This is a genomic window from Methylobacter arcticus, assembly GCF_050917435.1.
GTDB lineage: Bacteria > Pseudomonadota > Gammaproteobacteria > Methylococcales > Methylomonadaceae > Methylobacter_A > Methylobacter_A titanis.
In genome coordinates, this window is the sequence record NZ_CP159583.1 from 2181042 (window position 1) to 2411727 (window position 230686).

The 230686-nt window shown below is 48.2% G+C and carries 200 protein-coding genes, 5 tRNA genes and 1 pseudogene (1 of these 206 running past the window's edge); 110 read left to right on the top strand and 96 right to left on the bottom strand.

All coding sequences use genetic code 11. From position 1 onward, the window contains the following. Positions 1 to 68 precede the first annotated feature (68 nt). On the bottom strand, positions 69 to 1178 hold the full coding sequence (gene hpnH / locus ABXJ76_RS10435) for an adenosyl-hopene transferase HpnH (protein WP_432740400.1): 1110 nt from the start codon (positions 1176 to 1178) through the stop codon (positions 69 to 71). Between the two features lie 483 nt (positions 1179 to 1661). Between hpnH and ABXJ76_RS10440 the strand changes: the two genes are divergently transcribed. The 8 genes from ABXJ76_RS10440 to dxs all read left to right on the top strand — a co-directional run bounded on the left by ABXJ76_RS10440 (position 1662) and on the right by dxs (position 12617). Further along, on the top strand, positions 1662 to 2762 hold the full coding sequence (locus ABXJ76_RS10440) for a phytoene/squalene synthase family protein (protein WP_432740402.1): 1101 nt from the start codon (positions 1662 to 1664) through the stop codon (positions 2760 to 2762). 11 nt (positions 2763 to 2773) lie between these two features. Continuing rightward, positions 2774 to 4831, top strand: a complete 2058-nt coding sequence (gene shc, locus ABXJ76_RS10445; protein WP_432740403.1) for a squalene--hopene cyclase — start codon at positions 2774 to 2776, stop codon at positions 4829 to 4831. Beyond that, complete coding sequence (locus ABXJ76_RS10450) at positions 4828 to 5544, top strand: phosphorylase (RefSeq protein WP_432740404.1); 717 nt, start codon at positions 4828 to 4830, stop codon at positions 5542 to 5544. Before shc ends, ABXJ76_RS10450 begins: the two co-directional genes overlap by 4 nt. 8 nt (positions 5545 to 5552) lie before the next feature. Next, positions 5553 to 7028, top strand: a complete 1476-nt coding sequence (locus ABXJ76_RS10455; protein WP_432740405.1) for an MMPL family transporter — start codon at positions 5553 to 5555, stop codon at positions 7026 to 7028. 17 nt (positions 7029 to 7045) lie between these two features. Further along, the gene (locus ABXJ76_RS10460) at positions 7046 to 8431 is read left to right on the top strand and encodes an aspartate aminotransferase family protein (RefSeq protein ID WP_432740406.1); all 1386 of its coding nucleotides are present in this window, start codon (positions 7046 to 7048) and stop codon (positions 8429 to 8431) included. Positions 8432 to 8446: 15 nt separating this feature from the next. Next, positions 8447 to 8803: a copper resistance CopC family protein gene (locus ABXJ76_RS10465; RefSeq protein WP_432740408.1), complete on the top strand. Its 357-nt coding sequence runs from the start codon at positions 8447 to 8449 to the stop codon at positions 8801 to 8803. Between the two features lie 8 nt (positions 8804 to 8811). Further along, positions 8812 to 10572 (top strand): copper resistance D family protein, encoded by a 1761-nt coding sequence (locus tag ABXJ76_RS10470; protein WP_432740409.1) that lies wholly within the window; start codon positions 8812 to 8814, stop codon positions 10570 to 10572. A gap of 182 nt (positions 10573 to 10754) precedes the next feature. Continuing rightward, complete coding sequence (gene dxs / locus ABXJ76_RS10475) at positions 10755 to 12617, top strand: 1-deoxy-D-xylulose-5-phosphate synthase (RefSeq protein ID WP_432740410.1); 1863 nt, start codon at positions 10755 to 10757, stop codon at positions 12615 to 12617. A 543-nt stretch (positions 12618 to 13160) separates the two neighbouring features. Here dxs and ABXJ76_RS10480 read toward each other — a convergent pair. After that, positions 13161 to 13670, bottom strand: a complete 510-nt coding sequence (locus ABXJ76_RS10480; protein ID WP_432740411.1) for a hypothetical protein — start codon at positions 13668 to 13670, stop codon at positions 13161 to 13163. Positions 13671 to 14023: 353 nt separating this feature from the next. Here ABXJ76_RS10480 and ABXJ76_RS10485 point away from each other — a divergent pair, with 353 nt between their 5' ends. Then, complete coding sequence (locus ABXJ76_RS10485; RefSeq protein WP_432740413.1) at positions 14024 to 14353, top strand: DUF2845 domain-containing protein; 330 nt, start codon at positions 14024 to 14026, stop codon at positions 14351 to 14353. 89 nt (positions 14354 to 14442) lie between these two features. After that, positions 14443 to 15207, top strand: a complete 765-nt coding sequence (gene gloB / locus ABXJ76_RS10490) for a hydroxyacylglutathione hydrolase (RefSeq protein ID WP_432740414.1) — start codon at positions 14443 to 14445, stop codon at positions 15205 to 15207. 136 nt (positions 15208 to 15343) lie between these two features. Here the strand turns inward: gloB and lysS are convergent, their stop codons facing one another. The 9 genes from lysS to ABXJ76_RS10535 all read right to left on the bottom strand — a co-directional run bounded on the left by lysS (position 15344) and on the right by ABXJ76_RS10535 (position 24512). Next, complete coding sequence (lysS, locus tag ABXJ76_RS10495; protein ID WP_432740415.1) at positions 15344 to 16843, bottom strand: lysine--tRNA ligase; 1500 nt, start codon at positions 16841 to 16843, stop codon at positions 15344 to 15346. Positions 16844 to 16927: 84 nt separating this feature from the next. After that, complete coding sequence (locus ABXJ76_RS10500; RefSeq protein ID WP_432740416.1) at positions 16928 to 17395, bottom strand: hypothetical protein; 468 nt, start codon at positions 17393 to 17395, stop codon at positions 16928 to 16930. After that, entirely contained in the window at positions 17374 to 17790 is a 417-nt protein-coding gene (locus ABXJ76_RS10505) for a DNA-binding protein (RefSeq protein WP_432740418.1), read from the bottom strand. The genes ABXJ76_RS10500 and ABXJ76_RS10505 overlap by 22 nt, the downstream gene beginning before the upstream one ends. A 7-nt stretch (positions 17791 to 17797) precedes the next feature. Then, positions 17798 to 18896, bottom strand: a protein-coding gene (gene prfB, locus ABXJ76_RS10510) for a peptide chain release factor 2 (RefSeq protein WP_432740419.1) whose coding sequence is annotated in 2 segments (ribosomal slippage) — positions 17798 to 18820 and positions 18822 to 18896 — 1098 coding nt in all. Because the reading frame shifts where the segments join, the coding sequence is not laid out codon by codon here. A gap of 151 nt (positions 18897 to 19047) precedes the next feature. Then, positions 19048 to 19791, bottom strand: coding sequence for an SAM hydrolase/SAM-dependent halogenase family protein (locus ABXJ76_RS10515; RefSeq protein WP_432740421.1), 744 nt, complete (start codon positions 19789 to 19791; stop codon positions 19048 to 19050). A gap of 6 nt (positions 19792 to 19797) precedes the next feature. Next, positions 19798 to 20703: a tRNA 2-thiocytidine(32) synthetase TtcA gene (gene ttcA / locus ABXJ76_RS10520; RefSeq protein ID WP_432740423.1), complete on the bottom strand. Its 906-nt coding sequence runs from the start codon at positions 20701 to 20703 to the stop codon at positions 19798 to 19800. A gap of 72 nt (positions 20704 to 20775) precedes the next feature. After that, positions 20776 to 21999 (bottom strand): beta-ketoacyl-ACP synthase I, encoded by a 1224-nt coding sequence (gene fabB / locus ABXJ76_RS10525; protein WP_432740424.1) that lies wholly within the window; start codon positions 21997 to 21999, stop codon positions 20776 to 20778. A gap of 11 nt (positions 22000 to 22010) precedes the next feature. Further along, entirely contained in the window at positions 22011 to 22526 is a 516-nt protein-coding gene (gene fabA / locus ABXJ76_RS10530) for a 3-hydroxyacyl-[acyl-carrier-protein] dehydratase FabA (protein ID WP_432740426.1), read from the bottom strand. An 81-nt stretch (positions 22527 to 22607) separates the two neighbouring features. Next, on the bottom strand, positions 22608 to 24512 hold the full coding sequence (locus ABXJ76_RS10535) for a transglycosylase SLT domain-containing protein (protein ID WP_432740427.1): 1905 nt from the start codon (positions 24510 to 24512) through the stop codon (positions 22608 to 22610). A gap of 82 nt (positions 24513 to 24594) precedes the next feature. Here ABXJ76_RS10535 and ABXJ76_RS10540 point away from each other — a divergent pair, with 82 nt between their 5' ends. The 3 genes from ABXJ76_RS10540 (at position 24595) to ABXJ76_RS10550 (ending at position 27875) form a co-directional block, all read left to right on the top strand. Further along, on the top strand, positions 24595 to 26385 hold the full coding sequence (locus ABXJ76_RS10540) for an ABC transporter ATP-binding protein (RefSeq protein WP_432740428.1): 1791 nt from the start codon (positions 24595 to 24597) through the stop codon (positions 26383 to 26385). Between the two features lie 109 nt (positions 26386 to 26494). Beyond that, positions 26495 to 27328, top strand: a complete 834-nt coding sequence (locus ABXJ76_RS10545; protein WP_432740429.1) for a PHP domain-containing protein — start codon at positions 26495 to 26497, stop codon at positions 27326 to 27328. Positions 27329 to 27446: 118 nt separating this feature from the next. Continuing rightward, positions 27447 to 27875 carry a YcgN family cysteine cluster protein gene (locus ABXJ76_RS10550; RefSeq protein WP_432740431.1) on the top strand — a complete coding sequence of 143 codons (429 nt, stop codon included), beginning with the start codon at positions 27447 to 27449 and terminating at the stop codon, positions 27873 to 27875. A 29-nt stretch (positions 27876 to 27904) separates the two neighbouring features. Here ABXJ76_RS10550 and ABXJ76_RS10555 read toward each other — a convergent pair whose 3' ends face one another. From ABXJ76_RS10555 to ABXJ76_RS10595, 9 genes are all read right to left on the bottom strand, one after another. Continuing rightward, a complete protein-coding gene (locus tag ABXJ76_RS10555) occupies positions 27905 to 30550 on the bottom strand; it encodes an MMPL family transporter (protein WP_432740432.1) in 2646 nt (881 codons plus the stop codon). 17 nt (positions 30551 to 30567) lie between these two features. Continuing rightward, positions 30568 to 31632: an FAD:protein FMN transferase gene (locus ABXJ76_RS10560; RefSeq protein ID WP_432740433.1), complete on the bottom strand. Its 1065-nt coding sequence runs from the start codon at positions 31630 to 31632 to the stop codon at positions 30568 to 30570. Further along, positions 31629 to 32921 (bottom strand): tRNA (N(6)-L-threonylcarbamoyladenosine(37)-C(2))-methylthiotransferase MtaB, encoded by a 1293-nt coding sequence (gene mtaB, locus ABXJ76_RS10565; RefSeq protein WP_432740434.1) that lies wholly within the window; start codon positions 32919 to 32921, stop codon positions 31629 to 31631. Before mtaB ends, ABXJ76_RS10560 begins: the two co-directional genes overlap by 4 nt. Beyond that, positions 32922 to 34151 (bottom strand): nucleoside recognition domain-containing protein, encoded by a 1230-nt coding sequence (locus ABXJ76_RS10570; RefSeq protein WP_432740436.1) that lies wholly within the window; start codon positions 34149 to 34151, stop codon positions 32922 to 32924. A gap of 204 nt (positions 34152 to 34355) precedes the next feature. Continuing rightward, positions 34356 to 35087 (bottom strand): type III pantothenate kinase, encoded by a 732-nt coding sequence (locus ABXJ76_RS10575; RefSeq protein WP_432740437.1) that lies wholly within the window; start codon positions 35085 to 35087, stop codon positions 34356 to 34358. Then, positions 35084 to 36082 (bottom strand): bifunctional biotin--[acetyl-CoA-carboxylase] ligase/biotin operon repressor BirA, encoded by a 999-nt coding sequence (gene birA / locus ABXJ76_RS10580; RefSeq protein WP_432740439.1) that lies wholly within the window; start codon positions 36080 to 36082, stop codon positions 35084 to 35086. Before birA ends, ABXJ76_RS10575 begins: the two co-directional genes overlap by 4 nt. Before the next feature lie 25 nt (positions 36083 to 36107). Continuing rightward, positions 36108 to 36683, bottom strand: a complete 576-nt coding sequence (locus ABXJ76_RS10585; protein ID WP_432740440.1) for a PilZ domain-containing protein — start codon at positions 36681 to 36683, stop codon at positions 36108 to 36110. A gap of 435 nt (positions 36684 to 37118) precedes the next feature. Next, positions 37119 to 37194 (bottom strand) — tRNA-Asn (locus ABXJ76_RS10590). Between the two features lie 16 nt (positions 37195 to 37210). Next, a tRNA-Arg gene (locus ABXJ76_RS10595) sits at positions 37211 to 37287 on the bottom strand. A 189-nt stretch (positions 37288 to 37476) separates the two neighbouring features. Between ABXJ76_RS10595 and ABXJ76_RS10600 the strand changes: the two genes are divergently transcribed. Beyond that, on the top strand, positions 37477 to 38421 hold the full coding sequence (locus tag ABXJ76_RS10600) for an IS1595 family transposase (RefSeq protein WP_432740442.1): 945 nt from the start codon (positions 37477 to 37479) through the stop codon (positions 38419 to 38421). A gap of 366 nt (positions 38422 to 38787) precedes the next feature. Beyond that, complete coding sequence (locus ABXJ76_RS10605; protein WP_432740443.1) at positions 38788 to 39318, top strand: SRPBCC family protein; 531 nt, start codon at positions 38788 to 38790, stop codon at positions 39316 to 39318. 64 nt (positions 39319 to 39382) lie between these two features. On the opposite strand, the gene ABXJ76_RS10610 is transcribed toward ABXJ76_RS10605, so the two are convergent. After that, positions 39383 to 40039, bottom strand: a complete 657-nt coding sequence (locus ABXJ76_RS10610; RefSeq protein WP_432746499.1) for a response regulator — start codon at positions 40037 to 40039, stop codon at positions 39383 to 39385. A gap of 334 nt (positions 40040 to 40373) precedes the next feature. Here ABXJ76_RS10610 and ABXJ76_RS10615 point away from each other — a divergent pair, with 334 nt between their 5' ends. The 13 genes from ABXJ76_RS10615 to ABXJ76_RS10675 all read left to right on the top strand — a co-directional run bounded on the left by ABXJ76_RS10615 (position 40374) and on the right by ABXJ76_RS10675 (position 52531). Continuing rightward, the gene (locus tag ABXJ76_RS10615; RefSeq protein ID WP_432740444.1) at positions 40374 to 42188 is read left to right on the top strand and encodes a methanol/ethanol family PQQ-dependent dehydrogenase; all 1815 of its coding nucleotides are present in this window, start codon (positions 40374 to 40376) and stop codon (positions 42186 to 42188) included. 61 nt (positions 42189 to 42249) lie between these two features. After that, positions 42250 to 43098, top strand: a complete 849-nt coding sequence (gene moxJ, locus ABXJ76_RS10620; RefSeq protein WP_432740445.1) for a methanol oxidation system protein MoxJ — start codon at positions 42250 to 42252, stop codon at positions 43096 to 43098. 17 nt (positions 43099 to 43115) lie between these two features. Further along, entirely contained in the window at positions 43116 to 43592 is a 477-nt protein-coding gene (gene moxG, locus ABXJ76_RS10625; RefSeq protein WP_432740446.1) for a cytochrome c(L), periplasmic, read from the top strand. A 13-nt stretch (positions 43593 to 43605) separates the two neighbouring features. Continuing rightward, a complete protein-coding gene (locus ABXJ76_RS10630) occupies positions 43606 to 43890 on the top strand; it encodes a methanol dehydrogenase (protein WP_340122536.1) in 285 nt (94 codons plus the stop codon). A 244-nt stretch (positions 43891 to 44134) separates the two neighbouring features. Continuing rightward, the gene (locus ABXJ76_RS10635) at positions 44135 to 45151 is read left to right on the top strand and encodes an AAA family ATPase (protein ID WP_432740447.1); all 1017 of its coding nucleotides are present in this window, start codon (positions 44135 to 44137) and stop codon (positions 45149 to 45151) included. Positions 45152 to 45279: 128 nt separating this feature from the next. After that, the gene (locus tag ABXJ76_RS10640; protein ID WP_432740448.1) at positions 45280 to 46116 is read left to right on the top strand and encodes a DUF58 domain-containing protein; all 837 of its coding nucleotides are present in this window, start codon (positions 45280 to 45282) and stop codon (positions 46114 to 46116) included. Then, positions 46113 to 46988 (top strand): nonribosomal peptide synthetase MxaA, encoded by an 876-nt coding sequence (locus ABXJ76_RS10645; RefSeq protein ID WP_432740450.1) that lies wholly within the window; start codon positions 46113 to 46115, stop codon positions 46986 to 46988. Before ABXJ76_RS10640 ends, ABXJ76_RS10645 begins: the two co-directional genes overlap by 4 nt. Then, positions 46985 to 48013: a vWA domain-containing protein gene (locus ABXJ76_RS10650; protein ID WP_432740451.1), complete on the top strand. Its 1029-nt coding sequence runs from the start codon at positions 46985 to 46987 to the stop codon at positions 48011 to 48013. Before ABXJ76_RS10645 ends, ABXJ76_RS10650 begins: the two co-directional genes overlap by 4 nt. Before the next feature lie 49 nt (positions 48014 to 48062). Next, positions 48063 to 48623 (top strand): MxaK protein, encoded by a 561-nt coding sequence (locus ABXJ76_RS10655; protein ID WP_432740452.1) that lies wholly within the window; start codon positions 48063 to 48065, stop codon positions 48621 to 48623. A gap of 142 nt (positions 48624 to 48765) precedes the next feature. Beyond that, the gene (locus ABXJ76_RS10660) at positions 48766 to 49749 is read left to right on the top strand and encodes a vWA domain-containing protein (protein ID WP_432740454.1); all 984 of its coding nucleotides are present in this window, start codon (positions 48766 to 48768) and stop codon (positions 49747 to 49749) included. A gap of 160 nt (positions 49750 to 49909) precedes the next feature. Beyond that, a complete protein-coding gene (locus tag ABXJ76_RS10665) occupies positions 49910 to 50407 on the top strand; it encodes a hypothetical protein (RefSeq protein ID WP_432740456.1) in 498 nt (165 codons plus the stop codon). 145 nt (positions 50408 to 50552) lie between these two features. Next, the gene (locus ABXJ76_RS10670) at positions 50553 to 51890 is read left to right on the top strand and encodes an ATP-binding protein (protein WP_432740458.1); all 1338 of its coding nucleotides are present in this window, start codon (positions 50553 to 50555) and stop codon (positions 51888 to 51890) included. After that, positions 51887 to 52531 carry a response regulator gene (locus tag ABXJ76_RS10675; RefSeq protein ID WP_432740460.1) on the top strand — a complete coding sequence of 215 codons (645 nt, stop codon included), beginning with the start codon at positions 51887 to 51889 and terminating at the stop codon, positions 52529 to 52531. The genes ABXJ76_RS10670 and ABXJ76_RS10675 overlap by 4 nt, the downstream gene beginning before the upstream one ends. A gap of 197 nt (positions 52532 to 52728) precedes the next feature. On the opposite strand, the gene ABXJ76_RS10680 is transcribed toward ABXJ76_RS10675, so the two are convergent. The 3 genes from ABXJ76_RS10680 to ABXJ76_RS10690 all read right to left on the bottom strand — a co-directional run bounded on the left by ABXJ76_RS10680 (position 52729) and on the right by ABXJ76_RS10690 (position 57615). Beyond that, on the bottom strand, positions 52729 to 53250 hold the full coding sequence (locus ABXJ76_RS10680; RefSeq protein WP_432740462.1) for a hypothetical protein: 522 nt from the start codon (positions 53248 to 53250) through the stop codon (positions 52729 to 52731). A gap of 88 nt (positions 53251 to 53338) precedes the next feature. Continuing rightward, positions 53339 to 55735 (bottom strand): methyl-accepting chemotaxis protein, encoded by a 2397-nt coding sequence (locus tag ABXJ76_RS10685; protein WP_432740464.1) that lies wholly within the window; start codon positions 55733 to 55735, stop codon positions 53339 to 53341. A gap of 83 nt (positions 55736 to 55818) precedes the next feature. Next, the gene (locus ABXJ76_RS10690; RefSeq protein ID WP_432740466.1) at positions 55819 to 57615 is read right to left on the bottom strand and encodes a GGDEF domain-containing protein; all 1797 of its coding nucleotides are present in this window, start codon (positions 57613 to 57615) and stop codon (positions 55819 to 55821) included. Between the two features lie 272 nt (positions 57616 to 57887). On the opposite strand from ABXJ76_RS10690, the gene ABXJ76_RS10695 reads away from it, so the two are divergent. Next, complete coding sequence (locus ABXJ76_RS10695; RefSeq protein ID WP_432740467.1) at positions 57888 to 58190, top strand: hypothetical protein; 303 nt, start codon at positions 57888 to 57890, stop codon at positions 58188 to 58190. Positions 58191 to 58196: 6 nt separating this feature from the next. After that, entirely contained in the window at positions 58197 to 59114 is a 918-nt protein-coding gene (locus ABXJ76_RS10700) for an aminotransferase class I/II-fold pyridoxal phosphate-dependent enzyme (RefSeq protein WP_432740468.1), read from the top strand. Positions 59115 to 59669: 555 nt separating this feature from the next. On the opposite strand, the gene ABXJ76_RS10705 is transcribed toward ABXJ76_RS10700, so the two are convergent. Then, positions 59670 to 59816 (bottom strand): hypothetical protein, encoded by a 147-nt coding sequence (locus tag ABXJ76_RS10705; RefSeq protein ID WP_432740470.1) that lies wholly within the window; start codon positions 59814 to 59816, stop codon positions 59670 to 59672. A gap of 362 nt (positions 59817 to 60178) precedes the next feature. On the opposite strand from ABXJ76_RS10705, the gene ABXJ76_RS10710 reads away from it, so the two are divergent. Beyond that, positions 60179 to 62749 (top strand): chemotaxis protein CheW, encoded by a 2571-nt coding sequence (locus tag ABXJ76_RS10710; protein WP_432740472.1) that lies wholly within the window; start codon positions 60179 to 60181, stop codon positions 62747 to 62749. Between the two features lie 739 nt (positions 62750 to 63488). Here ABXJ76_RS10710 and tsaB read toward each other — a convergent pair. After that, on the bottom strand, positions 63489 to 64172 hold the full coding sequence (tsaB, locus tag ABXJ76_RS10715; protein ID WP_432740473.1) for a tRNA (adenosine(37)-N6)-threonylcarbamoyltransferase complex dimerization subunit type 1 TsaB: 684 nt from the start codon (positions 64170 to 64172) through the stop codon (positions 63489 to 63491). 215 nt (positions 64173 to 64387) lie between these two features. Continuing rightward, positions 64388 to 66310: an ATP-dependent DNA helicase gene (locus tag ABXJ76_RS10720; protein WP_432740474.1), complete on the bottom strand. Its 1923-nt coding sequence runs from the start codon at positions 66308 to 66310 to the stop codon at positions 64388 to 64390. Positions 66311 to 66763: 453 nt separating this feature from the next. Between ABXJ76_RS10720 and ABXJ76_RS10725 the strand changes: the two genes are divergently transcribed. Continuing rightward, a complete protein-coding gene (locus tag ABXJ76_RS10725) occupies positions 66764 to 68407 on the top strand; it encodes a multicopper oxidase family protein (RefSeq protein ID WP_432740475.1) in 1644 nt (547 codons plus the stop codon). 182 nt (positions 68408 to 68589) lie between these two features. Further along, positions 68590 to 70761: a zeta toxin family protein gene (locus tag ABXJ76_RS10730; RefSeq protein WP_432740476.1), complete on the top strand. Its 2172-nt coding sequence runs from the start codon at positions 68590 to 68592 to the stop codon at positions 70759 to 70761. Here the strand turns inward: ABXJ76_RS10730 and ABXJ76_RS10735 are convergent. Both ABXJ76_RS10735 and ABXJ76_RS10740 read right to left on the bottom strand, forming a co-directional pair. Continuing rightward, complete coding sequence (locus tag ABXJ76_RS10735; RefSeq protein WP_432740477.1) at positions 70758 to 71993, bottom strand: amidohydrolase family protein; 1236 nt, start codon at positions 71991 to 71993, stop codon at positions 70758 to 70760. The two genes, ABXJ76_RS10730 and ABXJ76_RS10735, sit on opposite strands and share 4 nt — an antisense overlap. An 85-nt stretch (positions 71994 to 72078) precedes the next feature. Further along, the gene (locus ABXJ76_RS10740; RefSeq protein WP_432740478.1) at positions 72079 to 74280 is read right to left on the bottom strand and encodes a TonB-dependent receptor family protein; all 2202 of its coding nucleotides are present in this window, start codon (positions 74278 to 74280) and stop codon (positions 72079 to 72081) included. A 339-nt stretch (positions 74281 to 74619) separates the two neighbouring features. Here ABXJ76_RS10740 and ABXJ76_RS10745 point away from each other — a divergent pair, with 339 nt between their 5' ends. Beyond that, positions 74620 to 75582, top strand: coding sequence for a helix-turn-helix transcriptional regulator (locus ABXJ76_RS10745; RefSeq protein WP_432740479.1), 963 nt, complete (start codon positions 74620 to 74622; stop codon positions 75580 to 75582). Positions 75583 to 75763: 181 nt separating this feature from the next. Beyond that, a complete protein-coding gene (locus ABXJ76_RS10750; protein ID WP_432740480.1) occupies positions 75764 to 76084 on the top strand; it encodes an alkaline phosphatase PhoX in 321 nt (106 codons plus the stop codon). A gap of 37 nt (positions 76085 to 76121) precedes the next feature. Here ABXJ76_RS10750 and ABXJ76_RS10755 read toward each other — a convergent pair whose 3' ends face one another. After that, the gene (locus tag ABXJ76_RS10755; protein WP_432740481.1) at positions 76122 to 77468 is read right to left on the bottom strand and encodes a sigma-54 interaction domain-containing protein; all 1347 of its coding nucleotides are present in this window, start codon (positions 77466 to 77468) and stop codon (positions 76122 to 76124) included. Between the two features lie 368 nt (positions 77469 to 77836). On the opposite strand from ABXJ76_RS10755, the gene ABXJ76_RS10760 reads away from it, so the two are divergent. From ABXJ76_RS10760 to ABXJ76_RS10775, 4 genes are all read left to right on the top strand, one after another. Further along, a complete protein-coding gene (locus ABXJ76_RS10760) occupies positions 77837 to 79774 on the top strand; it encodes a bifunctional metallophosphatase/5'-nucleotidase (RefSeq protein ID WP_432740482.1) in 1938 nt (645 codons plus the stop codon). A gap of 33 nt (positions 79775 to 79807) precedes the next feature. Continuing rightward, positions 79808 to 80896 carry an MBL fold metallo-hydrolase gene (locus ABXJ76_RS10765; protein WP_432740483.1) on the top strand — a complete coding sequence of 363 codons (1089 nt, stop codon included), beginning with the start codon at positions 79808 to 79810 and terminating at the stop codon, positions 80894 to 80896. Between the two features lie 126 nt (positions 80897 to 81022). Further along, the gene (locus ABXJ76_RS10770) at positions 81023 to 82276 is read left to right on the top strand and encodes an FAD-dependent oxidoreductase (protein WP_432740484.1); all 1254 of its coding nucleotides are present in this window, start codon (positions 81023 to 81025) and stop codon (positions 82274 to 82276) included. A gap of 217 nt (positions 82277 to 82493) precedes the next feature. After that, a complete protein-coding gene (locus tag ABXJ76_RS10775) occupies positions 82494 to 84218 on the top strand; it encodes a SulP family inorganic anion transporter (protein WP_432740485.1) in 1725 nt (574 codons plus the stop codon). Positions 84219 to 84386: 168 nt separating this feature from the next. Here ABXJ76_RS10775 and ABXJ76_RS10780 read toward each other — a convergent pair whose 3' ends face one another. Continuing rightward, on the bottom strand, positions 84387 to 85448 hold the full coding sequence (locus ABXJ76_RS10780) for a hypothetical protein (RefSeq protein ID WP_432740486.1): 1062 nt from the start codon (positions 85446 to 85448) through the stop codon (positions 84387 to 84389). A gap of 109 nt (positions 85449 to 85557) precedes the next feature. On the opposite strand from ABXJ76_RS10780, the gene ABXJ76_RS10785 reads away from it, so the two are divergent. Further along, positions 85558 to 85965 carry an HIT domain-containing protein gene (locus tag ABXJ76_RS10785; protein ID WP_432740487.1) on the top strand — a complete coding sequence of 136 codons (408 nt, stop codon included), beginning with the start codon at positions 85558 to 85560 and terminating at the stop codon, positions 85963 to 85965. Positions 85966 to 85992: 27 nt separating this feature from the next. Here ABXJ76_RS10785 and ABXJ76_RS10790 read toward each other — a convergent pair whose 3' ends face one another. Beyond that, positions 85993 to 86409, bottom strand: coding sequence for a flagellar basal body-associated FliL family protein (locus ABXJ76_RS10790; protein ID WP_432740488.1), 417 nt, complete (start codon positions 86407 to 86409; stop codon positions 85993 to 85995). 74 nt (positions 86410 to 86483) lie between these two features. Here ABXJ76_RS10790 and nagZ point away from each other — a divergent pair, with 74 nt between their 5' ends. The 3 genes from nagZ to ABXJ76_RS10805 are packed head-to-tail and all read left to right on the top strand — an operon-like array spanning position 86484 to position 88763. Beyond that, entirely contained in the window at positions 86484 to 87497 is a 1014-nt protein-coding gene (gene nagZ / locus ABXJ76_RS10795; protein WP_432740489.1) for a beta-N-acetylhexosaminidase, read from the top strand. After that, complete coding sequence (locus tag ABXJ76_RS10800; protein ID WP_432740490.1) at positions 87490 to 88029, top strand: hypoxanthine-guanine phosphoribosyltransferase; 540 nt, start codon at positions 87490 to 87492, stop codon at positions 88027 to 88029. Before nagZ ends, ABXJ76_RS10800 begins: the two co-directional genes overlap by 8 nt. A 5-nt stretch (positions 88030 to 88034) precedes the next feature. Continuing rightward, a complete protein-coding gene (locus ABXJ76_RS10805) occupies positions 88035 to 88763 on the top strand; it encodes an S-methyl-5'-thioinosine phosphorylase (protein WP_432740491.1) in 729 nt (242 codons plus the stop codon). Between the two features lie 277 nt (positions 88764 to 89040). Here ABXJ76_RS10805 and ABXJ76_RS10810 read toward each other — a convergent pair whose 3' ends face one another. Beyond that, positions 89041 to 89520 (bottom strand): FKBP-type peptidyl-prolyl cis-trans isomerase, encoded by a 480-nt coding sequence (locus tag ABXJ76_RS10810; RefSeq protein WP_432740492.1) that lies wholly within the window; start codon positions 89518 to 89520, stop codon positions 89041 to 89043. Positions 89521 to 89627: 107 nt separating this feature from the next. On the opposite strand from ABXJ76_RS10810, the gene greB reads away from it, so the two are divergent. Beyond that, positions 89628 to 90134: a transcription elongation factor GreB gene (gene greB, locus ABXJ76_RS10815; RefSeq protein ID WP_432740493.1), complete on the top strand. Its 507-nt coding sequence runs from the start codon at positions 89628 to 89630 to the stop codon at positions 90132 to 90134. A gap of 154 nt (positions 90135 to 90288) precedes the next feature. Next, a tRNA-Ser gene (locus tag ABXJ76_RS10820) sits at positions 90289 to 90378 on the top strand. A 114-nt stretch (positions 90379 to 90492) separates the two neighbouring features. Here the strand turns inward: ABXJ76_RS10820 and ABXJ76_RS10825 are convergent. Both ABXJ76_RS10825 and gshA read right to left on the bottom strand, forming a co-directional pair. Beyond that, positions 90493 to 91215, bottom strand: a complete 723-nt coding sequence (locus tag ABXJ76_RS10825; protein WP_432740494.1) for a phosphoadenylyl-sulfate reductase — start codon at positions 91213 to 91215, stop codon at positions 90493 to 90495. Positions 91216 to 91417: 202 nt separating this feature from the next. Next, positions 91418 to 93004, bottom strand: a complete 1587-nt coding sequence (gshA, locus tag ABXJ76_RS10830) for a glutamate--cysteine ligase (RefSeq protein ID WP_432740495.1) — start codon at positions 93002 to 93004, stop codon at positions 91418 to 91420. A 241-nt stretch (positions 93005 to 93245) separates the two neighbouring features. Between gshA and pap the strand changes: the two genes are divergently transcribed. Then, complete coding sequence (gene pap / locus ABXJ76_RS10835) at positions 93246 to 94733, top strand: polyphosphate:AMP phosphotransferase (RefSeq protein WP_432740496.1); 1488 nt, start codon at positions 93246 to 93248, stop codon at positions 94731 to 94733. A 22-nt stretch (positions 94734 to 94755) separates the two neighbouring features. Here pap and ABXJ76_RS10840 read toward each other — a convergent pair whose 3' ends face one another. The 4 genes from ABXJ76_RS10840 to ABXJ76_RS10855 form a co-directional block, all read right to left on the bottom strand. Then, positions 94756 to 95634, bottom strand: coding sequence for a DNA/RNA non-specific endonuclease (locus tag ABXJ76_RS10840; protein WP_432740497.1), 879 nt, complete (start codon positions 95632 to 95634; stop codon positions 94756 to 94758). Positions 95635 to 95688: 54 nt separating this feature from the next. Next, positions 95689 to 96141: a DUF1249 domain-containing protein gene (locus ABXJ76_RS10845; RefSeq protein WP_432740498.1), complete on the bottom strand. Its 453-nt coding sequence runs from the start codon at positions 96139 to 96141 to the stop codon at positions 95689 to 95691. An 8-nt stretch (positions 96142 to 96149) separates the two neighbouring features. Then, a complete protein-coding gene (locus tag ABXJ76_RS10850) occupies positions 96150 to 96554 on the bottom strand; it encodes a 6-pyruvoyl trahydropterin synthase family protein (RefSeq protein ID WP_432740499.1) in 405 nt (134 codons plus the stop codon). A gap of 84 nt (positions 96555 to 96638) precedes the next feature. Beyond that, entirely contained in the window at positions 96639 to 96977 is a 339-nt protein-coding gene (locus ABXJ76_RS10855) for a PilZ domain-containing protein (protein WP_432740500.1), read from the bottom strand. A gap of 164 nt (positions 96978 to 97141) precedes the next feature. Here ABXJ76_RS10855 and ABXJ76_RS10860 point away from each other — a divergent pair, with 164 nt between their 5' ends. Further along, positions 97142 to 98155 (top strand): tryptophan--tRNA ligase, encoded by a 1014-nt coding sequence (locus tag ABXJ76_RS10860; protein WP_432740501.1) that lies wholly within the window; start codon positions 97142 to 97144, stop codon positions 98153 to 98155. 189 nt (positions 98156 to 98344) lie between these two features. Here the strand turns inward: ABXJ76_RS10860 and ABXJ76_RS10865 are convergent, their stop codons facing one another. Beyond that, on the bottom strand, positions 98345 to 98842 hold the full coding sequence (locus ABXJ76_RS10865; RefSeq protein ID WP_432740502.1) for a hypothetical protein: 498 nt from the start codon (positions 98840 to 98842) through the stop codon (positions 98345 to 98347). An 89-nt stretch (positions 98843 to 98931) separates the two neighbouring features. After that, positions 98932 to 100311 carry a hypothetical protein gene (locus ABXJ76_RS10870; protein ID WP_432740503.1) on the bottom strand — a complete coding sequence of 460 codons (1380 nt, stop codon included), beginning with the start codon at positions 100309 to 100311 and terminating at the stop codon, positions 98932 to 98934. 216 nt (positions 100312 to 100527) lie between these two features. On the opposite strand from ABXJ76_RS10870, the gene ABXJ76_RS10875 reads away from it, so the two are divergent. Further along, on the top strand, positions 100528 to 100929 hold the full coding sequence (locus ABXJ76_RS10875) for a hypothetical protein (protein ID WP_432740504.1): 402 nt from the start codon (positions 100528 to 100530) through the stop codon (positions 100927 to 100929). Between the two features lie 2 nt (positions 100930 to 100931). Here ABXJ76_RS10875 and nadB read toward each other — a convergent pair whose 3' ends face one another. Continuing rightward, positions 100932 to 102545 carry an L-aspartate oxidase gene (gene nadB / locus ABXJ76_RS10880; RefSeq protein WP_432740505.1) on the bottom strand — a complete coding sequence of 538 codons (1614 nt, stop codon included), beginning with the start codon at positions 102543 to 102545 and terminating at the stop codon, positions 100932 to 100934. 611 nt (positions 102546 to 103156) lie between these two features. Between nadB and ABXJ76_RS10885 the strand changes: the two genes are divergently transcribed. Further along, positions 103157 to 104563: a DegQ family serine endoprotease gene (locus ABXJ76_RS10885; protein WP_432740506.1), complete on the top strand. Its 1407-nt coding sequence runs from the start codon at positions 103157 to 103159 to the stop codon at positions 104561 to 104563. A gap of 339 nt (positions 104564 to 104902) precedes the next feature. On the opposite strand, the gene ABXJ76_RS10890 is transcribed toward ABXJ76_RS10885, so the two are convergent. Both ABXJ76_RS10890 and ppnN read right to left on the bottom strand, forming a co-directional pair. Continuing rightward, complete coding sequence (locus tag ABXJ76_RS10890; RefSeq protein ID WP_432740507.1) at positions 104903 to 107314, bottom strand: DNA topoisomerase; 2412 nt, start codon at positions 107312 to 107314, stop codon at positions 104903 to 104905. Positions 107315 to 107364: 50 nt separating this feature from the next. Then, positions 107365 to 108735, bottom strand: a complete 1371-nt coding sequence (ppnN, locus tag ABXJ76_RS10895) for a nucleotide 5'-monophosphate nucleosidase PpnN (RefSeq protein WP_432740508.1) — start codon at positions 108733 to 108735, stop codon at positions 107365 to 107367. Between the two features lie 238 nt (positions 108736 to 108973). Between ppnN and ABXJ76_RS10900 the strand changes: the two genes are divergently transcribed. The 3 genes from ABXJ76_RS10900 (at position 108974) to ABXJ76_RS10910 (ending at position 110247) form a co-directional block, all read left to right on the top strand. After that, positions 108974 to 109228, top strand: coding sequence for a hypothetical protein (locus ABXJ76_RS10900; RefSeq protein WP_432740509.1), 255 nt, complete (start codon positions 108974 to 108976; stop codon positions 109226 to 109228). 438 nt (positions 109229 to 109666) lie between these two features. Next, positions 109667 to 109873, top strand: coding sequence for a cold-shock protein (locus ABXJ76_RS10905; protein ID WP_432740510.1), 207 nt, complete (start codon positions 109667 to 109669; stop codon positions 109871 to 109873). Positions 109874 to 109980: 107 nt separating this feature from the next. Then, positions 109981 to 110247 carry an RNA recognition motif domain-containing protein gene (locus tag ABXJ76_RS10910; protein ID WP_340122253.1) on the top strand — a complete coding sequence of 89 codons (267 nt, stop codon included), beginning with the start codon at positions 109981 to 109983 and terminating at the stop codon, positions 110245 to 110247. A 685-nt stretch (positions 110248 to 110932) separates the two neighbouring features. Here the strand turns inward: ABXJ76_RS10910 and ABXJ76_RS10915 are convergent. The 21 genes from ABXJ76_RS10915 to ABXJ76_RS11015 all read right to left on the bottom strand — a co-directional run bounded on the left by ABXJ76_RS10915 (position 110933) and on the right by ABXJ76_RS11015 (position 129205). Then, positions 110933 to 111295, bottom strand: a complete 363-nt coding sequence (locus tag ABXJ76_RS10915; protein ID WP_432740511.1) for a hypothetical protein — start codon at positions 111293 to 111295, stop codon at positions 110933 to 110935. 26 nt (positions 111296 to 111321) lie between these two features. Then, a complete protein-coding gene (locus tag ABXJ76_RS10920; RefSeq protein WP_432740512.1) occupies positions 111322 to 112551 on the bottom strand; it encodes a beta-ketoacyl-ACP synthase in 1230 nt (409 codons plus the stop codon). Beyond that, entirely contained in the window at positions 112545 to 113270 is a 726-nt protein-coding gene (gene fabG, locus ABXJ76_RS10925; RefSeq protein WP_432740513.1) for a 3-oxoacyl-ACP reductase FabG, read from the bottom strand. Before fabG ends, ABXJ76_RS10920 begins: the two co-directional genes overlap by 7 nt. Further along, complete coding sequence (locus ABXJ76_RS10930) at positions 113267 to 113815, bottom strand: 3-hydroxylacyl-ACP dehydratase (protein WP_432740514.1); 549 nt, start codon at positions 113813 to 113815, stop codon at positions 113267 to 113269. The genes fabG and ABXJ76_RS10930 overlap by 4 nt, the downstream gene beginning before the upstream one ends. Continuing rightward, positions 113812 to 114987 carry a beta-ketoacyl-ACP synthase gene (locus ABXJ76_RS10935; protein ID WP_432740515.1) on the bottom strand — a complete coding sequence of 392 codons (1176 nt, stop codon included), beginning with the start codon at positions 114985 to 114987 and terminating at the stop codon, positions 113812 to 113814. Before ABXJ76_RS10935 ends, ABXJ76_RS10930 begins: the two co-directional genes overlap by 4 nt. Beyond that, entirely contained in the window at positions 114968 to 115534 is a 567-nt protein-coding gene (locus ABXJ76_RS10940; protein WP_432740516.1) for a DUF3261 domain-containing protein, read from the bottom strand. The genes ABXJ76_RS10935 and ABXJ76_RS10940 overlap by 20 nt, the downstream gene beginning before the upstream one ends. Next, the gene (locus ABXJ76_RS10945; protein WP_432740517.1) at positions 115525 to 116748 is read right to left on the bottom strand and encodes an NAD(P)/FAD-dependent oxidoreductase; all 1224 of its coding nucleotides are present in this window, start codon (positions 116746 to 116748) and stop codon (positions 115525 to 115527) included. Before ABXJ76_RS10945 ends, ABXJ76_RS10940 begins: the two co-directional genes overlap by 10 nt. After that, positions 116738 to 119071 (bottom strand): MMPL family transporter, encoded by a 2334-nt coding sequence (locus ABXJ76_RS10950; RefSeq protein ID WP_432740518.1) that lies wholly within the window; start codon positions 119069 to 119071, stop codon positions 116738 to 116740. The genes ABXJ76_RS10945 and ABXJ76_RS10950 overlap by 11 nt, the downstream gene beginning before the upstream one ends. Further along, complete coding sequence (locus ABXJ76_RS10955) at positions 119052 to 119684, bottom strand: outer membrane lipoprotein carrier protein LolA (protein WP_432740519.1); 633 nt, start codon at positions 119682 to 119684, stop codon at positions 119052 to 119054. Before ABXJ76_RS10955 ends, ABXJ76_RS10950 begins: the two co-directional genes overlap by 20 nt. Next, positions 119684 to 120097: an acyl-CoA thioesterase gene (locus ABXJ76_RS10960; RefSeq protein ID WP_432740520.1), complete on the bottom strand. Its 414-nt coding sequence runs from the start codon at positions 120095 to 120097 to the stop codon at positions 119684 to 119686. The genes ABXJ76_RS10955 and ABXJ76_RS10960 overlap by 1 nt, the downstream gene beginning before the upstream one ends. A 79-nt stretch (positions 120098 to 120176) precedes the next feature. Further along, entirely contained in the window at positions 120177 to 120716 is a 540-nt protein-coding gene (locus ABXJ76_RS10965) for an REP-associated tyrosine transposase (RefSeq protein WP_432740521.1), read from the bottom strand. A gap of 88 nt (positions 120717 to 120804) precedes the next feature. Continuing rightward, positions 120805 to 121398, bottom strand: coding sequence for a peroxiredoxin (locus ABXJ76_RS10970; RefSeq protein ID WP_432740522.1), 594 nt, complete (start codon positions 121396 to 121398; stop codon positions 120805 to 120807). A gap of 21 nt (positions 121399 to 121419) precedes the next feature. Then, a complete protein-coding gene (locus tag ABXJ76_RS10975; protein WP_432740523.1) occupies positions 121420 to 122952 on the bottom strand; it encodes an HAL/PAL/TAL family ammonia-lyase in 1533 nt (510 codons plus the stop codon). Then, entirely contained in the window at positions 122942 to 123889 is a 948-nt protein-coding gene (locus ABXJ76_RS10980; RefSeq protein ID WP_432740524.1) for a hypothetical protein, read from the bottom strand. The genes ABXJ76_RS10975 and ABXJ76_RS10980 overlap by 11 nt, the downstream gene beginning before the upstream one ends. Continuing rightward, the gene (locus ABXJ76_RS10985; RefSeq protein ID WP_432740525.1) at positions 123886 to 124620 is read right to left on the bottom strand and encodes a glycosyltransferase family 2 protein; all 735 of its coding nucleotides are present in this window, start codon (positions 124618 to 124620) and stop codon (positions 123886 to 123888) included. Before ABXJ76_RS10985 ends, ABXJ76_RS10980 begins: the two co-directional genes overlap by 4 nt. Positions 124621 to 124757: 137 nt before the next feature. Next, positions 124758 to 126446, bottom strand: a complete 1689-nt coding sequence (locus tag ABXJ76_RS10990) for an AMP-binding protein (protein WP_432740526.1) — start codon at positions 126444 to 126446, stop codon at positions 124758 to 124760. Then, positions 126436 to 127080, bottom strand: coding sequence for a hypothetical protein (locus ABXJ76_RS10995; protein ID WP_432740527.1), 645 nt, complete (start codon positions 127078 to 127080; stop codon positions 126436 to 126438). The genes ABXJ76_RS10990 and ABXJ76_RS10995 overlap by 11 nt, the downstream gene beginning before the upstream one ends. Positions 127081 to 127203: 123 nt before the next feature. Then, the gene (locus tag ABXJ76_RS11000; protein WP_432746501.1) at positions 127204 to 127452 is read right to left on the bottom strand and encodes an acyl carrier protein; all 249 of its coding nucleotides are present in this window, start codon (positions 127450 to 127452) and stop codon (positions 127204 to 127206) included. A 7-nt stretch (positions 127453 to 127459) separates the two neighbouring features. After that, positions 127460 to 127708 carry a phosphopantetheine-binding protein gene (locus ABXJ76_RS11005; protein ID WP_432740528.1) on the bottom strand — a complete coding sequence of 83 codons (249 nt, stop codon included), beginning with the start codon at positions 127706 to 127708 and terminating at the stop codon, positions 127460 to 127462. After that, positions 127698 to 128492: a lysophospholipid acyltransferase family protein gene (locus tag ABXJ76_RS11010; protein WP_432740529.1), complete on the bottom strand. Its 795-nt coding sequence runs from the start codon at positions 128490 to 128492 to the stop codon at positions 127698 to 127700. Before ABXJ76_RS11010 ends, ABXJ76_RS11005 begins: the two co-directional genes overlap by 11 nt. Further along, entirely contained in the window at positions 128477 to 129205 is a 729-nt protein-coding gene (locus ABXJ76_RS11015) for a beta-ketoacyl synthase chain length factor (RefSeq protein ID WP_432740530.1), read from the bottom strand. The genes ABXJ76_RS11010 and ABXJ76_RS11015 overlap by 16 nt, the downstream gene beginning before the upstream one ends. A 764-nt stretch (positions 129206 to 129969) precedes the next feature. On the opposite strand from ABXJ76_RS11015, the gene modA reads away from it, so the two are divergent. Genes modA through ABXJ76_RS11035 form a run of 4 tightly spaced genes read left to right on the top strand, consistent with a single transcriptional unit; the run spans position 129970 to position 132858 of the window. Next, positions 129970 to 130779 (top strand): molybdate ABC transporter substrate-binding protein, encoded by an 810-nt coding sequence (gene modA / locus ABXJ76_RS11020; protein WP_432740531.1) that lies wholly within the window; start codon positions 129970 to 129972, stop codon positions 130777 to 130779. 8 nt (positions 130780 to 130787) lie between these two features. Continuing rightward, positions 130788 to 131474, top strand: coding sequence for a molybdate ABC transporter permease subunit (modB, locus tag ABXJ76_RS11025; RefSeq protein WP_432740532.1), 687 nt, complete (start codon positions 130788 to 130790; stop codon positions 131472 to 131474). A gap of 2 nt (positions 131475 to 131476) precedes the next feature. Next, on the top strand, positions 131477 to 132559 hold the full coding sequence (gene modC / locus ABXJ76_RS11030; RefSeq protein WP_432740533.1) for a molybdenum ABC transporter ATP-binding protein: 1083 nt from the start codon (positions 131477 to 131479) through the stop codon (positions 132557 to 132559). 14 nt (positions 132560 to 132573) lie between these two features. After that, entirely contained in the window at positions 132574 to 132858 is a 285-nt protein-coding gene (locus ABXJ76_RS11035; RefSeq protein WP_432740534.1) for a TOBE domain-containing protein, read from the top strand. Positions 132859 to 132907: 49 nt separating this feature from the next. Here ABXJ76_RS11035 and ABXJ76_RS11040 read toward each other — a convergent pair whose 3' ends face one another. The 5 genes from ABXJ76_RS11040 to ABXJ76_RS11060 form a co-directional block, all read right to left on the bottom strand. Then, positions 132908 to 133246, bottom strand: a complete 339-nt coding sequence (locus tag ABXJ76_RS11040; RefSeq protein WP_432740535.1) for a hypothetical protein — start codon at positions 133244 to 133246, stop codon at positions 132908 to 132910. A gap of 364 nt (positions 133247 to 133610) precedes the next feature. Continuing rightward, positions 133611 to 136763, bottom strand: a complete 3153-nt coding sequence (locus ABXJ76_RS11045) for an efflux RND transporter permease subunit (protein ID WP_432740536.1) — start codon at positions 136761 to 136763, stop codon at positions 133611 to 133613. After that, a complete protein-coding gene (locus ABXJ76_RS11050) occupies positions 136756 to 138198 on the bottom strand; it encodes an efflux RND transporter periplasmic adaptor subunit (RefSeq protein WP_432740537.1) in 1443 nt (480 codons plus the stop codon). Before ABXJ76_RS11050 ends, ABXJ76_RS11045 begins: the two co-directional genes overlap by 8 nt. After that, complete coding sequence (locus tag ABXJ76_RS11055; RefSeq protein ID WP_432740538.1) at positions 138191 to 139480, bottom strand: TolC family protein; 1290 nt, start codon at positions 139478 to 139480, stop codon at positions 138191 to 138193. The genes ABXJ76_RS11050 and ABXJ76_RS11055 overlap by 8 nt, the downstream gene beginning before the upstream one ends. A 125-nt stretch (positions 139481 to 139605) precedes the next feature. Next, entirely contained in the window at positions 139606 to 139980 is a 375-nt protein-coding gene (locus ABXJ76_RS11060; protein ID WP_432740539.1) for a hypothetical protein, read from the bottom strand. 318 nt (positions 139981 to 140298) lie between these two features. Here ABXJ76_RS11060 and ABXJ76_RS11065 point away from each other — a divergent pair, with 318 nt between their 5' ends. Both ABXJ76_RS11065 and ABXJ76_RS11070 read left to right on the top strand, forming a co-directional pair. Continuing rightward, positions 140299 to 141243, top strand: coding sequence for an IS1595 family transposase (locus ABXJ76_RS11065; RefSeq protein ID WP_432740541.1), 945 nt, complete (start codon positions 140299 to 140301; stop codon positions 141241 to 141243). Positions 141244 to 141343: 100 nt separating this feature from the next. Then, on the top strand, positions 141344 to 142234 hold the full coding sequence (locus ABXJ76_RS11070; protein ID WP_432740542.1) for a carbohydrate kinase family protein: 891 nt from the start codon (positions 141344 to 141346) through the stop codon (positions 142232 to 142234). 40 nt (positions 142235 to 142274) lie between these two features. Here ABXJ76_RS11070 and selD read toward each other — a convergent pair whose 3' ends face one another. Both selD and mnmH read right to left on the bottom strand, forming a co-directional pair. Further along, on the bottom strand, positions 142275 to 144545 hold the full coding sequence (gene selD, locus ABXJ76_RS11075) for a selenide, water dikinase SelD (protein WP_432740544.1): 2271 nt from the start codon (positions 144543 to 144545) through the stop codon (positions 142275 to 142277). After that, positions 144538 to 145614 carry a tRNA 2-selenouridine(34) synthase MnmH gene (gene mnmH, locus ABXJ76_RS11080; protein WP_432740545.1) on the bottom strand — a complete coding sequence of 359 codons (1077 nt, stop codon included), beginning with the start codon at positions 145612 to 145614 and terminating at the stop codon, positions 144538 to 144540. The genes selD and mnmH overlap by 8 nt, the downstream gene beginning before the upstream one ends. Positions 145615 to 145904: 290 nt before the next feature. Here mnmH and ABXJ76_RS11085 point away from each other — a divergent pair, with 290 nt between their 5' ends. The 29 genes from ABXJ76_RS11085 to ABXJ76_RS11225 all read left to right on the top strand — a co-directional run bounded on the left by ABXJ76_RS11085 (position 145905) and on the right by ABXJ76_RS11225 (position 181640). Further along, positions 145905 to 147503, top strand: coding sequence for an AAA family ATPase (locus tag ABXJ76_RS11085; protein ID WP_432740546.1), 1599 nt, complete (start codon positions 145905 to 145907; stop codon positions 147501 to 147503). A gap of 2 nt (positions 147504 to 147505) precedes the next feature. After that, positions 147506 to 148237, top strand: coding sequence for a general secretion pathway protein GspB (locus ABXJ76_RS11090; protein ID WP_432740547.1), 732 nt, complete (start codon positions 147506 to 147508; stop codon positions 148235 to 148237). 452 nt (positions 148238 to 148689) lie between these two features. Further along, a complete protein-coding gene (gene tssB, locus ABXJ76_RS11095; protein ID WP_432740548.1) occupies positions 148690 to 149229 on the top strand; it encodes a type VI secretion system contractile sheath small subunit in 540 nt (179 codons plus the stop codon). 18 nt (positions 149230 to 149247) lie between these two features. After that, positions 149248 to 150780 (top strand): type VI secretion system contractile sheath large subunit, encoded by a 1533-nt coding sequence (gene tssC / locus ABXJ76_RS11100; RefSeq protein WP_432740550.1) that lies wholly within the window; start codon positions 149248 to 149250, stop codon positions 150778 to 150780. Positions 150781 to 150824: 44 nt separating this feature from the next. Next, positions 150825 to 151418 carry a hypothetical protein gene (locus ABXJ76_RS11105; RefSeq protein ID WP_432740551.1) on the top strand — a complete coding sequence of 198 codons (594 nt, stop codon included), beginning with the start codon at positions 150825 to 150827 and terminating at the stop codon, positions 151416 to 151418. 81 nt (positions 151419 to 151499) lie between these two features. Beyond that, positions 151500 to 152717 (top strand): type VI secretion system baseplate subunit TssK, encoded by a 1218-nt coding sequence (gene tssK / locus ABXJ76_RS11110; protein ID WP_432740552.1) that lies wholly within the window; start codon positions 151500 to 151502, stop codon positions 152715 to 152717. Then, entirely contained in the window at positions 152717 to 153085 is a 369-nt protein-coding gene (locus ABXJ76_RS11115) for a GPW/gp25 family protein (RefSeq protein ID WP_432740553.1), read from the top strand. The genes tssK and ABXJ76_RS11115 overlap by 1 nt, the downstream gene beginning before the upstream one ends. Further along, complete coding sequence (locus ABXJ76_RS11120) at positions 153082 to 154716, top strand: hypothetical protein (RefSeq protein WP_432740554.1); 1635 nt, start codon at positions 153082 to 153084, stop codon at positions 154714 to 154716. Before ABXJ76_RS11115 ends, ABXJ76_RS11120 begins: the two co-directional genes overlap by 4 nt. Positions 154717 to 154718: 2 nt before the next feature. Next, positions 154719 to 155306 (top strand): hypothetical protein, encoded by a 588-nt coding sequence (locus ABXJ76_RS11125; protein ID WP_432740555.1) that lies wholly within the window; start codon positions 154719 to 154721, stop codon positions 155304 to 155306. 5 nt (positions 155307 to 155311) lie between these two features. Next, positions 155312 to 156958 (top strand): type VI secretion system baseplate subunit TssF, encoded by a 1647-nt coding sequence (locus ABXJ76_RS11130; protein WP_432740556.1) that lies wholly within the window; start codon positions 155312 to 155314, stop codon positions 156956 to 156958. Continuing rightward, positions 156955 to 157584 (top strand): DotU family type IV/VI secretion system protein, encoded by a 630-nt coding sequence (locus tag ABXJ76_RS11135; RefSeq protein WP_432740557.1) that lies wholly within the window; start codon positions 156955 to 156957, stop codon positions 157582 to 157584. The genes ABXJ76_RS11130 and ABXJ76_RS11135 overlap by 4 nt, the downstream gene beginning before the upstream one ends. A gap of 14 nt (positions 157585 to 157598) precedes the next feature. Further along, on the top strand, positions 157599 to 157937 hold the full coding sequence (locus ABXJ76_RS11140; protein ID WP_432740558.1) for a hypothetical protein: 339 nt from the start codon (positions 157599 to 157601) through the stop codon (positions 157935 to 157937). Next, entirely contained in the window at positions 157934 to 158779 is an 846-nt protein-coding gene (locus ABXJ76_RS11145) for a hypothetical protein (RefSeq protein WP_432740559.1), read from the top strand. The genes ABXJ76_RS11140 and ABXJ76_RS11145 overlap by 4 nt, the downstream gene beginning before the upstream one ends. A gap of 22 nt (positions 158780 to 158801) precedes the next feature. Next, complete coding sequence (locus tag ABXJ76_RS11150) at positions 158802 to 159743, top strand: type VI secretion system protein IglI family protein (RefSeq protein ID WP_432740560.1); 942 nt, start codon at positions 158802 to 158804, stop codon at positions 159741 to 159743. Between the two features lie 9 nt (positions 159744 to 159752). Then, the gene (locus ABXJ76_RS11155) at positions 159753 to 160139 is read left to right on the top strand and encodes a DUF4280 domain-containing protein (protein ID WP_432740561.1); all 387 of its coding nucleotides are present in this window, start codon (positions 159753 to 159755) and stop codon (positions 160137 to 160139) included. A gap of 24 nt (positions 160140 to 160163) precedes the next feature. Beyond that, positions 160164 to 161858: an AMP-binding protein gene (locus ABXJ76_RS11160; RefSeq protein WP_432740562.1), complete on the top strand. Its 1695-nt coding sequence runs from the start codon at positions 160164 to 160166 to the stop codon at positions 161856 to 161858. A gap of 379 nt (positions 161859 to 162237) precedes the next feature. Then, positions 162238 to 163341 (top strand): hypothetical protein, encoded by a 1104-nt coding sequence (locus ABXJ76_RS11165; protein ID WP_432740563.1) that lies wholly within the window; start codon positions 162238 to 162240, stop codon positions 163339 to 163341. A gap of 475 nt (positions 163342 to 163816) precedes the next feature. Beyond that, positions 163817 to 164068 carry a hypothetical protein gene (locus tag ABXJ76_RS11170; RefSeq protein WP_432740564.1) on the top strand — a complete coding sequence of 84 codons (252 nt, stop codon included), beginning with the start codon at positions 163817 to 163819 and terminating at the stop codon, positions 164066 to 164068. Positions 164069 to 164706: 638 nt separating this feature from the next. Continuing rightward, positions 164707 to 166188: a lipase family protein gene (locus ABXJ76_RS11175; RefSeq protein ID WP_432740565.1), complete on the top strand. Its 1482-nt coding sequence runs from the start codon at positions 164707 to 164709 to the stop codon at positions 166186 to 166188. A 75-nt stretch (positions 166189 to 166263) separates the two neighbouring features. Continuing rightward, entirely contained in the window at positions 166264 to 168876 is a 2613-nt protein-coding gene (locus tag ABXJ76_RS11180; RefSeq protein WP_432740566.1) for an ATP-dependent Clp protease ATP-binding subunit, read from the top strand. Next, positions 168877 to 172449, top strand: coding sequence for a hypothetical protein (locus ABXJ76_RS11185; RefSeq protein WP_432740567.1), 3573 nt, complete (start codon positions 168877 to 168879; stop codon positions 172447 to 172449). A gap of 3 nt (positions 172450 to 172452) precedes the next feature. Next, positions 172453 to 172911, top strand: coding sequence for a hypothetical protein (locus ABXJ76_RS11190; protein ID WP_432740568.1), 459 nt, complete (start codon positions 172453 to 172455; stop codon positions 172909 to 172911). A 71-nt stretch (positions 172912 to 172982) separates the two neighbouring features. After that, entirely contained in the window at positions 172983 to 173879 is an 897-nt protein-coding gene (locus tag ABXJ76_RS11195) for a hypothetical protein (protein ID WP_432740569.1), read from the top strand. A 188-nt stretch (positions 173880 to 174067) separates the two neighbouring features. Next, positions 174068 to 174496 (top strand): hypothetical protein, encoded by a 429-nt coding sequence (locus ABXJ76_RS11200; RefSeq protein ID WP_432740570.1) that lies wholly within the window; start codon positions 174068 to 174070, stop codon positions 174494 to 174496. A 202-nt stretch (positions 174497 to 174698) separates the two neighbouring features. Continuing rightward, positions 174699 to 175949 carry an alginate export family protein gene (locus tag ABXJ76_RS11205; protein WP_432740572.1) on the top strand — a complete coding sequence of 417 codons (1251 nt, stop codon included), beginning with the start codon at positions 174699 to 174701 and terminating at the stop codon, positions 175947 to 175949. A gap of 66 nt (positions 175950 to 176015) precedes the next feature. Then, complete coding sequence (locus ABXJ76_RS11210) at positions 176016 to 176876, top strand: substrate-binding periplasmic protein (protein WP_432740573.1); 861 nt, start codon at positions 176016 to 176018, stop codon at positions 176874 to 176876. Positions 176877 to 176878: 2 nt separating this feature from the next. Further along, positions 176879 to 178198, top strand: coding sequence for a dicarboxylate/amino acid:cation symporter (locus tag ABXJ76_RS11215; protein WP_432740574.1), 1320 nt, complete (start codon positions 176879 to 176881; stop codon positions 178196 to 178198). Between the two features lie 172 nt (positions 178199 to 178370). Continuing rightward, positions 178371 to 180578 (top strand): cache domain-containing protein, encoded by a 2208-nt coding sequence (locus ABXJ76_RS11220; RefSeq protein WP_432740575.1) that lies wholly within the window; start codon positions 178371 to 178373, stop codon positions 180576 to 180578. 99 nt (positions 180579 to 180677) lie between these two features. Then, the gene (locus ABXJ76_RS11225; protein WP_432740576.1) at positions 180678 to 181640 is read left to right on the top strand and encodes an MlaA family lipoprotein; all 963 of its coding nucleotides are present in this window, start codon (positions 180678 to 180680) and stop codon (positions 181638 to 181640) included. Positions 181641 to 181786: 146 nt separating this feature from the next. On the opposite strand, the gene ABXJ76_RS11230 is transcribed toward ABXJ76_RS11225, so the two are convergent. Then, positions 181787 to 182128: a J domain-containing protein gene (locus ABXJ76_RS11230; RefSeq protein ID WP_432740577.1), complete on the bottom strand. Its 342-nt coding sequence runs from the start codon at positions 182126 to 182128 to the stop codon at positions 181787 to 181789. A 381-nt stretch (positions 182129 to 182509) separates the two neighbouring features. On the opposite strand from ABXJ76_RS11230, the gene ABXJ76_RS11235 reads away from it, so the two are divergent. Beyond that, the gene (locus tag ABXJ76_RS11235; protein ID WP_432740578.1) at positions 182510 to 183487 is read left to right on the top strand and encodes a rhodanese-related sulfurtransferase; all 978 of its coding nucleotides are present in this window, start codon (positions 182510 to 182512) and stop codon (positions 183485 to 183487) included. A gap of 267 nt (positions 183488 to 183754) precedes the next feature. On the opposite strand, the gene ABXJ76_RS11240 is transcribed toward ABXJ76_RS11235, so the two are convergent. The 5 genes from ABXJ76_RS11240 to smbP all read right to left on the bottom strand — a co-directional run bounded on the left by ABXJ76_RS11240 (position 183755) and on the right by smbP (position 192378). Next, on the bottom strand, positions 183755 to 184768 hold the full coding sequence (locus ABXJ76_RS11240) for a dihydroorotate dehydrogenase-like protein (RefSeq protein ID WP_432740579.1): 1014 nt from the start codon (positions 184766 to 184768) through the stop codon (positions 183755 to 183757). Continuing rightward, positions 184761 to 188399, bottom strand: a complete 3639-nt coding sequence (nifJ, locus tag ABXJ76_RS11245; RefSeq protein ID WP_432740580.1) for a pyruvate:ferredoxin (flavodoxin) oxidoreductase — start codon at positions 188397 to 188399, stop codon at positions 184761 to 184763. Before nifJ ends, ABXJ76_RS11240 begins: the two co-directional genes overlap by 8 nt. A gap of 446 nt (positions 188400 to 188845) precedes the next feature. Further along, on the bottom strand, positions 188846 to 189289 hold the full coding sequence (locus tag ABXJ76_RS11250) for a BLUF domain-containing protein (protein ID WP_432740581.1): 444 nt from the start codon (positions 189287 to 189289) through the stop codon (positions 188846 to 188848). A 12-nt stretch (positions 189290 to 189301) separates the two neighbouring features. Next, positions 189302 to 190954: a putative bifunctional diguanylate cyclase/phosphodiesterase gene (locus tag ABXJ76_RS11255; protein ID WP_432740582.1), complete on the bottom strand. Its 1653-nt coding sequence runs from the start codon at positions 190952 to 190954 to the stop codon at positions 189302 to 189304. 590 nt (positions 190955 to 191544) lie between these two features. Continuing rightward, the gene (gene smbP, locus ABXJ76_RS11260) at positions 191545 to 192378 is read right to left on the bottom strand and encodes a small metal-binding protein SmbP (RefSeq protein ID WP_432740583.1); all 834 of its coding nucleotides are present in this window, start codon (positions 192376 to 192378) and stop codon (positions 191545 to 191547) included. Between the two features lie 336 nt (positions 192379 to 192714). Between smbP and ABXJ76_RS11265 the strand changes: the two genes are divergently transcribed. After that, the gene (locus tag ABXJ76_RS11265; RefSeq protein ID WP_432740584.1) at positions 192715 to 193656 is read left to right on the top strand and encodes an NAD-dependent epimerase/dehydratase family protein; all 942 of its coding nucleotides are present in this window, start codon (positions 192715 to 192717) and stop codon (positions 193654 to 193656) included. A gap of 19 nt (positions 193657 to 193675) precedes the next feature. Further along, positions 193676 to 194896: an aminotransferase class I/II-fold pyridoxal phosphate-dependent enzyme gene (locus tag ABXJ76_RS11270; protein ID WP_432740585.1), complete on the top strand. Its 1221-nt coding sequence runs from the start codon at positions 193676 to 193678 to the stop codon at positions 194894 to 194896. 283 nt (positions 194897 to 195179) lie between these two features. Here the strand turns inward: ABXJ76_RS11270 and ABXJ76_RS11275 are convergent, their stop codons facing one another. From ABXJ76_RS11275 to ABXJ76_RS11320, 10 genes and pseudogenes are all read right to left on the bottom strand, one after another. After that, positions 195180 to 195428: a hypothetical protein gene (locus ABXJ76_RS11275; RefSeq protein WP_432740586.1), complete on the bottom strand. Its 249-nt coding sequence runs from the start codon at positions 195426 to 195428 to the stop codon at positions 195180 to 195182. 141 nt (positions 195429 to 195569) lie between these two features. Then, positions 195570 to 196811, bottom strand: a pseudogene (locus tag ABXJ76_RS11280) (IS3 family transposase). 331 nt (positions 196812 to 197142) lie between these two features. Further along, positions 197143 to 197216, bottom strand: a tRNA-Cys gene (locus tag ABXJ76_RS11285). Positions 197217 to 197270: 54 nt separating this feature from the next. Then, a tRNA-Gly gene (locus ABXJ76_RS11290) sits at positions 197271 to 197345 on the bottom strand. Between the two features lie 49 nt (positions 197346 to 197394). Beyond that, positions 197395 to 197880 carry a hypothetical protein gene (locus ABXJ76_RS11295; RefSeq protein ID WP_432740587.1) on the bottom strand — a complete coding sequence of 162 codons (486 nt, stop codon included), beginning with the start codon at positions 197878 to 197880 and terminating at the stop codon, positions 197395 to 197397. Between the two features lie 219 nt (positions 197881 to 198099). Continuing rightward, positions 198100 to 199686, bottom strand: a complete 1587-nt coding sequence (locus ABXJ76_RS11300) for a hypothetical protein (protein WP_432740588.1) — start codon at positions 199684 to 199686, stop codon at positions 198100 to 198102. Positions 199687 to 199837: 151 nt separating this feature from the next. Further along, the gene (locus ABXJ76_RS11305) at positions 199838 to 200641 is read right to left on the bottom strand and encodes an ABC transporter permease (protein WP_432746503.1); all 804 of its coding nucleotides are present in this window, start codon (positions 200639 to 200641) and stop codon (positions 199838 to 199840) included. A 59-nt stretch (positions 200642 to 200700) separates the two neighbouring features. Continuing rightward, positions 200701 to 201441 (bottom strand): ABC transporter ATP-binding protein, encoded by a 741-nt coding sequence (locus ABXJ76_RS11310; RefSeq protein WP_432740589.1) that lies wholly within the window; start codon positions 201439 to 201441, stop codon positions 200701 to 200703. Beyond that, positions 201438 to 202475, bottom strand: coding sequence for a PQQ-dependent catabolism-associated beta-propeller protein (locus tag ABXJ76_RS11315; protein WP_432740590.1), 1038 nt, complete (start codon positions 202473 to 202475; stop codon positions 201438 to 201440). Before ABXJ76_RS11315 ends, ABXJ76_RS11310 begins: the two co-directional genes overlap by 4 nt. A gap of 2 nt (positions 202476 to 202477) precedes the next feature. Next, positions 202478 to 203671 (bottom strand): ABC transporter substrate-binding protein, encoded by a 1194-nt coding sequence (locus ABXJ76_RS11320; RefSeq protein WP_432746505.1) that lies wholly within the window; start codon positions 203669 to 203671, stop codon positions 202478 to 202480. A gap of 323 nt (positions 203672 to 203994) precedes the next feature. Here ABXJ76_RS11320 and ABXJ76_RS11325 point away from each other — a divergent pair, with 323 nt between their 5' ends. The 3 genes from ABXJ76_RS11325 to ABXJ76_RS11335 all read left to right on the top strand — a co-directional run bounded on the left by ABXJ76_RS11325 (position 203995) and on the right by ABXJ76_RS11335 (position 207072). Next, positions 203995 to 204342 carry a hypothetical protein gene (locus ABXJ76_RS11325; protein ID WP_432740592.1) on the top strand — a complete coding sequence of 116 codons (348 nt, stop codon included), beginning with the start codon at positions 203995 to 203997 and terminating at the stop codon, positions 204340 to 204342. 18 nt (positions 204343 to 204360) lie between these two features. After that, positions 204361 to 205185 carry an MOSC domain-containing protein gene (locus ABXJ76_RS11330; RefSeq protein ID WP_432740593.1) on the top strand — a complete coding sequence of 275 codons (825 nt, stop codon included), beginning with the start codon at positions 204361 to 204363 and terminating at the stop codon, positions 205183 to 205185. Positions 205186 to 205263: 78 nt separating this feature from the next. Further along, positions 205264 to 207072 (top strand): Na/Pi cotransporter family protein, encoded by a 1809-nt coding sequence (locus ABXJ76_RS11335; protein ID WP_432740594.1) that lies wholly within the window; start codon positions 205264 to 205266, stop codon positions 207070 to 207072. 30 nt (positions 207073 to 207102) lie between these two features. On the opposite strand, the gene ABXJ76_RS11340 is transcribed toward ABXJ76_RS11335, so the two are convergent. Then, on the bottom strand, positions 207103 to 208158 hold the full coding sequence (locus ABXJ76_RS11340; RefSeq protein ID WP_432740595.1) for an IS701 family transposase: 1056 nt from the start codon (positions 208156 to 208158) through the stop codon (positions 207103 to 207105). A 72-nt stretch (positions 208159 to 208230) separates the two neighbouring features. Here ABXJ76_RS11340 and ABXJ76_RS11345 point away from each other — a divergent pair, with 72 nt between their 5' ends. The 4 genes from ABXJ76_RS11345 (at position 208231) to ABXJ76_RS11360 (ending at position 213375) form a co-directional block, all read left to right on the top strand. Next, a complete protein-coding gene (locus ABXJ76_RS11345) occupies positions 208231 to 208488 on the top strand; it encodes a hypothetical protein (protein ID WP_432740596.1) in 258 nt (85 codons plus the stop codon). Between the two features lie 384 nt (positions 208489 to 208872). Beyond that, the gene (locus ABXJ76_RS11350) at positions 208873 to 210015 is read left to right on the top strand and encodes an efflux RND transporter periplasmic adaptor subunit (RefSeq protein ID WP_432740598.1); all 1143 of its coding nucleotides are present in this window, start codon (positions 208873 to 208875) and stop codon (positions 210013 to 210015) included. Then, positions 210012 to 211958, top strand: a complete 1947-nt coding sequence (locus tag ABXJ76_RS11355) for a MacB family efflux pump subunit (protein ID WP_432740600.1) — start codon at positions 210012 to 210014, stop codon at positions 211956 to 211958. The genes ABXJ76_RS11350 and ABXJ76_RS11355 overlap by 4 nt, the downstream gene beginning before the upstream one ends. Positions 211959 to 212022: 64 nt before the next feature. Next, positions 212023 to 213375 carry an efflux transporter outer membrane subunit gene (locus ABXJ76_RS11360; RefSeq protein WP_432740601.1) on the top strand — a complete coding sequence of 451 codons (1353 nt, stop codon included), beginning with the start codon at positions 212023 to 212025 and terminating at the stop codon, positions 213373 to 213375. A 154-nt stretch (positions 213376 to 213529) separates the two neighbouring features. Here ABXJ76_RS11360 and ABXJ76_RS11365 read toward each other — a convergent pair whose 3' ends face one another. Then, complete coding sequence (locus ABXJ76_RS11365) at positions 213530 to 213703, bottom strand: hypothetical protein (RefSeq protein WP_432740602.1); 174 nt, start codon at positions 213701 to 213703, stop codon at positions 213530 to 213532. A gap of 90 nt (positions 213704 to 213793) precedes the next feature. Between ABXJ76_RS11365 and hemP the strand changes: the two genes are divergently transcribed. The 11 genes from hemP (at position 213794) to ABXJ76_RS11420 (ending at position 222269) form a co-directional block, all read left to right on the top strand. Then, positions 213794 to 213979: a hemin uptake protein HemP gene (gene hemP, locus ABXJ76_RS11370; RefSeq protein WP_432740603.1), complete on the top strand. Its 186-nt coding sequence runs from the start codon at positions 213794 to 213796 to the stop codon at positions 213977 to 213979. Positions 213980 to 214110: 131 nt separating this feature from the next. Next, positions 214111 to 214356 (top strand): hypothetical protein, encoded by a 246-nt coding sequence (locus tag ABXJ76_RS11375; protein WP_432740605.1) that lies wholly within the window; start codon positions 214111 to 214113, stop codon positions 214354 to 214356. Further along, complete coding sequence (locus ABXJ76_RS11380; RefSeq protein ID WP_432740606.1) at positions 214322 to 215140, top strand: TonB family protein; 819 nt, start codon at positions 214322 to 214324, stop codon at positions 215138 to 215140. Before ABXJ76_RS11375 ends, ABXJ76_RS11380 begins: the two co-directional genes overlap by 35 nt. Before the next feature lie 7 nt (positions 215141 to 215147). Next, entirely contained in the window at positions 215148 to 215927 is a 780-nt protein-coding gene (locus tag ABXJ76_RS11385; protein WP_432740607.1) for a MotA/TolQ/ExbB proton channel family protein, read from the top strand. Then, a complete protein-coding gene (locus ABXJ76_RS11390) occupies positions 215924 to 216352 on the top strand; it encodes an ExbD/TolR family protein (RefSeq protein WP_432740608.1) in 429 nt (142 codons plus the stop codon). Before ABXJ76_RS11385 ends, ABXJ76_RS11390 begins: the two co-directional genes overlap by 4 nt. Before the next feature lie 127 nt (positions 216353 to 216479). Then, positions 216480 to 216749, top strand: coding sequence for a hypothetical protein (locus tag ABXJ76_RS11395; protein ID WP_432740609.1), 270 nt, complete (start codon positions 216480 to 216482; stop codon positions 216747 to 216749). Positions 216750 to 216881: 132 nt separating this feature from the next. Further along, positions 216882 to 219020 (top strand): TonB-dependent receptor, encoded by a 2139-nt coding sequence (locus tag ABXJ76_RS11400; RefSeq protein WP_432740610.1) that lies wholly within the window; start codon positions 216882 to 216884, stop codon positions 219018 to 219020. A 45-nt stretch (positions 219021 to 219065) separates the two neighbouring features. Beyond that, entirely contained in the window at positions 219066 to 219737 is a 672-nt protein-coding gene (locus ABXJ76_RS11405; protein ID WP_432740611.1) for a Fe2+-dependent dioxygenase, read from the top strand. 21 nt (positions 219738 to 219758) lie between these two features. After that, positions 219759 to 220415 (top strand): PepSY-associated TM helix domain-containing protein, encoded by a 657-nt coding sequence (locus ABXJ76_RS11410; protein WP_432740612.1) that lies wholly within the window; start codon positions 219759 to 219761, stop codon positions 220413 to 220415. A 433-nt stretch (positions 220416 to 220848) separates the two neighbouring features. Next, positions 220849 to 221346 carry an MlaC/ttg2D family ABC transporter substrate-binding protein gene (locus ABXJ76_RS11415; protein WP_432740613.1) on the top strand — a complete coding sequence of 166 codons (498 nt, stop codon included), beginning with the start codon at positions 220849 to 220851 and terminating at the stop codon, positions 221344 to 221346. Next, positions 221346 to 222269, top strand: coding sequence for a zinc metalloprotease HtpX (locus ABXJ76_RS11420; protein WP_432740614.1), 924 nt, complete (start codon positions 221346 to 221348; stop codon positions 222267 to 222269). The genes ABXJ76_RS11415 and ABXJ76_RS11420 overlap by 1 nt, the downstream gene beginning before the upstream one ends. A gap of 235 nt (positions 222270 to 222504) precedes the next feature. On the opposite strand, the gene ABXJ76_RS11425 is transcribed toward ABXJ76_RS11420, so the two are convergent. From ABXJ76_RS11425 to ltrA, 5 genes are all read right to left on the bottom strand, one after another. Further along, complete coding sequence (locus ABXJ76_RS11425) at positions 222505 to 223503, bottom strand: L,D-transpeptidase family protein (RefSeq protein WP_432740615.1); 999 nt, start codon at positions 223501 to 223503, stop codon at positions 222505 to 222507. A 28-nt stretch (positions 223504 to 223531) separates the two neighbouring features. After that, positions 223532 to 224266, bottom strand: a complete 735-nt coding sequence (locus tag ABXJ76_RS11430) for an SDR family NAD(P)-dependent oxidoreductase (protein ID WP_432740616.1) — start codon at positions 224264 to 224266, stop codon at positions 223532 to 223534. Positions 224267 to 224373: 107 nt separating this feature from the next. Next, the gene (locus tag ABXJ76_RS11435; protein ID WP_432740617.1) at positions 224374 to 224748 is read right to left on the bottom strand and encodes a DUF938 domain-containing protein; all 375 of its coding nucleotides are present in this window, start codon (positions 224746 to 224748) and stop codon (positions 224374 to 224376) included. A 56-nt stretch (positions 224749 to 224804) separates the two neighbouring features. Next, positions 224805 to 225860 (bottom strand): IS701 family transposase, encoded by a 1056-nt coding sequence (locus tag ABXJ76_RS11440; RefSeq protein WP_432740618.1) that lies wholly within the window; start codon positions 225858 to 225860, stop codon positions 224805 to 224807. A 174-nt stretch (positions 225861 to 226034) separates the two neighbouring features. Then, the gene (gene ltrA, locus ABXJ76_RS11445) at positions 226035 to 227375 is read right to left on the bottom strand and encodes a group II intron reverse transcriptase/maturase (protein WP_432740619.1); all 1341 of its coding nucleotides are present in this window, start codon (positions 227373 to 227375) and stop codon (positions 226035 to 226037) included. Between the two features lie 549 nt (positions 227376 to 227924). Here ltrA and ABXJ76_RS11450 point away from each other — a divergent pair. Further along, on the top strand, positions 227925 to 228335 hold the full coding sequence (locus ABXJ76_RS11450) for a ribonucleotide-diphosphate reductase subunit beta (RefSeq protein ID WP_432740620.1): 411 nt from the start codon (positions 227925 to 227927) through the stop codon (positions 228333 to 228335). 64 nt (positions 228336 to 228399) lie between these two features. On the opposite strand, the gene ABXJ76_RS11455 is transcribed toward ABXJ76_RS11450, so the two are convergent. Then, a complete protein-coding gene (locus tag ABXJ76_RS11455; RefSeq protein ID WP_432740621.1) occupies positions 228400 to 229281 on the bottom strand; it encodes a LysR family transcriptional regulator in 882 nt (293 codons plus the stop codon). A gap of 105 nt (positions 229282 to 229386) precedes the next feature. Here ABXJ76_RS11455 and metE point away from each other — a divergent pair, with 105 nt between their 5' ends. Further along, positions 229387 to 230686, top strand: the 5' portion of a protein-coding gene (metE, locus tag ABXJ76_RS11460; protein WP_432740622.1) for a 5-methyltetrahydropteroyltriglutamate--homocysteine S-methyltransferase. The gene runs 968 nt beyond the window's last position; only the first 1300 of its 2268 coding nucleotides appear in the window; it begins with the start codon at positions 229387 to 229389; the stop codon falls past the right edge of the window.

The following is a 230686-nucleotide window of genomic DNA, read 5'->3' on the forward strand; positions in this document are numbered from 1 at the left end:
ATTTAAGCCAGGCAAAAGGCGAAGAGCGAACCCCCCCCCTTTCCTTTAGCCTTTGGCCTAAATAAATTTTAATCGACAAGCTCTACTCTCACAGGAATGCCTGCAAGGGTTGATGATCGCTCTACTCTTGCGTACTCGGGAGTGGCCTCAGGCACCATATCTCCATCGGTTTTTGGGCCTCTAATCGAAGTCCACAAGGCCTTTAACGGATGACTCAACATGTCTTCAACCGCAGTCGCTTCAAAACCACAATGCGCCATGCATTGTGCGCATTTAGGATTATTAACCGTGCCGTACTTTTCCCAGGGCGTGTCGTCCAGCAACTCCTTGAAACTTGACGCATAACCTTCGTCAGACAACAAATAACAGGGTTTCTGCCAGCCAAACACATTCCGCGTTGGGTTGCCCCATGGCGTGCACTGATAACCCTGATTACCCGCCAGAAAATCAAGATAAAGCGTCGAGTGATTCAGCTTCCACTTTCGCGTCTTGCCGATTTCAAAAATACCCCGGAATAATTTCTTGGTATCCTTGCTTTTAATAAAAACGTCCTGCTGCGGGGCGCGTTCGTAGCTGAATCCAGGTGCGATAGTGGCACCTTCAATGCCCAACTCCATGGCAAAATCGAGAAATTCGGCAACATTTTCCGGCGTTTCGCCTTGAAACAAGGTACAGTTGACGGTGACTCTGAAACCCTTTGCCAGCGCCAGCTTTATCGCCTCCACTGCGCGATCAAAAACACCATCCTGACACACCGAGGCATCATGCCGTTCTTTCATGCCATCGAGATGGATGGAGAAAGTCAGATAAGGCGACGGCGTATAGTCGCCGATCTTCTTTTTCAACAACAACGCATTAGTGCACAGATAAACATATTTCTTGCGGGCAACGATACCGGCAACAATCTGCGGCATTTCTTTATGGATCAGCGGCTCCCCTCCTGGAATCGACACCATCGGAGCACCGCATTCGTCTACAGCCTGCATGCATTCTTCAAAGGAAAGACGCTGGTCGAGAATATCGTCTTCGTAATCAATTTTACCGCAGCCTTCACAGGCCAAATTGCAACGAAACAAAGGCTCAAGCATCAGCACCAAAGGATATTTCTTAACTCCTTTCAACTTTTGCTTAATCAAATAACTACCTACGGCTAACTGCTGACGTAAAGGAACTCCCACGAGCAAACCCTCCAAAAAAAACTTCGATAAATTTAATGACGCCCACATAAAAATGAACGCCCTGAAAGCACATACACTACAAGACGATAAACTTGTATCAATAAAACAACAACCCAAAAACACCTAATATAATACAAACGCCTACTGCATTTACACAACAAAAATCAGGTAATACACGCAAAGCTATTATATAATACAACCGTTTATCTATTGCTGACTAGAATACTATCTTTTAACTGATGACTCCAGTTTTATAGTGCGCATGCGTAGATCGACCACACAGAGCGCAACCGCATACTGCCCGCACAAATACCCGAAAAATACCAATAACTTACTATTTTAATTAGCAATAAACTTCTTTCCTGAATTACAGGGTGTGCGTATTTGCAACAAAACAACATTGCTTTGCAAAATACCAACAAACAGTCTATTATTGTTATTAATCAACTTAATTTTACCTTGTAGGTCGACAGCAAAAATATCATGAGTGAAACTCAAATATCCTTGGATAATCCAAAATCACTCAGCAAATGTTCTGACGATGAATTTCAGGCATTAATACTTGAAGGCGTCTCCAGAACATTTGCGCTGACTATTCCACAGTTGCCGGAAAAATTATACGGCGCAGTCGCTAACGCCTATTTGTTATGTCGCATTGTCGACACTATAGAAGATGAAGTTTCCCTATCCTCTGAACAAAAAAAATATTTTTGCTCAGAGTTTATTCATGTCGTAAAAACCGGAAACAATTCAGAGCCGTTTGCTGTAGAACTTGCGCCGCTGCTTTCTGAGCAAACCATTCCTGCCGAGCACGCCTTAATTCATGTATTGCCACGCGTTATTCAAATTACTCATAAACTCGACCCCGATCAAATCGAAGCATTGGCTACTTGCGTAGAAACCATGGCCGAAGGCATGCCGATCTTTCAGGCCATGGATCTGCATGGCGGTCTTGAAACACTCGCCGATATGGACAGATATTGCTATTACGTTGCCGGTTGCGTAGGCGAAATGCTGGCCAAGCTTTTTTGCCATTACTCGCCGGAAATTGCTCAACACAAAGACGAACTGCTTAGCCTGTCGGTATCTTTCGGTCAGGGACTGCAAATGACCAACATATTAAAAGATATATGGGATGATGCAGAACGTGGCGTTTGCTGGTTACCGCAGGATATTTTTACCGAAACAGGGTTCGATCTTAAAAACCTGACACCGGAAACCCATTCAGAAAACTTCAGGGAAGGTTTGGAGCACTTAATCAGCATCGCTCACCATCATTTACAGAATGCGCTGAAGTACACACAACTGCTTCCCACGCATGAAACCGGCCTCCGCAACTTCTGTCTTTGGGCGTTAGGCATGGCCGTTCTAACCTTAAAAAAGATCAAGCAAAATCTGGATTTTCACAATTCCAGCCAAGTAAAAATTACTCGCAACAGTGTTAAGGCGACTATTCTTGCGACCCGATTAACCGGACGCAGCAACACCCTGATTAGCTTGCTGTTCAATGTAACAAGTCGCGAACTCAAAACACCCGACTGGACGTATTCAACACCATCCTCAAAAGCCAAGACAAACCTTTAAGGACGCAACCTATGTTTAACGAAACAAATTCAGCGATAAATACCTGCACTATTTCGAGCGCCTCGAATACCGTTAATCACTACACAGCTGATCTTAATCGAGCCATCAACAAAGCGCAGGACAAATTACTAAGCCTGCAGGACAAAGACGGCTATTGGGTGTTCGAACTCGAAGCAGACTGCTCGATCCCGTCAGAATACATCATGATGATGCACTATCTGGGTGAAATTGATAAACCGCTACAGGCCAAAATCGCCAACTATCTAAGATCTCGTCAAGCTGAAAATGGCAGCTACCCGCTGTTTACCGGCGGTGCGGGCGACCTTAGTTGCAGCGTTAAAGCCTATTTCGCCTTGAAAATGGCGGGCGATGCTATCGATGCACCGCACATGAGCCGATTAAGGGATTACATCCTCAACCAAGGCGGTGCGGCAAAAGCCAATGTGTTTACCCGTATTGCACTGGCAACCTTTAAGCAATTACCCTGGCGCGGCGTTCCGTATATTCCTGTCGAAATCATGCTATTTCCCAGCTGGTTTCCCTTCCATTTGGATAAAGTATCCTACTGGTCCAGAACCGTTATGGTACCGCTGTTTATTCTTTGCACCTTAAAAGCGACAGCAAAAAATCCAAACAACATTACTATACGGGAACTATTCACCACCCATCCGGACGAAGAACAACACTACTTTCCTGAAAGAACGGCATTAAATAAGATTTTTCTAGGTTTGGATAAACTGGGCAAAGCAACACGACCGTTAATCCCCAAAAAACTGCACAATCTTGCCATCGAAAAAGCCAAAGACTGGATTATCGAACGCCTAAATGGCGAAGATGGCCTGGGTGGAATTTCTCCCGCCATGATGGCCGCTTACGAAGCTTTACTGCTACTTGAGATGCCTAAAGATCATGAGTTGATGATCACCGCACGTAAAGCCATCGACAAGTTATTGGTCATCAATGAGCATGATGCCTACTGCCAACCGTGCTTATCGCCGGTTTGGGATACAGCCCTTGCCGCACTGGCTTTACAGGAATCTGACAAGATAGGTAACGGTCAAAGCCTGACTCGCGCCTACGATTGGCTTAAAAGCAAGCAACTGTCCGAGGAACCGGGTGATTGGAGAATCTCCAAGCCTGATTTAGCAGGCGGCGGCTGGGCATTTCAATTTGAGAATCCGCATTACCCCGATGTCGATGACACAGCTATTGTTGCCTTCGCCATGGCGGAATCGAACCTGCCGCATCTGGATGAATCGATACATCGGGCAACCCGCTGGATAATCGGCATGCAGTCTAAAAATGGCGGTTACGGCGCATTCGATGTCGATAATACCTACCATTATTTGAACGAAATTCCCTTTGCCGATCATGGCGCGTTATTAGATCCGCCTACTTCCGATGTCAGCGCACGCTGTGCCATGCTGATGGCTAGAGTGGCTCAAAATCACGATGAATATTTGCCTGCGTTAGAGCGCACTATCGACTATATCCGCAGTGAGCAAGAACAAGATGGTTCCTGGTTTGGTCGCTGGGGCACCAACTATATCTACGGCACATGGTCGGCATTACTTGGACTCGAGCAAACCAGCCTAGCTAAAAGCGATCCGCTGTACACTAAAGCCGCAGCTTGGCTAAAAAGCGTACAACGTGGCGATGGCGGCTGGGGCGAAGACAACTACAGCTATCACGATACCAACCATAGCGGAAAATATCACTTTAGCACCGCATTCCAAACGGCTTGGGCAGTCTTAGGACTCATGGCTGCCGGCGATGCGCACAGCCCCGAAGTAAAAGCTGGCATCGATTTTATCTTGCGCAACCAGCAAGCTGACGGCGTATGGAATGATGAATGTTTTACCGCACCTGGCTTTCCTAAAGTTTTTTATCTTAAATACCATGGTTACGACAAGTTCTTCCCACTTTGGGCATTAGCGCGCTACCGTAACGAACTCAAGGACGACCGGTCGGTCATCCCTACAAGCGACATACACGCCGTCCCTGGCGATCGCCACGCCGGTTCCCTGCCGGCTTGTGGCATACACGTCGTCCCTGGCGATAAAAATTGATCACCGGCATTATTGTTGCTTTACCGGAAGAACTCAGTACCCTGACCTCAAAAAAAATTGATAAGGGGAGCAGTGTTTTTATTAGCGACGCTATCGTTCTCGCTTATTCCGGCGCAGGTGCCAACAATGCACAGGCTGCATCCGAGTTATTGATTGCACAAGGTGCGACCTGCTTGATCAGCTGGGGTTGCGCCGCTGCCCTCAGCGAAACATTAAAACCGGGCGATCTGGTCTTGGCAGATAACCTAATAGATGCCGATAACGCTCAATTTTCCATTCACTCTGACTGGCACAGTAACACCAGAAATCTACTGTCAAGCACGCTCAAAGTCCATACCGGCAGCTTAGTTGAAAGCAACACCATCGTAGCTACCACCCAAGACAAAAAACATCTATATGCCCAAACCGGTGCCATTGCGTTGGACATGGAAACTGTCGCCATAGCCAAAGTTGCCCGGCAGAACAGCCTGCCTTTTTTAGCGATTCGAGCCATTGCCGATCCAGTCAGTATGGATTTACCCAAAGCCATCAATCACTCTCTTAATAATGGCGGCGACATCGTTTTGAGTAAATTATTATTATATATCGCACGACACCCTACTGAATTACCAGGACTGATAAGACTTGGCCTGCATTTCAATGCCGCAAAAATCACATTAAAATTGATTGCCAGTCAACTCAGCAATGTGACCGCACAACCAAGCCAAGGCTAATAAGCAGCATGTCATCCTTTTTCAACACCCTTCTTAGCTGGTGCGAACGGCAAATCATGCGCTGTCCGTGGACACTGTTGTTGCTGTCGCTATTGCTGTGCGGTGCATCTTTGCCCTACACCCTTAAAAATCTGGAGATTAACACCAACACCGCTGAGATGTTGTCTCCCGACTTGCCTTTTCAGCAAAATCAGGCCCGCTTAAATCAGGCATTTCCCCAGGATGCCGATACCATTATTTTTGTGGTTGATGCCGCAACGCCGGAAGAAACCTCTCAAGCTGCAGGCAAACTTGCCGAACAGTTAGATAATGCCAAAGATCGCTTCGACTCCGTCTATATACCCACGGATAATGCCTTTTTCCAACAGCAGTCCTTACTTTATCTCGATCAAAATGATCTGGATAAATTGGCCAAAAAACTCACCGATGCACAGCCATTTATAGGCCACTTGGCGCAAAATTATCATCTTGAAGGCCTGTTCGGCATTATCGGCCAAGCGCTTAACCGGCATGACAATAGCTTGCCCATGAACCTGAATCCGATACTCATTGCCATCGACGATACCCTCAAGAATCAGTTAAACGGTCAATCGCACTATTTGTCCTGGCAAAACATATTGGCCGAAAACAAGCCGAATACCGACGACTATAAGGATGCAGGAGCACAGACCAAATTCAACCGGACTATCGTCATCGCCAAGCCTAAAATGCATTTTGATGAAATGCTACCTGCCGATGTCGCGCTGTCGGCAGCGCGAGAAATCAGTCGCGCCATCATGGCTGAAAACCCGTCATTGAGCATACGGATAACTGGCGAGACTGCCCTGGAACACGAAGAACTTGAGAGCGTCAGCAAAGGCGCTGCTTTCGCCGGCTTGTTGTCACTGATTTTAGTCTGCGTAATTCTGATCACGCCTGAAAAAGACCAAAATAATCCTGAAAATCTGAAAGAATTTGCTACCCAAGTGCAGACGATTAACAACACAATTTCCGGCCTGCCGATTATCAATCAGGCTGGTGGCGATGCCGTAGTCAAGGCATTTATTCAAGCCTTTAGCGGTGCTTTTATTGCCATTGTGGTGTTATTATTACTGATGTACAGAAGCGTCAGAAAGACCTTGCTGGTTGTCATGCCATTATTGCTTGCCGCTTTATTAACCGGTGCGACCAACGTATTACTGGATAATCCATTCAATTTCGCTAATATCATCGCCCTGCCGTTACTGCTGGGCATAGGTATCGACAGCAGCATCCTGATCATGCACAGGCACCACTCCATAGGCGAAGATGAAAATTTACTGCAAAGCAGCACTACCCGAGGCATTATTTTCAGCTCCGTAACGACTTTGTGCAGCTTTTCCAGTTTGGCTTTTACTGCGCATCAGGGCATGGCCAGCATGGGTTTACTTTTGGCCATAGGCCTTACTTTCACAGTGATGTGTTCTTTAATAGTCCTGCCTGCTTTCAGCGGCAAAAGCATTTAATTTTTTTGAGGTATCTAATGTCATTCAGCATAGCCGAACTTTTTTCTCAACACAGCACTGATAAATTTGATCTGCACGAACAACATTTAAATAATCAAATGGTCAGAGTGTTAAAGACCATAGGCTACGATCGCCATTATAAAAAGGCTATCGGACAATATCTCTACGACCAGGAAGGCACGGAATACCTGGACTTACTCAGTGGCTTTGGCGTGTTTGCGATCGGTCGTAATCACCCGACAGTCATTAGCGCCTTAATCGAAACATTAACCTTGGAACTGCCCAACCTGGTACAAATGGATGTATCCGTACTTAGCGGGTTACTGGCACAAGAAATTCTGAAAACCACACCGGACAATCTGAACAAGATGTTCTTTTGCAATTCCGGCACCGAATCCGTCGAAGCGGCGATCAAGTTCGCCCGCTATACCACCAAACGTGAAAAAATTGTCTTTTGCGAACACGGCTATCACGGACTGACTCTAGGTTCGTTGTCATTAAACGGCGAAGATATTTTTCGCGAGGGTTTTGGCCCACTGCTGCCCGGTTGCATCGCCGTTCCTTTTAACGATCTTGCCGCGTTGGAAAAAGCCCTAAGCAACAAAGATGTTGCCGCTTTTGTCGTCGAACCCATTCAAGGTAAAGGCGTTAATGTGCCGGACGAACATTATTTGCCGGAAGTCGAGCGCTTATGCAAGAAATACGGTACCTTGTTCGTTGCCGATGAAGTACAGACCGGCTTGGGACGCACCGGAAAATTCTGGGCCATTGATCACTGGGACGTTAAGCCCGATATGATTTGTATGGCAAAAGCCCTGTCAGGCGGTTTTGTTCCAATCGGCGCAGTCGCCATGACCCAGAAAATCATGGACACCGTTTATAATCGTATGGACAGGGCTGTCGTGCATGGTTCCACCTTCTCCAAAAACAATATGGCGATGGCCGCTGGTCTTGCTACGCTGCATGTCATGGAAGAAGAAAAACTGGTGGAAAACAGCATGAAGATCGGTACCGACATTATCGACAGCCTAAATGCGATGGCCAGTAAATATGAATTCCTGAAAGAAGCGCGCGGCAAAGGCATGATGATAGCCATTGAATTCCAATCGCCAAAAAGCCTAAGATTAAAGGCAGCTTGGGCGATGCTGGAAGCGGCCAATAAAGGTTTATTTTGTCAAATGATCACCATACCTTTATTTAAAGAACACCACATATTAACGCAGGTCGCCGGGCATGGCATGAACGTAGTTAAACTGTTGCCACCCTTAACCTTAACGCAAAAAGACCGCGACACGATAGTCAATTCATTCGATAAAGCCATAGCCGATACCCATCAAATTCCCGGCTCCATTTGGGACTTAGGTAAGAATCTGGCCGGTCATGCGTTGAAAGGCAAAAAATAATCAAGCAGAAAAGTAATGAAAAAAACATGCCAATTCATTTTGTTATTATTAACGCTGTGCCAGACACATTGGGTCTTCGCTCATGCGGTGATAACCGATTATTCGCTAAAAATCACGCCTATTCATGCCAACAGCCCGGCAAAAGTCGAACTGTCGTTTAATTCTCAGATAGAATTGGGCTTGTCGCAGATTTTTCTGGTCAGTAAAGGCGATAAACATCAATTATTAACAGCCGTCAACGGCAGTAAACAAGGTCAAATTATTATCCGGATTCCACCACTGGAATCCGGTGACTATGCACTCAGATTTAAAGTCTTTGCTGCTGACGGTCATTTAACCGAAGACCTTATTCATTTTTCCGTTTCCAAATAAAACACGCAATGGCCGGTATAGCTGATTTTCTCGATTCTCTGATTGGCGGGTTTGACCTGATTTGCTATTCGTTAGCAATCGGCAGCCTGTTTTGGGGACTGTTTGTATTACGCCCGTGGCATGACCAAGACGGATATTCGACGCTATTACTGCAAAAAACTATCGCCCTTATTTATAAAGGCGCTTTCTGGCTGTCTGCCGCTCAACTTTTCAAAATAATCCTTAAAGTATGGTTAATGACCGCCGTCCTTGAGCGCTCGCCGTTTCCCGAATTCGCCGAAACCACGCAATTCATAGGCGGCATAGTACGCATGACACTGACTCTATTTTTAGCAACTTACTGCTATCGATACCTCAGCAAAAATCCATTTTCCAAACAACACTGGATAATCGCCACTATCGTAGCTTTGCCGATGATTATTTCGGGCGCATGGCTAGTACACGGCGCCGGGCGTTTTGAAAATCAATACCTGTTAATGACGCTGACAGTCACCCATCAACTGGCCGCAGCAGCCTGGATCGGCGGAGTTTTTCAACTGGTCAACCTTTGGCTGTTACGCAACAGAAATCAGATTGCCGCTGGATTATGGCCTTTATTGCTTAAACGTTTCTCTACCTTCGGCATAACCTCAGTTGCGATGATCCTGATTTCAGGCTTGCCTATTGCATGGCAATACATCGACAGCTGGAACGGCTTGATCGGTACCGGCTACGGCAATTTATTGCTGGTAAAAATAACCTTACTGGCTATCGCCTTGGGTTTTGCCTGGTTAAATAAAAGCGCCGTTTTCGAATTCGGGTTTTCCGGCAATAATCACGCATTAAACAACCGCGTTCCTTATTATATTGAAGCGGAAACCTTTATCCTGATTACCTTGTTATTTACTGCCGCCAGTCTGGCTTCCCAGCCACCTGCTATCGACATTCCCAGTCTGACAGCAAGCTGGCAGGAAGTCTTGGGAACCTTTAGACCGCAAATTCCAATGACAAACTCCCCAACACATACAGCGTTGATAGCCGGTGAAGCCGGACGCGTTGCCATTGTCGGCCAAGTGCCTTCGCTGGCGGCAACCGAATGGTCGAACTATAACCATAACATCGCCGGTATTTTCCTGACCGTAATGAGCTTTTTTGCGATGTTGTCTTATGTTAGAAAACCTGGCTTTGAACACTTCAAATACTGGCCTCTGGGGTTTGTCGGACTAGGTATCTTCCTGTTTTTCCGTAGCGATGCAGAATCCTGGCCCTTGGGACCGATAGGTTTCTGGGACAGCACCTTTAATAACGGCGAAGTATTGCAGCACCGAATTGCGACCTTACTGGTATTTGTACTCGGTATTATGGAACTTAGTGCCCGGATAACCAAAAACCCGAACAGCAAACTCCCTTTTGTTTTTCCGTTGCTGGCAGCTTTTGGCGGTTTAATGCTACTGACCCATTCACATGTCGGCTTCCAAGCCAAAAGTGCTTTCCTTATCCAAGTCGGTCACACCACAATGGGTATTTTCTCTCTCATTCTGGCCTGTGGTCGCTGGCTGGAATTAAAATTGGATAACCCAAGCAAAGATATCGCCAGGGATGGTGTGTATGCCGCAAGCCTATCGGGAATAAGCGCGGCGATCGCTAAGGATGGAGGGAATATCGACGACTACCGGGAGCAGGCGTGGCGGCCATCCCTGGCAGTCTCGAAGATTGCCGGTTTTATTTCTGTTGTCGCCTTGTTTCAGATTGGCATCATCCTGATGTTTTATCGCGAACCTCTTTATTAATATGTTTCAATCCACACTCGACCTCATCCGTCGAGTGACACCCGCCGACGGATAGAGGTCGGTGGATTGTTCCTCCCCCGTGAACGAGGAGGTCACCAAAAAAGACAATAATGCTAGTGCATTGTTGTCAAGCTCAAATAATCCCCCTGAATGGGGATATTTCAGACTAGCAAGGAAATTTGATGAATACAATACATAACTACCCATTGCTCAAAGACATCAACACCCCAGCCGATGTACGCAAACTGTCGAAAAGTCAGCTTAAACCTTTAGCAAAAGAACTACGCGATTTTTTAACCCATACCGTGAGTATTTCCGGCGGTCACTTTTCCGCAGGTTTAGGTACGGTTGAGTTAACGATAGCCTTGCATTACGTGTTCGACACGCCATCCGACCAGCTGGTTTGGGACGTCGGCCATCAAGCTTATCCGCACAAGATTCTGACCGGACGCAAAGAACGAATGACCACCATTCGTACCAAGGACGGCGTATCGGCGTTTCCCAATCGGGCAGAGAGCGAATACGACGCGTTTGGCGTCGGCCATGCCAGCACCTCGATCAGTGCAGCCTTAGGCATGGCGATAGCCTCGGAGTTAAAAGGCGAAGACAAGAAAATGGTCGCGATTATCGGCGACGGCAGCATCACCGGCGGCATGGCTTTTGAGGCGATGAATCATGCGGGCGCTCTGGATGCCAACCTGTTGGTGATTCTGAACGATAACGACATGTCGATCTCGCCGCCGGTCGGCGCGATGAATAATTACCTGACAAAAATTTTGTCCAGCAAATTTTATTCGTCGATGCGCGAAAATAGCAAAAAAGCCTTAAGTAGCATGCCCAGTGTCTGGGAACTGGCACGTCGCACCGAAGAACACATGAAGGGCATGATCGTGCCGGGTACCTTGTTTGAGGAACTGGGCTTTAATTATATTGGCCCGATAGACGGGCATGACATGGACATGCTGGTATCCACGCTGGAAAATCTGAAAGATATTTGCGGACCGCGCTTTTTGCATATCGTCACTCAAAAAGGCAAGGGTTATCCGCCTGCAGAGAAAGATCCGTTAGCCTATCATGGTGTACCGGCTTTTGATCCCAGTAAAGATTGCCTACCCAAATCAGCGCCCTCCCCGCACCCGACTTACACCGAAGTATTCGGCGACTGGCTCTGCGACATGGCGGCCAAAGACGAGCGTTTATTGGGCATTACTCCGGCCATGCGCGAGGGTTCTGGACTGGTCAAATTTTCGCAGTGTTATCCAAAGCGTTATTTCGATGTCGCCATTGCCGAGCAACACGCAGTAACATTGGCCGCAGGACAGGCTTGCCAAGGCGCAAAACCCGTTGTGGCAATTTATTCGACGTTCTTGCAACGAGCTTACGACCAGATGATTCATGATGTCGCCATCCAGAACCTCGATGTATTGTTTGCACTGGATCGCGCCGGTCTTGTCGGCCCAGACGGACCGACCCATGCCGGTAGTTTCGATTATAGCTATATGCGCTGCATTCCCAACATGCTGGTCATGGCACCTGCCGACGAAAACGAATGCCGGCAAATGCTCTACACCGGTTTTATGCATGAAGGCCCAGCGTCCGTGCGTTATCCGCGCGGCAAAGGTCCCGGCGTTGCAGTCGACAAGACCATGACCGCATTGCCGCTGGGTAAGGCCGAAATCCGTCATCAAGGCAGCCGTATTGCCATTCTGGCCTGGGGCAGCATGGTAACCCCGACACTGGAAGTGGGCAAACAGCTAAATGCAACCGTAGTCAACATGCGTTTTGTCAAACCCATTGATGCCGAACTGATACTTGAGTTGGCCAAAAGCCACGATGTACTAATCACTGTCGAAGAAAACGTACTTGCTGGTGGTGCAGGCAGTGCCGTCAATGACTTTCTGCAAACTCAACAAATCCTGATGCCGGTGCTGAATATCGGCCTGCCGGACAGCTTTGTCGAACAAGGTACTAGAGAGGAATTGCTGTCATTATGCGGCCTGGACATACAGGGGATTTTTGCTACGATTGAGAAGTTTTGTGCTTAGAAACGTTATGCGTAACGTTAAGGGCCGGGGTTGAAAACCCCGACTAGCCCAATTCTCTATTTCTCATAGCATGATCTAAGTCACGCTATCGATTAAGCGTAGGGTAATTTCCAGACACGACTGTATGACCGGATATTTGCTCCTAGGCAAACCACCCATTACCCAAAGTAGGCGCTTTACGGCTGCATGGACAGATTTTTTCTCCATGAAAAATCTGCATTCCCCACATCCCTGTGGGTTATGCAGAAGATACGACCCCACGGATGGGGGAGGTAGAATCGCGTCTGGAACAGCGATCGAGAGCAATGCAGAAGCAATTGCCGAGGCAACGCACAACATCAAAAACACAATCAGACATAAAAAAGGCCCTGCCTGGAAGAATCCGGGCAGGGCCTTTTTTATGTCTGATTGTAGTGTGACAACTGATTATCTCACGGTAAATCAGCCCTACAGTTCAACATCGTAGGATTTAGTTACAGAGTAACTTTACGACAGAATACTGCGTTATGCCACAAGACCTAAAGCTTTGCGTTATTTATCAAACTATTTAGGAAATCGTTCTATTCTAGTGAGCGAACCTGACGCTGAAGAACCTACGTCATCTGTAACCAAAACATAGGCGTGATACGCATTTCTGGTTGTTGGATTGTTAGCAATTTGATCCAACATAATATTAAATGTTGAAGTTTGTGCGACAGGACCGTCCCAATTCATCGTACCTTCAGCAGTACAATCCGGATTTACAACATAGGTTCCAGTACCGGTCTTGTCTACAACATGCCCAGCGGCAGATCCAAATCCGATGAAATCAGCATGCCCTTCTCCATCAAATAATACTTGACCGACCACATGAGTACTCCGAGTAACGAGACCCACAGCAGGAAGGGGAAATGAATTCACCCCACTCACTTCATAAGTATATTGCCCTGTCAGGGTACCATTGTCGCACACCTTATCTTTGGCAAAAGCTTTGTCTTTGTCGTTGTCTTTGTCGTCGGCAAAAGCTCCAGTTGAAATCAATAGTGCTGCAAAAATTAACATTGTTTTGTTCATTCAATTAACCTATATATTTTTGTGATAGTTGATTTTATTTACTTAGTTTTAAGTTCCTATTACCTCCAAGCCTATTCGATAATAATTATCCAGTGATAGACTTTGGACTATATTATTCGATTTATTCTTAATGGCCGCTTAACGAATTGAATTATGTGATGGGTGTCGCATTTGTTCTGTTCTTATTGACCGAGTAATACACAGAGATTCAATTTTCCTTTTTTATTGTAGATCGGGCATACTATTTATATACTCTATACTCGATCTACTTATTAATAGAATCAGCGCGCAACATAAAATATCGATGATTTCATCAAAATTCATACTGACGTTTTTGATAAAGGTTTATGCCAATGAAAAATAGCACTACATGGATCCTGGTTTTGAGCTTATGCTCTTTCAACGCTTTATCTGCGATGCGATGTGGACAAAAGCTAATTAATTTAGGCGATTATAAAGGCTATATACTGGCTCAGTGCGGTGAACCGGAATCCGTTGAAACCCGCACGAAAATAGTGGGCAGCACCCTACATCACCCGCGCAGAACCCTTGATATTCATGAATATGAGGAGATCCAGATAGAAGAGTGGGTGTACAATTTCGGTTCTTACCGTTTACAGCATTACCTTCGTTTTGAAAATGGCCTATTAAAAGAAATCAGAAGTTTAGGGAAAGGACATTAAAACGGTTTCTTGCCGCATATTCACCAACGGCTAAACATACTCATGCTGTTTAGCTCTCAAGGCCACCCCTATCGTGAGAACTTAAAAACATGCTGACCATCCTGCAACTCCCCGTCTTAAACGATAATTACATTTATCTGCTACACGATCCGGTATCGGGTGAAACCGCTGTTATAGATCCCGCTGTTGCCCAGCCGGTTTTGGATGTTCTGAAGCAAAAAGGCTGGCAGTTAACCACCATTCTAAATACCCATCATCATGCCGATCATGTTGGCGGCAATCTGGAGCTGAAGCAAAAAACCGGCTGCACGGTTATTGCGCCGCTTTCAGATCAAAATCGAATTCCCGGCATTGATCGCGGCGTTGTTGACGGCGATGTGATAACGCTAGGCAAGCATTCGGCCAGAGTTATCTCGACTCCCGGCCATACCAGCGGCCATGTTGTCTATCATTTTACTGATGACAACACGCTGTTTTGCGGGGATACGTTATTTGTCATGGGCTGCGGTCGGCTGTTTGAAGGCACTGCCGAACAGATGTGGCATTCGTTGCAAAAATTAAAGGCCTTGCCCGCATCGACCCAAATTTATTGCGCCCATGAATACACCCAAGCCAATGGCCGGTTTGCTTTAACGGTAGAACCTGATAACCGGCAGTTACAGCAAAGAATGGAGGTTATCAATCAATTAAGGGCAAATCATTTGCCGACGGTACCGTCGACAATAAAACAGGAATTGGCAACCAATCCGTTTTTCAGGGAGGATAGTTTGGCGTTGCAGGAAACCATTAAGAGGGTGGGTAAAAAGCCGGTGGAGGTTTTTGCGGAAGTCAGACGGTTAAAGGACTGTTTTTAATTACCGATTTTTACGACCACTAAAGGATGGAGGAGCCGAGTGAACTCGTCGCCTCAAATAGACATCTAAACGACTCGTCATCCGGCAGGAATTGCCGGATGACGATAATGCGATTTGTGTAATACCTATAAACCGATTAACCCTTCGGTCTCATATGCGGAAACAACAGCACATCGCGTATTGACGGCGCATCGGCAAACAGCATGACCAGGCGGTCGATACCTATGCCTTCACCTGCCGTGGGCGGCATGCCGTGTTCCAGCGCAATGATATAATCGGCGTCAAAATGCATAGCTTCATCATCACCGGCCTCTTTTTCTTCGACCTGTTTCTGGAAGCGCGCGGCCTGATCTTCGGCATCGTTCAACTCGGTAAAACCGTTGGCGATTTCCCGTCCACCAACAAAGAATTCAAAGCGATCGGTGACATGCGGATTATCATCATTACGCCGCGCCAGCGGCGAAACTTCAACCGGGTACGCAGTAATAAAAGTCGGATTCATCAAGCGGCTTTCCACGGTTTTTTCAAATATCTCAATCTGGATTTTGCCCAGACCATAGCCGTCTTTAAGCAGAATGCCCAAGCTTTTGGCGACTTCTACCGCAGACTCACGATTATCAATATCAGCCGCTTTTACATTAGGATTAAAGTGCAGTATCGAATCAAACACGGTCATGCGATCAAACGGCTTGCCGAAGTCGTATTGCTCGCCTTGATAGGTAATCTCGGTTTGCCCCAACACCTCAATCGCAACACCGCGCAACATGGCTTCGGTCAAATCCATCAAATCGCCATATTCGGCGTAAGCCTGATAAAACTCCAGCATGGTGAACTCGGGATTATGACGCGTCGATAAACCTTCGTTGCGGAAATTGCGGTTGATTTCAAACACCCGCTCAAAACCGCCGACGACCAGACGCTTTAAATACAACTCCGGCGCGATACGTAAGTAAAGCTCCATGTCCAACGCATTATGAAAGGTGGTAAAAGGCCGCGCCGTTGCTCCGCCAGGAATCATTTGCATCATCGGCGTTTCGACTTCAAGGAAATTGCGCTCAATCAAAAATTGGCGGATATAGGCGACCACCTTGGAACGGATTAAAAAGGTATTGCGCGATTGCTCGCTCATGATCAAATCCAGATAGCGCTGGCGGTATTTGATTTCCTGATCGGCAAGACCATGAAATTTTTCCGGCAAAGGCCGCAAGGCTTTGGTCAGTAGACGAATATCATCGATCTTGACGCTGAGTTCGCCGGTCTGGGTTTTAAACAGTATGCCTTCTGCGCCGACAATATCGCCTATATCCCATTTTTTAAACTGCTCGTTGTAAAAGCTTTCCGGCAGTGCATCGCGGGTCACATAAAGCTGTATTTGGCCGGACATATCCTGAATATGCGCAAAACTGGCTTTACCCATCACTCGCCGGGTCATCATGCGACCGGCCAGTTTTACCCGTAAAGGTTCTGCTTCGAGTTCTTCCTTGGTTTTTTCGCCGTATTCGGCCAACAGCTCACCAGCCACCACATTGCGGCGGAAGTCGGTAGGAAAAGCAATGCCGCCGTTTTCGCGCAACTCGTTTAATTTGCTGCGGCGTTGTCTGATTTGCTCTTGTTCGTCTTGTTGAATTTCTGACATGGGTTTAATAAGTTATATAGTTAAAATAATCTTTTTATTTCATCCATGAAATTAAAGTGGCTGACAACAGCCAGCCAGTTTTCCTTAAGGACTTAGCGGAATGGTTTTACCCTTCGTTGTTGGATTGGGAGTGTCTCCTAGTAATTCCCAGTCCATTCGATAAAGGTACATATCTTCAATGTAAACCCCTCCTAGGGTATTCCTGCCAAGTCTATTATTTCCAAGTATAGCGTCACCTAAAACACTGCGTTTTATTGCTTTGACAATACGATTATCGGTATCGCTTACACTAATATCATGCAATGCAATCACGTTTTCATCAGGCTTTGCAGACTCATTAATGTCATTAATGCGTTTGTAATAGTTTCTAGGTCCTTCGCTTTCAATGAGCGGAGAAACTATCGTCAATTTCCAGGTTTTATCTTCGGCATCCAATAACCAAAAAGCGGCGTGTACTTTTGCATCGGTTGCGTCTAATCGGCTTATCAAAGATTCACCGGCTAAAAGCATCTCATCCGAGAACCATTGCGTCATAAATATTTCTTTAGCCATGGCAATACTCCTGATTCATTGTCGGTAATTGCAATAAAAAGATCATGCGCTTCTTGTTTTGTAATGGCGCATTTATAACGAGACTCCTCTGACCATTCAACAACAACTGCCCAATTTAATTTAAATTCTTTATTTTGTTTTTCTTGTTCAGTTAGTTTTTGCTTTAATCCTGCGGTAGTAACTAGATCAGAAAGCTTATGCGTAAAACTATCATTGGCAAGTTTTTTGTCTGGAAAGTCGAATTCTTTAACTTGCTTGGCAATACATGCTTTCAATACACATTCCACCGCGTAGCCTGCTAAATAGTAGGCACCCTGATAACAATCCGCAGTTAAAAGAACACCTGCCTCTTTAATTCTGATAGCGGCTAAATTTTCAAGCTCAGTTTTATTCATGATGATTTTACAAGCCGCTCTTCAAGCTGGCCTCGATAAACTGATCCAGATCGCCATCGAGAACCGCCTGGGTGTTGCCTGTTTCCACACTGGTGCGTAAATCCTTTATCCGCGACTGATCCAGAACATAGGAACGAATCTGGCTGCCCCAGCCTATATCCGACTTGGTATCTTCCAAGGCCTGAGCTGTCTCGCTGCGCTTGCGCATTTCCAGCTCGTACAATTTCGCTTTCAATTGCTTCATCGCGGTATCGCGGTTTTTATGCTGCGAACGGTCGCTTTGGCATTGCACGACGATGCCGGTCGGGTTGTGGGTCATGCGCACGGCCGACTCGGTTTTGTTGATATGCTGACCGCCCGCGCCGCTGGCACGGTAGACATCGACCCGTATATCGGCGGGATTGATGTCGATGTCGATGTCGTCGTCGATTTCCGGCGATACGAACACCGAGGCAAACGAGGTATGACGGCGATTGCCTGAATCGAACGGCGATTTTCTGACCAAGCGATGTACGCCGGTTTCGGTGCGCAACCAGCCGAACGCATATTCGCCTTCAAATCGGATAGTCGCACTTTTGATGCCGGCCACATCGCCCGATGATTCTTCAATCAATTCGGTTTTAAAACCCTTGCGTTCGCCCCAGCGCAAATACATGCGCTCGATAATCGAAGCCCAATCCTGGGCTTCGGTGCCGCCGGAGCCGGACTGTATGTCCAAAAAGGCATTATTGGCATCCATTTGCCCGGAGAACATACGACGAAATTCCAGATCTGCGACTCTTTTTTCAAAGTACTCCAGATCGTCGACCACGGTTTCAACCGTGTCTTCATCGTCTTCTTCGACCGCCATCAGCAGCAGTTCTTCGGCATCGCCAAGGCCCCGTTCCAAATCATTAATGGTGTTAACGATGACTTCCAGTTGGCCGCGCTCTTTACCTAAAGCCTGCGCTTCTTCCGGGTTATCCCATATTTTCGGGTTTTCCAGTTCCCTTAAAACTTCGACTAAACGCTCGTTCTTAATGTCAAAGTCAAAGATACCTCCTAAGGGCATCGCCACGGCTTTTTAAGTCGGCTATTTTGTTCTTGATCGGATTTATTTCTTGCATGAGGTGTATTTAACCAATGTCAGTCGAGACCAAACGCACGGTTGAGCGCAGGCCGATGAAAATTTCAAACAGTGGGTGATTATAAACCATAAGCCGTGGCTGTTCATCCGAGTTATAGGCTTAATATCCTTGGGACAAAGAGTTAGCACAGTCATCCTCCATTAAATAACTGGAAACTGAGTTGCATACCCAGTTTCAAAGCCAGCTGTTGCTCTGAACGACCTTTATTAACCGCTATTTCGATTAAACCGCTGGAATTTTTATACCAGAAAGCCTGTTGTTCTGCGACAGCGCCGAAAGTATCGGCCTGCTTGAGCGCAAACCCGTTAATGTTTAAAATCTTGCCAGCTAATCCTTCGCGATACCGCAATCCAGTCATCGCATTGCCGTAAAAATCAAAATAAATCACTTCCGCCAAGTCGACAGGCCAAATGCTTAAATCATTCCGGTCAAATGGCTGCAATAAATTGTCGGCTGCATCGATAGCCAGCTTTGCAGCAATTGGGGCAAATAGATCCCTGCCGTGAAAACTCATCGAGCACTGTTCCGGCTTCCAGATAATTTCCGACCATTGTGCATCTTGAACCTGAACGGCGACGGTATTCAACAAGCCGTTATCCGGTCCGACAAAGGTTTGTCCGTCAGCGTATAAAACAACGGCTCTGCGGTCGCCGCCAACGCCCGGGTCGACCACGGCCAGAAAAATACTATTTACAGGAAAGCTATGGCGTAATGCCGCTAATAAGTAGGAACTTAAACGAGGATCGGCTGTCGGGGCATTACTCAGCAGATGAATAACGGGGACATTGGGCGCTGTCAGTCGTAACACCGATTCCATTTGCCCGATATAAGGGCCTGACGGCCCAAAATCGGTAAAAAGGACGATGCTGGTCATCGTCTGTTATTGCGCCAGCACATCCAAACCGGCATTCGCCACGCCAGTTCCCGACTGGCTAGCGGCATACACACCATCCCTGGCGATAAAGGTCATCACCTGCTCTTCGGCTTGTTGACTCCGCGCTAACCCGGAAAAATCGAATAACTGCGTATCGGCCAACTGCGAAGGCGCGACATTTTTAAGGCTGGTAAAAATGGTTTCCAGCCGTCCCGGAAACTGTTTATCCCAGGTTTTTAACATGACTTTCATGGCCTGGCGTTGCAAGTTTTCCTGAGAGCCGCACAAGTTGCAGGGAATAATCGGGTAGTTTTTAAATGCGGCCAGACGCTCTATGTCCTTTTCACGGGTATACGCCAGCGGTCTGATGATAATATTTTTCTTATCGTCGCTTAACAACTTCGGCGGCATCGCTTTTAATTTTCCGCCATAAAAAATATTCAGGAAAAAGGTTTCAAGAATATCGTCACGATGATGCCCCAAAGCTATTTTGGTGACATTATTAGCTTCGGCATAACCGTATAAAGTGCCGCGCCGCAAGCGTGAACACAGTCCACAAGTGGTGTTGCCCTCGGGGATAACCCGCTTGACGATGCTGTAGGTGTCTTTTTCGATAATATGATACGGCACACCCAGCGCCGCCAGATATTCCGGCAATACGTGCTCAGGAAAACCGGGCTGCTTTTGATCCAGGTTGACCGCAATCAGCTCGAATTCGACCGGTGCAGTTTTCTGCAAGTGCATCAAAATATCCAGCAGGGTGAACGAATCCTTGCCTCCGGATAAGCACACCATGACTTTGTCGCCATTTTCGATCATGTTGTAGTCGGCAATCGCATCGCCGACCGTATGCCGCAAATGTTTTTGTAATTTGTTAAATTGTATGGTGGATTTTTGCTTTGGATCTGACATGGTCAGAGATATGAAATAGTTGAGAGGAAAAGAGTACGGGGTTCGTGTATCCGAACCCCGAGAAGAATCGCGTTAGCCGTTGTAGCGCTGAAAAATGAGTGTGGCGTTGGTGCCGCCAAAACCGAAGCTGTTCGACATAATGGTGTTTAAGGTAATGTTGTCTTTACGTTCACGCACGATCGGAATGCCTGCTGCACCGGAATCTAACTGAGTGATATTAGCCGATGCGCTGAGGAAGTTTTCTTCCATCATCAACAACGAATAAATCGCCTCGTTAACGCCTGCCGCACCTAATGCATGACCTGTCAATGACTTTGTCGAACTGACTAACGGCACCTCATCCTGACCGAACACATTGCGCAAAGCTTCAAGTTCCTTGGTATCGCCGACCGGCGTACTGGTGCCATGGGCATTGATATAGTCGATCTTGCTGCCATTGATAGTCGCCATCGCCTGCTGCATACACCGCACAGCGCCTTCACCTGAGGGTTGAACCATGTCGTAACCGTCAGAGGTTGCGCCGTAACCGGTCAGTTCGGCGTAGATTTTCGCGCCGCGCGCTTTGGCATGTTCCAGTTCTTCAATCACCAAAACACCGCCGCCGCCGGAGATCACAAAACCATCTCTGGTTTCATCATAAGGCCTTGATGCAGTGGTCGGCGTGTCGTTATATTTGGAAGACAAAGCCCCCATCGCATCGAACAGCATCGACATGCTCCAATGCACTTCTTCGCCGCCACCGGCAAACACCACATCCTGCTTGCCCATCTGGATCAATTCCATCGCATGACCGATACAGTGAGCACTGGTCGCACAGGCCGAACTGATCGTGTAATTGACACCTTTAATTTTATAAGGCGTCGCCAGACAGGCGGTATTGGTGCTGGACATGCTTCTAGGCACCATATAAGGCCCGACTTTTTTAATGCCTTTTTCGCGCAAAATATCAGCCGCTTCAACAATATTTGACGTTGAAGGACCGCCGGAACCCATCACCAGGCCGGTTCTGAAATTTGACACGTCTGATTCACCTAAACCGGAATCGTCAATCGCTTGCTGCATCGCAATATAGTTGAACGCAGCGCCATCGCCCATAAAACGTTTTATTTTACGGTCGATGAATGCGTCTAAGTCAATATTGATAGGTCCGTGAACATGACTGCGGAAACCCATGTCTTTATAAACGTCTGCAAAAACGATTCCTGATCTGCCTTCTTTTAGGGAATCGACGACCTCTTTTCGGTTATTCCCTATACTGGAAACAATGCCTAAACCGGTTACTACGACTCTTTTCATCACTTGTACCTCTAAAAATCTTGCGTGGAAGTAAATAGACCAACTCGTAAATCGTTAGCCTCGTAGATCACCTTACCATCAACTTCCATAGTGGCATCAGCAATCCCCATAACCAACTTCCGCATAATCACTCTTTTTAAATTGATTCGATAAATGACTTTTTTAGCGGTGGGCAAGACTTGTCCGGTAAATTTAACTTCACCCACTCCCAAAGCACGTCCTTTACCAGGTCCGCCCATCCAGCACAGATAAAAACCGACCAACTGCCACATCGCGTCCAGACCCAAACAGCCGGGCATTACCGGATCGCCTTGGAAATGGCAGTCGAAAAACCATAAGTCAGGCGTTATATCCAGTTCGGCAACGATCTCGCCTTTTCCATAGGCGCCACCTTCATCGGTAATCAGGGTAATACGATCCATCATTAACATAGGTGGCAGAGGTAATTGCGCATTTTTCGGCCCGTACAGCTCTCCCCTGCCGGACATCAACAACTCTTCGCGAGTAAAACTATGCTGTTTCCCCATATTCTTTATATACCTTGCGTAGTTATTATTATTCTAAACTGTGCATTATCTAACAGGCATCAAAAAAAATCAGCTCAATTTTTAGCCGGGCAACACATCAAGCATCAATTCCTTCATCTTCAAGCCTTCTTTTTTCATGATTTCCTGATAAATAATGGAATGATAAAGCACAGCAGCAACATACTTCCTGGTTTCTTTAAACGGGATCGTTTCTATCCAAATATCTGCCGGCATCGCGTTAACACTCGGCAACCATCTTGCCACCCGTGCCGGTCCGGCGTTATAAGCCGCAACAGCCAAAGCAAAGTGCCCCTGAAACTGGTTGAGCAGCTTCTTATAATAATAAGCGCCGTACCTGATGTTAACATCAGAATCAAACAGACTTTGATCCGACCGCCATTGTTCCTTGAGTTCACCGGCTATTTGCATACCGGTTTTAGGCATGATTTGCATTAAGCCACGCGCGCCAACGGCTGACTCGGCATCTTTATTAAAAATACTCTCCTGCCGAATCAGGCCAAAAACAATGGATGGATCGAGATGGTTCCGAGACGCATTATTATGAATTTGATCCGAGTAATTAACCGGAAAACGCAATGCCAAATCATCCCAATAATCTGCTTTAACCAGAGTAATAATGGCAATTTGATCCCAGTGCCAAAGCTGCGCTAACTTGGCTGCAACCCTGCACCGCTCTTTACTTAATTTATTGACCGCATACCACCATTGCCGTTTAGCCTCTGCGTCCCTGTTCAGTAAATTCAGTTCATGGATCACCTTAAAATCGGTTTCGTCGGCTAAGCTTTTAAGTGCATTTTCTTCCGAAAAAATTGGCTTATTGGCAAATCGATAAGGCTTATGAACATTATCAGCCGCTAAAAAACCGTAAAAACTTCGGTCTTCAGCGGCCTTATTATATAGCGCCTGAGCCTGCGCAGAGTTGCCGATTTTATCCAGCGCTCTAGCTTGCCAATATTGCCACTTGGGATCTTGTCGTTCCTCAGTTGTCAAAGCCTCCAGCGCCTCGGTAACATGCTGCCAGTTTTGTTCCAGCAAAGCCGCCCTGACCTTCCATTCATTGACTTCCGCATCGACAACAGGCAATTGGCTTAAGCGGTAATAGGCGCCCGGATCTCGACTGTACGCCATGCCCAGCGCGAGACGGCGCTCCAAGTGCATGAAAACCGGGTTATCTATCCAAAAATCGTGTTTTCCAGCATCCCAAAGTCTGATGGCCTGACTCAAGTCAGACTTTGCCAAGCGATCTACGCCATGCGCAAAAATACGTCCGGACTGTTTATTATGCTTATTTAAAAAATGACTATCTTCTAGTAAAGCAGGCTTTTGATGAACCTGTAGCCAAACATCGGCAATATCCTGATCTGTTTTAGTCAACGACCGACGCACATATTCGGCCACCGAGACATTATCCTTGTTCAAGGCCAGTTCAAATCGCTGCCAAATCAATTCCGGCGTAAAGCTGGGCGAGTTCATTAATATCGCCCAGAGTGGATCACATTCTTGAGGCAGCGAATCTCCGGTTACCCACAAGCGCTTAGCTGCATTTAATGCCTGCTGCTGATTACCTTGATGATAAATCGCTAAACCGTATTGGCATTCAAGAGCACTATTTTGAGTGGGTTTATAATGCTGCAAAAACTCGCTCCAACGCTGATTCTTAGCAAGATAATCCAGCCATTTAAACGTCAACAACCCGGTGAAACGCGTTTCCTTATATGACGAAAAAAAATCAAGAATTTTACCGGTGTCGTGCAAATTATTTTTTAACCACAGGTATTGCAGATAAGGGTACAGAGGATAATCGATCAATGAAGCACTCAGCTCTAAAAATGCGCCAGTTTCTCCTTGGGCAATCAGCTTTTCTGCCTGTAAAAAATCATCTCTTTGTTGGCTGAGCGTATTGCCAAACACTGTGCCGGAAAACAAAAACAAACACAACAGCACTTCTCTACGCAGGTACTTCATACTTCACTCACAGTAAATATATTCCTAAAGATGGTTTCAGACAGCTATAATCAAGGACTCGCAAATAGCCCCATTAAATCCCGTGCAATCAAAACAGGCGACAAAATCTTACAACTGGAACACTATCTACCAAATTGCTTTAGAACACAAAAAAGAACTGATTGGTTCCCATTTTATCGCTATTCTGGCGACCATTGCCAGCGTTCCAGTGCCGTTACTGATGCCGCTACTGGTCGATGAAGTCCTATTGCACAAACCCGGCATTATCACTAAAACCGTTAACCTGCTGTTTCCTATAGGCTGGCAAAGCCCCATTCTGTATATCGGTGTTGTTTTGCTGATCAGCGTCGTGCTACGCATTATTGCGATTACTTTCAACATCATTCAATCCCGGCAATTTTCCTGTATTGCCAAGAACATTGTGTTTCGCATCCGTACCGACCTGATCGGGCTTTTGCAAAACATTTCCATGTCCGAATACGAAAGCCTGGGCACCGGCACCGTAGCGACCCATCTGGTCAAAGACCTGGATACCCTCGACACCTTTATCGGCACCACCGTCAGTAAACTGCTGGTCGCCGGACTGACCATTATCGGCACAGCCGTCATACTCTTATGGATGCATTGGCAACTGGGTTTATTTATCCTGCTGCTAAATCCGGTAGTCATTTATTTCACCCGCATTATCGGCTCTCGCGTTAAAGACCTTAAATCAAAAGAAAACTCCGCTTTTGAAATTTTTCAGCAATCCTTGACCGAAACCCTGGAAGCCATCCACCAAATACGCGCCAGCAACCGCGAAAAACATTATTGTCAGCAGCTGATAGAATCGGCCCGATCCGTTAAGGATTTTTCCACCGCTTTTGCCTGGAAAAGCGATGCCGCATCGCGCCTGAGTTTTCTGGTATTCCTGTTCGGCTTCGACATCTTCCGCGCCTCTGCGATGCTGATGGTGTTTTATTCCGACCTCAGCATCGGCCAAATGCTGGCGGTGTTCGGTTATCTCTGGTTCATGATGGCGCCGGTGCAGGAAATCCTCAGCATCCAATACGCCTTTTATGCCGCCAAGGCCGCTTTAATCCGCATCAACCGGCTTAACGCGCTGAAACAGGAACCGCATTACCCTCACCTTGAAAATCCGTTTTTAAACAAAAAAACCGTGTCCCTGCGCGTAGAAAACCTGCACTTTAGTTACAGCGAAGAAAAAATCCTCGACGGCATCCAACTGAAAATCAAAGCCGGTGACAAAGTGGCTTTGGTCGGAGCCAGCGGCGGCGGCAAATCAACCTTAATACAAACCCTGATCGGTCTGTACCCGCCCGACCAGGGCCAGATTTATTATGACGAAGTCGCCATCGACCGGATCGGCCTGGAAGTGGTCAGAGAAAATGTGGTCACCGTCCTGCAGCACCCTGTACTGTTCAACGACACCATCCGCGCCAACCTGACGATGGGCAAACCGGCGACAGACGCCGCCTTATGGAATGCACTGGCTATCGCGCAATTAAAAGACGTCGTAGACGATCTGCCTCAAGGACTGGACACCATCATCGGACGACTGGGCATGCGGCTTTCCGGCGGCCAACGGCAACGCGTGGCTATTGCCAGAATGATCGTCGCCGACCCCAAAGTGGTGATACTGGATGAAGCCACCTCGGCGCTGGACAGCGAAACAGAACACAAACTGCATCAGGCGCTGGCAGAATTTTTAACCGGCCGCACCACCATCATTATTGCCCATCGCCTGAGCGCCGTTAAGCAGGCCGACCATGTTTATGTTTTTGAACAAGGTAAAATCTGCGAACATGGGCAACATGAAACCTTGCTCAGCCAAAACGGCCTTTATGCAAAACTTTATGGCGAGTATCAGTGAGGCAGGTTCAAGGCGAAGAACGAAAAAACCCGCCTTCAACATGACCGCCTTTAGCCTTTAGCCTTTAGCCTTTAGCTTTTAGCCTTTTATCTTTAACCTAAAAAAATCCATGTCTGAAAAATACGACCTACATTGCCACTCGACCGCTTCAGACGGCGCATTATCGCCCACCGCATTAGTGCAACGGGCGCATGAACACGGCGTTACCTCACTGGCTTTAACCGATCATGATACCGTAGCAGGCATCGCGGAGGCCCAGACTGCTGCGATCGAGACAGGCATTCACTTAATACCCGGCATAGAGCTATCAGCCAGTTGGCAGAATAAATGTTTTCACATTGTCGGACTGGGTATTGATCCTGACTATCCGCCGTTGCGCGAGGCCACTCTCAATCTGCAAATCATGCGTACCGAACGCGCTGAAAAAATCGCGGCTAAGTTGGAGAAAAAACGCATACCCGGCGCGCTGGAAGCCGTTAAAAAAGCGGCTGGCGACGGCATGATTACCCGCAGCCATTTCGCCGATTTTCTGCTGTCGCAGTTCCATGTATCTACCCAACAGGAAGCTTTCGACCGCTATCTAGGTGCAGGCAAAGCCGCTTTTGTACCGACGACCTGGTCTGACCTGGAACTGGCGGTAAGCTGGATTACTGGGGCCGGCGGCGTAGCGGTATTGGCACATCCTTTGCGCTACAAACTGACCGCCAGCTGGATGAAACGCCTGTTAGCCGCATTCAAGGAAGTCGGCGGACTCGGTATTGAAGTCGTTACCGGCAGGTATAATGCTGATGAAATAAAAATAGTGGCCGCTTACGCAACACACTTTGAGTTGGCCGGTTCCGTTGGTTCCGATTTTCATAATCCGGCCAACCCCTGGGTAGAATTAGGGCGCATTGCGCCGTTACCTGAACATATCAAACCGGTATGGGAACTGCTTAGTTAACCCGCAAGACATACAATGAACTGCACGCATTATTCGGCCGCACAACAGGCGAAGCCTGCACGCCAGCGCACCATTTGAGCCCGGATACCTCCATAAACCAATAATAGGAACCACCCTAATGAACTTTTGGGAAACCAAGAAATTATCCGAAATGACCACCGAAGAATGGGAGTCGTTATGCGATAACTGCGGCAAATGCTGCCTGCACAAACTCGAAGACGAAGACACCGGCGACATCTACTTTACCAGTGTCGTCTGCAATCTGATTGACTTGGATACGTGCCGCTGCACTCGTTATAGCGAACGCACCCAATTAGTTCCCGAATGCCTGGACTTAAAACAACACGACTTTGCCGAATACAACTGGTTACCGGCAACCTGTGCTTACCGCTTATTAAGCGATGGTGAAGAACTTCCCGATTGGCATCCCCTGCTATCAGGAAGCCCGGAAAGCGTTCAGGACGCCGGTGTTTCAATCAGCAGCTATGCGATGAAGGAATCCGAGATCGATGATTTGGAAGACCACATTATTGAATGGCTGGAGTAATACCAACAAGCGGCATGGACAGCAGTTACCTATCCCCGAACCCTCAACACCAATTTGCTCAGCGCAGGCAGGATAACAAAGGTACTGACCATGATCCAGAATATACCCATGGTAATGATCAATCCCATGCTGGCGATACCCTGATGCGGCGAAAAGGCCAATCCGGCAAAGCTGGATGCGGTAGTCAGTGCTCCATAAAACATGGCTCTGGCGGTGCTGGATTGATAAATGTTCTGCTCCTCGGATAACGAATGGTGCAGCTTTTCGACCATGTGAATGCCGTTATCCACGCCCAGTCCAAGTAACAGCGGCAAAGCGATGATGTTGGCAAAATTAATCGGGGTGTTGGTAATAACTGCGCTTGCCATCGTAAACAACCCGGCCAGTATCAGTGGCGTCATAACCAACGCGGTATCGATAATATTGCGTCGCATGGCAAACAACAGCAGCGCGATAGTGATCAGCGCGATCACAATGGCTTGCTGAAAAGCCGCGATGACCTCTTTCATCGATTCCCAGTACATAACCGGCAAATCGGTTGTTTCAGGCGCGATGGACTGCACTTCGGTAATAAACTCTTCCAGACTGGCCAAATCGTTCAGGTCTTTTTTAGGCAATATCTGAATGCGGTACGAACCATCCTTGCTCAGCCATTTGTCTTTGATGTCGGCAGGCAGATCAACCAAGGTAATTTCTCTGGCATTGAAGCTGTCCGATAGTTCGTTCATGACACTCGGCAGCGTGCCGAGCAACGTGGTCTGAATTTTTTCGATGAACAGGCGTCGGTCAGGTTGTTGCCGCGCATCAAGCTCGATCACAATATCCTGCAGTTCTTGTTTAAAATGGGTTAACGCGGCGCGCTCATCAGCGTCGGTTTTTTCAGGCAAGAGGGTGTCGATAGTTTTTATCAGGCGGTTAATGCCGGGGATCGGATCGGTATCGGGTTTTAACGCAGGAAATCGCTGCGTCTGCGCGCCAAGCATCAGCCCCATTTCGTCAATCAAGGCCAGTTTATCCTCCTGATCGATAGGTTGAAAATCGAACAGACTGATGGTTTTATCAACCGAATGTAATGTCGAAAGTTTTTGTTGCAGAGCTTTAGCACTATGTTCATCCTTGGCCATAACGGTCAAGGTCATCGGCGTAGTTTCCTTGTCTTTCATCAAATTTTTAAACGCGATGACCGATTCGGTATTAGGGTCGCGAAGGTTAATCGGATTAAAGTCGGTCTCCACATTCAATGCCAATACGATGGAGATAACAGCGACAACAAAAGTTGCGACGGAAATCTGCTTGGCATAATGCAGTGGCAAAGTCGCCAGTTTTTCCGACAGTTTTGCCAGGCCATTCTGCTCTTTAGCCTTCTCGAATTTTGCCGGAGCCGGGAGGATTTTCAACAGCGCCGGCAACGCAATCAAGGTAATTAACAAGCAGATAAACAGACTGGTACCTGCCAACAAACCGAGTTCGGATACGCCTTTGTAATCGGTCGGTATAAAAGCATAAAGCCCGATGGATGTGGTGCCTGCACATAATAATAGCGAAGGTGCTGTACTCCTTAAAGTGCTGCGTAGCGCCAGCTCCTGGTGCACATGATGGGTCAGGTTGTCCCTATAGCGCAAACAAAAATGGATCGCATATTCAACACCTAAGCCGATATTGGATACGGCAAAAGCCACTGAAATCAGATTCAATTCTTTTACGGCAAAGGCCGCGAACGCCCCGCAAAAAAGCATGCCTAAAGCCAGCGTCATCAACGTGGCTATCGACAGCAAAATGGAACGGTAGGCAATCAATAAAATAAATAACACCAGCACAATGGAGAAAATACTGGCGGTAAATGTGCCTGTGCTCATGCCTGACAATTCATCATCTTCAAGACCGACTTCGCCGGTAATAAAAACCGACACAGCTGGCAGATTGGGGTCCTGAATTTGGACAACAGCTTGGCGAACAGACTCAATTGCAGTTTCGGCAGGACGGATTTTAGAGTAATCGAACTTGGGCGAGACGACAATAAAGCCGTTGCCGGAATGGGCTTTCTTGTCGCTAATCAACGACTCCCAGGACAGCAGCGCGTTTTCGCCATTGACTGCTTTATGTAACGCCTGAGCAACCTTGTTAATCAGCGAGGTCAGATCGATAGGTACGACTTGAGTCTGGTCTGAAGAGGTCAGTGCATCGTCAAAAATTGAAAGGAAGCCGGTCAGATTAGGTTGCTGAGCAATTCTGCCGATAAAAGGCTGAGCCAGCGACAAGTTAGTGGATAAGGTTTGCAACTCGTCAGTATCGAGATAAAGCAGGCCGTTCTGACGAAAAAAGGCGTTATCATTGGGAATATAAGCCGAGTCAAAATCATTTTTATTGGCGCTGAGCAGGCGCTGCAATCTTTTAGTAGCCGCTTTGGTCAATTCCGGCGTAGCCGATTCAACCACCAACAACAGCGTGTGCATATCCTGTGAAAAGGCTTTTTCATAATTGCGTCGGTTTTGCTGAAAAGGCGCATCGGGCGCTATCAGTTCTTCGGTATCGGTATTAATGCTTAAATGACCGACGGTATATTGCAAAGCAAAAATACTGAGTATAACCACTATCGACAACACCGCAATCGGATGACCTAGCGTCAGGTTTGCCAAATGGGAGAAAATAGCATGACTACGAGTTTTAAATGACATAACTTAGGATTCGGATATTATTGTATGGCGAGATTGCTCAAAGTATTCAACGCATTACTTCTGGATTCGGTCAATTCATCGCCTTGCAGTTGGATGAAAAGGGCGGGGATTTTTGCTGTATTCGCAGCCAGCATGCCCTCTTTCTGCCCCAAACACAGCAACATAGTAGACCAAGCATCAGCCTGTATTGGATCATCCAATAACACCGTAACGGAAACCAGATTATGGTTAACCGGCCTACCATTACGGGCATCAAGGACATGGCTATAACGCTGCCCATGGTCATCGAAATAATGCCGATAAGTACCGGATGTCATCACCGCGACTGGCGCGTCCTTGGGCATGGTAATGACTTTATGCATTACCCGTTCTTCCGGCAGCGGTCTTTCCAGAGCGATACGCCAAGGTTGGAGATCCGGTTTGTAGCCGTTGGTTTTGAGTTCGCCGCCAATCTCAACCAGATAATGAACTATGCCTTTTTGCTCCAGAACCTGGCTAAGCCGCTCCACGCTATAGCCTTGGGAAATGGACGATAAAGCAACTTTGAGGTCGGCCTGTTTTTTACGCAGATGCGTTTCATCGACCACTTCCAGCTTGTCCATGCCGATTTGTTTCAGCGTGGTTACAATGGCTGAATCCTGGGGAACTGTCGGCGCATCGCCCTGAAAGCCCCATAAATCGAACAACGGTTTGATCGTTAAATCATAGCAACCCTGACCGGCCTGATACAGGGTTTTTGCGACCTTAACCAGCGCCACGATGTCAGCGCCGACTTCTTGGCTATCGGTGTTTTCGGTGTTGTTGAAGATTTCTATGGTCGAATCGGGGCGATAATCGGACAGCAGTTTATCGATGTCCGCTAATTCGTTTTCGATACGGTCTTTAATGTCTTTAATGTCTTTAGCGTCCACCGCTGCTTCGGACCAGTAGCTGATATGGTAGGTTGTGCCCTGAGTTGAGCCCTCAAGTTTTTCAACAACAGGTTCCGAGCAGGCCGTCAGCACGCCTAAAAACAGGCAGCAAACGGGAACTAAAATCAGGCGTTGCAGGCGATTGCCTTGTCTATAATTCGATAATATCATTTTAATACCAGCTCCCCACAAACACCGCTCTCACCCACTGCCGTTACCACGCAATTAAGCGTCCTATTTTCAACTGACACGTCGCCATCAATCACACAGCCAACCCGAAGATAATTCGGCGTATAACCGAAAACCCGTTGCTTGCCATCATCCAAAACTTCGCTGTAGCCTTCCCATAATACCGGAAATTCAAGGCCTACATTATCGGCAAAAAACGTCTGCTTCATGTCGTCAGCCAGTTCATGCAACTGCCTGCTGCGCTGTTTTTTGATGTCATTGCTCAGCTGATCCGGCAAGCCGGCGGCTTTGGTTCCTTCCCGACTGGAATAGGTAAAGATATGGATATGGCCGAAACCGGTCTGTTTGATGAAGTCAAAACTGTCCCGCCATTCCTGTTCGGTTTCGCCGGGGAAGCCGACGATAATATCGGTGGTGACATTGAAGTTGGGGATTTGCGCGCGTAACTGATTGACGATAGCCGCAAACTCTTCGGTTTTACAGCGCCTTGCCATACGGCGGAGCACGGTGTCCGAGCCGCTTTGCAAAGGCAGATGCAAATGCGGCATCAGGCGCGGATTGCTAAACAGCTCGAAAAAATCGCCCGGCAATTCCCACGGTTCCAGCGAGCCTAATCTCAGTCTCGGGATGCTGGTTTCCGCCAAAATCGCTTTGATCAAAGCAGATAGATTATTGCCCAAGTCACTGCCATAGCCGCCCAAATGTACGCCGGTTAAAATGACTTCGGTGATGCCTTGCCGGTGCAGGGCATTGATTTCGTCGATGACCGCCTGCACCGGACGACTGTTTTCTTCGCCGCGCGCCACGGTGACAATGCAAAATGTGCAGCGATAGCGGCAACCGTCCTGCACTTTGACGAAAGCACGTTGCCTGCCTCGGGTGAACAGCGATATTTCTCCCGGCTCGGTGGATAAAGCCGGCATGCTGTCCATGTTCAATTCGGTTAGGGTTTTTTCGACCAGTTGATCTTTATCCTTGTTGCTGACCACCAGATCAACGCCCAGCAAAGACACGGCTTCATCTTCATTCAAGGTGGCATAACAGCCGCTGACCACGAGCTTGGCTTGCGGATTATCGCGATGAATGCGCCGTATCAGCTGGCGCGATTTTCTGGCAGCATCCTGGGTTACCGCGCAGGAATTAAGCACGATAACATGGGCCGTTTCAGCTTGCCTGGTGATTTGATGGCCGGATTTTTGAAAAGCCTGAGCCCAGGTTTCCAGCTCCGCTTCATTAAGGCGACAGCCGAGTGTTTTAAGGTGTATTAACATTTATCCAAAGAACCAGTATGCAATAAAAATGGACGCAACAATGCCCGCAAAATCCGCTATTATCCCACACGCGGCCGCATGGCGGATATGTTTGATGCCGACCGAACCAAAGTAAATCGCCAGGACATAAAAGGTGGTTTCGGTGCTGCCTTGCACGATCGACGACAAGCGCCCGGCAAACGAATCTGCACCCATGGTCTTCATGGTGTCGATCATCATCGCCCTGGCCCCGCTGCCGCTGAACGGCTTCATCAATGCGGTGGGCAGCGCATCGACAAAGCGGTCGTCGAGCATGAAGTAATGCACGATAATCCGCGCTAAATCGGCCAGCAAATCCAGCGCGCCGCTGGCTCTGAACACGCCGATCGCAACCAGCATCGCGACCAGGTAAGGGATGATGGTGGTTGCGGTATGAAAGCCTTCCTTGGCGCCTTCAATGAACGCGTCATAAGCGTTAATCTCCTTGTTGATCGCGCCGAGAATAAAGGTAATGACCAGAGAAAACAGGATGAAATTGCTGATCATCGCGGATTGCTCCAGCATCTGCTGCTGCGGCAAGCTGGAAAAATACGCCAGTATGCCGCCGACTGCCAGCGTAAAGCCGCCCAGATAGGCCAAGACAACCTTATCCAGCAGGTTGATTTTTTGCACGAAGGCGACCGCAAGCAATCCTGCCAGCGTGGACATATACGTGGCGATCAAAATCGGGATGAAGACGTCGGTAGGGTTAGCCGCCCCCAGTTGGGCGCGGTAGGTGAATATCGTCACCGGAAACAGCGTAACGCCTGAGGTGTTGATCACCAGAAACAGGATTTGCGCGTTGCTGGCGGTTTCAGGATTGGGGTTGAGCGTTTGCAATTCCTGCATCGCTTTGATGCCCAACGGCGTGGCCGCATTGTCCAGTCCCAGCGCATTGGCGGAAATATTCATCACGATGGCGCCCAAAGCCGGATGGCCTTTGGGCACATCGGGCATTAACCGGCTGAATAACGGCGTCAGACCTTGGGTTAATAAGTGGATAAAGCCGCTTTTTTCGCCGATGCGCATAATGCCCAGCCATAAGGCCAGTACGCCGGTCAGACCTAAGGCTATTTCGAAAGCCGATTTCGACAACGCAAACATGGCTTCCATGATTTGCGCAAAAACCTGTTGATCGCCCAAGAAAACCAGTTTGAACAATGCCGTGCAAAAAGCGGCCAGGAAAAAGCTTATCCAGATAATATTTAGCACGATAAATGTATTGAGTTAAGCCGAAAATAATTATGACTGAGAATGCCGTAGGCGCGAATTTATTCGCGCGATAGCTGTTAAAAAGCGCGAATAAATTCGCGCCCACACTAAATTAAGTCCTTAATTTAATAGCAGTAATGCACCGCATTGTTTAAACTCCCACATAAACAGCACAATATCACCGCCCCAGAAGGAACAAAATCTTCACGTGTGCCCTTCCAGAACACACAACAATCCTCGCAGCACCAAATCCGGGTCAACAATAGCCTCAACATTAAGCTGTCCGGCGATAAACTCGCCATCGCCGCCGGTTAAAATCAATTGGATATTTGGGGATTGTTTTGCCAGCACCAGCTCAATCAAGCCAACAGCCGCCGCTAAGGTGCCGCTGTATATTGCTGCCTCGGTATTGTTAGACAGACCGAACACATAGTTAGATTCACTAAATGGCAGCACCTCCGTTCCTAGCCCCAGCGACTTTTTCATCAGCGTCAAACCGGGGCTAATCAGGCCGCCTCGATGCCTGCCATCGCCATCGATTAAATCCACAGTAATGGCCGTTCCGCAATCGACGATACAGACCGGACGGTGATATTGTTGCCACGCTGCAACTAACGCTAACCAGCGATCAACACCCAGCTTTTCCGGCTGTTCATAAGCATTAATCACACCAAACGCCTGGGCTTGAGATTTAACTAAGATAATATCAACATCAAGCCAAAGCTCACGCGCTATCGACTGTACAAGTTCTAGCAGCTGATTTGCGCTCACGCAGGACACCACAATCCGCCTAGGACGATAACGACCCTGCCAGAGTTTAATAAGCTCATCCCGGTTAATCCGGCTATTGACCAAAGGTAATCCGGTCATGATGTGACCGGCGGTCGTAACCGCCCACTTTAACCGGGTATTGCCCATGTCAATCAGCAAATTCATTGCGCTGCAGAACCGTTAAAACTGACTTCGCCGGAAGCAAAGGTCTGCACATTGCCATCAGGGCGTTCAATCAACAACATGCCGTTATCGTCGATGCCTCGCACGATGCCTTCAAATTGTTGCTGACCGACAAACAAGGTCGCAGATTGGCCTGACAGGCAATCATAATCGCGCCATTCATCGAGATACGCTTGAATACCGGCACTTTCATACTCGGCAATGACCGGCAGCAGATGGTTTAACAGAGTGCCTGCCAACTTATTTCTGTACAACCGTTTTTGCCCGGTGATTTTAGTTAAATCGGTCCAGGCTTGAGTAATGCCTTGAGCTTCCGCTTCCGGTAAAAACAAATTCAGTCCCAGACCGATAACTGCGCTGCATGGGCCGTCAGTTTCACCCGATACTTCAACCAGGATACCGCCCAGTTTTTTACCCTGGCTGTAGATGTCATTTGGCCATTTAAGGCCGATATCAGTTACTTGATGCTGCTTTAACGCCCTGATGACCGCCACGCCGATAGCGAGACTTAAGCCTGAAATGGCGGCAGGCCCCTGCTGAAAACGCCACAGTATCGACAGGTAAATATTGCAGCCGTAAGGCGAAACCCATTGCCGCCCTCGCCTGCCTTTACCGGCTGTTTGATACTCGGCAAAACAAACAGAACCTGACAGCCCGTTATTTTGAGAGCGTTCGACTAAATAACGGTTGGTCGAGTCGATCTGATCATGGATTTCCAGCGATGAAATTAATGCGCCAGCCTGGTCGCTAATGACTGCATTGATTTTTGCCGCTAACAACAACTCCAGCGATCTTTCCAGCCGGTAACCTTTACCGCTGACTGCCGAGTGCTGCAAACCCAATTCAGCCAGACCGTTCAGCTGTTTCCAGACAGCCGAACGGCTGATACCCAAGGCAACAGCCAACCCAGTGCCGGAATGAAACTCGCCGTCAGCCAATAGGGCAAGGATTTGTTTTTGCTTATCTGAAATATTCACAAACCGCTTGAACTTTATTAGTCATCTATTGCTTATCCCTGATCTGTTTCAATTGTTTTTTGACCACATACTTAATCAGCAGCTCTCTATCGTCCTCTTTCATATTGAAAAAATCAACGCCAACAAAATAAGAAAATTGACTATCGTTAGTTTGACCCTTTTTGCAAAAAATAACTTTGGCGTAAGTGACAATGACCGCCATACTGGATACCAGTAGCATCTTAATTTCCAGATAATCGCCTTCTTTAAGCATTTCCTCACAATTAAAAGCTATGCCGGATGCACTGATATTAACGTTACGGGCGTCATTCTTCTTAAATTGATGGCCCTGCATCATGATGGCCTGGGCAAGAAGATCAATTTTAGTCTCAACTAACCTTAAGTAATCCGCCACATCCGGTAGGATTTTTTCCAACCTGAGCAACAGTGTTGCCGAGTCTTGCGACACTATTTCAAGAGCGGTAGACAATGAACAGCTATTCAAAATATTATCAGGCACATGGTGCGGTTCGGTCACCTGTTTCTCATCTATTTTTGTGTAAAACAGATTAACTTCATCATCAATGCGAAAAAAACGTCTTCGTTCTTCAGTTTTCGTCATATTACTCTTATCCATAATCTGCAGCCCTGCATTTTATTATCATGATTTGATTATTCTCCATGCACGCCTAAATTCGGCGCCTTTACCTTCTTTCAACACACCGCTACGCTACTCCTGTATTGCTCTATTACGGCCATTTTTTATTTTGTAAGGTATTGATTTTTGGTTTACCTGCATAACATCAGTTATTAATTCGTGCCTGACTCATCCGTGGTATAGGCAGCTCGGAATGAGATACCATTAAGCGTAGGCAGCGTATTGCTCTGTTGACAGGATATGTTGACTTAGCACTTTTTACCAGTCATGGGCTGAAGAAATTACGGCTCGTGGTGGTCTGAAACTTCGATTGATATAAAAAACCCGGACTAAATAGGCTTTTCCTAATCGTCAGGCATAAAAAAAGCCCTACATTTTCATGTAGGGCTTTAATTTACTTGGCTCCCCCGGACGGGCTCGAACCGCCGACCTAATGATTAACAGTCATCCGCTCTACCGACTGAGCTACAGGGGAATAAACTTTTTCAGTGTGGTGCGCCTGGAGAGATTCGAACTCCCGACCGCTCGGTTCGTAGCCGAGTACTCTATCCAGCTGAGCTACAGGCGCCGTACTGAGACGCTTATTATGCTTTTTACCCGGACTCCTGTCAACTATAAATTTTAGCCATCTTTTAAATTTTAGAAGAATGACACTTTAGGGCTACCTGATTACCCATAAAGAACAGCCAATGTTACAAAAATGTCTATACTGACAGTATCTACATATGCAGTATCTACATATAAATGGGATAACGTCATGAAAAACAAAGTTCAATTTCAAAAAGGCTATAGCCTAGGCGAGTTCATGAAAAATTATGGGAGTGAAGATCAATGCCGAAAAGCCTTGTTTCAGTGGCGCTGGCCTCAAGGCTATGTTTGTCCTGAATGCGGCGGGCAAAGCTACTGCACCCTGAAAACACGAGCGGTTTATCAGTGCAATCGCTGCCACCATCAACATTCCCTCATTAGTGGTACCATTTTTTCTGCGACGAAACTCCCGTTAACGATTTGGTTTCTCGCGATCCACTTGACCACACAGGCAAAAACTGGCGTTTCTGCCCTTTCACTGCGCCGCCAATTGGGTGTTTCATACAATACCGCCTGGAGCATCAAACAGAAGCTGATGCAGGTAATGAAGGAGCGTGATGATAGTAAGCTATTATCCGGCGTCATCCAGCTGGATGACGTGTATTGGGGCGGCGAACACCGGGGAGGCAAGCGTGGACGGGGTTCCCCCAACAAAACACCTTTTGTGGCGGCGGTGTCGGTCAACGAAAAAGGGCATCCTATTGCCATGAGCATGACTGTGGTCAAGGGGTTCCGCTCCAAAGAAATCGCTCGTTGGGCTAAGCGCCACCTTAGCACCGACAGTCACGTGGTCTCGGACGGACTGGCCTGCTTCGCCGCTGTTAAGGATACAGGATGCCAGCACACCTACATCGTAACCGGTGGCGGCCCTGAATGTGTCTCACTGGAGTCTTTCACTTGGGTAAACACCATGATAGGTAATGTCAAAAGGTCGATTGACGGGGCGTATCACGCTATCAATCACAAACACCTTCCACGCTATTTGGCAGAGTTTTGTTATCGCTTCAATCGGCGATTTGTCCTTGAGGATATGCTGCCCCGCCTATGTTACGTTGCAGCCAGAACGCCACCTATGCCTATGCGGCTACTGAAGATGGCTGAGGATTATGGGTAATCAGGTAGGGCTATTAGTTTTTCGTTCAGGGCTCATCGACATCCACCCCCAGTAAAACAAGGGGATTCCTTAGTACAGCCCTCCATGCCCGAAGGGGACGACTCTGAAAGCCGTCTTACTTCACGCCATCTCAGTGTGAACCTGATGGCAGAAGATACGCAGCAACAACGCACCCAACGGAGAAAATGATAGATGAACACACAAAATAAATCAAGGTCATCCTTACATCCCCCACCTAAAGGAAGGGGCTTTACGGACTTTTTTGGTAAAAAATGAAAGATTCCCGACCATTATCAGGAAAATCACTCAATACCTTTTACTCAGATTTATGAATAATGAACCATTTTAATTAATGACATTACTGATATGAACCGCTTACCCTTACTATTATTGAGTTTCCTATTGTTCCCCGTTACTTCTCTTGCTCACGGACCAACCCCACAAAAAGCCAAAGAAAGCATCACGATTAATGCTTCTGTCGATGCCGTCTGGAATGTAATCAAGCAATTTGATGCCATTGCAAGCTGGCATCCCGATGTCAAAGCCAGTTCAGGTGATGGAAAAAACGCTTCTGACGGTATTAGAACCCTTACTCTGAAAAATGACGGGCAACTGGTAGAAAGCCTGGATTATTACAGCGACAAAGATCATGAATACAATTACCGGCTTAAAACCGAAAATGTAACGGCATTTCCGGTCAGTTCTTACACCACCAACCTTCAGGTAACAGTAGGGGACGATGCCAATACCAGCATGGTTACCCTGAAAAGCCGTTTCTACCGTGGCGATACCGGCAACACTCCACCTGAAAGCCTGAATGATGCGGCAGCAGTTAAAGCCATGAATGCGTTTTTTAAGAACGGTTTGACGGGGCTAAAACAAAAGCTGGAAAACTAAAAAATATTATAGGCGAAAGGCAAATAAAGACAGATGTTTTTCGCCCCTTCGCCTTTTTTATCCGTTAATTTTCGCGCGCTTCAATAAGACCTTGCCGACTTGCCAGCAAGGTCAGTTCAGCCAGCGTTTCTGCGCCCATTTTTTCCTTAATGACAGTGCCGTGATTACAGACGGTTTTATAACTCAAACACAGCTTTTCGGCCGCTTTTCGAGCGGTATAGCCATTCGCCAAGAGACAGAATACATCGAACTCCCTGGGGGAAAGCAGTTTGATTTTTTCCGCTTCGTCCTGCTCACCTATCATAGAAACAGCCAGTTGCTGGGCAATTTCAGGATCGACATAAGTACCGCCCCAGGCTATTTTATACACCGCTGTAACCAGCGTTTCAGGCACACTGCTTTTGGTGATATAGCCCTTGGCTCCGGCCGCAAGCGCCCGCGTCACATAGACCAGCTCATTGTGAATGCTGAATACCAGAATTTTACAGTGCGGATCACGATTGATCAGTCTTCTGATGCTCTCAAAACCGCCTATCCCCGGCATCGATAAGTCCACCACGACAACATCCGGATGGTGTTGGTTGTACATTTGACAAGCCGTTTCGCCTCTATCCGCCTCATAAATCTGCCCGATTTTATCGGATAAGGAAAGATAGGCTTTGTAACCTGTCCGCACCACAGCATGATCATCGACCAATAACACACTAATCTTACCCGCCATTGCCATTGCTTTTACTCCAAAAACGCATCAAAACAGACATCATGCCTGTTTATAAACGCTAAATCGATAGGAGCTTTTCCTGTTCTATCCCGTCACACAGCAAAGGAAGTTTTCTTGTCCATTTTCGGGATTTTTCCCGCTGATTTTTGGGTTTATTCCGTAACGCTGCAAGTAATGTCTCCCGTACTATGAGCGCCTGCTTAGTCCTGCATCTCAATGAAGCAGGGCAAACGTTTTGATCAAGTGAGCTGGTTGTCATACAGAAACTTTATTGATATGCACGGACTGGGCTTTTAGCTTTTATAAGTATAACAATCATAACCCTGGAGGAACTATGCGGATTTCCAAATTCACCCGCACCGCTGTCGCGTCAGCTGTTTGTAGCGGTGCCTTATTGACAGCTTCGATGCCGACACAGGCTAATAAAGCCTTGGATAGACTGTCGAAAGAGGACACTAACTGGGTCATGCAGACCAAAGACTACAGTGCCAGTCACTTTAGTGACATGACCCAGATTAACACCCACAACGTTCAGCATCTACAGCCGGTCTGGTCGTTTTCCACCGGGGTTTTGAACGGGCATGAAGGCGGACCGCTGGTTATCGACGGAATTATGTATGTGCATACGCCCTACCCTAACAATATTTTTGCCATTGATCTGGATGAGCCGGGCAAGATTTTATGGGAACACAAGCCCAAACAAAATCCGGCTGCCCGCGCCGTAGCCTGTTGCGACGTGGTCAACAGGGGCTTGGCTTATGCGCCTGCCGGTGACGGTTATCCTGCGACTATTTTCCAGAATCAACTGGACGGCCATGTCGTTGCCTTAAATGCCAAGACCGGCGAGTTGTTGTGGAAAATGGAAAATTCCGATATTGCGATGGGTTCTACGCTAACCATCGCGCCGTTTGTCGCCAAAGACCTGGTGATAGTCGGCAGCTCAGGCGCGGAACTGGGCGTAAGAGGTTATGCCACCGCCTATAACATTAAAGACGGCAAACAAGCCTGGCGGGTTTACGCGACCGGCCCTGATGCCGATATAAAACTCGCGAAAGATTTCAACAGCCACAATCCCCATTACGGACAATTCGGCTTGGGCCTTAAAACCTGGGAAGGCGATGCCTGGAAAATCGGCGGCGGCACCAACTGGGGCTGGTATGCGTTCGATCCCGACCTGGACATGCTCTATTACGGCTCGGGCAACCCCGCGCCGTGGAATGAAACCATGCGTCCCGGCGACAACAAATGGACGATGACCATCTGGGGCCGCGACATCAATACCGGCGAAGCGAAATTCGGTTACCAGAAGACGCCTCATGACGAATGGGATTACGCCGGCGTCAACTACATGGGCCTATCAGAGCAGTTAGTCGACGGCAAAATGACCAAACTGCTGACCCATCCCGACCGCAACGGCCTGGTTTATACCCTGAACCGCGAAAACGGCGACTTGGTCAACGCGTTTAAAATCGACGATACCGTCAACTGGGTCAAAAAAGTCGATCTAAAAACCGGCATGCCGGTTCGCGATCCTGAGTTTTCGACCCACATGGACCATGAAGCCAAGGGCATTTGTCCATCCGCAATGGGTTACCACAACCAGGGCATCGAATCTTACGATCCTAACAAAAAACTGTTCTTCATGGGCACCAACCATATCTGCATGGACTGGGAACCGTTCATGCTGCCTTACCGCGCCGGTCAGTTCTTTGTCGGCGCGACGCTGAACATGTATCCGGGGCCTAAAGGCACCTTGGGCCAAGTTAAAGCGATGAATGGCGTTACCGGCAAATTCGAATGGGAAATCCAGGAAAAATTTGCGGTATGGGGCGGCACTACAGCGACAGCGGGCGACCTGGTTTTCTACGGCACCTTGGACGGTCACATCAAAGCGCTGGATTCCCGGGATGGCAAAGAATTGTGGAAATTCAAACTGCCTTCCGGTGTTATCGGCCATCCGGTTACCTTCGGCCATAAAGGCAAGCAATATGTGGCGATTTACTACGGTGTCGGCGGCTGGCCCGGCGTCGGTTTAGTGTTCGACTTGCAGGATCCTACCGCAGGTTTGGGCGCAGTCGGTGCGTTTAAAGAACTGGCCCACTACACGCAACAAGGCGGTGGCGTGATGGTCTTCGCATTAGGCTATTAAAACCACATGCAGGTGCGGATTTATCCGCACCTATTTAAATCGGCATTAAATGAGAATAAATATGCACACAAACAAGTTGATCATAACGGCTTTGTGTTTGGGAACCAGCTTAGCAATATCCCAGGCCAAGGCTGAACAAAGCAAACCACTAAAGGTCTGCGCTGCGGAAAACGAAATGCCTTACTCCAATAAGGCAGGCGAAGGCTTTGAGAACAAACTGGCCGAATTGGTCGGTAAGGCCTTAGGTAGAAAAATCGAATACGTTACCTGGACCGACCCGCGTTACTACATCCGCGACACGCTGGATAAAGGACTGTGCGATGTAGCAATGGGCGTTGATAAAGGCGATCCCAGAGTGTTAACCACTCAGCCTTATTACCGTTCCGGCTATGTCTTCATCTCGCGCGAAGCCGATAACCTGGAGTTGGAAAACTGGGATAGCGCGGCGTTACGCAAAGCAAAACGCATCGCTGTTGTACCCGGCACCCCGCCGGAGGTGATGATGCGGGCTATCGGGCGTTATAACGACATGTTCAATTATTCTCAGGAACTAGTGGGCTTTAAATCCAAACGCAACCAGTATATCAAATACGAGTCCTCGAAACTGGTCAGCGAAATTTCATCAGGTCATGCCGAGATTGCCGCCCTTTGGGGACCCGCTGCTGCACGTTATGTCAAATCATCGACCACACCGCTGCTGATAACGCTGATTCCCGATGATAACGTACGGGCCGATGGTCAAAAAGTCGGCTCTCATTACAGTACCTCAATGGCTGTTAGAAAAAACGATCCAACCTTACTGGCTCAGTTGAACAAGGTTATTGAAGACAACCGGGATGAAATAACCGAGGTGCTGGAAGATGAAGGTATTCCATTAGTTGATGAACCCGATGCTCCTGAAACATCATAAAGAAACAGGTCTTAACCATGAACAGAAAAAAATTATTGGCCGTAGCCGCTGTCATCCTTACGCTGATTAGCTCGACGGCTGTAGCAGAAATAACCTTTCGCAATACCATTACCGGCGCACCGCTGGATATGAGCGTTGCCAAATCGGGCGGCAACGAGGCCGTTTTCAAGCAATTTAAGGAGACCGGCAAGAATCCTTATAACGGCGATAAAGAAGCCGTACAAAAAGGTCATGACCTTTATTTACCGGCCTGCTCCGGCTGTCACGGTCATGAAGCCGAAGGAAAATTAGGGCCGGGACTGGCCGATGATTACTGGACATATCCGTCTGCTACTAAAGACCAAGGTTTATTTGAAATCTTGTTTGGCGGCGCCAACGGCATGATGGGGCCGCAATACGTCAATCTATCAACCGATGAAATGCTGTTGATTATGTCCTGGATACGCGACATCTATAAAGGCGATCCGAAAAAAGCCAAGTGGTTAAAAAAATAGAGAGGAACAACCCATGAAAAAAATGTTTTTAATGAATGCAGGTTTAATGCTGGCAGTAATGTCCTATACGGTTAGCGCTTACGACGGCCAAAATTGCAGCGAACCGGGAGTTTGTTGGGAACCCAAGCCGGGCTATCCTGAAAAAGTGGCCGGCAGCAAGTACGACCCGAAACACGATGTCAATGAACTCAATAAACAAGCGCAATCGATTGTAGAAATGGAAGAACGCAACAAAATTCGCCAGGAAAATCTGGCCAAGACCGGCAAATTTGTTTTTGACGTAGACGACATCGAGTAATGATTTGTTTTGGGCATAAATGCATTCCAACCTTTCGTCCCCTTATGAGTCTGTTTGCATCTTATGCCCCCCTTTTTTTGGTGATCAGCCAGAATCAGCCAGAAATAGATGTTGTGGGCGCGAATTTATTCGCGTTTTTAATCTCCGCGCGAATAAATTCGCGCCCACAATGAATGGCAGTAATGGTCTCGCAAATATAGCAGGGAAACACTGCAATTCCGGCACACATGTTTTTATATAGCTAATGAACACAGACATCCAACTTACCGACTGGCGCGAGCAAGCGTTGCAGTTTGAACAACAAATCAATCAAACCGTTATCGGCCTACAGCTTGCGGTCAGGCATATTATCCTGGCCGTATTTACCCGAGGCCATGTGTTGCTGGAAGGCAATGTCGGCGTCGGCAAAACCACGCTACTAAGAGCGGTTGCTCAAGGCTTGGGCGGCGATTATCAACGGATTGAAGGCACTATCGACCTGATGCCCGCCGACTTGATTTATTACACCTATTTAAACAGCGAAGGCCGTCCGTGCGTCGATCCTGGACCTTTGCTGAAACACGGCGACACACTCGCCACCTTCTTCTTCAACGAAATCAATCGCGCCCGCCCGCAAGTCCATGCCTTGCTGTTAAGGGCAATGGCGGAACGCAGCATCAACGCCTTTAACCGCGACTATCATTTCCCGCACATCCAGGTTTTTGCCGACCGCAACCGCATCGAGAAGGAAGAAACCTTCGAGCTGCCCGCCGCCGCCAAAGACCGCTTTATGATGGAAATCAACATCGATATGCCCAGAGGAGATACTGAGCTGGATGAGCTGATGTTTAATCCCCGTTTTCATGATACCGACCAACTTGTTGCAGGAGTCGCTAACACCGGCATTTACTACCGGCTTAATGAGTTGGCGCAAACGCTACAGCAATGCATACAAACCAGCCCTAAACTCCATGCTTACGCGCTGAGTTTATGGAAAGCCACGCATCAGCCGCAACAATACGGCGTTCAATTAACCGATGTCGAAATGCCGCAATTGTTAATGGCCGGCGCCAGTCCGCGCGGCATGAGTTACTTGATCCGCGCCGCCAAAACCCGCGCTTGGCTGGAACGTCGGGATCATGTATTGCCGGAAGATTTACAAGCGGTTTTCCCAGTCTGCATGACCCATCGACTGTTTTTAAACCCGATGTATGCCTATAGAAAAGAACAACTGTTACCCGAATTGATCAAGGGGATTTTGAACCAGGTGGCCGCGCCTTAAATGTAGGTCGGGTTAGTGCAACGTAACCCGACAACACCACTCTCGTTCCCACGCGCTGCGTGGGAACGAGGACAAACTTAACGGCATCCACCTTGACGCGTAAAACAAGAAAAATACCGTAAAAACCCATGACCGAAACGCTACATTATCGCTTACCCTGGCAATCAAGTTCCGTTTATCCGGGAGCGCATCCCGGACAAATGATCGGCGCCGGACAGCTGTTCAAGCGCCACGAACCGCTGATTGCCAGCCCCGACCCCAGACGTATAGACTTGCGCGCCAGCGTACTCGACCCGTTTTCGTCGTACCGGGTACGCGTCTATCAGCAGCAAAGCTCCGTCAACGTCTATCTGATTGCCGATATGTCGGTATCGATGGGCTATGCCGATAAACAACAAACCCTGCTCCGGTTTTTGCATACCGCTGCCAATTCGGCATTCGGTTACGGCGATAAATTCGGCTTTATCGGCTGCACCGAGCGTATCGAGCAGCGCTGGTTGCTTCCCGCCTGCCAACACTCGGGCAGGGTGTCGGCACTGGCAAAACAACTGGAACGCCTGACCTTTACCGGCAGCGCAATCGGACTGCAAAACGCCGCAGCCTATCTGTCCGTCCAGCGTTCGCTGGTGTTTTTATTATCCGACTGCCATTTTCCGCTCCCTCATTTGCGCGCCGTGTTAGGTTCATTGCAAGGTCACGATGTCATCCCGTTGGTGTTGTGGAATCAGGACGAATACGCCACTTTGCCCAACTGGGGCCTCATTTCTTTTCAGGACATGGAAAACAATGCGAACCGTACGCTGTTCATGCGTCCGGCATTACGGCAAAAAATAATGGCCGCCTACCGGCAGCGCCAACACGACCTGAAACACATGTTCAGGGCCTTTGGCAGCGAGCCCTTGTTTATTACCGAACGCTACAGCGCCCAAACCATTAATCGTCATTTACAGCAGAGGGCCGCATGAGAATTGTGTTAATCATGGTGTTGTCACTGCTGGGCTGTTCCAGCTCTATTGACGAGCCGGTCAGTTACTTTAAGGTCGAAACGCCCCGCCCGTTCGGTTACGTTAACGGCGATGAAATTCCCCAGCGCATTGTCATCGAAACCCGTTCGGGTATCAGCTTACAAACCGGCAGCTTACCCGCCAAAGGACAAATCAATCGCTGGCTGAACCTGAACCAAATCACGGTTAAACAAAGCGGTCAGCGTTATCAAATCGACTTGCTGTACCAGGTTTTTTACGCGCCGCTGGAGGTTAAATCGTTAACCCTGCCCGGCTTTACCGTTCAGCTCAGCCAAGGTGAAAAAAATGTCGGCAAAAGCGTCCCCGCCTGGTCTTTTACCCTGTCCCCACTGAGAGAATTGGTGGTACGCCAAACCGAACAGGGCGAATACATGCGCCCCGACAGTCCGCCGTCGTTATTGGCGAACACCCAGGCTTTGTACGGCTTGGCTGTCAGTCTGACCGTTGCCGTGCTGATAGCGGCCTATTTGGGTTACCTATACGGTTACTTTCCCAATAGGCTGCGACGCACGGTGTTCAAGCAGGTATTACGAAAACTGGCGGGGTTATCTAAAGCCGACATGGAGCAAGCATTGACCCTTGTCCATCACGCCTTGAACAGCCTCAACGGACAGCCCCTGTTTTCTGACTGGTTGAGTGATTTTTACCGGAGTAACCCGCAGTATCTTCAAATAAGTTCCGAATTGGCTTGGTTTTTCAACTACTCCAATCGTTATTTTTTTTCTGACGGCATGATTGCGGTAGCGCAGGATTTGCAACAACTAAAAGACTTCTGCGAGCGCTGCCGAAAAATCGAACGGGGCAGTCGATGAATTGGGCGGTCGATACCCCTTGGGCTTTGACTGGCCTGTTACTCGCCCTATTGCCGATGTTCAATAACGGTATGCGTTCCAGCCCAGCGCCGTGGACGGCGTTGATACCTCGTGACACGCTGTCGGTTTTTATCGTCTGTTGCTTGCGGCTGTGCGCAATGGCGGCCATCGCCGGATTAGTGCTGGGCATGGCAGGCCTGCATCGCACCGAACAACGCCGGGAGCGTATCGGTCACGGCGCGCATATCGTGTTATTGCTGGATCGCAGCAGCAGTATGGATAACAGTTTTGCCGGACGCGCACCGAACGGTGTAGACGACGGCAAGGATGCCGGAGGTAGAGCAATGCATGGAGCAATTGCCGAGGAATCCAAGGCCACAGCAGCGCGGCGCTTATTGACCGATTTTGTCAAACAACGGCAAACCGACTTGATCGGGGTTGCGGAATACAGCACTTCGCCGTTGTTTGTGATGCCGCTGACCGAAAACAAAAACGCGGTGCAGGCGGCGATTGCAGCGACCGCGACACCGGCGCTGGGTTTTACTCATGTCAGCAAAGGCTTGGGGATGGCCATCTCGTTTTTCGAACAACAACCGGTCACCGGCTCGCGTATCGTGCTGCTGGTTTCGGACGGCGCGGCGGCGATCGATCACGACAGCGAACAGAAATTGCGGCTTTGGTTTAAACAGCAGCAAGTCCGTCTGTACTGGATTTTCCTGCGCACCGCAGGCAGCCCCGGCATTTTCGATCAGCCTGAAGACAGCCGGGACGACAACGCCCAAGCCATGCCCGAACTGTATCTGCACAAGTTTTTTCTGGGGCTGGGCAGTCCCTATCAGGCTTATGAAGCGGAAAGCCCCGATGCGTTAAAACAGGCGATTGCCGACATCAACCAGCTGGAAAACCTGCCGATGCACTATTTCGAACGCATCCCCAAACAGGACTTGTCGGCAGTCTGCTACAGCGTAGCGGCCTTCTTGCTGCTGGTTCTATTCGGCGTTAAATTTTGTGAGGTCGAACGATGATAACAAATATCTGTGGGCGCGAATTTATTCGCGCGTTAATGGTCAAACCATGATTAGAACAATCAGGCATATCACCCTGTGGACCGCATTGGCGGTCAGTTTAGCGGCTTTCGTTTACAGTGCCGGCGCGTTGTACGGCATCCACCGCGACAATGACTTAACTCGGCAATTGATTTCGGGCAAGGATGTGGCCGTTAATAAAGTGATCAGCGGCGAACCGGAACTGAGACTGGCGCGGGCTTTTTATTTCAAGCGAAAACACCGCTACGATGAGGCCTTATCGACCCTCAGCCTGATTATGGATAAAGGCGACCGAAACTTCCAAGCCAAAGCGCGTTATAACCTCGGTAACCTGTATCTGGAGCAAGCGGTGCAGCAGGTAAAAGCCATGAATATCAATGAAGCCCTGCCCTTGGCGGGATTGGCAAAACAGGCCTATCGGCAGGCATTGGCATTGGACAGCGGCGACTGGGATGCCAAATACAACCTTGAAGTCGCCATGCGCTTATTGCCGGAAATGGACAGGGTCGACCTACCTGACGACAGCCCGACAAACCGGAAATCGCAGTTGTGGACGACAGTGCCGGGGTTCCCGCGTGGCTTGCCTTGATTTTGTGTATGACGGAGGATTTTTTTACCACGAAGACGCAAACCCCGTCCCGCCTGCTGAGAACATTGCGAGTTAGACCTTCCAGGTTTTTAAAACCTGGAAGGTCTGCATACCGGCATGCAGCCAATAGAACAAGAAAACGATGAACCAGACATTAAAAGATTATCGAATCGGGTACTTGCTGCTGGCGCTGATCGCCATGCTGGTGCTGTTCATGCACCCCAGTAAGCAACAAAAAAGTCCAACTTATAACTACACCTTTATTATCGATATTACCCGCAGCATGAATGCAACCGACTACCAACAAGATAACCAGGCCGTCAGCCGTCTGCATTTTGTTAAACAAACCTTACGCGAATTGCTGCGAGACCTGCCTTGCGAATCCAAAGTCGGACTGGGCCTGTTCACCGAAAGACGCTCAACTTTATTATTCGAACCGCTGGAAGTTTGTTCGGCTTATACGGAAATCGACACCGCCATCAGCAAAATCGACTGGCGCATGGCCTGGGCGGCGGACAGCAATATTGCCAAAGGCTTGCTGAGCACGCTTGAAATGCTGCAAAAAAGCGACAGTTCGGTAATTTTTATAACCGACGGACAGGAAGCCCCGCCGGTTAATCCCAATTACCAAGCTGATTTTTCATCCGTAAAGGGACAGGCGAAAGGCATGATTATCGGCGTGGGCGGCTTGCAAGCCGTACCTATCCCCAAGTTTGACAGTCAAGGCAAGCAAACCGGATTTTATAACCCAGACGATGTGCCGCACCGTTCTTCGTTCGGACAATCGAATCTGGACCCGTCGCAAATCAAAGGCTACAACGCGCGCAATGCCCCATTCGGCAGCGAAGCCGCCACCGGCAACGAGCATTTAACCGCCTTGCACGAAACCTATTTGGAAAAACTCGGCGCAGAATCCGGCTTAAGTTACGCCCGCTTAACCGACTTAAAAAACCTTAGCCAAGCTTTACAAAACCCGAAACTGGCGACTGAAAAAATTGTACAGGCCGATATTCGCCAGCAACCGGCCTTATTGGCATTGCTGCTGTTAAGCCTGGTCTATCTGCCTAAGGTGTATAAATTTCGCCGATTTTTCGCCAGGGAGCGTTCGCTAGTTCCCAAGCTCTAACTTGGGAATTCGGTAAGGGAAGCTCCAGCTTCCCGAGTACGCGAAACTGCGACTGCATGAATGCAGGAGCGGTTGCCGAGAGCGTCGGCTCAAAGGCTCCCGATCTGGAGATTGGAAGCCGGCAACTACCATTAGTTATCTATCATCTTGAGTACTGTAAATGAACAAACAAAACCTGCTCTCAACCCATAATCTTTTTACGCTACGCTTACTTTTGTCGCTGCTCGGCGCCTACATTGGCTATAGCTATCGGCATACCAGCCACGATTATTGGTTTGCCATGATGTTCTTGTTTACCGCTATCGCTATCGCTCCCGACTATTATCAGTTCAAACAACACGGCGATAATCTCAAGGCGCTCACCAGTCGACTGCTGCATTGGACAGGCGGCTTAGGTGCGGCCATTGTCGTTTATGCTTACCACAGTTCAGGAAGAATCTTCCATGAAGAAGCCGGTTTAATCGTGCTGTTAATACTGGCGTTAACGACTTATCTGGACGGCATACAAACAGGGTGGAGAGGTATTTTTACCGGGTTATTTCTAGGCCTTATCACTGTTTGCGTTGCTTATTTAGATGGCTATATCTGGCAACTGGCAGTATTGGCGATAGCTGCCATTACCATTAGCTACCATTGGAATTCAGACGTGGCGAGTTGACCTAAGAATCTATTTTTTAAGCAGAAACTCGGCGCTACAGAAAAAAAAGAATTTTTCCTATAGCGCATAAGACTATAAAAACGAATAATGATGCATTTTTGCAAGCCATCAGCCCGATGTTGCACCTGTCGAGTTTTTAAACCTAATGAGTCTGCGCTACCAAATCAACCTACGTATTTTAATCTCTTCCCTGTGCATTCTGATACTGGGTAGCTCGATAGCTATCTGGCAGGCACGCGATGCGGTGAATAAAGAAGTCAATTCATCGATCAATCTGGCCGTGCAACTGATCACTTTCGGCTTTTCGCAAGCCCCATTTAATGAAACCGCCTGGTTGCCTCAATTTAATGCACTGAATAAAACCCGGCATTTAAACATTCAACTGAAAGTGCCCTCAGGCGAAACCATCAGCGTTACCCATAAAAACCAGCAAATCAGTCATAAAGAAACGCCGCCGCAATGGTTTATCAAACTGGTCGAAGGCGAGCACCCCAAAGCAGAACACCCAATAACCACCTCGGGCGGCAAACAACTGACGCTGATTGTCCAGGCCAACCCCTTGGATGAAATAACAGAGGTCTGGGAAGAAAGTATCGCTTTTTTCAGCTCGCTTTTTCTGCTGACACTGGTTACCTTTTTGGCTGTCAACCTGGCTTTCAACAAAGCCCTTAAATCCATCGCTATCATTGTTGACGGGCTAAAAGCCATTGAAACCGGGCAGTACGGCCAAAAACTGCCGGATTTTTCAATCCAGGAATATGACAGCATCGCCAAAGCCATCAATCACATGACCGGCGAACTGAATGCCAGCCGACAGGAAAACCGGGCATTAACCCAGCATACCCTGGAAATACAGGAAGACGAGCGCCAACGACTGTCGCAGGAATTACATGACGAACTGGGACAATCGCTGACTGCCATTAAAGTCATGGCAGTCACTGCCGGGCGTTCCCAAGCCGGAGCTGTGGGAACGAGTGCGGGCATCAAGCAGGCAACCGACTCCATTATCAGCATCTGCGATCATCTGATGACCGTGGTGCGCTCCATGATGCATCAACTGCATCCCCTGGTATTAACCGAACTGGGCTTGAAAGCAACAATGGAAGATTTGTTAAATCACTGGGCGATCAGAAATCCCGAGTTAACACTTACCATCGCCTGCCCTGACGAAGTCGATGACCTGGAGCAAAAAATCACCATCCAACTATTTAGAGTCGTGCAGGAATGCCTGACCAATATTGTCCGCCATGCGCAGGCGAGCCAAGCCTCCATCAGCCTGGAAATCGAACATCGGGCCGAAACAGCGACGGCACTACGGCTACAGGTAACCGACGACGGGCAAGGCTGCGCTGTCGACAGGATTAAAACCGGTTTCGGCTTATTGGGCATGCGGGAAAGAATCAACAGCCTGGGCGGCGAACTCGCCATACAGACTCAGCCGCAACAAGGCATGAGTATCATCGCAACCATTCCGCTGTCATGAAAGATAAAATCAAAGTCATTCTGGTCGACGACCATGCGGTGGTACGCGCAGGTTTTCGGATGCTATTATCGACCGAAGCCGATATTGACGTGATCGCCGAAGCCGATCGGGGCGAGGCGGCCTGCCAGTTGTATCTGGAACAACAACCGGATGTGATGGTGCTGGATTTATCCATGCCCGGCATCGGCGGACTGGAAAGCATACGCCGCATCTGCAACCGCGACAACAACGCCAAGATACTGGTATTTAGCGTACACGATGAAATGGTTTATGTAGACAGAGCCATGAAGGCCGGTGCGAAAGGCTATATCACCAAAAACAGCGCTCCCGGAATTCTGGTGACTGCGATACAAAAAATAGCCGCAGGCGAAATTTATATAGAACGGGGCTTGATCAAAAACCTGACTCTGCAAAATAGCGAAACCGATTATCAGGCCATTATAAATAGCTTGTCCGCCAGAGAATTCGATGTGTTTTTGCTGCTGGCGAAAGGCTTAACCGCGCATAAAATCGCCGATGAACTTTGTCTGGGCTATAAAACCGTCGCCAATTACGGCACCCAAATAAGAGGCAAACTGAAGGTATCGACGGTTGCCGAACTGGCGCATATTGCGATGGTGCTGCGGGTGATGAAAAATTGATGCAATGGGACGGCATTTTACCGTGCATTCGTTTTAAAAAAATACCAAAATAACCACAGAGAGTGCGAAGTTTTTAATGCATTCAATTAATGCTGTTATTTTCTCCGTGTTCTCCGTGGTTAATATTTTCTCAGCTTAATTTAGCTAATACTTGCACAGCCTCTACTGAACGGACAAAGGGCTCATTCAAAACTCCCTTAATGCCAACCGCCGTATTGCGTAGTCGGATCACCGCGCCAACCGGTTGTAGTTTTGTTGGCATCGGGAGCATGCACGGAACTGTCCGCCGCACGAATCATATTGGCATGCGTATAACCGCCCATCGCTTTTGCCGCTTTGGCAATCGCCGTCGTTGCCGGGTTAATCTCATATTTCGTAATCGTGTTATGAATAACTGCGGCGACTAATTTATCCGTACCCGACTCCGAAGAAAATGTCAACAGAATGGGTAAAACCGTATTGGCTGGAACTTCCACGCGGTAATGACCCTTGTCCACAGCCACTTGGGTAATTAAGCGACCGTTTTCATCGCTCACTTCCACCGTGCCGGTTTTGATCACACCGGTATCATTGCTGACCACACCCTCTAAAGCAGTCGCTTGGGCATATTTTTTTACCGCAGCTAGACTCGTTTTTGCCGTTTTTTTTTCCTGCTTGCAACCGGTGATTGCAAAAGCGCTCAAGGCCAACAATACCGTAAATAAAATTGTGCGCTTCATAAATCCTCCTACCGATTCATCATATTTGATGCGACCAAGTATACTGAATTATCCCGCTCAAGCTATCCCCGGCAAAAATAAAAAACGCCTAAAATGCCTCCCAATCGTCGAAACCGGCTGTCACTGGCGATATTGAGTGCCTGATTGCGGGTGTTGTCGAATGCAGAATAAGCCGGTAAGAACCGGCTGAACTATCATCGACCTTAAAACCGCTCACTGTGACGACCAGATTTTGCGCCTGCTCTTCCAGAGATTCCGCTGCCGCTGCCGCTTGCTCTACCAGGGCGGCATTCTGTTGGGTTACATCGTCCATTTGGGCGATAGCTTGATTAACCTGTTCGATGCCGGAACTTTGTTCTGCCGAGGCGGCGGAAATTTCGGCCATCATATCGGTAACGCCACGGATGGAGGCGACAATTTCTTCCATGGTCAGTCCTGCCTGGGTAACCAGCTTGCTGCCTCCTGAGACTTTATCTACCGAATCACTAATCAGGTTTTTGATTTCTCCGGCAGCCGTCGCTGCGCGTTGCGCAAGATTGCGCACTTCCACGGCAACAACGGCAAAGCCCCGGCCTTGTTCGCCGGCGCGGGCGGCTTCTACCGCGGCGTTGAGGGCAAGGATATTGGTTTGAAAAGCGATGTCGTCGATCACCGAGATAATGTCACCGATTTTTCTTGAAGATTCGTTGATGTCATTCATCGTCATCACCACCTGGCCGATCACGTCAACACCTTTGCCCGCGATAACCGTGGCATCAACGGCGAGCTGATTGGCTTGTTGCGCGTTTTTGGCATTATGCTGCACGGCGGAGGTCAGCTGTTCCATGCTGGCGGCGGTCTGTTCCAGGCTGGCGGCTTGCTGTTCGGTGCGGTACGACAGGTTGTTGTTGCCTGAAGCGATTTCTTGCGTCCCGGTATCAATACCGGCAGCAGCATCCTTGATTTGGCTGATAATAGTTTTAAGTTTTTCTACGGTGGTATTGGAGTCGTCTTTAAGTTGCCCAAAGATACCGGAATAGTCATTGCTGATGGTTTCGGTCAGGTCGCCACGGGACAGTGCATTAAGAACGCGCACGACTTCATTGAGGCTGGTTTCGCTGGTTTGCATGAGCTGGTTGATATCGGCCCCCAGGTGACGTAAAAAACCTTCCTTGCCTTCCAGATCGAAACGCATACTGAAGTCGCCTCTGGCAGCGGCTTCCACAATGATGGCGACTTCATTCTCCGCCTTTACCTCGTCGGTGCGGTCGTGCCATTCGGCTACCGTGCCCAGTCGCTGGCCTTGCTCGTTGATAACCGGATTGGCGATCACCACCATCGAACGTCCGCCCACCATCATGCTGGCTTCATGGGTGCCGGTTAAGGCGGTCAGCAGGCTTGCCTGAGCTGTTGGGTTTGCATGAAAATCATCGATATGGGTGCCGACCAGATGTTCAATCGAGAGTTTTGACACACCGCTACGCTGCCGACTGACGTCCATTTCGGTCTTGTCGAGTATATCGATCACTTTTTGATTGGCATAAATGATGTTGCGGCCGTTATCGGCAATCATTACGCCGGTGCTGACGTTGTCGAGCGCAATCTTGACGCGCAGGATTTCGTCAGCCGCTTTGCGCTCTGTCGTGATGCGTTCCAGCAATTGTTGCTGCATGTGTTTCATCGCATATAACAAACTGCTGGTGTCTTTCTCGTTAACCTGAATATCCCGGGTTAAATTGCCTGCGGCAATTTCCATGGCAATCCCTTTTGCAAAGTAAGGGTCGATGCCCAAGCGCTTGTCTAGATAACGTGTTAAGTAGATGGCAATGCCTAAACCCAGACTGATACCGGCCAACGATATAATCAGCATGATCATAGACGCACGCTTGGTTGATTCGGTGATGGCATGAGCGTTATTTTTGGCGTCGTTCACCCCCTGATTTTTAATCCGATTCAGTTGCGTCCGTAAGTTTTTCGCCAATTTATTGAAATCTTTCAGAACCAAATTACCTGCCTCAACTCCCTCGGCAGCATAAACAGTAGCCATGCGCTGGCCTTCGCGGTAGTACCAGTCGAAGCCCGCCTCAAGTGAGGCCAATTCTTTCATTTTGACTTCCAGCGAAGCGACGTTATCCAGCGTTGTCGCGTGGTCTTTTTTAGTGGTCGCCAATTCTGTTGTTTTTTTTACCGGATTTTCCCCGGCCAGACGCTCACGAAACTGAGCCACGCCCAGCTTAAAGTCTTCGGCTGCTCTTTCCGCATCCTGATAAGCCTCTGGATCCTGACTGATTGAAGCTTGAATGAGAAGTTGTTGTACTTGTACGGTATAAACCGCCATTCGCTCTGCCAGCAGTGCATTGGGCAAAAAAGTCTCATCCACTTTCGCCACGTCACGCTGAGTTTGAGAAAAATTAAATAAACCTACGGCAACAATGCCTATCATCAAACTGATAATGGCAAGAAAACCGAGCAATATGCGCACTTTGAAACTGATATAACCAAACATTTTAAGATCCTGCTGACGTGTTTTTTTCTCGTTTCCATAATTTCGTATGGGAACGAGAAAAGTTAGGGTATCTGTTTTAAGGATTAATGAACCGCATGCAGTTTTGCGCCGGACTGATTCACAAAATGGTAAAGGTTTTTCTGGTTTTTTGTCGCTATTCGATGATGAATAAAGAAACTGTTGCCTTCAATCTTTTTGGCCTGCTTTTTAGCTTCGGAGGCTAAATCGGCTATATCAACATGGGATTGACACTGGCTGGTTGAATCGGGATCTACCAAGCCTACCGACAGGCTAATCATAGGAAAAAAACATTTCTCCCCTGCCCTGTTTTCAGTATAAATACCGCCTGTTTTTGTATCTTCATCTTTGTAATAATTGGGAACGGTTGTTTTAAAGGCATACAGAATATTTTCACAGCACTTTAACCAGTCATTACCCAGGAAAATGACGATAAAATCATCCCCACCTATGTGACCGACCACACCGCTTTCTGCGGGAATATAATGCGTCAAGATATCGGCAACGGCTTTAATAATATCGTCGCCGGCACTGTAGCTGTACACATCATTAAATGGTTTGAAGTGATCAAGATCAAAGTAGCCGAAACTGAAAGGTGTTTTGGCCGCCAGCAATTGATTGACCTGTTCATTGATAGGAACGCTACCCGGCAACAAGGTAAGAGGGTTAGCGTGTTTGGCATTATGGATTTGCTGGCGGGTAATTTCTTTAAGCAGATTCAAGACCGTCCCTATGCCGATATATTCGTCGTCATTGGTAATAATAAAAGCCTGATCATTGCGCATGGTTGAGGTCAGCTGCTTGCTGACTAATTCAATGGGGGTGTTTTGATCGAAACTTAACGGCATTTTTTCTATGAACGATTTTATCGGTTTTTTTCCATACAATTCGATGCCATAGCGATTGGAAAATAATTTGAATAAAAAATGGTCACGAAAAATGATCCCTGAAGCCTCGTTGTCATCAACCAAAGGCAATATGATTAAATCACCATCACTATGAAACAAATTCATCACCTCACTGATCGGGGTTTCTGCTGAAACCGGCATGATAAATTTAGCGATATGAGCGGCTTTAATAGCGTTAAATTGAATGGGTTGGCTGCTGACAATAAATAATGATTTGTCGACTTTTTCTAAAGGAATGGCCGTTGGCCGGGAAAAATAATAGCCCTGAGCATGAGTAATACCCAGTTGTTCTACAGCCTTGTATTCATCTTCCGTTTCGATGCCTTCAGCAATAACGTTGCAATTGAGTGACCGAGCAATTTTTTGAATGGAACGAACAAAATTAAGTTTGATGGGATCGTTATGGATACCCTGAATAAAATGCATGTCTATTTTGACATATTCAGGCTGTAACTCCGACCAGAGTCTTAATCCCGAATAACCCGCACCCAGATCGTCAATGGCTATTTCAAAGCCCATTTTTCTGTAATGGGTAACCGCCTCAAGCATTAATTGAAAATCGTCGGTAGGTTGGTGTTCTGTTACTTCAATAACGACAGAACGGGGATCAACACCGAATTGATCCAGGAGTTTAAGTGTTTCTCCTTTTTTGAAGTCAGGTTGTAATAGTACAGAAGGGCTTACATTAATAAACAGCTTCTCTTTAATAGCTAACTCCGCGTAACGTTTTATCGTCAATTCCCGGCAGATATATTCGAGTTTTGTGCTTAAATCAAAACGTTCAGCCGTACCAAACAAGTTAAACGGACTGTGTAATGGACTATCGGAAGGCCCACGAATTAAGGCTTCGTAACCCATTATTTTCTTTTGCGATAAAGAAACAATAGGCTGGAAATGAGGCGTTAATTGCTTGCCATTGAGTATTTTAGTGAGTTCATTGCGCAGGTTTGACATGTAATGTTCTGATCAGAATATTAGAATGTAATAATAATATGACAGCTTTATTACATCAATATGACAAGCAGAAAATGCCGACATTGATTTTCCAAATGGGTTGGCCGTTAAGTTCTGAACCCAACAGCTATTCTCGTTTTTAAAAACCCCAGCTTTAGTCATTAAGTTATGGTTAAGTTATAAAAGCTATATTACTCCGACATCATTCAGTTTTTCAGCCCTCATCTCTACTTTTACCTAAGGGTAAAACGACAATCCCATCAGGAATATTTATGAAACCTCAATCAGACTGGACAAACTCTATTGACAGCATAGTCGATATGGGCCTGAGCCATGGATTGGTGCAGCGTACAACTGAAGACGAAGCTTTCAACGGACGCACTATCTGTTTAAACAACAGGCATGTGCTGAATTTTGCTTTGTGCAGTTACCTGGGACTGGAACTGGATCACCGACTCAAGCAAGGAACCATTGACGCCGTGACTCGATACGGCACCCAGTTCGCCATATCGAGAGCCTATCTATCGGCAACGCCTTATACCGAACTGGAACACCTGCTTGACGAATTATTCTAAGGTCAGGTGCTGGCGACCCCGACCACGACATTAGGCCATATCGCCGCCTTGCCGGTACTCATTGAAAAAGGCGATGTGATACTCATCGACCAGATGGCCCACAGCAGCCTCCAAACAGCGGCCAAACTGGTGCAGGCCGAAGGCGTTCCGGTCGAAACGCTGGTTCACGGTAACCTGGAATTGCTTGAGGAACGAATCGACGCCCTGAGCAAACAGTATCGCCATGTCTGGTATCTGACCGATGGCGTTTACAGCATGTTTGGCGATCTGGCTCCGGTCAAGGAATTAGGCAAGTTACTAAATCACTACGAGCAGCTGCATCTGTATTTTGACGATGCCCACGGCATGAGTTGGACCGGCAAACATGGCCGGGGTTATGTGCTCGACTGCCTGCCCATTCAAGAACGGATGGTGGTGGCGACATCCTTGTGCAAGGCTTACGCGGCCGGAGGCGGGGCGCTTATTTTTCCGAATGCACAGATGCATCGACAGGTTAAAAACTGCGGCGGGCCGATGATTTTTTCAGGCCCTATCCAACCCCCCATGCTGGGCGCAGCTATTGCCTCGGCCCGCATCCATCTGTCACCCGAGATTAATCGCCTGCAACGGGAGCTGAAAGATCGCATTGCTTTCTGCAATCATCTGCTTAGAGCCTACGATATACCTGTAGAAAATAGTTCTCAGTCGCCGATTTTTTTCGTCAAATTGGGACGTCCCGAGGTTGCCGGTGAAATGGCCAAATCCCTGCTTGATGATGGCTTTTACACTAACCACGCGGTTTATCCGGCAGTATCCCGGCGGAAATCGGGTGTTCGCTTCACGTTAACAACACATCTCTCTGCCGAAGATATTCACGGCCTGGTCGAGGCAATAGCCCGCAATCTTCCGAAGGCTATGGAATCAAAGCACAAGAAGAAAGCATAAGCAGAACGCCAAGGCGCTAAACTCATCATTGATGGCCTGTTGGGTTAAAACTCCTCCCAATCTCCATCAATAGCAACTGGGTGTGGTTTCTGCTTCATTGCGGCTGGGCTTTTATGGGTGCTCGCTGTGGTTCGTGTTTGTTTATTGGTGCCGCTGATTTCCGTCATCATTGCGATGACATCCTCCCCTAGCTAAAGCAAGGGAGTTCCTCCAGCTAGACGCATAGCTATCTACACAAGTTATTCGCTCACTTTCACGCAAGAGTGTCACCACCATTAAGTTGACGCATGAACAAGGGGTGTGGGAGCGTGGGAACGCATAATTCAGGAAAACTTGTGTAGATACCCATGCCCTAAACGACGGGGCTTTGCGATGCTTTTTGGTAAATACGACCATTAACAGCAACAGCACCCAACAAAAGCTGCCGTTGCTGTTAATGCTAAAGTGACTCCCGGTTACCGATCCGGATTTAATGAATCATTAAACAACTGCCATGAAAAGATGAAATAAGGATGACATCCCCGCATTCAGGGTGATTGACACACTTAGTCCCAATTAAGCCCTGGTAATAAACGGTTTCGGTTTCATTTGCATCAGACGCAATTCCTCGTTCTGCATCTCTAGCTCAATCTGATGCACGCGCAGTTCGTGAAGCATGCGTCGCATGTCATCAGGCGACTCGACCGCTTCCTCTTCCATCATCGCTTCGGCTTTACGACGCAGTTCGGCGAAGTGTTCGAATTGGTTATTGTTAGTTTTTATTGTGCGCCTCCATCTTTATCCCCATCTTTCAATTTCCAGCCATGTTAGCGCATTCTAGCAACCAATCAAGGCATGCCCTCTGTTTACTCGCTGGACAGCGCACAATATGAGTCACTAACTCTACTTTTGCGCCCTATTTTGGTGCGCCAATCAAGATAACGGCTTTATCAACAGGGTCTTAACCCTTATCTGTATACAAAAATAGAGAATATGGCGTAAATATTGCTTAAAAGATCGTACATCTTGCCTTTTATCATGAATGACTTGTTTCATTTTTAACGCACAACCTAAGGATAAATCACATGCTGTCAGAAGCTGAACGTTTTGAAACCTTCTCCCCCTATATTCGTAGCGTTGCCCAATGTAAGGAAATTCTCCGCGATTTGAATGGAACCTGGGGACTGGTTTCCGCCATTGCAGAAATCAGCTGTCCCACCGAAGCCGCCACCATACTGCCGGCGATGGAAGCGACAAAAAAAGGTTTTGCCGATCTTGAAAGCAAACTGACCAGCCAACTGGTGTCCGAAGAAATCAAAAAAACCTGTCTTGAACTCGAATCCAAAGCGCAAGTGTCGATAGATATTCTGGTACGCAACCTGTATGAGCGCACCGCAGACATCGGCTTTCTGGCGACCAACGCCGATATCTGCAATTTTGTGCTGGCCTCCGTCAACAGCGAAAGAACCGATATAAATTCGCTTAACCAACTGCTTGACGAATACGGCTTAAAATATACCGTCTACGACGATATTATCATTCTGGATACCGACAGCCGCATACTAACCAGACTTGACCGCAACACGCCGACCGTCGCTCAAAGCATTTCCGACCCGATTATCCGCCAGACCTTGCACTCAATAGAGGATTATGTCGAAACTTTTGGCAAAACCAATCTGCGCCCGGGCATAGACCGGGCCCTTATTTATTCGAAACGCATCGTCGATCCGGTCGATGATTCGGTGATCGGCGTTTTGTGTTTATCGTTTCGTTTTGATAACGAAATGGAAGGCATATTCCGCAGCCTGCAAAAGAAAGGCGACAAAGCCGTCATGTTACTGCTGAATGCCGGCTCGGTCGTCATTGCCACCAGCGACTACGACCATGTACCGATCGGCCGCGTCATTGAAGCCGTTCCTGAAGGAAATGCCTACGGCATGCTCGATTTTGCCGGACGCGAATATCTGTCGGTAACGCACCAAGGCCGTCCCTACCAGGGTTATGCCGGACAAGAATGGTACGGACACGCGATGATTCCATTGCAGTCGGCATTCGGTTTTTCCGCGTCCGACAAGGAGATCAATGCCGAAATCCTGCGCCATGGCGACTCGCTGTCTACCGAGCTGTCGAGCCTCATTGCCGACGCCGCCGAAAACATCAACCTGTTCCTGCACCGCGTGATCTGGAATGGTCAGGTCATGGCGACTAACGAGCATGGCAACCTGTTATCGCTGAAGGCAATTCTAAAACAACTGCGGTCGATGGGTGCGCGCACGGCGCAGGCGCTTGCCGATTCCAGCAGCAAGCTGCATATCACGATGATTACCTCCGAACTGCGTAATGCCGAATCCATCGCGCGGCTGATGATTGATATTATGGATCGCAACCTGTACGAGCGCAGCAATGATTGCCGGTGGTGGGCGCTGACTTCGGAAATCCGGCGCATTCTCTCCGAAGGCCGCCTAAGCTCCGACGATAAAGCGAAAATCACCGATATTCTGCTCTACATCAACAAGCTTTATACCGTCTACACCCGCCTTTTTATCTATGACATCAAAGGCACTATCGTCGCCGAGTCCAATCTGCATAACGATCCAATGGATACCGTCGGCAAGCAGGTGCACGCCTCGTACGCGCAGGAGACTTTTTCCTTGCGCTCGCCGCAGGAATACCGGGTCTCGCCCTTTGAAGAATCCTGGCTGTATGGAAGCAATCCAACCTACGTTTACAATGCCGCCATCCGTCATATTGATGACATCAACAAAGTAGTCGGCGGTATCGGCATCGTTTTTGACTCTACGCCCGAATTTAAGCACATGCTTGAGGACTGCCTGCCCGACAAACCCGGCGCTTTCGGCCTGTTTGTAGAACGGCCCAGCGGCCGCATCATTGCAACAACCGAAGCTTCCAATTACCAAAATGGCGAAGTTCTCTGGATAGACCCTGAATTTTTTGAGTTGCAAGAAGGCACAGGAAAATCCAAAATCGTGCTCTATAACAAAAAGTACTATGCCGTCGGCTGTTACTCGTCGCGTGGGTATCGCGAGTTTAAAACCACAGGGGACTATCATAATGACGTGGCTGCCTTCGTGTTTATCCCAATCGGCGAGAAAGCCGAGACTACCGGTTCCGAACAACGCGTAGCCATCGCTTATCCGCAAGAGCCGCTAACCGGCGATGTCGTCGATCTGGCAACGTTTTATATAGGCTCGGAAGTCTACGCATTTGTTGCCGCCGATGTGTTGGAAGCCATGGACGTTACCCTGATCAACAGCCTGCCCGGCGTAAAATCCTATATCGTCGGCAGCGTCATGTATTGCGATAACAGCCCCGACGGCATCAACGAAAAAATCCCGATTATCGTGATTGACGGCAGGATTCTGACCAACAAGGCCGTTGATTTCGATCAACCGGAAAAAACCGCCGGAGCAATCATTGTTGTCCGCACCCAAGCAGGCCCGATTGGCCTGTTGGTTGACGGACTCGATGCCATTCCGAGCTTTGAGACATCGCAAGTTCAGCCGGTTAATGAATTATTGCGCGGTGACGGCGGCTACGTAAAATCGTTGGTTAACATCCCTGAAAGCAATACGTCCGGAAAAATGCTGATCGTATTGAATCAAGAGCTGATTCTTGCGTCGGTGCGCAAACGGTAACTGCGCCCGCTTGCAACCGGCTTGATCAAAATACTGAGGGCAACGTAAACTGCTCCTGCTCACGCCCCTTGCCTACATCCATGTAGGCAGCACAGGTTCTTGCTATCGCTTCAATCGACTACATAACCGTAGCGACTATTCAGGAAAAATATCTATTGATATAACAGCAGGGCTATCAAATTTTAAAGGATTGTCCCGGCCGAGTTGGTAGCCAAAAATCCGGCAATCATTGCGGTTATTTTCAGCACCCTGCTACATTAAAAATATCGATTTACGGCTGAATAACCACCAATTATTTTGTTGTTTTTACGCAAAAATACCAAACAATCCAAATTCACATATTCGTTTATTTAGACATAATCTCAGTCGTAAGTACCCAGCGGATAAACTCGCAAAAAAACAACTTGTTGTGGACTAGCTACGGGTTATTTAAAGCGCCTGAAAACCGAAACCGGCTCTCATTTAATTGATAATTAAATTGCTTGTTTTTACTTATTTAATAGGAAGAATATCACACTCAAATCAAACAAATGTTGGGTGACTCATCATGAAAATTTTAAACATTCTGGTTTTACTAGCGTCTTTCTTTGCGATAGCGGGTGCCGCTTTTTTCCGGCTTTTGCTTTTACTGGCAAATGCACTATTTGCTCAGCCAGTTCATCATCGGCATCCCTCATGGCTTGACTAGGAAAAGGGTACGCAGTGCGCACCTTCGATGACTTGCTTTGGCGTATCTCCATTACCGCTCAGATTCTTTTTTTGCGACCTTATCCCGCAAATAAACCGGCATGGCCTGCTCGACGGCGACGGCCATGCCCAACTCGAAACCTCGCGCGCCTAAACGGGCAATCGCACCGGCTCTGGGCAGTCTATCGGCTTTATAGTCATTGACGAACCCTGCCAAGCGAACCATCAATTCCTGATGATAAACGCCCCAGCCTGAACCGATACCTACGCCTGTCAGCTCGGGAAAAGCAACCGCATTAGCCGGCGTCACGGCTTCATCGCCGATCAGTTCGGCATAGCCTAGTGCATCGCGTTGGTAAACGCCCCAGAAAATCTCGCCCATCCGTGCATCCATCGCAACAAAGGCGGCATTCTCTTGACTGTGATCAAAAAGATCCTGGGCTATAGCCGCCAAGGTGGACACCGGGACTACCGGCAAATCGGCACCTAAAGCGATGCCCTGAATCACGCCGGTGGCGATACGTACGCCGGTAAACGAGCCGGGGCCGCGACTGAACGCCAGCGCATCCAACTGTTGCGGCCTTAAGCCAGCCTCGGCCATTAATGAGTCTATCATCGGCAAAATCAGTTGGGTATGTACCTTGGGCGCCAGCTCAAAGCGCTCTTGCACTTCGCCGTCAATAAACAGCGCTGCCGAGCAGGCTTCGGTCGATGTTTCTACTGCCAATAATTTCATTGTTCGATCTCTGTGATAATTAATTTAGCGGAAGCTAACTTTATGAGGATTCAAAGATACTGATACGGAGGGCGCGCCGTGCGCGCCATAGCTCCCAAGAGGCGCGCACGGCACGCCCTACTGGGAAAGCTGCACGGTAACAAGACAGGTACATTTCTAATGAAGAAGCTCTATTTTTATCCGCGTTTATCATCCAAATCTGCCACCATCGTGCTCTATTCTTCTACCGACTCGTCCTGAAAAAATGCCCGTACCTCTTCTATGTCGCGGGTGCGCTTCATGTCGGGTACGCTGTCTAAAAATATCTGCCCGTAGGATTTTTTTAACAACCTGGGATCGCACACCATCAATACGCCCCGGTCGGTTACGTCGCGGATCAAGCGGCCTATGCCCTGCCTTAACGCAATGACGGCGGTGGGCAACTGGTATTCGAAAAAAGAGTTCCGCCCCTGTTTGGTCATCGCATCCAATCGCGCTTTTAACACCGGATCGCCGGGCGACGCGAAAGGCAGTTTGTCGATAATGACGCAGGATAAGGCATCGCCCCTGACATCCACGCCTTCCCAAAAACTCGATGTACCCAGCAACACGGCATTCCCCGCTGCCTTAAACTGCTCCAGCAACAAAGCTTTGGGGCGACTGCCTTGAATCAGCAGCGGAAAATCGATTTTTTTCTCCAGCAATTCAGCCGCCTGTTTCAGCGCGCGATGACTGGTAAACAGGAAAAATGCCCTGCCCTTGCTGGCCTGTAACACTGGCACCGCAAACTCGACGATGGTCGGGATAAACTCGGGGTCATTGGGCTGCGGCAAGCCTTTCGGATGATAAAACAGCGATTGATGGGAGAAATCGAAAGGACTGCCCCAACTTTCGCTGGTCGCGTTGCTAAGCCCCAGATTATTGGCGAAATGATCGAACTTATTGGCCACACTTAAGGTCGCCGAGGTAAAAATCCACGCCGCCTGATGTTGCTGCATAAAGGAGCGGAATTCTGCGGCTATATCCAGCGGCGTCCGGCTCAAGGTAAAGGTGTTTTTATAGGTTTCATACCAGCGTATCCATTTACCGCTGTTATCTTCGAGAATAATCTTGAGCTGTTGCACCAGTTCTTCAGCACGCTTAAAGCACGAGTCCAGGCCTTTGGTTTTAACCGAGGCCAGCTCCAGTTGATCGGCCAAGCGCTGTAACTGGTCTTTAACCGCAGTCAAGTTTGCCGCTATTTTCGGATTGTTTTCGATGTCCTGCCAATCGCCGCGTTTAAACTCGATGCCGAACGCCAGCCGCAAATCTTTAACTTCATGTTCCAGGTCTTCACAGGCGGTACGCAAGGCGGGTATATCGGTTGCATCTTTAAAATATTCCATCAACGCATCTTCCGCCAAGTCATTCAACTGTTTGGCGCTGATACTAATCCCTAAAAAATTGGACGCGGTATCGGCCAGTTGATGCGCCTCGTCGATAATCACCACCTCGGCATTGGGCAATAACTCGCCGAAACCGTTGTCGCGTATCGACCAGTCTGCACACAGCAAATGATGATTCACTACCAGAATCTCGCACTCCTGGGCTTTCTTTCTAGCCTTGACCAGAAAACAGTCGGCATAATCCGGGCAATCCTGCCCCAGGCAATTATCGATTGACGAAGTCGCCTGATACCAGACCGGGTTAGTCTCCGATACCTCGGACATTTCCGAGGTGTCGCCGGTTTTGGTGCGTTTCGACCAGGATTGGATTCTCGCTAGGGCCACGGCATCCTCCTTGCTAAAACCCAGCGTAGAGGTTAACGCGCTTTTCAGCCGATAGGTACACAGATAATTGCTGCGACCTTTTAACAACGCCGCAATAAACGGTGTTTTGATGGCTTTGCGGATAATCGGCAAATCCTTGTTAAACAGCTGATCCTGAAGATTTTTAGTGCCTGTCGAAATAATGACTTTTTTGCCGGATAAAATAGCGGGAACTAAATAGGCAAAAGTCTTGCCGGTTCCGGTTCCGGCTTCGGCAATTAAATATTGGTTTAAGCGGATAGCATGAGCAATCGCCTCGGCCATTTCAAGCTGGGCCGCCCGTGGCTGATAGCCTGGGATTACCGCTGATAAGCCGCCGTCATTGCTAAAAAATTTCTCTAATTCCGTCAATTGAGTCTCTTGCTTGAACACATAATAAATTGTAGATATAAGGAGCGATCGGCCGGTCTCGCCGTTGCGCAAAGGTATATGTTATTTAATAACGCATACCTTGACTGGATTGAAAAAAGCCGAAAAAGCAACAAAGATACCAGATTGAGATTTTAAAGATAGTGGATTGGGTATCTAAATTTACGCTGATCAAGTGATCCGATAATACACCTGAAAAAGAGCATCGAAGATACCTTGGAAGTCGCTGTTAAGTATTTACACCTATTTAACCAGCGGCCTGTTTACGATTTAATGAAAAGATTTCCCCCTCCATGGGACTTCCTTACACCAGCAGCATTGGCTAATCAACGGACTAGAAAGCCGGGCAGCGCCACTTACCATACATTGCGCAATGTATGGTGAAAAGTAGTATATTAAAATATGCTAATATCCCCTGAATCGAGGTAAGCCCAGATGAAAACAACGACTGATTTGCAACGCCGCAAACTATTAAAATATGCCGCTATCGGTATCGCCGGAGCCGCCGCTTACCCGAGTTGGGCAAAGGCAACTAACGGCTTTGTCAGAATCAACTCGCCGTCTGCCGATTTTCTTCCCGACGTTGAAATTGAGTTGACCATGAACACGGCCGATGCACCTATTTTAAGCGGTAATAAAACCCACGTCTGGAAGGTCACCGGCAAGGTCATCAAAGGCGCTGCCGACGTGCTTGATAATAATGAAGGTACTTACCTGGCCCCTACCCTGCGCTTAAAAACAAGCCAAAAGCTCAGGCTGATTCTGAATAACAATTTACCCGCACAATCGATTTTGCATTGGCACGGCCTGCATGTACCGGCCAACATGGATGGCAATCCCATGTATGCGGTCAATCATGGCGAAACCTATATCTATGAATTCGAGATAGTAAACCGGGCAGGCACCTATTGGTATCACGCCCATACGCACAGCGTCACTGCCAGACAGGTTTACTCCGGTCTGGCGGGCCTGTTTATCGTCAGCGATGATCAGGAACAATCACTGAATTTACCGAATGGCGACCAGGATGTGGCACTGGTGATTCAGGATCGCAGTTTTGACGGTCAAAACCAACTGGTTTATTCGGCTCACATGATGCAGCGTATGCAGGGCTTTCTAGGCGAGCAGATCCTGGTTAATGGTCGGCCTGATTTCATGTTGCCGGTGGCAACACGCGCTTATCGACTCCGGTTGTTAAACGGCTCTAATTCCCGTATTTATAAACTCGCCTGGGATGACGGCACCCCACTCACCGTCATAGGCGTTGACGGCGGCTTGCTGGAACGCCCCGAGCAACATGCTTATGTGATGCTGGCTCCGGGACAAAGACTGGAATTATGGATGGACTTTAGCGAACGGGCGATAGGCTCCGAGCTAACCTTGCACAGCCTCCAGTTTGATGTTGCCGCGCATGGCGGCATGGGTATGATGGGTGGTGGCATGATGGGCGGTCGCGGACGAGGTATGATGGGCGGCGGCATGGGTGGTGGAATGAGGGGGGGAGGAATGATGTCAGTCAGTACCTTGCCCTCAGGTTCCGACTACCCGATCTTAAAAATCCGGGTCGCCAAAAAGGAGCAGGGCAACCACACCTTACCCAAGGTTCTAACCCCTATTACCGCGTTACGCATCAAAGATGCTGCCAATGCCGACAATCCTAAAACCATCGCCTTATCCATGCAGCACATGTCTGCCCTGCTGAATGGCCGTTCTTATAAAATGGATGATATTCAACCGGATGAGATGATCCCGGTTAACAGCCTGCAATTAATCGAATTCGATAATGGTTTTGACGGCGGCGGTATGCACGGCATGATGAACATGCCGCATCCGATGCATTTACATGGCGAACAGTTTCAGATCGTCAAACGGGAAGTGAACCCTCGTTCGGGTGATAGTTACGCCTCGGTTGCCTCAGGATTGATACAAAACGGTTGGCAAGATACGGTTCTGGTGATGCCTGGCGAGAAAGTCACGATCTTAAAACCGTTTAACGATTTTAAAGGCCTGTTCATGTACCACTGCCACAATCTGGAACACGAGGATATGGGCATGATGCGGGATTTTCTGATCAAATAAACTCCAAATCGCGCCACGGACGGCGCGCTCCCCTTGGGCATGCACTAGCACCGCCCATAAAGTCTTGGCCTCACACCTTGCCCAAGCAGTGCTTTGGCGACATAATCGGTTTATTAAAAAGCCCTCTATAGGGCTTTTTTAAGGTTTTTAGTATGCCGAAATATTTTGCCACAGGTAACGCCATGAGCGATAAAACAATCCATCACCTTTCCAGCTATGCGCAATTAAAAAAATTACGTACCGTGTTGGCCATCGCCCAAGGGATTAAATTGTTATCCTTGCTGAAAAAAGAAGTCGAAGAAACGGTTTCACATGACCAAGCTAAACGCGTCACTTATATGACGGAATTATTTTCCCGTATTCACCGTGAAATGTTTCACGATTGGAAAGAACAGGCTACCGTTAATCATCGGCCGGGCGTAATGCCCGATGCAAGCCAACGCAAAGCCTTTCGCGAAGCTATCGAATGCTTGGTATTGAATGATGACAATAATGTCGACAGCGCCATTTTCGACAACAATGGTTTTGTCATGCGCACCGAAAATATCGCCGAACGTTTGGCACAGTTTTATCAACAAATGCGCAGTGTTCGTCCGTTTTCCTACGGCAATCGTTTGACCCTGGATTTTTTCATGATCGCATTGGGCAATTTGCCCGCCTTTAAAAGCGTCTACGAGCAAGGTATCGATTTTAGACGCCTGGAGTCAACTGACGCCATCGCGCTCCATCAGACCCAAAGCCAGCACGATGCAGTTACCTTGGCTTTCCAGCATGCGCTTGATCCCACCCGCACCCAAAGCCTAAACAATATAGCCAATGGTTACGGTCAATGGCCTGAAAATAAAAAATTTATTTTTGGTATTCCGTTTTTATCGCAAAATACCGCCGATGGCATTGAATGTCTGGTTTCCGTTAATGGCGGTTTGGTGCCATTCGCCAGCATCCAAAGAGAACTATTCTTTGCCGGCCGGCATTTAGCGGATTATCCGCGCAGTGTGGCGGATAATGTGATCGGTTATTTACCTAACACCGAAGCCTTGCGCGCACCGGACAAACACGATATTGACGGTATCACTATCAAGGCAGACGGTGCTGCCCCCTTATTTTGTCTGGATATTAACTTGTTGACCGGCTTGCGCTCACCCGCGCACACCGAACTGATGGAATTATTGCGCCGCTGTATCGGTAATAACGCCAGTATTTTTGATCTGGTGAGCCAGCACAGCTTAAAAGACAAAATGATAGTTGCCGCCGATGGTGATGAACGCTTAGCGCGGGCGGTGGAGATTGCCTATGAGCGCTTGATCATCATCGTCGAAAAACTGGAGCAGGCGAAACAAGCGATTTTTGCCGGTAAAACGCCCGATCCCCAACCCAAGTTATTCATGTCCATGGGCGGTGCCGGATCAGGAAAAACCGCAGTAGAAGAAATTGCAGCGGCGCAATGCGGCGATAATTTTGTGATCACCTCATTGGATGAATTCCGCAAAATCAGTGACTTATACCAAATATTGACTGCCGCCAGCCATCACAGCGACGATTATGTTTATGTCGAACCGTTTGCCAATCGCCTGCGTAGTTTAGTCGCGGAACACGCCAAAGCACACGGCTTCAACATTCTTTACGATGGCACCGGCATTCCTTACAAACCGCGCTATGCCGCTATCGTCGAGCAATTCAAAGCCGCAGGATTTCAAACGCAAGTTACCGCAGTCGATGCCTTTTTGGTAAAACCCGAAGGACGTGAAGATGAATTGCCGCGTTCTGCCGTGGTCAGCAGCGTCAAACAACGCTTTGAACAAACCGGCCGGGCGCTGCCGTGGGTAGTCACCGTCGATAAACACATACGCGCGCCCGATTCTTTTCTTACCGCGTTACAACACGCAGCCCTAGAAAAAATAGCGTTATTTGCCAATGATGGCGAACGCAACAAGCATTATTTAGTCGCCGAGAGCTTTGATTTAACCGATGAGGATGTTCGCGCGTTGCAACGCAATCAATTATCCAATAGCTTAACTGACTATTTTAAAGTCATTATCAACCAGCATTCCCAGTCCGTTTTAAAGCAACTGGCCGATGATGATGCCGATAACATCGAACAATGGCTAAAGCGCAATCCCGCATTTAAAGAGAGTAATGTCGGTTATCAAATTTATCCCGCTCAAAATCATTATCGGGGATTATTGATTTATAACGTGCGCCGCATGGCGGATTTTATTGAAAAGCGCCAGCTCAACCCTAACGCATCGGGCGAAGAAGGCTTATTGCATAAGTCGGGAAATCTGGCCTTTCACGTTGACCCGCATGCTAAACAAGCCTGGATTACCCGCCTGCAAGACGCCCCTATGCCTTAATGATCGAAATTGTTTAAAACAATTTTTCCGCCCGACATCACCAGATCGGGATATTCCAGTAGTTTTAGCGCTTGAGTAGGGTCGCCTTTCACGGCAATCATATCGGCCGGCGCTCCGGCTTGTAAGGTACCTAACAACGGTATATTTACATAGTGGCCTGATTTTGATGTTGCGCTACGCAAGACCTCAATAACCCGCCAATTTGCGAGATGCATCATAGTGATAAGCTCCTGCGCATCTATGCCCCAGGGAATATCCGGATGCGCAATTTCGGCCCCGTATAAAAATTCCCCACCCAGTGCCGCCAGGACTCGGGCATTGCGAACAACACCCGGACATTTCGACAAGGTATCCAGCGTAGTGACTATTGTTACGTTTTGCGCCACCGCTTTTTTCAGCAGTGCATCGGGGATAATGTCACAGGGCACGTGCGCCCATTCATCAATGCCTGCGTCAATAGCGATCCTTGCGCCTTTTGCCTCGCCGATATGCGCCGTTACTTTTCGACCCTGTTTATGGGCTTCATCGACTATCGCCCGGACAATATCTTCCGACAATAGCGGCCAGGTCTTGCTTATACGGACAGCCTTGCGCTGGGGATTTTCATGCCCGGCATCAGCCGGATGATGATGTCCAAAGGCCCAAGGCGCGCCGGCTTCGCCACCGGGTTCCAACGCGACCTTAATCACAACCGCGCCGCCGTCAATAAGGCTGCGGACGGTTTCCCGCGCCTGTTGTTCGGTGTTCACCGCGATGGCGATATTTTCAGCCCCCATGCCTGGAATCGGATAACCGTCAGGCGCGGTAATAATCGGCCCGGACGTGAGTACCCGCAAACTGCCGTCGCCGCCGTAGGGCTTATGCAACGGCCCGCCCACATCCCGGATGGTGGTGATGCCGTGTTTTAAAACAATATCAGCCGGAATATGTTGATAGCCAAGATGAGCGTGTAATTCAATAAAACCGGGCAGCAGAGTCGCATCGCCCAAATCGATGACTTTAGCAGTACTGGACTTGAAAGCTTCGCGAGTGCCGACTTGAGTGACAAGCCCATCGGTCACTAATACCGATGTATTCGTTCTGATGCTATCGCCGTCGAAAACGCGCGCCGCATGGATAAGAACCGATGTTTGCCCTGTTTCCTGCGCAATGACAGGGAATGGAAAAAAGGCTGGGAAGGCTAAAAACAGCAACAGCTTGATTTTTATAAACAGTTCAATGAGTGTTTTCATAAGAGAGCAGGAGTAAATCCATATTGCAAAAAAACTGAATCAGCACTGTCGCTGATTCGGCTAAATGTTCGTGCAAATGCGCTAATTAATAACTGATTTCTATGCCGCCATAGAAGGACAGCGGTGCGCCGGCGTTTAACATCGCATCGTTTGCCGTAGCCCGATCCATGACATTATGGCTGGCAACGTATTGGGTATCGAGCAAGTTCCGGCCTTCGAGAAACACTTTGTAATGATCATTAGACCAGCCGGTACGCATACCCAGCAGAGCGTAAGAATCAATCTTGTAGGTGTTGGCAAAGTCTCCCCAGCGCTTACCTACTACATCGAAAGTAGGCCCGATAAAAATGCCGCTCACATGGCGATAGAGCGCTTCGCCTTTTAAGAAATAATCGGGGGCTGCCGGCAAAGCATTGTTGCCGTAAGTGCGATCATTATCAAACTTAAAATGGTTGCTAGTGAAGCTCAGCATGGGTTCGATAGAATGCGTACCTTTGCTATCAAGGGCGAATTTTCCGCCGATTAAACCTTCAACGCCGGCGTGAATGGTATTATCAATATTCGTTGACAAACTCGTCCCCGGCCTCGGCGAAACGGACATGATTTCTTTGTTAAGCCATGCGTAATAAAGTGATAAATCCCACAACACACTGTTTGAGTTATCGAAATTTTGATTGCCGCGTGTGCCTATTTCCATAGAAGTGCCTTCCATTGCCTTTAGCGTAGTATTACCTGCACCGGCGGTGATGTTATCTGCCAGATTATAGTTAGTCGGCGGCTCGTATAGACGACTGACATTACTATAAAGACTGGCGTTTTTGCTCACGTTATACATCAAGCCCAAACTAGGATTAATGCCGACATAGTCAGTGCTGGGATGGCTGCCCTGAGGATAAAAATTGAAGTAGGCGTCCTGGGGAATGGCTAACCTGACATTATCGACTTCACGGTGTGCAAACACGCCTTGCAAAGCCGGTGTCAGCGTCCATTTATCGGTAATATGCCAGTGATCCTGAGCAAAAATTTCGATATTATCGGCTTTCTTGGTAATTTGATTGGTCATAGCCCCACGTATGCCGCCGTTATTCGTGTAGTTGCCGCCTTTATCCAAGTTGGTGCCGTAATTCACCCCCAGCAATAGTTCATGGCTGTCCAGGCGCAGATTGTAGCGGGCGGAGGTACCCCAATCCTGCTGATTGCTATCGACCAGCAAACTAAACCTGTCTAGCGGGCCGCCGCCAAAATCCAACATCACCTTGTCGACTATCGGATGATAAAGCTTCTGGTTTTCGAAAGAAAAACCCACTTCGAGAGAGCTGTTATCGTCAATAGTCCAGGTTGTTTTGTTGGCAACGCGTTCAGTCTCGGTATTCAGCTGATAATTGCCGCCAATAGCCTGAGCACTGGCTTGATTGGGGTCAGCGTCGAATTGCGCCCGAGTCAACTGGCCCGGCAATTCCTGATTGTTTTTAATGTAGCTGACAAACGTACGATTCACCACGGAATTAGAGAGTTGCCAGCCGAAGTTGCTGTAAAGACCGAAACGGTCCTGCTTGTTGTGGGCGGGGTAGCCCTCCCATTCTTTTCCTTCGACAGTCAATAAGCCGTCAAAGCTGTCATTGAAAACCTTGCTTACCGTTCCTCGGCCGAGAAACTGGCCGAAGCTGCCGCCGCTGAGAGAGAGTCTCATGGCGGGACTGTTATCGGCAGTGGGTGAGGTAAAATCCACCGCGCCACCCAGCGTACTGGCGCCGTACTTAAGCGCATTGCCTCCGCGTGCAACCGTAGCAAAGCTCGCGGCCAGCGGATCGATCATGCGATTGTGGTTGTTGCCGTCAGCGGCAGTGACGGGTAAGCCATCTTGCAGAAACTTAACGCCATTCTGGTCAAAGCCGGTGGAATCCAGATTCGAGCCGCGACTCGAAAAAAACACTTCATCATTGCCGCTTTGGCTGGCAGCCCAAACACCGGGTACATAGCGAAAAAAATCCGCTACGCTGGAGACGTTACGATCATGCAGTCCATTAATATCGACCAAACTGACACCGCCAGGCGAAAAATCAACTTCGGCGCTTGCAGCGGCAAGTTTCCGATCATCGTTCTCCGTTACCACCATCGGTTTAAGTTCGATATTTGACGGTTCTTTTAACACTTTTTGCTTTGCTTTAACTGTTGGCGGCTCTTTCGCCATCACTGCGACACTGGAATTAAATAGCAACAAAGATATAAGCAGGGGGCGGCCTAACTGTAAAATTCTGGTAGGTCGATTGGAGCGTTTAAGTTTCATAATAATTCCAATGTAGTAAAAACGTACGCCTCAGTGTTGGCTGAGTATTATTAAATCAATAATGGGATTTCGTGCGAACAGGTCGAAGATACTACGCAATAACAGCGACAGATTCCTTGCGCTTTCATATGGCAAAAGGATTATTTCTTATGCCCAAGGTAGGATTGGGTGATATGCCCTGATTTTGTTATTTCAGCGTGTGATATGCCGCACTTTTTCAGCATGCGAGCGTCGTCAACCTTGGAAATAATCATTAACGCAATGAAATCAATGCGATAACAAGCCAAGGCCTGATTTGTGCTTAATAAATCAGACAGATCTAAGAGAAGATGGACAGCCATGGAAACACAGCAAGCCACAGCAAGACGGTGGAGTATCAGCAGCAACGAGTTGCAATTACAGCAGCAAAAAGACTGCCTGCATCAGTTCTTACCGGAAAATTTAGGTTTAGGGCACTCAGCCATATTCCAGCTTGATCAGGATTTGAGCTATATAGAAACGCGCTACACGCCGTCGAAAGACTTGGCTGTTTTGAGCCGAATAGACTATCAGGAGCCGCGCCTGGTAGTGACTCTAAGCCTAAAAGGACAATCCCGTTTTTCCGGAAATAACGGTGATGAACTTATTTTTCGCGAAGGCTACACGTCTATCACCACCCTTCAATCCAGCAGGGGCGAGCGCCAATACCAAGCCCATAAATCGACGATGCAACTGCGTTTCGGACTGAATAAAAATTGGCTGGACAGATATTTTGGCGAACACAAGGCGGCACAGTTATTCAGCAAAAATGGCACGCAATTGTTAAATTATCAGCCCATCTCTCCTCAGGCAATGTGCGCGGCGCATCAGTTACTGAACGGCAAGGTATCGGCTGAAACAAGCCGGATATTCATGCATGGGCAAGCCATGTCGCTACTGGCGTCTGAATTAAGCCCTCTTTCTGAAGGCAAGCGGCGCAATTTGACGAGATTGAATCAAAAAGATGGCGCCGTAGCAAAGTCGGCACGGGATATTCTGTTGCGCGAATTTAGGAACCCCCCGTCAGTTGAAGACCTGTCAAAACGGGTAGGAACCAATCAATTCAAATTAAAGCAGTTATTTCACCATTTTTTTAATAACACCTCTTATGGTTTGTTGTTGGAAATCAGGATGAATAATGCCTATCAGTTGTTGGAAAATACACAGTGCCAAGTCAGTGTTGCCGCAGACTTGGTGGGTTACAGTCACGCAAGCAATTTCAGCACTGCATTTATCAAGTATTTTGGCACTTCACCCAAGACTGTCTCAAAAAAACCGGGTTGAGACCAATAAGTATCTGCGAAACTTTAAGTAATTGTGAGGGCGGCAGAACACCTTGGAAAAGCTGAATTTCCTGCGAAGAAACAACATTGGGACAAGCAACGTTTGCACGCCTTGAAGGGGCTTATTCCATCGAGGCGGACAAATTTGGCGCTATGAACCCAATGGCAAAGAGGAAGGCACTGTGACCTTGATTTTTGAATCACCCAGTTCAGAAATACTGGATATGCCGGATAATATCTGCTTGAAACCCAACTGCGATTTATTGTTTATCTGTGAAGACAGCGATTATTTAGGAGAAGGCGGTACGCCTGAAAATTACATGCGTATCCTATCACCCAACGGCAAAATGGCTAATTTCGCCAAAAATATAGCGAAGGGTTTTGAAACCAGCGAATTTGCCGGTTCAGCTTTTTCAGAGGACGGCAAAACCTTATTCGTCAATATGCAAGCAGTCGGTGCGACCTTTGCTATTTGGGGCGACTGGAATACATTTAGAAGGTAAGCTTTGACAAACAGCGCTACGTTCCCATGAAGACTAATTAAACGCCATAAATCTTACGCTTACGCCAGAACGTTGCCCTGCTCATACCCAGCGTAAGTGCGGCTTGAGTAACCTTGCCATGACTCCGCTCCAACGCCTGACGGATTGACGCCGCTTCTTCTTCCGCCGACAGCGGCAGATTTTGCACAGTTTGAGACTCAACAGTGCGCGACTCTCTAAACTCGGGCGGCAATTCTGACCAGCGCAAGGTCGTGCCTCTGCCTACCGCAAATGCATATTCGACGACATTATGCAGCTCCCGGATATTGCCCGGCCACGCGTAATCCAGCAAAGCCCGCATGGCCTGCGGATCGATTTTTTCGAGTTTCCTGAAATTGGCAGCATTATGCTGCTGGATAAAATGCCAGATCAGCAAGCTTATATCTTCCCGACGCTCCCGTAACGGAGGAATAAAGATGGGCACGACCCTGAGTCGGTACATCAAGTCTTCACGGAAGTGTCCGTTTTTGACTTCCTCGCGTAATGAGCGGTGGGTTGCAGCGACGATGCGCACATCGACATCAATCGAGCGGTCGCCGCCTACCGGGATAAAGTTTCTTTCCTGTATGACCCGAAGCAGCTTTGCCTGTAATTCCAGCGGCAGTTCAGCCACTTCATCCAGAAACAGGGTTCCGCCGTGCGCGCGTTGAAACAGGCCGCGATGATCTTTGACCGCACCGGTAAACGCGCCGCGCACATGACCGAACAATTCGCTATCCAACAGACTGCTGGACAAGGCCGCGCAATTGATCGCCAAAAAGGGCGCGTCATGGCGAGCACTCAGCTCATGTATTGCCTTGGCAACCAGTTCCTTGCCGGAACCGCTCTCGCCTCTGACCAATACGGTTACTTCTGTTTCTGCGGCATTTTGAATAATCTGAAAAACCGCCTGCATGGCCGGTGAGCGACTTAATATCCCCTGGAAACTTTGCTTGGCTTCAACCGGGACTTTAGGCAAAAGAGTGCTTGACGCCTGTTCAGAACAGGAAAAAAGCAAGCCTATGCCTCCTGCAAAAAAGCCAGCTTTATCATGTAAAATCTGAACAACTTTTTTCACTTCAATTTTATAACCATCGACCCGGGTTAATTTTATAAGTTGTTCTTTATTTTCACCGGCCTCTGTAATCGCGTATTCTTGCAAACAAGCCTTATCAATGACATTGGCACATTTGAGTCCCGATAACTTTTCCGCTCCAAGACTCCAATAAATAAGCTGTTGATCTTTATCAACAATATAGATGCCCGCGCAATCGCAAAGATCGAGCATTTTGGATAAAAGAGATGTGCTGTCGAATTGCGCCAACCAATCAGGGTTGTTCTTGAAAAATAGTGCCGTTTGTTTCATTAGTGTATCAAATTAGCGAATTACTGTTTCATTGAAACAATACATGCAACAACGAGTTTAAACAAATCTATTTAATAAAAAAATAAAAACAATGCGTTATAAAATTAATATTTATTGGCATGGTTTTAGCTATAACTATCACGTAGCTGTGTGATAGTTACAAAAACCTGACGTTTACATTATAAATATTTTAGCTAAACGAAAGTGGCAGCGACTTTGGGTTGCCGGATTTTTATGAGAAATACAATTGAGAAATTCAATCATGAACGAAATACTGATACTTCCGGGACTTAATGCCACTGATTTAACGGGCAGCTTCACGTATGAAATAAGGTGCTTGGCATTTTTTAACTGGACAGGAGCAAAAAGTGATTAGAGGCAATTTTATAGGAAAATTAACTGCACTCACCGGACTGGTAATTTCGGGGACAGCTTTTGCAGGAAGCGGAGAACTCACGCTGATTCATTCCGGCGACATCCACGGTCACCTCGTGCCCAGACACAATGTTCGCAGCGACACCACCGGCCGCATGGAAGGAGGCCTTGCGCGTATGGCGACCGTCATCAACCGGATCAGAAAAGCCAATCCCGGAAAGACGCTCTATTTCAATACAGGCGATACCCTGCAAGGCTCTGCCGAAGCCATGTTCACCCGCGGCCAGGCGCTGATTGATGTAATGAATCTGCTGAAGCCTGATTTCGACGAGCCGGGCAACTGGGACTATCTCTATGGGCCGGAACGGTTCCTGGAGACTTTCGTCGGCTCACCCGGCAAGCCGCCGCTGCTTGATACCAAGACCGTCGCCGCCAATCTATATTATGTCTGCGCCGGTGTAGCCGAACCCCTCTGTCCCGGCCAGGTTTCTGCCGAATCGGATCGCCCGGCGCTTGGCGTGGACAACAAGACGACCGGGGTGCCGGGCTATATCGATTTTCCATCGACCGATGCCGCCACCCCCTATCCCAGGCTGGCAGGTCAGCGCCCATTACCGCCTTATCTCGTGAAAACGATCAACGGCGTAAAAGTCGGCGTTCTGGGCATGACCACAGCGCGGGCCATTCGCGCGGTCGGTCCGGTTGTCACCAAGGGTTTCGTCTACACCGATGGTGAAAACGAAATGCCCTACTACATCAACCAACTGCGTAATGTCGAGCAGGTTGACATCATTGTGATGATCTCGGAACTTGAACTGGCCAGAACCATCGATCTTGCTTCCCGATACCCTGGCGTTGACTTCATTCTGAACGCGGACATGCACGAACGCAGCATCAAGCCTATCGTACTTAAAACCGGCACCGTACTGGTAGAAGAAGGCCAGGACGGCACCATGCTGGGCGAGATTCGTCTCAAGGTCAAAAAAGGTCATAAGCTTCCGGGGGATGGCAAACTGACCTGGAAATGGACGCCGCACATTATCACAGACAAGATCAAGGAAAATGCGGCAGTCGCACGCAAGATTGCCGAAGTCCGCGCGCCTTTTGTAAGCGGCACTTTTGTTGAGGGCCAGACGGTAACCATCGGCGGAAACACCAGCACCTTGCTGCGCCCGGTTGATGCCGTGGTGGGCTATACCGACGTGGCCTTGCATCGCTCAAACTTCACCGATAGCAAAACGGATAATCCTGGTATCATCGAGGGCACGTCTCACGATTTGATTGTCGATGCGATGCGCTGGGCTGCCGGTTCGGATTTTGCGACCATTCGCGGTTTTCGTTACGGCACCCATGTTGTACCCGGCCCGATCACCATGTCGGATATTTACCACTATTTGCCTGTAGGTGCGCGCATTGCCAAGGTTTACCCGGTCTTCGGCAATCAGCTCAAAAAACAGGTCGAAAACTCCACCCGCGGTTCGTTCTCTACTGTGCCGGGCCTTTGGACCGGCGGATGGATGTTCGGCTACAGCAACGTGAGCTTCGATTTGGATGTGTATGCGCCTTATGGCTTTAAAGGCTCCAACATCAAGATCGGCGGGGAAGCTATCGACCCCAAAGATGAAGGCAAGTACGTTGCACCGCATGCGCCCTCAGTGCCGTATTCCGTCGCAGGCTACTGGTATGCAGATGATCCTAAGACCATCAACAACTGCGGATCTTGCGCTACGCCAGATAGCTCTATTGACGTTGTGAAAGACGAAAACGGCAAGCCGCTGGACGTCAGCGAAATTGTGGTGCGTTACCTGAAAACGCTGCCTAAAATGACTGCGAATCCGCAGGGGCACCGCATCAATCTGCTCTATCCTTTACCGGCTCCAGCTCTCGATAATCCAGAGATTCAGCCGTTGAAAGGCGTGATACCCAATTAAATCAATCCCTCGCACAACAACCGGAGAGACATCATGCTATTCAAACAATTATTTGACGAAGCCACTTGGACTTACACCTACTTGATTGCCGATCCGGTCAGTAAGGACGCCATCCTGATCGATCCGGTCAATACCCATATCGATGAATATATCGAGCTGCTGGCAACACACGGCCTGCAACTGAAATACTCGCTGGAAACCCATGTTCATGCCGACCATATCACCGCCAGCGGCCTGCTGCGCCAACGCTTGGGGGCACAGACCGGCGTTAGCGGATTATGCGGAGCCGAGTCGGCCGACATTCAAATTCAGGACGGCGATATTTTCAAATTCGCAGGCGACGAACAGATCAAGGTAATTGCCACGCCGGGACATACGCGCGGCAGTATTTCGTTTTTATGGCGCGACCGGCTGTTTACCGGCGATTCATTATTGATCGGCGGTTGCGGCCGCACCGATTTCCAGGGCGGCGATGCCGGTGCGCAGTATGACTGCATTACCCAGCGCTTGTTTACCCTGCCGGATGAAACGCTGGTCTATCCGGGCCATGATTATCAGCAGTACTGGGTCAGCAGCATCATGCAGGAACGCACCACCAATCCCCGCCTGGCTGGCAAGACCCGCGAGCAGTTCATCGAGATTATGAACAACCTGAACCTACCCAAGCCCCGATTGATTGATGAAGCGGTGCCCGCCAACCGTTATTGCGGCCTGGATGAGAACGAACGTCAGGATGCGGTGGCGCTCAGGGATGAAACGCTGCCGATTCGCGCGACGACAAGAACCGAAGATCTGGTGGCGGCTGCCAAGCAACACATTATTGAAATCGATGTCGCCAAATCGAAACAACTGCTTGCGGAAGGCAATATCGTGCTGATCGATACCCGCGAAGAAAGCGAATACGCCGCCGGACATGTTGACGGGGCGCTATTGGTACCGCGCGGTATGCTGGAGTTCAAAATCGGCAATATGCCTGAACTGGCCGACAAGTCGAAAACGGTGCTCATCTACTGTCGCTTGGGCAATCGCTCGGCATTGGCGGCGCAGACCATGCAGCAACTGGGTTACACTAATGTGCTGTCTATGGCTGGCGGGTTTGAGGCGTGGAAAAGTAACGCCTAAAACCCAATCGTCTAAAAAGCTGGCCAATAAAGAAAAAAATGGGTACATGACAAAGAAATCGAGTTGTTTTACACTTTTTTGTCGTACACCAAAATATTCTAATAACTACATGCCTGAGAGGAATTTATGTCAAACCAACACCATACCTTGCTAATCATAGGGGGAGGCGCCGCCGGCGTTTCCGTTGCCAACAATATGCGCCGTCAAAACGCCGATATTGATATCGCGATCGTTGAGCCGTCCGAAGTTCACTATTACCAGCCGGGCTTCACTATTATCGGCGGCGGCGCTTATACCATGAAACAAACCATGCGTAATGAAGCCGACTTGATCCACCCTAGCGTTACCTGGATCAAGGATTACGCAGAAACCTTTGAACCGAACGATAACAGCGTCAGTTTACGTTCAGGCGATACCGTCAGTTACGACTACCTGGTGGTCTGCCCCGGCCTGCAACTGGATTGGGACAAGATTGAAGGCCTGAAAGAAACGCTAAACAAAAACAATGTATGCAGCAATTATTCTGCCGAAACCGTGGAATACACCTGGGAATGCATCCAGGCTATCAAGGAAGGCACGGCGCTGTTCACCCAGCCGCCGATGCCTATCAAATGCGCAGGTGCGCCGCAAAAAATCATGTATCTGGCGGCGGATCGCTTCCGTAAAAGAGGCACACTGGACAAATTTAATATTGAATTTTTAAATGCCGGCCCTGCCTTGTTTGGTGTGCCGTTTTTCGCCAAAGCCTTAAGCAAAGTCGTCGCCGACTACGGCATTAAAACCAGTTTCAGCCACAATCTGGTTGCTATTGACGGCCCGGCAAAAATCGCCACCTTCGAAACCACCGACAGCGACGGCAACAAGCAACGAATTACCAAAGCGTTCGACATGATTCATGTCACGCCGCCGCAAAGTGCGCCGGATTTCATTAAAAAAAGCCCCTTGGCCAATGCCGCCGGCTGGGTTGATGTCAACCCGAACACGCTGCAACACAATCAATACGGCAATATTTTCGGTCTGGGCGACGCCGGTTCAACCCCCAATGCCAAAACCGCCGCAGCGGTACGCAAGCAGGTGCCGGTCGTGGTGGACAATATTCTCAGCTTGAAGAACAAAGCCGATCTAAGAGAAGGCTATGACGGTTACGGTTCCTGTCCATTGACCACCTCGCTGAATACCGTGATGCTGGCCGAATTTGCCTACGACGGCAAGGTGACACCTTCGTTCCCGTTGCTCGACCCCAGAAAAAATCGCCTGATCTGGTGGTGGGGAAAACTCGTTGGCTTTCCGTGGATGTACTGGCATTTGATGATCAAAGGTTATCGCATCGATATTCCGCATCTGGAATGCTATGCCAAAAAATTTACGAAAGAGGATTGAATTATTAGGCGAAAGAAGAAAAAATCTCTTTCTCCCATTCCCACGCGCCGCGTGGGAATGGGTACTAGGCACGCTTGCGCCGCAAATCACCCATACTGAGCTTGTATTAACTATACGGATTACCTGGCGCAGCCCGCCAGAACTGAGCCCCCATGCATGTCCTGAGCTTTGTCGAAAGACGCCACGTATCTTCTCTGGCATTAGGTAAAAAATTAAAATGACATCCTCAAATAACCGCGAATCACGATTAATGCAATTATTCCCGATTGTAGGCTGGTTAAAATCCTACACCCGCGAGGAATTTAACGGCGATCTGTTTGCCGGCATCATTACCGCCATTTTGCTGGTTCCTCAAGGCATTGCCTATGCAATTCTGGCCGGTCTGCCGCCGCAACTGGGACTTTATGCCAGCATCCTGCCGCCGATACTGTACGCCTTGTTCGGCACCAGCCGCACACTGTCGGTCGGACCGGTGTCGATTGCCGCGATCATGATTGCCAGCGCCCTGAACGCGCCGCAAATCAGTGCGCTGGGCGACCCGATACAAAGCGCGCTGATCCTGTCGGCGGAAAGCGGCGTGGTGATGTTGCTGATGGCGCTGTTGCGCATGGGCGGGCTGGTGAATTTTATCAGCCATCCTGTGCTTACCAGCTTTACCAGCGGTGCGGCGCTGTTGATTATCGGCAGCCAGTTGCCGCAGTTATTTGGCATAAAAATGCCCTCATGCGGACTGGATACCGGCTGCTACAATGCGATTTTCCAAACAATCAATATCGCCGCAATACTCATCGGCTTTAGTGCATTAGGTTTGCTGATATTTTTCGGCAAGCCAATGATATTCATACTTAAAAAAGCGAATGTCTCGCTTTCACTGGTCACGGCCATCAGCAAATGCGGGCCCTTATTGACCATCATCCTGGCAACGCTGGCGGTTATTTATTGTCATCAGCAGGTGGCGGTTGTCGGATCGGTTCCATCGGGCTTCCCCGCGTTAAACATAACTTTCGGCTCCATTGAGAAATGGCGATTACTACTGCCCTACTCCGGTTTTATTGCGCTGATTGCATACGTGGAAAGCGTTGCTATTGCTAAGGTTACCGCCAATCTTAGAGGCGAAAAAATCGCTCCCAATCAGGAGTTGATTGCGCTAGGCGCCGCTAATCTGGCAGCGGCCATTTCCGGTGGCATGCCTGTAGCTGGCGGCTTTAGTCGCACCATGGTGAATTTTTCTGCCGGTGCACGCACCCAAATGGCGATGCTGATCGCCGCCGGACTGCTTGCGCTGGCGGTCATCTTTTTCAGCCCATGGTTTGAGAACATCCCCAAAGCGGCATTGGCTGCGATTATCCTGGTCGCCATCATTCCTTTAGTGAAACTCGGCAACATTGCCGTCACCTGGCGCTATGATCGCGGCGACGGCATCGCTGAAATCGCCACCTTGCTGGGCGTTTTAGTCTACGGCATTGAAGAAGGCATCACTTTGGGCATAATTCTGACCCTGATCAGTCATTTGCGCAAAACCAGCAAGCCGCATATTGCCGTGGTCGGACGCCTCCCCGGCAGCGAACATTACCGCAATATCAAACGCCATCGCGTGGAAACCTGGCCTCAGTTGCTGTTGCTGCGTGTCGATGAAAGCATCACCTTTGCCAACATCAATTATATCGAAGAATTCATCAACACCGAGTTAAGACGGCAGCCGGACATTAAGCATATTGTGCTGATTTTTGCCTCCATCAGCGACATAGATACCACGGCGTTGGAGGTATTGGAAAACCTGAATCATACCCTGCAAACATCGGATATGACTCTGCATATCTCGGAAGCAAAAGGCCCGGTACTCGATAAGCTTGAAAAAACCGATTTTATCGAGCAACTAAAACCCGGCAAGGTATTCTTCCATACCGAAGATGCGGTCAGGGAGCTACTGCTATTAGGTTAAGAATTAAGTCTGTTGTGGGCGCGAATTCATTCGTGCATTTTAAAATACTGTAAATTCGCGCCCCATAAGCATCAACTTGAAGACTCAAATTTTTTATCATAGCCTTTTCTTCGTGTTCTTCGTTATGTATATGCGCGAATAAATTCGCGCCCACACTACAAACAATCGCTATTTCGAAAACGCAATAAACCGCCGGTAAGGCGAACCGTGCTTCCAGGTGAAGGATTCGGTGTAATAATGCATTAACGCCAGATAACCCAGCAAACCCACAGTAATCGCTTTGCGAATCTCTACGCCGAAAAACAGCTCGGTGACGCTATTGACCGCACTGTCCCCGTAGGACTGCAACACAAATGCCAGCAAAAATGACGCTATCGGCAATACAATAAAAATAGGCAGATGGCAACGCGCCGCATAGCGATAGATAAAATTCTGCGGTTGCCGGTGGTGCTTGTTGTAATCATGCACCACATAGAAAACATAAGCCGTCGCATCATGCACCAATCTTGGCACCAAAATCGCGAGGAAATAATACTGCTGCATAAACAGATAAAAACTGCTTAAGACCAATAAAACATTCGACCACAAAAACCACCGTCCCATCGCCGTGGTCGCATAGCGTTGACATAACAATGCACTGCCAATCATCGCGACACATAAACCGCCCGCAACCAGCTTTATCCACTCCAGCTGCTGCACATCCAGGCTGTTTTTTAGGAAGATGCCGATATAAACAAAAATGCCCGCCGTCACACTCAGCCACAAGAGCAGATAAAAAGCCCAATCGGGCAGACGATACAGTCCGCGCCCCACGCCAATTTGCTGTTTTAGTACGTGGTGTACCGTCCAGGCAGCCACTATCAAGTAAAGCACTTTATAAGGAATAAACAGACTGCCCACACCGAAAATCATGACAATAGATGCCGTCATGAACATGATTTTCGGCTTGTACACTTTCAGGTATTCGGCATTACTCGCCAGCAAAATGGAACTCGCGACGATATGCGGTGTTCCAAAAAGAACTTGAAACAATAAAAATTGTTCGGGACTGCTCGGTAAATTTTGCTGTAGAACTCCACTCCAAAACCAACCGTCAAACAACTGTAGCAATAAACACAAGGGAATGATGGCATACAGCCCCAACAACAACCGGAACGAAATAACCAGCTGATTATCATCAGAACTATCTTGAACTGAAATGGCCTGGTCTGAAAAGGTTCTAGCAGACATAAAACTATCCTTTTGTTGTTATTATTATGTTCTCAGTCGGACTGTTAAGTTAAACTGATTATTTAGTCGTTTTCAAGCATTGCTTTTATTTTTTAGGATGAATAGTGTTATGAGTTTTCAGCTGCACCCACGCTTAGAGCAAGATTGCATAGTCATTGGCCGTTTTGAATTGTGTCGCTTATTGATGATGAATGACAGCCAATATCCCTGGTTCATACTAGTGCCGGAACGCGCGGGTCTACAGGAAATTTACCAGCTGAACAAAACGGAACGTGAGTTACTGACCGAGGAATCGAGCTATCTTGCCGAAACTCTGGCCAACCTTTATCAAGCCGATAAAATGAATATTGCCGCTATAGGAAATTTGGTTCCACAATTGCATATCCACCACATCGTCCGTTACCAAACCGATAAAGCCTGGCCTGCGCCAGTCTGGGGGAAATTTGCTGCCGAGCCTTACACAGAACAGCAAATTGCGGACACTTTAGCCCGCGTTAAAGACCAGTTAAAAATGTAAGCGAACAAACCGTGAGTCCGAAAAAAATCAATCCACCAAAAATTCAGTAAAATAAGCGTCTTTAAAACCACTACTACCCTCAGCTTCGGCGCCTTTCTTGCCTTCCATCTTGTCCAGCGTCTGACGAATAACAGCCGTCGTTTCTTGCCGCAACGCCTCGCGCTGTTCCATGGTTTGCAATTCGTCAGACAACCTGCCGCTGTACAGCATAATTAATTCGTGTCTTAATGCGGGCATGTGTTTTTTTACTGCCTCAATAGCTCCGGTGCCTTCAACCAATAATTGCACGTTTATCGCCAAAAATTTTTTGGGTTCCGCTAAATTAACGATAAACTTGGGCGTCATTTCCAGATATTCTGGACCTGATGCTGATTCTTTTGTCCCTTCATTCGCAACAGCAACAGACATGAACAGAAAACTTAATACCACAATCCATAAACGCATAACAGACTCCGTGTAGCCAAAAAATAGTGGCCTAGTATAGGCCAAGCCCATCAATTTTAAAACGAATCCACGTAATGACAACCAATCTCCCCATCGGCCCGATAATGCTGGATGTTGCGGGCTTAACCCTGGCAGCAGACGAAAAAGAGAAAATAAACCATCCCAACACCGGGGCGGTCATTCTTTTTTCGCGCAATTATCAAAATCCCGAACAAGTTACCGAGCTGATTAACAGCATTCGTGCCGCGCGTGATGGCGACCTATTGATTGCCGTCGACCAGGAAGGCGGCAGAGTACAACGTTTTCAACAAGGCTTCACTCGCCTGCCGCCTGCGGCTAGCTATGCGCAAGCGCCGGAACTGGCTGAACCGGCAGGTTGGTTAATGGCCGCCGAATTACTGGCCGTCGGCGTTGATTTCAGCTTTGCGCCGGTCTTGGATATTGATTGCGGTATCAGCGACATCATCGGCAACCGTTCGTTTTCAACCGATCCTGAGCTTGCAACCCGTCTTTCAAGCTTATTTAGAAAAGGCATGAATGCAGCAGGCATGGCCGCCACCGGCAAGCATTTCCCCGGACACGGCGCAGTCGCGCTGGATTCGCATTTGACTTTACCGGTAGACGAAAGAGACCTGGACAGCATCAGAGCAAAAGACCTGCTGCCTTTTAAACAACTGATCGAGGAAGGCCTGGAAGGCATTATGCCAGCGCATGTGGTTTATCCGAAAATCGACCCGAATCCGGCCGGTTTCTCGCCGTTCTGGATTGGGCAGATTTTACGCAAGGAACTGAACTTTAACGGCACGGTATTCAGCGACGACTTAAGCATGGAAGGCGCAGCATCGGTCGGCGACTTCCCGGAACGTGCCCGCCTTGCGCAACTGGCCGGATGCGATATGATCCTGGTTTGCAACAATCCTGCTGCCGCCGAACAGGTGCTTGAGTCTCTGCCGATAAGCCAAGACCCCATCAGGGAGCAGCGCCTTAGCCGTATGCAAGGCAAGCCGCAGATGAACCGCGAACAGCTGATGCGCAACGAGAAATGGCTGCAACTATCAACACTAATCAACACTCATCAATATGCTTGAAGAAATAAAACACGTCCAGACAACTGCCGATTTGCTGTACAGCGAACAGCAAGTTGAAGCCGCTATCGATAACATGGCTCAGGAAATCAACATCGCACTTGCGGATCGCAACCCACTATTACTCTGCGTCTTGAACGGCGGCATCCCGACCTTCGGTAAATTGCTGACCCGCTTAACCATGCCGTTGACCATAGACTCAATCAACGCCAGCCGTTATCAAAACCAGACCTCAGGCGGCAGCATCGAATGGCTGCTTAAACCGGAAACACCGCTTAAAGGACGAACTGTACTGATTATTGACGACATCCTTGATGAAGGCATCACCCTTCAAGCGATCTATCAATATTGCCGGGGACAAGGCGCAGCAGCCGTCTATAGCGCAGTGTTGGTGGATAAAATCCTCGACCATGAAAAACCCTTAACCGCCGATTTTGTCGGACTGCACGTGGAAAACCGTTATTTATTCGGCTACGGCATGGACTACAAAGGCTATTTACGCAACGCACCGGGCATTTTTGCCTGCAAGGAGTAATCATCATGACCACACTTGCCATCATCGGCGGCACCGGCCTAACCCAACTTAGCGACTTAAACATCATCAAACAGGAAGAGCTAAATACGCCTTACGGTTCGCCTTCTGCCGAATTCGTTACCGGCGAACTGAACAATACCCGGATTATCTTCCTGGCCCGGCACGGCGACCCGCACAGCATTGCTCCGCACAAAATAAATTACCGGGCTAATATCTGGGGACTAAAACAACTCGGTGTCGGACAGATCATTGCCGTTGCCGCCGTAGGCGGTATTACCAGCGAAATGATACCGGCGCATATCGCCATCCCCGATCAGATTATTGATTACAGCTATGGCCGCCAGCATACTTTTTTTGACGATAAAGCAGTCACCCATATCGACTTTACCTATCCGTACAGTCAGAAACTGCGCTCCCGCTTAATTAGCGCCGCGCGGGATGCCAACATAAAAATCAGCCCGCTAGGCACCTACGGCTGCACCCAAGGTCCGCGCCTGGAAACCGCCGCAGAAATACAACGCATGGAAAAAGATGGCTGCGATCTGGTCGGCATGACCGGTATGCCCGAAGCGGCGTTAGCCAAAGAACTCGACATGGAATATGCCGCGATCAGCGTAGTCGCTAATTGGGCAGCAGGGAAAACGGCAGGTGAAATAACCATGGCGGAAATTGAGCGGCATCTCCATAAAGGCATGGCGAATACCGCTGAAATACTGAAAGCTTTTGTAGGCTAGTTGACATCCACCCCCAGCTAAAGCAAGGGGCTTTACGGACTCTTTGGTAAAGTGCAGGCAAGACCGCCATTACGTTAACACATGGGCAGGATTGTGGGGGCGACTTTAGTCGCCCAATCAGCCAATAAGCTATCGTTTAATCGGCGACTACCAACAGTAGGTGCTTTACGACTGCATGGACAGGACAGGAAATGATCTGGTCATTTCCCTGCATTCCCCATATCACTGTGGGGAATGCAGGAGCAATTGCCGAGGCGAAGTCACAGCCACAGCCAATTTAATGATGGCAACCCGCACCATGTATATGCCCATGCTCGCCTTCTTCTTTAGTCGCAGGCCGAACATCAACAACCTCAACATCAAACGTTAAGGCCATTCCTGCCAGCGAGTGATTGCCGTCAATAGTAATATCATCGTCCTCTATTTTAACGATGGTAACCTCGCCGGAGCCGGAACTGACATCGGCATGAAACATCATACCGACTTCAATTTGATCAATACCTTCAAACATTGCTCGCGGGATGACCTGAATCATCTCATCATTTTGTTCGCCATAAGCATCTTTGGCCGCAATGCGCACCTTAAATTTATCGCCGACAGCTTTGCCGAGCAACGCATCTTCCAAGCCGGGAATGATATTTCCTGTGCCGTGCAGATAAACCAAAGCCTCACCATCTGTTGAACTATCCAATACTTCGCTATCATCGTTAGTCAAAGTATAGTGAATTGAGACAGCCATATTGTCAGCTATTTGCATGATAAAACCTTTTTCGTCATTTAAAAGCCGACTATGATAAAGAATTGCAGCTCTTTTGTCTGAAAAAACATGTCAATCCATCGTAATTTATCCGCAGGAAATCAACCATGTCACGTTGGAAACCGCCGGGGCCTAAGTCATCCCCTTACATCACGCCTGAAGGCTATCAAGCGCTGGAAAGCGAATTAAAAGAGCTGTGGAGCAAGCGCAAAGAAGTGACCCTGGCTTTATCTGCGGCAGCAGCGGAAGGCGATCGCTCGGAAAATGCCGAGTACATCTACCGTAAAAAAGAATTACGCGGTATAGACCGGCGCATCCATTATCTGCAGAAACGATTGCCCGACCTTAATATCGTCTCGCTGCCCCCCGACGATCAGGACAGGATTTTTTTTGGCGCCTGGGTGACCTTGGAAAATGAAGTGGGCGAGGAAGTGACCTGCCGCATAGTCGGATCTGACGAACTTTATCCTAAAAAACAATATATTAGCCTTGATTCGCCATTGGCAAGAGCATTGCTTAAAAAAACCTTTAGTGATGAAGTCGCCATTAAAAACGAGCTTAAAGAAGCTCGGTATACCGTCGTTGATATTCATTACCGCAAGAGCCGAGACTAAAAATCCGATGCAATAAGGCAAACACTGACATGCGCTTGTTATGAAACCGTTCAACATGCATTCCTCTAATCAGACTCAAAAGAGCGTAATATCTGCCTTAAATAAAGAATTACTATTGCAATAAATATAACATTATATATAATACGCCGGGTATGGAGAGGTGGCTGAGCGGCCGAAAGCGGCGGTCTTGAAAACCGTTGAGGGTTTATCCCCTCCCAGGGTTCGAATCCCTGCTTCTCCGCCATATACAAAAAAAGCAACTTACCTTTGGTAAGTTGCTTTTTTTTTGCTTCAACATATGTCAAATTGACTGGCTAACCAGTATTATTGCCACAACGACCCAATCATCTACCCACAATTACTTTTTCAAATTCCCCGCATGTAACCCGCATTCTTTTTTTGTTCCCTCTTCCCACCACCAGCGACCGGTTCTTTCATGTTGACTGGGCAGTACGGCACGGGTACAGGGTTCGCAGCCTATGCTGGTATAGCCTTTTTGATGTAATTCGTTATAAGGAACCTGATAGGCTTCAATATAATCCCAGACTTGCGCCGAACTCCAGTTGAGCAAAGGATTGAATTTAACCAGTTGATGCTCGGTGGCGGAAAAGGCGGTGTCTATCTGTACTTCGGGAACAGCTTGCCGGGTATCCAGACTTTGATCTTTGCGTTGACCGGTAATCCAGGCGTCTACCTGCGCCAATTTGCGTTTTAACGGTTCAACCTTGCGAATGCCGCAACATTCCTGATGTCCATCTTCATAAAAACTGAATAAACCTTTGTTTTTAACGAGTCTGTCCAGTACGTCTCTGTCCGGCGTCAATAATTCAATATCGATGTGATAATGTTTCCTGACTTTTTCGATAAAACGATAGGTTTCAGGATGCAAGCGTCCGGTATCCAGGGAAAAAACTTGTATGTCTTTTCTGATAGCCACCGCCATATCGATCAGTACCACGTCTTCTGCTCCGCTGAAAGAGATGGCGATATTATCGAACAGCTCCAACGCCTTTTTCAGTATGACGCGCGGATTTTTATGATCCAGCTCGGCTTGTAGTTGCTCTATGTTGAAGGTCGTCATGATGTGTTTTCCTTATTGCTACGCCATACGGCTTTAAGCGGCCAAAGCCAGCGTTGCCTACATGAATGTAGGTAAGGCAGATATTTGCTCCTGCAATATCTGCCTTCAACACATCCCTGTGTCTTGGGCGTAAGCAGGAGCGGAAGCTTTGGAGTGTAAAAAAACGGATGCCGGAGTTCACTGGTGCTGTAACCCGACCCGATTACGCTTGCAAAAAATACTGTTTCAAAAATTCATCAAACGGTATTTGATCTTTACTTTCGATTTCTTGCTGTTTGACAAGGGATTCTGCGGCCATTTCATTAAATTGTCGGCTGTTGTTTTTATCCAGTTTATTACGTTTAAAATACTGTGCGTGTTCGGCAGAGGTGTTTAATGCAAATCGGGCAAACGGCTGTTGAAGCTGCGTCATCTGCTCCAGCATGCGTGCCGATGCGGTTAAGTCGGGATTTTCAACCAGCTGCTGCTGTTTTGCCAATGCTGAACTATAGGGTTTATCCGCATCATCCTGATCGAGGACCGTACAGACCGGCTGCATGGATTCCAGGATTTCAGTGGCCCATTCTTGCAACGGTATTTTTTGTTGACCTAACTCAAGTTCCAACCCCGGTTTTCTGCCGTAATGGGCAACGGCTAATTGGTTGGCGTTGTTAACTTGATGCTCCTGATCTAAGGTTTCCGGACTCTCCTGCAATAAACAGGTGAGCAACAGCGCCTCTATAAAACGGGCTTTATCTTCATCGATGCCGATAGGGTTAAACACATCCAAATCCAGGGAGCGCATTTCAACATAACGAACCCCGCGACGCTTAAGCGCTAAGGTCGGTTTTTCTCCGGACTCGATAATTTGTTTAGGCCGGATAGTGCTGTAAAACTCGTTTTCAATTTGCAGGATATTGCCGTTCAGTTGACGGTATTCGCCATCGACCAGCGTACCGATTTTTTCGTACTCGGGATAAGGCGTATTAATGGCCGCGCTCAAGCTGCTGACATAGCCGTCTATTGAGTTGTAATCGATTTTCAGGTTAGCTTGATTGACACTTTTGTAACCGATGTCGCTCATCCGTAACGAGGTCGCATAGGGATGATAAAGCGTGCCGTTATCAAATTGTTCAAATTGCGCCATTAATGCCGGGCGACTACCGAAAAAGCTTTTGCAAATAGCCGGCGATGCGCCGAATAGATACAAGATTAACCAGCCCATACGCTGGAAATTTCGGATTAAGCCAAAGTAGGCATTGGCTGTAAACCGCTCCAGACTCAACCGGCTGTTTTCTTGTTGATGTAAAACCGGCCACAAAGCTTCTGGCACAGAATAATTAAAATGGATGCCGGCAATGGACTGCATGGTTCTGCCGTAACGATGCCATAAACCGTGCCGGTAAACATGCTTCATCCGGCCTATGTTGGACGAGCCGTATTCGGCAATGGGGATGCTTTGATCGCCATTAATGCCACAAGGCATACTTACGCTCAGCAGCATTTCATTGTCCAGATACTCATAAACGAATTGGTGTGTGCGGTGCAAATAATCCAGCGAGTCTTTTATATCGGCAAACGGCGGAGTAATCAACTCGATCAGCGCTTCGGAATAATCGGTGGTGATGTACGGATGCGTCAGCGCGGAACCCAGTGCCTTGGGATGCGGTGTTTGGGCGATGAATCCGTCTTTGGCTATGCGCAGACTTTCTTTCTCTATCCCTTTAAGCCCTCCGCAAAGCAATTGCCGGTGGCCGCTTGCGTTCAGTTGATTCAAGCGTGTTGAAAGCGCGTTATTCAAATTAGTCATAGAATGGTGGCATGCCCTGTAGTCCTTGTATGCGAGGCATTATAGAGGGTTTAACTGATTGAAGAAATATTATCGCGGATATGAACCGGTTTTGATTAGGTCTTCATAGATGCGGCTAACACCGCAACAGCTCGCCGAAAAAATCAATACCAAGACAGCTTGCTTTATTACCAACAAAGCTAAGCGATAGTATCTATAATCTTTGCATTTCATTTTAGGATAAACCACTCAGGAGATCATCATGTTTGAATCGGCAGAGCTTGGACACAAAATAGACAAAGCAACCTACAATTTGGAAGTGCCCAAACTGCGCGAAGCGCTGCTGGAAGCACAGATCGATTTGGCAAAACTGGCTAAATTTCCGGTCATTATTTTGGTCGGCGGCCTGGATGGCGCAGGACGTGGCGAAACCGTCAACTTACTCAACGAATGGATGGACCCGCGTTTCATCGAAACTCACGGCATGGGCGAACCCTCGGATGAGGAGCTTGATCGGCCTATGATGTGGCGATTCTGGCGCGAGCTTCCGCCTAAAGGCAAGATAGGCGTATTTCTGGGTTCCTGGTATACCTGGCCGATCCTCAATCGCGTAACCGGCCAAACCAAGACGGCTGATTTTGACCAAAGTATGGAGCGCGCCAAACGCCTGGAAAACATGCTGACCGACGAAGGCGCATTGATTCTTAAGTTCTGGATGCATTTATCCAAAGACAGGCAAGAAAAACGCTTGAAACTGCTGGAAAAAAATCCTGAAACCCGTTGGCGTGTGACTGATCGCGATTGGAAGCATTTCAAGCTATACGACAAGTTCCGTACTGTGCATGAAAGCGTGATCCGACGCACCACCACCGCTGAAGCTCCGTGGACTATCGTCGAGGGCTACGATCCGCGCTACCGCAGCTTAACCATCGGCAAGGTAATTCTCGACGCGATACGCAGACGTCTGGACGATGTCGACAAGAAAACGGCAGACATTATTGCGCCGTTACCGCTGCCATCCATTGACCAACTTAACATTCTAAAGACGCTCGATCTCAAGCAGAAAATTACCCAGAAAAAATTCAAAGCCGAACTGGAAAAATATCAGGGCAAGCTCGCGTTGCTGACTCGCGAAGCCGAGTTTAAGGACATCACCGTAATAGCGATGTTCGAAGGTAATGATGCCGCAGGCAAAGGCGGCGCCATTCGCCGCATCACCAGCGCGCTGGATGCGCGTTACTACACGATTATTCCGGTTGCCGCACCGACCGAAGAAGAACGGGCTCAACCTTATCTATGGCGTTTTTGGCGGCATATTCCCCGGCGCGGACGAGTAACCATTTTCGATCGCTCCTGGTATGGCCGCGTATTGGTCGAACGTGTTGAGGGTTTCTGTTCAAAAGCCGATTGGATGCGGGCTTACGGCGAAATCAACGATTTTGAAACGCAGTTGGTGCGGCACAATATCGTGGTGGTCAAATTCTGGCTGGCCATTAGCAAGGATGAGCAGCTTGAGCGCTTCAATGCGCGCGAAAAAAGCGACTTCAAGCGTTTCAAGATTACCGAAGACGACTGGCGCAATCGTGAAAAATGGGATGACTATGAACATGCCGTCTGCGAGATGGTTGATCGCACCAGCACCGAAATTGCGCCGTGGACGCTGGTAGAGGCTAACGACAAAAACTTTGCACGGATCAAGATCTTGAAAACCTTGTGTAAGCAAATTGAAGCGGCAATGAAAAACCTATAACCTGCGATTAATAACACTGCAGCTATTTATTAATCGCTTGCAAATTCCACGACTGCGGTTTAACTGCCGCCTCCAAAGCCGCTTCGGTGCGGTCATCCAGTTGGGCAAAAAAATCCAGACCGGTTTGCGCTTCTATGTGATCGATGCTGGTCACGAATTGTTCCAGCGGCTCTTTGCCTTTAACGGTTTGCGGTATTAAAAAACCTAAAGTAAGAGGTGTGTTGCCGGGAGCGGCTTCGGTGATATAAATTTTATAAAACGCATCCGGTATTTCCACTGTCCAATCTGAACTTAAGCGTTCAACCGTCCCGCTAAACACCGGCCCGGTGATCACCCATATTTTGCCATGATTTTTGGCAAAATATTTGATTTCCATTTCTTCCAAGCGCTGCCACAGTTGCTGATTTAGCTTAGGCTTTTGCGGGGTGATGTTGGTCATCAAAAAACTGTCGGCCTGCCCTTCCCTGCCGTAAAGATGACTGATCGCATAATTCGGTGCCATATGTCCATGGTCGTAACCGCTTTTTTGATAACTGTCGTGACTGACCCGATTGATGCCACGCCAATCGGTTTCAAAGCGACTGGGCCGTTTTAAGGACGGCGTGTTTGTCTCCGGAGACAAGGCATATTCCACCCACAGCGGATTACCGCGTAAATCCGAATAGCCCAAGATAAAACCGTGATTGCGCAATACGCGAAACCAGGTATCGATATTTTTGGCATCGAGCGCTTGCGGCGCGCCTTGATAAAGTAATGCAGGACGGGCGATTTTGACTTCATAACCATAACCGCCCAAGCCAAGGCCAAAAATAACCAACAGTAATACCGGATGTTTGCGGCCTAAGCGCAATAAGCGGGGCAATAATGTAAGCAGGCCGAGTAAAGAGTTATTTTTGCGCATTAGCAGCGGAGGGTTATTCAAAAGTGCGGTTCGACAGGACTCACCACGAACAGCTTAAGCTAACACTAATTTTGCAACGTTAGGACTGAATAAATAGTTGTTTTTTAAACAATGATCCAGCCATTTTTGCAAAAAATAATTTAATCGCCATTTGTAATTCATGATTTCACGGCTTAATCCGGGATCTTTAAAAACTTGCGCCACACCGGCGCGGGCATGATCGCTTAATACTTCTGCCAGTTGCGCATCCAGGTAAACCCTGATTTTTACGGCGGGCGCCATAAATTCATCCCGGTTTTTATTGAAGCAATGACCAAGTTCCACCGTCAAGGTATGCGGCGTACGCTCAATGATTTCAAGATGCAGTGTCGTATGATGAGGGGCAAGACCAATGGCGGTTTCTTTAAACACCATTAAGTCTGGAATTAACTTAAATAACTTTTGATAGTTTGATTCGCAGACTTGTTCCAAGCAGATTGATTTGTTGACCGGATTAACAAAACTCATGATCGATATCAGCTTTCCCGATAGCAGGCTGCCGCGCTGGCGGTTTCCCATAATACTACCTGAGCAACGTTAAAACCGGCCTGTTTGAGATGCAAATAAATCATCTTACTCAGGACTTCTGCGGTGGGATGTTCGTCAAGGGCAAGAAAGCGCTCCTTATTTGCAATGAGCATGGGAATGATCGGGTCATCTTTATGCAGCAGAAAATTATGATCAAGCTGTAAATCGATGTAGGCCTCAACACAGTCCTTAATATCGGAAAAATCGCAGACCATGTCTTGGTCGTTAAGCTGTTCCCGCTCTATGGAAATCGAGGCCTTAACGCTATGTCCATGTAAGTTACGGCATTTGCCGGGATGATTCATTAACCGGTGTCCGTAACAAAAATACACCTCTTTGGTAATCGTATACATAATTAAAATACAGACAGTTTTAGTAATAAAAAATAACAGGAGCTTACCTACATGATCGTAAGTAAGGGGCGTGAGCAGGAAGCTTTAGTCTCCTTTTATACTCTTTATGGTAGCGGCAATCTCGTAGCTGCCATCGTCATGCCGAGTGCTTCTGATAACCTCGATAAAAGCGGTCATCGAAGGAGTGAGTGTGTTTTTGGGAATAACGTTTATTTCCATTGCCTTACCCGTATCAAAAAGACGGTCGGCAATAAATGAAACACCAGCGCCACTAATGGATGAACAGCGTCCCTGATGTAACTCATCTGAACCCGCCAGTCTGTAGGTGACTTCACAGTCTATTTCCATGCGAATATAATTCCGCTTTTCATCATACTCTACCATATCAATTTCTCCGGTCAAATTTGCAGTTATGGCACTCACTAGGTGAGCTGCATGGCCTTGACTGCTAAGTTTACTATAAAAGACAATAATAGAGCATGATTTGCAATAGAGCTATAAATTGAGCTATTCCGCTGGATATTAGCCTGAATTTAGGTAATATGGTGTCAACTTTTAATTCTTAAATAAACAGACTTCTGAGTATCATGAATAAAGCAATCGTTTTAACCGGAATCACCACTACGGGGACGCCGCATTTGGGTAATTATGTTGGCGCTATCAGACCAGCCATTGCGGCCAGTAAGGACGCAAATGTCACGCCCTTTTATTTCCTGGCCGACTATCATGCGCTGATCAAATGCCAGGAACCGGAAAGAGTCAGACAGTCCAGCCTTGAAATTGCCGCAACCTGGCTGGCCTTGGGTCTGGACACGTCAAATGCGGTTTTCTATCGACAATCGGATGTGCCTGAAATCATGGAACTTTCCTGGATGTTGACCTGTGTCGCGGCAAAAGGCCTAATGAACAGAGCTCACGCCTATAAGGCAGCGGTTGCCGAAAATGAACAGGGCGGCGAGGGCGATGCCGACAAGGGCATCACCATGGGCTTGTTCAGCTACCCGATATTAATGGCCGCAGACATGCTGATGTTTAATGCCAGTAAAGTCCCGGTAGGCAAAGATCAGATTCAGCATATTGAAATGGCCAGAGACCTTGCCGGACGGTTTAATCATATTTACGGTGAACATTTTGTACTGCCGGAAGCGGTCATTGAAGAGCATGCCTCAACCTTGGCGGGCATGGATGGACGCAAGATGAGCAAGAGTTATAACAACACCATCCCGTTATTCGAGCCTGAAAAAAAGTTAAGAAAACTCATTAACAAGATTAAAACCAATTCACTGGAGCCGGGTGAACCGAAAGACCCCGAGGGCTGCACCTTATTCGGTATTTATCAGGCCTTTGCAAGCAAAGCTGAAGTAGCTGAAATACGCCAACGTTATGCGGACGGCATCGCCTGGGGGGAAATGAAGCAGACATTGTTTGAGCATATTAATGAACATATCACGCCGGCAAGAGAGCGTTACGAAGCATTGATACAGGCGCCTGAACATATAGAAGAGCAATTGCAGGAAGGCGCTCAAAAAGCGCGCGCAGTCAGCGTACCGTTTATGCAGGAGTTGCGTAAAGCGGTCGGAATTTCTCCAATTTCTTTGTGATGCTACTGACGCATAGTATGTAGATTAGCGTAACCCCCATTGTGTTGGGTTACGGCTAACGCCTCGACAATTGCTCTTGCATAACCCACCGGGATGTGGGGAATGCAGGGAAATGACGGGATCATTTCCTGTCCATACAGTTAGTTGTAACCCAACTTACGCGCTGTTTTCGAGTAAGGGGTAGACTGGTTACATCAGCTGCCCCAGTCCAAAGGCACCTAAATAGGCAACGATAAAATAAACCAAAGACAAGATTAGACTGGCGAAAATATTGATGGAGAGAACTCGCCTGATAATATTAGTTACCAAAGCAAATTCCCACAACAAAAGCAACCCCAAAAAATAATAACTTAAAAGATCCTCGCTAACGGTTAACCAAATCAACACCGGTATGAGAGGGAGAGCGACTATATTTGCACAAAATAAAATTGCTGTGGCCACTTGTATATAAGCATATAACGTCCTATTAAAGAACAGCATCACACCTATAAATGTCAGTGCTAATAATGTCTCTATGCTAACTTCAACAAATGATTCCAGCGGGTCGGTAGTCATGTTGGTTTGCATGAAATACGCAACCACGAAATAGAACAACAGATTCTGTTTAAAAAAACCGAGTGATCTCGGCAGCTCCAACGGGTTGTTTTTCAACCAGCATAGCGATAAATATTGTTTTAAAACATCCATAGTTACCTAGTTTTTGTTTTTACAAACTGCTTGTATCCACCGAGTAACAAATACCCCGGTGAACATGAGCATATTTAATTAAAACCCGCCTAATCCGAATCATTGGTTAAGGATTCTCCATCATAGGTACTGAAATTATCGTTCAATAACTGCACCAGTTCTTTGGTTTTATTGGATACCTGAGTCAGACGGAGTTTTGTTTTTTTATTCCAACCGATGGGATCGGAGATCGGCAGCATCATGCGACTGAATGTCAGATTTTTTTCAAAAATACCGGCTAAATTCTCCATTAAATGGAGTTCTTTTTGCCGGTCATTTAGTTGATTGATTGTTGATTTTGCATGGATCTTGCTGAACATAATATGCAGAGGCGTCATGGTGACTATCAGTATAATAACAATGACAGGCCCAATAATAGGATCTAGCAATAAATCCAGAACACCTGCCTGTATTTCAGCGAAAATCGCCAAGGTAGCAATAAACCCGAGCACAACCAGACTGGAAAATACTGCACGCTCTTTCCATTTCACGATGGCTTCTTTGACTTCAGGCATCACCACATCATTAATTTCACGAATATTTTTTTCCAGTGAATTCAACACGCGGTAAGTACGATCATGACCTACATTGGCTATACACTGGTCTATCGCTGAGAAGTCAACAGGGGTTTGAGAACTGACACCGCCTTCCTGTCCAGACAGAACTATAAATTGCCCCGTATTTAATCCCAATCCAGCCAATTTTCTTTGCCATGAAGAGATAATTTCGTTATTCGTAGACGAATTCATCACCGTTGTCGGCTTATCTATCAGATAAACAAATTTATTGGAATCCTGATGGAGAATGATGCTTTCTATTAGCTCATCGACCAGTGGCGATATTGAATCAAAGACATCAGTAAAAATAAAAACCAGATCCGAAGTTTGAATGATATGTTTTGTCAACAACGACGTAACTGGATTAGGCGATGCCGCACTGATGTTGGGTGCGTCGATAAATAACTTACTTTTCAGGCGGTCGCTATTCAGTGTTTTTAATTCCAGATAAGAATTAATCCGATCCCCTTCGCCTTTTTGCTGCTGTTCGACTTTATCGCTAATTCGATAAAATGGAAACCGATGGTCTACATCCAATGCAGTACCGGGCAAGGTTGTCGGGTTGGACTGATTATTATGCAGCAACACGGTAAATTTATGGCTGGCTGTTTGAATGCCGGAAAACAGGCCATCCACCGCCAAATAATGATTAATAAACCGGGATTTAGCCGTTGAATTGCCGCCAATGAAGCCAATTATTGGCCACCATGAATTTTTACTGGCAGTCGTTTCATCCATGTCGATGAGCCCTAGATCATATTCAATTTGATCGAGCTCCTGAAAAACTTTTGAGGCTTTCAGTAATATCGGATTGTCAGCGGCGAAATGTTTTTCGAGGTTAAGCAGATATTTGCTTGCTGTCTTTTTAGTCATCTGTTTGACACCGTATTTGTTGATTTTTTATGGATACAGGGTATGCAAAGTATACACCTAGAATAGGCCAGCAATACAAAAAACAAGGGGGAGGGAAAAGGTATTCTAATGCGGAAAAATCAAACAATATTGTTGCTTTTACACCCGAATAAACTTGTTTTATAGTATATTGTGGCTTAATTATTGGACATTGTAAGCGTGGTTTAAAAAATAAAAATGATGCATGTGAAGAGTTTGGTTATTCATCGAAGCTTGGTATTACTTGTTATCGCTTCATTAATATCAGGCTGTGCTGTTCCGTTTTTGGGTGGGTATGGTGCTGACGGGCAGTCACTTGAAGCGTTTGAACATCACGCAGAAGAAATCTTCCGCTTGCAAAATCGAATGACCAGTGAAGTGATGATATTGCTACTGCTGGAAAGCGAGGATGCCAAAAAACACCAGGCCTTAATGCAGGCTGAGCACCATATGCAACAGACATGCGCCGATCTTAACGAATATGTTTCTCGTGATATAGACGGCTTAAGCAGTGGATTTCTTTTGCGGCGGCGCGTTGAGAAGTCTGCATTAGACTGCGAACAAGCGGCTTTAGAGCTCAAGGCGCTGTTAGCGCCTTAACATCAACGGCGCTCAGTCGGACACGGAGTCAAAACTGTATTTTGTGCAGGTTTGCTGTTATCGGTTTCAGGATAGTCCAGCGTGTAATGCAAACCACGACTTTCCTTGCGCTGCTGTGCGCAACGGATGATTAATTCGGCGACTATGACCAGATTGCGCAATTCCAGTAAATCACTGGTCACACGAAAATTACTGTAATATTCGCCGATTTCTTTTTTAAGCAATTCCACGCGACTCATTGCCCGACTTAAGCGTTTATCCGTCCTAACAATACCGACATAATCCCACATAAAACGGCGCAGTTCGTGCCAGTTATGAGAAACAACGACTTCTTCATCGGAATCACCGACCTTTGATTCATCCCAATCCGGGATTTCGGGTATAGGCAAAATGCCGGGCAATTTCTGCAAAATATCCTCGCTGGCCCGTTCCGCAAACACCAGACACTCCAGTAACGAATTGCTGGCCATGCGATTAGCGCCGTGCAAACCGGTACAAGCAACTTCGCCGATTGCATAAAGGTTGACGATGTCAGTACGGGCATAACTGTCGGTTAACACGCCGCCGCAGGTATAATGCGCGGCCGGAACGACGGGAATAGGCTCTTTGCTAATGTCTATATTAAACTCAAGACACTGCTGATGAATGGTCGGAAAGTGTTCGCGAATGAACGACTCCGATTTGTGACTAATATCCAGATAAACACAGTCTATGCCACGCTTTTTCATTTCATGATCGATGGCTCGGGCCACAATATCCCGAGGCGCCAATTCCTCTCTCGGATCAAAATCCTGCATGAAAGGCGAGCCGTCCGGCAAAATTAACTTGCCGCCCTCGCCTCTTACCGCTTCACTGATCAAAAAAGAATGTGCCTGCGGATGATAAAGGCAAGTAGGATGAAACTGCATAAATTCCATATTGCTAACGCGGCAACCTGCGCGCCAAGCCAATGCGATGCCATCGCCGGTTGCACTTTTCGGGTTGGTGCTGTAAAGATAAGCCTTGCTGGCGCCGCCGGTTGCCAGAACCACGACACGAGCCGCTATCGTCCTGACCTGCTGGTTTTTTGAATCCAACACATAGGCGCCCAAAATCCGTTTTTTAGCTTCCCTGGAACTGGTAATTAGTTCCACCACATTATGGTGCTCGAACAGCTCGATATTGGCGTGTTCCCGAGCGCGTTCAATCAGCGATAAAGACACCGCCTTACCCGTTGCGTCGGCAGTGTGCACGATACGGCGGTGAGAATGCCCGCCTTCCCGGTTTAAATGCAGCTTTGATTCCCCGGATGCGGTCTGCTCCTGAGTAAAAACAACACCCTGTTCCCTCAACCAGTCTATGGAACTTTTACCATGAGTCACAGTCAAGCGTACAATTTCGGGATCACAGAGTCCGGCACCGGCATCCAGCGTATCTTCGATGTGCGACTCAATCGAATCATCGGCGCCGAAAACGGCGGATATGCCGCCTTGTGCATAATAGGTGCTGCCCGCAGTCAAGGCGAATTTTGACAGCACCGCAATACGCATCGAATGCTCAGCCAGTTTAAGCGCCAAGGTTAAACCAGCGCCGCCGCTGCCAATAATAAGGACATCGTAATTTTGGAAATTAGGCATTGAGATTAAAGGTAGCCAACAAGATAAATGAGAGGAAGATTATTGTACTAACACGCTTAGTTATTATTGATGGATAATAAAGCTTTTTAGTGTGATAACACAATTTTATATCAAATACTTGGATTAAGGCGATTTCCTGCGAAGAACACACCCAACTATTTAATAACTGATGTTACGCAGGCCTTCAGAGAAATCAAAAGGTGTAGCAAATCGCAAAATTTGTAACTCATTGATTTTTCATTATGGGCATGTAACATCAGTGAGTAATTAGAAAATAGTACACCGGTGACGCGAAGTAGACTGATAGAATAGAATTTATGTACTGATGTTACGCGCCGACTAGTATCTATTAATAACTTACAGTCGTTTTTTGTTTTTTAAGTTACTAATTTTTGGTTTACCTGCGTAACATCAGTTATTCATTAAGATGACCGATACAATCATTAAGACACCATAAAGTATATGCCGAACTTCGCTTCGGCCTTTTGAAAAACCCATTCAACCCCGTCGTGCAGTGCTATCCGCGTTCCATTCATAAAGTCAGCATCTGCTGAATAGTTACGTTATTTTTTAATATAAGTTATTTCATTAAGTAGTAAATGGAGATTTTTATGCTCAAAAATGTTAAGTGGTATTTTTTTCTGATCGTTTTGTTTACTCAAAGCGTATTAGCACAATTACCGGATTTTACCGAAATGGTAAAAACTAATGGTGTAGCCGTGGTCAACATCAGCACCACCCAAAAAGCGCTGCCTGAGACTGAAAACGCCCCCGAAGAAGAACAGCCGCTGCCGGAAGGCATACCTCCCGAACTGGAAGAGTTTTTTAAACGTTTTTTAAATGAGCAGGGCGACGGCTATGCTCCCAAAGATACAACGTCCTTAGGCTCGGGATTTATTATTTCAGCGGACGGTTACATTTTAACCAATCATCACGTAGTAAAAGATGCCGATGAAATTGTGGTTAAATTTTCCGACCGCAGAGAACTGACCGCCAAACTCATCGGCTCCGATGCGCGTACCGATGTTGCGCTCCTAAAGGTCGAAGCTAAAGACTTGCCTGCTGTGGCCATCGGCGAGCCAAACAAACTACAGGTCGGTGAGTGGGTTCTGGCAATAGGTTCACCATTTGGATTTGAGCAATCAGTCACAGCTGGCATAGTCAGTGCCAAAGGGCGCAGTTTGCCCGGCGGCAACTATGTGCCCTTTATACAGACCGACGTAGCCATCAATCCAGGTAATTCAGGCGGGCCGTTGTTTAATATGGAAGGCAAAGTCGTTGGCATCAACTCCCAAATTTACAGCCGTACCGGCGGTTTTATGGGACTTTCATTCTCCATACCTATGGACGTGGTAATGAATGTTGTCGATCAAATAAAAGTCACCGGTAAAGCAGCGCACGGTTGGCTAGGCGTTCAGATACAAGACGTAACACGAGAACTAGCCGAATCATTCGGCATGAAAAAACCGCAGGGAGCGTTGATTTCCAAAGTCCTGCCCGGCAGTCCTGCAGAACAAGCCGAATTGCAAATTGGCGATATTATTACCGAATTTAACGGTCAGTCGATTGAAAGTTCAGGTGATTTGCCACCGATGGTCGGCATAACGCCGATCAATGACAAAGCCACCTTAAAAATCATCCGTCAAGGTGAGATTAAAACCATTGACTTTAAAGTCGGCCTATTGCCAGATGAAATTAATACATTAGCGGACGCTAAAACAGCGCCAAAACTTCCCCATAACCGACTGGGTGTTAACGTCATTGATTTAACCGATGCACAAAGAGAGGCTTTGCAGATGACTAAAAACGGCGTATTGGTGCAGGATGTCGCTAAAGGTACCGCCCAAAGTGCCGGAATTCAGCGTGGCGATGTTATTTTACGCATTCAAAACAACATTATTCGGGATGCAGCCGATTTTGAAAAAATCGTCAAAAAACTCCCTACCGGTAAATCAGTTGCTGTTTTGATTCAGCGTCAGGGCAACCCAATATTTCTGGCGATTAAAGTGGATAAGTGAACTACTCCTACCTAAAGAAAGGAGCTTCCAGCTTCAACGGGGCGATGCTCGGCATAATGCGGAGTCTAAAGTCCCCTCGACTGGCAGTACCGGATATTCCCTCCGGCAGGCTGAATTATCAGCACGGGAAAAATCGTACACGGATGCAAAGACAAAATCAAGAGCGTCCTTACATCACCCATCTGAAGGAAGGGGTTTTACGGACAAAATGGATAATCAGCGATATTTTCACTGACTAAGATTACTCACGCGCATACCCTAACCGCGCTCGAACAAGCATTCCAGGAACGTGCATCATTTAATTGGCAGAGAGATTGCCAACTTACTTGATGCACATGACTAACGCCCCGCAAAATCCATTTCAACTTTCCCCTCAACCAGTTTCAGATTGGCTTCGAACTCGGTGCCTTTAACAGATTTAAAGCCTTTTAAGATCCCCGTTTCCCCCTTGCTGAGTAATTTTTTCGCCATCGCTGCGGTGATTTTTTTATGAGCCACAATTTTCCAGATCGTCATTTTGCAGCCGCTACGCCATTCGCTACAGCCGTAGGCTTTTGCGGTTTCAATGATCTTGCCGTTACAGAGCGGGCAATCGGCAAGGGCTGCTATTACCGCAGACCGATGCCCGGATTCGGCTTTGACGTACCCTGTTTCGCCCTGTTTATTGAGCGTCAATTGGGCATTAAACACCTCATCGTCGAGCTTGATCGCGTAACCGTGCAAAGTACGGCTGTTTTGCAACAATTGGCAAGCCATGTCCCATGTCACCGGTACGCCATACATCTCTTTCCATAGCACAAACCGGCAACCGGCTTTCCAGTCGCTGCAACCGTAGCCTTTCCTGCCTTCGATGATGGGTTTTTGGCACAACGGACAGTCGCCCAAACGGCTTTGATCGTAAAGCGGCCGGTCCGACTCGTCTTTTATTTTCTGGGTAAATTGAATGATTTCGGCCATGAACTGATCGGGATCGTAATCGTTGTGTTCTATTTTTTTGAGTTTGGCTTCCCATTCGCCGGTCATGGACGCTGACTTTAACCTGTCGTCAGCGATGATGGAGATAAGATGCCGGCCGGAATCGGTGCTTAACAGCGTCTTTTTTTGCCGCTGGATATAGTTACGCTTGATTAACACCTCAATAATCGAGGCTCGGGTTGCCGGGGTGCCTAAGCCTTTTTCTTTTAACGCTTCTTTGAGCTGTTCGTCGTCGCAGGTTTTACCGGCCGACTCCATCATACTCAGCAAGCTCGCTTCGTTATACGGCTTTGGCGGCGTAGTTTTGCCCTGATTGATCGACGGCTGTTGCGGGCCGGTTTCACCCTTGACAAAGTTGGGCAGGATTTTTTGCGCCTTATCGGACTGACTCGACGCATCGTTTTTATACAAGGCCTGCCAGCCTGGCGCTTCAATGATCGTGCCGGTGGTTTTAAATTTTACTGCGGCTGTGGGGGCGACTTCAGTCGCCCTTTGACCAACAGGTTCCTCACTAACTGGGCGACTGAAGTCGCCCCCACAAATATATCCCCCACAAACCTCGCCTAGCACGGTAGTGATTTGCTTGATGCAGGGCGGATAAAACGCCGCAATAAACCGCTGGACTATCGCTTCATAGACTTTGGCTTCATACCCCGACAACGAACCCGGCAATAGGGTCGTAGGTATGATCGCATGGTGATCGGTGACTTTGGCGTCATTAAATATACGGCTGCTCAGCGTCAGTTTATCGAGATTGAGTAATTCGATTTGCGGTCCAAAATTCGAGCTTAATTTGGTCAACAAGGGTTTCATCCCCGGCTTCATGTCGTTGGTTAAACACCGGCTGTCGGTACGCGGATAGGTGACGTGTTTTTTCTCGTATAACTGTTGGGTGCAGCTTAGGGTTTGCTCAGCGGTCAGGCCGTGGCGTATGCTCATATCTTTTTGCAGATCGGTCAAATCATATAATAACGGTGGGCTAAGCGTTTCCTTCTTGCCTTTGACCTCGGTAATCTGAAAATCCCGTCCCTCGATTTGGCTTAGTAGCGTTTCTGCATCGGTTTTGTGATCGAATCGCCCGCCTACATAGTGAAAGTCGGCATCCCGGTATAGGGTATGCAATTCCCAAAAATCTTTAGGTATAAAACTGCTGATATCCGCATCTTTTTGCACGATCAGCGCCAATACCGGCGTCTGCACCCGGCCTATCGTCCATAAACTGCCTTGCTGACCGAACTTCAGCGTATACAGCCGCGTGGCATTTAAGCCGACTATCCAGTCTGATTCACTGCGGCATTTGGCGGCGCGATAAAGTCCATCGTAAGTATGACCTTCTTGCAACTGAGTAAAACCTTTGCGTATCGCCTCGTCGGTTAAGGAGCTGATCCAAAGACGTTTGAACGGTTTTTCAATGCATCCTGTCCAGGACAAGATGTACCTGAAAATCAATTCCCCTTCCCTTCCCGCATCGGTCGCACAGATAATTTCATCGGCCGCTTTGAACAAATGTCTAATGATGTTGAGCTGTTTTTGCGCCGAGGCATCACCTCTGGCTTTTAAGCCGAATTGTTCGGGGATGATGGGCAGGGATTCCAACGACCAGCGTTTCCATGATGGGTCGTATTCATCCGGTTCTTTCAGTTCGACCAGATGACCGAACGCCCAGGTAATTTGATAGCCGCTGCCCTCAAAATAGCCGTCGCGTTTGTTGTTGATTCCCAGGCATTTGGCGATGTCGCGAGCGACTGAGGGTTTTTCGGTCAGGATGACTTTCATGAGTACTTATTACAGGTTAATGGTACGCGACGCCTAGCCTGCTCGACTTATTATTTGACAATCTTGTAGCAAGGCAAATATTTCTTCCCCGGCAACTTCATTCGATGTTGCGCGACAAATGAGGCCAACAACGAATCCATCAGCGCCATGATGTCTTCATCGCCGCGAATTTCGAAATGCCCATATTGTTCGATGGCGCGTATACCCTCATCTTTTACATTACCCGCCACAATGCCGGAGAAAACGCGGCGCAGGTTCGCGGCGAGCTGGTGATTTTCCTGATCCTTGTGCAAGGCCAGATTTCTCATGTTGTCATGCGTAGGTATAAACGGCTGTTGAAACCCATGGTCGATCTTAAGCAGCCAGTTAAAATAGTAGGCATCGCCATTTTCTTTACGAAATTGGCGTACCTGCTGGATGCCTGCATGCATTTCCTGAGCGACCAACACGGGATTATCAATAATAATTTTGTAACGCTGTTGTGCCGATTTACCCAAGGTGCCCGCAATAAACCGGTCTATTTCCTTAAAATACTCTTCTGAACTGTCAGGACCGGAAAATATCAGTGGAAACGGCATGTCTTTATTCTCGGGATGTAACAGAATACCGAGCAGATAAAGTATCTCCTCCGCCGTACCTGCACCGCCGGGAAACACCACAATACCATGCCCGGTACGAACAAAGGCTTCCAAACGTTTTTCAATATCCGGCAGGATCACCAGATCATTGACTATCGGATTAGGCGATTCGGCGGCAATAATACCGGGTTCGGTTATCCCCAAATACTGGCCGTTTTTTATCCGCTGTTTGGCGTGGCCGATGGTCGCTCCCTTCATCGGACCTTTCATCGCACCCGGCCCGCAACCGGTGCAAATATCCAGGCCGCGCAAGCCCATCTCGTGGCCGACGGTCTTGGTGTAATCATATTCCTTGCGGCTGATCGAATGTCCGCCCCAGCACACCACTAGATTTGGCGTAGTCATCGGGCGTAGAATATTGGCGTTGCGCAAGATATGGAATACGGCGCTACTGATGCCGACCGAACTGTTCAGATCAAACCTCGGGTTATTATTGATCTCGTCGCTGACGTAGATAATGTCGCGTAGCACCGCAAATAAATGCTCATTGATGCCTTTGATCATTTTGCCGTCTACAAAAGCATGAGCGGGGGCAGACTTGACGTCCAACTTGATTCCGCGCTGCTCCTGAACGACGCGTATCGCAAAATCGGGATAGCGTTCCAGCAATTCCTTGCCGTCATCCATGGTGCTGCCGCAGTTTAATACCGCTAGCGAGCAATTGCGAAATAACCGGTATAAGCCGCCCTGACTGGTATCTAGTAGCTTAGTGACTTCGGCCATGGACAATACATCCAGACGGCCTTGAGGAGTGATGCGCGCATCAACTACTTGGTGTTTCATGCTGTTCCTTTTAATTATGTACCCGTGATTACCGGCAATCACATTATTTTTGTTCATTCGGCATTCATTAAATGCCGGATATTCTTTAACTCGAATCAACCATCATGGACTATAAGTATGAATACCATCGCTAAAAAAACACTGCTCATCGGTTTTGCGCTGTTGCTTTCAGCTTGTGTCCATTATCCACAGCAGCACCAACAGCATTCGTATTATCCTAGTACCAGAGGTTATAGCAGTGGATATACCATTATGCACAGAAACTACTACGGCGAAAGACCGGATCATTATCAAAGAGGCCATGGCAGAGCCGATTATTCACATCATGATCGTCATGATCGTCATGATCAATACAATGCCATCCCCCGCCGGGGCAGTAATTACCAGAATCGTCAGCAACAACGCGATAGAAGTAATGGCAGCAATAATCGTCACAATAACGCCAACCGTAGAAACCATGATTAACGGCTTACCGATCAATGCCTTTGTCTAATTCGCACGAAACCTCAGCCAGTGTCGGCATCAATAGCCATTGTTAATGTAGGCCGTTGCCTCGCGCCAGAAGAAGAACCCAGGTTAAGCGCCGACATCATCCCGAACTGCAAAAAAGGCGCACACGGCAAGGCCTCCGCCACATCATATTGCCATCAATTCCCTGTATTTTTTAATCACACCCGGCTGAAACAGCTTACTAATCAGCATCCTTAATCCCTGCTGAAAACGCCACATTATAAACTTTCAATGGCTATGCCGAGGATTAGTCTCTATAATGCAACTCCTAGTAGACAGCACTCCATACAAACGTGAGGCTTCTACTGTAAGTTTTTCATGTTATTCAGCACTTTTCAGAAATTCCATTCGCTTTTCTCTTTAAATTTGCCCAGCATGATTTTCAATCAAACATTTTCATTGATTTATATAGGTAATTTATATGGCAACAGGTACTGTTAAGTGGTTTAACGAATCTAAAGGTTTCGGTTTTATTTCTCCTAGCGATGGTAGCGCAGACGTGTTCGTACACTTTTCTGCAATCGCAAGCGACGGCGGTTACCGCACTTTGGCTGAAGGCCAAGCGGTTAAGTATGACGTAGAATCAGGCCCTAAAGGCCCACAAGCATCACAAGTAAGCCCAGCTTAAAACCGCCTTACGTTCCGACACACAACCCCGCATTAATAACACGCGGGGTTGTGGCATAACCGGTCAACCCGGTCAATCAACTCACCCCCTAATTTAGGACATGTCTTTTGAAACGAATTTTTGTAGGAAACTTACCTAGCGAAGCCACTGAAGAAACTGTACAGGCTTTATTTTCCGAATACGGAAAAGTCCGCTCCATTCAACTTATTTCCGATATATTTAGCGGAAAATGCCGAGGATTCGGTTTTATCGGAATGGAAGGTCACGAAGCAAGAGCCGCGATAGCCGCACTCGATGGCAATCTCTATTGCGGAAAACCTTTAAAAGTTAAATTTGAAGATACGACTGCCGGCAAAAATGGCAGACGCCATTGAAGCATTAACGACACCAGTCCGACTATCCACCTGATTACTCAGCTGCCCTAGCAGCAGACGCGGGAATATAGCTGAGCTATCTGGGCGACCAGTCTACCCGGTCGCCCCCCCCCCAATGATCGCAACACCCTCACATCAAAAGCCTTACAATTGCAGGATTTTTAGGCGTCATACTGACGTTTATTAGCCTCTCTCCACTCACGCCTTCTATTGTTAAATAGTCGCCCGCTTTAACTGAACACTCACTTCAACCAGCCAACAAATCCAATCCATTAGTTGAATAATCAAGTCCCGCATATTTCAAAAAAATGCTTGACAACAAATCCATGGAATTTCTTTTTCCACAGGAGAGTGCAATATACGTTTGTTTCAGCAGCATAGCTTCAAAACCTCTCTTGCCCTATAAAAAAGCAGCAATAAAACCACAATTACTTGATCTAAGTCATTGATAATTAAAATTATGATCACACACAGTCATACACTGACTACAATCTGATCGATTTAACAAAAAAGCTTAAAAAGTGAATAGTTAGCGCATTTATTTTCAGCTTACCCACAGAGTTATCCACAGAAAATGTGGATAACCTTGAATTGCAAAACAACATCGATTCTTTACTATTATCCAGCCAACAGCGCGGGACAAAAAACCTGCCCACATTACTGACTGATGGACATTACTGGTTCTTTATTCTTGCTTATCATTCACCAAATCGTAGGTGATGTCTGGATTAAATCCCATAGGCCAATAAATAAGAGCCGCTGGCGGCCAGAAGATTGAAACTACGCGGAATTTAGTTCTAAGCCTACCTTCTTTGACAACTTCGCCATTTTTTTCCAAGCGATAAGGAATGCCTGATTCAGGCGGCACACCCGCAGCAGTCCAGAAAAACGGCTTAGTGGTTACCTTGCCATCGGCCTTGATGTCTACCGGCTGCGGTCTTTTGTAGACATACAGATCAGTTCCAGGTGGAACCTTAAACGTACCCGTTGTGGTACAGCCTGAGACCAAAACCAGTAACGCCAAGGCTAAACATATTTTTTTTATCATTACAGTTCTCCAGGTTGAGTGGGATATTAGCTATCCCAGCGCTTAAAAATCAATGAAGTATTGATACCCCCAAAAGCAAAATTATTACTCATCACATAGTCGCAATCGAGCTTGCGGATATCCTCTTTAATATAGTCCAACTGCGCGCATTCGGGGTCAATATTGTCAAGATTGGCCGTGGCATGAAACCAGCCTTCATTCATCATATTGACCGTTACCCAGGCCTCCAGCGCGCCGCAAGCGCCCAGAGTGTGGCCGGTAAAACTTTTCAGCGCACTGATCGGCGTTTTATCGCCGAATACTGCGGCGGTCGCACGGCTTTCGGCGACATCGCCGTGGCTTGTTGCCGTGCCATGCGCACTGACGTAGCCGATAGCCGATGCTTCCAATTGGGCATCTTGCAAAGCTAGGCGCATCGCAACCTGCATGCTGTCGCTGTTAGGCTGAGTGATATGCACACCGTCCGAATTAGTACCAAAACCCACCAATTCGACATGAATATGAGCGCCGCGTGCCAAGGCATGTTCCAGCTCTTCCAATATCAAGGTGCCTGCGCCCTCACCGATGACCAGACCATCACGATCACGATCAAACGGCCTGGGACTTTTATCCGGTGTCTCATTGCGAAGACTGGTCGCAAACAAGGTATCAAATACTGCGGACTGGATAGCCGAGAGCTCTTCTGCACCGCCTGCCACCATCAGTTTTTGCTGACCGAATTTTATCGCCTCATAACCGTAGCCTATACCCTGACTGCCCGAAGTACAAGCGCTTGAGGTTGTGTAAATCCTGCCGTTTATGCCAAAAAACAGGCCGATATTAACCGGGGCGGTATGGCTCATCATTCGAATATACGAGGTGGCATTCAAGCCGCCGATGGCATGATTAAGCAACATGTTGCCGAACTCGGCAATCGCGTCGGGGCTGCCCGATGAACTGCCGTAGGCAATGCCTGTAAGCCCGCTTTTAAGACAGGGGTCATGCAACAATCCGGCATCGATGAGCGCCAATTCGGTTGCATACGTTGCCATTAAGGCAATACGCCCCATGCCGCGAACCTGCTTGCGTGAATAATGCTCGGGCTTGGTGAAATCGGCGGGCGCACCCAAGCGGGTATTCAAGCCTTGGTACTTGTCCCAGTCCGGCATGAAGCGAATGCCGGTAGACTTGTTTTTAAGGCGCTCGGCAACCTGTGGCCAGTCATTGCCTATCGGCGAAATCCCGGCCATGCCGGTCACTACCACGCGTTTTAACATAAACCACCATTGACGGAAATGACCTGCCGGGTAACATACGCGGCATCGTCGGATAGTAAAAAAGCCACGACCGCAGCAACTTCTTTGGGGCTCCCTATTCTACGAGCCGGAATCATTTTTTTGATGTCCTCCAGAGGCAACTCGCTGACCATATCCGTCTCGATAAGACCCGGAGCGACGCAGTTAACAGTGATGTCGCGCTTTGCCAATTCCAAAGCCAGTGCCTTAGTCGCGCCGATAATACCGGCTTTTGCAGCACTGTAATTGACCTGTCCGCGATTACCCATCAAGCCTGAAACCGACGATAAGGTGACGATACGACCGGGTTTTCTGCGCCTAACCATCGGCATCACCACCGGCTGCAATACATTGTAAAAGCCGTCGAGATTACTGTGAATCACGCTGTCCCACTGTTCGCCGGTCAGCGAAGGAAAGGCGTTATCGGCCGTAATACCGGCATTACACACCACGCCGTAATAAGCGCCGTGGCTTTCAATATCCTGATTGATTTGTTCGCTGCATTGGGCGCGATCGGCAATGTCGAACTGTAAAATTCGGGCTAGCCGGCCCAGCTGCTCGATTTCGACTTTGACTTCCTCGGCTTGCAGACGCTGGCTGCGACAATGGATGACCAAATCAAAGCCCTGCTTAGCCAGATATAAGGCAATGGCTTTACCGATACCTCGACTGGAGCCGGTCACTAAAACAGTTCTATTCATAATGTACTCATTGATTTGTTTAACGGAGGTTGATAGACATTGAGATTGGCCGTAACGTCCACACCCTCCCCTAGAATCCGGCAGTCGAAAACGCCTAAATTATCATCTTGCATGATGTTTTTTACCCGTATCGTTAACATTGAGCCGACCTTAAATGCGGCAACATTACTGCTATAACGCCGAGTTCCCAGCAGAAAACCCAAGCGTATCGGCTCATTGACTTGCTTTGCCATCATTCCTGCATAGGCGGCTATAGTTTGCGCCATGTATTCGATACCGACCCAGGCCGGAATGCTTCGATCATCGCCCAACAAACCGTCATCGCGCACGACAACTTCGGCAGTCAAGCCCTGGTCGTCATAGTCGATAATGCGATCCAGCAACACCATATTGCCGCTATGCGGAATCAGGTCGGCAACTGCTCCTGCGCCGCCTAATGCGCCTACTGTTGGTGCTCTCGGCAACTGCTCCCTGCGTTGCTCTACCTCCCCCATCCGTGGGGTCGTACCTCCTGCATCCATGCAGTCGTCGGCAATAGCGGTCATGCCCGCCCCACAACAATAGACAGGTTATTGCCGCCAAACGCAAACGAGTTGCTTTGACAGGTATCGATTCTACGCCCCAATGTTTCGCCCTGTTTCGCCAGATGTAACGCAGGTAATACCGGATCCCGCTCATCGTCGTTACTATTGGGAATCAGCGTACCTCGTTCATCGTCACTGCTCAGCAACAGCCAACAAAAAGCCAATTCCAATGCGGCGGCGGCACCCAGGGTATGCCCGGTCATGCCCTTGCTGGAACTGGCTGCCACTGTCGATCCGAATAAGGCATTAACCGCTTTGCTTTCCATCGCATCGTTCAACACCGTGGCGGTGCCGTGCAAATTCAGATAATCGATTTGCGCCGGTGTTTTACCCGCATCGTCCAGCGCAAGCTGCATGGCTCTGATCACATCGGTTGCATCTGGGTTCGGCGCGGCAAAATGATAGGCATCGCTGCTTGCGCCTATGCCTTGCAATACCACAGGCCCCGGGTCTTTACTCAACACAAACAAACTGGCCGCTTCGCCGATATTGATGCCGTCACGGTGCAGACCGAACGGCTTGCACAGCCCGGTACTGATCGATTCCAATGCGGCAAAGCCATTCATTGTCAAACCGCATAAACTGTCCGCCCCGCCCACGATCACCGCATCGCATAAATCCAGCCTGATTAAGCGCCGCGCCGAGGCAAACGCCTTGCCGCTGGAAGAACAGGCCGTAGAAATCGTGTAGGCCGGGCCTTGCACGCCCAGAAAATCGGCCAGAAAATCCGCCCCTGCGCCCATTTGCTGTTGCTTGTAATGAAACTGATCCGGCAATACGCCGTGGTCCGCCCAATAAGCCAAAGCCAGCTCGGTATTGCGCACCCCCGAAGTGCTGGTGCCCAGCACAATGCCGATACGATCCGCGCCGAACCGGGCGATCATATCGGTCACCGTCGGTTCGATCTGGCTAAATGCGGCCAGCAGCAGACGATTATTCCGGCAGTTATAAAGGCTGTAACGCTCGTCTATCTGAGGCAGATCGGAACTAACAGCACCGATAATGCAGCGAGTCCCAAACTCATCACTTGTCGCCAAGCCCGACCGATCACCGGCCAGCAAGCGCTTTAAAATCTCAGCTTTGCTATTGCCGAGCGCGCACAACAAACCTAAGTCATTCAGGTATAAGGTCATAACTTATGGTTTTAATCTGTAGACGATAGTGGTAGCGAAAGTTAACCAATTCAACCGCTTTAGGCCAAACAGGATCGGCCGATAAATAATGAATTTCAACTTGTTTTTTACCACCGACGTATAAAAAGCGCTTGTTCTGACCGGCTTCCAAGCGCCATTCGGCCGGAAGATTTTTTTTCAACATCGCAATCGGCCAATACACCAGTTGCAGATCGGTAATGATAAATTCCGGATTGACCGACTCCGGCAATAACGGGCTTCTATCGGACACCAAGGTGTTGCCGTCGTAAGTCAGGCTGAACAGACTCAAGCCGGAATCACTGAGCCCGGCCATCGCGATATGCCGGGCATCCAATTCCAGAACCGCCAACAGGGATTCCTGCCGATCCGCCCACACCGCGTTTATTTGCTGCACTATCCGTCTGGCCGGGCCTAAAGGCTGCGCTATCGGCATCAATTCCGATTTAACGGCAACTTGTTTTGGCTGCATCAACGCACAGCCGGACAGCCAGAGCAAAAACATAGCCGTTAAAATCCTTATCGGCATAACTCGGCCAGCGTATCCAGCCTGGCTCGGGCATTTTTGACATAGGGATTATTTTCATCCCAGGCATAACCGGCCAGTATTGAGCTGATCATCGCTTTAACTTCGGGTTGCTGTCTGGGATGAAAGATCACGTCCTGAAAGCGGCCGTCATACCAGGCATCGACAAACACCCGGAAGGTATCGACGCCGCGCTGCAAGGGCTCGGCGTAATCCTGCTGCCAGTCCACGGTTTCATTATTAAATTGCCTGACCAAAACATTCGCAGCCAAGCTGGCTGATTTCATCGCAATGGTGACGCCGGATGAAAACACCGGGTCCAAAAACTCGCCGGCATTGCCCAGCAGCGCATAGCCTTTGCCGTACAAGCTTTTTACATTGGCGGAATAACCGGTAATGGTGTTGATTTTCTCATCGAACACAGCGTTCTCAAGCAAACTGGTCAAGCTGGGGTCCTGATTAATGATGTCCTTCAAGGCCTGGTCGTTATTGTCCCAGCCTTGAAGAAATTCAGGTTCCGCGACCACGCCCACGCTGCTGCGGCCATTGCTGAACGGGATCAGCCAATACCAGACGTCTTTATGCTCGGGATGCACCGTGATCCGGATTTTGTTTCTGTCAAATTGGCTATCCCCGATCCGGTCTTCAATATGCCCGAATAAGGCTTGCCTGACCGGAAAACCGGAAGGCGATTCCAAATCCAGCAACTTGGGCAAGATGCGCCCAAAACCGCTGGCATCCAGCACAAAATCGGCACGGTAGGTCATCACATCACCTAGTTTGTTGCGCACCGTCAGCTCCGGCCTGTCGGCTGAAAAATCGGCCGCCGTCACTTCCATTTGCCACTGTATGTCAACGCCCATGCGCACCGCTTCATCGGCAAGCAGCTTGTCGAACCGGCCGCGCTGCACCTGAAACGTGGTGCCCATGCCGGGGCTGAATTTGTCTTCAAAGGAAAACTCGGTTCTCAGGTCCCGGTAGGCGAAAGACGCGCCGTTTTTATACTGAAACCCGGCGTTGACTAACGCGTCCATCATCCCGGCCTGTTTGATGAATTCCATGCATTGCGGCAACAGGCTTTCGCCGATGCTGAAGCGCGGAAACAGCTGCCGTTCCAGAATGGTCACCTCAAAGCCCTGGTTTTGCAGCAATGCACCGGCAATGCTCCCGGAAGGCCCGGCGCCGATGATGATAATTTCGCCTTTATTATTTGTCATATTTATTTTTATACTCCTTAAGCCCAATCAATGGCGCACACATCAGCGCCGTTACAATACCGGCAGTTACGGTAAACCCAAAGGCATGCACGATCTCGGTAGAACTTGCCGCTAACAAGCCGAACGCCAGCAAGGTCGTCAATGCCGAAAGTGTAACCCCCAGAGAAGTGCTGGCGCGCCTGTCGCCCGCCATAAAAAAGAACAGTCCGTAATCGACGCCGATGCCCAACACCAGCAACAATGCAAACAGGTTGAACAGGCTGAATAACTGGTCGAACCAGCCCAGCATGGCTAACGAAACCGCCAGCGCAGCAACCGGCACCGACATGATGGTTACGCCATTGCGCCAACCGAACTTGAAACTTAATCCCACCAAGGCCAGACCAAAAGCAATCGCCAACAAACCGCTGGCCCTGATCCGATAACGCGCAAACAATGATGATAAAGACTCGACCTGATCCACCCAGATGACGCCCGGCAAACCCTGTAGTGCCGTTAATGCGCCAGCATCGCTGATCCCGATTAATGCCACCGTGCTTTGACAGCGACCGGAATCACAGCCTAGCCATAACTGCCGCTTAGTTTCATCGGCAGTCGCCAGCCATTCCGGCAAGGCCAGCGTGTTGCGCTCGGCTGCGGCAAACTGCTTGAGTTCAGTTTTCACAGTCGTCTCGTCAAAGCTGAGATCAGTCATGTAGCGTTCAAGCAAGCCTGAGTCGTACAGTTTGTGCTTTAACAGCCGGTAGTTTTGTTGCTGCCGATCCGCATCGGGCCAATAGTCGCTCAAGCCTTCATAAGCAGCCAGCGCTTTTTGCTGTTTTAACGCCTCCAGACGCTTGATCAGTCTTTGTTCATTTTGATGCCAGTCGGCTTGATCCTTCCCCGACACCAGAAAAAACTGGTTGTCGGGACTCATCGGAAATAACTGCCGGATTTTATCGGCTGTGCGGATTAACTCGGCCGGCGGCGATTGCAGCAAGCGCACATCATCCTGAGGCGTCAATATCCACAAGCCGCCTGCGATAAAAACCGTCAACAGTAGACTTAGCCAACGCCGGTTTTTGTTGACCCAGAGCGGCCAATGCTGCTCCCAATAGGTTGTCAGTTTAAGTATGCCCGGCTGATGATCGAAGGTGAACCCGGTTAACAGCAACGGAAACAGCAGCACCACCGTTAACCAGGCGACCAGCAAACCCATCGCGGAAAATAACGCCACTTCCTGCAAGCCCGGAAACGGCGAAAAACCCAAGCCCGCGTAACTTAACAGATTGCTTGCGAGCCCTAAAGACAGTCCCGGCAGAATAAACTTTAGGCCTTTCCGGGGATTCCAATCCTTCTCGCCGAAACTGTCGCACAAAAAATGTTGCGCATAGTCATCGGCAACGCCGATCAAGCTGGCTCCGAAAACCAGGGTAAGAATATGTATCTTGCCGAAAAACAGCACGCAGATAACCAACGCGGCCAACAGGCCGCTGCCGATTGCGAGGCTCGATAACAGCAATGGCCGCACGCTGCGGAAAGTTGCCCACAGCAACACGATAATGCCGAGACTTGAACCTATGCCGACCGTGGAAATTTCCTGTTTGGCCGACTCGGCGCCATGCGCGGTAAACAACGGCATGCCGGAAGCCAGCAACTCGCCGCCAGCCGCTTTGACTTGCCCGGTTGCGCTGTCAACCAGTCTATCCAAGGTTTCCAGCTTATCCAGCTGCAACCTTTCATCCTGCAAATCGGTCAATAACAGCGCCCAAAACCGATGCCGGTCGGACAACACCACGATGCCCTGCTCCAGATTCAACTTGATCGGATGTTGCGCGCTGAAATAACGGCTGAATAGCAACGACGGATCGCGCTCCAGATCGGCCGCCTGCATCTGCCCGATAGGGCTGTTCAGTATCTCCAAGTTTTGCCTGATTAACTCCTCAGGATGAGTCGCCAAGATTGCTTGGGATTGCGCATCCAGCAGCTGATAGCGATACGGGAACAGTTGCTGATATTGCTGGATATATTGCTGTTGGGGAAGCTCCAGCACCACCTTGCTAAACAGCTGGCTTTGTTCCAGTTGCCGCTTAAGTTTTTGCGCATGATTGATAGCTTCCCCGGAAGTCGAAGCACCCGCCAGCCAGACTATTTTCCGATTCAGCAGTTGATTATGTTGCCGGGTGGCTTTGGCGATTTCCGGCTGCTGTTCGCTGGTTGGTAATAACGCTAAAAAACTTGTTTCCAGCCAGTCTTTAGTCAAAGCCTGACTGCCGAGAATACAGATGACCAGCATTCCGACCAGCCAAAGCCCTGCGGTCAACTTAGGGTGATAAACGTTCAAAATCGGCTTCCTGTTCATCGGTCAACTGTTGCGGGTGCGATATGTTATCGAAAGTAATGCGGGTGACATTGCCCCCTGCTTCGCGTATTTCCAGATCACGCAGCTCGGTATCGCCCGACAGCACCATCGTGCTGATGATCTTTTTCAGCATCTCATCCTTGGGGATTAACGCCAGCTGCCAGGACGTTTTTTGATCGGTTCCGGTGATCACAAAACCGTCGCTTAATGCCGCCAAGTCACCGCCCAGCATGGCCTTGAAAACCTTGCCGAAAGCCGCCGGCACCGCTTGTTCCCCCTGCCCGGTCAGCAACTTCGATTCATTGACCAACAGCAAGGAAACAACCGGCGTCAGAGTCTTCCAGATGACACCCTTGTTTGGGTCGTAGGTAAACGTGCCCGTAGATATTAGCGGCTTGCGCAAAACCTTCAGCTGTTTTTGCTGGTGAAATGTGCCGTAAGTAATTTCTGTTTTTGCCAAGCGTGCGGTCGACTGCAGGGATGCAGGAGGTAGAGCAATGCCTGGAGCAATTGCCGAGATCTCAGACAATACCGCATCGCCCGCGACGCCTTGGCCGAATGCCAAACAATACAGCAGCAACGCTTTTATTAACATCAAGCAATCTCCAAGCCGAGTTTTTCAAACAACACCGCAGGCGATGCAAAGCACATTTCCCGCGTTGCCAAGTTTACAGCCACCTGAACGCTATGGCCTTTGGTCAGTCTTAAGCCTGAGCTTTTATCGGTGATCAGGTAGTTTATTTTCAGGCGGTTTTCCCATTCGACGATTTTCGCTGTTACCGTAATGATCTGCCCGAACACCGCCGGTTGCGCATAGCGGACTCTTAAGTCAATCACCGGCCACGCGTAACCCGAGTCGCGCATTTGCGGATAGTTGTAATCGATTTTTTCCAGCAGCGCACAGCGCGCAATTTCAAAATACTTGGCGTAATGCCCATGCCAGACCACTTCCATCATGTCGACATCATGGAAGGGGATTTGCAGGTCGATTGATATTTGGTGAATCATAATTTTTTCGCTCTCATTCCTACAAATCTCGTTCCCACGCGCTGCGTGGGAACGCAGTCCAGGCGCGCTGCGCCGCGAATCACAGCCAACCCTTAAAAACAGGAATCAACCCAACAAGCCCCGCGTAATCCCTGGCGCTGGAATACCGCCAATGAGTAGCGTCATCGACATACCCTCGTTTCACCGGGTTTTGATGGATATACTCCAGTTTCTGTCGAAGCACCGGTTCGTTTTCGATTAACTGCGGGTGCGACCCCTCTTCCCAGCATTGATAATCCCGATCCTGCCGTTTGTAATCCTTGCGAAAAAACGCCAGTTGTTGCAACAACCGCTCGGCGCGGCATTCTTTCAGGTGGTCGATCAGTTTGCGAGCCGTGTAGGATTTGAAGTGCGGCAATTCCAAAGCCAGATTTTCTGCTTGTACAATCATATGTAAGTGATTTTCCAGGATAACGTAACCGTATATTTTCCAGCCGAGCTCTTCTTGCCGGTAACGTAATGCGTCAAGAACAATGCCTGCCGTTTCCGGGCGAGTGAATAGCGGTATCCAGTTCAGCACGGTGCAGGTTAAAAAATGGGGTGCTTGTTCATGGCAAATTCGGTAGCGGCTACGGCCCATAGCATTTAATCCTCGGGGCGCAGCGCGCCCTGAACTGCATTCCCACGCGGCGCGTGGGAACGAGAAGATAACGGGGAAATACTCGCCATTATATTACTCCAGTGCCACCTTTCACTAACCATGCCAAGACTTCATCGATATTCTTATCCGGCGGAAACACTGGATAAAAGTACTTCTGGATATTTCCGTCTTTGGCAATAAGCGTCACGCGTTTGGTAAGACGCATACCCTCCACTTCAAACATGGGCAAGCGCAACCCTTGAGAAAACTGAAAAGATGCGTCACTTAACAAATCGAAGGGAAGATGTAGGCGTTCCACCGCCTCAAGCTGTTCTTCGGTGGATTGCGTACTGATCCCAAACACGTTGGTATTCAATGCTTTCAACTCGCGATAGTAATCACGAAACGAACAAGATTGCGGCGTACAACCTGCAGCTCCCGGTATCTGAATCCAACCATCAGGTATGGCTCGCCCCGGTTGCCCGGTCATCGGATAACAGTAAATTACAAGCCATCCAGGAACTTGCGAAGGATTTACCGTTCCTCCATTTGTTGATGGTAGGTTTACCGTGGGAAGCATTAGCCCCTCCAGATGGTTACATGCTCCATCGTCAACTGGAACAGGAAGGTCGTTCGGAATATTGCGAAGAAAATCCCTGGGTGTCTCATCCTGATTCAGCATTTTACTTCCTCTTTTATCTCGTTATTCATACAAATCCCAATGCTGCTTGCGTACCAGTTCCAGACAAAGCCGCAGTTCTTGCTCCAGCGCCCGATCTGCAGTCAAAAACGGGCTATGCTCGCGCAGTTGCTCAACAGTCTTTTGTAAAGCCGGGCTTAACTTATCCACATTACCCCGCAACTCAACACCCTGGACAACGGCGAACAATACCGCCACGGCGACTTGTTCGGTCAACTCCAAAATGCGGATGCAATCTCGGGCGGCGATGGTGCCCATGCTGACTTTGTCCTGATTGTGGCATTCGGTGGAGCGGGAAAATACGCTGGCGGGCATGGTCAGCTTAAGAGCTTCTGCGGTCCAGGCGGACACGGCTATTTGCAAGGCCTTGAAGCCATGGCTCAACACCGCTTGCTCGCCGGTAGCGCCGGAAAGATTGGCAGGCAAACCCTGATTGAATTTTCGGTCCATCAACTGCGCCATTTGCCGGTCCATTAAATCGGCCAGATTGGCTACGGCGGTTTTAAGAGCATCCATCGCAAAGGCAATATGGCCGCCGTAAAAATGGCCGCCATGCAAAACGTGTTCGCCTTCGGCATCGATAATCGGGTTATCGTTGGCGCTGTTTAATTCATTTTCGATAAACTGCCTAAGCCAGGGCAACGAATCTTCCAGCACGCCGATAATATGCGGCGCGCAACGCAGGGAATAGCGATCCTGCAAGCGGGTATCGTGGCGCGGCGCACTGTGCTGCAATTGTAAATCTCCGCGCAACCTCTCGGCGACGCGGTTTTGGCCGGGGTGCGGCTTAACCGAAAACAGTTTTTCGTCAAAATGGTAGGCATTGCCGTTTAAGGCGACCGAAGCCAGGCTGGTGATGCGCGTGCTCAGTTGGGATAAATACTCGGCTCGCTGGTAGGCAAGGCAGGCGATGCCGGTCATAGCGGCGGTGCCGTTCATAATCGCCAGACCCTCTTTGGGTTTTAAGGTCAGCGCTTCGATATTGAGCCCGGCAAAAACCGTTTGCGTGGCTTGACGCTGTCCCTGATAAAACACCTCCCGCTCACCGGCCAGAACGGCGGCCACATAAGACAATGGCGTTAAATCGCCGCTGGCGCCGACCGAGCCTTCTTGCGGAATCATCGGCAGAATGTCCTGCTTTAATAACTCGGCCAGCTGCTGTAATAATTTGTAGCGCACACCCGAAAAACCTCTTGCCAGACTGGTCAGGCGCACCGCCAGTATGGCCCGTGTTTGCTGAGCGTTAAAATGATCGCCCAGCCCGCAGCCGTGAAAAGTATACAGCTGCCTGGGCAGTTGCTCGACCAGATGCAGCGGAATGGAGACCGTGCAGGACTCGCCGTAACCGGTGGTTACGCCGTAAACAAAGCCTTCCTGCTTTAATAAGCTATCGATAAACCGGGCGCCTTTGTCGATGCGCTCGATAAAGTCCGGCTGCCGACTCAATTCAATCTGAGCGTATTGGTTAGCTATCTTGCAAATATCTTCAATGGTCAACGCCTGACCATCAAAAACCACGGTATTTTTAGTGTTCATCGCTTTCTTTATCAGCCAAGTGCCAAAAATCGAAAAAGTTAAACCATTGTAACGGTTCCATTAAGCAATAATGCTCCAATCGCTGAGCATAACGCTGAATGGTTTGCTGCATGGCTTGCTCACGATTTTTTCTAGGGAACGTTAAGCTATTGCTGAAATACTCAAAAGAGATCACCTGCCTGCCCTGTTGTTTCAAGCAAAACAGGGTGTAAACCGGACATTTAAGCAGTGATGCCAGAATAAACGGGCCTTGCGGAAACCAGGCATCAGCACCCAAAAATTCGGCCCGGCTCACGCGTGAGTTTTGACTGACCGGCGTCCGGTCGGCGGTAATAATAATCAGCTCGCCGTTATCGATTTTATCGCTCAGCAACATTGACGTGGCAGCGCTGATTTCGGTTACCTGAATCAGGTTTAAGCCGCTGCTCGCGTTGGTTTGCCTTAACAGCCGATTGAACTTTTCCGCATGTTTGGTGTGTACCAGCACGTTAATGCGAGGCGCACCATCCAGATCGGCAATCATGCGACAGACGTCAAGATTACCCAAATGCGAACCTAACAGGATGGCGCCCTGCCCCGTCTTGATTTGAGCCAGCAAGACATCACGTCCCCGATAGTCTACGTCTGCCAGCGACAACTCGCCTGACCAGGCCGCTAATTTATCGATAATGGCGTTGGCGAAGCTGATGAAATGTCGATAGCTGTCCCGGAGATTTCCGCTTAAATCGGATGCAGGCGAAAGCTTTGCAACGCGCTGTAGATAGGCCTGACTGGCTGCTCTACCGGACTTGTTCGCCAGCCAGTAATAACTGACCACCGGATATAAAAACCACTGCAACACCCTGCGCCCAAGCAACAGGTAAACGTGCAGCAAGAAACGCATGCCCCAAATCAGGCCCCATTCGCCCATGTCTGCCCAATGCGACGGTTTTTTCATGACCGGTGCCTGCCCAGCAATTGCGGAATGCGTATCAGCATGCCGAAGAACAGTTTGGCATGGGCTATTGAGATCATCAGGTTATCCCGCCACAACTTGAAATGCGATACGCCGTCGTAAGGGTAATTCACGCAAGTGGGTATATTGACAACATCGACGCCCTGCCAGTACAGGCGCACCAGTATATCAATGTCAAAATCCATGCCTTTTGCTACGTCTGTTTCGCCGGTTAATGTAGCCGCTGCCGCCAACGGGTACAAGCGAAAGCCGCACATGCTGTCCGCAATCTCGAACGACAAGGTGTTTATCCATACCCACAAATTGGCAATAGTTCGACCGTAAACCCGGCTCTTGGGCGCAGTTGCATCAAACAGCGGCTGACCTAAAATCAACGCATCGGGATGTTGCGTTCCTGCTTCAAGAAAGACAGGAATATCGTTAACCTCATGCTGACCGTCAGCATCGATCTGGATCGCGTGGCTAAAGCCCAAAGCCACTGCCGCCTTAAAGCCGTCCAGCACGGCGGCGCCTTTGCCGCCATTTTCCGAACGGTTGATCAAGCTGAGCCAATCCGCTTCCCGTTCGATACAATCCACCAGAATTTGAGTACAAAGCGCCGAGCTGCCGTCATTCACCACTATCGTCGGAATGCCGAGGTTTTTTAGTTTGGCCAGCACATGGGGAATGGCGGCTTCATGATTGTAAACGGGAATTATGATGCAGGTTTTCATTGACTACGAAACTCCGAAAGCATTATCCGCCACGAAGAGCACGAAGGACACGAAGAAAATTACTGCGTAAATCAACACATTGAAAACTTCGTGTTCTCCGTGTTCTCCGTGGTTATTTATTCTTATGTTGAATATTTTCACAGTCTCTTACTCTCGTAAACCATGCGCCCTGAGCTATGCATACCGAGCTCTGAGCTAAAATTAAAATACAGTTTTCCCGGCGCTGCTTTCCAGTCGAGGGACAAAGTCAATTCACCGCCCGGCTGGATGATTTGGGTAAATTTAACCACTTCCATACATGAAAACGGCTGATCCATCACGAAAAACAGCTTGCCGAAATGTTCGACCCAAGCCAGTTGCACCACACCCGGCAAAATCGGGTAACCGGCAAAATGACCGGGGAAATAAAGCAAGTCTTCCGGCACTCTAAGGCCCAAATGAACGCCGTCGGAATTTATTTCAAGATTGAGCACTTGGGGGAATTTCCGGCTATCAAAATCCAGCAGGCTTGTTAACAGCTGCTGATCGATTTTGCCTTGAGTCGATAACGGCATGATGTTGACAAACAGCCATTTTCTGGGCAACACTACCGACTCAAACCATGGCTCAAGTATCTGGCGCAATTGCCTGATGAACCGGTTTCTGCCCTGGCTTTTCAACTGCTCCAAACCCTGAGCATTTAAAACCACGACAACCGCGACAGTGTCTCTGGTTTTGGTTATCACCAGCGCATGAGCATCATCTATCCACGGCGCAGTCGTCAAGCGTTGCTCCAACTCGACCAAGGACAAGCGTTTTTCTTCGATTTTAACGATGCGATCCCAGCGTCCATGCAGCATAAATCGGCCATCATCCAGCAGAGTGATGTTATCGTCCAGTTGAAAATCGTTTTCTGTTTGCAGATAAGGCGAATGCAGCAACCATTTCCAACCGATACAACGCAAGCGCATGCCGGGAAATAACGTCCATGCTTTATCCTGCTGACGCCAGGCGATACCCCCTGTTTCGGAACTGCCGTAAACCTCAATCACCGCCTGCCCGCCATCGGTTAATATCTGGTGTGCGGCAGTCTCCGGTAACGCACCGCCGGAACTAAAAATCGCCTTTAACCCGGCAATGCCGCCCCAGGGTGAATGGTGGTCCAAGCGCTTTAAATGCGCAGGACTGGCTACCCAGTAAGCCGGCCCGCGTTGCAGCGCATGAACCAGCGTTTCAGGATTGATATAAGCCTGACTATGAAAGCATCGCCCTGCCGACAACGGCCATAACACCCGAAACAGCAAGCCATAGATATGCTGATGGCTGACCGTTGCCAACGCTGCCGCCTCACCCAGTTGTTCGCCCCAGCGCTGTTCCAGCGTGGCGATTTCAAGCTGGAACTGGTTCAGGCATTTGACTATCGGTTTGGCCTGCCCGGTAGAACCGGAGGTAAAAATAACCAGCTGCTTATCCAACAAATTTAACGGCGATAAAGACCCGCTGAAACACTCCGGTGCTTCCAAGCAGTCATCGAAACTTTCTCCATTTTGCCAATCGCCCAACAACTGACAGTCTGCTGCTAATTGCTCAGCGGTGCCGGGGCGATTATTGCCGGGTATCCAAATTTGTTTACCGGCGTGCAACAACGCAAACAACAGTACCGCAAACGGATAGGCGTCTTCGGTGTACAAGGCGTAATGCCGGAACGGTTGCGCTTGCAGTTTATCGGCCCAGGACTTGACCGCGTTAGCAAACTGCGTTGCTGAATAATACTGCCCGGAATGATAGGCAACAGGCGCATCAACGTCTCTTTTGGTGATTAAATAATGGGATAGCTTATCTGACATGTTTCTGGGTTCTCATCCTGACAATATATTCAGCGGCAAATAAAGTGCCCATCAGCACGTAAGCGATCAGGCCATTGTATAAACTCCAGACCTCCAGGCTGGCCCAAAGAGCGGTTACCGCTGCCAAAATGCCATTAATGATAAAGAAGCCGCACCAGACTTGGGTCACACGACGGGTATAAATAACGCCTTCCGGCGGCAAATCGGGGTGCTGTAGACGCGCCACACGCTCAATCAAGCTGGGCGGGGAATATAAGCTCCAGCCGAAAATCAGCAACATCAACGCATTAACCAGAAGCGGATAAAACAGCAAGGTACCTAATTGATTGCTCCACATCGCAAATAGACAATAACCGATACCGGCAATCAATAACGGGGTACTCCAGTGTTTAAGAGAATAACTGGCCGCCAGCCTGACCAGCAACAACACAATCAATAGGGCGGCTATTTTCCAGGGCTCAAAATAATGGCTGCCGAAAAACACCACCAACGGATATAACAGGGTTGACAACCCCATCGCACCGGTTACAAACCAGCGCATCTTAGCGGTGTATCTCGTTCCCACGCGCCGCGCAGGAATGCAGTGCCGGACGCGCTGCGTCCCGTATTGGTGCGATATGCATTTTTTATCCATTTGTGGGCGCGAATTGATTCGCGCGGTAGGTTAAAAGCGCGAATCAATTCGCGCCCACAATATATCAAATCTTTAACTTAATGGCAGTGACGTCCCGCCTGGGAACGAGAAAACAAATACCTATTAGCTATTAAGCATTTTATAAACCGCTTCGACCACATCGCCAATGGTGCGGACCGTTTTGAAATCTTCGGCTTTAATCGCCTTGCCGGTCATTTCTTTAAGTCTGACGATCATGTCCACCGCATCGATACTGTCGAAATCCAGGTCTTCGTACAGCTTTGCTTCCATAGTGATGGCCTGTTCGTCCATTTCAAACAGCTCGACCATAATTTCCTTGATGGCCGTTAAAATGTCTTCGCGCTCTTTTATCATCATCTCAACCACGCGCGGCTTGAATATATTCAGCCAAGGTAGAAACCGAGGAGAAAATTTTCACCACGTCTTCTTTATCCGCATCAATCTTTACGTCGTATTTTTTGCGGATCGCCAAGCCCAATTCCAGCGCATCGATGGAATCCAGTCCCAAGCCGTCGTTAAACAACGGCGCCTGACTGTCTATATCGTCCACGCTAATGTCTTCCAAATCCAGCGTATCGATAATTAATTGTTTTAATTCATTTTCCATGGTGCTTATAAAACTCTCTCTGTTGGGTAAAATAATCTTGCAAATAGTGGGTAAAGCGACGTACGCCTATTGATTTTGGACTCATAGCGGCAAATTCATCCAACGCAATATCATCGCCGACATGCATGGTCAGATGAAAGCGGCGAGCAGGAATTTGATACCACCGCTCGGCTTTGGTTAAGGTGCTGGGATAACAACTCAGCGTCACCGGGGTCACCGTAGCATTCGCCTGCAAGGCAATGGCCGCCGCGCCCCGTTGAAAATGATACGGCTTGCCGGGCATTGATCGCGTTCCTTCAGGAAAAATAATCATTGATCCGCCTGAACGCAACCAGGCAACGCACTCGACTATCATTTGCTCAGGATCGCCATTGCTGATGTATCCCGCATTGACTATGGGACCGCGCATGAACGGATTATGCCATAGCTTGGCTTTGACTATACAACTGGCTTGTTGGATTCGGCTGATCAAAAATACAATATCGACCAGCGTCGGATGATTGGCGATGATCAACTGTCCGGGTCGATTCAGCCTGTCCAGACCCACGATGTCGTAAGTCATCACCCCCAGCCGGTGCATCAAGCCGATGAAGACATAAAAACTGTAATGCACTGTTTTTTGGCCCCGACCGACCTTTTGCCGTGGATTGCCGGGCAACAGAGACAACACCGGAAACACGAATAGCCACAGTAATAAACCGCCCACGCCAAAACTGAAAAAACTCAATGCTGTTGCCAGAAGACGCCAGCCATAGCCTAATTTTTCCGCTATTTTTTGTGCCATTCCCAGCTATGCCTATGATTGCCCAGCACCAACGCTTTATCGTCGGCAACAAGAAACCTTATAAAAGAGAGTATCTGCAAGGCCTGCTCGCCATCATCTCGATGCGCAGGCGTTCCGCAAAATCGTAACGGCAATCCGCTCCCGGTTAACGAAATTTTTAAAGCCAACGCGCAAATGGCAGGCGCATTGAGCGCAAACGGTAACGACGGATAAAAATCCGATAGCGGTTCATCATAGAAAACCATCAGCACCTCATCTTGGTGTTCCTGCAAAAGTCCCATTGCTTCAATAAATGCCGGTGCAATACCATCCTGACCGGGGGCAATCACGGTAATGTCCTGATGACAGTCATAAGCAATGGAGAATAATCCCGATATGGCGTTATGAACTGACAGACTAAAAGCAGTCGGCGAAACGTCCTCACCTTGCTGCATACTTTTAAGCATTTCTAATGACTTATTCACTTCGCCATGGGCGGAACTGAAAACAATGGGCAATGACTTATCGCTGTCAATACAAGCGTCCGCCGCATAAAAAACCGCTCGACCCAATGGACTTAATCTGCGTTGGAGTATTTTGGGCACCGTAGCCGGTAGGGCCGCTTTTTCCTCTTGGGCAAAGGCCTGATGCTCATGCCACTTTCGCCAATCTTCGTGACAGCTCATTCCGGGTGCCCAAGCGTTCCAGCTTCGCAGTACAAAATCGACTGTCATTATATCAATCCGGTTGATCGTTTACACTTGACGGACAATAAAAAATCCAAAACCCTTGAATTCATATAATAAGTGCAATTCCTCGCAGGCTCGCGTCGGCGCGGCGTTGTCGTTATTGATAGTTTTGGGCATAAATCAACGGGAGTGAATCTTGTTGAGGTTAATATTCTATATGGAAACGGTCTGTCTCTATAATATCGTTATTTACCTTAATACATAATGAATTAAACTAAAGCGGCTTTCAGCCTTAATAAATCCTAGGCGCATCGACAAATCAACGTCGAGGTGAATTCTATAGGCGCGATTATAAGCCATTGCCAATGCAAAAATTAAACTTCCAGTGAATCAAAGTTAACTTTGCGATCGAATTTGAAGATGATCGTAGTTACAACGGCCTGTATAAAAGAACTGATGCTGACATCAACAAATTTGAATTGATTCAGGGGGACGCTGACCTGTATGTCGGCAATACGCTCGGCCATAACCGACCGTTAAGCATCCTTGCCGACCGTCAGGCTTCGGAATTACTGGCCCCGGCCTCTAGTGGGCAGCAACCAACTTCATTGACTCCAACTGTTCAAAGCCAACTTTGAACGCCGACGGTAAGGGTCAAAAACCAACTTTAGATACGGCAAAACCTGTTTCGATTGCATATAAACAGGATAAAGCTGAACCGTTGCATTGATTCAAACTATTTAGCTCTTACCCCTAAGCGCACCCGCACTTCAATGCTGTAACACATCCTTTAACTCTTGGAGAATATTATGTTATCGAGTCGTTTTTTTCGTTCTCTTATCGCCGCATGGCTGATTTTAAGCGCTTTTTCAACTTGCGCCGACACGGTGCTGGTCGCCGTCGCCGCCAATTTCACCAAACCGATGACCGAAATCGCCGCCGCTTTTGAAAAATCCACCGGCCACAGCGCCGACTTGTCGTTCGGCTCCTCGGGTAAATTCGTTTCGCAACTGGAAAACGGCGGGCCGTTTGAAGTGTTTTTGTCCGCCGACGATAAAAATCCGATAAAACTCGAACAATCCGGATTGGCGGTGGCAAACAGCCGGTTCACCTATGCGCTGGGAAAACTGGTGTTATGGTCGTCCACGCCGGGTTTAGTCGACGATCAGGGACAAATTCTGAGTAAAGGCGGTTTCAAGCATTTAGCGCTGGCCGATCCGAAACTGGCGCCCTACGGTGCGGCAGCGGTTGAAGTATTGAAAAACCAGGGTTTGTTCGACAAACTGCAACCTTTGTTCGTACAGGGCGAAAACATCGCACAAACCCACCAGTTCGTCAGTACCGGCAATGCCGAACTGGGTTTTATAGCGCTGTCGCAAGTCATCGATAACGGCAAAGCTTTCGCTCCTGCTCACGCCCCTTACCTGCATCCTGTAGGCAAAATTGCTAGCGGTTCAGGCTGGATAATTCCATCGAGTCTTTACAAGCCGATCCGCCAGGATGCGATACTGCTGAAAACCGGCGCCGAGAATCCGGCAGCACCGGCATTATTGAAATTTCTAAAATCGCCGGAAGCGCTCGCGATTATCCGACAATACGGTTACGACTTGGCTGAGTAATAATAATCATGTTAAACGCCGCCGATATTGCCACTTTGTGGCTGACATTCAAGGTTGCAGGTTATGCCACGTTGCTGATGCTATTGTTCGGAACGCCGCTGGCCTGGTGGCTGGCACGCACAACGTCGCGATGGAAATCCATCTGCAATGCGCTGGTATCCTTACCGCTGGTACTGCCGCCGACGGTATTGGGCTTTTATCTGCTGGTGCTGATGGGTCCGGCCGGAACCATCGGTAAATTTACCAACTGGCTAGGGTTGAGCACCTTGCCGTTTACCTTTCCCGGATTGGTGGTCGCGTCGGTGCTGTATTCGCTGCCGTTTGTCGTGCAACCGTTGCAAGCCTCATTCAGCGGTATCGGCGAGCAGCCGTTGGAGGCTGCGGCAACTTTACGCGCCAGCCCTTGGGATACTTTTTTTAGCGTGGTCGTGCCGCTGGCGAAACCCGGATTCCTGACCGCCTCTATTCTAGGCTTTACCCATACCGTCGGCGAATTCGGCGTGGTGCTGATGGTCGGCGGCAATATTCCCAACAAGACTCGCGTGGTGTCGGTGCAAATCTATAACCATGTCGAAGCGCTGGAATACACCGAAGCCCACTGGCTGGCGGGCTGTTTGCTGTTGTTCTCGTTTAGCGTGCTGCTGGTGCTGTATACCGTGCTGAAAACGCATCCAGTCGCCCACCCGCTTAAATAACCATGACAACAATACTGGCCCGCTTCCAGCTCGACTACGGCGACTTTAAATTGGACGTCGACTTAAACCTGCCCGGCACCGGCATTACGGTGTTATTCGGCCATTCCGGCTCCGGAAAAACCACCCTGCTGCGTTGTATTGCCGGACTGCAACACGCGCCGCAGGGTTTCCTTGAAATCAACGGCACTGTTTGGCAAGACAGCGAACGTAAGCTGTTTTTGCCCACCCATAAACGGCCGCTGGGTTATGTATTTCAGGAAGCCAACCTGTTTCCGCATTTAACGGTGCAGGATAACCTGCACTACGGTTTGAAGCGGATTAAACAAAATTCGGGCACGGTCAAACTGGAACATGCCGTTGAATTATTGGGCATCGGCCACCTAATGGAGCGCATGCCGGAACGCTTGTCCGGCGGCGAACGGCAGCGGGTCGCCATCGCCAGGGCCTTGGCGCTTAATCCTGAAATTCTGCTGATGGACGAGCCGCTGGCGTCGCTGGATTTCAAGCGCAAACAGGAAATCCTGCCGTTTTTAAGCCGTCTGCATCAGCAACTGGATATTCCGGTGCTGTACGTCACCCATTCCCAGCAGGAAGTCGCGCAACTGGCCGACACGCTGGTAATTCTGGACGACGGTCGGGCGCTGGCTTCGGGACCGCTGTCGGAAACGCAAAGCCGTCTCGACGTACCGCTGGCGCAAGAGCGGGAAGCCGCCACGGTTTGGCAGGCAACCATTGCCGAACACGAAACCGAATACCATCTGACCCGCGTCGCCTTTGCCGGAGGCTCGCTCAGTCTACCGGCGGTCGATGCAGAAATCGGCACAGCGTTGCGCGTGCAAATCTACGCCCGCGATGTCAGTATCGCCCTTGAAGCGCCGACCGCCACCAGCATCCTCAATGTGCTGCCTGCGACCATCACCGGCATCGCCGACAGTCGCGACGGCCAGAGCGTGATACGGCTTCAGGTCGGCGATCAGGCGCTGCTGGCGCACATCACCCGCAAATCGGCGCTCATGCTGGATTTGCAGATCGGCATGGCGGTTTACGTGCAGATCAAGGGTATATCAACATTAACACATCGATAACCAGAGGATTCATCATGCAAGCAAGTGGACGAAATCAGTTTACCGGTAACGTCAGCAACGTGCTTATTGGTGCAGTGAATGCCGAAATCCATGTCAGCTTGAAAGACGGGGAAGCCATCGTCGCTTCCATTACCAAAGAGTCTATCGAAACGCTGGGGATCAAGATCGGCATGGAAGTAGTGGCGTTGGTCAAAGCTCCGCAAATCATCATCATCACTGATTTCGGCGGCTACCGGCTTTGGGCGCGCAACCAACTGCAAGGCATCATGCGGCCCATCTGTCTTCTAGCCTGTAGTTAATGGACTTCGTTCCTCAGTCCGCCCCTATCGCACTGATTTGTATAAGGCCTTACATCTGGCGATGCAGATTTGCCATACTCAAATTTTCTTCGACAGCTCTTTTATAGACCCCAATCAGCATTTGGCAGTGCTCTTTTAAATTTCCCGCCTGTCTACCGTAGCGATAGCTTTTTGACTCATATTGACTAAGAAGTTTTTTGTGCTCATCAACTTTAAGCTGCATTTCTTTTGCCGCTTCCTCATAGTGTTGCGCCAGCGCTTCATGATCGGCTTTGGATTCTGCGTTTAGCACGGCTTGAGTCATATCCATCGGATGCGATTTTATCTCGCTACATGCGGACATTAAACCAACAGTTAAAAGCAAGGCAATCAGTATCTTTTTTTTCATGGCTTTATCCTAAGTAATTCAAAAAAATTAAAATATCATCGTTTTTCAGGTTGTTAAGCAAGGATAGAGAATTCAGCTTCTTCAATCAATAAGCGCTGTTACCTATCCGCTATCCGCTATTTAGCTGAATGTCTTACATCGCTAAAATTCCAGTTGATTTTCGGTATTTATGCTCACGAATTGATGAACAAAAAACAGGGGCATCAGCTCAATCCGCACAATCACTTAAATTAAAGCAAGAATAGCGCCATTCATATAAAATCAATACGTTAGGCGTTTTTTATCTTATGCTCAAGTTTATTTGCACAAAAAATGTGCATTAAAAATCCAATAACGCACCTTAATAAAGCAATCTCAATAATATTTATGCATTAATACCTTGCTTGCGTTTCTCCTGAAATTGCAGCACCAGGCTGTAAATGACCGGAAACACCAAAAGGCTTAATATCAGTACGGTCAGCATACCGCCCATCGCTGGCGCTGCGACACGCTGGGTGACGTCGGCGCCGGTGCCGGTGGCCCACATAATCGGGATCAAGCCGACGATATTGGCAAGCGAGGTAATCGCTACCGGCCGCACCCGCAAAGCCGTGGCGGCTTCTGTAACCGCCCTGATTTCTTCGCCGGTCAACGGCGCCTGTTTTTTCTCCCGCAGTTTTTCAATTTCAATATCGATAAAACTTAATACCATGACGCCGGTTTCGGCGGCGGTACCGGCGAGAGCGATAAAGCCGACATAGACCCCAATCGACAGATTAAATCCCAGCCAGTAGATTAACCAGATACCGCCAATCAAGCTAAAGGGGATGGCCAGCATCACAATGGTCGGCTCGGTCAGATTGCGAAAAGCGCTATACAACAGGATAAAAATCAGTAGCAGGGTAATGGGTACCACTATGCGCAATCGTTCAGCCGCGCGTTCCATGTATTCGAACTGGCCTGACCAAGCAACGGTATAACCGGCGGGGAGTTTGACGCGTTCGGCCAGGTTTTTTTGGGCCAGAGCAACGAATCCCCCTATATCGGACGTTTTGATATCGACATAGATCCAGGCATTAGGTTTGGCATCTTCGGTTTTAATCACATCCGCGCCGCGGGTGAATTTAATATCGGCCACCAGGGTCAACGGTATCTGGCTACCCGTGGGCGTGGGGATTAATACGCGCTGCAACGCTTGCAGATTGTCGCGCAAATCTCGAGGATAGCGCAGATTGACCGGATAACGCTCCAGTCCTTCAACAGTCTCGGTGATATTCATGCCGCCAATCGCGCTTTGAATAACGTCCTGCACATCGCCGGTGGTCAGTCCATAGCGCGCTGCGGCTTCGCGGTTAATATCGAAATCCAGAAAATAGCCGCTGACGGCCCGGTCACCATAGGCCGACAAGGTTTCCGGCAAAGTAAGCATCGCCTGTTCGATTTCAAGCGACAGCGACTGCAAGACGTTCAAATCGGGACCGGCAACTTTGATGCCTACCGGTGTTTTGATGCCGGTAGAGAGCATGTCGATACGCGTTTTTATCGGCATGGTCCAAGCGTTGGCTAGTCCTGGAAAACGAATGGCCTTGTCCATTTCAGCCATCAGTTGCCGGGTGGTCTTGTCAGGATCAGGCCATTGCTCTTTCGGTTTTAGCTGAATAGTCGTTTCCACCATCATCAGCGGGGCCGCATCGGTTGCCGTTTCGGCGCGTCCGATTTTGCCAAAAACATGATGGACTTCGGGAAATGTTTTCAGCATCTTGTCGGTCTGCTGTAACAGTTCTTTGGCCTTGGTGATCGATATGCCGGGAAACGTAGACGGCATATAGAGAATATCGCCTTCATCCAGAGGCGGCATGAATTCGCTGCCGATTTTGGACAAAGGGTATAGTGTTGACGCCATCAACAGCGCGGCTATTATTAATGTCAGTGGCCGCCAGCGCATCGCCAGCTTCAAAACCGGCGAGTGAATAAAATGCAAAAAACGGTTGATCGGATTTTTCTTCTCAGGAATGATTTTGCCGCGAACAAAATAACCCACCAACACCGGCACCAAGGTGATAGTCAAGATCGCAGCTGCCGCCATCGCGTAGGTTTTGGTATATGCCAGCGGACTGAATAACCGGCCTTCCTGCGCCTCCATGGTAATGATCGGCAGGAAGGAAACGGTAATGACCAGCAGCGAGAAAAACAGGCCGGAACCCACTTCCCGTGATGATTCGCCGATGACTTGCCAGCGTTCTTTTTCGCTCAGTTCAGCCTGTTTTTTTTCAGCGGCGGCGGCAAGGTGTTTGTGGGCATTTTCAACCATCACCACCGCCCCATCAACCATGTCGCCAATCGCAAGAGCAATGCCGCCCAGCGACATGATATTGGCGTTTATGCCTTGCCATTTCATCACGATGAAGGCCATCAAAATGCCTAAGGGTAAGGTAATAACAATCACCAGCGATGAACGCAAATGCAGCAGAAACAAGGCGACCAAGGCACAGACAATAATCAGTTCCTGAATCAACGCCTCATTGAGTGTGCCCACTGCGCTCTCAATCAAACTGCCGCGGTCATAAACGGTGACGATCTCAACGCCTTCCGGCAAGCCTTTTTTTAATGCGTCCAGTTTTTTGCGCACGTCTTTAATGGTCGCCAGGGCGTTTTCGCCAAAGCGCATAATCACCACGCCGCCGGCCACTTCGCCTTCGCCATTCAGTTCGACGATGCCGCGACGCAGTTCCGGGCCAATCTGGATATGGGCGACATCCTGCAAACGTATCGGCGTGCCATTGGCATCGACACCGACCGGAATAGTCTTGAGATCGGCGATGGATTTGATATAGCCTAAGCCCCTGACCATATATTCGGTTTCGCCCATTTCAAACAGACGTCCGCCGACATCGTTATTGGAACGCTTGATCGCGGCAATAACGGTGGACAATGGGATTTGATAGGCTTGCAAAACATTAGGATCAACTTCCACCTGATATTGCTTGACGTAGCCGCCCACCGAGGCCACTTCGGACACGCCGGAAACGGTCTGTAACGGATAGCGCAAATACCAGTCCTGAATGGAGCGCAACTGCGCCAGATCGTGCTTGCCGGTTTTATCGACCAGCGCGTATTCGTAAATCCAGCCTACGCCGGTGGCATCGGGGCCTAATGTTGGCGTGACGCCTGACGGCAACCGGCCTTTAACATAATTAAGATATTCCAGCACCCGCGACCGCGCCCAGTAAATATCGGTGCCGTCTTCGAAAATAATATAGACAAACGACAGGCCGAAGAAGGAATAGCCGCGCACCACTTTGGCATGCGGCACCGCCAGCATGGCGGTGGTTAACGGGTAGGTAATCTGATCTTCAACAACCTGCGGCGATTGGCCTTCATAATCGGTAAACACAATGACCTGTACATCGGATAAATCCGGTATCGCATCCAATGGCATGTTCTTAAACGACCAAACGCCTGCCAATGCCAGGATAATCGCACCCAACAGCACTATAAAGCGGTCTTTCAACGAGCTGTTGATGATGAAATCAGTCATGTTGATGCGCGCCTTGTTCCATGATCAAGCGATTCGGTTCCGGCTTTTGCGGAGCCGAAGGTTCCATCATTTTGGCCGTGGCTTCATGCAACCTTGATTCGGAGTCGATCAGAAATTGCGCGGAAGTGACGACTTCTTCGCCTGCTTTTACGCCGTCAAGAATAGCGACATCGCCATTAGAGGCTAAGCCGGTGGTGACCTTGCGCGGTTCAAACTTGCCCGCACCGCGCACAATAAGAACCCGGGTTTGCGCGCCTGAACGGATAACCGCTTCGGAGGGAATCACCACCGCATCGACTTGTTTACCGGCGTAGATGGTCACGTCGGCGAACAGTTCAGGCTTTAACAACAATTCGGCATTATCAAATACCAGTCGCACTTTGATGGTTCGGGTTTTCGCTTCGGCATAAGGATAAATGAAAGCCAGATGCCCGTTGAAAATACGCCCCGGCACACCGGCCAATTGCATTTCAACCGGATCGCCCTCTTTAACCCAGGGCAGTTCGTATTCGTAGATTTCTGCATAGACCCAAACTGTGGACAGGTCGGCAATCATGTACAGCTCAGTTTCTGGGGTGACATACTGTCCCTCGCGAGCACCGATTTGCATCACAATGCCTTCTGCCGGGGTATGAATATGCAGGCCTTTTTTGACACTACGATTGAGCATTAGCTCATGCAGTTGATGCTCAGGCACATCCAGCAGTTTTAACCGTTCACGGGAGCTGGTAACCATCTCCTCCGCACCGAGACGTATCTCTTCAATAGGGCTTTTTTCCAGCACCTTAAGACCGTTTAAAGCCAGAACATATTCCTGCTGACTGGCAACCAATTGCGGCGAATAAATGCTCAGTAAATCTTCATTCTTCTTTACCCATTGTCCGGTTTTATCTACACGTAGCGTTTCAATCCAGCCTTCCGTTTTAGGATGTAAACGTACAATATGTTCTTCATCATAAGCCACACGTCCAACAGCTCGAACAATATGGGAAAGCGAGGTCTTTTTTGCAATAGCGGTACGTACCCCCATGTTTTGCACAGTAACGGCATCGATTTTGACAGTACCGGCTGCACCTGCAACGCTGGCGTCGTTATCCTCATAGACCGGCAGATAATCCATATCCATAGCATCTTTTGCAGGAACAGGAGAGGTTACCGATGGATTCATCGGATTACGGTAATACAGGATTTTAGGCTCTTTGGACGTTTTATCCTCAGCATAAACCGGTTCGTAATCCATGCCCATAGTATCCTTTGCAGGAACAGGAGAGGTCACCGATGGATTCATCAGGTTGCGATAAAACAAAGGCTGTCCGCTGTTGTTTGATGAATTGACCGGCTGTTCATGATTTTGGTGCAGATTAGCCAACCAATACCCGCCGCCGGCACCCAAAACCAGCATCAGTACCGCTGTTATTACTATCTGCTTATTCATAAATTTCCTCCTCGCCAACAGCCGCATTTAACTGCGCCAGCGACTGATTGGCTTCGGTAAAGGCTTTCCAATATTGGGTTTCGTATTCGAACAAAGTAATCTGGCTGCGCACCAAATTCAGAAAATCGACCTTGTTGACCTGGTAACCGGCCAACATTGATGCAACGGTTTGTCTGGCCTGAGGCACGATGCCGGTTTCAAACAACACCACCTGATCTTTAGCACGCCGGTAATCGTTGTAGCCTTGAGAAATTTGCGAGCGAACTTTGTTCCACTGATCCTGCAAGGCGTATTTTTCCTGCATTAATTCACTGTTACGCTGGTCAACGGCCTTAGCCTGTTTCTGGGCGGCGAATATCGGTACATTCATGCTCAGGTTCAAACTTAAAAGATCGGCCCGTTTATCGCCGGCAGGCGTGTTGGCTCTAGCTCCATACGAAGCGCCCAGATTAAAATCAGGCAGGTAGTCTTTTTTTGCCAAATCCAAACGCGATTGCGCGGCATTGATGCCTTGCCGGTTACCCTCCAGTATGGCTCTTGATGTTTCAGCCTGTTGGTAAAGCAGGTTTTCCGGTTTAACGCTAGGCAATTGCGCTTCAATCTTTTCCGGTAAACGGATCTCTTCGTTGGCCGGTTTATCCAGCAACGCATTCAGGCTGGCGGCGGCATTGCGGCGCGAGGCCTTCAGCAGCAATTGCTGATCGAGTAACTTGGATAACTCCAGTTGCGCCAGCAATACATCCTGCTGCAAACCTTCGCCGACTTCGTATTTAGTTCTGGCAATCTCAACAAATTGCTGCAACAGCGCATGATTGCTGTCAACAATCTGAATCGCTCTGTCCAGATAAAAAATCAGCCACCAGGTGGTTTTAACTTCGCTTAATAAGCGCCAGCGCACTTCGGTGACACTTTGTATTGCGGCTTCCGCCTCAAAAGCCGCCGCTTGTTCGCGCAAGGCCAATTTGCCGGGAAAAGGAAAGGCTTGCGAGATACCCGCTCCCAGTTGCGTCATATCTTCCTGCCGGGTACTGAAACTATCAACCGGCAGGCTCATCGCATTGAAACTGATTTCAGGATCGGGCAGAGCCCCCATTTGCGACGGAATAGCGGCCATCGCTTGCGCTCTGGCCTGCATTTGCGCCAGATCAGGATTGTCCTGAACGGCCTGCTCGGTTGCTGCTTTTAATGTTAATTCTTGCCCGATGACCGGCTCTTCAGCTGCAAATACGCAGGCGGAAAACAGCAGCAAGCTAAGGCACTTGAAAATAATTTGTAGTGACATATGTCCTCCTACACTCGTTATAAAGTCCGTGAAACGGATATGTTATGTTGAGTCGACGCAAGGTAAACCAGAGGACACTAGGCCTCTGCGGTTATTAAAGGCAAAAAATGCCCACCCTACGACTGTTAGAGGTTATTAATAGGGGGTCTTATTTCGGGGGAGAATGACAGAGAACGGGAAACGGACTTTTCCCAATGCTCATAGCGGTACGAGCTATAGGCTTGAGTAAATGAAAAAACTGCGGCGATTCCTCCATCACCACAAATATGAAAGGTACAACTCCCGCTTGCATGGCAGGCTATTTTAAATTTATCCTGATGAAGGCAGTGATCCGAATGCTGCGGCGCGGCATCTGCCGAATCAGTTACGGCAATAGCTTGTTCGAAAGAGGCTTCAGCAGATAACGAACTCACCATAGTCGAATAATAGCCAAGCGCAGACCAAACTGGCGTAATGGCCATCATGAGTATTAACCCTAATAAAAATCGCTGTTTAATCATTATCTGACTGTGCCGTGTTTTATTTACAGTCTACTGGTATTCATTACAATTATCAATTAGAGTTGCGACATGCCTGTTTTCTCCATCAGGTAGCTGAACTCTGGTTAAAACCTGATTTCCATGCCTTAGGCTTAATCATCTTCCTAAAAGACTCGTTTTCAAATTTTTGATTTGTCCGGTGACATTAATTTTAATAGACTTGGAACAATTAAGCGCTTGGTTGGACAGTTAAATACCTACCTAATTACCCATAAAGAACAGCCAATGTTACAAGAATGTCTATACTGACAGTATCTACCATACGGATGGGATAACGTCATGAAAAACAAAGTTCAATTTCAAAAAGGCTATAGCCTGGGCGAGTTCATGAAAAATTATGGGAGTGAAGGGCAATGCCGAAAAGCCTTGTTTCAGTGGCGCTGGCCTCAAGGCTATGTTTGCCCTGAATGCGGTGGGCAAAGCTACTGCTCCCTGAAAACACGAGTGGTTTATCAGTGCAATCACTGCCACCATCAACATTCCCTCATTAGTGGCACCATTTTTTCTGCGACGAAACTCCCGTTAACAACTTGGTTTCTCGCGATCCACTTGACCACACAAGCAAAAACTGGCGTTTCTGCCCTTTCACTGCGCCGTCAATTAGGTGTTTCATACAATACCGCCTGGAGCATCAAACAGAAGCTGATGCAGGTAATGAAGGAGCGTGATGATAGTAAGCCGTTATCCGGCGTCATCCAACTGGATGACGTGTATTGGGGCGGCGAACATCGGGGAGGCAAGCGTGGACGGGGTTCACCCAACAAAACACCTTTTGTGGCGGCTGTGTCGGTCAACGAAAAAGGACATCCTATTGCCATGAACATGACTGTGGTCAACGGGTTCCGCTCCAAAGAAATCACTCGTTGGGCGAAGCGCCATCTTAGCACCGACAGTCACGTGGTCTCGGACGGACTGGCCTGTTTTGCCGCTGTTACCAAGGCAGGATGCCAGCATACCAGCATCGTAACCGGTGGAGGCCCTGAATGTGTCTCGCTGGAACCCTTCACTTGGGTCAATACGATGATAGGTAATGTCAAAAGGTCGATTGACGGGACTTATCACGCTATCAATCATAAACACCTTCCGCGCTATTTGGCAGAATTTTGTTATCGCTTCAATCGGCGATTTGTCCTTGAGGATATGCTGCCCCGCCTATGTTACGTTGCAGTCAGAACACCACCTATGCCTATGCGGCTACTGAAGATGGCTGAGGATTATGGGTAATCAGGAATACCTATGTATTGACAGGTATATCGTCCGCCCCCCCCATTGACTTCGTCGACCAGGGAAAGCCTGGAAGATTCTATTATGCAGACTGTAATCCATGACTATTAATGTTGATGTGCTGTGTGTAGGGCACGCCTCTTATGATTTGATTTTCTCGGTGAGCCGACATCCTGACGCCGATGAAAAAATAGCGGCCGACAGCCTGCTCAGTTGCGGCGGCGGCCCAGCCGCCAATGCCGCCGTTTGCATTACCAAACTAGGCTTAACTTCCGCCTTTGCCGGTTACTTGGGACGCGATCTTTACGGCGACCAACATCTCCAGGAATTCGATGCTTACGGCGTCAACACCCAGCTGATCACGCGCGGCGACGCCCCTACCCCGCTATCGGCGATATTGGTTAAACCCGATGGCAAGCGCTGTTTGATCAATTACAAGGGTGACACCCAAGCCTTATCAGCCGATGCGCTGAATCTCACCGAAATCCCGGCAAAAGTGGTATTGTTCGACGGGCACGAACCCTTGATCTCATTGCCGCTGGCTGAAAAAGCCAGGCAAGCTAACATCCCCACGGTATTGGATGCAGGCTCGGTGCATGAAGGCACCTTGGCGCTGATGAATCGCGTCGATTATCTGGTTTGTTCGGAAAAATTTGCCAACCAGTACGCCGACAACGAACGCAGCGCCTTAAGCCGACTCGCTGTACTGGCTCCCGTCGTCGTTATCACGCTGGGCGAGCGGGGGCTGATTTGGCAACGCGGCAATCAGCAAGGCGCGCAGCCTGCTTATCCGCTGACTGCGCTTGATACCACGGGCGCCGGCGATGCATTTCATGGCGCTTTTTGCGCGGCGCTGGCAGCCGGGATGGAATGGCAATCGCAGCTTCGATACGCCAGTGCGGCAGGCGCTTTGTGTTGTATGCAAATGGGCGCACGTTTAGGGTTGCCCGGTAGGGAAGAACACGCCCGGTTATTCAATCAAGCTCTATAGTAAAGAACCTCAGTCAGCACCGACATGGCTTAGCATTATGTTAAACAATGACTACTTCCCGCCGAGCAATAACTTCGCCTATAACACAGGCCTTAGTCACGCCGTTTTGATGCAGGTTTTTTAGACAGGCCCCGACCTGATCAGCTGGCATAGAAAACAACAGCCCGCCGCTGGTTTGCGGATCAAACAGCGCCGGAAATTTCTGATTACTGACATCAGTACTCAGTACCGCAGTTAAAGACTGATAATTTTCATCGGCTATAGAGGCGTAATAGCCTTTTGCAAATAATTCACCAACGCCATCAAATAAGGGAATCGCCTGGTAGTCGATTTTAACGCCTAAAGCATTATCATCCTTTCTCCCCATCATTTCGAACGCGTGGCCCAACAAGCCGAAACCGGTAATATCGGTACAACCGGAAACATCAAATCCTTTGATAATCTCCATAGCTGTTTTATTGGATTCCAGCATGCTTGAAAGCGCTTCATCGACCAGTTTTCCATTGGCCTGAGCCAGCATATTGGCGGCGAAGATAGCGCCGGTACCTATGGGCTTGGTCAATATCAACCGGTTTCCCGATTGCGTGAGTTGTTTTCTTAAAACCTGCTCCGGTGCGACTTCGCCCTGGACGGCAATTGAAATCGCCAGCTCCGCTCCTTCGCCGGTATGGCCGCCGACAAGAGATACGGCGCTTTTAGTCAGAATATCCAGCACCCCCGACATTAATTGAAAAATATCTTCCTGATGAATTTTCTTGTTCGCAGCCGCTAGGGTTAAACCGACTTGTGCGGTCTTGGCAATTCCGCCCATCGCATAGACATCGCTTAAAGCATGCTGGGTCGCAATTTGGCCCAATAAATAAGGATCCGAAATAAACGAGCGGAATTGATCAATGCTTTGCAGGCACAGGACATGCTCGGAAAACCGGGTCAAGGCGCAGTCTTCGCCATCGTTAACACCCAGCAAAACAGCGTCATCTTTGAGAATCTCCAGCTTATTCAGGCTGAGTGTTAATGTGGAAGCCGCCAGTTTACTGCCGCAGCCGCCGCAGGTATTGCTTTCCCAATCCGCCGGAACCAAGGTACTTTTAGGCCCCGGCATGGTTTTATTAACATGCTGGGGCTTTACGCTAAAAGTCCGCGCCTGAAATCGCTGCATAAACCGCCTGTCGATCCGATCTTTAACTATCCACAACAATGAAGGCCACATCCATCTAAGTATCGACGGGCTATCTTGATGAACCAGCGCTTTTCGCTCGCCTATGGTTATTAAAGACAGCACGTTTTTTTTGGAATGAAAGCTTTTTAACGCTGACTTTCCGGTAAAAAAAGCGCGGATATTATGCTCAAGCACTCTTCCTTGCCGCACCGCATAAACGCCTGCCTTTTTCAAAGGAGCAGGAGAAAAATGTATGCAATCTCCGGCGGCAAACAGGTCATGTTCATTTTCAACCAGCAGTTTTTCGGTGACTTTTACAAAACCGTCCGGGTTCACCGGCAGCCCTGAGCTTTTAAACCATTGCGGCGCAGCGGCTTGGGTAGCCGTCAGCACCCGAAAAAAATTTTCAGTATGAACCCATCCTTGTTCATCTTTAAGCACCAGGCCGTTTTCCTGCTCTTTAAGCGCCTGGGTATTTTGCAAGACGGTTATACCCAGCTCTTTGAGGGTATTTGACAGCTTACTTTGGGCTAAACGGTCTTTTGCCGAAATCAAAAATTCATGTCGCTGAATGAGGCTAACCCCGGCATTCCATTGGTGTTGATCGATCAACATTTTCAGGATAATCGAGATTTCAACACCTGCCGCACCGGCGCCAACAACAGCAAGTTGCAGCGTATCGCTCCCTTTATAAGCCTTTAAATCGGCAATTAACTTATCCCAATGCGCGATAAACTTGGAAATCGGCTTAAGCGGGACAACCTTTATAGCGGCATCGGGCGATGAATTTTCTAGGCTCTGAGGCTCAATACCCACGTTAATAGACGCGCAGTCGTAACCGACTTCCGCCCTGTTCTCCAGCTGGATTTTTTTCCTTTGCCGGTCTATTCCGACGATTTTAGCCCTGATAAAACGCAAGCCCAGTTCCTCGCAGATTCGTCTTAAATCGAAATGACAATCTTCATAGGAATAATAGCCGGCCAAATAACCGGGTATCATTCCGGAGTAAGGCGAATGCGTTTGATCGGATATTAAAGTGATTCTAAGTCCGCCAATCGGGTTCATGGCCAGCATTTTTAACACCTGAATATTGGCATGCCCGCCGCCGAGCAAAACCAGGTCTGAAACTATCGGCGTTGACTTATTATTCATGATGCAGATGCGTTAAAAAATCCAGACAATCCTGCCACGATCCTTTATATAAGGTCTTCCGTGATTTCAACGACAGCGAATGGCTATACAGTTTATCGTAATAGTGTGTCAGCAAGCGTTCAATCCAATCGAGATAAGCGTCGGTGCAATCTTCATTCAGCGCATCGAATTGAAAGGATTGATTCAGCAGGTTTTTAATGTTGTCGCATTCCAAACCGCCCAGCTTATTTCTGATCCTGTCTACATTATTTGCGAAGCTGTTTTCCAGTTCATGCAACGGCATGCCGCCTGCAACAGGCGTTTGGATATATTCCTTAAAAATTTCCAACGCCCGAATCCGCACCGGCGTTTCGATCATCACCATCGGCGCAGGGACCATTCGGGCATAAAAGCTGTCAGGCAGGTGACACCGGCCAATATTGGGGCTTTCATCCTCAAGCACATAGTTATCGGCAACGTGATAAAGCGATTGCGCCAACTTGTTTTCAAACGTGGCTTGCTGCGGCTGATTTGTCCCAAAATGCGCCCCGAAAGCACTGCCTCTGTGGTTGGCAAGCCCTTCAAGATCGACAAAGTGGCGGAGTTTATGGATTAAGCGGGTTTTCCCCGATCCGGTCATGCCGGAAAGAATCACCAAGGGAACAGGATTTTCTAACGCCTTAAGAGCCTCATGCCGTAAACCCTTATAGCCGGAATCAACCCGAAAAATGTCCAGTCCTTGTTGATAAATCCACTCGTGGGCTAATCGGGATCGCAGCCCCCCGCGCCAGCAAAAGATTAAAGCCGGTTGGCTTTTAATCGCCTCGCACCATTGCCGGATCATGCGTTCTTTGTACTCGCCGCTGACCAGTTTATGCCCAAGCGCCTTGGCGGCTTCTGAGCCCTCGGTTTTATAAGTCAGCCCCACATCATGGCGATGGGCATCCGAAAGTATCGGGATATTTACTGTGTTTTCAAAGTGCGCCTTTTGATATTCTCCCTCCGACCTTACATCAATAGCCGTTATTTTATTATTACTGCCAAGCAGTTTAAAAGCCTCGGCAACGGGCATAGTAGGGAGATTATTCATATATTCGGAATGGGATTATGGCTGGCACTATTATGCCTTAATATAACAGAAATGCCTGGCGGTCTTCTGGCTATACCTACACATCTTAGCTTCTGACACATTATTTAGGCGACTATCCGAGAATCAACACCCCTTCGCTCAGTCTGCGACTCAGTCAATTTGCTTACTTGCAATAAACCATGCCGGATGTTCTAGGAGGGAGGATGTCAACACCTAACATTTAGAGGCTTCTTTTCGGTTGTAGGTTACAATAATTCATCATTTTCTCTTTACCGGAAAATTTCATCACCTTGTATAACGCCTACTTTCATTTTAGCGAATTGCCGTTTTCGATCGCGACCGATCCGCACTTTATTTATATGAGCCCGCGCCATCAGGAGGGTTTGGCTCATCTTCTTTACGGCATTAATTTTAGCGGGGGCTTTGTCGCTTTAACCGGCGAAGTGGGTACCGGTAAAACCACGCTTTGCCACTGCCTATTGCAACAAATACCGAAAAATATCGATATTGCCCTGATATTGAATCCAAAGCTTAATGCGATCGAATTATTGGCTACCCTCTGCGATGAGCTGGACATTAGCTATGACAAAAACCGGCAATCGTTAAAAAACCTGATCGACTGTTTAAACCAACATTTGCTCACCGCCCATGCCAACGGCAGACGTACGGTTTTGCTAATCGATGAAGCGCAGAATTTAAGCCTGGAAGTGCTGGAACAAGTTCGCCTGTTGACCAACCTGGAAACCAGTAAAACAAAATTACTGCAAATTATTCTGGTCGGCCAGCCTGAATTGAAAGAATTACTCAACCGAAAAGATTTACGCCAGTTAAATCAGCGCATTACCGCCCGCTATCACTTGTTGCCGTTATCGCTGGATGAAACACGGGCCTATATCCAGCATCGGCTGATGGTGTGTAACGGTCGTCCGGATATATTTAAAGACAGCGCGATACGCAAAATTTACCAACTTTCTTCCGGTATACCCAGAGTGATTAACGTTCTCTGTGATCGCGCCTTGCTTGGCGCTTACTCAACCAATACTTACGTTGTTACGCCCGCACTGGTTAATCATGCTGCCCATGAAACGCTGGGGGTTGCCGATAAAAAACCGTCTTACCTGACCCCATTATTAAGCCTGCTGTTTTTAGCGTGTATTGCTGCGGGCATTTACCATTGGCCCAAAGCAAATAGTCAGGCTCCGGTTAATTTGGCAATACCCTACCCTGCCTTGCCAATAAAAGCTGAAATTCCTCCCGTTGCTGTTGCTAAAACAACACCGTTTTATGACTGGATCAATAATCCCGACCACTCCCTAAATACCGCATTAATCGATGCACTGAAGCTGTGGGCCAAGCCCATCCCCGAGCATCATCTGCTGGATTGTCATTACGTAGAAACAACGGGACTGCGCTGCGTATCTGGCAAAGCCAACTGGAAAGACCTGCTGGCCATTAATCATCCGGCGATTCTGGAATTCTCATTGACCGGCGAAGACAAGTTCCATGCCTTGCTTACCGGATTTGGACAGCATAAGCCCATGATTCATTTTAAAGACGCAATGAGCTTTCCGCTAGCGGATGCGTTGAAGTATTGGAACGGTTATTATTTAATACTGGAGCCGCCGCCCATCACGGACAAAAAAACGATCTATCCCGGCCAGACCTCGGATAATGTGCTCTGGTTGCGTCATCTGTTGAATAGCATTGACGGAAAAACTGAAGCCGTAGAACAACCGCGTTTTTATGATGACAAGTTAGTTGCCCACGTGATCCATTTTCAGCATCAGCATCAGTTACCGGAAGACGGCATAGTGGGAAGCCAGACCCTGCCTCATCTAAACAACAGAGCGAAGACGCTTGATGTCCCTCACTTAGCAATAACCGATTAATCATGTCTTTTATTCTAAATGCCTTACGTAAATCGGAACAGGAAAGACAAGCGCTTCAGCCTGAAACCGTCAACGATAGAATTCTTCTGCCGCAGCCGCAGCAACACCGCAATAAGACCGCCAAGTTTGTTGTTTTCCTTATTGTCGCCAATGTGTTGGTTGTCGGCGGCTTCGCCTGGTTTATCCGAAATGACTTAAGGTCGACGCCAGACACGGCACCCTCTATTTCCAAGCCGCTGCCTGCACAAGAAACCCCGCTTGCAGCTGAATTCCAAGCGGAAAAAACACCGCCTCCCAAATCCAAACCCGATGCAAACTCTATTGCCGAATTGATTGACGGGCAAAAACCGGAACCGGCTCCGTTACCGATTAAGCCGGTTATCGCAAAAAAACCGGCGGCCGACACCCTTAAGCAACCCGCTACGGCGAGCAAAGCAACACCGCCGCTACAAACCGTTGTTGACATTCAACCGGCTCCGCCTGAACCGATACCGGTAAAAAATGACCTGCTCTTTTTAAACGATCTGCCTTTCGACTTTCGCCAGACGGTACCGAAATTCACCATCAATGTCTTCGTCTATTCACAGCAACCAGAAGATCGCTGGGTCATGATCGATATGGTCAAATATAAACCGGGGCAGCAAATAAAAGACGCGCTGCTGCTAAAAGAAATTCGCCCCGACAGCCTGGTCGTTGTTTACCAAAACCGGACATTCCAGATTAAGCGGCCGTAAACGCAGACACTATCAATAGGGTAGAGGTCAAACGCCACACCATCCATCTGTGCCACTTTGAACCCACTCAAGCAGCCATTCACCGCCTACCCACCTATTAACGCGGTAATGAGTCCTTTGCCGCGTCCAGGAAACTGCACAAAAATCAACATCCTCATTAATAAGCTTCAACATATAGTATTTTTAAATCTTTCAAGGCGCTACATATAGTCGAAAATGAGTTAAACGTTAGTTCTCGGATAATCTCATAGACCAGGCTGTATGCCTCTTGGCACGATTAGGAAACCGTTTCTACTGACTTAATCGCATTAATTTATTATTTTCTGAAAGTCCATAGGTATTATTACTTAATTAGATTGCTTAACCTAAGCTGAACAACTACAATCGGCTGCGTAAAAAAACTCCCTAAATCGGGTAAAAATTACAATTTCTGTTATCTGCGGAGAAAAAAAATGGCAATACAAGACGAAATCCCCAAATCACGATTAACATTACGTTATAAAACCGAAGTTAATGGCCAACCTGAAGACATCACCTTGCCTATGCGGCTGCTTGTTACCGGTGATTTTTCGCAAGGATCTTCCAGTGACCGTATCGTTGATCTCGATGAAAGGCGAATACGCAATTTGGACGGAACCAACACCGACCAGGTAATGAAAGATATGGGCATGAGCCTGAACTTTACCGTCGAAAACAAGATTGATGGCGCTGATGAAGAAGACCTGCAAATATTCCTGCCCATTAACTCGATAAAATCTTTTTCTCCCGACCAAGTCGCTCAGCATGTTCCTAAGCTAAAAGGCTTGCTTGCCTTAAAAGAGTTGATTGGAGAGATGCTCTCTAACGTAGATAACCGCAAGGAGTTGCGTAAATTGATGGATGAGCTAATGAGCAATCCAGAAAGTCTGGAAAAAGTTTTGGCCGACTTGAAAGGCTTTGAAAGCTTCAAGTTGCCAGCGACTAACGAATCTACCGAAACCTCCATCAACTAGAATATTAGGAATACTATTATGTCTGATGACACCGCTCCTGCTGCTACCACTGCCGTTAGTACCGTTACTGCTGAAACCAATGAGACGCTGGATCTAAAGCGTTTCTTGTCGAGCATGAGGCTGAATCCGGACGTTTCCGAACCCGTCCCTATGATTTCCAATAACCTGGAAACCGTTGCTGAAAATATTCGTGACGAGGATCGCTTTATTTCAGGGATGGCTGCAGTGTTGATGAATATCGATTCTGAAGCAGGCAAGTTCGACAAGGGCGCGGTACAAAGCTTAATCGCCCGTATCGATGACTTAGTCAATGCGCAATTGAACGAGATTATTCATAACGAAAAATTTAAAGGCATGGAAGCCGATTGGCGTGCATTAAACGATTTGGTTCGCACCACCAATTTCAAGGCCGACGTGATGATCGATATTATCGATGTCAGCAAGGATGAGTTGTACGATGATTTCGACAGCAACGCGGTCGATATTACCGGTAGCGCTCTGTTTAAGAAAATTTACTTGGCCGAGTATGACCAATACGGTGGTAAACCTTATGGCAGTATCGTGGGTTTATACGAAATTGAACATACGCCTCGCGATGAATTCTGGCTAAAAATCATGGGTAAAATTGCCTCAGCCAGTCACGCACCTTTCATTGGCGCAGTTTCCCCGAAATTCTTTGGCTGCCAAACCATCGAAGAATTGTCCGCTATCAAGGACCTGGAAGGACTGATGAACCATCCTCGATACGGCTCCTGGAATGCGCTCAGGGAATCGGAAGCGGCTGCTTATATTGGCCTGACTTTACCCCGTTACATTCTGCGTCAACCCTATGATCCAGATATCAACCCCTGCGGCAGCGGTAATTTCAGCTTCAAAGAGGAAGTACGCGGCGACAACAATGCCGATTATCTGTGGGGTAGTGCGACGATCCTGTTTGCACAAAACATGATCCGCTCCTTTACGACTTCAGGATGGTGTCAATATCTTCGAGGACCCAAAGGAGGAGGTTTGATTTCCGGACTGCCGGTGCATATGTTCAACATGCGTGGCGAAGAGGAAATGAAACTTCCTGTAGAAATGGTTATCCCCGATTACCGCGAGCTTGAATTTGCCAATGCCGGTTTTATGCCACTGATTTACCGCAAAGGCACCGCCGATGCGTGTTTTTTCAGCTGCCAGGCACTGAAAAAAGCCAAGAAATTCAAAGATCCCAAAGATTCTGAAAACTCCCAATTGGTGACAAATCTTTCCTACACCTTGTCCATTACCCGGATCGCTCACTATGTTAAATGCATCATGCGCGACAATATTGGCAGTAGTGCCGATGCGCCTTATATAAAGGACTCCCTGAATAACTGGATGTTCCAATATGTGACCACCGTAGTCAATCCGGATGATCTTACCTTGCGCTACTATCCGTTCAAGGCAGCGAGTGTAGATGTTCAGGAACGTCCCGGCATGCTCGGCTGGTACGATTGTAAAATTTCGGTACTGCCGCATATCCAATTCGAGGGCATGGATGTTGAATTGCGCCTAGATGCACGCTTGTAACCTTTTACTATTGAACATAAAAATCTAACTAAGGACAAAATATTATGGCATCTTCACAATATAGTTGCAGTGTAAGGCAAGGCCTTAACTTTGAGAAAGACCAGCAGGTGTTGGTTGGACATCTTGTCAGCATGTCGGTCGGCGGCCAAGCATTAGAGGCCGATATGGCTTTGACTATACCGACAGCGACCTTTTCATCAGGTGACGCAGTCACAGAATCAACATCAGTTGTCGGTGTGGTTGCCGATATATCTTGGCAAGGCGGCTATGCAGATCCACTGCATTTTACTGTTCATGTCAGCACTGAAAATCAAAAGTTAATAGCCATTAAAACGCATACCAACCTGTTGGATAATGACGTGGTATTTCAGTTCAATATCTGGGCTTACGATCCAGTTGCCAAAGTGTACTATCTGGCATTTCATTCCAATGAAACTGACATGAACGGTCTGATCTTGAAAGAGGGAGGTAATCTGGCGCTGCAAATTAGTCCAGATGCTTCCACTATAGTGAAATCACCACTAAATTATGAAATGTACATTGGCATTATGCCCCAGGAAACAGCTCAGGTTCTTAATTTGGCGGTTTCCAATACCGACAAATTCGTCAAAACCTGGGGTGTCGCGGTATCAACTTAAATTTCCTTGTTGACTAACACCATAAGCCTCGTGGCTATTCATTAATTTATGTACAATCGCCTATCACGAGTTTTGTGGACGATGGGGCAGGCGTTATTGCCTGCACATCTGCGTGCCCTGGAAGAATCCTTGTTGGCTGACAGTGCTTTGCGCTTCAGTCGGCAGGAGGCGCCGGGTTATGGTCTGTACCGCTTAAGATGGAACGGAAACCTGTTAATCGAAGGCGTATTGTCTTTGGACGAGATGACGCTGGTGTTATTTTCAGGTTTGCTGTTGGAGTTGAAGGCAAATGCACAGGTAGCTCCACTGAATCTTAATATTCCCGGTACCACCCTGGTGCCGGTTTATGTGCATGTGCGCTGCCGTCCTGAGGACAGTAGCGAGCGTGACGCCGGGTCACAGACGATTAAACGCGATAATGTCAATTGTTGGCTTTGGTCTCTGGAACTTTCCACTGAACAAGAAAATCCTGACACCCTGGAAAGTTTTCGTCTGGCCGAGTTTGAAAAACAACCGGATGGTTCATGGCGGCTTTCCTCCCGCTATATTCCACCGTTAGTGTGCCTGGGTTCAGTGCCGTTTCTGAAAGAGGAATTGACTGTACTGGTTCATAAACTTGAGGCCTATCATTATCAGTTGACTCAGGAAATTGCGGCCATTTATCTATCGGGTGCCGATCTGGTCAACGCTAAGCAGTGCCTGAAAAGTGTTGTGCAAATGCAACGCTTTCTTGCCAATCTGTTTGCCCAAATTTCCCCGCACCCCTATACGGTGTACGAACAATTAAAGCACTTTTATGTCGATTTGTGCTTCTATCATAACAACACCCCGCAATTTGCCACGAGCCCTTATCGCCATGAGCAACTTGCCGAGGTATTCCGTGAAACGCTTGGGCCACTGAATGACCAATTACAGTTGAGTCAGATGCGTTCACCCTATTTGCCATTTGCCCTGCTTGCCGGCATCGTGCGAGCCAGCCTACCCGAGTCGATTCGTGAGGCAAAAGAAATCTACCTGTTGGTGCAAAAAGGAGGCGTCACCAAAGCCGTCAGTCTTGATGGTTTTAAGATTGCCGCCGTCAGCCGCATTCCGATAGTGCATAAATTTTATTTGCAAGGCATCCCTTGCAAACGCATGGAGCGTCCGCCATTCCAGAACTCCTTTGGTCCTGAGGTGGATATTTACCAAATCAGTCTAGGTGAAGAATGGGATCATGCTCTGGATGAACTGGCACTGGGTTTTTACGCTGATCCAAAGTTCACCGAAGAAAATTTTTTCCTTTATTGGAGATCGGTCTGATGGCGTTGCTACGTAAATTAGCAGGCGACAAGGATAAGGCTGAAGACTATGAAATCAATAGCATCATCGATAACCTGAATAATGTACTCGGCAGCAAACGCGATTATGGCTTTTTTTTGCAAAATTTTGGCCTGTCCGACTACAAATATCTCGGTACCAGCGATTATATCGGGAAGGCGCTAATCGCCGAAATTGCCGAAAATATCGAACGCTTCGAACCAAGAATTGTGTTGAACAACATTGAACATATCAAGGATGACAAGCAGTTTCACCTGGCTTTTAGCCTGGATTGCAGTGTGCGTAACAAGAATCACACCCTAAAGTTATTTTTGAATCCAGTACTTGATCGTTACCAGGTTCAGCTATGAGTAGTTTTTCCGGAGATTTAACGATTACGCTGGTAGTGACTATTGCCGGTCAGGCCCACACTATTCCTGCCGGTAACGTCAAGTTCCTGGATCTTAGCCTGACCCCTTACGGCTTTAACGGCAAAATAAGTTTTGTGGTGTCTTGCGAAGAGTCGACCGATGCGCTATTTACCCCGATAACAACGCAAAACGATTTAATCGAGGTGTCATTGCAGGTAGAGGCTTATTCCAATGACGCCTCCGCAGTGATCAGTCCGCTTGCCTTGAATGGTTTAGTCACCGCCAGGGGGTTTTCGGAACAAACGCTGAGTAATGTTCTCAAAACCCAGGCGTTTATGTTACATCGGCATTACCATCTGGAATTTGCCGATCCTGCCCAAGTGTTATGGAAACAACATTATCCTTGTGACCTGCTGACCGATACCACCTTGAAGGCGCTGATTACCGCCCACAAGAGTGCAAAAATCGACCTGTTGTACGACTGGACGGTCTTGGATAAAACCTACCCGGTGCTGGCCCTGTCTTTAGGAGCGCCTGGCAACCCGGCAAGTTTTTACGATTACCTGATATGGTTAGTCGATAGCAATAATGGCGTATTCAGCTATGACTTTGCCACCCAGAAATATTCCCTCAGTGCCGAAAAAATCCAGTCTGGCAGCGCTCAGTCGCTAAATCCTCTGGAAGTTTCGGCATTTGGCGTCAGTTTTCCTGAAATCCGTCGCCACCAGCCCAATGTCCTGAATGCTTACTCGGAAAGCCCGCTAAATACGGCCATCACCAACACTCAGGTGGCCAGTCCAATCCGCCGTGATTACATTGCACGCTATCCGATCGCAGCCGACATGCAGGCGCGAGTGACGCTGGAAACAGCGAGGTTAAAGCAGCATTTGCACGAGGTCTGGGTCGAATACCATCACTTTCCCATGCAGGTTACCCCGCCGGGCCAGTTGGTCGATTTTAAGGGTTCCTCTGCCTGGAACGCGTCCTTATTTGTACACGCCAACACTTATCAGGTAAGGGAATGGCATTTGCTCGCCCGTTCGGCGGAGCAGGAATTAACGCTCGACCTTAATAATGCCTACAGTCGCTATGACATGGAACATAGCCTGAAGCTGGATAGCAGTTTGGAACTGAACGCGGCTTTGCCGCCCTATGCGCTGCCCGTTTATCCTTTTTTCGTCGAAGGCAAAATCGTCAGTGAACAAGGCGAGGATGCCGATCTGAGTTATCAGTTCTACACAGACGAAGACACCTCGATTAATTATTACCAGATCAGCATTCCGTTGTGGGCCGATAAAAAGGTACGCGCCGCCTACCAATCGAACATGGATACGGGGCAATTTTACTTCCCCCCTTATAAAAATGCCCGGGTGCTGGTCGGCTTAGGTTTTGATAACGCCATTATTACTGAATTTCTTGATTGGGGCAGCGGCACTGCCCTGCCTATGGATTCCCAGGGGAACCAGTTGGTCATGGGTAAATCAACGACCAGCCAGAACATTATTAAGCATAGCTATGTGGATAGTAAGCCTGAATTGCAAATTCAGCGTACTGACGATAAAGATACCGAGCTATTACAGTTTTCCACGGGTTACATCATCTTGCAAACCCAGCAAGAAGAGGAAAGCTGAACATGGCTTTAGTTTGCAAAATTGAATTAAGCCAAACGGATGGGATTACCCTGACGGTGATTAACAAGGATGGCAATATCACCCAGACGGCAACCTTCGACGGCACCATCATCACTCTGACCTGTAAAGGTCAAGATGATACCAGTACGATAACGCAGAAAACCGACAGCATAACCATCGATTGCAAGGATTTTATCGTTAATGCGGAAAGTATTACCTGCAAATCAACCAAAGATACCCTGCATGAAGCCACAGGTACCTTTAGCATCAACAGCACTAAAAAGTCGGCATTTACGTCATCGGCGGATATGGATATTTCGGCCACGACTAAACTGAACCTGAAATCGGCCGACTTTGTCGCTACCGCAACGAACAGCGCCAAAGTAACCGCCTTGACCACAACCCTAAACGGCGACAACAAAGCCAGCGTTACCGGCTTGGAATTGGCGCTGACCGCGACAGCCAGCGCCAGTCTGAAAGGCGCCACGGTCAAAGCCGCAGCCGATACCACGATGGATGTCGAAGGGCTAACAACCACGGTCAAAGGACAACTGACCAATATCCAGGGTAGCCTGGTAACGCTCGGATAAGGCTTATGAGTTTCGATAACACACAGTACCAGGCGTTTCTTGAGGAGCTGCAGGATTTAGCCGATTTTCGGCTTAATTATGCTCTTGATTATCCTGGTGCCGGACTGGAAGGCGACGATCCGGATGTCAAACGCATCATCGAAGCCCTGGCTTTTTTTGGCGCACGCACCCAGATTGCGGCGTTACGTAGCGTCGATGCTACCAACCGCCGCTTGTATCAGCAGTTTTTTTCCTATTTGCTGACACCTTTAGCGGCGATGGCGATGATTCAGGCAAAGCCGACCGGCCACCTCACTGAGGTTTTAGACTTGCCTACCGGTACCGAATTTGAATTACGGCCGGAAAAAGGCGGTCTGGTTATGTTTCGCAGTACTCGGCCATTGCGAGTACTACCGATGAGTCTGACGGGAGTCAAGCAAGAACTGCTTCCTGGTGCAGGCATCAGGCTTTTAATGTCATTCCAGGCTAACTTTCCGCTGAACGCACAACCTGAAACCCTCAGCCTGCATATTAACTATTTGAACGACCTGGCGCTGTCGCTCAAAGTTTTTAATTTTCTGGGTCAGTCGTTGAAAAGTGTCGACGTCCAGTTCGGTGGGTATGATCCCGATCAACCCGGCACTGCCTGTGACTTCAGTCTCGGTGTTCCACCCGTCGATATCGCCACAGATGAGTGGCAGCACCCGTTGGAAGTGGAGCGTTACTATTTTCATTTTCCTCAGCAAGAACTTTATCTGGATCTTGAGCTTCCTCCTGCACCCAGGAATTGGAAATATTTTACCGTAGTATTGAACTGTGACCAGACATGGCCGCGTCAACTCGGTTTAAACCGGAATTTATTTCACTTGTTTACTGTGCCAGTGGTCAATAATCAACAGACCATGGCTCAACCGATTATTTGCGACGGTACCCAGGAACACTATACGATCCGACATCCCATGCCGGAATTAGGTTTTAGCTTGCAAAAAGTGCTGGGCGTTTATGAAGTGGGTGATCAGGGCATGCTGCCTTTTCGACCAGGCATATTAGCGGGCGGTAATGGCTCCTACGAGATAGAACAAGGTCCGATGCAAGAAGGCGGTGGCAATTTATATTGGGTGGTTCCCCATTTCCCCGCTTCATTTGAGCAACCCCGCACCCTGGTGATCGAAGCCTTATGGCAACAACCCTGGTACGACCAAATCGTGCAAAACACCTATACCTTACAGGCATTTCGTCGACAATTGCCGGGGGCAAAATGGGAGCTTTTGGATACGGTAATCCCTCATGCAGAAAATCGCCAAATGGACAATGTTTCCCGATATATGCATTTACTGACGCTGATGCATAATTCCAGTCTCAGCGGTCAGAATATGAAGGATCTGCTGCTTGCCTTGGGGAGCGTTACCGCAGGCCGATTTCAAGGCGTATTCAACAGCTTGGTTGATTTGCGTCTGGAGGAAGTGCCTTTAGGTGGAGCCGAAGGGCATAAGACCCAACAAACGTATTATCTGCAATTTAAGCCACAATTGGGCGAGAGTCGTGAATTAATCGAAACGTTTGTCCATCATGTCGGGCGAGTACTTGACTTATGGCTTGCCGATGCGCTGGTCGAGACCCGCTGGGAAGTACAGGATGAAATCGACGAAACTATTTCAGGTGAAAGACAATGAACCAAGATTTATGGGAAATGATTGTAACCGTCAACAATTTTCTCAGTCCTTTGCGGGCAGCCGATACCCAGTCCACTGTTACCATGATGGATTTAGTGGAGTTGCGCAGTAAGATGCGGATGCAACTGGACGACTTGCGTGCTGCTATTACTGAACAATATTCGGAGCGCGACGCTTACTACGTTTTATTTCCACTGACTGCCCATTGTGACGAAGTGGTGAAAAAGATGATCCTGGAGAGTAACCAGTTGGAATGGCCGCCACTGCAACAAGAGTTTTATCAAGTGGCCGATGCGGGGGATTTATTCTATGAGTTGCTTGATAATGCCTTAAGCAAACCGGAAACCTTGGCCTTGGTTTATGAGGTGTATTACTTTTGCTTGAATGACGGTTTTTGCGGTCGCTACAGCGTCAACCCTGACATGGTTGCCAATTATCTCCAGAAATTGCGTAAACCGATTGTTTTACAGCCGATAGCAACGATAGCCCCGGCAGTTTCTTCGGCGAGCAAACGTTCCTATTTCCGCATACCGAATTATGTTTATTACGCCGGGGTCGGTGTGCTATTCATCATGAATTATTGGTTCCTCACCTTCCTGGCCAGCACCTGGCACCCGATAAAATGATCACAGGCAGCCCCATGACATCGCGGCTTGACGAACTATTTTCACCGGACAGATTGCGCCAAAATTGGCCCATGAAAATCACGCCGACGCTTGAACCGAAACAGGCCGCGTCTCATCTCAAGATCCGCGCCAACTATGATGAATTGCAGCGCTTAATAGGTAAAAATTTTCCGGATGTATCAAGACTGTCAGCCAGATTCGATGCATTGACTGAGACAATCAATCAGACCTTTCCACCGGACGCGACTACCGACCCCGTTGATGCCCAACAAAAGGAGGCTATTGTCGTTATGTTGGAGCAACTGGAGACTTTGCTATGGGCAATGGACTTGTCCCTAGGGACCGTTAGATGACGCTATTGGAAACGCGTATTGTCCGGAATATTTGGCGATTCGATCCGATCAGCCTGCTGAAACTATTGGCTCACCTGGGTTATGACATCAATGAGATTTTGTTTTGCAGCACCTTTGGCGCCTGTTCTCAATCCCGCCTGCTTGAATCCATCGAATTTCGTCATTCGCCAAGAAAAGTGGTTATTACGCTTAACCTGGGCTTATTGGGTGGGCAAAGCGTACTGCCCAATTATCTGTTTAAGCAAGTGCACAATAACACCATCGATGCGCAGCGATTTGCGGAATTTTTTGGCTATTTCGACGATCGATTATTGCGCCGTTTCTTGCTTGCTATTTACCCTGAATTTGACGAAACCATTTTCCAGAACTGGGGAACCAGAAAAAAATCAGCCGTTCACACGCTGAGATTGGACAGCATTGCCACCCTGCACTGGTTGACACAGTTGGTGTTTCCTGAGCTACAGGTTCGGGTGGAAAAAGTGACGCTCCAACGTAACATCGATCTGGGTTCGCCTATTCTGGGAAAATCCCGTCTTGGTTACCAGACCGTATTTGGAAAAATAAAAAAATTGCCGGTGCCGGGGAAGCAAATTACCTTGATTACCGATGAAGACAGCTTTACTAACGAACAAACTTGGCCGCATGAAATTGAGCGACGACTGCAAAAGCTGGTATTTCCGGTTTTACAGGGCGTGGACCTGCATCTGGAAATATGGCTGATGATCCGCACTCAGGGCAGTTATCTGGGCTTAAAGCAAAACAGTTATCTGGGCTATGAAAACCTGCTCAGTGACAATTTACAGTTCCGACGCATCCGAATCTTTTCCGGACGTTTACTATGATGGGCATTAAGGGAAAAACAACATGAGAATTGAGCTATTACAGGGCGGTTTGCCAGTAACCGAAAATCCCGGCCTTGATTCCACAGACCCCCGCTTTGACGACATTGCAACCTTGGTACAAGCAGGAAAACACGCGGAAGCAGCCAACCTGAGCGAAGCCCTATTGGCTGACGGAATTTACGACATCCGGCTGATTTGTTACTTTCTCTATGGCCATTGGTTGGAGGAAGGACTGTCCAGCCTTTTTGATGTTATCACTTGTTTGAATAATGTCCTGGAAAATTGGGAAGCTATTGGCCCGGTCACCCGGCGGGAAAAAAGCCTTGAAAAAAGCCTGGACTGGCTATTCAAGCAATTACTGAAAAAAATACAATACGAAGAAAGCAAAAATACGCCTCTGTGGCAACAGTGGCAAGCGCACTTCAACACAGATGAAATAAGCAATATACTGGAATTGGGCGAGACCTTTCGTTTAGGCATTAACCACCGACTTGAGGATAATGCCGGGGCCATAATCGGTCTATGGAGCAAGATAGAGGCGTGGCTGGTGGCATTCCAGCAGCTGATGTATCGCCCAGCCGAACCGGTTTACGCTGAACCTGAACAGAGTGAGAGTGATGCCACCGCAGCAGATATGTTGCCGATGATAGCAATCCAACCCCGTGGACTGGAAATCGAGAGCTCCTATCACATGGAATTGTTACTGAAGAAACTGGCTGCGTTCGAACGCTTGCTCCAGGAGGAAAAGTTTCCCCGTGCGGCTTTGATGGCGGTCGATATCAACGAAACCCTAAGCAATTTCGACCCCAAAATTTATTTTCCGAGAATTTTCGAAACTTTCGTTAGGCTGCAAGCGCTGAACTTCGAAGAATTGTCTAGCTACGCAGAAAATCAGGACAGTGCGCAATGGCAGGTCATGCAGGACTGGTTAAAAGTTGATGTCGATAGTTTTATCAATAATTAGGAGGCTGTTATGGGTTTTTTAGTGACGGGTAACGCCGTTCTTTCATGTACTTTCGGTGCTGCGCCATCAACCATGATGGTATTGCCAACCAACTGTGTGATGGTTGATATGCCTGCTGCCAATATCGTAGATGAAATACCGATGCTCAATATTTTGCCGTTCGGCATGTGCAGCAGCATGGCAAATCCGACGGTCATAGCGGCCACGGCGGCGGCATTGGGCGTGCCGACTCCCATGCCCTGCATACCGATGACCGTAGCGCCCTGGGTGGCAGGCGCTCCGACCGTATTGATAGGCAACATGCCCGCCCTTAGCAGCGATAGCAAACTGATGTGTTGTTGGGCGGGTGTTATCAGTATCACCTTTGCCGGTCAGGTCAAGGTGATGCTGTCATGACAAAGTCATTCTGCCGGAAAGCTCATGTGGAATGATGACGGCACCGGGCCTTGGTCTGCGGCTAATTTTGCCCTGATTGAAGCGTCCTTATGGCAGGAAGATCAACAGTCGTCCATTGATTTAACCTGGCTGGAATCAAGCTGGCAAGACCCCGACAGTTTTTGCAAAGCCCTGCACGCTTACTCGGATAGACGACAAGCGAGCCAATCGAAAAGCACTCCCTGGTTGCGTTACGATTTTTATCACGATGTACTGGTGCAACAAAAAGACCAGACAATACCGGCTTTGGTCTGGTTCGATAGCGGAATTTGGCAAACCTGGTCTTATGCCGAACTGGGCAAAGTAGTGAATGGTTTGGCCGCCTCTTGGGAAGAAATCGGCGTACAACCGGGCGATACCCTGGTCATACTGCATCCGCAGGGACCGCACTGGCTGTCTGCGTTACTGGCAGGTTTACGTTTAGGCCTGGTGGTGACGCTGTTGCCGCCGCAAGGCAACGCTTTCGTCAGCCGTCGCCTCGACAATCTGGCGCCGCAATGGCTGGCAATGGATCAGCTGTACCGCCACCAGCTTGCCGCCGTTTGGCAGGACAAAGTGTTGCCCAACACGCTGTCGTCACTGGCGCCAACCAGGCGGCCCTATGAATATCCTGGCACGGCTGTCGTCGTCCAGTGCTTTGACCCGACCAGTCCAACGCCCGAGGTAGTCTGTTCGGTCGATGCCGACAGCCTCTATCTGGGGGCTTTGCGGGATGGCATTTTATCTTTGGGCATCAAGCCTGGACAAGCCTGTGCCGCGCCCGGTTGGCATGGGTTGGAAAGCCAGCCGGCGCTGATATTGGCGGTTTTGTTGAACGGCGCGACCTGGGTGCATATCGACCTGGCCGATGTGGAAAAGCAACCGGAACGACTATTGGAACAACCCATTGACGTGCTGGGCGTCAGCCGATCCTTGCGTGACCTGTTGATGGCTAATCATCCTCCGGGCGGTGAAAAAACCTGGCGCTATTGGTTTCGCCATCCGGCCGAATCGGCTGACTTTACCTTATGGCAGGACTTTATCAGGATATGGCAGCTGGAAGACAGGTATTCGGGCAACGTGTTATGCAACGCTGCCAAGGGCGGGGCTATCGTTTTTTCGCCCAGATATCGAGGACTGCCTCATCATACGGTATTGCCTGCCGCCGCTATGTGTTGGCAACTGGGCATGATCGATTCCCCGGATTTGCCTTCTGTGAGCGGATGGGGACGGATGGCCCTGGGTAAAACGGAAAAGGATGAAACCGTTTGGACGCCCACGCCCTATATTTTGACGCCCTACCGAAAAGTGTGGCATTACTTGAGCCAGTATCCGCTAGGTCGCGCGGGGCGGACTTATCCGAAACAGGAAGTGCTGGATTTGCTGTCAGGAACAGCGCGTTATCCGGCCTTGGTCGAGGCATTTACCCATGGCGGCGAGGCGGATCCGCTCCAGGTACTATTGGCCTTCGGTCCGGGCGTCGATGCGGCGCCATTGCAGAAACGGATTGAAACCGAGCTGGGCAGTGAGTTTCTACCCGATCGCATTGAGTGTTTGCCGCTGTTGCCGCAGCGCAATAGCGATGGCGGAGCGGATCAAGAATGGTGTCAGTTCCATTATGTCACCGGAGAGTTGTATCGACGACAGCGTAGCGACATGTATCGCTGTTTGTCGGAGTTGAAGGGGATGGTTTTGAGATAGAACACCCGTTAGACACAAAATACAAGACTTAAGATGATCTTCGAGGCTGATTTTACCCATTAAAAGTAATCAGGTAAATGCTTGGGCTCGGTTAATGGATAAGTTTTTTCTATAGAATCACCTAGCCTCTATTTTGTTGATGTTTAGAGGGGAGGATCAAGCTGTTGCTCAACTTAGATGGCTTAAACAATTAATCTATTCAAATAAAGGATGATTATGAACATACATATTTAAAAGAATCATTTGGATCGCAGTAAGATGATCGTTGCGAATATTCAGGCTGCTGTAGGTGGGCTTGGTAAACCAGTGGAGTCTGACTCCCCATTGATTTTTCTGCGGTAATTATTTTTTTCATTACAAGACTTCACGGAATTCACATATGGCCTACAAAGACGCACAATTCATCTCATATGTAATTGATACCTTCCCTTCTGATCTCTCCGGAGTAAAAACGTATCTCGGAAATATCAATGCTGAACAAGACATCCGCAAGCGTTGTCAGATCATGCGACACGCAATCGCTCAGGCAACAGCCCACACTGATATTGTCACGAACTCAAATACTCTCAAGATTTTCATGGCACCCGAGTTCTATTTTCGGGGCGACAAAGGAGCTTATCCCATTGAACTCGTATCTTTGATCATGGAAGATATTCGTAAGATGGTCTCGCTAAAGAAATACGAACACTGGATTTTCGTGCTGGGTACTGCCCTTGGATATTTGGATAGCAATGGGACGAAAGAAATTATGAATATGGCACTAGTGCAGAAGGGGGGGAGTCAAGAACTTGATGCACAACACACACTAATCGTATACAAAGAATACATATCACATATTGACTTCATCAAACTTCTTCATAAATGTTCCAATCCTGGATGCACTGGATTCGCTATATGTAACACTTGTCATATGCCATATGATCCGCAATGGCATGATCCTGCTGGACGTCACGTATTGGTAGCCGGTACGGGTTCGCTGGTCAGTCCCGTTCAGGGTTCCCGCGATGTGCTGTCCGGTAATATGAATTCAACTGGGCGAGGGCGCGAGAAAACCCAGTCGGGACTTGGAGGACAGGGGATATTTACCATGGGCGGAATCACGTTTGGTCTGGAAGTGTGTTTAGATCATGCCTATAAACGCCTTCGGGATTCACCACCAGCCAAAGGAGACAACGAAATACAGATACAACTTATCCCTTCGGCCGGAATGGCTATTGAACAAGACGCGGTTGCATGTAAGAAAAAGGGGTTAATTTTTAATGTCGATGGTGGCGGAGGTGGTCGACATGCACATGTAAATCGAAATATAGGCGACTACGGGCATCCTTATTTGGAAAAGCGTTACCCTACTCCAAGCTATGCTCGTAAATCGGTGATACATCTGGTAAATACTGTGTATGATTGGAATCAATATTTCCAAGATCAGGGATGTATAGAGATATTCGATCCATTGGCGATTCCTACTGCCTCCAAAGCTACGTAGTTGTGAGCCGAGTAGAGAAAGAACATAGGATGAGATACGAAGCGCAACCTATAGATTTGACGCATTAATTTAGAGAGGACGTAAAAGGGCAAACCAATGATTGATTATCTCCGTGTTTACATTCTTGATGCTACGTGGTTTTTTACGGTGAATTTTGCCGAACGTCGGGGCAATCTTTGTTGGTTGAAAAGATTGATTCGCTACGAACAGCTTTTCGTTATTTAAAAGAATGAAGATCTTTCGATGTCAACGCTGAGATTATGCCGGATCATCTTCATTCAACTGCATGGATGCAAGAGTTAGAGCAACGCAGGAGCAGTTGCCGAGCATCTGGACATTGTGCCACCGAAGACTATCGCTATTGCGCCTTACCGCGTTATTTTAAAGCATCTCAACAAGTAACTCATTCCAGACGATTGAGCCTCAAAAAGGCGTGCGATGCACCCCTTGCCTTGGAATGTCGGGCATAAAAAGCATGCCTGGCCTACAGAACTTCGGTCCGGGCGTCGATGCGGCGCCATTGCAGGCACTGATTGAAACCGAGCTGGGCAGTGAGTTTCTACCCGATCGCATTGAGTGTTTGCCGCTGTTGCCGCAGCGCAATAGCGATGGCGGAGCGGATCAAGAATGGTGTCAGTTCCATTATGTCACCGGAGAGTTGTATCGACGACAGCGTAGCGACATATATCGCTGTTTGTCCGAGTTGAAGCGGAAGATTTTGGCATAGGCTACGAGTTGGAGGCAAAACACAATACTTGCCTCTTAGCATCTATCGGTTTTATAAAAATGCTGGATTTAATAGCAAAATATGCTCATAACCTGTTGATTTTATAATCGACTTAAAAATGATTTTTATAGATGTATAGACGTGTACTATTTTTGATAAACAGATAAGTGGAGGACAGACCTGCCCCCTATTTTATTGAACTATTGCTCAACTTGCATGACTAAACAATGACTCTATTGTAAAGAGTTTGATTATGAATACGCTTATCGAAAAAACGTTTTGACAGTAGTGAAACGCTCATCGTGAGCATTCAGGCTGCATATTGGTTTGGTAAATCAATAGTCTGAGACCATTGACCTTATTTAATAAATAAAAAATCGGAAGTTGATATGTTTATACCAGAAACAATTTTGCAGTGTGATCTAGCTATCCTTTCCTACCACTTGTATCACCAATCGGTCATCTGGCCGCTTGATCCCTGGTACGACGTGATGACACGGAGCATGTCGGATCGGCGTACCCTATTTATGAATCAAGTCCACGAACAGTGCAATTCGTTCGATAAGGAGGCAGGATTTCGAGGTCCGTCGAGCGCGTCATTCAGCGGACGCAGCTCCAATAAGTCTCTGGATCCTGTTATGACCCAGTACAGCCAACTGAACCCGCGCTTACCTGCATTTACCGGCACGGCAGACGGCTATGTCAGCATCCAGACTCCCGCCTATATCACGGACAAGATTAAGACGGTCGAGGTCGCGCAATACAAGGTGGCACCGAATGTCAATGGCGACCCTGGGTCTTCTCAAGTCGAGATCAGGGATATCTGTGATTACCCAGATGGTACGGATCATCTGATCGGATTCGAGGGTGGTCACGGTCTCATCGCATCAACGACAGAGCCTGCTTGGAGCCTCATGGGCTACGTTCTAATGAGGAAGGACCCCAAAAACCCCGACATGCATGATATCCATATCGCCTTTCGGGGCAGCCGCAGCGGCGGAAGTATCGCAAGGACAGTCGTTCAGGCATTAGGGAGTCATGGAAACCCCGACTGGGTCACGGACATGGCAAACTATAAAGTGGAAAATAACTGGGTGAGCAAGGTGGGTACAGTTGGAAAAGGTTTTTCATATGCCCTACAAACTTGTTTCGGCACCGTTCACCATGCGCTCAAGCGGCTCGACCGCATCTACGGTACACCCCGGAAAATTACCGTCACTGGGCATAGTTTGGGTGCAGCGCTGGCCAGCCAAATGGCTATTGCAATGACAAATGGGAGTTTCAGTGCCTACCTCGTCAGGGATCTGCCCGCTTGGCCTTGGAACAGCCTGCGATATGTGGGTTGGGCGCAACCGACCTGCGGGAGCAAGGACTTCTCAACGAATTGGGCGCTGTGGGTCAACGGTTGTTTCTACTGGGTGAAGGGCGATTCAGTTGTGACCATAGGCGAAGGCTCTAGTAAGGGTGTCGCGATGGCATCGCAGCATGGAGGGCAGAGCGTAATGTTCGAAAAGCCAGGTGGTGCCTCGGACAATTCCCATGAGATATTTATCGCCCGCGGTGCGCTTCTGGCTGAACTGGGACGAGCAGGCGCTTTCCTTGACAGCAGATTGAGTGCAGTTACGCCATGGGCTAAGTACAACACCTTCTTCGATTTGGTCGAGGGAAACGCGAAGTCTTACAAATTCCCGGGGGCATCAAGTCCCAACCATATTACACAGCAGAACATTCGCAGTGTGCTGAATAATTACCAGGCTACAAAAAACTTTGAGCGTTTCTTCAACATACTCACGGTGGTTGCTCTCGATTCCAAGGCGTACAAGAAGCTGAAGTTGTTCCAGAGCGAAAAGGAGCGACAAGTCAAGTCTGTCCAGGCGAAAAAGGCTGGGGGGGCATTGCGGGCGGTAGGCTGGAGCGGCGGAGCTATGAGTATGCAGGATATGAAGACCAAGGTTCTTGACGACTTGGTTGACGAGATAACCCTCGCCGACACGATCCAAGGCTCTAACACGGCCAAGTATCTCGGGCTTGCCCTAGCCGTTAATGCCTTCTCGCGATCGAATCTGTCGTGGAACGATCTCAAGTCGAGAGCCGTGATTCTAAAGTGTTTGAAGAGCTGAAAAAGTAGCCCTATAGGGTAAGCAACGTTTTTTTATCCATCGCGTTCAACAACATAATGAACAAAAACAAAAATCATGATCATCGAAAAATTTAATCTGAAAGCGCAAAAAATCATTGAGAGTGCCTGTCGTCTGGCGGTTGAACAAGACCATGGTTTGGTCACGCCCTGGCATCTTTTGCATAGCCTTTTCGAGTCAACAGACAGCATAGGACGACAATACCTGGAGCAGGCCAATATCGATTTGGCGAGGCTGGGAGATACGGTGACTGCCCAACTGATCGTCCAGCCGAAGGCGTTGAAAAATGCCCAGCAAACGCCTATCAACCGTGAGCTAGAACGTCTATTCATTTACGCCGAACAAATATCCAGTCGCATGGGCGATAAATACATGGGCATCAACCATCTGCTGCTGGCCTTATGGGAGCTTGAGGAATTGGTCGCGGCGTTGACGGAAGCGGGCGGAAGCAAGCAGGCGTTTATCAGAATACAAGATCAGCTGCCGAAGCGCGGCTACCAAAGTCAAGACAGTTCCGGCGAATTTGAATATCTGTCCAAGTATGCCCGCGATTTGACCGAACTGGCTCGGCAAGGTTTGCTGGATCCGGTGATCGGTCGCACCGACGAAATCAACCTGGCGATTCAAGTGTTGTGTCGGCGCCTTAAAAACAATCCCATCATCATTGGTGAGCCCGGCGTAGGCAAAACGTCTATCGTCGAGGGGTTGGCGCAACGCATCGTTGCCGGCGACGTCCCCAAGGATTTGATAGGTTGTTCGGTATTGGCCGTGGATATGGGCTTGCTGGTTGCCGGTGCCAAATACCGTGGCGAGTTTGAGGAACGTTTCAAGCGGCTGCTACAGGAAATCACCGATGCCGGGAATGTGATTACCTTCATCGACGAGATTCATAATGTGATCGGCGCCGGCAAGGCCGAAGGCTCCATGGATGCCGCCAATCTGCTCAAGCCTGCCCTAGCGAGAGGCGAAATCCGCTGTATCGGCGCGACTACCAACGAGGAATACCGTAAACATTTCGAGAAGGACTCGGCGCTGATCCGGCGTTTCCAGGTAGTCAAGATGGAAGAACCGGATGACGAAACCGCGTTGATGATTCTGCGCGGCATCAAGGAAAAGTACGAGATGCATCACGGCATCCGCATTACCGAAGCGGGTTTGCTGGCGGCGGTTCGCTATTCCAGGCGCTATATTGCCGACCGGTTCCTGCCGGACAAGGCCATCGACCTGATCGACCAGACTGCCGCGATGGTGCGTATCGGTCTTTCCGCCAAGCCTGCTGAATTGGAAGCGCTGGATCGCCGCTTGGTATCACTGGAAATCGAATGGTCTTCGCTGGTCAATGAACTGGCTGAAACCCGCAAACAACAGTTGTACAATGAACTGATTGAGCTGCGCGAGAAAAGCGCGCAACTGACTGAGCGCTGGGAGCGTGAAAAACGGGCAATGACCGAAGTGCAAGATGCTCGCAAGCTGCTGGAAGACTCTCGCCGGGAAATGGAGCAGAAAATTCGCGAGGAAGACTTTGTACGCGTTGCCGAATTGCAGCATAAGGTGATTCCGCAAGCGGAAAGAAAACTGGCCGAATACGCCGATATCGACACCGCCGACATTCAACTGCAGAAAAACTTTATTGACGAGCAGGACATTGCCGCCACGGTCGCCCGCTTGACCGGTATTCCGATAGCGAGGATGCTCGATTCCGAACAGCAGCGCCTGTTAAACCTGGAAAGCCATTTGCGGGAACGGGTGGTGGGGCAGGAAGATGCCGTTGCCGCCGTGTCCAAGGCTATTCGCCGCGCCCGCGCCAACATTCAGGATGCCAATCGCCCGCTCGGCTCCTTTCTGATGCTGGGTCCAACCGGTGTCGGCAAAACCGAATTGGCCAAGGCTTTGGCGCAATTTTTGTTCAACGATGACTCCGCGATGGTGCGCATCGATATGAGCGAGTTTATGGAAAAGCATTCGGCCGCACGCCTGACCGGCGCCCCTCCAGGCTATGTAGGCTATGAGGAAGGCGGGGTATTAACCAATCAGGTGCGCAGCAAACCGTACAGTGTGATTCTATTCGATGAGGTGGAAAAAGCCCACCCTGACGTGTTTAACCTGTTCTTGCAAGTATTGGACGAAGGTCGCCTGACTGACAGTCAGGGGCAGCTGGTCAATTTTACTAACACCCTGATTCTGATGACCTCCAACCTGGGTTCTGAGCTGATTGATCCGGTAGAAACCGAACAAGAACAGCAACAGATGCAGGCGCTGATTATGGACAGGGTACGCGGTCATTTCCGTCCCGAATTCCTCAACCGTCTCGACGACATTTTGATTTTCCGCCAACTGACCCAGGAAACCATGCGCCCTATCGCCGATATTCAGCTGAAGCGTTTGGCCAAGTGCCTGGAAGAACGCGACATTCGACTCGATATCAGTGATGAAGCCAGCAATAGCCTGGCACAATGGGGTTTTAATCCCTTGTATGGCGCACGTCCGCTAAAGCGCGTCATTCAAACCCGACTTCAAGATCCGCTGGCCGAACTTTTGCTGTCCGGAGAGTTGCGCGATGGGCAGCAAGTTGCTGTCAGCGTGACTGATGGAGAGCTGATATTTACCGGCGTTGATGAAAAAATTAACCTCGATGCTGTCGGTATTACCGTAGCCGAAAAGGAGGATTAAATGGATTCAGGCTCTTCATGGAACACGCTGGACGCGATGACCTCGGTATTGAGTTGGCTAGATTGGCTTGGCTTGGCGGTAGTGCTGATATTACTGTGCGTCTTGGGGTTTCTGATTTGGCGGCGCAAATATCCTAAAAGTGGCAGCAAACTGGCCATACCGGAACTTATTGTTCCAACAAAGCTTTTGTTGCCTCCCAACTGTTTATTAACGGTATGGCGTTATTTTATCAGCGCCATTCCCTGGCGACTGCGTCCTAATGCATTGCGTATGCCGCTTTCCCTGGTCATTGGTGAAACCGGTTGCGGCAAGACCGGCATCATCGACCGCTACGCCGACTGGCAAGGACAAAATTTCCGTTTCCATCCCAGTGCCACCGATGATCCCTTGCTACAAATTTATCTGGGTGCAAAATCGTTGGTGTTGGAATTTGGCTCCTCACTGCTCTACGACACCAGTCCAGCCGCTTATACGGCAATAAAGAAGTTATGGCGGCATTTACCCCCTAGCCCTCAAGCCGTTATGGTCATTGATGCGACTACGTTGCTATCCCCGAAAATGGAACAGCTGCGCCAGTCAGGTCATGCCTTATTCGGTAAACTGAAAGTATTCGGTGAACTAGAGCGCGAACCCTTGCCGCTGATTATCGCGCTGACCCACATGGAAAAAATTCCGGGATTCGTGGAGTTTTGTGTGTTTTTGCAAGAGGCGGGTATCCCCTTACAACTGGATTTTCCGGAAGGAGACGGCATCAATCGGCTGGAGTCCTGCCTGGATGGCTACCAAGAACATCTGCGCCGCGCACTGGTGACCTGTTCAGCACAAGACTATCTTAAAATAGTGGGTTTTCTTAAAGAAGTACCCCATTTATTCAGCGTCTTGGGCGATTTTCTGCGTGTGGCCGGACTGGAACAGGATGTGGCATCCCCGCCGATCGTCCGACTTTGTCTGTTGTCGGAACATGTCCATAGCTTTGGCTGTCACCCTTTCTCGCTGCCGCCCGGTATCGTAGAGAAACCGCGATTTACCCTGAATGGTCATGCCAAAGCCGCGCTCGCCCTATTATTAGCAGGATCGGTCTATTTAGTGGGGAGTTATCACTATCAACAGAATATGGTGGCCCAGGTCTATCAAGACATTCAAACCATCTCCACAATCCCGGTTCAACACTACGCGGAAAAAGTCAGCCCACTGTTTCTCAATTTCAGTGCAGACTTGAATAAAGACGCGTTGTTAACTTTTATGCCCAATTTTTTCGAGCCGATTGTAGAGCGTAATAATTATTTATTGATTGCCGAAATACGGAAATATTATTTATTGCCCTTATTAAAACTCATTCAGCTGGGACCGGATGCCAATTTCAAAACCACCCGCTTTATCGGTTTATTGTATGCAACACCGACTAACGAAATGGGTAAGGTTATAGAGAAAAACGCGGAAAAAAATCCAGTCGACATCGCTAATATCGGTAAATACGCCAAGCTCATTAGCGACTATCGACAATACAATACCCGAACCGAAGAGTTAGATTTCCTCCTCAATGAAATCACTTATGCCAAGCCTCAGACCTACATTGAAGACAATACACTGTGGATAGCGCTGTTTCATAACTTCCAGCAACTGCTGAACAAGCCGTTTGTGCAAGAAGCTGAATTTAAAACCCTGCAACAGCAGTTAGTGCCGTTTCTCCATATTATTGACCGGCTTGATTATTACAGTGACGAGGAAGATATTAGACAGTGGCTGACCGAGAACACCAGCCTACGCCTGATGGAGCAGCGCAACCAGTCGCAATTGCGCCAAAGAGACATCGCTCAGCTATTAACCTTAGTCGGTAATCTCAAACTTGACCATGCTGATAATTGCAAGGTCGCGCTATCGCTGAACGAGTGTCTGGGGCTCGTGCAAGCTGTGGCCAACGCTAAAGTAGATAGCGCCTCTTCTGACATGACTTTTAGTCTGGACGGCGAGCAATTCTCGTTCAATCCGGCGCAATGGAACGAGTTGATTAAACGCAGCCGCATTAGCATGATGCTACGCGACGTCATTAATAACCACAGGAATTACGACGGCTGGCTTTTTTTCGGTTTTCCTTCTATTTATGCCAACGTGGAAATGAATGCCACCAATAATGGCGGAATGCTGTTCGCCGGTAAAGCCAGTATTGATGGACGCATGACCGCTGATGCTTTCGAGCAAGACGTCAAGCCTGCAATCATCGCATTGTCTGAAATCGTGGACAAACTGCCCATCGATCGACAGGAGAAAAAGTATTTCAACGATTTTGTGCTAAAAAGCCTGAGTACTTACTCCGATGGCTATGTGAAGGCCTATTTGCATTATTTTCAGCAATTTCAGGTACGCATTGATTCCACCTGGGCGTTGGCTTATGTGCTTAGCGATTTGCAACAACCCGCGTCCTCGTTGCTGGAGACTCTGGTGCAGATAAAAAACAACACGGCACTGAATTTTCCTGTCTCGCCCTACTTTCAACCGTTTGCACAAAAATTGACTACATTTCGTTTCATCCAGCGTTTGATGGAAGAACAAAACGGCGTTTATCCGGAATTTCAAAAGTACCAGTTTCTGATGGCGCAAATGCAATATGACATCAGTACAGAAGAGCCTTACCTGCCAAAAAAAGGCGATGCCGCCGGTGCCCTGAAAGGGGCATTGACGCCAATCGGACGGGTGGCATGGTCCATGCTGCTCAATGAGGATAGTTCATACGCAACCTTGGTTAAAAACTGGCTGCAAAATGTCGGCATCCTCAATGACTGGCAACAGCCGTTCCTGGCGCCGGTACAAAAGGTGCAAAAATTCGGCACCAATGAAATCAATCAGCATGTCGCCGCTATTTGGTCCGATATCTGGAGCTCCAATGTCATGCCGCTATTGGTCCAATTTCCCTTTACGTCCAATGCCGGACGCGATAAGGAATTGGCGCTGGATGATTTAAGCGCCACTTTCCATCCGATACAGGGCGTTTTCTGGATTACTTTCCAGCAATACCTGTCGCCGCTGTCGACTTTTAGCAATGGCGTATGGGTTAAACATCGGGAGTTATCCGACAGCGTCGTGTTGCCGCCAAATTATTTGAAGCGGATTAATGCCGCACAACAACTTACGGCCAGTTTATGGGACGATGTCGGCAATCCTAAGCCGCTGGAATTATCAGTCAGGCCTGGATTATTGCCAACCTACAAAAACCAGAAAATACTTCGTACACCCTTGGTATCCTTAACTTATTTGCGGCAAGGCGAAAATTCGGCGCTGGGTTTCAACCAGCAGAAAACCTGGCAGACATTGGCAGTGAAGTGGTGGACGCCGCAACTGGCAGAGGTAGGCATGGAGTTTCGCAAAGATGCGGCACCGACCCGGGTTTACAGCGACATTACGGTTACCGATTCGCAGTGGAATTTTTTTCGGCTGCTGCAACAAGGCGAATTAGTTGGCGCTCAGCGTTATCGGTGGCTGCTTGCCCACCCCAATTTTCCGCAACAATCGTTAAATATTGAATTCTCATTCCAAGCCAATCCGTTGGCCGTATTTGCCAATCTTGCCGGGAGTTAAAGAATGATCTCAATCTCACCTTGGAAAACTATCCTGTCGCTGCTCATGGCTGCCTTATTGGCTGCCTGTTCCAGCGCCCCAAAGCCGCCGCCGATGTTGACTTTTGATGTCCGAGCGAATATTCAAACCAACAATGGAGGCCTGTTTTATTTCGTCGTCCGTAGTGTCAACGAAAAGCAATTCATGCTTGACAGCTACCAGGACATTGCCGACAAAGCCTTCTCCAGCCCGCCAGATCCGGGTGTGTTAGGAGTCTTTTCGATAGTTCCCGGCACCAAACAGGAATGTGCGGTGAGTCAACCGGCGCAGGGATCGGTAGCGTTGTACTTTTTATACACCCAGCCCGGTTCGCAATGGAAAAAACTGCTGTCCATGCCTTTTGAGCTTCAATACAGAGTTAACTTGAAGGCAAATAGTCAAGTGGAAGTTCTAGAACATAAACCCTGGTATTCGTGGTTTTGAAACGATAGGTAACAACACGACTGAATGAAAAATTTATTTATATATTTTAATCAATTACACGAGGAAATATCATGTCAAGACCCGCTCCCTTAATCCGGTCTAATGCGTCCAGAACGCTCAACGCCGGTCCCATTACAAAAACAAATGGCCTAATCGAGATTGATACAGATCAATTCAATAAAGAGAATGCCGAAGAAGTTGCCTGGACTGTCATAGAGTGCCTTGCAGAGGCGGGAGGTATGGCCGACGCGGCAAAGGCTTGCATGGGTATGTACAAGTTAATCCGTGGCGCCAATAGCGGCCTTGAAGCATTTGAAAAAGATGTCGACAAAGGACTGGTTCCGAATCCTGAATTTCTTAAACTTATTGATATGGGATTTACCTTTTCGGGGCATTCAACAAAGACCGAAACATACTTGGAAAATAGACTGCACAAACAGATAGGGGCGGCTCTTTTTAGTTGGGGAGGAGCCGCAGCATCAGCAGTCACCACGGTGGATGTGGGTACGGCAAGCTTAGGTGCCCAGTCCTTAGCCTTGACTGGTGCTCACGCGGTGTTTTTAAGAGAACTTCGTGTGAAGTACCCTAACGAAGAATTTCGCGGATACCTTGATATGTGTCTTGCAGCGAAATTAGTAAAGGCCACCTCGCGAGGAATCTCCACCACCATGGCGGTCATTCCTTATGCCTCTCTTCCTGCTAAGATTGCGACTGCGGTCATGAACACTGTCCTGGTATCGGGTGCGAAATTAACGCTACATAAGGCTATAGATCGGACGGCGCAAATGCTTCATTTTCATGCTTATTTAGAGCAGTCAGACGCAGGTGACAGGCCCGCAACAGAAGTGATGAACGAGATCTTTCGTCGGCGGGGTGTTTTAGGGTTTTTCAGCCAGTACGATGTTAAGTCGATTATAAACGAGCCTGCAGGATGGTTGGCATTGGCGGATAAGCTCAAGCTAATCTGATAGCCGCATCGGGAAACAGGACAAAATTTACAACATAACGCTGTAAGGCGGTTTCACGCCAATATTCCGCTATGAACAGCATGAATTAATCCGATTTTTCTCGAATCTTTATTCGTGGAATTTTTTATGTTCGACAGTAATTTCAATGTTTATCAGGATAAAGATGTTATGCCGAGAGAATTTTAGCGATGTCATTAATTTCAATATCTGAAGCCTCAGAACTGACGGCTAAATCCATTCCGACAATTTATCGCCACATAAAAGACGGCGAGCTCTCGCAGACGGATAACAAGATCGATGTAACCGAGCTGCTGCGCTTGTTTGGGGGATTTAGACCTTCTGCAGATTATCACCGTGAAAATGACCTTCTTCGTCGTTCGAATGCCGATTTAAAGCAGGATAAAGAAAAGTTATATCAAATAAATGACCTTCTTCGCCGTTCAAATGCCGATCTAAAGCAAGATAAAGAAAAATTGTATCGAATCATCGCCTCTCAACAGAAATGGCCACCGGAACAAGCCGTTCCACTTAATCCTACTGAAGTACGGAAACCAAATAAAATAGTCATAGATGAGAGCCTAACTCAGCGCTTGATTAGAAAACTGTTCTTTAAATAAAGCAACAAAAAACTACTTGATATTTTTATAACGATAAAGAAATCTGAACTTATTCGCGTTATCCAGTATTTTTATTCGAAATGAAAGCATACTTTTTCATTTCATAATTCGTTATCGGCCAATTTTAAATTAAAAAATAGAAATGGAATATATAGCTTATAAATATATTAATAGATAAGCGCTATTTTTTGGAAAAATATTAATGCATTATACTTATAACAAAAAAATAAAAATTACGGCAATCCTGCTCTTATTAGTTTTTACCGCAACGGCTATGGCGGATGATGTTAATGCCACTATCGAAAAAGCCCTGAAATTTGGACAAGACGATGCCAAATATGGACAAATCAAATTGAATCTACGCTATCGTTACGATAATACCAATAGCACCAACCCAAAAAAACAAGTTGCTAATGCCTCTACGGTACGTTACCGCCTGGGCTATTTGACACCTACCTTCAAAGGGTTGCAAGCCTATGCCGAACTTCAAGGCAGTCAGGATATCGGCATTAACAGTTATAACAGCACAATGAATGGCAAAAACCAGTATGAAATAATTTCTGATCCCCAAAAAATCGAACTCAATCAATTATGGCTAAGCTATAAGGGTATTCCCAATACCGAAGCTAGATTAGGTCGACAAAATATTACCTTAGATAATGGACGATTTATCGCAACATCGTCCTGGCGTCAATTAGCACGAACCTTTGATGCTTTTTTATTATCAAATGTCTCATTACCTAATACTACGGTTGTTCTTGGTTATATCAATAAAATAAAGAACATTAATACTAGCCTGAATAGCATGCAATTACCGCTGGTAAATATTAGTTATCGCTTTGCCGATATAGGTAAATTAACCGGCTATGCTTATTTAATGGATTTTAGAGATCCTTATCTGTACCTGTCCTCCAATCAAAGCTACGGTATGCGTCTTGAAGGTTCCCGTAAAATCAATGACACCGTAGGCTTTGTTTACATGGCTGAATACACTAACCAGCGTAATTATAAAAACAGTACTCCTTATCAAGTGGATTATTACCATGTCATAGGCGGGGTTTCCGCTTTCGGCTTTATTGTCAAAGGTGCTATGGAGCAATTAGGCGGCAATGGCTTAAATAAAACCTTTAATGCCCCTATAGGTTTATTAAATAAATTTAATGGCTGGGCAGACTTATTCATTACTACGCCTAGCGATGGTTTGCGTGATATTTATACGAGTGTCGATAAAAATATAATGGGGCTTAAATTATCAGGTGTTTTTCATGATTTTTCTGACGATACGGGTCAGAAACATTATGGTGATGAATGGAATTTCATGGTTGCCAAAGAGTTATTCAAACATTATACATTAATAGCGAAATATGCTTATTATCACGCAGATACTGCTGGAAAAGAAATTGGTAAATTTGATACACAAAAAATCTGGCTGATCGGTGACATAAATTTTTAGTGGTGTTAAAAATTTTATTATCTTCTATAAACCCACAGCTATTATTTAACACGATATATGAACAAAATGAATAAAACTATTAGAATCTTCACTTATCTGTTTATTTTTTTCACCATCCCATCGGGACTTGCTAATGATCAGCCGGATTTAAATAAACCAGTCAATGAGATTCAAGCTATCGTCGATAGAGGTAAGCTGGTAGTTGCCATGTACTCACAGGATACCCCGCCATTCTATTATAGGGATAAGAATAATATCTTCACCGGTGTCGATGTGGTTTTAATTAAAGGTTTTGCCGATTTATTAGGTGTAACCGTGGAATTTGATCGTAGCGCAAAATTTCTCGACGATGTGGTGGATAAAGTCGAAAAACACGAAGTAGACTTAGCTATTTGTAAACTTAGCATGACCTTTGACAGAGTCAAACGCGTGCTTTTTTCCGAACCCTATATTAATTTGCATCAAAGTTTATTGATTAATAGACTTGAACTTGCCAAGCAATTACAAGGACGACCTCAGGAGACAGTCATTCAAAATTTAACCGGCAAGATCGGCGTAGTAGCCAAATCATCTTATACGGGTTTTGCAGCTCACTTTAGCGAGATGGAAATGGTTGAATATCCTAGCTGGGATCAGGCAGTCAATGATGCCCGTACCGGAAAAATAACAGCCGCTTTTCGTGATGAAGCTGAAGTAAAAATGATCTTGCGTGACAGGCCAGATATGGCTTTGAGCTTATTATCCGTCATGTTAAAGGATGCTGACGATCCTAAAGCAATTGCCATGTCGCTTGATCATCGTAACTTACAGGATTTAATGAATTTTTATCTTAAGTCATTAAATATGGAGTTAACCGCCGATAAGATAATAAATAACTACGATAAGGTTATTCAAAACATTGAAAATAAAATAAAACAAAGGATCTAGCGATGAATGCATTATTAATAAATAATATCTCAAAAATACTGCGTAGTGGCTGGACTGTTTTAATAGCGGTTAGTATGGGTATCTATATCGGACTATACAAACACGAATATGTAGAATATGTTACCCCGATAGGCCACATTTACTTAGATATATTAAAAATGTGCATTTTACCTATTTTGGTAACAGCCATTTCTGTGAGTATCGCGCGTTTAATGCAATCGGAAGGAGATAATACCTATATAACCCGGATGCTAACCGTATTCGCCATCAGCGTTGTTGTTTCCGGTTCTTTAGGTGTCGCGCTAGGCCTAATAAGTCAACCCGGATCAGGTTATGACGATGCCACCCTGGCATCTTTGGGCTCTATCATTAGGGAATCGGGGACGCCGGATCTTGAAATATCGGCTTATGAGCCTTTTGTTGCTCAAGAAAAACAATCTTTTGTTAAAACATTTATTGCCAATTTAATACCCGCAAATATTTTCTCGGCGCTCACTTCAGGCAGTAGTTTAAAAGTCCTTTTTTTTGCTATTTTATTTGGCTCTGCAATCGGTTCTTTAAATAAAGATTCATCACATACTCTACTTTCGTCGTTAGAATCGGTCTATTTGGCATTTGCTAAGATGGTAAAATGGTTGATGATTTTCCTGCCATTTGGTCTTTTGGGCTTAATTGCCCACGATGTGTCTCAAGTCGGCATTCATGTTTTAATGGCAATGATGAAATTTGTGCCAATAGCCTTGTTGGGGTTTTTACTATTATTTATCCTGAGCAGTCTCATTATGTGGCAACGCACCGGTTCATTGATAAGGCCTTTTTTAGCGCTTAAAGATACCATCGTTATGGCATTAGGGACGGGCAATGCGCTGGCATGTCTACCATCAACCTTATCAGCCATGCACGAAAAACTGGGCTATGACAAAAAGACCGTTGACTTGTTGGTGCCGCTGACCTTTACGATATGCCGAACAGGACCAACCTTGTACTTTGCCTTGGCAACTTTATTTGTCGCACAACTGTATAAAGTTGATTTAGGACTATCTGGATTAATAACGGTTATTATGGGTTCTATTTTTGCGGGATTGGCAACAGCCGGTGCATCGGGTGTTATTTTATTATCCATGTTAAGTTTGGTATTAGCTCCTTTAAATCTTCCTGTAGAAGCCGCATTAGTCTTGTTTATCGTCATTGATCCCATTATCGGCCCATTCCGCGTATTAACTATCGTGCATACCGCCTGCGCAATTATAACGTTAATTATGCCTAAACAAGTGCCAACATTAAAGTATGGCCCGCCTATTCCTGTCGAATCAAATAGCTGATAATATTTTCGTAGCCGTAATATTTTCTTTATCTTATTTGATTATTTATCCATAAAAAATAGTCTAGTAAATCCTGTTTTTCACTCAGAATTTTTTACCTGATGTCAGCGCAAACTTTATCTTTTTCTAGTCGCCACCACGAAAGTATTGATAGCATCAAAATATATAAATCATGACAACTATAAAAAAACCAGGATACAAATCATTATTTAACCTACTTATTGTCTTTGTTAGTTTTTTTGTCGTAGTCGTTTCCAGCTATCAATGCTGGGAAACTGATAGAAAAACGCTTGCAGAAACAAAAACTTCTATTAATAAAGAAGCCGACATTTCTGTCAGTGATATAAATAACCGCTTATTATATATCATGACAACAGGACAGAATTTTGCCGATGCATTAACTAACGGAGAAATACCCTATACGGATTTTGAACAGCACGCTAAACAAATCATGGTTGCTAATCATGACACGGCAACGCCTAAACCCTCTAAGTTTTATAATGTTAGCGTGTCTTTTGCTAAAGGCGCTTACGATTCAAGCCAGCCTAATCAATTAGCCAATGCCATTTATGTTTCCGATAGAAAAACAGGAAAAATAACATTACTTAAACGCGATTACGACTATACAATTAACGATAATACTACAAAAACTGCCTGGTTCATTAAAGCAGTCGAGGAGCGTAAATCTTATTGGCAACAGCCTAAATATGGTGATATTTCTAATAGTTTTCTTGTGTCATATACCACGCCTTTTTTTACGTCTTCCAGTAAAGAAAAAGTAGCCGGGGTTGTCTCCGTCGGTTTTTCCACTGATGAATTAAAGACTATTATGGATAGACAAGACTATCGCAGAACCGGTTTTGGCATAGTCCTATCCGACACAGGAAATTTAGTTTATCACCCTAATAACCTCCTGCCTCTCATTGATGTCGGTAATTATAAAGAGGGTTTCAAAGAAGATCTTGAATTCATCAATAAAATAAAAAAGGATGCTAAAAAAAGCCAAGCCATTAAAATTTATGAACTCCCAAAAACCCATGAGAAAGCATGGGTTTTATTCAAAACTATTCCTGCATCACAATGGACTTATCAGGTTGTTTTTCTAGAAAATGAATTGGGTGTTGAGCAAAAAATATTAGGGATTAAAATTTATTTAATTACCTCATTGATTATTTTTTTTATTTCCCTTTGCTCTTATTTTCTTATCAGACCGAATGGAAAATCAGTAACTTTATGGTTTTTCAGCACTTTCGTAGGAATAGTTTTTTTAGTGGGCACTGCTTTTTTATGGCATAACGCCGATATCAAAGAGATGCAATTAACTACTGATGCAAATAAGCTAGAATCAGAGCACGACATTAATGTCTACACACAAAATCAAAATGATTTTTTTAAAGCAATACATAAAAAATCACCGTTTTATATACCGACGGGTGTGTTTATTAAAGGAACGGAATTTCAAGGATCCAATAATATAGTAATTTCTGGTTATATTTGGCAAAAATATCAATTAGATGATGCATTAGATCCCAACATGATGCCAAGTGATTTTTGCATGCTGTCTTCGGATAAAATACCGAAAGACAAAGGTATAGTGTTATCTGATGCATTTGAAGAGAGTGGCAATACGACTCTTAGCTGTGATCAAAGTAGTTATACACAAGCCAAAGATCGTATTGTCACCTTAGGCTGGTATTTTAAAGCACAGCTACGACAACCGTTTAATTATTCAAACTTCCCTCTAGATAAAAACACCATATGGCTACGTATGCGAGCCAATAGCTTGACTGATCATATTGTGTTGACTCCAGATTTTTCCAGCTATTCTAATATTTATGAAAGGTCTTTCATGGGAATTAATTTAAGCCAGTTTATTTTGCCTAGCTGGGAAGTTTTCGGTACTTTTTTTAGTGTTGAGACATCTAACTTTAACAGTAATTTTGGTGTTAATAACCATACTCAGCAAACGCCTCAGGAATTATTATTTAATATTGCGGTTAAGCGCGTATTTTTAGATTCTATTTTCTCAACGGTAGTGCCTATTTTCCTTATTTATCTAATTTTGTTCGTGGTTTTATTTAGTTCCTTAGATGATCTTTTAGCGGTATTAGGTATCAATGCGGGCCTGTTATTTTCAGTCGCATTATGGCATAGCAGTCTGCGTACCAGCTTGTCGTCAACGGGGGTGACTTATTTCGAAACCTATTATTTTGTGTGCTATCTTATTATTTCTTTGGTCTGTATTAATAGCGTATTACTCGCTTGTCGTTATGAATTAACCATATTGCATTATAAAAATAATCTACTGCCAAAATTAACTTTTTTCCCGTTGGTATCCGGAATTACATTTGTGATAACGTTATTTATGTTGTTTAAATAAGCTCATCCGTTTTTTAAAAACGAAGTCACTACAAAAACGATAATAACTGTTCGATATAAACTTGTCATCAATTCAACACCCAGCAGATAGAGATGAATCATGAGCATGAAAAAAATCATCAATACGCGTTTATTAGTGATTAGCCTGATTATCTCAAGTCTGATGGACGGGTGCGCAGGTCTGCCAAAAGTTAATGAGGATGATCCCTGGGAAGCCTGGAATCGGGAGGCACAGGGATTCAATAATGATTTCGACAATACCATTGTAATGCCTTTGACCAAAGGTTATACATCGATAACGCCGGAATTTTTTAATGATGCCACAGCCAATTTTTTCAGTAATTTTAACGATATTGGCGTCACCGTTAATGATTTATTACAGCTTAAAATGGCACAGGGCGGTTTGGATGCTAGCCGTTTTCTGATTAACACCACCGCAGGTGTCGGCGGCCTTATCGATGTGGCAACAATGCTAGATCTGCCTAAGCATAATGAAGACTTCGGACAAACCCTAGGCTTTTGGGGCGTTCCGTCGGGTAATTATCTGGTGGTACCCTTTTTGGGGGCTAGTTCACCTAGAGGACTTATAGGGGTTATCGGTGACGCGTTAATGAATCCGCTGACCTATAGTTTTGTATTTACGGGTAGCGGCACTCTTTTCAAGGCAATTTCGGCTGCTAATTCACCCAGGCAGGTCGTGGGTGTTTTAGGTACGGCGGCGGCGACAGCGGTAATGGATCCTCTGACCTATCCCTTTGCGGTTTTCGGCAACGGCCGTGTTGTCTCAAGTGCAGTCAGCGCGGAATCCGGATTGGTTGTTTCTAACGAAACCGAGTTTACATCACCTGAAAATGCTGTTACTGAAGACCCTATCGATCGCTATGACTACATTAAAAGCGTTTACCAGCAGCAGCGTAAATACTTAGTTCATGATGGTATGGTTACTGATGAAGATCAACGCCAATTGGCCGATGACGACACAGAAAGCATGAACGCAGAGCCAATAGGGGTTAACTATGGACGGCTAAGAAAGCGTTATCAACACATGTTTATTAGCCCGTGAGACTTTAAAAAAGAGGATCCCATTGTCCGCCTTAAACCTCCATGTGTGCCTGTCACTGTAGGGGCGGCTTAAACCGCCGCTACATTCAGTTGTTTAACCGTCAGAATAAAGTTGACTGAGTACGTCATGTCTAAATTAACTAAATCCTAGTCAGGTTCATTTAATATATTTAGTACCGCTTCAGATTCCGTTAACATCCGCTTAAATTCACTCAGTACCTTATTCAACTCATTCTCGGAGATATCCACTGACTTCCCCGACTTAGTCAATCGCTGTGCATCATATTTTTGACGTTTATCTGGATCAATCAATACAGCATAGGCTTCGTTAATTTCTTTTGACTTTCTTACGGCATCTTTTTTATCACCCTCATATCTGTCAGGGTGATAAATCATCATTAGAGCCTTATATGCCGCCCTAATGACTGCTAACTCTGCGCTACCGATAACACCTAATATTCTGTATAAATCTTTTTGCTTTGCATTCATTGAGCACCAATACTGTTGAGTTATTACTGTTTAATTATTTGGAAACGAGGCACAAATTTATGCGCAGTATTATTGCTTAAATCTAGTTATCTGTCGATCTGGCAACAGGATTTAAAAGCCGCCACGCCGAGAAATTTTGACGGCACAGCAATGACTCAATTTCAGTATACCGTCGACCGAAGAGAGCCTCATGTCTTAAGCTTTTATTATTGCGGTTAAGGATCGTGTTATCATTCACGCACTTTTTTGAGGGCTTTTTCTCGACGGAAATAAGCGCCAACTCAAAAAAGCCTTTTACTTTTAGTTTTAGGACATCAATCCCCTGAAAATCTATCATTTTTTGCACCGGATTTACGTTCCGACCCGCAACAAGGAATAATAATGTCTCAAATAGTTGTTTGCGCTCTATACAAATTTGTCACCCTGGAAAATTATCAGGCTTTACGTCAACCCCTGCATCAGGTGATGGAAGCCCATCAAGTTCGCGGCACCTTGCTGCTGGCCAGCGAGGGCATCAACGGCACCATAGCCGGATCGCGTCAAGCCATCGACACCGTGCTCGACTGGTTGCGCAGCGACCCGCGTTTGGCTGATATCGATCACAAGGAATCGCTGACCGACACACTACCTTTCAACCGCGCCAAAGTTAAACTCAAAAAAGAGATAGTGACGATGGGCGTGGAAGGCATCGACCCTAAACGCGTGGTGGGCACTTATGTCAGCCCTAAAGATTGGAACAAACTGATCTCCGATCCTGAGGTCATACTGGTAGATACCCGCAACGACTACGAACATAAAGTCGGCACTTTTAAAAACGCCATTAACCCCAATACCACCAGCTTTCGCGAGTTTCCGCAGTACATTAAAGAAAATCTCGACCCCGAAAAACACAAAAAAATTGCGATGTTCTGCACCGGCGGCATCCGCTGCGAAAAATCCACGGCTTTCTTAAAAGAACAGGGTTTCAACGAGGTTTACCACCTAAAAGGCGGGATATTAAAATATCTGGAAGAAGTCCCCGCACAGGAAACGCTTTGGGAAGGGGAATGCTTTGTCTTTGACGACCGGGTGACGGTTAATCTTCAGCTTGAAAAAGGCAATTACGACCAGTGTAACGCTTGCCGCCTGCCCATCACCGAAGCCGATAAAGCCAGCGATAAATATCTGCAAGGGGTAAGCTGTCCTCATTGTTACGATAAAATCACCCCTGAACAAAAAACTCGGTTCATGGAACGTGAAAAACAAATGGAATTAGCCAAAAAACGTGGTGAAGCCCATATCGGCGCAGATGCCGCCAAGATGCTGATCCAAAAACGGGTAGCCAAGTTGCAACGGCGGCAACGTGTATCAAAATCCTAGCCGACGGGAAGATTATTGATCTATAATTAATTTGACAGGCTGCCTACGTGCATGGATTGGGGAACAGAAAGGCGCGGTGCGCCACCTATGTCGGTTCGACTCCGACCGGACAGCCTGCCACCTTACTCAACACGCTCATAAATAACCCTGAATAATTGAGTCGCCCGTATGAAGTGCAACGGAATATGGGTATCGGAGTCACGAAATCCTACTCCATACGGACTACTTACTTTTAATAAGGGTGCGTAAAACACACCCTAACAAAAATTACCTCAGCACCCCCGCCGGACTGGAATAACTGTCCAACACCTGCACATAATTGGCGCGCTCATAAGCGCTGGGATCGATGGCGTGTTGCTGGCTGACGCTGCCTTTTAGTTGATTGATCGACTCATAGTCATGCTCGGCCAGCCACTGTTCCATTTCAGCCAGGATTTCACTTAAACGACCCACACCATACTTTAGCAATACGCTGCAAAGATGCACTACATCGGCTCCAGCCAATAGCGCTTTCAATACATCGGGCGTCTGGTGAAAACCGCCGGTTACCGCCAGCGATAATTTCGTCCGGCCGTACAGCAAGGCTGTCCAGCGGATGCGCAATAAGGCTTCCGCCGAGGATGACAGCTCCAGTTTCGGCACTACTTCCAGCGTTTCTAGGTCAATATCGGGCTGATAAAAACGGTTGAATAACGCGATGCCATCGGCTCCGGCGGCTTCCAGACGTTTGGCAAAATGAATCGGCGAACTGAACTGCGAAGACAACTTCATGGTAATCGGCACACTGACCTGCCCTTTCAATTCCCGCAAGATGTCCAGATAGCGTTGTTCGACGGCATCGCCGCTTTCATCGCTATTTGCCGCCAGATGATAGATATTCAGCTCCAGCGCATCGGCACCTGCCTGTTGCAATAGCTTGCCGTACTCGACCCAGCCGCTTAAGGAAGTACCGTTCAAGCTGGCGATGACCGGAATCGCCAGCACAGACTTCAGTTTTTGCAGATGCTGCAGATAGTGCTCCTGATAAGTCTGGATGTGTTCCGGCATCGGATGAAACGAGTCCGCTTCGCCATGGCCTATGGCCTGCTGATAAAAAAACCGCTCCATTTGCTGTGCTTCGGCTTCGATTTTTTCTTCGAACAGCGAATACATCACCAGCGCCGATGCGCCTGCGTCTTCCAATCTGCGCGCGCTGTCCGCCTCCCTGCTTAACGGCGATGCCGACGGCACCAACGGATTAGCCAGTTTCAAACCTAAATATTCAGTCGTTAAATCAACCATTGTCTGTCTCCTTGGCAGTTTCGTTTTTGAGTTGGGCTTTGATCGCTGAAACACTGGTGGTTTCGTTCCATTCCAGCTCAGACAGTTGTTTGTAATAACGGTAGCGGTTTTTAACATCCTGCTGCGCCTGTGCCAGAAAACACTCTGCATCTTCAGGATGCGTTTGCCACAACATGCTGAAACGGGTTTCGGTCTTCACGAAATCGCGGTAAGGAATCGACGGTTCCGCAGAATCCAGATGCATCGGATTTTTGCCCTGTTTTATTTTGCCGGGATCGAACCGGAATAACGGCCAATGCCCGCTTTTCACCGCCAGATTTTGCTGCCGGTGATTGTTGGATAAATCCACGCCATGCGCGATACAGGGTGCGTAAGCGATGATGATCGACGGGCCGTCGTGGGCTTCAGCCTCCAAAAATGCATTCAGGGTTTGGGTGTCTTTGCCCGCATAAGCGACATGGGCGACATAGACATTGCTGTAATCCATCGCCAGCAACGCCAGGTCTTTTTTGGCGGTTGCTTTGCCGCCGGCGGAGAATTTCGCCACTGCGCCTAACGGTGTTGCTTTTGAGGTTTGCCCGCCGGTATTGGAATAAACCTCGGTATCCAGCACCAGGATGTTGACATTGCGCCCGCTGGCCAACACATGGTCGAGACCGCCGTAACCGATGTCGTAAGCCCAGCCGTCGCCGCCGATAATCCAGACGCTTTTCTTGCACAAGCTGTCCGCTACCCGGAGCAATGTTTCGGCGGCCTGATCGGTCAATGTTTGCAAGAGTTGCTTGAGTGCCGCAACCCGCTCGCGCTGCTCGTAAATCCCGGCTTCATCGGACTGGTCGGCGTTCAGTATCGCATCGACCCGTTCGCCGCCTAATTGATCGCGCAACGAAGCCAGCAATTCTTTGGCGTATTCGTTCTGCTTGTCGAGAGCGATACGCATGCCCAGACCGAATTCCGCATTGTCTTCGAATAAGGAATTGCTCCACGCAGGCCCCCGGCCTTCGGCGTTTTTAGTCCAGGGTGTGGTGGGTAAGTTACCGCCGTAAATCGAAGAACATCCGGTCGCATTGGCAACCACCATGCGGTCGCCAAACAACTGCGACGCCAATTTTATGTACGGCGTTTCACCGCAACCCACGCACGCGCCGGAAAATTCGAACAGCGGCTGCAACACCATCGACCCTTTGATGGTGTTGGTTTTCAACAGCCTGCGATCATATTCGGGGATAGCCAAAAAGAAATCCCAGTTGTCGCGCTCGGCTTCACGCAGCGGCGGTTGCGGCTGCATATTGATGGCTTTGCGGCTGGCGTTGGATTTATCCCGTATCGGGCAAACATCGACGCACAGCGTACAGCCGGTGCAGTCTTCCGGCGCAACCTGATAGCTTATTTCCAAACCGGCTGGAAAATCCTTGCCCAACATCGGCACATGTTTGAAAGTTTCAGGCGCATTTGCCAAAGCCTCGGTCGGGAAAATTTTGCTGCGAATGACCGAATGAGGACAAACCATTACGCATTTGCCGCATTGGGTACACAAATCGGTTTCCCAGACCGGAATTTCCAGCGCCAAATTGCGTTTTTCATAAGCCGCGGTGCCGGTTGGAAAGGTGCCGTCAATCGGCATCGCGCTGACCGGCAACGCGTCGCCTCTACCGGCAATAATTTCGCCCGTCACCCGCTTGACAAAATCGGGCGCGGCATCGCTGATCCGGGATTGAATGTCGAATTGACTGCTCACTTGTGTTGGCAGTGGCACTGCATGCAAACAGGCCAGCGTTTCATCAATCGCTTTGAAATTCAGCTCGACGATGCGCTGGCCTTTTTTGCCGTAAGTTTTTTCGACCGCGTGTTTAATCGCGGTAACCGCCTGCTCCTGAGGCAACACGCCGGATATGGCAAAAAAGCAGGTCTGCATGATGGTGTTGATGCGTTTGCCCATGCCGCTTTTTTCGGCCACGCCATAACCGTCGATCACATAAAAACGGATTTTTTTGGCTATCATTTGCTGCTGCATTTTTAAGGGTAACGATGCCCAAACTTGTTCGGCAGGCTCCGGCGAGTTCAGCAAAAACACCGCGTTATCCGCCGCATTGGCGAGCATGTCGTAGCGTTCCAGAAAAATCGTCTGGTGGCAGCCGATGAAATTGGCATCGTTTTCGGCAATCAAATAGGTCGAGCGTATCGGTTTAGGGCCGAAACGCAAATGCGAGACCGTAATTGCGCCGGATTTTTTCGAGTCGTAAACGAAATAGCCCTGAGCATGCAAATCGGTCGCTTCGCCGATAATTTTAATGGTGTTTTTATTGGCGCTGACCGTGCCGTCGCTGCCCAAGCCGTAAAACATGGCCTGAAAAGTTTCGGCTTGTGCGTCGGTGCGATAACTTGCATCCCAATCCAGACTGGTGTGCGTGACATCATCATGGATGCCGATGGTGAAATTGTTTTTCGGTTGTGCCTGTTTCAATTCATCGAAAATCGCCTTGATCATGCCGGGCGTAAATTCCTTGGAAGAAAGGCCGTAACGGCCGCCGACCACTTTCGGCAGTACCGAAAATTTAGCCGCGCCGCCGATAAAATCCTGAGCGAGCGCAGTCAGCACGTCCTTATACAGCGGTTCGCCATCCGAGCCCGGCTCTTTGGTGCGATCCAGCACCGCGATTTTGCGGCAACTCGAAGGCAGCGCCGCAAGCAGGCTGTCCGCATCGAAGGGCCGGTATAAACGCACTTTCAGCAGGCCGACCGATTCGCCCTGACGATTGAGATAATCCAGGGTTTCCGCGACAGCCTCCGCACCCGACCCCATTATCACGATAACGCGCTCGGCTTCCGGAGAACCCAGATAGTCAAACAAGCGATAACAGCGGCCGGTCAGCTTCGCAAACCGGTCCATCGCAGCCTGAACGATTCCCGGCATCGCCTGATAATAGGCATTGACCGATTCCCTGGCCTGAAAATACACATCGGGATTCTGGGCAGTGCCGCGCAGCACCGGCTTATCGGGCGTTAAGGCACGGCTCCGGTGCGCCCAAACCCAGTCGTCGTTAATCATGGCCCGCAAAACGGCATCATCCACAATAGTCATCTTGGCGACTTCATGCGAAGTCCTGAACCCGTCGAAAAAATGCATCAGCGGAATTCGCCCTTCCAGCGCTGCGGCATGGGCGATCAGCGCAAAATCCATGACTTCCTGAGGCGAGTTGGAACACAGCATGCCGAAACCGGTCATCCGCGCCGACATCACATCGCTGTGGTCGCCGAAAATAGACAAGCCCTGGCAAGCCAGCGAACGTGCGGCGATATGAAACACTGTCGGCGTCAATTCCCCGGCAATTTTGTACATATTGGGCAGCATCAGCAGCAAGCCCTGAGAGGCGGTAAACGTCGTCGCCATCGATCCGGCCTGCAGCGCGCCGTGAATGGCGCCGGCGGCTCCGGCCTCGCTTTGCATTTCGGTCACCTGCGGCACCGTCCCCCATAAATTGACCTGTCCGCGAGACGACCATTCATCGGCCCATTCGCCCATATTGGATGACGGGGTTATCGGGTAAATCGCGATGACTTCGTTGAGTTTATGGGCTACCGTCGCGGCGGCCTGATTTCCATCGATGGTAAGTGTTTGCTGATTTTTCATGAGAAAACCCTATGATGAACAAAAAATGTAACGGTCCTATTTTCTGCAAAATGGATTGTCATTAGGCATCCCATATTGCTTAGATTCAACGCCTAAGTGCAATCGACAATTAACGTAAAAGGAACAGGTTAGCTGATCCGGTTTCACGCTTTTTTTAAATCCGGCCCAAGATCAGACATTATAAACAGCCAAGCCAAGAGGCAAGATACCAGATTGGGCTATTAAATACAGCAGGAATAGACAGCGGAGTTGCCGGGTATATCAGGATCAACAGTAGCCGGGAGCTGATGCGTAACCAAGCAGCCTAAAAACCAATATGGATCAAAGAATAAACTCGACCGGATTAGAATCTGAAAGAGTAAATCTGACATTAACTGACTAATTTTGCACCCTCCCCTAAGCTCACGCGCATGTCTGGCAAGCCCGACTTTTTTCCAGGCTAACATTTAAAATGCGGCTGATTCAGCTTCCAGCAGGTGCTCATTCAGCAAGTCGAAGATGCGATCGCCTTTCAGCAACGTGGCATTAAAACCGGATTGTTGCATAATGTCGCCAAACTTGGCCGACGCTTTGGAATCCGTGCCGAGATAAGCCATAGACCAATTGGAAAATCTGCGCTCCGTCATTGCCTCGAATGTGAGTACAACGACATGCGAATGTCTTGGGTCGCATTGGATGCGCTCGAAACTATTCACAATTTCATCATGCGACCCTTCCAGAACCTGGGCGAAGCAGCCAGCATTGAACATGAGTGCTCCCGAAATGTGTGCAACTGGATTTTTTACTCGGGAAGTCGCCAAAATGTGTTCAATTTCGCGGCGAACCGTTTCGTCATCGCCAGCAATTTCGTTACGACTAATGTACACCAGTCGGTAAAGTAGTTTATTCATAGTTGACGCCTCTTAACTTAGCTTCTTTTGATTTTTGAGATTGGAAATAAACTCCGCAATCGCCATAGTGGAAATGGGACGGCTGATAAGATAACCCTGTGCCGCCAAGCATCCGCCAGCAGCCAGCTGATCAAATTGCTCTTTAGTCTCCACACCTTCGGCGATCGTCTTCATGTCAAGGTTTACACCCAAGCTAATGATTGCCTGTACCAGCGCACGCGACTTCGGAGAGCTTTCTCCGCGCACAAACGACTGGTCGATTTTGATCTTGGAGAAAGGGAAACTGTTCAGGTAACTAAGTGATGAATAGCCGGTGCCGAAATCGTCCATTGCAATCCCGACACCGAGAGATTTGAGCGCCCAGAGTTGCTTTAGGGCGTTGTCAAAGTCCTTCATCAATACGCTCTCAGTGATTTCGAGCTCAAGTCGTTCAGGCGGAAGTCCAGTGCTTGCAAGAGCATTGCGCACAACCTCGACGATTCTTTCGCTTTCGAACTGGATCGGCGATACGTTTACCGCCACCGAGAAGCGGCCATCCCAGTTCATCGCTTCCTTGCAGGCCATACGCAAGGTCCACTCGCCGATGGCATGTATTTCGCCGGTCTCTTCGGCTAACGGTATGAAGTCTGTCGGCGACACCAATCCTCGCGTTGGACTCTGCCAGCGAATCAGTGCTTCGAAGCCTTCTAAGGTGCCGTCAACCATATTGACTTGCGGTTGATACAATAATATGAATTCTTTGAGCGCTAATGCGCGGCGCAGATCGATTTCGAGATTGCGCCGCGCCATGGCTTGCAGGGCAAGTGCCGGTTCAAAAAATTTAACTATGCCACGACCGGCTGCCTTAGCTTCATAGAGCGCAAGGTCAGCGTGCTTCAGCAGATCGGTTATATTAGCAGTACCGTGATTGAGCGCCGCTATACCGACACTTGCACCTATGTTCACCTGCTGACCATCAATTAGGAATGGACGACTCATAAGTTCGACGATCCGCTTAGCTACTGATTCCGCGCCGCTGGGCTGCAAGCCTATTGTGTGCAGCACCACGAACTCGTCACCGCCCATCCGAACCACCGTGTCCTGGTCGCGTGTGGCGAACTGGATACGCTTGGCCACTAATTTCAATAAGGTATCGCCAGCGCCGTGACCCAAGGTATCGTTAACGTTCTTAAAGCGGTCAAGGTCGATCATGATCACTGCCAGCGATAAAATCTCTGGTTCTCTTGGTTGCCAACTTGCGATGGCTTCGTCTAGCAACAAGCGGTTACCGAGTCCGGTTAAGGGGTCACGATGCGAAAGGGTATTGAAGCATGCGGAGTCAACCGCCGGTTTCGGCAGCTGAACTGCGACCAGCATACGCAAACCGCTATCGCCCGAGGCGATTTGCAATGTCAAGGGTTTTGAATCATGTTCTAGGTGCAATTCGATGGACGAAAAATCGTGGCGCTTAAGTGCTTGGGATAAATCGGCACTGGTCGAGTAAAAACGCGAAGCAACGTGTTCCACCAGCGAACGCTCCACTATAGCCTCAGGAGCAGAGACGGCCAGCATTTCACAGAATGCGGAGTTGGCATGGGTAATGACTCCGCTTGCAGTAATGACTGCAAAGCCAAGCGACGATAACTGTGCGCTATTGCCCAAAAATTGCGCTACTTCCTTTGACATAAGATATGTTTCATAGAAAACGTGTGATCAATCTGGAGTTCCGTCGTTATGCCAGTGTTTCTAATAAGCCTAAATGAAGGAACGGTTTTGTAGGTTGCTGTTGTCAAATAGCAAGACAGCAAGATAATACTATTTGAAGTTTGATGATAATACCATAACGATACTAATTTCACGCCCACTATCGATAGCGTTGAACCTACTGTGTTTGTCCGGAATTCTGGGTTACGTACAGAACCTTAACGGTAGCTTATGGGTCGGGTTGATTAGATAGCTCCTTATCCTGTGTGGCGACCTACTGATCAATTTAGCCGGTTAGCAGGAAAAATCAGGGGCATCCATTGTTCTTTTCAGTGGCTGAAAGTTAAAAAACTGTTCCATGACTATATCTCAGTAGAATCAACCTGGATGGTATTGGCTGGTGGATGGATCATTACTCAGCAACCCAAAAGTCCGGTTTGAATTCCTTCGAATACAAGGAAAAATAATTAAGGCAGATCTGATCAACTCATACCTGAGTTGATCAGACCTTGATCCATGAATGGATCACCGGAACCTTCTAGCTTAATCAGAGGCTCATCAGATAAGCAGCATCATTCACCGATCGATGCTTTTATGTGAGTAATTGCTTCGTTAACGTGCTCTGTCGCAACATCAGCGTGATCCATATTACCGTGCTTTATGGCTTCATTAAGATGCGTAATTGCTTCGGCCAGGTGTGCTTTAGCTTCCCCTTTCAGTACTTGTTCAGCAGCCTGTGCGTGCTCAAGCGCTACTTTCGCATGCTCGGTCAAAACACTGGCGTGACCTGCTTTACCATGCGTAACAGCAACTGTTGCATGTTCCAGTGCCTGAGCCGAATGAGCTTCTGGGGATTTTTCGGTTGCTTCAGCTGGTTGAGCTTCTGTGGCTTGTGCAGCGGTCTCTAAGTGAGTGATTGCTTCGTTAACGTGCTCTGTCGCAACATCAGCGTGATCCATATTACCGTGCTTTATGGCTTCATTAAGATGCGTAACTGCTTCGGTCAAGTGTGCTTTAGGCTTCCCTTCCAGCACTTGTTCAGCGGCCTGTGCGTGCTCAAGCGCTACTTTCGCATGCTCGGTCAAAACACTGGCGTGACCCGCTTTACCGTGCGTAGCAGCAACTTTCGCGTGCTCCAATGCCTGAGCCGAATGAACCTCTGTGGATTTTTTAGGCGTTGCCTCAGTTGATTCAATGGCTTTTTCCGCTGCTGCGGCAGAACCTTTATCATCAATGGTTTGAATGGTTTGTTTAGATGTTGCTTCAGTTGATTCAATGGCCTTTTCCCCTGCTGCGGCAGAACCTTTATAAGGGATGTATTTAGCAGTTGCTGTTCCTGCGAACAAGGTCGCAACGGTCAGCAATGTAAGCGATAAAATATTTTTGTACGGTTTAATTCTTATCATGGAAATTTCCTCTGTTTTTCTTAAATAATATTAAGTAAATATTTGAGTATTTTCACGGGTACCTATCGAGTTATTTTATTCACTATTTGTCAGTAATAAACACTACCGCTCGATTACCCGCCTATCGAATGTAACAGTAATCGAATAGTATATCTAGCCTTTTTATTCATTCACGGCGCACACTAACCAGGATATAAATTGGTGAATAGTGGAATAATTAAGGACAGATTAAGTCTAGTTTGGACTGATTTGGCAAAGCCAAATCCTGATGAGCAAGGAGGTGTATCCTATAGTCCTGTTATAGCAATTCTCCTTAGTAAAACAGCGCAGGCGCAAATGAAAAAAATACTGGTAACGGGTGCAACCGGGCAAGTCGGCTCGGAATTAACGGTAGCCTTGCGCAATAACTATGGCGCCGAAAATGTGTTTGCTGCCGATAAAAGACCAGTCTTGAACGAACCAACGCCATCGGGGCCTTTTTGCCGCCTGGATGTGCGCGATGCGTCGGCAATCGATCAAGTCGTAGACGCTAATAACATTGATGCCATTTTTCATCTCGCCGCATTGCTTTCCACTGTTGCGGAACAAAAGCCGCAGCAGGCCTGGGACGTCAATATGAACGGTTTGCTCAATGTATTGGAGACTTGCAGAGTACACCGATGCGCGCTGTTCTTCCCCAGTTCCATAGCAGCCTTTGGCACAGAAACCCCGTCTATGAATACGCCGCAGGACACTATTCAGCGACCATCGACCCTTTACGGTATTACCAAAGTTTCAGGCGAGCTGCTTTGTGATTATTATCATCATCGCTTTGGCGTTGACGCACGCGGCTTAAGGTATCCGGGACTGATTTCCAGCAAAACCCTACCGGGTGGAGGCACGACGGATTATGCTGTGGATATTTTTTATGCGGCCATAAAATCACAGCATTACGATTGTTTCCTTCGGGCCGATACGCAACTGGACATGATGTACATGCCCGACGCTATTGATGCCGCTATTCACTTGATGACAGCGGACAGCAAGCAGCTAAAGCACAGAAACGCGTTTAATGTGACGGCCATGAGCTTTACCCCGCAGCAGTTAGCGGCAGAAATACAAAAACATATTCCTGAGTTCACTATCGCTTACATCGTCGATCCATTACGGCAGGCCATTGCCAATTCCTGGCCCAAACATATGAACGATAGCGCCGCCAAAGCTGAGTGGGGCTGGCAGGCTCAATTCGATTTGTCGGCAATGGTCACAGATATGCTCGAGAAAATCACGCTCATCTAGCTAAATAACCGGAGGCATTATGTCACTGAATAAATTAGAGCCACTGCTCATCGATAAGTTAGCCGCATTGCAAAAGCAAGGTCTATGCAAGGGTAATGAGAAAGTCATTACCGGCATGAAAGCTGCAGCTGATGGCTTTGGCATCCGTTATTTTCTTGAAGGCTACGGGAATAGAGCTTTCTTACGGATGAATTCAAACTCCTATCTGGGGCTTGCCGTGCATCCATTGGTTATTAAAACGGAAGCTGCGGCCGCTGAAAGATTCGGCACAGGCCCCGGAGCGGTTCGTTTTATCAGCGGCACTTACCAACCGCATATTGAACTGGAACAAAAACTGGCTGAATTTCATGGTCGCGAATCGGCAATGCTGTTCAGCTCGGCTTATACGACTATGCTGGGAGTCCTGCCTCAATTTATTACTGCCGATACCTTAATCATCAGCGATGCACTGAATCATAACTGCATTATCAATGCGATACGCTTATCCCATCCGGCCTGCAAAGAAATTTATGCGCATGCAGATATCGATGCGCTGGACAACATTCTTGAAGCTTATAAAGGCCGGGTCAAGCGCGTTTGCCTGGTTACTGACGGAATTTTCAGTATGCGCGGTGATTACGCCCATCTCGATAAAATAAGCGCTTGCTGCAAACGGCATGAACAGGCCTATGAACAAGGCATTATCAGCATTGTTGATGATTCGCATGGCGTTGGCGCGTTTGGCCGGACCGGGCGAGGTACAGAGGAATATACCCGCGGTAAGGCGGATATTTTAATTGCTACGCTCGGTAAAGCCTTTGGTGTGAATGGGGGCTATGTCGTTTCCAGTTCGACGGTCATTGATTATTTACGGGAAACGTCACCGTTTTATATTTATTCAAACCCGATTACGCCGGCTGAAGCGCTTGCGGCAAGCGCGGCTTTAGCCATTGTTAGCAGTGATGAAGGCTTGCATCTACTGGAAAAACTGCGGGCATTTAGCGTCCGGCTTAGATCAGGACTTGAACAACTGGGTTTTGAAACGCTACAGGGTGAACATCCTATCGTCCCCATCCTGACCAGAAATACGGAAAAAACATCAGCTTTGGTAACGCATTTATTGGCGCATAATATCCGGGTTACCGGGCTTAATTACCCGGTTGTCCCTCAAGGTGAACAGGAAATCAGATTGCAGGTTTGCGCAGAGCATACCGAAAAAGATATAGACTATTTATTGACCAAGCTGGCTGATTTCCAGTGATTATGCTGTCTGAAGCAACTGATGTTCGCACCAAGATGCCATCTTAATCAGAACTGGGTAGGCCTTTATTCGCAAGACAACGCTACAAATACAGGTTAGTTGCAGCATTATCCGGCAACTTCGTAAAAATAGCTGCCACCGTTGCCAACTCCGTCCGTTTATATACGTCAGACCTGATGAAATATCTGTATTGCAGTCGGCAGGTCTCTTCGACTTTAAAACCGAGCAATCCCCTGAACATCCGTTAGTAGAAAATTCAATTTTTTAAATCAGGTTTGTTACGTTATTGCTCATCATCAGATAGTGGTTTCTCGGAGCCTTTAGTTTCCTCCCCAATGCTATTGACTACGCGTCTCGTACCATGACCGATTTCCTTAGCAGCATCTCTAGTTCCATGACCAATTTCTCTGGTAACATTAATAGTCGTATGGCCTATTGTTCTTCCCGCCTCTTTAAACTCGGCACAAGACGACAATATTCCTGTCGAAAATAAAATGAGCAAAGCAACTAATTTTGTAAATGAAATGACCATTCTCCTTTTAACAAAGTACTCTGTGGTTACGGATTTCGACTTTATATAATACGCGCATTTACTTGGATAATGACTTCCCAGCTACCTAATAATCCCTGTCTAATTGTTAAAGTGGACCCCATTGTCCAGACAAATAATGCCTTAATTTAAGATAGAGGCCTGTTCACACTCCAGCTGAATGGCGCTGTCCCAATTTTTTGATACGGGAACTGATATTTCTGCCGCCCCGTATTTATCCACGATCATTGCACCGCCACCCCTAGCTGTTTGGTAAACCACACTGGGTGTTTCATAGCCCAATGATTGATGACGCCGCTCTTCATTATAAAACATGAAGTAGTCGGTCAATCCCATCAGCAAGCTCTGTACACTGTCATGCTGCTTCAAATAGACTTCTTCATATTTCACCGTTCTCCAGAGCCGCTCGACAAAAATATTGTCCAGTGCGCGACCACGCCCATCCATGCTGATCGTGATGCCGCTGTTGAGCAGCACGCCAGTAAAAGCATCGCTGGTGAATTGCGATCCCTGGTCACTATTGAAGATCTCAGGCATCCCGTAGGCCTTGATGGCTTCTTCCAAACAGTCGACACAGAATCCCGCATCCATGGTGTTCGACAACCGCCAGGAAAGTATTTTGCGGCTATACCAGTCGATGATTGCCACCAAATAAACGAAGCCGCGCGGTAGCCGGATATAAGTAATATCAGTGCTCCATACCTGATTGGGGCGAATGATGTCGATGCCCCTTAACAGATAGGGATAAATCTTATGTTGCGGATGCGGCTTACCGGTATTGGGGCCAGGGGCCATCCCAGCCAGGCCTAGCGTTTGCATCAAGCGCTGAACTCGTTTGCGATTAACCCTGTGCCCAAGTCCGCATAAGTATTTCGTCATACGCCGTGAGCCATAAAAGGGGTGCCGCGTATACTCTTCATCGAGCAACTGCAACAACAGGCATTCATCTTCATCAACGGCTTTCAGTAAACGCTTTTTATGGGCATAGACGACCGAGCGCGTAACCTGGAGCAGCTTGCATTGCAGGGATAGCGCCAGTATTATCCGGTGCTATCCACGATTGCCGCTCATCTATAGGCTGAGTCCAGACTTTTTTTTAAGCCAGTCCAATTCCATGTTCAATTGCCCGATTTTGGCATACAGCCGATCCGGATCGCTCTGTGCATCGGTAGGCTTCGGTCCCCGCTTACCATCAAACAGGCTGCCTGCATTGTCCATCAATTCCTTTTTCCATTGACTAACCTGAGTCGGATGGACGTTGTTATCCTGGGCAATCTCATTGATGGTCTTTATGCCTCGAACCGCTTCCAAGGCGATCTTGGCTTTTTGCGCCCCTGTATAAATCTTCCGTTTGCTTTCGCTCATTTCCTGCTTCTCATTTATCGACAGAGCATAGCTTAAACTATTGTCCGGTTTTCGGGGTCCACTATAGTACCGGATATTCCCTCCGGTAGGCTGAATTATCAGCACGAGAAAAATCGTACACGGATGCAAAGGCAAAATCAAGAGCATCCTTGCATCCCCTACCTGAATAAACTCGTGTAAGCCCCTTGCCAATACGTCTCAGAATGGTTGCAACCACTTTAGTAACGAATATTAACCTATTTTGATCGTATTTCTACCTATTTTTAACGTAATTAAAAAGTAACAGGCATAAAAAAACCACAGTTAAGTGGTTGATTTTATTCTACTCTTTTGGAGGCTGCGGGCGGAATCGAACCGCCGTAGATGGCTTTGCAGGCCACTGCATAACCATTTTGCTACGCAGCCCTAAAAGGGAAATAAAAAAGCCGCGATAGATTCGCGGCTTTTTTTTAAATTAATTGGAGCGGGAAACGAGGTTCGAACTCGCGACCCCAACCTTGGCAAGGTTGTGCTCTACCGCTGAGCTATTCCCGCACTTCAATTTATTTGTCCATTATAAGATTTATTTCAGCCTTGTCAATCTTTATTGAACATCAATTGCCGAAATCCAGCCTGAACTGCCTTTACATTGACCATCATCAACCTGAACATTCACGAATGCATTCTTCTTTCCTGCAAAATCCTGGAAGCCGGTGATAATAACCGATGTGCCCTGAGCTATACGCCTGCAAGACTCAACCTTACCTTTGCCATCATCTTCACTATCATCAAATGCCGCCATAGACCCAGGTACGGGAAGCAATTTAATAGGCGATTCAATTTCATAAGTATTGGGGTTTTTCAAAACATACCGCTGCCCGGCAACAAGGTTCTTGGCCGAAGGTCCGGAAATAGTACCTGAATCATCTCCACTCAACATAATAACAAGCAGCAGGAAGACTACGCCACCCACAACACCAAAAAATACTTTTGGACTTTTTTCTTTTAAGTCCATCATTGATGAAAGCAACTTTCCACCCGTTTCTTTTGCAGCATCTACCGTTTTTTTAGCATTCTCTTCATTACTCATTTCTTGTCCTCTCAATTATAATTTTTTATTATTTTCAGGCTCTTACTAAAAGTATATTACCTGACTACCTCGATAACTCATAGATACAAACATTCTCACTACGATTAAAAAGCTGACAACTCATCACTAATAATCAACTTGACATGCCAACTTACCACGATAAAAAAACTTTTCAAGCGCTATATACATATATTACTATATTTCAATAACATACATTATTTAAATGAAATCGTAGCCTTTTTTATCCTGTACCGATACCAACTTGCTTTTTTCCGCTACCCGTCGACACTCAAACTGCCGGTAACCCAAGCCGACATTCTTCCTATTACTCAACACAACAGGAAAGTCTTCATTGTTCATAAACATTCGAATAACATCATCATCTTTCAGCATAAAAGTATCGGTAATAATATAGCTTTTTTCACCCTCCGATTCTTTTGCGCTATAAAACAGGGCTTTTTGTGGAACCTCTTTTCCCATTTCATCCAATTGAACATACGTGACGTTAAAAGATGCATCAGCCAATAATTGCATGCCAAAGTTTATTCTGCCGCGTTGCTTATCGACAATGACCTTGTTGACTATTCCTAATGAACGTTTATGTTCTAAACTGTCTGTTTTTCTAAAACTAACCAAGCTACCCACCGATAGTACGCCGGTTTTTTCAAAACTACAGGATAATAATCGGTCAGACGCCGATTGAACGAGAAGTTCCATCTCTTTTTCACCGCCAACGCCTCTGGCATTTTGCAGTTCATGGGTTGACTCCAAGCCTACGGCAATATATCGATCCGCTCTATCACTAAAGAGAGGCACGCCCTGCAAATCAATTCCCAACCATCGCTGTTCAAGATAATCCAACAATTCTGCAGCGGGTTTTCCGCTATTATTGTTCAATAATAGCATTGAACTAAACCTTGCCTCCGCCGCATTGATCAATTTTTCTTTTTGCTTAAAAGCCTTAAATAATTTGGAAAAATCCAAATACAACATGGCTGAATCTTTTTTAGCGCCTACTTCAAATTGATAATGCGGTGATTTATCCTCGTCCGTTAAGACTATGCACTGTATTTTTTGCCCATTCACCGGTTCTTTTTTTAGGCTAACCAAAGATGCTACCGTTTCTATAAAACGATAAGCCACCAAAACTTCCTTTTGCATTAAGCCGCTCGGATCAGCGAGACTGAGTAACAGGACCTGCCGATAGCACTCTTCAGCACTACTGGATTTAGTGGATCGGGTTATATCGTTGGCAACTTTATTCGTATCCTGCTTTATTTTTACGCTCAAACTATAAAGCGAGTGTAAATCTATCCATACCCAGTCAGGTATCGGCATCCCCATAATAAAATGACTGACAATAATACTACCCAGTCCTTTAATGCTGCGTTGGATTGCCAATGCTGCATTCTTGCCTTGAAACCAGCCGACATCACGCTTAGTTAGCTCCTTAACCACCATCCAATAACCGATAGTGAATTCCTTTTCAATTGAGGTCAATACGTTCAAAATCTTGTTGTCATTCTCTTCTTTTGGAAAACCTGCTGTAATCAGTCTGGAGCGAAGATAGTTTTCAATAACATGAACGCTGGGACTTAAAAGCTCCAGCGCATCCAGCCTTAACTGGACAGTCATATCAATAGCATTGAAATCTATCAGAAAATCGTGCAACAGGCGCGTAGCTAAGCCGGGATTAGCCGTAGGTAATTCAGCAACCCAATGTCGTAGCGCCTTTGCTTCAAATTCTTTTAGGCGCAGGGGATTATTTTGTTGTGCTGGAATAACCAGAAAAAAAGAAGTCTTCACATATTCACCAAATTTACTGTAATGCGTTACGCTGCCCTACAAAAACGTGCAAGTGCATTGCCTACATCAATGCAGCCAATGCGCATAAGCTTCGCCTAAAGCGACTACCGTTGAAGCCCCCTCGATATCACTAAACTATCATTATGAAACATCAAGCCCCGCCTTTTCTGGTCATCATCCCTTTTGACGGGTTATAGCCTATGATGGCTGCCGTCATAAATACGATAAAGGCAACGAATGTATAAATAAATGCTTGGCTGTTAAACTGGCCGTATAGGGCGAAACGAATTAACTCAACAGCCTGGGAAAATGGATTATAGTGCGCCAGATTGTAAAGCAGCGTACTGGACTCTTTCATTTTCCATAAAGGGTACAAGGCGGTTGACATAAAAAACATCGGGAAAATCACAAAGTTCATCACGCCGGCAAAATTTTCCAATTGCTTGATAAAAGAAGACAACAACAACCCCAAAGCGCCCAACATTAATCCTGACAATAACAGTGCAGGCAGTACCCATAAATAGCCTTGCCAAGGCGCCTGAATATCATAAAACCATGCAATCGCTAAAAACACATAGACTTGCAAAATGGATACGCCGGTACCGGCCAGTAATTTACTAAGCAATAAAAACCAGCGCGGCAACGGGCAAACCATCAATATACGCATACTGCCCATTTCCCTGTCGTAAACCATCGATAATGAACTCTGCATGCCGTTAAACAACTGAATCATACCGATCAGGCCGGGGGTAATATAAACCTCGTAAAGAATATAGGTCTCGTAAGGCGGGGTGATCGCCAGTCCTAATGCGGCTCTAAATCCGGCCGCAAACACAAACAACCAGACCAAAGGCCTGACCAAGGCGGAAATAAAGCGCTCGCGCTGGGTAACAAAGCGCCATAATTCGCGCCAGATGATGCCCCACATGGCGCGCCAGTAATGAAGCAGCCTCACGCAGGGCTGCCCTGCCCTGCGCCCTTCGGGTAAATGCAAATCCGCTCCCGGCCGATTAGTCATGCCTGCTCTCCTTGGGTCAATACATAAAAAGCGTCTTTAATCGTTGGCGTTTTTGTTACCTTAAGAACCTCGTCAACCGTTCCGTTGGCTTTGACCTGTCCTTTATCAAGCACGATTAAATGGTCATCAGGATAAATCTCATCGATCAAATGGCTCGCCCATAAAACCGCCAATTTTTCTTCGCCGGCCAAGCGATGCACATAGTCGACGATAGACAGCCGACTAGGCACATCCAAACCAACGGTAGGCTCATCCAGCAACAGCACCGACGGTTTATGCAATAAGGCTCGGGCAATTTCTACGCGCCGCCTATGCCCGCCATTGAGCTGACGTACTTTTTCAGAGCGTCGGTCATACATCGCTAAGCGCTCCAACTCCTGCTGAATCCTTTGCGTAGCCTGTTTTCGACCCATGCCATGCAAGGCGGTGTGATAGCGCAAGTTTTGCAGCACCGTCAAATCCATATCCAACGTAGTTTGCTGAAACACCACGCCCAGTTTTGCCAGCGCTAATCGTGTCTGCTGTTTAATATCAAAGCCGCATAACTCGATACGCCCGTCACGCGTATCGTACAAGCGCGTAATCAAGGAAAATAAAGTACTCTTCCCTGCCCCGTTAGGGCCTAACAAAATCGTGCATTCACCCGGCTGAATCTTAAAATCAACCTGGTTTAGCGCTTTTTTATCGCCATAAGAGAAACTTAAATCTTCGACGAATAATGCGGCGGATGAGTTCATGGCTTGACTGCAACTCCCCAAGGATAATTACCCACACCGACCGATTTAGTCACTTTTTGACTGTCAAGATCAATAATCGAAATATCGTTGCTGGTACCGTTAGTGGTATATAACCTTTTTTGATCCGGTGAGAACGCTAGATTCCAGACCCGCTGCCCAACCAGCAGATATTTTTCCACCTCAAAAGTCTGCGCATTAATGACCGCAACACGGTTAGCAGGCCCCAATGCCACATAACCGCGTTTGCTGTCTTTATCGATAACTACGCCGACCGGCTGGATTTTATCGCGCGTCACGCCTTGTACATCGAACGAGATGGTTTTGATGATCTGCTTGGTTTTTACATCCAGAACCATCAAGGTACCGGCCATTTCCGAGGTAACCCACAGCTGCTGACTATCAGCAGTAAAACCCAGCGCCCGGGGACGCGGATCAACCAGGGTATTTTCAACAATAGTATTGGTTTTGGGATCAATCCAATGCACCATATTGGTGGTTTCAGACGCACTGACCACCCAGCGATTATCAGGACTCGCGGTGATGCCCTCCGGCTCCACACCCACTTTAATCTGTTTGACGGCTTTTTTATCAGCAATGTCGATGACGGTTACCAGACTATCATCTTCATTGGAGACATAAAGTCGGTCGCCAGCAGGATTTATCGCAAATGTTTCGGGATCTTCGCCGGACGGCAACTGCCCCACTGCTTTCAGCGTCTCGGCATCGATAATCTTGATAGTATCGTCATCACTGGTTGCCACATACAAAAACTTATTATCGGGGCTGATGGCGATGCCTCTGGGGCGCTGACCGATTTCTACTGTTTTGATGAGTTTACCGGCGATAGGATCGACAACCGCCAGCGCATTATCTTTTTCCAGCGTAACAAAAACCGTTTCTGCTTGCGCATTTGCAACGAATGCAATCGATAAAATTGCAAAAACGGCTGTAGGGGCGACTTTAGTCGCCCATTGCGCTAAAGGGCGACTAAAGTCGCCCGCACAAGCATTCCTGGATACAAATGTATTTCTCATGATTATTTACTCCATTTACAAGTCGATTCAGGTTGATCATAACCCAGGGTATCGAGTTCGGTTTTCGGATGCAAAAAACCTTCAATCGGCGCAACAGCGACCAATGATCTGGGTGCTGCCAGCAAAACAGGTTGCCGCAACTGTCCATCCCAAGATCGGAACGACAAAGGATTGCCTTTATAGCCTTGCAACGCGAATGCATCGCTCAACATATAGTCTTTAAGCCGGTTTACCTCAGTAGATTGAGTCCGGGTAGCCGCCTCGCCGACAGCTCTAACCGCCAGATAAGCGGCATAATCTTGTTCTTCCATCCAGCGTCCCGCTTGCTCTTTAAAACGATTTTGAATCTGCACCGAGCCCCATTGTTCATGGGTTCGATGCCATGCCGTAGCGATTAAGCCCTGAGTGCCGATCACCGGTCTGGCATTCCATGTCCGGTATTCAAGATATTCACCAAACCGGCCTTGCTCATCGGCAACGACCAACACATCGTAATCGTCCACCTGAGAAAATACCGCCACATCCGATTGTGCGGTGCGCCGCGCATCGTAGGTATGCTCCCAGGTTTTTTCCTCGACTATTTTCATGCCGAAACGTTTGGCCGCTCGCCTGAGCGCATCGGCAAATAAACGATCTTCCTCGGTAGCGCCGATGACTAAGAACCACTTATTCCAGCGTTTTTTCATCATGTATTGCGCCAGCGCATCGGCACGCATTGCCCTATTAGGCAAAAGATGCAAAACGTTATGGCGGCATTGCTCATTGCGTAGCGCATCATCGATGGTCGCCACATCAAACAGCAGCTTCAGTTTTGCGGAGGGCAAATCTGCGATGCTATTGATCGTATCGCTAGGCAAGTTGACAACGACATACGGGTATTGATCGCCAATAGCTTTATTAAAGGTATCGATAACATTGCCATCCAGCGGCACGATGAATTTTTTCAGCACAAACTGCTGCCCGGTAAACTGTCCGGTCGTATTATTGTCATCAGTCGCCAGTTCTGCCCCCAAAATGCCCTTATCTTTGATAAACGCATCCAGATTAGACATCGGCGGAGGAACTTTCTGCTCTTGCGTTAAATAAGCGATATTGATCGTCTGTTTAGCCCCGGCATAAACAAAATTAACGCTAAGCAAATGAATAATAAATAAAAACTTAATAGTTACCTGGAGAGACAAGTTAATTGATCGCATCATTTCCTAATAATAATAAAACACACAGGCGCTAATTTTAACGGATTCATTCACTTTGTTTAGTTTTTCGATGAAGTTGACTAAAACTAGCATGAAACATTTCATTCTAAAATTGCCAACCTACCGTAAAACTAGGGGTCATAACATTAACAAAACTCATTCTTTTTAGAATGCCAGTATCATTGGCAAATAGTCTATTGACTTCATTCAACAAAGAGCTCAGCATCAACAAAATACCTATTATTTCAGGCCTAATTTTAGGTTCAAGATCAAACCATTGCCGTTTTTTACGGCCCGATTAACTTAAGCTAAAGGACATAAAAATGGACGCCAGCAAAGTACAACCACGACAAGAACCCCTTATTACCACGACATCCCAACGCGCAAAAAGCTTGGAAAAAAATGAGTCCTCTATCGAAACCCGATCAACTAACGAGCAGGACGACAGTTCAAAAATTTCTACTCCAACAGTACAGCTTTCCGATACCTCAATAAGATTATCTGCATCTTCACCGGTAAAAAGCAGCGACAGATCTGCCCCGATAGAAAATAAAGAACAAGCTCAACAAATGGCCCGCCAAATTATCGCCGATTTTCAAAGTAACCCGGCCCAGGCACAAGGAACTCACAGCAATATAACTGAAAACGCAGTAAAATCTTTGTTAGGTTAAGACCACCGCTCATCGCCAATGACACATTTTATTTTAAGCGGAATAACCCTCTATCCCGTAAAGTCATTAGCAGGCATTCATGCAACCAGCTGGCCTGTCACTGAAAAAGGCTTTCAGTACGACAGAAAATGGATGATTATCGACCCTAACCGGCAATTCCTTAGCCAGCGCAAGTTGCCGGAAATGGCTTTAATTAAAACCGCACTGACTGCTAAAAACCTAATCCTGTCTGCGCCGGGCATGGAAGATTTATTCCTACCCATTAAACCCGTTGATGGACAACTCATTAACAGCACCATCTGGCATGACCAGTGTGATGCTCGTAGCGTTTCAAAAGAAGCCGACCAATGGCTGAGCGATTTTTTAAAACAAGATTGCCAACTGGTTTACCAGCCCGACGAGGTCATTCGACCCGTTGATACCGCCTATGCTAAGCCTTCAGACAAGGTGGCATTTTCTGACGGTTTTCCTTTCCTGATCATTGCAGAAAATTCTCTGACTGTATTAAATAACGAAATGCAGCTGAATTTGGCTATGACCCGTTTTAGACCCAATCTGGTTATTTCCGGCTGTCCCGGCTATACAGAAGACAGCTGGCGCGAAATCAGCATTGGCGCTATCGATTTCAGACTCCCCAAACCTTGCTCCCGCTGCTCCATTCCAACAATAGATCCTGAAACCGCACAGACCGGCAAGGAACCGCTGATTACGCTCAACCGTACCCGGAAATGGCAAAATAACGTTTATTTCGGACAAAATGCCCTGCATAATCAATGCGGTCAATTGAGTGTCGGCGATACCGTGCACATCAAACTAACCGGCGCAAAACAACCGCCAATCTAGCCTGTTTAGGCGAATAAACAGCCGCCTTTCATTCACTTCGACTTCGCTCAGTCAAGTAAAAAAATCCTCCAACTAACCATGCATAAAGCCCTATTGTTGATTGTCATCCCGCTATTGTCTTACGGCTTTTGGCTCAGTGAAGAATTTAAAGGCATTGCGGCCGGTGTCTCAATTTTTCTGTTCGGCATGCTGTCTCTGGAGCAAGGATTTAAAGCATTTACCGGTGGCGTACTGGAGCGAATTCTACAAAAAACGACCAACACCACTTGGAAAAGTTTTGGCTTCGGCTTTCTATCGGCTTCCTTGATGCAATCCAGCAGCTTGGTCTCCGTCATCACCATATCATTCCTGAGTGCGGGCTTGCTTAATTTAGTTACCGGTATCGGTATTGTTTTCGGCTCCAATCTGGGTACGACAACCGGTGCATGGCTAATCGCAGGACTGGGGCTGAAAATCAACATTGCCACCTACGCCATGCCAATGCTGGTTTTTGGCGTTTTATGCGTATTCCAGAACGGCAAGCAGATAAAAGGCATCGGTTATATCCTGACCGGCTTGGGTTTTCTGCTGCTCGGCATACATTACATGAAAGAAAGTTTTGAGCACTTTGAAAGCACCATAAACTTAGCCGAATATGCCATGCCCGGCGTCAAAGGCTTACTTATTTATACGGCTTTAGGCATCATCGCCACCATTATCATGCAGTCCAGCCATGCCACCATGCTATTAACCATTACTGCGGTTTCTGTGCATCAAATTACTTATGACAATGCACTGGCGTTGACAATAGGCGCCAATGTCGGCACAACAGTTACCGCGATTATTGCTGCTCTTGGCGCCAATATTCAGGGTAAACGCCTAGCAGGCTCACATCTGTTAATCAACCTGTCTACCGGAATCTTTGCCCTGATTTTTATTAAACAATTCGGTATCGCCGTTGACATCGTCAGCGCAAAACTCGGTATTGCCGATACCGACAATGCGCTGAAACTAGCGACATTTCATAGTCTATTTAATCTTACCGGCATTATCCTATTTTTTCCATTTATTCATCAACAGGTTGCTTTACTGGAAAGAATATTTATCGAAAAACGTCCCGCTATTTTCAAACCGATATATTTGGACCCGTCCGCCATGGATTTCCCTGAAACAGTCGTTGAATCGGTCAGACTGGAAAGCATTCATTTATATGAAAATGCCATTCATATTATTTTGCACACTTTTGGCCTACATCAACGCGATCTCCAACAAAATGATTCACTCAAACAACTCATAGATCAAAATGCCCAGCCGATTGAATATGACATAGACGCCAGCTATGAAAAGCGAATAAAAGGTATCTACAGCGCTATTATTGCCTTTATCAGCCAAGCCGGATTCACCTGGGAAATGACCCAGTCGTCAAGACTTTCCTGGCTACGCGAGGCCAATAAACATCTTGTAGAAGCCATTAAAGATACCAAGCATTTGCAAAAAAACTGGGTTCGAGCCAGATCGTCAACCAATCAAATCAGAATCGATGAATACAACAAAATTGCCTACCAAATAGTCTTGCATATCCAGAAAATTGAAACGTTCAGGCATGAAATTGAAGGCAATGAATTACCGTTATTATCGTTGGACACCTTAAAAGCTTCCATTAAAAATGACGACATGCAAATGAATCGCACCATTGAAACACTGATTAGAGAACGAAAAATATCCCCTGAAACCGGATCTTCGCTGATTAATGACAGCGCTTATATGCGCAGCATTAAAAAAAACCTGCTGAAAGCCGCCGAAACGCTGTTTTTGCACGGTAACATCGGCGATGCCGATGTTGAACATCAATTAAGCCTAAATGAAACCGAAATCAATGATGTTGTTCACACTATGGATACCCAATAACATCATCCTTACACCATTTAATTACTGATGTTACGCAGCCAGTAATTTTTGCAACTCTTCATAAGCTATCTGGTTCGCTTTGATAAACAGCTTAGTTCTTAGCGCAAAATGATTGGCCTTGTGTTTTATCTTCAGACATTCCAGCTTGAACACCGCATAGATCGACATGAAGACAGGGTTGTTCTGGGTAGTGACCGTACGGGTTGGTGACTTTGCCAACCCCGCATTGGATTTTAATGACTTGTGGAACTCCTCAACTTTCCACCGTTTTTGGTAGATCGTGGCGGCTTGTTCGCCATTGCACGCTAAATCACTGCATACCAGATTCAATAGGCCGATGCTGCCGTCTTTGTTTGTAAAGACCCGGCGGACGAAAAGCACCTCATGAGGAAAACCTTTCATCCAACCGCGCACCGCCTGCTGATCCGCCAATTCCAGCTGACTGATCCGTACAAAACGGCCTTCTTTCTTGTCGTCTTCTGTTAAAGCCACCCAGCGGTTATCCTTTAGGGCGCTGATGAAGTGCTTGTCTTTTTTCAGGATGAACTCAAAGTTTTCCTTGCTGGCAAACCAACTGTCTGTCAACACATAGCGGAACTTGATGGCATTCGCCACACTGGTCGCTATCATCTCCCGCATCAGCTCATTTTTGGTGAACTCACTGGCCCGCTTGACCTTGCGGGTCTTCACATCACTGAACTGGTAAGGCTTGCGCACCACTTCAAAGGCGACGGGAATTGAAACTTCACCACTATAGTATAGGGCGTTCAGCAAGTTGATTCCTTTGACCGAACGCCCTTTGCAGTGATCATAGTGCCAGCACATGATTTCGTTCTCATCCGTCCAGGTCTTCTCCTGAATGGTATCGTCAAATATCAAGCAACCATCTTCCCGTTCTATCTGGCGTACTGTCGCTTTAACTTGCCCCCACAGGTCTTTGGAGGTAAATGCTTTCGATGCCAGAAAACGCGTCATCTGGTCATGGCTTATATCCCCTTCCATCATTGCCGACAATCCGGTCGCCGTCGCAAACCCGTTATTGCAGATCAGGTAGTCTGTGTATAATTCTAGTTTTATTTTTTCCATCCCGAAATAATACGCTTTTTGAAGGGTGGGTGCGTAACATCAGTTAATTACACTCAACCCGTCATTCCAGCGATGAAAATAAAAAAATTACTCCATAAATTACAGGCCTTTTTTGACACCGACAAATACAAAAAAAGACAACATATCGAGGAATTGAAAAAAATCCTGCTTAAACTAAAGAAAAAAGAACGACAAATCATCGATGCCTTGCAACAGACTGACGACGATTGCTTAACAAAACATTATCAAACTGAATTAGAAATTATCAGGGCGCAGCGAAAAAAAGGCATTGAAGTTTTGCAACAACTTAAAAATCCTAACAAAAGTTGAACGCAAGACAGTTGGCGGAATGAGCATTTGTTCGATCTTAAGGTCGAGTTATACGAGTTCTATGCGGCTCAGTTGATGAGCGCGTAACCAACAATTGGAACAACTGGTGGAAAACTTGGCATACTATGATCTAAAGCTAGACAAACCAAAACGCCATGGCGGCATGCCCAAAAATGCCCCAAAATAGCACTGATGTTATATGAACGTGGAACGATGCCGTCATCACGACGAGGGCATCGCTGCTACAATCGTCTCAACTGTCCAGGTTTACGTTAAAAGCCGCTTGTTTAAATTAAGTCACCTTTCCTTATCACCACCATGCTCCGATCCTATCTTCGTAAATATCGACACATTGCCCCCAGTCGTTTCCTGTGGATTTTTTTTATGCTTCTGCTTGTTGCCGGGATTGTCGGTTACGGCTTACTGCAACCCGAGCAATCGAAAGACGCAAACAAAAATGTCGTCAACGTAACGCTGGGAGACATTGAAGAAAACGTCACCGCCCAAGGCAAACTGGAGCCGAAGGAATTCGTCGATGTCGGCGCTCAGGTTACCGGCCAGTTGCAGAAAATTTATGTGCAGATCGGCGATAACGTGACTGCCGGGCAATTGCTGGCGCAGATCGATCCCCGGATTTATGCGGCGCGGGTGCAGGCCGACGAGGCCAATATCAAAAACTTGCAGGCGCAATTGGTCGGTCAGCAGGCGCAGGTGGTATTTTCCCGGCAACAGTATGGCCGTAATCGCGAATTGCTGAAAAATAAGGGCGTCAGTCAGCAGGATTATCAGAACGCCGAGTTTAACCTTAAGAAAGCCGTATCGACCGCAGCTTCGATTCAGGCCCAAATCGAGCAGGTGCAGTCGACGCTGAGCGGCGATAAAACCAATCTCGGCTATACCAAAATTTATGCGTCGATGGACAGCACGGTCGTCGACCAAAAAGCCCGCGAAGGCCAGACGCTGAACGCCAACCAATCGACACCGATGATTTTGCAACTGGCCAAACTCGATACCATGACGGTGCGCGCTCAGGTCGCCGAAGCCGATGTGATGCTCTTGCGGCCCGATTTGCCGGTGTATTTTTCGACGATGGGCTCCGTCGAGCAGCGGCGCTGGCAAGGCAAAGTGCGGCAGATATTGCCGACCCCGGAAGTGATCAACAATGTAGTGCTGTACAACGTGCTGGTCGATGTCGACAATCATGACCGCCAATTGATGACCGGCATGAGTGCGCAGATGTTTTTCGTATTAGGCAAGGCCGAACAGGTGCCGCAGATACCGGTTGCCGCCTTGGGAGCGAGGCTGCGCAATGAAGACAATCAAAAGGGTGCGGCTTATCGCGTTAAGGAGGTCACCGAACAGGGCGTGGAAGAAAAGACCATACACGTCGGCCTCCGAACCCGACGCTTTGCGGAAATACGCGATGGCCTGGCTGTCGGCGCACGATTGCAGGCCATCGCGCGCGCGGGCGATAAGGAGCAAAAGAATGATAGCCGCTCTCCTGCTGCGAGGGGGCCGCACTTATGAGCATTACCGTCGATACGCCGTTACTGGCGCTCAACAACATCCAGCGCTACTATCCCAACGGCGATACGGTAGTTCGCGCACTGAATGATGTTTCGCTGACCATTTGGCCCGGCGAATTCGTAGCGATCATCGGTCAGTCCGGTTCCGGCAAGTCGACCTTGATGAATCTGATCGGCTGTCTCGACAAGGCCAATATCGGCAGTTATCGTATTCTGGATCAGGATGTGGCCGGGCTTGATGCCGACCAGCTGGCGGCCTTGCGCCGCGAGACTTTCGGTTTCGTCTTCCAGCGCTATAACCTGCTCAATAACGCCTCGGCGGCGGAAAATGTCGAAATACCGGCGCTGTATGCCGGCTTGTCGAAAGCCGAACGCCACAACCGGGCCATGCACTTGCTGGAGCGGCTGGGACTGGCGAATCGCGGCGATCACAAGCCGATGCAGATGTCAGGCGGTCAGCAGCAACGGGTCGCGATCGCCCGCGCCTTGATGAACGATCCGCCGGTGATTTTGGCCGATGAACCGACCGGTGCGCTCGACAGCCAGAGCGGCAAAGAAGTTATGGCGCTGCTTAGCGACTTGCATCGGGAAGGCCGGACCATTTTGCTGATTACCCACGACGAAAAAGTCGCCGCTCATGCCCAACGGGTTATTACCCTATGCGACGGCAAAATCGTCAGTGACGACGGCGAAAATCGCGGCGGCTGTCTGTTATCGCCGCCGCAACATCGCGACATCGGTGCAGCCGGACTGGCGGCAGAACTGTTGGAAGCGGCCAAAACCGCGATACGTTCGTTGCATTCCAATCTGTTCCGCACTGCGCTGACCCTGCTCGGCATTGTCATCGGCGTCGCCGCCGTAGTGACGATGCTGGCGGTGGGACAAGGCAGCCAGGAAAAAGTGCTGAATCAAATGCGGGCCATGGGCACCAATATCCTGTCGATACGTCCCGGCGCACCCGGCCTGCGCGGCAGTTCCGATGTCGCGACCCTGATTCCGGCCGATGCCGATGCCATCGCCGAGCTGGGCAATGTCGAATGGGTCTCGCCGGAACGCAATGCGCGTCTGACCGTGCGCTACGGCAACATCGATTACGCCACCAGCGTTCAGGGTGTTGCGCCCGGCATGACGGCGGTTCGCGAATGGGCGGTTGCCGACGGAGACTTTTTCGACGAGCGCGATATGCGCCGCTACGCGCCGGTGATCGTACTGGGGCAAACGGTCAGACAGATTCTGTTTCCCGATCGCGGCGATCCTTTGGGACGCTATGTGATGGTCGGCAATATTCCGTTTGAAGTGGTCGGGGTGATGGCCGCCAAAGGCGCCGATGCCCAGGGCAACGACCGTGACGATACGGTATTTGTGCCGCTGACTACCGGATTGATCCGTTTGTTCGGGCAGAATTATCTGGGCGGTATTACCGTGAAGGTGCGCGATGTCGAGCAGATCGACAGCACCCAGCAGATGATTTCCGATTTGCTGCTCGGCCGCCATCAAGTTGAGGACTTTAGAATACGCAACATGGCCTCGATTCTGGCAACCGCCGCCGAAACCCAGAATACCTTTACTCTGATGCTGGGCATTGTCGCGGCGATTTCCTTGCTGGTCGGCGGCATCGGCGTGATGAACATCATGCTGGTCAGCGTAACCGAACGGACCCGAGAAATAGGCATCCGCATGGCCACTGGCGCACGCCGCCGCGACATCCTGCTGCAATTCAACACCGAAGCGGCGGTGGTCTGTACGCTGGGCGGCTTGATAGGCGTATTGCTGGGTTTTGCGGCGGGAATCGCGTTGCGCTATTTCGATATGGCCGTGATTTTTTCGCCGCTGCCGGCGATATTAGCTTTTTCCTGTGCGTTCGGCACCGGCTTATTGTTCGGCTATCTGCCGGCGCGCAAGGCTGCCGGACTGGATCCGGTGGTGGCTCTGGCTGCGGAATGAAAAACATCACGACTCTTCGTGTCCTTTGCGGCCAATCATGTCCCTGCTTTGAAATACACTCTTGATGAAAAGTAAATTATCGATAATTCCAGTGTTGCTGTTTTTGGCGGCCTGCAATCTGGTGCCGAATTTCCAGCGCCCGGACGTGGAAACCCCGGCTCAATGGCATGACGCCAGCCTGACACAGCAAAAATCCGCCGTCGATCCGCAGTGGTGGCGTACTTTCGGCAGCGCGGAACTCAATCACCTGATAACGGAGTCGCTGCTTTACAACAACGATCTGGCCGCTGCCCGGCAGCGTGTCGAACAGGCCAGAGCGCAGGCCAAGATTGCCGGTGCTAGCTTGTGGCCGTCAATTGGATTACAGGGTGATTTTATCGATACCCGCAACAACGGCGGCGACAGTCAGAAAGGAACCGGGCAGTTTACAGTCGCCTACGAAGTCGATTTGTGGGGCGCCAATCGCGCCCGCCGCGACGCAGGTTCGGCGCGCTTGCTCAGCTCGGTGTTTACCCGCGATGCCTTACAGCTGGTGGTGATGTCCAATGTCGGCCAGGCTTATTTCAACCTGTTGGCACTGGCTGAGCGCAAGCGCATTGCGACCGAGTTTTTGGAAAACGTCGCTGATGTATTGGCGATTGTCGAAGCCCGTCATCAGGCCGGTGCGGTATCGGCGTTGGATGTGGCGCAGCAGAAGACCGAGCTGGCAACGGCGCGCGCCAGTCTGGATTTGGCGATCCAGCAGTACACCTTGGCGGAGAATGCGTTGGCAATATTACTCGGTCATCCGCCTCAGACGGTGGCTTTCAATGCCGAGCGTTTTTCCGACATGCTGCTGCCGACGGTTAACGCCCTGCAACCGGCCAGTCTGCTGGAGCGCAGACCGGATGTCCGGCAGATTGAAATGGAATTGATCGCCGCCAACGCCGACATCGGCGTGGCGCGGGCCGCCTTTTATCCGAAACTGCAATTGAATCTGGATGCCGTTCTCGCCTCGCCGCAACCGACGGGCGTGGCGTTGGCGATGGCTTCCAGCCTGGCGCAGCCCTTGTTTCAGGGCGGGCGTCTGGAGGCCGGTCTGGAGAATGCAGAGGCCCGCAACGCCGAATTGGTGGAGACCTATCGGAAAACGATTTTGACGGCATTCAAAGAAGTGGAGGATGCAGCGGCGATACGCAGTAATTCGGCCCGCCGTCTGCAAGCTTTGGCGGATGCGCTAGACATGGCCCGGCTGGCATATCAGCTGTCCCTGGATCGCTACCGGCTGGGCGCAATCGATTATCAAACCCTGCTTTCAACCCAGCGCAGCCTGCTGAATACCGAGAACAGCCAGGTTCAAGCCCGGCAGGATGTCCTGGTGGCGATGGTGCAGCTCTATCAGGCTTTGGGCGGCGGCTGGTCGAGCAAGCAACCGTAAAATCATCGCAATCTGATCCCGGCTAAAAACATCTGGCCGGATAGGACAATAACTATCGCCTGTGCTTCCCCATTGTTTGCTTGAGTCCGTCTTTAGAAATTATCCGATAAATGCATTGCTGCTCTTAGCATCAAGGGCGCAACGCCGCCCTATCCTATTCCTTATAGCTTTCGGCCCTCTGTTTTACATCCTCAAAATGAATGTCGCTCTGATCGGCGACGCGCTTGCCGTAGTCGTTATCCGCCTGGCTGCTCAAGAAATAAAAACCGAATAACGTCAATAAGCGATACATCGTAGCGGCATCAATGGCCGAATTGAACAGACACAATTCATTTTGGATTGTGCGCAGACATTTTGAGTTGTCAGCAAAAACAACAAGCGTTGACTTTACAAATGATAATCATTATCATTTGTAACCATGAACAAACAATCTAACGGCACTCTCGAACCCCTGGGCCTGGCGCTTTCTGCAAAGCAAGGCATAGCACCGCGTTTACACAGCGTAACGCTATTTGGTACGGCGCGTGAGATTGTCATCGAACATGCCGGCGAGGAATACCGATTGCGTTTGACACGTCAGGGTAAGTTAATTCTGACCAAGTAAAAAAAGTAGCCGGCTATTCAACACCTTCAGGTGTTGAATAGCCAGCCAATGTCAACGACGCGCACTGCCAGAGCAGCCAGTGCCGTCTAAACGCTGCATAGCAGCTATCTAACAGTTGGAGGGTGAACGCAATGAGTTCAAACAAACGTCACAAGAAAGTGTGTCTTTCCGGTAACGGCGATTGTCGCGTGGTCTTTTGCCCCGGTTGCGGGACCCTAGAGATCAATTTGGGCGCATCAACGATACGCACTGATTATGAATCATTGAACCTGCTTAGCTCGGTGTTAAATCGCGCCAAAGTGCAGCTTGCCCGGATGCAAAATGCGTCACCGGCAAATGGCGATGCTCCGCAAATTAGGCCTGGCCGTGTTCACTAAAATTTGCTTCCAGGCAGTCACCTTCTATTTCCTGGAAAATCGTTCTGCATCGATGACGGGAAATTTTAATCACGCTGCAGTTACACGCAGTAATAACCCCCCATGGGTTTGGGTTGCGCTGAGCCTGGTGCTGTGCGCGCATATGGCTGCGCTTGCGGCATTGCTGCCGCAAGCGCAGTCTTTACCGCTTGAACCTATCCCTGAACCAATCATGGTAAGCCTATTGAGAACGCCGCAAGCTGCGCCGCAACAGCCGATGGCACCGGTAACGCCGATAGAAAAGAGACAAAAGCCGGTCAAGAGGTCGGTCAAAAAACCGATCAGCAAGCCGGTTGTGCCGCGCATAACAAAAACCAGGATGCCGGTCGCGCCGCCCGCCGCACAAACAACGCCCCCTGAAGCGGCGACAAGCTCAGCTAGTGCCGAACCGGAGACTCGGTCAACAAACAACAAGCCTGCCCAGAGAACAAACAAAGCGGCGGCAGACACGCAGCCATACCAGTCGCCAAGCTTTAACGCTGCCTATTTAAATAACCCGGCACCGCATTACCCCGCAGTCTCGCGGCGACTGGGCGAACAAGGCCTGGTGTTGCTGCGCGTACAAGTGACGGAAGACGGTACCGCCGGTTCCGTAGAGCTGCAAACCGGCAGCGGTTCAAGCCGCCTCGATCAGGCGGCGCTGGAAGCGGTCAAGAAATGGCAATTCGTTCCGGCCAAACGCGGCGAGCAACCGGTCAGCGCATCGGTCGTTGTACCCGTCAGATTTTCAATAGAAGAAGGATAAAATCATCATGCAAGCAGAATATCTCTTAGACAACCTGAAATTCATCAGCCAAGGCGGAGCGGTATCTATCGCCGTAGCGGCGATGCTGCTGTCCATGTCCATCGGAAGCTGGACGTTAATGGTCACAAAAGCCATACAGGGACGGTGCTTAAAAAGCAGCAACATGGTTTTTTTAACGCGCTTTTGGCAAGCCTCGTCGGCAAGCCCATCATCAATGGCGACCGTCATGGACGAGAATTTAAACAAAGCAGAAAATCCGTTTGCGCGTCTTGCCGCACAAGGCATTAATGCTGCCGAGCATCATAAGCGTTACACCGCTCAACTCTTGGCAAAGCGCTTAGATGCGGCCGCCGCCAAGGATGATGGAAGTACCGCGTTGCAGGAGCACTCGCGGCACGATGAATTTATTGCCCAAGCGCTACGTCGCGTTATCAGCCAGGAAGCCATGCAGCTGGAAACAGGTCTCACCTTATTGGCGTCGGTGGGCAGTATCGCCCCGTTCATCGGCCTGTTCGGTACCGTCTGGGGAATTTATCATGCCCTAGGCAGTATCGCCGTCGGCGGCCAGGCTACCGTAGACAAAATCGCAGGCCCGGTCGGCGAGGCGCTGATCATGACCGCATTCGGTCTGGCCGTCGCCATCCCCGCGGTGCTGGCTTATAACGCCCTGGTGCGGGGTAACCGCCTGTTAATGGGCGAGATGGAAACTTTCGCCCATGATTTGCATACCTACCTGACCACCGGCGTACCGTTGGCAGCTACCATGACGGCGGCGGATTTATCATGATGAGTTCAGGCGGCTTCGGCGGCGACAATCACTATACCCAGCCGATGGCGGAAATCAACACCACGCCGATGGTCGACGTCATGTTGGTATTGCTGGTCATTTTTATCATGACTGCGCCGCTGCTCACCCATGCGATCAAAATAGACTTACCCCAGGCCGGAAGCGAGTCCAGCCCGGAAAAACCTGACACCATCACCCTGTCGATAAATGCCGAAGGCAAACTGTTTTGGAACGATACGCCATTTAAAGAGGAGGAACTTGCCTCGCGACTGGCAACAGCCGCACAAAAAAAACCTCAACCCGAATTGCATTTGCGCGCCGACAAGAACACCAATTATCAGCAACTAGCCGCCGTGATGTCTGCCGCACAAATCGCGGGCATTGAAAAACTCGGCTTTGTGACTGAGCCCAAGCAACAGGAATAATGTCATTCACTTCAATTCAGGAAGCTGCCATGAATAAAGACGAAATACTTAACCGCATCATGGCTGCTGTAACTAACCGTTGTGTTGAGTTTATACGTGACTTCACATAGATATCAGGAGAATCATCATGTCTGAAAAAGATCAGCAAGAGACCTTATTAATGGCTATTGAAGATTTAAAAATGCACTATCAAACATTGCAGAATCCTTGTATTGCCCTGCTTATTGCCCGGTATTATCGTTTGCTTAGCCTGTTGAATATAGCCCAAAACAAGCAAGAAAATTACGCCGCCTATGCAAAAACATGGCTGACGCGTCACATCAACAACCCAAGGCATTCGCAAAAAATACAGCATCAGCTTAACGATTTTATTCAGCTTTTTGAATTTAACGGATAACCGAAAAACCGCAGGATAAAGTCAAAGTAGCCGCGCACCGCTATCTTTGCCCCCAATAAAAAACAGCCAGCCATCGCCTTTTGTGTGACCAGCCAGCCAACAACAAGCTAACCATAACAAGCAAGGCTATTTATGAAAAATCACAAAAACCGGCCGCTAATGCTGGCTATTGCCGCAATATTGAACGCACCGCATACCGAGGGCGCTGAGATCGCCAAGCAGGTACTTCCAGAAGTTAAGGTGAAAGCCGCCGCTGAAAAAGAACCCGCCTACAAGGCAGACACGTCCAGCACCGGGCTTAAGTTTGAAACAGCTATCCGCGACATCCCCCAATCCGTCAGCGTCGTGAAAGAGGAGTTGGTCAAATCGCAAAATGCCTTTAACCTGCGCGATGCGCTGAAGAATGTCAGCGGTCTGACCATCGCTGCCGGCGAAGGCGGACGCACCGGCGACTCGATTACCTTGCGCGGGTTTTCAGCGAACTCCGATACCTATCTCGACGGTGCGAAAGAAAACGGCCAATACTCTCGCGACACGTTTTTCCTGGATCGCGTCGAAGTGCTCAAAGGCGCGTCTTCGGTACTGTTCGGGCGGGGATCGACCGGCGGCGTCATCAATCCGATTGCCAAAAAGCCAGTGATGGGAAAGTCATTTGCCAATGCCGATTTTACTTACGGTAATTACGATTTCAAGCGCACCACGCTGGATGCGGGAACAAAACTGACCGATAACGTGGCCGTGCGGCTCAACGCCCTCTATCAGGATGCCGATTCCTTCCGCGATTACAATTACACCAACCGCTGGGGAGTAGCGCCGTCGATCAAAGTCGACTTTACCAAGGATACCGACCTGACCCTGATGCTGCTGCATCAGGAAGAAGACAGCGTCTTCGACTACGGCGTGCCGATGATCGGTGGGCGGCCTGCCGATGTCCCTGTCAATCAATTCTACGGTTTCAAGGACGACCTGCTGCAAACCTATGATACTTCGGTAGTGACTGCAATATTCAATCACCGCTTTAACTCGGATTTTTCGGTACGGAATACGGCCCGATACGGCAATTACGACCGCAACTACCGCACGTTGCTATTCGGCGCCACCTCCGGTACCGGGTCTGCTACGACCATAGCGCGAACCCAGGCGCTGCGCGAAAGCCCGCAACAGAATTATTACAACCAGACCGATTTCACCTTTAAGAAACCGCTGTTCGGCTTTAACAACACCCTGCTTTTTGGCGCGGAAGTCGGCTGGGAAGATTATAGTTTTCGATCCAAAAATTCGACTGGCGTTACCCGAGTTTCCATCTATAACCCGATAGGAACGTCAACCGTCGGTTTAGGGCGCGCCAACGATTTTTCCGGCGTACTGGCAACCGACAGGAATACCCAAACCAATACCGTCGCCGGTTACGTGCTCGATCAGTTTGAGATTACGCCCGAGTGGAAGCTGCTTGCCGGAGGACGTTATGATGTCTTTCAGGCGAAACAGAATGACAATCTTGTTAACACCAATAATTTTGAACGCACCGATCACCAGTGGAACCCGCGTGCCGGACTGGTTTGGCAGCCGAAAGATTGGCAGGCATACTATTTCAGCTACGGCACGTCGTTCAATCCTTCGGCTGAAGCTTTTTCTCTCGCCAGCAATACCGTCAACCTTAAACCTGAGCAGAGTCAAAATTTGGAAGTCGGTGCGAAAATAGATCTTTTTGACGGACGGCTTAGTGCGACCGGTGCGCTATTTCGCCTGGAAAAAACCAATGCGCGGACCACCGATCCCACCGACCCGACCCGGAATATCCTGGCCGGCGAGCAGCGCACCGACGGTTTTGAATTAGGGCTGTCTGGAGATTTACTGCCTGACTGGAGCCTTTCGGCAACTTACGCTTATCTCGATGCCGAAGTAGTTAAATCGAATAACAGCGCAACAGGTTCGGTCAGCGGTCTATCCAAATCGCTCGAAGGCAAGAACTCGGTGAATGTGCCGGAGAACAGCGGCGTGGTCTGGACCAGTTACAACATAACTCCCGAATGGGAAGTCGGCGGCGGGGTATTCATGTCCGGCTCGCGTTTTACTGATGCGGTCAATGAAGTGGCTTTGCCCGGCTATGCGCGTCTCGATGCGACCGTGGCTTATCACCATAAGCACTTCGATATACAGGCCAATGCCTTCAACCTGCTGGACAAGGTCTATTACGAGTCCGGACAAACCAACACGGCCCTGCCAGGAGTACCGCTGTCGGGGCAGCTTACCTTACGGCTGAAATATTAAATCTTCAGCACCCGACCGCAACCACATCACCGATAGAGGCTATGCATGCTACTCGCCATTGAAAATATTTTGACTACCGAAGAACTCGCTAATGCGCGCGAACTCTTCGCCAAGGCGCAATTCGTCGATGGCCGGGTCACTGCGGGCGAGCTGGCCGCGAAGGTGAAACACAACCTGCAACTGGCCGCCAATGCGGCGGAAACGCAAGCGCTGACAGCCCTCGTTCATGATGCGCTGCATTGCAATCCGCTGTTTGTTTCCGCCGCGTTGCCGAAGGTAGTCTGCCCGCCGCTGTTCAATCGCTATGTTGCCGGCATGGATTTCGGCATCCATGTCGACAATGCGATCCGCGTCGGTGCGACGACCTTTCGCACCGACGTATCGGGAACGCTGTTTTTGTCCGAGCCTGAAGACTATGAAGGCGGGGAATTGGTCATCGAAGACACTTACGGCGTGCAGGCCATTAAACTGCCTGCCGGGAGTCTGGTGCTATATCCATCCAGCAGCTTGCATCGGGTTGAGCCTATCACCGGCGGCCACCGCGATGTTGCCGTATTCTGGGTACAGAGCATGATTCGCGATGTCGCCCAGCGCAGCCTGTTGTTCCAGCTTGATGCCGGCATTCAAAGCCTGCGTGCCCGCGCCCCGGAAAGCCCCGAGATTGTCCCGCTGGTCGCCACTTATCATAACCTGCTGCGCATGTGGACGGACATCTAACACCAAACGGAAATCATCATAATGACCGATGTACAAAACCCGGAAATATTGCACCGGAAACCTAAACGGTTTCAATGGCTCAAATGGCTGCGCCGTACCCATGCCTGGGTCGGGCTTTGGGGAGCTGCATTGGGGCTGTTGTTCGGCGTGAGCGGAATTTTGCTCAATCACCGTATGGTGATGAAAATTCCTGCGGCAAAAATGGAACGGTCGCACATTGAAATTGCCTTACCCGAGCCGCTTCCAGTGGATGCCAAAGCTTTGGCGAAATGGCTGCGAGCACAGTTACGCATCGACCGGGAACCGAGTAAGATTTCTACTGAACCGGCAAAAGCCGTAATCTGGTCGGGTCAAAACCTCCAGCAACCCAGCCAGTGGCGGGTGGATTTTCACAGTCCGCAACAGTCTGTTAACGCCGAATACTGGGTAGGTAATGCTTATGTTTCGATAAAGCGTCAGGACGCAAACGTCTTCGCCTTCATCACCCGCTTGCATATGGGTGTCGGCATGGGAACAGCCTGGGTACTGCTGGCAGATACATTGGCAGGCGGCTTGGTATTTCTTTCCCTGACCGGCCTGTTGTTATGGACCAAGCTGCACGGATCGCGTCTGCTTATGGCAGGGTTGGGGCTGGCTTCGCTGGGACTGGCAGTATTTGTTGTATTGAGCTCGCTATAAATAACATTGCGACTCGCGATTATAGGTCGCCTAGTTCCGTAAGCAGCGTATTGTCAATACGCAATCGACACAGCTTGACGTTTCATTTGAATTATAAGCATCATAGTGCGCTATTGAAATTGCAGTCCAGAATGGTTCAATAGCAAAAATCATGGGTTCACTGATATGAATAACTGCTTATAAAAAATCAGGCTCCCCATTCATTACCCCTGAATTGAAAGATGCGATTACACTTTTTAAAAAAATAATCAAAGGCCATACTTACTATGTTAGTAACCGGATAATTATGAGAAATCTAACTGATCGACAAGTAATAACAGGTGTATTTTTTGCCATATTCCTCGGTTTACTATTTTCTACTAAAGCAATAGCAAAAGATTTGCTTCCTCCTCAGCAAGTCATACAAAATGTTTCCTCACAATTACAGCAAAAAATGAAAGACAAATCCTTTACCAGGGATTTTGCACAAGTTGTACGGTTCGTTAATGGCGTTATTGACCCGCATATCGATTTCAATCAAGTTGCCCAGTTAGTGCTGGGAAGACACTGGAAAACAGCAACACCCCATGAACAGGAACGCTTTAAAGATGAATTTGAAATCCTGTTGGTCAGAACCTATTCCAGAGCGTTTGTCGAATATACCGATTGGTCAATGCGTTTTCGACCCATTCAAGTGCCCAACGCAGCCACAAGAATCATGGTCAGAACCGACGTTCTGCAACCCGGTCGCCAAGCTGTTGAGGTCAATTACCGAATGCTACTGAATAGTGGCGAATGGAAAGTCTACGACATTATGATTGACGGTGTCAGTCTGGTGACCAATTACCGCACAACCTTTAACGATGATATTCAAAGAAAAGGCTCGTTAAGCATCGTCATTGATGACCTGGCGAAACGTAATACCGAAGCGCTATCCGGTAAAAGTTCCTAATGATAGTATTCAGTCGCAAGCTAAAAAACTTCCTGTATACCCTAGCGCTGTTTCTGTGCATGGGCGCCATTTTTTCCTTAGTCGGTTTTATTTTAGCAGGGGTTGAAGGCATTTTATGGGCGACGTTTTTAGGCGTCTTAATACTGGCTATTAGCCCGAACATACCGCCATCTTTGATTTTTTCTATGTATGAGGGCAAATTGCTATCGGCAAATAATGCCCCCGATCTTTATCAGATAACACGGGAACTGGCCGCCCGCGCTGACTTACCCGCGCCACCCGCGCTTTATTACTTGCCCAGTCAACTGATGAACGCTTTCTCTGTAGGCACCTCAGAAAATTCGGCCATCGGTCTGAGCGATGCGCTGTTAAATACCCTGAGTATACGTGAACTTATTGCGGTACTGGCACATGAAATCAGTCATATCCAGCACAATGATGTACGCGTGATGACTTATGCCGACATTATTAACCGCATCACCAACACCTTATCTTTAACCGGTTTTTTTTTGTTTTTTATAAACTTACCGTTGTATTTTTTAGGGTTGGTAACTATTTCCTGGTTTGCATTAGGCGCACTCATTATGGCGCCAACCTTGATGAGTTTTCTGCAACTTTCATTATCTCGAATGAGGGAGTTTGATGCTGACCATCAAGCCGTTTTATTAACGGGCGATCCAGAAGGTCTGGTCATGGCGTTAAATAAATTGGACACTTATGAGACCTCAATTTTAGACGTACTATTCGGCCGCGGCCATAGCTCATCGATTCCATCAATCCTCAGAACGCATCCAGACATCAAAGAAAGAATAGATCGACTTTTACGTTTTAAAAAACTACCGAATCAAACTCTGACATATTCAAACCATGATCGATTTGCTGTACCGATTCACTATCAAAAATCAGTCAGAAAATCACCCTGACATTGAGTCGATTTTTGATGCCAGGGCATTCAGCGTACCATCCCATTACAATCCACCCGTCCTAAGATTGACCAATAGACTACCGCCCCCTGAGCCAAACAGGATGAGGCAGTCCGATAATACAAGCTTTTTCTTAACGGGAGAATTTCCGTCGCACCATTATTTCAGCCTTAAATGCCATGAATGCCTTTGTTTAGTACTGCCTGGTCGGCGACGCGACGATACCATCAACTTTCTATAGCAATCTTTGATAAAGCGCCACTGGATTTCCGTCCAGAACGGTAAGCGCTTGCTTTAATGCTTCCCGGTCAAACTCCGGCATGTTCTGCGCCGCGCCAGTTTCCGACTGGTTTGCGGCATATACACCATCCCTGGCGATATTGGCTTTTTGGATAAGCTTCAACGCTACATCCAGTTTCTGCTCCAGTGTTGTTTCCTCACCCTCCAAATCAGGGTGCGCTTCTATGTAGAGGGTATTGTCCAGCCATCCAACCTTGATGGCTTGTTTGACCATATAGACTGATGTTCCTACCGGAACCGAATGGTACAAGGCTTCAATGTCTTCAGGGTACATGCGTACGCAACCGTGGGTTATCTGCATCCCTATACCGTAAATCTTATCTATATCGGTGCCGTGTATCAGATAACCGCCGGGAACGGCCAGATGCATCTTGTAGGCTCCCAGAGGATTATGGGGACCCGGTGGAACCACAGCAGGCAACGGATCGCCATTTGCCGCATGTTCGCGCCTGATTGATTCCGGCGGATGCCATGACGGATCTTTAACTTTGCGCACTATGCTGGTTTTACCCAGAGGTGTTTTCCAGTCTTGTCGACCGATACCATGCGCATAGGACATTACCTGTGGCGCAGTCCCTTTTTGAGTCGGCGGATAATAATACATCCGGTATTCGGCGATATTTAAGGTAATGCCTTCATGCGGCGTATCCGGCAAGATACGCCTATTGGATAAACGAACAATCTCATCCTTTTTGACATGCCAGCGGTCAACGTCAGGGTTCAACCGCACTATTTCTGTTTGCCCCAGAAGAAAGCGCCTGGCCACATCAGGTAAGGTTTCGCTTTGTTCCGCCCGCATTAAAGGCACTTCGTCATGGAATTGGGTGATGACACTGTCATTGCTGTTCTCCGGCAATGTATAGGTCGTAGCATTAGAAATGCCGCTGATAGCAAACAATAAAATAGAAACGGCAAATGATGGGCGCACTTTCATTAGGATAATTTTCTCAGGATAATTTTTACTAAAACAGTTCTTTAAACGGTCTCAAATCCAGTTCATGAGTCCATGCGCTGGGGTGTTGTTTATGCATGGCCCAATAGGTTTCGGCGATAGCGTCCAGCTGTAACAAGCCATCCTTGCCTTTGGCCTTAACATAGTCGGGGAACTGATTCTTTGCCCGCTCGCCATCAATCACGCCGTCAATGACGGCGTGAACCACATGTATGCCTAGCGGCGAAAATTCTCGTGCCATGCCTTGCGCCAATGCCCTTAAACCGGCTTTCGCGGCAGCAAATGCGGTAAACGGCGGCTTTGCTCTTAGTGACGCGGTCGCGCCGGTAAAAATTAGCGTTCCTTGTTGCCGGCCTTTCATTGCCTTAACCGCTTCCTTGCCGAAAAAGAAAGCACCCAGGCAATTTTGTTGCCAAAGTACGGTAAAGGTTTCCGCATCCGTTTCCAATAAAGGCGCTGGAATATTGCTGTCTACATTATAGGCAGCAATATCGAGGCTATAACCATCGAGTTGCGCTATTTTGAATAAATGCGCCACATCGTGTTCAACCGTTGCATCGGCGATAACAGCAGTGGCTGAGCCGCCTTTTTGCCTGATTTTTTCGGCTACCCGTTGAAGCTTGTCTTCACTGCGACCGGCTATATAAACGTGCAAACCTTTTGCTGCAAAATAGCTCGCGAGTGTAGCGCCCAAGCCCTGCTCCGGGCCAACTCCGATGATAACGGCTGAACATTTTTGTTCCATGATTCACTCCCTAAATTGACCCTCATTGAGAAAAGGCTAAAGGCTAAAAAAAATCTTAAACATCAATGCAAGCTTTTTTCCCTTCTTCCATCACCTTTTACCTTAATTTAATCCTTTCTGCGAAATATCAGCGAAAAATTATTGGCCGGCATACTGATTTGCTCTTTCAATACCAATCCATACTTTTCCGCAGCCTTTTTCAGATCGGCGACATCTTTTAAGCCCCATTCCGAAACCCCGGCAGAACTCAATGTCTGATGAAACTCTTTATTGGAATCGGTAGTAAACGTGCCTTCCACCTGGAACGGACCGTAAATCAGCAAAAAACCATCGTTATCCAGTAAATACGAAGCGCATTTCATCATGCCGTCGGCAATTGAAATAGGCGCTACCTGAAAAATGTTAATGCAGAATATAGCTGCAAAGGAATCTTCATTGCCCGGATTAAACCAGGTCTCAGGATCGGTCAGATCCAGATGCACAGGATCGGCAATATTATCGTTCTTATGATCTGCGGACAGTTTCTTAATATCTGATGTTACGCAGCCAGTAATTTTTGCAACTCTTCATAAGCTATCTGGTTCGCTTTGATAAACAGCTTAGTTCTTAGCGCAAAATGATTGGCCTTGTGTTTTATCTTCAGACATTCCAGCTTGAACATCGCATAGATCGACATGAAGACAGGGTTGTTCTGGGTAGTGACCGTACGGGTTGGTGACTTTGCCAACCCCGCATTGGATTTTAATGACTTGTGGAACTCCTCAACTTTCCACCGTTTTTGGTAGATCGTGGCGGCTTGTTCGCCATTGCACGCTAAATCACTGCATACCAGATTCAATAGGCCGATGCTGCCGTCTTTGTTTGTAAAGACCCGACGGACGAAAAGCACCTCATGAGGAAAACCTTTCATCCAACCGCGCACCGCCTGCTGATCCGCCAATTCCAGCTGACTGATCCGTACAAAACGGCCTTCTTTCTTGTCGTCTTCTGTTAAAGCCACCAAGCGGTTATCCTTTAGGGCGCTGATGAAGTGCTTGTCTTTTTTCAGGATGAACTCAAAGTTTTCCTTGCTGGCAAACCAACTGTCTGTCAACACATAGCGGAACTTGATGGCATTCGCCACACTGGTCGCTATCATCTCCCGCATCAGCTCATTTTTGGTGAACTCACTGGCCCGCTTGACCTTGCGGGTCTTCACATCACTGAACTGGTAAGGCTTGCGCACCACTTCAAAGGCGACGGGAATTGAAACTTCCCCGCTATAGTATAGGGCGTTCAGCAAGTTGATACCTTTGACCGAACGCCCTTTGCAGTGATCAAAGTGCCAGCACATGATTTCGTTCTCATCCGTCCAGGCCTTCTCCTGAATGGTATCGTCAAATATCAGGCAATCATCTTCCTGTTCTATCTGGCGTACTGTCGCTTTAACTTGCCCCCACAGGTCTTTGGAGGTAAATGCTTTCGATGCCAGAAAACGCGTCATCTGGTCATGGCTTATATCCCCTTCCATCATTGCCGACAATCCGGTCGCCGTCGCAAACCCGTTATTGCAGATCAGGTAGTCTGTGTATAATTCTAGTTTTATTTTTTCCATCCCGAAATAATACGCTTTTTGAGGGGGGTGCGTAACATCAGTTAGTTAATAGAAAGCATAACTAACCCATTGATTTAACAAGAAATGGGAAAATTACGCGGTTTTGGAGAGTAGCGGCAGCGATCTCAGCTTCCTGATACGCGCTACCGCCCTCGTAGAACCGGACTTGGAGAGTTACACCATCCGGCTCCCAGTTTGAGTCATCCACCATGGTGACGGGTAGAGATTGTGAACAATACGAGTTCGTGGAATAAAGTGCTTCATCGCCTCGGCAAACTTCTGCCAAGTACAACTGCGGCATTGGCTCCGACGATTTAGCCATTTAAACAGGAGCCGCTCTACTTGCTGGCGATACTGCCGTAGACTCCTGGTATTCCCACTTACCCCATAATACTGGATATGGCCTTGTAGATGGCGACGCGCATATTCCATCATAGCTTTGCCGCCTTGCCCCCTCAAATCAGCTAAGCGAATATTCAATTCTTTAAGTTTCTTCTGAATACGCTCACGCTGAGTCTTGTGCCCCACCACAAAGTTGCCTTTGCGGCTTTTCCCCACATAGTGCGTGAAGCCTAGGAAATTGAAGGTTTGTGGGCGACGATGACCATCCTGTTTGCAACGCGCTTGCGCCAAGTTTCCAAACCGATAAATAGCCGTTTTACTTGGTTCTGCCTCAAGGTCAAATTGCGCCAATCGAATCTTTAATTCTTGCAAGAATCGTTTGGCATCATCTTCCCATTGAAAGCAGGCGACAAAATCATCCGCATACCTCACCAACCGTGCAGTACCGTGACATGTCTTCGCATAGCGTTTTTCAAACCACATATCCAATACATAGTGCAGGTAAATATTGGCAAGCACGGGCGAAACCAATCCGCCTTGCGGCGTGCCTTGCTCACTGGCGTTAAATACGCCATCTTCCAGCACCCCCGCCTTGAGAAATCGATCGATGATCCGTAGCAGTCTCGTATCCGAAATTCGATGTGCGAGGAAACGCTTCAAGTGGTCATGGTTGACGTTATCAAAGAATCCCTTGATGTCGGCCTCTACAATCCACTGCGTGCGTTCTACCGTAATGATTTCCGTTAAGCGTTTCAGCGCTTGATGCGCGTTGCGCCCCGGACGGAATCCATACGAGCATTCTCTAAACTCGGGTTCCCAGATCGCCTGCAAAATCAGACTGGTCCGATCTTGCACGATTCTATCTTCAAAGCTTGGGATTCCTAATGCGCGGCGACCGCCGTTCGACTTTGGTATAAACACTCGCCTCACCGGCTTTGGTCGATACCCTAAACGACGTACTCTGGCCGACAGGTCATCCAGTCGTGCCGGCAATCCATCGCCGCCATAGTCTGCCTTGCGCACCCCATCAACTCCAGGCGCCTTGTTTGTTGCTTGGCGCTCGAAGCTCTCATTTAATCCAGCGGGATCAAACAGCATCCCTGACAGCGAGTTGTATTTTCGCTGTGGATTTTCACGTGCCCATTGTGTGAAACGAGTAAGTTGTGTTGTCATGAACATAGTCCGCTCGGTGTCGGGTCATGTATCCATTACCCGTTATCTCAAACCGACGCCCCTTGGCTCCATCCGAATTACCAGACTTCATCGCTACTATAGGCGTCTCCGACTTCCGATGGCCTCTGCCTCCTTTCTCGCTGTTTAGGCTTGGCTAGAGGTGCGCTTGTGCGCCGACCACAGGATCTCCCTGGTTACTGCATAAACTTAATGTAAAGCTCGATACGGACTAAGATCCCGGGATGTTTGCCATAGCTTGCCTAAGCGCTATAACAACTGTTGCCTGCTAGCTTAACCAAACTATCGGCCTTATCCAATGCGGTTATTTCGGGACTTTATCCTTCAGGGTCAGCTTCACCTGTTACCTTTGCGCCTCGCTTCCTTTCGTGCCTACGCATCAAGCACATCGTTACCGATATGCCTGCAAGGCTCGATACCAGGCTCGTGGCTAGCGATTACCTGGGCGGGATTCACACCCGCTAGTTTATGCAGCCTTGCCAGGCCGCAACGGGCTTAGAACCCCTTTTAGCGCTAGGGCGGCAGAACAAAATGCAAGGCTCGGCGGAACAGTATCAATACATCTTGCGCGACGAGTCGCTGCATTGCAATTTCGGCGTCAATCTCATAAATACCATCAAATTGGAAAATCCACAGTTGTGGACCAGCGAATTCCGCGGTGAAATCAAGGCGCTGATGCAACACGCCGTGGAACTCGAATACCGTTATGCCGAAGACACCCTACCGCGCGGCGTATTAGGCCTGAATGCCGGGATGTTCAAGGAATATCTGCGCTTTATTGCCAACCGCCGTTGCCAGCAAATAGGCCTGGATGTGTTATATCCGGGCGCTAGCAATCCTTTCCCATGGATGAGCGAGATGATGGATCTTAAGAAAGAGAAAAACTTTTTTGAATCGCGGGTAACAGAGTATCAAACGGGGGGCGCACTCAGCTGGGATTAAGCCATTTCACCACAGGTCACAAGGATGCAGCCTGTGGTGATAAATCCTAGAGGTTATTGCACAATCAGCCCTTGCATTGGGCATGAGCAATCAACCATTGAATATATTCCAGCTGCACATCTTCATGACGGGTGGCCAAGTACATGGTCTTAGTCAATGGCAGGTCTTTAAATCGTAAACTGACCACATCCGGATTTTTGACTTTATCGGCCAGTAGCCATTCCGGCAACAGGCAGACGCCGCGTTGGCTGGCTGCCAGTTGCAGCATGATGTCGGTTTCTTCCACGGTGATATGGGCGAGCGGTTCAACCCCGACGGGTTGCAGGACTTTCCTGAACATATCCAGGCGCTCGCGTTCGACCGGGTAAGTCAAAATGGTCTCTTGTTGTAACTCGGACGGCTCAATAAATTGACGCCCGGCCAGCCGGTGTTGTTTGGCAACGATTAACACCAATTCAAAATCAAACAACGGCTGGTAATGCAGTACACCGTTAAACACGGGGTCTGAAGTCAACACCGCATCCAGCTTGTATTGCTGAATGGCTTCAAATGAATTAAATCGGTAACGCGATGTGACTTCAATAGCCAACTCCGGCCAAGCTTGCAGATATGGCTGCAGAATCGTGCGAAACCATTCATAGCAGGCATGGCAATCGATGCCGATAATCAATTTGCCGGTTTTGCCGGCCGCCAGCAAGGTCAGGTGTTGCTCGGCGGAATCCACGGTAGCAATCACCGATTCGGCCACCTCTGAAAGATATTGCCCAGCCTGGGTCAGCACTAAGGTGCGTCCTTGTTTACGCCAAAGAATAATGCCTAAGCGCTGTTCCAGGTTTTTTATCTGATGCGATAAGGCCGATTGCGTTAAATGCAGTGACTCTGAAGCGGCATTCAAGGTGCCGCGTCGTTTAAGCGCCAATAGAATGCGAAAATGGATCAGTTCCATATTGATGAATTATTCTCATGAAATAGTGAGAAACTATCAATATTAATCATATTACACAAGCCCTACAATGCTGTTTGTTTGTAATCACATTGTGGAGCAGTATTGATGACTAAAATTCATAACCTGGGATTTCCTCGCTTAGGCGAAAATCGCGAACTAAAATTTGCGCTGGAACGCTATTGGCGTGGCGACATCGATCACGCCGCCTTGCACGCGACTGCTATCGAACTTCGGCAGCGTCATTGGCAACTGCAAGCTAACAGTGGACTGGATTTTATTCCGGTCGGGGATTTTTCTTACTACGATCATGTCCTGGATACCAGTGTCATGCTCGGCGTTATTCCGGAACGATTCGGATCATCCCGCGACCTGGATACCTATTTCAGAATGGCTCGTGGGCAGGCAAGCGATGGCGTTCCCTTCCGGGCTTGTGAAATGACCAAATGGTTTGATACCAATTACCATTATCTGGTGCCGGAAGTGGACTCAAATCAGCAATTTTCACTATCCAGCAGCAAATTGTTTGATGAGACGCGCGAACTGCAAGCGCTAGGTTATCAACCGAAACCAGTTTTACTGGGGCCTTTGACTTGGCTATGGCTGGCAAAAACGACCAGCGATTTTAATAAACTAGATTTATTAGAGCGTTTACTGCCGGTTTATGGCAACATCCTACAACGCTTGGCCTACCAAGGTGTGGAATGGGTGCAAATCGACGAACCGATTCTGGTATTGGATTTGCCTAACGTTTGGCGAAATGCGTTTGAACTTGTCTATAATCGGCTGCAAAGTTGCCCGGTTAAAATCCTTCTTGCCACTTATTTCGGCGAACTGGGGGAACATACCTCATTGACTTGCAAGCTACCTGTTGCCGGGCTGCATATCGACTTAGTGAGAGCACCGGAACAATTGACGGCGGTTTTGGATAACTTCGCCAATTATAAAGTGCTGTCATTGGGGCTGATTGATGGCCGTAATATCTGGCGTACCGATTTAAACGCCGCGCTGGCAACCGTGGCAACCGTGCGGGAACGTTTTAAAGGCGAGCTTTGGCTGGCACCATCCTGTTCTCTACTGCATGTACCTATTGATCTGGAGCCCGAAACCGCTTTAGATCCAGCCATTAAACCCTGGCTGGCGTTCGCCAAACAAAAACTCACCGAGTTGGAAATCTTGCGCTTGGCCATAGAAGAACCGGAAGCCGCTGAACCGGAATTGTCCGCTTCGGCGACCGCTATCCGTTCGCGCCGGGAGTCCGGTTTGATTCATAATCCGGCGGTTCAAGCGCAACTCGCGAAGATCGACAACTCGTTGACTCAGCGCCTCAATCCCTTCCCGGTACGACGGGAACAGCAACAGGCCAAACTCAATCTGCCCAGTTATCCGACCACTACGATCGGCTCGT

Excerpts from the sequence above, each read along its gene's own strand:
- ABXJ76_RS10440 (WP_432740402.1), top strand. The coding sequence starts at position 1,662 with ATGAGTGAAACTCAAATATCCTTGGATAATCCAAAATCACTCAGCAAA.
- shc (WP_432740403.1), top strand. The coding sequence starts at position 2,774 with ATGTTTAACGAAACAAATTCAGCGATAAATACCTGCACTATTTCGAGC.
- ABXJ76_RS10455 (WP_432740405.1), top strand. The coding sequence starts at position 5,553 with ATGTCATCCTTTTTCAACACCCTTCTTAGCTGGTGCGAACGGCAAATC.
- ABXJ76_RS10460 (WP_432740406.1), top strand. The coding sequence starts at position 7,046 with ATGTCATTCAGCATAGCCGAACTTTTTTCTCAACACAGCACTGATAAA.
- ABXJ76_RS10465 (WP_432740408.1), top strand. The coding sequence starts at position 8,447 with ATGAAAAAAACATGCCAATTCATTTTGTTATTATTAACGCTGTGCCAG.
- ABXJ76_RS10470 (WP_432740409.1), top strand. The coding sequence starts at position 8,812 with ATGGCCGGTATAGCTGATTTTCTCGATTCTCTGATTGGCGGGTTTGAC.
- dxs (WP_432740410.1), top strand. The coding sequence starts at position 10,755 with ATGAATACAATACATAACTACCCATTGCTCAAAGACATCAACACCCCA.
- ABXJ76_RS10480 (WP_432740411.1), bottom strand. The coding sequence starts at position 13,670 with ATGAACAAAACAATGTTAATTTTTGCAGCACTATTGATTTCAACTGGA.
- ABXJ76_RS10485 (WP_432740413.1), top strand. The coding sequence starts at position 14,024 with ATGAAAAATAGCACTACATGGATCCTGGTTTTGAGCTTATGCTCTTTC.
- gloB (WP_432740414.1), top strand. The coding sequence starts at position 14,443 with ATGCTGACCATCCTGCAACTCCCCGTCTTAAACGATAATTACATTTAT.
- lysS (WP_432740415.1), bottom strand. The coding sequence starts at position 16,843 with ATGTCAGAAATTCAACAAGACGAACAAGAGCAAATCAGACAACGCCGC.
- ABXJ76_RS10500 (WP_432740416.1), bottom strand. The coding sequence starts at position 17,395 with ATGGCTAAAGAAATATTTATGACGCAATGGTTCTCGGATGAGATGCTT.
- ABXJ76_RS10505 (WP_432740418.1), bottom strand. The coding sequence starts at position 17,790 with ATGAATAAAACTGAGCTTGAAAATTTAGCCGCTATCAGAATTAAAGAG.
- ABXJ76_RS10515 (WP_432740421.1), bottom strand. The coding sequence starts at position 19,791 with ATGACCAGCATCGTCCTTTTTACCGATTTTGGGCCGTCAGGCCCTTAT.
- ttcA (WP_432740423.1), bottom strand. The coding sequence starts at position 20,703 with ATGTCAGATCCAAAGCAAAAATCCACCATACAATTTAACAAATTACAA.
- fabB (WP_432740424.1), bottom strand. The coding sequence starts at position 21,999 with ATGAAAAGAGTCGTAGTAACCGGTTTAGGCATTGTTTCCAGTATAGGG.
- fabA (WP_432740426.1), bottom strand. The coding sequence starts at position 22,526 with ATGGGGAAACAGCATAGTTTTACTCGCGAAGAGTTGTTGATGTCCGGC.
- ABXJ76_RS10535 (WP_432740427.1), bottom strand. The coding sequence starts at position 24,512 with ATGAAGTACCTGCGTAGAGAAGTGCTGTTGTGTTTGTTTTTGTTTTCC.
- ABXJ76_RS10545 (WP_432740429.1), top strand. The coding sequence starts at position 26,495 with ATGTCTGAAAAATACGACCTACATTGCCACTCGACCGCTTCAGACGGC.
- ABXJ76_RS10550 (WP_432740431.1), top strand. The coding sequence starts at position 27,447 with ATGAACTTTTGGGAAACCAAGAAATTATCCGAAATGACCACCGAAGAA.
- ABXJ76_RS10555 (WP_432740432.1), bottom strand. The coding sequence starts at position 30,550 with ATGTCATTTAAAACTCGTAGTCATGCTATTTTCTCCCATTTGGCAAAC.
- ABXJ76_RS10560 (WP_432740433.1), bottom strand. The coding sequence starts at position 31,632 with ATGATATTATCGAATTATAGACAAGGCAATCGCCTGCAACGCCTGATT.
- mtaB (WP_432740434.1), bottom strand. The coding sequence starts at position 32,921 with ATGTTAATACACCTTAAAACACTCGGCTGTCGCCTTAATGAAGCGGAG.
- ABXJ76_RS10575 (WP_432740437.1), bottom strand. The coding sequence starts at position 35,087 with ATGAATTTGCTGATTGACATGGGCAATACCCGGTTAAAGTGGGCGGTT.
- ABXJ76_RS10585 (WP_432740440.1), bottom strand. The coding sequence starts at position 36,683 with ATGACGAAAACTGAAGAACGAAGACGTTTTTTTCGCATTGATGATGAA.
- ABXJ76_RS10600 (WP_432740442.1), top strand. The coding sequence starts at position 37,477 with ATGAAAAACAAAGTTCAATTTCAAAAAGGCTATAGCCTAGGCGAGTTC.
- ABXJ76_RS10605 (WP_432740443.1), top strand. The coding sequence starts at position 38,788 with ATGAACCGCTTACCCTTACTATTATTGAGTTTCCTATTGTTCCCCGTT.
- ABXJ76_RS10610 (WP_432746499.1), bottom strand. The coding sequence starts at position 40,039 with ATGGCGGGTAAGATTAGTGTGTTATTGGTCGATGATCATGCTGTGGTG.
- ABXJ76_RS10615 (WP_432740444.1), top strand. The coding sequence starts at position 40,374 with ATGCGGATTTCCAAATTCACCCGCACCGCTGTCGCGTCAGCTGTTTGT.
- moxJ (WP_432740445.1), top strand. The coding sequence starts at position 42,250 with ATGCACACAAACAAGTTGATCATAACGGCTTTGTGTTTGGGAACCAGC.
- moxG (WP_432740446.1), top strand. The coding sequence starts at position 43,116 with ATGAACAGAAAAAAATTATTGGCCGTAGCCGCTGTCATCCTTACGCTG.
- ABXJ76_RS10630 (WP_340122536.1), top strand. The coding sequence starts at position 43,606 with ATGAAAAAAATGTTTTTAATGAATGCAGGTTTAATGCTGGCAGTAATG.
- ABXJ76_RS10635 (WP_432740447.1), top strand. The coding sequence starts at position 44,135 with ATGAACACAGACATCCAACTTACCGACTGGCGCGAGCAAGCGTTGCAG.
- ABXJ76_RS10640 (WP_432740448.1), top strand. The coding sequence starts at position 45,280 with ATGACCGAAACGCTACATTATCGCTTACCCTGGCAATCAAGTTCCGTT.
- ABXJ76_RS10645 (WP_432740450.1), top strand. The coding sequence starts at position 46,113 with ATGAGAATTGTGTTAATCATGGTGTTGTCACTGCTGGGCTGTTCCAGC.
- ABXJ76_RS10650 (WP_432740451.1), top strand. The coding sequence starts at position 46,985 with ATGAATTGGGCGGTCGATACCCCTTGGGCTTTGACTGGCCTGTTACTC.
- ABXJ76_RS10655 (WP_432740452.1), top strand. The coding sequence starts at position 48,063 with ATGATTAGAACAATCAGGCATATCACCCTGTGGACCGCATTGGCGGTC.
- ABXJ76_RS10660 (WP_432740454.1), top strand. The coding sequence starts at position 48,766 with ATGAACCAGACATTAAAAGATTATCGAATCGGGTACTTGCTGCTGGCG.
- ABXJ76_RS10665 (WP_432740456.1), top strand. The coding sequence starts at position 49,910 with ATGAACAAACAAAACCTGCTCTCAACCCATAATCTTTTTACGCTACGC.
- ABXJ76_RS10670 (WP_432740458.1), top strand. The coding sequence starts at position 50,553 with ATGAGTCTGCGCTACCAAATCAACCTACGTATTTTAATCTCTTCCCTG.
- ABXJ76_RS10675 (WP_432740460.1), top strand. The coding sequence starts at position 51,887 with ATGAAAGATAAAATCAAAGTCATTCTGGTCGACGACCATGCGGTGGTA.
- ABXJ76_RS10680 (WP_432740462.1), bottom strand. The coding sequence starts at position 53,250 with ATGAAGCGCACAATTTTATTTACGGTATTGTTGGCCTTGAGCGCTTTT.
- ABXJ76_RS10685 (WP_432740464.1), bottom strand. The coding sequence starts at position 55,735 with ATGTTTGGTTATATCAGTTTCAAAGTGCGCATATTGCTCGGTTTTCTT.
- ABXJ76_RS10690 (WP_432740466.1), bottom strand. The coding sequence starts at position 57,615 with ATGTCAAACCTGCGCAATGAACTCACTAAAATACTCAATGGCAAGCAA.
- ABXJ76_RS10695 (WP_432740467.1), top strand. The coding sequence starts at position 57,888 with ATGAAACCTCAATCAGACTGGACAAACTCTATTGACAGCATAGTCGAT.
- ABXJ76_RS10705 (WP_432740470.1), bottom strand. The coding sequence starts at position 59,816 with ATGATGGAAGAGGAAGCGGTCGAGTCGCCTGATGACATGCGACGCATG.
- ABXJ76_RS10710 (WP_432740472.1), top strand. The coding sequence starts at position 60,179 with ATGCTGTCAGAAGCTGAACGTTTTGAAACCTTCTCCCCCTATATTCGT.
- tsaB (WP_432740473.1), bottom strand. The coding sequence starts at position 64,172 with ATGAAATTATTGGCAGTAGAAACATCGACCGAAGCCTGCTCGGCAGCG.
- ABXJ76_RS10725 (WP_432740475.1), top strand. The coding sequence starts at position 66,764 with ATGAAAACAACGACTGATTTGCAACGCCGCAAACTATTAAAATATGCC.
- ABXJ76_RS10730 (WP_432740476.1), top strand. The coding sequence starts at position 68,590 with ATGAGCGATAAAACAATCCATCACCTTTCCAGCTATGCGCAATTAAAA.
- ABXJ76_RS10735 (WP_432740477.1), bottom strand. The coding sequence starts at position 71,993 with ATGAAAACACTCATTGAACTGTTTATAAAAATCAAGCTGTTGCTGTTT.
- ABXJ76_RS10740 (WP_432740478.1), bottom strand. The coding sequence starts at position 74,280 with ATGAAACTTAAACGCTCCAATCGACCTACCAGAATTTTACAGTTAGGC.
- ABXJ76_RS10745 (WP_432740479.1), top strand. The coding sequence starts at position 74,620 with ATGGAAACACAGCAAGCCACAGCAAGACGGTGGAGTATCAGCAGCAAC.
- ABXJ76_RS10755 (WP_432740481.1), bottom strand. The coding sequence starts at position 77,468 with ATGAAACAAACGGCACTATTTTTCAAGAACAACCCTGATTGGTTGGCG.
- ABXJ76_RS10765 (WP_432740483.1), top strand. The coding sequence starts at position 79,808 with ATGCTATTCAAACAATTATTTGACGAAGCCACTTGGACTTACACCTAC.
- ABXJ76_RS10770 (WP_432740484.1), top strand. The coding sequence starts at position 81,023 with ATGTCAAACCAACACCATACCTTGCTAATCATAGGGGGAGGCGCCGCC.
- ABXJ76_RS10775 (WP_432740485.1), top strand. The coding sequence starts at position 82,494 with ATGACATCCTCAAATAACCGCGAATCACGATTAATGCAATTATTCCCG.
- ABXJ76_RS10780 (WP_432740486.1), bottom strand. The coding sequence starts at position 85,448 with ATGTCTGCTAGAACCTTTTCAGACCAGGCCATTTCAGTTCAAGATAGT.
- ABXJ76_RS10785 (WP_432740487.1), top strand. The coding sequence starts at position 85,558 with ATGAGTTTTCAGCTGCACCCACGCTTAGAGCAAGATTGCATAGTCATT.
- ABXJ76_RS10790 (WP_432740488.1), bottom strand. The coding sequence starts at position 86,409 with ATGCGTTTATGGATTGTGGTATTAAGTTTTCTGTTCATGTCTGTTGCT.
- nagZ (WP_432740489.1), top strand. The coding sequence starts at position 86,484 with ATGACAACCAATCTCCCCATCGGCCCGATAATGCTGGATGTTGCGGGC.
- ABXJ76_RS10800 (WP_432740490.1), top strand. The coding sequence starts at position 87,490 with ATGCTTGAAGAAATAAAACACGTCCAGACAACTGCCGATTTGCTGTAC.
- ABXJ76_RS10805 (WP_432740491.1), top strand. The coding sequence starts at position 88,035 with ATGACCACACTTGCCATCATCGGCGGCACCGGCCTAACCCAACTTAGC.
- ABXJ76_RS10810 (WP_432740492.1), bottom strand. The coding sequence starts at position 89,520 with ATGCAAATAGCTGACAATATGGCTGTCTCAATTCACTATACTTTGACT.
- greB (WP_432740493.1), top strand. The coding sequence starts at position 89,628 with ATGTCACGTTGGAAACCGCCGGGGCCTAAGTCATCCCCTTACATCACG.
- ABXJ76_RS10825 (WP_432740494.1), bottom strand. The coding sequence starts at position 91,215 with ATGACGACCTTCAACATAGAGCAACTACAAGCCGAGCTGGATCATAAA.
- gshA (WP_432740495.1), bottom strand. The coding sequence starts at position 93,004 with ATGACTAATTTGAATAACGCGCTTTCAACACGCTTGAATCAACTGAAC.
- pap (WP_432740496.1), top strand. The coding sequence starts at position 93,246 with ATGTTTGAATCGGCAGAGCTTGGACACAAAATAGACAAAGCAACCTAC.
- ABXJ76_RS10840 (WP_432740497.1), bottom strand. The coding sequence starts at position 95,634 with ATGCGCAAAAATAACTCTTTACTCGGCCTGCTTACATTATTGCCCCGC.
- ABXJ76_RS10845 (WP_432740498.1), bottom strand. The coding sequence starts at position 96,141 with ATGAGTTTTGTTAATCCGGTCAACAAATCAATCTGCTTGGAACAAGTC.
- ABXJ76_RS10850 (WP_432740499.1), bottom strand. The coding sequence starts at position 96,554 with ATGTATACGATTACCAAAGAGGTGTATTTTTGTTACGGACACCGGTTA.
- ABXJ76_RS10860 (WP_432740501.1), top strand. The coding sequence starts at position 97,142 with ATGAATAAAGCAATCGTTTTAACCGGAATCACCACTACGGGGACGCCG.
- ABXJ76_RS10865 (WP_432740502.1), bottom strand. The coding sequence starts at position 98,842 with ATGGATGTTTTAAAACAATATTTATCGCTATGCTGGTTGAAAAACAAC.
- ABXJ76_RS10870 (WP_432740503.1), bottom strand. The coding sequence starts at position 100,311 with ATGACTAAAAAGACAGCAAGCAAATATCTGCTTAACCTCGAAAAACAT.
- ABXJ76_RS10875 (WP_432740504.1), top strand. The coding sequence starts at position 100,528 with ATGATGCATGTGAAGAGTTTGGTTATTCATCGAAGCTTGGTATTACTT.
- nadB (WP_432740505.1), bottom strand. The coding sequence starts at position 102,545 with ATGCCTAATTTCCAAAATTACGATGTCCTTATTATTGGCAGCGGCGGC.
- ABXJ76_RS10885 (WP_432740506.1), top strand. The coding sequence starts at position 103,157 with ATGCTCAAAAATGTTAAGTGGTATTTTTTTCTGATCGTTTTGTTTACT.
- ABXJ76_RS10890 (WP_432740507.1), bottom strand. The coding sequence starts at position 107,314 with ATGAAAGTCATCCTGACCGAAAAACCCTCAGTCGCTCGCGACATCGCC.
- ppnN (WP_432740508.1), bottom strand. The coding sequence starts at position 108,735 with ATGAAACACCAAGTAGTTGATGCGCGCATCACTCCTCAAGGCCGTCTG.
- ABXJ76_RS10905 (WP_432740510.1), top strand. The coding sequence starts at position 109,667 with ATGGCAACAGGTACTGTTAAGTGGTTTAACGAATCTAAAGGTTTCGGT.
- ABXJ76_RS10915 (WP_432740511.1), bottom strand. The coding sequence starts at position 111,295 with ATGATAAAAAAAATATGTTTAGCCTTGGCGTTACTGGTTTTGGTCTCA.
- ABXJ76_RS10920 (WP_432740512.1), bottom strand. The coding sequence starts at position 112,551 with ATGTTAAAACGCGTGGTAGTGACCGGCATGGCCGGGATTTCGCCGATA.
- fabG (WP_432740513.1), bottom strand. The coding sequence starts at position 113,270 with ATGAATAGAACTGTTTTAGTGACCGGCTCCAGTCGAGGTATCGGTAAA.
- ABXJ76_RS10930 (WP_432740514.1), bottom strand. The coding sequence starts at position 113,815 with ATGACCGCTATTGCCGACGACTGCATGGATGCAGGAGGTACGACCCCA.
- ABXJ76_RS10935 (WP_432740515.1), bottom strand. The coding sequence starts at position 114,987 with ATGACCTTATACCTGAATGACTTAGGTTTGTTGTGCGCGCTCGGCAAT.
- ABXJ76_RS10940 (WP_432740516.1), bottom strand. The coding sequence starts at position 115,534 with ATGCCGATAAGGATTTTAACGGCTATGTTTTTGCTCTGGCTGTCCGGC.
- ABXJ76_RS10945 (WP_432740517.1), bottom strand. The coding sequence starts at position 116,748 with ATGACAAATAATAAAGGCGAAATTATCATCATCGGCGCCGGGCCTTCC.
- ABXJ76_RS10955 (WP_432740519.1), bottom strand. The coding sequence starts at position 119,684 with ATGTTAATAAAAGCGTTGCTGCTGTATTGTTTGGCATTCGGCCAAGGC.
- ABXJ76_RS10960 (WP_432740520.1), bottom strand. The coding sequence starts at position 120,097 with ATGATTCACCAAATATCAATCGACCTGCAAATCCCCTTCCATGATGTC.
- ABXJ76_RS10965 (WP_432740521.1), bottom strand. The coding sequence starts at position 120,716 with ATGGGCCGTAGCCGCTACCGAATTTGCCATGAACAAGCACCCCATTTT.
- ABXJ76_RS10970 (WP_432740522.1), bottom strand. The coding sequence starts at position 121,398 with ATGCTGAATCAGGATGAGACACCCAGGGATTTTCTTCGCAATATTCCG.
- ABXJ76_RS10975 (WP_432740523.1), bottom strand. The coding sequence starts at position 122,952 with ATGAACACTAAAAATACCGTGGTTTTTGATGGTCAGGCGTTGACCATT.
- ABXJ76_RS10980 (WP_432740524.1), bottom strand. The coding sequence starts at position 123,889 with ATGAAAAAACCGTCGCATTGGGCAGACATGGGCGAATGGGGCCTGATT.
- ABXJ76_RS10985 (WP_432740525.1), bottom strand. The coding sequence starts at position 124,620 with ATGAAAACCTGCATCATAATTCCCGTTTACAATCATGAAGCCGCCATT.
- ABXJ76_RS10990 (WP_432740526.1), bottom strand. The coding sequence starts at position 126,446 with ATGTCAGATAAGCTATCCCATTATTTAATCACCAAAAGAGACGTTGAT.
- ABXJ76_RS10995 (WP_432740527.1), bottom strand. The coding sequence starts at position 127,080 with ATGGATAAAAAATGCATATCGCACCAATACGGGACGCAGCGCGTCCGG.
- ABXJ76_RS11005 (WP_432740528.1), bottom strand. The coding sequence starts at position 127,708 with ATGGAAAATGAATTAAAACAATTAATTATCGATACGCTGGATTTGGAA.
- ABXJ76_RS11010 (WP_432740529.1), bottom strand. The coding sequence starts at position 128,492 with ATGGCACAAAAAATAGCGGAAAAATTAGGCTATGGCTGGCGTCTTCTG.
- ABXJ76_RS11015 (WP_432740530.1), bottom strand. The coding sequence starts at position 129,205 with ATGACAGTCGATTTTGTACTGCGAAGCTGGAACGCTTGGGCACCCGGA.
- modA (WP_432740531.1), top strand. The coding sequence starts at position 129,970 with ATGTTATCGAGTCGTTTTTTTCGTTCTCTTATCGCCGCATGGCTGATT.
- modB (WP_432740532.1), top strand. The coding sequence starts at position 130,788 with ATGTTAAACGCCGCCGATATTGCCACTTTGTGGCTGACATTCAAGGTT.
- modC (WP_432740533.1), top strand. The coding sequence starts at position 131,477 with ATGACAACAATACTGGCCCGCTTCCAGCTCGACTACGGCGACTTTAAA.
- ABXJ76_RS11035 (WP_432740534.1), top strand. The coding sequence starts at position 132,574 with ATGCAAGCAAGTGGACGAAATCAGTTTACCGGTAACGTCAGCAACGTG.
- ABXJ76_RS11040 (WP_432740535.1), bottom strand. The coding sequence starts at position 133,246 with ATGAAAAAAAAGATACTGATTGCCTTGCTTTTAACTGTTGGTTTAATG.
- ABXJ76_RS11045 (WP_432740536.1), bottom strand. The coding sequence starts at position 136,763 with ATGACTGATTTCATCATCAACAGCTCGTTGAAAGACCGCTTTATAGTG.
- ABXJ76_RS11050 (WP_432740537.1), bottom strand. The coding sequence starts at position 138,198 with ATGAATAAGCAGATAGTAATAACAGCGGTACTGATGCTGGTTTTGGGT.
- ABXJ76_RS11055 (WP_432740538.1), bottom strand. The coding sequence starts at position 139,480 with ATGTCACTACAAATTATTTTCAAGTGCCTTAGCTTGCTGCTGTTTTCC.
- ABXJ76_RS11060 (WP_432740539.1), bottom strand. The coding sequence starts at position 139,980 with ATGATTAAACAGCGATTTTTATTAGGGTTAATACTCATGATGGCCATT.
- ABXJ76_RS11065 (WP_432740541.1), top strand. The coding sequence starts at position 140,299 with ATGAAAAACAAAGTTCAATTTCAAAAAGGCTATAGCCTGGGCGAGTTC.
- ABXJ76_RS11070 (WP_432740542.1), top strand. The coding sequence starts at position 141,344 with ATGACTATTAATGTTGATGTGCTGTGTGTAGGGCACGCCTCTTATGAT.
- selD (WP_432740544.1), bottom strand. The coding sequence starts at position 144,545 with ATGAATAATAAGTCAACGCCGATAGTTTCAGACCTGGTTTTGCTCGGC.
- mnmH (WP_432740545.1), bottom strand. The coding sequence starts at position 145,614 with ATGAATAATCTCCCTACTATGCCCGTTGCCGAGGCTTTTAAACTGCTT.
- ABXJ76_RS11090 (WP_432740547.1), top strand. The coding sequence starts at position 147,506 with ATGTCTTTTATTCTAAATGCCTTACGTAAATCGGAACAGGAAAGACAA.
- tssB (WP_432740548.1), top strand. The coding sequence starts at position 148,690 with ATGGCAATACAAGACGAAATCCCCAAATCACGATTAACATTACGTTAT.
- tssC (WP_432740550.1), top strand. The coding sequence starts at position 149,248 with ATGTCTGATGACACCGCTCCTGCTGCTACCACTGCCGTTAGTACCGTT.
- ABXJ76_RS11105 (WP_432740551.1), top strand. The coding sequence starts at position 150,825 with ATGGCATCTTCACAATATAGTTGCAGTGTAAGGCAAGGCCTTAACTTT.
- tssK (WP_432740552.1), top strand. The coding sequence starts at position 151,500 with ATGGGGCAGGCGTTATTGCCTGCACATCTGCGTGCCCTGGAAGAATCC.
- ABXJ76_RS11115 (WP_432740553.1), top strand. The coding sequence starts at position 152,717 with ATGGCGTTGCTACGTAAATTAGCAGGCGACAAGGATAAGGCTGAAGAC.
- ABXJ76_RS11120 (WP_432740554.1), top strand. The coding sequence starts at position 153,082 with ATGAGTAGTTTTTCCGGAGATTTAACGATTACGCTGGTAGTGACTATT.
- ABXJ76_RS11125 (WP_432740555.1), top strand. The coding sequence starts at position 154,719 with ATGGCTTTAGTTTGCAAAATTGAATTAAGCCAAACGGATGGGATTACC.
- ABXJ76_RS11130 (WP_432740556.1), top strand. The coding sequence starts at position 155,312 with ATGAGTTTCGATAACACACAGTACCAGGCGTTTCTTGAGGAGCTGCAG.
- ABXJ76_RS11135 (WP_432740557.1), top strand. The coding sequence starts at position 156,955 with ATGAACCAAGATTTATGGGAAATGATTGTAACCGTCAACAATTTTCTC.
- ABXJ76_RS11140 (WP_432740558.1), top strand. The coding sequence starts at position 157,599 with ATGACATCGCGGCTTGACGAACTATTTTCACCGGACAGATTGCGCCAA.
- ABXJ76_RS11145 (WP_432740559.1), top strand. The coding sequence starts at position 157,934 with ATGACGCTATTGGAAACGCGTATTGTCCGGAATATTTGGCGATTCGAT.
- ABXJ76_RS11150 (WP_432740560.1), top strand. The coding sequence starts at position 158,802 with ATGAGAATTGAGCTATTACAGGGCGGTTTGCCAGTAACCGAAAATCCC.
- ABXJ76_RS11155 (WP_432740561.1), top strand. The coding sequence starts at position 159,753 with ATGGGTTTTTTAGTGACGGGTAACGCCGTTCTTTCATGTACTTTCGGT.
- ABXJ76_RS11160 (WP_432740562.1), top strand. The coding sequence starts at position 160,164 with ATGTGGAATGATGACGGCACCGGGCCTTGGTCTGCGGCTAATTTTGCC.
- ABXJ76_RS11165 (WP_432740563.1), top strand. The coding sequence starts at position 162,238 with ATGGCCTACAAAGACGCACAATTCATCTCATATGTAATTGATACCTTC.
- ABXJ76_RS11170 (WP_432740564.1), top strand. The coding sequence starts at position 163,817 with ATGCCTGGCCTACAGAACTTCGGTCCGGGCGTCGATGCGGCGCCATTG.
- ABXJ76_RS11175 (WP_432740565.1), top strand. The coding sequence starts at position 164,707 with ATGACCCAGTACAGCCAACTGAACCCGCGCTTACCTGCATTTACCGGC.
- ABXJ76_RS11180 (WP_432740566.1), top strand. The coding sequence starts at position 166,264 with ATGATCATCGAAAAATTTAATCTGAAAGCGCAAAAAATCATTGAGAGT.
- ABXJ76_RS11185 (WP_432740567.1), top strand. The coding sequence starts at position 168,877 with ATGGATTCAGGCTCTTCATGGAACACGCTGGACGCGATGACCTCGGTA.
- ABXJ76_RS11190 (WP_432740568.1), top strand. The coding sequence starts at position 172,453 with ATGATCTCAATCTCACCTTGGAAAACTATCCTGTCGCTGCTCATGGCT.
- ABXJ76_RS11195 (WP_432740569.1), top strand. The coding sequence starts at position 172,983 with ATGTCAAGACCCGCTCCCTTAATCCGGTCTAATGCGTCCAGAACGCTC.
- ABXJ76_RS11200 (WP_432740570.1), top strand. The coding sequence starts at position 174,068 with ATGTCATTAATTTCAATATCTGAAGCCTCAGAACTGACGGCTAAATCC.
- ABXJ76_RS11205 (WP_432740572.1), top strand. The coding sequence starts at position 174,699 with ATGCATTATACTTATAACAAAAAAATAAAAATTACGGCAATCCTGCTC.
- ABXJ76_RS11210 (WP_432740573.1), top strand. The coding sequence starts at position 176,016 with ATGAATAAAACTATTAGAATCTTCACTTATCTGTTTATTTTTTTCACC.
- ABXJ76_RS11215 (WP_432740574.1), top strand. The coding sequence starts at position 176,879 with ATGAATGCATTATTAATAAATAATATCTCAAAAATACTGCGTAGTGGC.
- ABXJ76_RS11220 (WP_432740575.1), top strand. The coding sequence starts at position 178,371 with ATGACAACTATAAAAAAACCAGGATACAAATCATTATTTAACCTACTT.
- ABXJ76_RS11225 (WP_432740576.1), top strand. The coding sequence starts at position 180,678 with ATGAGCATGAAAAAAATCATCAATACGCGTTTATTAGTGATTAGCCTG.
- ABXJ76_RS11230 (WP_432740577.1), bottom strand. The coding sequence starts at position 182,128 with ATGAATGCAAAGCAAAAAGATTTATACAGAATATTAGGTGTTATCGGT.
- ABXJ76_RS11235 (WP_432740578.1), top strand. The coding sequence starts at position 182,510 with ATGTCTCAAATAGTTGTTTGCGCTCTATACAAATTTGTCACCCTGGAA.
- ABXJ76_RS11240 (WP_432740579.1), bottom strand. The coding sequence starts at position 184,768 with ATGGTTGATTTAACGACTGAATATTTAGGTTTGAAACTGGCTAATCCG.
- nifJ (WP_432740580.1), bottom strand. The coding sequence starts at position 188,399 with ATGAAAAATCAGCAAACACTTACCATCGATGGAAATCAGGCCGCCGCG.
- ABXJ76_RS11250 (WP_432740581.1), bottom strand. The coding sequence starts at position 189,289 with ATGAATAAACTACTTTACCGACTGGTGTACATTAGTCGTAACGAAATT.
- ABXJ76_RS11255 (WP_432740582.1), bottom strand. The coding sequence starts at position 190,954 with ATGTCAAAGGAAGTAGCGCAATTTTTGGGCAATAGCGCACAGTTATCG.
- smbP (WP_432740583.1), bottom strand. The coding sequence starts at position 192,378 with ATGATAAGAATTAAACCGTACAAAAATATTTTATCGCTTACATTGCTG.
- ABXJ76_RS11265 (WP_432740584.1), top strand. The coding sequence starts at position 192,715 with ATGAAAAAAATACTGGTAACGGGTGCAACCGGGCAAGTCGGCTCGGAA.
- ABXJ76_RS11270 (WP_432740585.1), top strand. The coding sequence starts at position 193,676 with ATGTCACTGAATAAATTAGAGCCACTGCTCATCGATAAGTTAGCCGCA.
- ABXJ76_RS11275 (WP_432740586.1), bottom strand. The coding sequence starts at position 195,428 with ATGGTCATTTCATTTACAAAATTAGTTGCTTTGCTCATTTTATTTTCG.
- ABXJ76_RS11295 (WP_432740587.1), bottom strand. The coding sequence starts at position 197,880 with ATGAGTAATGAAGAGAATGCTAAAAAAACGGTAGATGCTGCAAAAGAA.
- ABXJ76_RS11310 (WP_432740589.1), bottom strand. The coding sequence starts at position 201,441 with ATGAACTCATCCGCCGCATTATTCGTCGAAGATTTAAGTTTCTCTTAT.
- ABXJ76_RS11315 (WP_432740590.1), bottom strand. The coding sequence starts at position 202,475 with ATGAGAAATACATTTGTATCCAGGAATGCTTGTGCGGGCGACTTTAGT.
- ABXJ76_RS11320 (WP_432746505.1), bottom strand. The coding sequence starts at position 203,671 with ATGCGATCAATTAACTTGTCTCTCCAGGTAACTATTAAGTTTTTATTT.
- ABXJ76_RS11325 (WP_432740592.1), top strand. The coding sequence starts at position 203,995 with ATGGACGCCAGCAAAGTACAACCACGACAAGAACCCCTTATTACCACG.
- ABXJ76_RS11330 (WP_432740593.1), top strand. The coding sequence starts at position 204,361 with ATGACACATTTTATTTTAAGCGGAATAACCCTCTATCCCGTAAAGTCA.
- ABXJ76_RS11335 (WP_432740594.1), top strand. The coding sequence starts at position 205,264 with ATGCATAAAGCCCTATTGTTGATTGTCATCCCGCTATTGTCTTACGGC.
- ABXJ76_RS11340 (WP_432740595.1), bottom strand. The coding sequence starts at position 208,158 with ATGGAAAAAATAAAACTAGAATTATACACAGACTACCTGATCTGCAAT.
- ABXJ76_RS11345 (WP_432740596.1), top strand. The coding sequence starts at position 208,231 with ATGAAAATAAAAAAATTACTCCATAAATTACAGGCCTTTTTTGACACC.
- ABXJ76_RS11350 (WP_432740598.1), top strand. The coding sequence starts at position 208,873 with ATGCTTCTGCTTGTTGCCGGGATTGTCGGTTACGGCTTACTGCAACCC.
- ABXJ76_RS11355 (WP_432740600.1), top strand. The coding sequence starts at position 210,012 with ATGAGCATTACCGTCGATACGCCGTTACTGGCGCTCAACAACATCCAG.
- ABXJ76_RS11360 (WP_432740601.1), top strand. The coding sequence starts at position 212,023 with ATGAAAAGTAAATTATCGATAATTCCAGTGTTGCTGTTTTTGGCGGCC.
- hemP (WP_432740603.1), top strand. The coding sequence starts at position 213,794 with ATGAACAAACAATCTAACGGCACTCTCGAACCCCTGGGCCTGGCGCTT.
- ABXJ76_RS11375 (WP_432740605.1), top strand. The coding sequence starts at position 214,111 with ATGAGTTCAAACAAACGTCACAAGAAAGTGTGTCTTTCCGGTAACGGC.
- ABXJ76_RS11380 (WP_432740606.1), top strand. The coding sequence starts at position 214,322 with ATGCTCCGCAAATTAGGCCTGGCCGTGTTCACTAAAATTTGCTTCCAG.
- ABXJ76_RS11385 (WP_432740607.1), top strand. The coding sequence starts at position 215,148 with ATGCAAGCAGAATATCTCTTAGACAACCTGAAATTCATCAGCCAAGGC.
- ABXJ76_RS11390 (WP_432740608.1), top strand. The coding sequence starts at position 215,924 with ATGATGAGTTCAGGCGGCTTCGGCGGCGACAATCACTATACCCAGCCG.
- ABXJ76_RS11395 (WP_432740609.1), top strand. The coding sequence starts at position 216,480 with ATGTCTGAAAAAGATCAGCAAGAGACCTTATTAATGGCTATTGAAGAT.
- ABXJ76_RS11400 (WP_432740610.1), top strand. The coding sequence starts at position 216,882 with ATGAAAAATCACAAAAACCGGCCGCTAATGCTGGCTATTGCCGCAATA.
- ABXJ76_RS11405 (WP_432740611.1), top strand. The coding sequence starts at position 219,066 with ATGCTACTCGCCATTGAAAATATTTTGACTACCGAAGAACTCGCTAAT.
- ABXJ76_RS11410 (WP_432740612.1), top strand. The coding sequence starts at position 219,759 with ATGACCGATGTACAAAACCCGGAAATATTGCACCGGAAACCTAAACGG.
- ABXJ76_RS11415 (WP_432740613.1), top strand. The coding sequence starts at position 220,849 with ATGAAAGACAAATCCTTTACCAGGGATTTTGCACAAGTTGTACGGTTC.
- ABXJ76_RS11420 (WP_432740614.1), top strand. The coding sequence starts at position 221,346 with ATGATAGTATTCAGTCGCAAGCTAAAAAACTTCCTGTATACCCTAGCG.
- ABXJ76_RS11425 (WP_432740615.1), bottom strand. The coding sequence starts at position 223,503 with ATGAAAGTGCGCCCATCATTTGCCGTTTCTATTTTATTGTTTGCTATC.
- ABXJ76_RS11430 (WP_432740616.1), bottom strand. The coding sequence starts at position 224,266 with ATGGAACAAAAATGTTCAGCCGTTATCATCGGAGTTGGCCCGGAGCAG.
- ABXJ76_RS11440 (WP_432740618.1), bottom strand. The coding sequence starts at position 225,860 with ATGGAAAAAATAAAACTAGAATTATACACAGACTACCTGATCTGCAAT.
- ltrA (WP_432740619.1), bottom strand. The coding sequence starts at position 227,375 with ATGACAACACAACTTACTCGTTTCACACAATGGGCACGTGAAAATCCA.
- ABXJ76_RS11450 (WP_432740620.1), top strand. The coding sequence starts at position 227,925 with ATGCAAGGCTCGGCGGAACAGTATCAATACATCTTGCGCGACGAGTCG.
- ABXJ76_RS11455 (WP_432740621.1), bottom strand. The coding sequence starts at position 229,281 with ATGGAACTGATCCATTTTCGCATTCTATTGGCGCTTAAACGACGCGGC.